The sequence below is a fragment of the Streptosporangium sp. NPDC048886 genome (genome assembly GCF_055586905.1).
Genome location: NZ_JBVJHH010000012.1, coordinates 98,258 through 261,123 on the forward strand (window position 1 = coordinate 98,258; position 162,866 = coordinate 261,123).

A 162,866-nucleotide genomic window follows, 5' to 3' on the forward strand; every position below is an offset into this window, starting at 1 on the left:
AGAAGGATCATGGGATTACCTCGCTTCTTGGTGATGGGAACCAGGGATGACTAGTGGCAGAGCAGGAGGCTGAGGTTGCTCGGCTTGGCCGACTCGCAGCCGAGGACGGTCAGGGTGCTGCCACCGCCGCCGCCGTGGCCGCCGCCGGGAGCTTCCATGGCCTGGAGGTCGAGAAGGATCATGGGATTACCTCGCTTCTTGGTGATGGGAACCAGGGATGACTAGTGGCAGAGCAGGAGGCTGAGGTTGCTCGGCTTGGCCGACTCACAGCCGAGGACGGTGAGCGTGCTGCCGCCGCCGCCGTGGCCGCCCCCGGTAGGGGCTTCCAGGCTCTGGAGGTCGAGAAGTACCATGTGGTTACACCTCCTTCGGTGACTCGTCGTCGGAGCGGAGCCGCTCGGCGGATCCACGCACAGGCAGTGCCCCTGTCAAGGCGCCTGTGCCGCCGGGCGGCCCGGTAAAGGGGAGGGACACCGGCTGCCCGTGCAGCGCGGCGCCCATCGCGAACAGGACTCCGGCCGTGCCGGTCGCGAAGTCCATCGAGAGCCTGAGCAGTTGGTTGCCGGGGAAGGCCAGCCCGCCGCCATAGGGCAGCGCGTGCCAGCTCAGCCCGCGGATCTGCTCGGCCAGGTCGGTGTCGGAGCCGTGCGGTGCCGGCCCCAGGCCCGTGGCGAGGGCCGCGACCATGCCGCTCCGGCCGGTGAACAGCCCCGGCTGGACGAAGTAGCGGCCCCGGGTGACGAGCCGGCAGCCGTCGAGCGCGGCGCGGAAGTCGTCGTCGTCACGGTGGGCCAGATAGCGGGCGAGGACCAGACCGATGCCCACGGAGCCCTCGTCCAGGTAGGGGAGGGTGCGCCAGCCCTGGTTGACCTGGAGCGTGCCGTCCTCGCCGGAGGTGCAGCGCCGCAGGTCCTGGCGGAGCGCCACGGCCGCCCGGTCGAGCAGCGACGTGTCGCCGGTCCGCTCGTAGGCGTGCAGGAACAGCAGGGCGGGGCCGGAGGAGCCGTACATCAGCCCCGCGCGGGGGTTGCTCCCGCCGCTGGTCTCCGGCACGTCGCCGGGCCCGCCGAGCCGGTCGGCGCAGACGTCGACGGTCCGCAGCGCCAGGTCGGTGAAGGCCGGCTCCCCGGCGGCCGCGCCCAGGTGGAGCAGGTTCAGCCCGGCCCCGGCGAGCCCGCCGAACAGGCCGAGCTCCAGCGACTCCCACTTCTCCCGCAGGCACAGCTCGACCGTGTCGAGCGCGTCCTGGCGGTGTCCGAGCAGGTCCAGGACGTGGGCCACGCCGTGCAGGCCGTCGTAGAAGCCGATGCCCGTCCCCCGGCCGGGGGCCAGGGCCCTGCCGCGCAGCCAGTCCTCGTGCTCGGGGAAGCGGCCCGACCCGGTCGCCGCCAGCGCGTAGAGCACGCCCGCCGCGCCGTAGGCGAGGCTGATGCCTCCGCCGGGCTGGAACTGGGCCACGTCGCCGGGGAAGAGCCGGTCCTCGCGCTCGGGGGTGGCGCTGGCCAGGATGGCCCGGCACATCGCGGCCCTGACCTGGGGCCAGCCGTCCCGGCCCGGTGCGGGGGTCGGCCGCGCCGTCACCGGAGCGGTCCCCATGACGGTCCGGACGGCCTCCTCGATCACCGCGGGCGCCACCGGGAAGGTCTCCGTGATGAGCCCGGCGAGCTGGACCACCTTGGCCCGGTCGAGCGGCAGCATGATCGTGAGCTGGGGGGCGAACAGCCCGAGACAGAGGCAGGCCAGGGCGTAGACGTCGACCTCGACGCCCTGCCGGTCGGCCGGCGCGCCGAAGGCGGGGTGGGCGAGGGCGGCCCGGCCGCGGTCCGCGGCGAGGGTCGCGACCTCGTAGTCGATCAGGACCAGCCGCCCCTGCTCGGTGATGAGGATGTTGTTGGGGTGCAGGTCGCCGAAGACCACCCCCCGCCCGTGCAGGGACTCGACCGCCCGCCGGACCTTGGGGAGCACCTCCAGCACCCAGGAGGTGTATCCGGCGACGGCCTCCTGGTCGCAGTCGGCCCTGGTCAGCGGGTATCTCTGCACGAGGAGCCGTTGCAGCGGGTTGCCGTCGACGAACTCCTGGACCAGGAAGTGGTGCTCGCCGAGCGTGAAGTAGTCGAGCAGCGCCGGCACCGCCTCCAGCCCCGACAGGCGCTCCAGCATGTCCCGCTCGTGCGCCAGCCGCGCCACGGCGTCGCGGTCGGCGGCGTCGAGCCCGGCGTACGGGCGGGCCTCCTTCAGCACCACCCTCTCGCCGCTGCGCAGGTCCCGGCCGAGATACACGCCCCCGCCGTTGGAGAACTGCATGACGCTCTCGATCGTGTACGGCAGGCCGTTGGTCGTGACAGCGTTGCGGGCCGCCAGGTGGGGCTCCAGGAACTCCGGCAGCGTCACCCAGGACGGCAGGCTGAAGGCGGGCTCCCGCACGTCGGGGACCAGCCGTCCCTCGCCGTCCTCGACGGCCAGCACCAGCTCGCCGTTGCCGCCCAGGCAGCGCCGGGGCGTGAAGCCGCCGTAGCGCACGTAGAGGGGGCCCTCGGCGTAGCGGAGATCGCTGAGGATGTAGGGGCCTCTCACTCCGTGGAGCAGCCCGTTGAGCTCCTTCAGCGTGAGTTCGAGCTGGCCCTCGTCCAGGGGGTAGATCGTCACGAGCTTGCCGCTGGCGCCGCGGTCGGCCGCCTTGGAGTTCAGCATGGTCATGACCGGCCGGTTGCGCAGGAACTTGAACGCGATGTCGCGCGGCACGCAGTAGTCCCAGACGGCCTCCAGGGCGCGCTCGGCGTCCTCCAGGCACGCCGACACGTGGATCTTCCAGCCCTGGGCCGGCCTCCGCGTGGCCAGGGGCGCGTAGTGCATCCAGGTGTCGGTCGCCTGGTGCTCCCAGCCCTCGGGGACCTGCCGGGCCACGAGCGGGAAGTCGGGGTGGTCGCCCCGGCGGCCGTCAAGGGTGTCGTAAAAGAGCCGGTCCGCGAGGCAATAAAGCTCATACTGGTCATTCACGGCAATCTCCCTGCTGTCTTCCAGAAGAGAGAATTACGGATAACCCGAGAAATCACCAGTTACAAACTCAACTACTCATACGTGCGAACTTCACAGCCTTAATCATGAAGATGTGTGCCACCTGGGCTTTCACATTAAAAGTGAAACTTATTCGGAAAAACCCCGGGGAACTTCGGCGACCAGATTGAACCAGCCGCCCTCGCCGGCGCTCACGCGCACCGTGCCCCCCAGCCGGGCCAGGCGGTCGCGCAGATTCCCCAGGCCGTCGCCGGCCGGCGGCCGGGGGCTCCGCCCGGGGACGCCGTCGTTGGCGACGGTCAGGCGGAGCAGGCCGTCGTGCTCGGCCAGCTCGATCACGCATGTCCTGACCATGCTGTGCCGGAGCATGTTGGTGACGCCCTCGCGGACCACGGTCCCCAGCGCGGCGCTCACCTCCCGGGGCAGCGCGGTGGCGTCCACCCGGACCGAGCAGTCGGCGCCGAAGCTCGCGAGAAGGGCCTGGGCCCGCATGCTCTCACCCTGGAGGGACAGGTGGCGGTGGGCCTTGGAGACGTTGCGTACGGCGTGCGCGGCGTGCCGTACGGCCTGGAGCGCCTCGCCCAGCTCCCCGCGCAGGCGCGCGTCGCCGGCCGCCCGCCGGTAGGCCAGCTCGCTTTTGATCGAGGCCAGCCAGAGCCAGTGGCCCACCAGGTCGTGCATGTCCCGGGCGAACTCCTCGTGCGCCCGCGTGACGGCCCTCTCCTGCTCGGCGCGGAGCCGTTTGATCCGCAGCGCCAGGACGACCGTGACGCCCAGTGATATCAGGACGGTTCCGGCTATGACGGCTGCGGCGACGTATAGCTGGGGTGGCATCGACCGGCTCTCACTGGAAGGGCGGTATACCTGGACATAAACTCAAGAAATTGTTTAACTGTCAATAAAGAAGAACAATGCTCTGGTGGCAGAGGGTGATCGGAAGAATGGCGACGGCCCTAATCCATAACACGCTGTTATAACCCTGCATAACCGGGCGGGAGTCCCGGCGTGGCCGGGGCCCGTCGGTCGAGCTCGGTGGGAGATTCGTCGGTCGAGCTCAGTCGAGCTCAGTGAAGGGCGAGCGGCAAGGGGACCAGCAGGTAGGTGCCGCCGAACAGGGCCGCCGCGGCCACCAGCAGGAACAGCAGCACCCAGAACCCGCCGGGCAGGAAGGTCAGCCGGGCGAGCTGGTCGGCGTCGGAGTCGGGGGCGCGGCCGCGCCGCCGCTTGCGCTGCAGCTCCACGATCGGCCGGACGCCGCCGAACAGCAGGAACCAGACGGCCAGGTAGGCGAGGACGGCGTCGATGTCGGGCGGCGCGTACCAGGTGAAGGCGGCTATCGCCCCGCCGGTGGCCAGCAGGCTCACCACGCCGAACAGGTTGCGGATCAGCAGCAGCATGCAGCAGAGCAGCGCGATCACGATCGTGATCAGGATCGCGACGTAGCCCGAGGCGGTCAGCCACGCCCCGCCAAGCCCCAGCAGGGACGGGGCGACGTATCCGGCGGCGGCGGTCAGGATCATCCCCGGACCGGTGGGCCTGCCCCGGGTCAGCGTGACGCCCGAGGTGTCGAATGTTGAGGTTTCCAAACGGTTTGAGTGCGGATGCGCTGGTGGGCGGCGCTGTTGACATCCAAACAGTGGGTTGGTAACTTGTGGAGAGCGGGGCGGAGAGGGGCGGTGAAATGACCTTCAACGCTCCGATCAGAGACTAGCAAGATCGCCTCTGAGCAGCCAGGTTGACGCCCAAACAATGGGTTGGTAACTTGGAGGTAGGACGACGGAGGGCCGGAAGCGGCCCCGAGGCGCACAGGCGGACGTCCGGTAAAAACGGACTGAAGCACCTAGATTGACAGCCTCACAAGAGGTTGGTAACTTAGAAATAGCGCACCACCGCTGAACGGCCCTAAAGGCCAGGATGCAGAGTGGAGACGCGCTAGTAAATTGAGAATCTATGGGCACCGTCGCCAGAAGAACGGTCCGGGGCAGGTAGCTGTTGCTGAAAGGCGCAGATCCTAGCCTCGTGAGGTGGAGATATAAAGACGGCTGTCATTCGCCGCGCCCCAGTCAACAAGGTTCCGTGAAACGACCGAAAACCATGGGCCCGATCTTCGGGCAACACTGGCTCTGGGTTGGAACCTGTCGTCATTTCGACGCACCCCAAGCGCACGGGCGGAGCCCACAAAGATCCTTAGGTACCGTGCGTTTGGAAGTCTGCCGAAACCCCCCGACAGGACTGTAGAAAGATCTACATGCGGTACACCGTTGGTTTACCCAGCAGACCCGTGCGACTACGAAAGAGCAAGGAGTACCATCCTGTAGGTGCGCGCGTACACTGCCGAGGATGTGACCCAAATGGTTAACCAGCGCATTGATTCACTAGAGCTTCGCCGACTCGTCGAAGCAGGTAGAACGTACAGAGAGATTGCAAAACACTTCAATGTCTCTGTGAGTGGCGTTCAGCAAGCTGTTGAACGCATTGGATTGCAGAAGAAAACTCTTTCGCACAAGAAGTTCATACCATGGACTCTGGCGAAGGAGCACGGACATTCCGGCCCCGCTACTTCCTTGCGAAACTTGTCCAAAGTCGCACAAGGGCAGCAAGTCCCCATCGCCAAGCTGAACACGGCCCTTCGCTGGGCCTATCGGCTGCACGACGGGGAAATGGACATCGACTACACCCCCGAGGACGGCTTCTTCGAGAAGCCAGCCTCCGACCCCTGGCACATTCGCATGATCCTTGAGGACGTGCAACGTGCTGTCGATGGAGACGACGAATAGAAGGTGCGGCCCCTAAGCCAAGGGGTCGCCTTTTCTATCCCCCCATATAGTAGATTGGTAACACCATGGAGCTGGGACCGCTGGACCTCATCGCCGATCTTGACGCACCCGAGGTCCTCTACAGCAACCACGGCCTCATGATCGTCTGCTCTGGCGGACGGGATGGCAAGCTCTACGAGATCCTGCCCAACGCGGAAGCCACAGTCGCTGACCTGCAAGACGGGATGGCCCAGCTTCCGCAGGACGCAAAGCTTCGTGACGCCTTCAACGACGAAGGCGAAATCTGCATCAACTTCTGGTCAGCAGCCTGATTTTTCGCGCACCTTCAAACAAGAGCTTGGAAACGATCTATTGACCCGACGAACATCAGTATCGAGACTCACCTCCATCGCCCGATGCGGAACAGCCTTCGAGCTGGAGCGCATCGAGCGCCTCCCCGCACTGCCGGCCGGATGGACCATCCAGGGCATCGCCATCCACGAGGCAGCCGACGCCTGGGAGAAGTCCGGCCGCACCATGGGCATCCTGGATGCCCAGGAGGTCTTCAAGCGCGCCTGGCGAGCCGAGATCGCCAAGGCCGACCAGCGATACCCCGACCGGGACCGCTGGCTCGTAGGCGGTCGTAAGAAGGTCCAAAACGACCTGATCGACCGCTACGAAGGCGGCCAGCAGCAGATCGCCGACTACATCGACTACAACCGCAGCGACAACACCCTCAGGCCCTACGAGATGCCTGACGGCTCGGTGGCCGCCGAGATCGGCTTCGAGGTCGAGTTCCGTGACATCACCATCCGGGGCTACATCGACCTCCTCATGGAGGACACCCGCACGGGCGCACTGCTGGTGCGCGACATCAAGTCAGGCGCGAAGGTGCCGCCCGTGCCCTTCCAGCTCATCGTCTACCGCAGGGCCGTGGCCGACATCTTGGGCCTGGAGGTGAGCTGGGGCGATTTCTTCATGACCCGCGACGGCAAGCCGACCAAGCCCGTGGACCTCACCACCCTGGACGAGTCACTGATCGAGGAGTGGTTCGTCCGCCAGGTGCAAATCGAGGAGCAGAACTTATTTCTTCCTAACCCAGGTGACGCATGTCGCACCTGCGGCGTGATCCAGCACTGCCCCCTCATGAAGTGACAAGGAGCCCATGAGCAGCGCCATCGAGATCTTCAACTTCGACCAGGCCCCAGTGCGGGTCGTCATGCGTGACAGCGATCCCTGGTGGGTCACCAAGGACGTGTGCGGCGTCCTTGAGCACACGGACCCGTCCGTCGCTCTCCGCATGCTTGACGAGGACGACAAGTACACCCTCCAGCGTTCTCGCAGCTCAGATACTCCGTACTTTGAGCACCCCTCCATCGACTCCCGCGTTCAGTCGCTCTCCGTAGTTAATGAGGCGGGTCTCTACACTCTGCTCCTCCGCAGCAACGTGCCGGGGGCCAAGCGGTTCAAGAAGTGGGTCACCAGTGAGGTGCTGCCGACCATCCGCAAGACGGGCGGTTACGGAGCGCCCCAGCGCGAGGTGTCCCGCAAGGAACTGGCCTACATGGTCATCGAGGCCGAGGAGCGGGCGGAGATCGAAGCCTCTCGCGCCAACTTCGCCGAGAGCCAGGTTGTCGAGCTGACCCCCAAGGCCGACCGCTATGACCACTTCCTGAACACCTCGGAGAGCAAGAGCATCCGGGAGGTGGCCAGGATGCTCAAGCCGTACGGGATCAAGGAGCGTCAGTTCATCGACGAGATCCTGCGCGAGGACTGGGGCTGGATCGAGAAGCACACCACGGCGGCCAAGGTGTACCCAATCGAGCGAGGCTTCATGGTCAACCGGATCGTCTACAAGCCCACAGGCGAGACCCTCACCCAGGGGCGCTTCCACAAGAAGGGCATCGACCGCGCCTTCACGAAGCTGGGCCTGGGACTGCCGGAGGAGGTGGCCTAGATCCTTCTTCTTTCTCACGCTAAGAGAAAAGCCAAATCCGCGGGTGCCCCCATCCCTGTGGTGTGGCAGACGCTCGCCGACATCACGGCTCATGTAAGGCGATCACAGGTCGCCATGGTCGCCGCAGCGCCAGGAGTGGGTAAGTCGGCACTCACGCTCAACCTGGCCATCCGTTCGGGGTGCGAGGGCATCTACATGTCCGCCGACTCGGATGAGGTCACCCAGGCCATCCGAGCAGCGGCCATCCTGACCGGCGATCGAGTCTTCGACATCGAGGCCGCCTACAAGGCCGGCAAGGGCGAGAAGTACGACAAGGCCCTGCGCGAGTACACCAAGATGTGGTTCGACTTCGACGCAGCCCCCTCGTTGACCCACATCGAGGAGGAGGTGATGGCCTACGCCTACGCCTACGGCAAATGGCCTGAGCTGATCGTGCTTGACAACCTCGCGAACGTGTTCGACGAGGGGGGCGGTGAGGGGTTCACCGGCCTGGAAGCGACCATGTCGTTCCTGACCGACCTGGCCAGGAAGACCGAAGCGGCTGTGGTCGTCCTGCACCACGTAGTAGGTGACGCCGAGTCCGGGGACCAGCCTCTCAAGCTGAAGGACATCCGAGGGAAGATCTCCAAGCTTCAGACCCTCATCCTCGGGCTCGCATACACCGATACGTATACGACGGTTGGGCGTGCGTTGGGTGTCTACGTCTTGAAGAACCGCTCGGGCAGGGCCTCGGCATCTGGGGACCTGATGGTCGAGCTGGAGGCAGACCTGGACCGAATGCTGATCAACGACATGAAGACGCCCGCGTCAGGGCCTGGAGTCCCTGACATCGTCTGGGAGGACTTCAAGCAGGAGTTCGATGATGAGCGCCTCAGGGAGCGTGAGGCTCATGAAGCGCTGTGAGAGGTGTCGGAAGAACCGCTCTGAGCGGTTCTACACCGGCCCCCGAGGGAGGATCTGCACCACCTGCCAGAAGCAGTCCCGCAGTGAGGCCCACCACCGCCGCAGGGTCGGCAAGACCTACGGCCTGGAGGCCGGCGAGTACGACACCTTGTTCGCCGCCCAGAACGGGGCGTGTGCCATCTGCAAGGGCACTCGACGTCAACGGCTGAGCGTGGACCACGATCACCGTGACGGGGTCGTGCGGGGCCTGCTGTGCCGGATGTGCAACGGCCGACTGCTCACCGCAGCCAGAGACAAGCCCGACGTTCTGCGCGCCGCCGCCGACTACCTGGAGCGCCCTCCCGCGATCGAGGTCATCGGCCGTCGCTACGCCTCCGAGGAGGCCAACGACAACCGACGCCAGAGGAAGAGGAAGCGATAAGGCCCTTTTTTGAGCGCTGAAACAAGAGGTTGGTAGCGATGGACCTTCCCATCACCCCGCTACTGGAGTTCTTCGGTGCGACCGTCCCTCCCGTGGAGGAGGGCGGTCGGTGGCGCTCCATGAAATGCCCCTTCCATGACGACACCCAGGCGTCGGCCAGCGTCCGCTACGAGGCGTTCAACTGCCAGGCGTGCCCGGCCAAAGGCAACGCCCACACCCTGCTAAGGAGGGTAGAACTCGATGAAGGCTGTAGTCCCCAGTCAGTCCTCCAGGACGTTTACGGAGACGGCCTCACTCAAGTACCACGAGCAGCTCGACGACGAGGCTTTGGCCTATCTGATGGGCCCGGAACGGCACCTCACCGAGGAAACGATCGCGCTGCACCGGTTCGGCGTCGTCCGTTCACCTGAGCCCGGACACGAGCACGTAAGGGGCTACCTGTCCATCCCCTACCTGACGCCTGCCGGGGAGTGCATCTCCATACGCTTCCGGCGGATGGGGGACGCTACCGGCCCCAAGTACATGTCGGTCGCTGGCGACATCCCCCGCCTGTACGGCACGGAGGCACTTCAGCGCGGTACACGCAACATCTGCGTGACCGAGGGTGAGTTCGATAGGGCCATTGCCAACCAGTGCGACCTGCCCGCCGTGGGGGCTCCTGGGGCCAACGCCTGGGAGCCCGTCTGGCGACGGCTGCTGGTGCAGTTCGACTCCGTGTTCGTGCTGCATGACGACGATGAGGCCGGTCGAGAATTCGTCGTGAAGGTCTCCGGGGGATTGGACAATGTCCGCCCCATACCCATGAGCCGGGGGGATGTTACTTCCTTCTATGGAGAGCATGGGCGCCAGGGTCTGAGAGCGAAGCTCGGGGCCTAAATTCGGACAAGTTGGGCCCCCTTTTTTTTTTCGAGCCAAACAGGAGATTGGTAACACGATGACCAGCGAAGAACTCGCCAACGAAGTGATGGCGGCCGTCGTCGCCGTCCAGGCCCGAATCCTCGGTGTCGGCCAGGAGCAGTACGACGAAGGTTCCCAGCAGAAGTTCGAGCTGATGAGCCTCCAGGAGATCCTCCAGTACGCCATGGAGGAGGTCGAAGACGGCATCGCCTACAACGTGATGCTGCGCTACAAGCTCACCCTGCTGTCCAAGGCTCTCAACCAGGCGTTCGCCGGATACGAAACCAGCTCCGCCGCTCGGCACGCCAAGCCGGTCACCCCGATGTCCACCAACCCACCGGCCGCGCCCGCCTTCGACAACTTCAACGCCTTCGGCGGCACCGTCTGATGCGGATATCCGGAGAGTGGGAGCTTGATCCCGGGGAGCTTTCGGGACTCTTCCAGGCCAAGGGCTGGTGCTACCACACCGAAGACGGCCTGATCATCCCCAGCGCCAAAACCATCGAGACCGTGCTCGCGCACCTGGTGGAAGAGGCGCTCGACGCCCGCAAGGACGAGGCCCAGGGCGGTCGCTTCATGATCTGGAAAGACCCCGAGCTGCCCAACAGCTACGACCTGTGGCTGAACGTGGGCTTCATCTGGGACGACGACGCCCTGAGCGACGAGGAGAAAGCGATTCTCGGCCAGGACGAAGAGGAGAACGAATGACAGATCTGCTGCTCAAGTCCCGCCAGGCCGCCCTCAAGAGACACAAGACCCGCCAGCAGAACGGCCTGTGGTGCGAGCCCGGCTGTATCTTCCACCGCCAGAAGACCGCCGAGGATCACTGGGCCACCCACATCGGCGGCTGGACCTTCATGTACGTGGACACCGTAGACAAGTTCGCCAAGGAAGGTCTGTTCGATTGACCACGCAGCGGATCGTGATCCTGTCCGATACCCAGCTCCCCTTCGAGGACAAGCGCGCCCTGCGCAACGTTCTTTCTTTCATCGGTGACTACCAGCCCGACGCCGTCTACCAGATCGGCGACCTCATGGACTACCCGACACCGTCCAGGTGGTCCAAGGGCACTCGCAACGAGTTCGAGCAGCAGGTCATCAAGCACAGCGACTACGGCAAGAAGAACCTCCTGGAGCCGTTGCGCAAGATCTACTCCGGGCCCGTGGGAATCCTGGAAGGCAACCACGATGAGCGCCCAAGGGTCTACCTGGCGCAGAACGCGCCCGCCCTGGCGGAGTTCGCCGACACCTTCCACTTCGCCAAGCTGCTCGACTTCGACGGCTTCGGAGTCGACCTGATCAAGCCGTTCACGAAGGTGGGCCAGGACACCGTCCTCATCCACGGCCACGAGATCAAGGGCCTGTCCCAGATCGCCGGGACCACGGCCTACAACCACGCTGCCAAAGCGGGGGCGAATGTCATCATGGGCCACACCCACCGACTCGGCATCCGCCGCCACACCGCCCAGTACATCGGAGGCAAGCCCGTCCGCAGGTGGGGCTTCGAGGTCGGCAACATCATGGACGTGAAAAAGGCCGGCTACCTCGGAGCCGGTGGAGTCGCCAACTGGCAGCAAGGCTTCGGCATCCTCTACGTCGGCAAGTACGACGTCAGCCCCTACGCCATCGACATCTGGGGCGATGGCTCCTTCGTCGTCGAAGGCGAGCGCTACGGCGCGCTCAAGCGCGGCTCAGGCGGAAAGTTCGCCCCCACCTCCTGACGTATGCCCGGAAACAAGAGATTGGCAACTTGTTGATCAGTGATGAGCACGCCGAACTGCTGATGCAGGTAGCAGCCCACGTCGGCCGGAAGTTCGCCTGGCAGTACCCGACCATGGCGGCCGACGACATCGCCTCCGAGGTCGTGGCCGAAGCGCTGCGCGAGTGGAAGCACAACGCCGCCCAGTTGGCCAAGGCCGCCGACTACGACCGCAGCGAGTACGAGGTGCTGTTCTTTCTTCTTTCTCGCAGGGCCAGCGTGTACTGCGGCAAGCAGCACTACGCCTACATGCTGGAGAACCCGCAGGCAGTGGTCTACACGCCGCGAGAGGTCCGGGCGCTGCTCAAGGAGTTCTACTACCACCCAGACTCCTACACCACCCCCAGCAAAGACGCCGAGCACGCCACAGCGGTGGACGCCAAGAGCCTGTGGGTCAACCTAGCCGACCTCAAGTCAGCCCTGGAGCGCGTCAGCGACAAAGTCCACGACACCATCCTGTGCGCCTTCGGGCCGGAGGACCTACAGCTCCCCGAGCCTGACAAGCGGCGCGTCAGCGACGCAGTGGCCACCCTCACCCGCGAGCTGAACCGCCACCTCAACCCACAAATCACCAGCCACGAAGGTCCCGGCCGGCGCAAGGCCATGACCAACGCGAACGCACTCAACACCACCAGAACTCAGGGGAACTGACTTGACCTTCACCTTCGGCCCCACCGGCGAGACCGTCTACCAGCGCACCTACAGCCGCACCCGAGCGGACGGCAGCAAGGAGACCTGGCCCGAGACGGTTCACCGAGTCGTCCACGGCAACCTCGACCTCGTCCAGTGGCCCAAGGACGGCGCACCCTACTTCCGCGAGAGCATCGAGCTTTCCAAGCTGATGGAATCCTTCGCTGTCCTCCCGGCAGGCCGGCACCTGTGGGCCAGTGGAGTCCGCGGGCGTCAGTACCTGTTCAACTGCCACACCTCAGGCTGGACCGACCGCTTCTCCGAGCACTTCGAGTTCACCTTCCTCCGCCTCATGGAAGGCGGGGGAGTCGGCAGCAACTACGCCTCGAACTATCTCGACGTCTACGGCCCCGTACGCCACAACCTCGAAGTCCACATCGTGTGCGACCCCGGCCACCCCGACTACGAGGTAATGAAGGCCGAGGGCCTGCTGAGCGACGAGTTCTCCCACGAGTGGGACTGGCCGATGGTCATCGAGGACTCCCGCGAGGGTTGGGCCAACGCCCTGTCGGATCTGCTGGACGCTTTCATGCGGCCCGACACCCAGCACATGGACCGCGTCTTCGACGTCTCCAACGTCCGCTGCGCGGGCTCGCGGTTGAAGACCTTCGGAGGCACCGCCAGCGGCCCGGCGCCCCTGGCGCGGATGCTCCACGAGATCGTCCAGATCCTGGGCGACCGAAACTTCGACCCCACCTACAACGGACCCACCGACGCCTGGCACGTCAACCCGCTGGACGCCATGGAGATTGACCACGCCATCGCCCAGTGCGTCGTGGCCGGTGGCAACCGCCGCTCGGCCCGCATGGCGATGCTCCCCTGGGATGACCCGAACATCTTCGACTTCATCGACAGCAAGGCCATGGGTGGCCACTGGACCACCAACATCTCGGTGGTCATCGACAACGACTTCGTCAATGCCATCCACGGCTACGGACATCCCGAGGACCTCAACCACGCCCAGGCCGTCCTGGAGCGCATCTCCATGGGGATGTTGCTCAACGGTGAGCCCGGCATCTGGAACCGCGACCTGTCGCAGGACGGCGAGACCGGCGAGGTCTACGCGACCAACCCCTGCGGGGAGATAGCCCTGGAGCCCTTCGAGAACTGCAACCTCGGCCACCTCAACTTGGCGGCGTTCGTAGAGACCGGGATCTTCGACATCGAGAAGGCAGAGAAAGCGGCCCGCTTGATGACCCGCTTCCTCATCAGGGCCACCTTCGGGGATGTGAACGACCCCAACCAGGCGGCGATCCTGGCCAAGAACCGCAGGATCGGTGTGGGCCTGTTCGGGGTGCAGGAGGCCCTAGCCCTCCTGGGCATCCGCTACAGCACCGCCCCCCAGAATGCCTATGCGCGGGCGATCTTCAGAAAGCTCAAGAAGGTTGTGCGGGACGAGGCCCGCGACTACGCCTTCCAGCTCCGCATCCCCGAGCCGGTTAAGGTAACCACCATCGCCCCCACCGGCAGCATCGCCAAGCTGCCCGGCACCACCGAAGGCATCCACCCGATCTTCTCCAGGTACTACATCCGCCGCATCCGCTTCTCGACCCTCGACGTCGACCAGCAGGCACAGGTGGAGGCGTACCGCGCCCAGGGCTACAACGTCGTGGACGACCCACAGGCCGCCAACACCGCCGTCGTCGAGATCCCCTCCAAGGAGTCCGTGGTCGAGCGAGTGGAAGCCGCCGGCTGGCCCGGAGACATCGTGGAGTCCGCCGACGAACTCACCCTTGAGCAGCTCCTCAACTTCCAGGCGATGGTCCAGAAGGAGTACGCCGACAACGCGGTGTCCTTCACCGCCAACCTCGACCCCAAGCTCTACACCGTCGAGTCTCTCGCCGAGACCCTCAAGAAGTACTCCACGGCCCTCAAGGGCTCGACCATCTTCCCCGAGCAGGGATACGAGCTGGCGCCCTACGAGCGCATCACCCAGCAGGACTACGAGGACTGGGTGGCCTCCACCGGCCTGACCAACGTCGAAGACGGCACCGACGAGGACTGTGCAAACGGAGCCTGCCCCATCAGGTGAATCCGCCCCTAGTCCACCCCATACATAAGTGAGAGCAGGAGCACAGCATGAGCTTTGACCAAGACCCCTGGGCCGCCGAAGCACCGGCCGCCGACCCGTGGGCCTCTGAGGCCCCCACCACTGAACCGCCCGCCGATGAGGCGCAGGCGACCACGAACACCACCCCGAGCAAGGAGAGCACCATCACCAGCAACGGCACTTCTGAGGGCAAGGTCGTCACCACCATCAAGTACGGCGCGGGCTTCGACGCCCCCTGGACCGTCATCCACAGTGACTCCGTGGCTGAGGCCATGAACACCCTCAACGAGGCCAAGGCCCTGCTGGAGCTGACCGCCAAGGTGGCCAAGTTCGCCAAGACCCTCGACTCGGGCACCGCCCAGGCCGCAACGCGCAGTGGCGGTGGCAACGCCGCCGCAGCCCAGCGGCCGGCAAGCCCCCCGCCCGGCCAGGAGAGCAAGTCCTGCGCCCACGGCGAGATGAAGTACATCACCGGCAACGGTGCCAAGGGCCCCTGGGCCGGCCACTTCTGCCCGCTTGAAAAGGGCAACCCCGACCAGTGCAAGCCTCTGTTCGTCCGCAACAAGTAGCCACGACTGCGGTTTTTCATGCCCTGAAACAGGAGGTTGGTAGTGCGGACTCACGAGATGCGGCTCGCGGGCCGCACTGTCACCGGCCACGTGGTGGAGACCGAGGAAGACCTCCCAGCCTTCGCCGACTGGGCCAAACAGCGAACCGAGTTCGGATTCGACAACGAGACAACGAGCCTGGAGATCTACGAGCCGGGCTTCAGGCTCCGGGCCTCCCAGTTCTCAGCCGGGGACCAGACCTGGCTTCTCCCCGTAGAGAGACACCCCCGCTTCGCCTGGTACGCAGCCACCACGCTGCGCCACGCCAAGCGGCTCTACATCCACAACGCACCCTTCGACCTCCAGGTGGCAGACCGCTGCCTGGAGGTCCCCCTCGGGGAACTGTTCCCCAAGACGATAGACACCGGCATCATCTCCCGCCTGGTGGACTCCCGCGCCCGCAAAGAGGGCGGGTCGGGACATCGGCTGGAGGAGCTGACCGAGGTCTACATCGACCCGGTGGCCGCCAAGGACATCAAGGGCTCAGTCGGCCGACAGTGCAAGGCACTCAAGCTCAAGAAGGCCGACTACTTCAAACAGGTCTCGCTGGACGACGAGATATTCCAGATGTACGCCCTCATGGACCCGGTCCTGGCCTGGGTCCTGGCCAAGACCCTCGGGCCGAAGATCCCCACCAGTGCTCGACACCTCATCAGCTACGAACACGAGATCGCCCGAATCTGTACGGACATCAGCAAGAACGGATTCCTTCTCGACCGCGAGTACACCAGTGAGCTGGCCACCCGCCTCCGCCAGGAGGAGACGTGGTGGCAGATGGAGATCGAGCGCGAGATCGAGCAGCTCGGCTTCCTCGACCCCGACGAGTTCAACCCCAACAGCACCGACAACGTGTTTGAAGCCCTGCTGTATATGGGCCACACCGAGTTCAAGCAGACCCCCACCGGCAAACCCCAGGTGGATGACGACCTACTGGAGCACCTGGCCGAAGGCGGCATGTACTTCGCCCGCTGCATCAAGGAACTGCGCAAGGCAGGCAAGTGGGCCGGTACCTGGCCCGAAGCCTTCCTCGCCAACGCCGATGAGCACGGCCGATGCCACGCCAACATCAACACCCTTCAGGCCCGCACAGGCCGCATGTCCATCACCGGCATCCCGGCCCAGACCCTCCCGTCAGGCGACTGGATGGTCCGCAGGTGCTTCCTGGCCGATGAAGGCCACGTCATGGCGAGCATCGACTACCAGGCGCAGGAGTTGCGCATGGCGGCTGCTCTCTCTGGTGACGAGCGCATGTACCGAGCCTTCGAGTTGGGCGAAGACCTCCACCAGATCACCGCTGACGCAGCGGGCGTGGGCCGCAAGATCGGCAAGATGGCCAACTTCCTCGTCTGCTATGGCGGAGGCTGGAAGGCCCTGGTGGAACAGGCCAAGGTCTCCGAGGACGTGGCCAAGCGCACCATCGCAGGCTTCAACGCCGCCTACCCCGGCGTCGCCAAGCTCGCCAAGGAAATGACCCGCATCGCGGGCCAGCAGGGCTACATCGAGACCATCACCGGCCGTCGCCTGTACGTAGACCCGAACCGGGCCTACAGCGCCATCAACTACGCCATTCAGTCCGCCTCCCGCGACGTGACAGCCCGAGGGCTCATCAAGAGCGACAAGGCCGGGCTTACTTCTTTCTTGCGCCTCCCCATTCATGACGAAGTCGTCGCCAGCCTGCCGCTGAAGCAGGCCCCCTCCCTCGCCAAAGAGATCGGCGAGTGCCTCCGGACTCAGATCCGAGGCGTGGATTTCGTCACCGAGCCCGAAATCGCCGGCCGTTCCTGGGGCTCCCTCTACGGAGCCGACCACTAATAAGGAGAACCTTGAACGTAGAACTGATCGCCTGCACCCGCTTTGACGCCGATACCTTCCAGGAAGCCACCGGCTTTCAGACCGAAGCCTGGACCACCTGGTCAGACGGCCTGGCCGAGGCCGCAGGCCGCCAGTGCTACGAAGCCTGGGAGCGCAAGAACCCCAAGACCGCAACCAACCGGGGCTACCTCGCCAACATCATCGAGCACCAGCACTTCTCGGTGCTGGAGCACGCCTCCGCTACCTTCCTCATCCAGGGCGTCAGCCGGTCCCTGCTCGCCGAGCTGACCCGGCACAGGCACCTGTCCTTCTCCGTACAGTCACAGCGCTACGTGGACGAGGCCGGCCGACAGGCAGTCATTCCTCCCGCCCTGCGCGGAACCTCACACGAGGACACCCTGCGCAGCTTCCACGGCCAGGCCGAGGAGATGTACGTCGCGGTGCGCAGCGCCCTCGCCGAGCAGGGAGTGCCCCGTAAGAAGGCCCGCGAAGCGGCCAGGGCCTTCCTCCTCAACGCCCACCCCGTGGACATGGTCGTCACCGGCAACCTGCGCGCCTGGCGCGAGGTCCTGACCAAGCGGTTCCACGTCGCCGCCGACGCCGAGATCCAGGAGCTGGCGGAAGAGGTCCTCGCCCACCTCCAGTGCATCGCCCCCAACGCCTTCCAGGACTTCGGGGGCCTCATCAGAAACGAGGAGATCAGGAGGACCGCATGAGCGACAAGCTCACCTTCTTCCAGCGCGGGGGCTCCTTCTGGCTCATCCCCAACGGGACGCACATCCCCCTCAAGCGTGCCGAGATCGAGTCGCGCTACGGCAGTCCCACCTACGCACACTTCACCGTCGAAGTCCCCGATGAGGGCTACGAGATCATCAAGGAGTCGGACCCCATGCCCAGCCCCCAAGTGTCTTCCTCGGCTGCCGAACTGGCCCGACAGCTCGTCGCACATATCGGACGACTGGAGCTGGAGAACTCCGAGCTAAAGGCGAAGGCGAACTTCCACCAGCGTGCGGACTTCCGTGCCAAGGCCAAGCGCCACCTGGAGAGCTACCGCCGCAAGCTTCAGCGCGCTCAGGAGGTCGGCGACCTCACCGCGGCCTCCCAGATGGACCAGCGCGTCCGCGCACTCGCATCGCTCCTCGAAGTCTGAAAGGGATCTGCATGGAGAAGCTCGCCAAGTTCGTGGGGAACACCGTCGCCCTACTCTTCTTCCTCCTCATCATCGTGACCTTCGTCGCCGCCATCGCTGGCCTCATCAAGGCGGTGCTCGCCTGATGCCGATGTACGACCCGCACGAGGCCAAGATCTCGTGGCTCAAGCTCAAGGTGGAGCGGCTCGAAGCGCGCCTGTCCGCGCTGGAGGACCGGTTGCAAAACACCCTCGAAGTCAACGAACTCTGGGACGGCTCGTGAGCGACGCCCTCAAGTCCGCCCTGGCCCTCATCGCAATCATCGCGGTGGGGGCCTTCCTGGCTCTGATGAAAGAGATGGCGTGAACACGCCAAGTCCGGACTTCTGCTACTCCTGCGGGCGGGACGAACCGGTCCCGCCCTCCGGGGCCTACCTCGTCTGCCCTGAGTGCCGGCACTGCTACCTCACCGAGGTAGATCTGCTGCTGGGCTACAGCATCGAGATGCTCGCGACCAACATGGCCGAGGCCGCGCGCTACAGCACCTGGACCCCGACCACGCTGCCGAAGAGCGTCGAGGACATCCACTACTGCCCGCTCTGTCTACACGACTTCTAGGAACCTCATGCCCGACTACGAGGAGGCCGTCTCCTTCGATGGACAACACCGAGTCGCCTTCCAAGCTCGACCTGACGAGGCTCACGACCGGCCTGGTTGGGATGAGTACTTCCTTGGAATCGCTTCAGCCGTATCTCGACGCGGCGACTGTAGCCGTCGGAGAGTTGGCGCGGTCCTTGTCCGTCCCGATCGACGTATTGCTTCCACCGGATACAACGGAGTCCCCCCAGGAGAGGCGGGCTGCCTCGAATCGCCGTGCCTCCGCGTATCAAAGGCACTTCGAGGAGAAGCAGAGGATCTGGGGCAGGGCATGGGAGGAAGCCTTCCGTGCCCTGGATACAGCGACTGCCGATCAGTTCACGCCGAGGCCAATGCCCTGCTCTACGCCTCCAAGGACGACTGCACAGGAGCCACCCTCTACATCACCGACGAACCCTGTCAGGGGTGTCTGAAGCTCATCAGGGGTGCCGGCGTGAGCCGGATCGTCACCCCGACTAGAGAGTCCTGAGAACTGCCCCCGCCTTCGTGGCGGGGGCCTTTTTGCGTTGTGAATGGTGCCCCGGTAGGGCTCGGCCCGTGGGGAAGACCGGCCAGGGAAGGCTGGCCCTACCGGGAGTCTTCCGCCGAGCCCCTAACCGGTCAGGACTCGCGCTAGGTCAGCGGCGGCGTAGGTGATGATCCGGTCGGATCCCGCGCGTTTGAGGAAGGTGAACAGCTCCAACATGAGCCGCCAGTCCCCGTCGCCAGCCAAGCGGGTGTACTCGCCCGACACGGAGAACGGCGCGAGCGGCACACCACATGCCTGCTTCAGGGCGATCAGGACGTCGGCGCAGAACAGTGCCGGCTCCAGCAGGAGCCGGTCCGCGCCTTCGGCGACGAACGTCAGAGCTGCCTCGATGGCCATCTGCGGGTAGCAGGGGGCGATCTGGAACACGCGGCGGCCGGAGGCAGGGGAGGCGTCCATCGTGCGTTGGTAAGCGGCATACAGCCGCGAGTCGAAGATCAGATGTGGCATGACCCCGGTGAGTTGCTGGCCGGTGTCATCCAGCGCTTGGCGAACGTGTCTCACCGACCCAGGAGCCATAGCGGCCGGGCCCACGATGTCAGCACCGGCGGCGGCCTGAGCAACGGCTTGTTCTGCCAGGGCGTCGAGCGTCGCGGGCAGGTCCGGTCGGCCGGTGTCGTTGGCGATGTGACACTCACCGGTATCGGTGTAGGCGCACAGGCACGTCTCCGTCGAGACGATCATCGCCGAGTCAGCGGCTTTCACCTCACGGATCGCTCGGATCATGAGGTTGTCGGAAGCCGCTCCACGGGAGCCGTACGGGTCTCGGGCATCACCGGAGGCGAACAGCTTGACCGAGCAGACACCGACGCGGGCGAGATCAGCGACCGTGGGGCCGACCTCTTTGATCCGCAAGGTAGGCAGCGGGCGAGGGATGAGGTCGTCGTCATCACCACGGACCAGCAGGACCATGGCGAGGTCGTTGGGGGTAAGGATTTCCACGGTCATCAGGGCATCAAGGTCCTTTCATGCCGGGATTTCGGGTCCTGGTCGAGGTAATGACCCGGCCCGTGCAAGCCGGCCTCAGAGAGTCGTTCGGCGACCAAGGGGTGCAGGTCGGCGATAGCGAGGTGAGCGGGGCTGAGCCGCCAGGCGTCGACCTCATCGGCCTGTACGGTGATCGCCTCCAGGTCTTGTGATCGGAGGGCGCGGGTGCTGAAGACGAAGGCGATGCGGTCGCGACGGACGGGCTGGCTGGCGGGGATCCACGCGACGGTGACGAGGCGTTCAGCGGGAAGGATCAGGCCGGTTTCTTCGCGGGCTTCGCGAGTCGCGGCGGCGGCAGGGCTCTCACCGTGGTGGGCGCGGCCTCCGGGGAGCTGCCACCGGGTGTGATCGCTGGCCGTGCGGAGGGTGAGCCACCGGCCCACCTCGTCGAGCACGAGGAGGTGGGCGGTGACAGCGCAGCAGTACGGCCCGGCTGCGAGGTCGGACCGTAAGTCCGAGTCCGTCATTTACGGGTGGCGGTGATCAAATTGCGAGCACCTTGATGAAGCAGGTCGGCGGCGACGCGGGCGCCAAGAGTAGCCGGATCGGCATGGTCGCCCCACGCATGCGAGCGGACGAACGCGCTGCCGTCGCGGTTGAACACCATGCCGAACAGGCTCATCTGTCCGTCGGCGGTGGTGGAGGCATGCCCGGCAATGGGGCTGTTGCAGTGGCCGAACAGCATGTGCAGCATCGTCCGCTCGGCGAGGATATGCCGGGCTGTCGCGGGGTGGTTGAGCTCGTCCAAGAGCCGCATGACAGGGGTGTCGGAGCTGCGGGCCTGGATGCCGACGACACCGGCGCCCACGGGCGGCACCATGGACACGACGCCTTCGGCGGCAGTGTGAAACTCCAGGGGCAAGGTCTCGTGGTGGCGGTCGAGGATGTCGAGGCGGAGCAGGCTGGTTCGGGCGAGAATGAGCGCAGCGTACTTGCTGCCTTCCTCGTCGAGTTTGGCCAGGCGGGTATCGACGTTGCCACGGATGCGTTCGGTGCGCAGGTCAGGTCGGTGGATGCTGAGCTGAGCGCGGCGTCGTACCGAGCTGGTGCCGATCAGCGACCCGGCCGGGAGGTCGGCCAAGGCCACGCCGTCGCGGGTGACTACGACGTCGTGAACGTCGTCACGCGGCAGATAGGCGCCAAAAGCGGTTCCTTCGGCCAGGGGGACATCTCCGGGGACATCCTTCATGCAGTGGACAGCGATGTCGATCCGGCCACTCGTCAAGGCGCGGTCGATTTCCTTGCTGAAGGCGCCCTTACCGCCGATTTCAGCAAGGTCGCCGGGCCAAAGGTCGGCGCTGACCTGCGTCGGCACGACCTCGATCGGGACGCCAGGTGCGAGCTCGCCGATCAGTTCGGCGACATGGTTAGTCTGGATCTTGGCCATGGTGGAGGTGCGGGTGCCGATCCGCAGTGGGGTCTCGGCGAAGCGGGTCAAGAGGATGTCGGTCAGTGGATTCACAGTTCTCTTCCTAGTGAGAATTCAACTACGGAGAGTAGTCTTCCTTGGGGGAAGGATTGCACCTTTGCGGAGGCAGAGGACACCATCCTCGCGGCTGGCGATTACGCCCTTCGGACTGGGGCGTCTCGTAAGTTACGGCTTAACTAGATGGGACGCCGGTTGCAGGTCATACAGGTTGACCATCAACTGCGTGGCCAAGGCTCGGTGGAGCAGGTGGTGCTCATCCAGGCCAAGGGGAACCTGATGGCGGACCTCCACCACCCGGCCGTCGTCGTCCAGGCCGTAGATGTTGGCCAACACCCCGATGGGGGAGTAGTCGCCGACCGTGTAGACGGCCGGACTTCCCCTACGCAGATGCGGGCAGTCTCGGAGCGCTTCGCTGACGTGCGCCTTGCAGGTAGGCGGCCCGACCGTAGGCCACGTCGCGGGCAGGCTTCTGGGCAGCGCAGATGGCATGACCCACCAGATCCGCCCAGTGTCGGGATCAACGGCCGACCCACCACACACCCGGCACAGCCGCTTCAGCATGCACCGACGCTGACGCAGCGTATGAACCATGGGCCACTGGACCGTACCCTTTCGTGTGGTGCCACAGCGCACCCACAGAACCCCGAACATCCACTCCTGCGGAAGCGCGTCCACGTAGGTCAGCCGAGGCAATCCCGCTACCCACTCGAAGGCGACGGGCAGATCCAAACTCTCTTCGGCGTATGGCGTGATGTAGGGCTTCTCGCGACGACCTACTCGCACCCCCACAGCACCGGTCACGCCGCCCGCCCGCCTGTCCGGAGAGCCGCCAAGATCATGTCCACCACCGCGTACGGCTGGTCGGCCTGCACCATCTGAGTCGCGACGTCATCCACCGTGGGCAAGGAGATGAGGTAATTACCCGCTCGCAGCCCTACGCTCACCCTGGCGACCACCCATCCGCCGTCGCTGTAGGCGACCAGCTCCGGAGGATGACATCGGAGTTCGCGCTGCGGATAGGGGCCACCGGAGCACAGGATCTTGAGGCTGATGTGGTGGAAGACCCCCGTACGGACCCGCTCCTGCTTCAGTAGCCGCTGCACGACGGCCAACGCCTTGTCGTGCTCATTGACCTTCTCGACGGGTACCTCAACGTCCTGGTGTCCCTGACGGGACTCTGTTGCAGTCTGTCCGGTTGCCATGCCTCAGACGGTAGGAGCTGGGGTTTCTGGGGCTCAACAAGCTTGCACGAGTTTGCACATCTCACAGGAAGCCCTGCTTGGCGGCCTGAATGATGCTTCTGGCCGCCGCACCCACCACCGACATGTGAGCCATATCGGCGAATCCCTTGACATAGAGGGCGACCTCGCTTGGCTGAGTCACATTCACCGTGGCGGTGAGCAGCTCGACCTGCACGAGGTTGTCATCGAAGAGGTTGAACGCCTCAAGCGCCCACAGCCTGCGCGGTGCCGTGACCGGGATGATCCCAATCGAGGTAGAGGGCAGCTTCGACACCTCCAACAGGTGATCGAGCTGGTCGCGCATGACGGAAGGATCACCGAGCTGGTGACGCAGCACCTGCTCCTCGATGAGGAATTTGAAGCGGTACCCCGGTCTCTGGAGGATGCTGTTGCGCGACACCCGGGAGGCGACCGCAGCCTCCAGATCGTCAGGGGCGTTGTGGAACGTCCCGAACATCTTCAGCAGGGCCCGCGCGTATCCACTGGTTTGGAGGAACCCAGGAACGAGTTGCGAGCAGTACACCCGATGTAAGTGGGTGCTCTCGTAGAGAGGCACCTTCGAGTCCTGGAGCTGTCTCAGGCCGGTCCTATGCAGCCGCTTCCACTCCACGTACATGGACTCCGCTGTCCTTGACAGCGAGATCAGGTCATCCACCTGATCCGGCACACCGCAAACCTGGCACCAGACCCGAAGATCCTCATCTGAGGGCAGAGTCTTGGCGTGAAGCAGCCGAGAAGACTTGGACTCATGCCAGCTCGCCGCCTCGGCGAGTGAGCGTCCGTTGAGGCCGGCGTCTCGCATGATCTCGCGAAGACGCTCGGCAATGGCTAAGCGGACTTGTCGGGCAGACGAATACGGCGAGCTGGACATCGTGCTTATTGAGCTTATTCGGGCTGGTACTTCGAGTGATCGACACCCCGTTGCCACACGGCCTCGAAGGCCGTCGTACACAGCTTGATCAGGGCCGGATCGGTCGTCAGCTCCTCGCCGACGTACTCACCGTTCCCGCCGAAGAACGACCACCGCACAAGGTGGTCATCGAACACCCAGAAGTCGTTGCCCGGCAACGTGAGGTCCGACGCCTGGGTTCTGGGCAACCACCGGATCTGCTCACCGGCCGCTACGTTGAGTGGCGATGACAGCTCGTACTCGTAACGAACGAACTCCGACAGCGGCTCGGACACGATCCGCGCCCGACGTACCGCCACCCCACGGGCCACCGTCTCCGCGACCTCATCGCGCCACTCGTGCCAGTGGGTATCCACGTCGATGACCCCGGTCTTCTGCCACTCGATGTAGCAAGGGTCGTCAGGGGTGTAGGTGTCCCGCATCTCCAGATGGATCGCCTCGCGCTGGGCGCTGGCCAGCATCTCAGAGAAGGTACGTGGACTCATTCTGAGCAAGCCTCCAAGAGGTACGGGATCATCCGCTTGGGAATACGAATGATCTTCTCGTTGTCCGGCAGCGTGCTCCGCTCTCGAAGCTGCGCCAACTCGCCGGGATCGGTGACCTCCCAGCCTTGCAGCACGATGGAGCCATCCGAGTCGTCTTTCCACACCATCGGGCAGTTGTTGCCGCCGCTGGTGTCGTCGATTCCAATGAACCGTAGCGCCATGGTCGCCTCCACTGCTGCGAACTTGCACGGACTTGTACGCCATCCGAGGGTGCCTGCCCCCGATGAGGGAGTCAAGGACTTTCCGGTCCCCTCCCAGGAGCTGCCCCCGCTACTGTGGGGGCTTTTCTGCGTTTGCGCCCTTGTAGGAGGTTGGTACTATTGTCATCAGAGGCCCACTTCTTTCTTCTTCCTAGGGCCCGGAGCCTCGGAGGGAGCGGATATGGCTACCAAACTCATCACCATTTGTGATCACCACTGCGCCAAGGATGGGGACTGCAACGTTGAGGCGACCCACCACAACACTTGGACTAACCTCCGGGGCGAGCTGCGGGAGGTCGACCTGTGTGACGAGCATCAGAAGTCGTTCATGGAGGCGTGGGAGATCATCGAAGAGGGCTCCGTTGCCGCCACGCCCGAGCCCGCGGTCTCAAAGGCCGGCCGGAGTCGGCGATCCCGTTCCAAGGGTGGAGAGCCTTCTGTCGCTGCTCTCGTGAGGGCTTGGGCTAAGAGTGTGAACGAGCCCGTGAGCGATCAGGGGCGGGTGTCCTTCACCGTGGAGCGGAAGTGGCAGCAGGCAGGGCGTCCCAACGTCCTGACCAGGTAAAAGGATCTACCCTACGTTCGATGAACTTTCAAGCATAAAACCGAACATACAGTGGTATACCTCACGTTATGGCTATACCGCACTCGGAGGCCGGCCGGGGATCTTCCCGGCGCGGCCCCAGGAACCCCCTGCGACCTACGACGAACGTAGAAGTGATCATCAACCACCCCTCAGGCATCCATGTGGTCCGCCAGGGATACGAGGACGGCTTCCTCTACGAGTACACAGTCCCGACTGGGGTCGATTTAAATAAGTCAACGTCCTACTACATGCTTCCGCCCTTCAAGGGGCGGGTGTTGCGCTCCTGGAGCGATAAGAACCACAACTTCTTTGCCATCTGGGTCACCCTCGCGGAGATCCACGAGACCATGAAAGCTGCTGGAGTGCCTCCAGAGAGCCCGCATGGCTTCCCGTGCACAGATGCCGAGCTGATCCACGAAGGCGACCGCTTCAAAGTCGAGCGGGCGCGGTACAAGGACAGCGGCTGGATGTACCTAGTCCATCTAGAACTCGGCCGGCCGTGGCCGAGCTTCTTCTTTAACCCCGTCATGGCGCCAACCCGCGAGGCCCCGGTCGTTATGGCCTATGTGAAGGACGGCATCCTGACGTCCGGGTTCTGGGTTTCCGATGAGGCGGACTACGAGCCGTACACAAGGCAGAGCGAGTCACCTCTTTGATCCCGTAGGCGGCCTCTTTAACTCCCTCCATAATCACCCGAGTTTCGGGGTCGCCTACATAACTCCATGAAACCCAGGAGAATCACCCGCCAACGGGCCCAGAAGGGCCTTCTGAGCGGGTTTTTTGCTGTCTGGGGGCTCCCCTCCTCTCTTGTTGCGGTAAGGGCCTCAAACGACCTTACAGCGCGATCCCAGACTTGTACTTGGTCGGAGGAGGCAGGACCCTCGGGCTCACGCACAGGCGTAAGTATGTATCCCCCCACACCCTCTGTGAGCAGGGGATTCCATGATCGTTGAGATCATGTGGTGCCCGTGTTGAAAGAAGAAACAAAACCGCAGGTCAGGACTTCTTTCTTCTCGCTCATCATGGCCACACATCACGCGCTCAACAGCGCGCACACTTCATTGCGCTTGCCCACGTCAGCGCCCCTTTGCTCTGTCTCATCTCACTGTGCTGTGTCCTAGCGCTCATGCCCGCCTGTGCCCTACCTGTGTCGCAGTGCCATGCCCTGCACTAGCCGTGTGTGTAGTTCTCTGTCCTGCCTGTCCCTGCATGTCCACAGTGCGGCCCCCTTCCGTGGGAAAGGGAACCGCGCCCGCGAGGTGACAACTAATCCCGCAGATCAGAGCCCTATTCGCCCTTTCTGTTTGCCAATTACCAACCTCCTATGCCAAGCTAAGGCCATGCCAAGCACGACCGGCCAACACGGCGGAAGCGCAAGGCAGACCGCCCCCCGCAAGGGAGGCGGGGGAGAGGGTGACGAAAGTTACCAACCTCCTGTAGAGTGTGGACCACGCCGAACAGGGCGGACCACGACGAACCTGCCAGAGCGCGGGGGAGTGGCCCAACAGCCTAGATCGGCAAAGTCAGCTCCCAAACAGGAGATTGGCACAAAGCCAAGAGGTTGGTAAGATCGGACCCAGCAAGACCAAGACCGCCTAGCACGAACGGGCGGCAGGCCGGAGAACCTTCCGGCCGGTGACCCTTCAAGCCTCCCGAGTGTGACGGGAAGCGACGGAAGTGGGCGACACAGCCCATGCCCGGCAAGCGTTACTTGAGAACTCAATAGCGGGCCACGCTAACAGGACAAGCCGCAAAGGCCGCCGCGCTCGGGACGTCAAATCGGTACGGGCGCAAGGCGGAAGTGGGCGGACATTCCAAGTGGCACTACGGGCTGCCCGTCGGACGTTATGAACGGGCCAACTAACTGGGGTGATCGGCGATTGACGCCGAAACCGGATCACTTGTGATGCCGGAAAAGAATCCGCTGATTGCTAGCTGATCACCCGCACCGCTTCGGCGGTGGCCACGGGGTCGCGAAAGTCGCGGCCCTCTGGTCACAACTGGAGAACCCAATGCGCAAGCTGGCAGCGAGCATCGCCCTTACCGGCATCGCCCTGGCAGGCATGGCAAGCACCACGGGCACCGCACATGCGGCCCCGACCAAGCCCGCTAAGCCGACTGTCGCCTACGCGGCCCACGGCAAGGTGAAGCATGACGCCTACTGGGTGCTCAGCTACAACCACCCCGGCGTGATCCTGTGCGTCACCCACGGGGACAAGTCCGAGGCTGTCGCCAAGGTCGCCAAGTACGCCAAGGCGCACCGGAAGCTGGGCTACTACTGGGGCGGTCGGGCTGCCAAGAAGTACGACCAGCTCTGCAACAAGTAGAGCTGGACACCGCCGCCAGGCGGTGGTCTTGGGACCACACGGGTGTGTGGTCCTCAGATCACAACTGGAGGGTTAATGCTCGACTTCGACTACAGCGCTTACCCGAACGGCTCGGGCCTGAACATGCTCTCCGGCCTAGGCGAGATCAAGGGCCAGGCGCTGTCCATGGACACCTACTACGCAGCGTTCATTGTGTTCGGCGACCAGCGTCTGTTCGTCGGCACGGCGGAGGATGAGTGGGCCGCGTTCAGCCTGATCGAGACGTGGTATCACTCCCAGGAAAACTACTACCTGGCGTTCAATTAAGTAGCCCGGGGGTCATTTTTATGCCCTCAAATAAGAGGTTGGAAGAAAGCGGGTTGGTAGTTATGTGCAAGGAAGTTGTGAAGCCCTGCGGGTGCTGCGTGAATGTCAACGACTACGGCGATTTCCAATCAATCGCAGGGTTCACCAAGTGGTGCAACCAGGCCCGCGAAATGGTCTCTCAGATTGCGGCGGTACGTGGAAAGCGTCGGCATGCGGCGGACATCGCAGACGAACTGACCGCACACATTCTCTTCGCCTAGCAGGTGGTCCCTAGCCCTCTGACCAGGGAGTAAGCGCTTCAAACGCGCCTAGGGACACCCATTGCGGATTCAACCCCCACCGTAGAAAGGCATTGCCATGCCCATCGAAATTAACCCCGATGCGGCTATCCGAGAGGGCTATGTGCGGAACATCCTTGCGGTTTGGGATTCCGCCACAACCGATCAGATGGCACGCGGAATGAACTGGTATCGCACTGCTAACCAGCTCGCGAAAATGATTTCTGAGGGCAATGCAAGGGCAGGTGCGGGCGTTATTGCCGCCCTTTCGGCTAACAAGTCGTGGGGCGAGAACGTCAAACTCGCGACTCGGGCATTTGCTGAAGGTGAGCCCACTGGACATGTGGGTGATGCCATTAGAAAGGCCGCTCGGATTATGTCGGGCGAGTCTCCGGAAACGGTTCTCCCGATGGATTCCAAGACGGGGCACTTCTACCGATGCATTGCTGATCCGACCGATGCGGATGCGATCTGCATTGACCGCCACGCCCACGACATTGCCGTAGGCGAGAGGTACGGGAAAGCCGATCGGGGCCTTGGCTCTAAGAACCGCTATGCGCTTCTGGCGCACGTTTACCGAGAGGCCGCACAGCGTCTCGGAATGCTCCCCCAGGTCGTGCAGGCCGTGACCTGGGTTGTCTGGATCGAAAGTAAGGGGGTCTGAAATGTCGTGCGAGATCTTCATGTGCGAAGACGATGCCGCGTTTGAGGCGACGATCAGGGCCAGTGAATGGGCTGGGACCTACCAGATCTGCGGGTCGCATGCGACGGGTGAAAGGCCCGTGGCCGGAACGATCCTGAGCATGGAAAGGATCTGATGTGAATTACAAGGTCTGCGACTGGGCGCTCTGCAAGCACAAGGTTCGCTGGCATCTAAGCGCCAGAAAGCCCACTGGGGGCACTCGGGAAATCGAGTTCTGCGGACGGCACGCGGTAGACGCAATGTCCCATCCCGAATGCTCGTGGACTCGATTCGAGCGCATTAGGGAGACCGAGGAATGAGCGTAATGAGCCACTTGGACCTGCTGATCAGAGAGAAGTATGAGGAACTTGGAATGAGCGCTGAAGAGGCACTGGGCCTGGTACTCGACCGCATCAAGGACGTCGTATACAGCGACACCTGGGGCGGGGTATTCAACTGCGCCACATGCGGTGAGCAGGTTTACGGGATCGACGACGGCGACTGGCTCGAATGCATTGTGAACAACGCATTCAAGCACAAGTGCAAGTCGGTCGAGGTACTTGACCACATGAGCCGGAGCTGAACGGAGGGTTGGGTCTGGCGGCCTTCGGGCCGCTTTGCCGAGCAATCCGCTCACAGATCTGCGACATAAGGAGACGGCATGCTTCTTTCTTCTCTCACCGGTTCATCGACCATCCGCGTTCACTTCTGGAACTTGAGCGCATACGTCGGCGGACGCCTGATCGGCGGCTGGGTTGACCTCGACGACTTCTTCGACATCGACGACTTCAAGGCAAAGGTATACGAGGTCACTAGGGGAGCCGAGGAAATCATCCTCGGGGACTACGAGAACGACTACGGGATTTCGATCAGCGAATACCCGGATCTCGACCGGATCTGGGAGACGCACGAAGCCCTTTGTGGGATCGCCGAATCCGACCGGGATGCATTCGGGGACTACTTGGCACACATCGGCGGTATCGAGAATCTCGACGAGGCGATCAACAACTGGCAGGACGCATTCTGCGGACAGTTCGACTCGATTGAGGATTTCGCCTGGCAGTACGCCGAGGAAATCTACCCGGAGTTGGCCAACTGCCCTCCCGGTTTCCGGATTCAGGTGGACACCATCGCCTGGGAGTCCGAGTACTGGATCTCCTCCACAGGCAACGTTTTCCGCAGCGTCTGAGGTCATTTGGGATTGGAGAACATGTGTGCCTGATGTGCGGAGAAGACCTCTGCGATAGGTGCCTCAACCCGATTGAGGACTGGATTCAAGCCGAAGGCGGCACGGTCTGCGGATGCTGCCAGCTTTTCGACCTGCTCGACATCAACGCGAAGAAGGAGAACTGATATGAGCCCCAACGTGAGGCACGTAATCCGAATGACGGTTGTCGAGACCGTCGAGTACCGGTTCGATCTGGACATCGAAGACCTGGACATTCCCCAGGAGATTCTGGGCGACCCCGACGCCGTAGCTGAATGGCTGGAGGACAACGAGGATGCGTGGATGGATTCGTGCGGTGACAGCAACTACTACGGCTGCCACGCCAGGGAGATCAACGAATCGGATGTCCTGGCTATGAGGCGCGTCAACCGGGCCGCCTAATCGATTGAGAGGACTGGACTAGCACACCGTTTCCACGGTGTGCGGTCTCCAGACCGTCAATCACTAACAAGGGGATACGCATGTCGCACATGACCTACACCGTGACCATATCGGGCCGAGAGCGTGAGGACGGCGAGAAGCCTTACACCTGGGTTGTGAATGCGGATAGCCAGCAGGATGCCATATCAAAGGCCCTGGAGATTCACGCACATTCCCAGGATGAGGCATTCGAGAACCTGGAGGTTGAAGAGATCTTCCAGGGCCTTCCGAATGTGAACTGCGGCTACTTCTGGAATGACATGAGGCCCCCTGAGAACGTCCAGGAGCTGCTGGACCGCGCTCGCTAGAGGTTGGGTCTGGCGGCCTTCGGGCCGCCTTACCGAGCTTCTAGCTCGCTTTGGTACCCCCCTTCATGAAAGGCGATTCCCTATGCAGATCACGCCCCAGGACGCCAAGGACTTTCCCTTCATCATCGGCTACTGCCACTACGTCGGGGCCTTCGACTGTTGGACGGCCGAGCAGGTCCATTTGGCCCGTGAGGTTGGCGCTCCCCGGACGGCTATCCAGGTGTGGATCGAACCGGCTCACAGCGTGCCGACCTGTCGCACGGTCGACAGCCTCTCGCCCGAATTCAAGGCCCGACTGACCAAGCACATGCAGAGCCTCGGGTTGCTCGGCCAGGAGCTGGCAGCCGCTGCGTAGCGGCTGGGCCTGGGGCACCCGCGAGGGGTGCCCCTTACCGAACCTCTACCGATCCGGGCTTACTTCTTACTTCATACAGGAGATTGGTAATGAGCAAGGTCATGAACGAGATGCCAACCCCCTCCCCGGAGATGTTCATCGGGCCGCTGGGCAAGATGGTCGAGGAGCTGGACAAGTACACCGAGGGTTCCAAGGTGTCGGTCCTGGTCTCGCTGCTCTCGGGATTCAGCGCAGCCGTAGGCAACCTGCCCGGCGTCGGTACAGGTAAGGGCAGCATGCCTCTGACCTTCTGGCCGGTGTTGGTGGGCCCGACCGGAGTGGGCCGTAAGGGCACGGCTACGGGCATAGCCATGAAGGTTATCGAGGCCGGCCTGGGTGCCTTCTTCCAGAACAACGTGTCGTACAACCTCCCGGCCACGGGTCTCGGTCTCGCGGCCGAGCTGTCGGCGCGTGCAATCCGTGGGGTGTCCGCTCCGATGCTGTTCGTCGCGGAGGAGATGGATGAGTTCATCGCGAACGCCAAGCGAGACACCAAGATTGGTGGCTACCTCCGTAAGGCGTGGGACGGCTCGACCATCGGGCACCGCACCAGCCAGGTAGACATCCACATCCACAAGCCGCACGTGGCGATCGTCGGGCACGTGCAGCCGAAGAACTGGGGTGCGATCTCGGGAAGCAAGGACGCGACCGGGGGCACGTACAACAGGTTCTTCCCGGTCTGGTCCTACCAGTCGAAGAAGTTGCCGGTGTTTGCCTCCGCGAACCCGGACAAGCTGATCGAGCGGCTGGGAAACCGGCTCCGGACCATGGTCAACTTCGCCCAAGAGGTCACGGACATCGTCGTGCCTGTCGGGGTTGCCAAGGTCTTTGAGGCCAAGCACCGCGAGATCTGCGACGCCCTCACGGCCGGGAACGAAGAGTTGGGCCAGTACACCGAGCGGGCTATGGCCTACATGATCCGGCTTGCGGGCCTGTACTGCCTCGCGGACAAGAGGACCGAGATCAAGGTCACGGACTTCGACGCGGCTCTCGCCTTGGTTCAGTACATGGTCGAGACGGTCACGTACACGCTCCCGGAGGCCGAGTCTGACGGCAGCGACATCCCGGCCCGGATCATCGCCTACATCCGCGAGGCCGGGGATTCGGGTGTGACCTCCACCGAGGTTGCCCGCAAGTTCCAGCGGGTGAGGGCCGCGGAGATCCGAGCGATTGCTGACGGCTGCGGGCAGGTCAAGACCACCAAGATGCGGTCGGAGGGCGGGCGCCCCGCGACGCTCTACGTCTGGGTTGACGAGGTCATCGAGGAGGACCAGGAGCAGGAGCAGGACTCCAAGGTCCTGGTCATGGCTTAGGTCTCCGAACACCCCTGATCGTGCACGGTCTTCGGGTCGTGTGCGGTCAAGGCCGTTCGGCCACCTACCCGCACACCGTTGGCGTGTCCACGCCAAGAGAGGAGTCCCATGCTCGACGCAGGGAGCCGGATCATCTCGGCTCTTGAGGCGATGTGGAAGGACGTCCAGAGCAGGCACGACAAGGTACCGGACGCTGTCCTGATCACCGGTACGGCCAGTCAGGGCAAGCGGACGCGTTGGGGCCATCACTGGCCCGAGCGTTGGCAGCTCGCAGATGGCGCGGCCCCCGAGCTGTTCATCGCGGGGGAGCTGCTGGCTCAGGGTGGGGCGCGGGTTCTCCAGACCGTGCTGCACGAGGCAGCTCACTCACTGGCGTACGCCCGTGGGATCAAGGACACCAGCCGCTCGGGCAACCGCTACCACAACGCGAGGTTCGCGGCCTTGGCCGAGGAGCTGGGCTTGGAACGTCCGAAGGAGCCGTCACAGGCGCTCGGATACTCGGCCTGCACCATTACCGAGGCGACGGTCCAGACGTACGCCGAGACCATTCGGGCCCTAGAAGAGGCAAACGTCGGGCACCTCCCGATGCTGCACCAAGAGATCGCTGCGAAGCCCAGTCGGGCTGGTCAGCGTCAAGCGGTGGCGTGTGCCTGCGTGCCCGCACGGAAGATCCAGGTCACCCCCAAGCAGATCTCCACGGGGCCGCTGGTGTGCGGCCTGTGCGGCGAGATGTTTTCCCCGGTTGAGAAGTAACAGGAGGCATTGATGTCAGGCTGCGGCACGTCCCTTCAGGGGCGCTCAATCTTCGAGGTGTACGAGAACGGCGCGGGAGTCCACCAGTACGACTGGTGGGTCAATAACTACATCTCGGCTCAGCAGGGTGTGGCCGAGGGGCGGTTCACGCCCGAGGAGGCTAGCTGGTCCGGGGTGGCGTTCTACATCAAGGAGGCCAGCTCGACCGAACTGACCCCCGTATGGATGAAGACGCGAGAGCGAAATGGGCTTCACGAGGTGAGCTGGACCTACTGGTCTCACTGGGATGACGGCGAGGCCGCCTACGAGGTCGACGATGCGCCGCTGACCTTCAGCTATGACCCGTATGAGGGTCTGACTCGGTTCACGCTCACGATCGTTCCCCGCGAATCCGCGGACGACCCGATCCCGGAGAGCTGGAACGGGACGCTCTTCTTTGAAGAGGGTTGCCCGCTCAGGGCGTTCGACGTCCGCCGCAACGTGTGGGAGTGGGTGGACGCGCACACGCTGGACGTCGGCGTTAGTGGAGACCTTCTGGTGACGACGTATGGCGAGGACCACGGCGTTCCCAACCCCATTGCCACCCGAGAGATCGCGGTCCGGCAGGCCCGCTAACCCCCACTGAAGGGACCACCCCTATGAGAAAGACCTTGAAGTTCGGCGACCTGCTCGACAACGGCGCGCGGGTTCTGCACTACACGCCCGGACAGGGCGGCTTGGCCGGGTACGTGTACGCCATTTGGGATGGCGAGTTCGTCTCCTGGCGCACTCCTCGGGACAAGGACGGCAACCTCGGCAACGTCGAGCTGGGCCGGTACTTCGGCCTGGACTTCGACAAGGGCTGGTCGGTCCACTGCGACCGCGCTGGGATCAGCGTCTGATGCAGGCCAGTGAGCACCCCCGAGGCAAGAAGGAAGGTCCCATGCACCGCCTCCTGGAGCAGCCGACTGAGATTGAAATCACGCGCCAGTTGCTGGTCCTGCGTAATGAGGCTTGCGACCTGGTCGAGTTCGTCATCGAGAACACCGGGTCGGGGATGACGGCCACGGCTGCACTCACGGCCACGCCTGAGGACCTGGAGAGGCTGATCAAGTTCCTGATCGTTGCCCATAACCAACACGTGGACAACGGCAGCGTAGACGCCCTGAAGTTCACCTCCACCTTGTTCGAGTGACCCCAGAGGAGGGCGCCATGATTCACTTCACGAACGACATCTCGACCGGCGTAGAGCTGCACGGCTCCCTGGCCGTCTACGACTGCGATGACGGCACCACGGAGTTCGTCACCAAGAACTCGTCGGCGAACGGAGGGATGTCGGTCAGGGCCCAGGTCAGTCTCAACCCTGAGGAGCTTACCCAGCTCATTGACCACCTCATCTACGCCTACAACCGGCACGTGGACAACGGCCTGGTAGACACCACGAAGTACCCCGACCCGGCTATGAGCTGATCTCCGAAGCGGTGTGATGTCGGGGGTGGCAGCTACGCTCATGATCTATGGGCAAAGCGAAGCCGTTACTCATCCTCAGCCAAGTGGCTCTCGTGGTATGCGTCGCCGGGTGCTCGACCTCAGAGTCTGACCCGCAGGCGAACCCCTTCTACAAGGAGGGCCGGGAAGCAGCGTACGAGGTCACGATGGTGACGCCCGAGCTTCGGGAATTCACCTCCTGTGAAGAGGGGCTAAGCCATCTCAAGAGCCCCAAGGGTCGGGTGCGTAAGAGCCTCGGCCGGCCTGAGTCCCCAGCGGACGATAGGGCTTACGTAGCCGGGTGCGATGCCATGGTCAAGGAGATCCTCGCGAAGCGCGGAGCCTCGCAAGCTCCCCTGAACGGCTAGCCCTCTGAAACACAAGAAGGCCCCCAGCACCACGCCGAGGGCCTTCTACGCTGCCGCGTCCTAGACGCCGCAACAAGGTTGGCGCCTTGGGGACAGCGTAGCTGACACAGACCCGCTGCGGGCCTGAAACGACGAAAGGCCCCCGGTCCGAAGACCGGGGGCTTGTTTCTTCTTTGTCAGGCGCTCTGTGCGAAGGCGGGTGCGCCCCATCCCACGAACGGGAGGGGTGCGGGCAGGATTTCAATAGCTGCCCAGTTCCAGACGTGAGGGTTTGTTGCCGACGCGTTGAACGCCATGCTCACATCGGTATCGGGCGTGGGGGTAGGGGCGTTCTTGTAGAGCGTCATTCCGCCTACAAGGTTAGCGAGAAGGAAAGACACCGCAGTAGCGTCCGCGCTGGTGCTATATGTTCTGCCCGAGGGGGCAACATATTCGCCTGCTGCGCCGAAGGCCAGGCTTCCGGGAGTGGTTGACTTGTAGGCGGTTACGGAGAGGTTCTGCGAGCTGGTGTTGTTCCCCTTACCTACCGCCCCTACCGGTGCAGCCAGGTTGGCCCCTGTGACGGCGTAGACCTTCACGGCTGCTGTGTCGGCTGATCCGGGGGTTGAGGTCACGGTGAGGGCTCTGCTCGCGGTGAGCGGAGCGGTGTGGTAGGCGATGTAGGTGTTGGCTGCCGACTCGTGGCGCTTCGTCCAAGCGAGGGCTGCTCCTGAATTCGTTATCGAAACAGAGTCCACATCTTCATTGATGGAAATCGCTATTAGAAGTGAGTTGGCAGGTGGTGTAAACGACGTCGTGGTTACTGAAGCGCCGTTGGTGACCGTGGCGATGTTGGAGGACGTCGCAATCGCGATAGGCATGCGACCCTCCTTAGGATGCCAGAATGGTAACGGTCAGGTTTGCGCCCGCGACCGTTGAGCCAATCTGGTCGACGTCCACCGTCAGATAGCCGCCGTCAGGTATGGCGGTGACGGTCATACCCGTTGACTTTGCCGTGTTGGTCGAAACCGCGATGGTGGGTCGGGCGGACTGCGTGCCGAAAATCGTGGTCCCGCTGAGGTGGACGTCTACGATGAGGGCCGCGCCCGTGGGTGCGGTGCCGACAGAAGCGCGGACCGAGGTGATCGTCAGCGACCTCCCCGTGTCGTTGTACCAGCGGTAGGTGCCGACGCCCGTGGTTACGTTTCCGGTCACCGAATAGACGGCGGTGGCGATACCGGTGTGCGTGTGCCCGGTGGCTGCGTAAGCCGAATCGTGGTTGTGGCCGACCGTGGCGTAGGCCGCGTTGCCTTCTGCTGCCGTCAGGTACTGCGGGTGGGGGTCTGGGGCCGATTCGTGCGCGCTCACATTCGCATCACTGCCTGCGGGCCCTTGGGGGCCTTCGAGCCCAGTCGGGCCAGTCTCGCCGGGAACACCCTGCGGACCCTGCGGGCCGATAGGACCTTCGGGTCCGGCCACGCCCTGCGGACCCTGGGAACCGGTGTCACCCTTTGGTCCCTGCGCCCCCGTATCGCCCTTCGGGCCCTGGATTCCCTGCGGACCTTCCGGGCCCTGGGGTCCGACTGCGCCATCATCGCCCTTCAGGCCGGGCTCGCCCTGGATTCCCTGAATGCCCTGGGGGCCAGCGTCTCCCTTCGGACCGGTAGCACCAGCCGCACCGGCAGGGCCTTCAGGACCGGTGGGTCCAGCGGCACCGGTGGCTCCGGCCGGGCCTTCGGGTCCAGTAGCCCCTGCGGGACCCTGGTCGCCCTTGAGGCCCTGAGCCCCCGCAGGCCCCTCGGGGCCGGGGTCGCCGGCCGGGCCCTGGAGGGATGCGAGCCACGCGGCTTCGGTCCCGACGAAGCCTCCCTGAACGGCGATCTCGTAGGCGCTGTAGCCTCTCTCGCCAGCCGGGCCGGGGACACCCCCACCGGACAGGTATCCCACCTCAACGGTTTCGACCGTGTCCTGTGAGTTCACCTCCACGGTTTCGATCGAGTCGGGGAACTCGAAGCCCAGCACGCCTTCCTCGGTGATCTCGACGATGTCACTCACCGGTCGTCACCTCCGCAGAGACCGTCACGGCACCCTGGATCAGGCGGACCACGGTCTCGTCGGGGAAGATGACCTCCAGGTCGTATACGCCCTGAAGCGACGTCCAGGCCGAAGAGACGGTAGCCGGGATGAAGATCTGGATCGTGCCGTTCGCACCGCCCAGGACCAGGCCGCTGTTGACGGTGTCGAGCCGGTACAGCAGCGGGCCACCTGCGGACGTACGGATCTCCATGCGGGCCTTAGCTCCGGTGAGGTCCACCGGCTGGCCGTCGCGGAGCCAGCGAAGGGCTCGCTTCACGGTCGTACCCTGGTCGATCTTTAGGCGGTAGATGCCTGCCACATTCGTCCCTTTCAATGAAGAAACCCCCGCCCGGTCGGGCGAGGGTCGGGGGTTCTTTCTTCTTGCTGCGGGGCTACTCGGATGCGCTCTTGTCGTTGTGCAGGAAGGTGATGGCAGCGGTCAGCACCGCCTGGCCGAGGGACAGGCCAAGCAGCCTCCAGTCGATCTCGGCTCCGATGTTGAGCGAGGTCAGGACCCCACCCACGGCCATGAGGACCGAGGCCAGCAGAGCCTGGAAACTGGTCCGCTTGGCGCGGTAGATGGCGTTGGCAACGTTGGTGATCTTCACGTCTCCTGCGCTTTCTGTCTCTTCGAGAAGGTGGTCGTCGAATCGGTTGGTGGTCGGCCCTGCGGGCACGAAGTAGTGCTCGAAGGGGTCGCTGGCGGCGACCAGCACGTCAGCCGTTTCGGGAACGGGCTGGGGCTTCTGCTGGTCCATCAGGGCTTGCAGGCTGGCCTGAAGCTCGGTTGCGTCCACGCTGGGTGGTCCTCCTTACAGGCCCAGGGCCTTGCGGGTATCGGCCTCGATCTGGCCGCTCACCTTGAGGCGGTGTCGGGCCTGGAAGTCCATGACGGCGACGGTCTGGAGCGGGCCCCACTTCGAGCCGGGCTTGAGGTAGCTGTAGCCCAGGGCGATCAGTCGGTCTCGGGCGCGCTTGACGTCAGCGCCGGAGTCGCCGACCTTGAGAGGCGGGTCCGCGGGCTGCTCTGTGCCGGTCTTAGGCGGCACGGAAGGGGAGCTGGTGCCGGGTTCACCGGCCGTCAGCATCTTCCATGTGGCAGACCCGACGACGCCGTCAGCCTCCAGGCGGAGGCTGCGCTGGAAGACCTTCACCGCCTGCTCGGTGGAGGGTCCGAAGTCTGCGTCCACCGTCAGCCTCGCGCCGAAGGCGTTGAGCATCCGCTGGACAGCCTTGACCTCTGCTCCTCGGTCGCCCCTGCGGATCAGGTGGCCGGGGTAGGACTTGCCGTCCCAGGGCTTGTCGGGCACGTCGCTGGCTCCCGCATAGCGGGGGCGGACGTAGCCGTAGATGCGGGGGTTCCCCAGGGAGATGGTCTTGCGGTAGCAGCCGTCGCCTTCTCCCTGGACGCCGTTTCCGGCCGACCCGGAGGTGTTGCCTCCGATGGTCGTGATTGAGGAGCTGGAGACCTTCTCCACCAGCTCGACGTGGTAGATGCCGGCCGATCCGCCCTTGGAGTACAGGACGAGGTCTCCCGCCTTGGGGGTGGAGTACCAGCGCCTGTTGGACTTGGCCCAGTTGTACTGGGCGATGGTGGATGCGGTGTGCGGGTAGTCAGTGTTCGGACGGAGTCCTGCGGCCTTACACCACAGGGATGTGGCGGCGGCGCACCACGGGTAGCCGTAGCCCCCACCGGGGTAGCCGGGAATCCGTCCGAACTCGCGGGTGACGGGCACGAGGTTGGAGCCGGGCGGCTTCTCACGCATGCCCAGGTCTGCCCGAGCCTCTGCGATCACCTTGGCGGCGGTTGTCATCGAGCAGACCTCCAAACAGAAAGGCCCCGCCGATGGCAGGGCCCGACACTTCTTTCTTCTTGATCAGGGGTTGAGGAACTGGACGGTGGCGAAGATGGCGCTGACGACCGCGACCAGGGTTGTCACGAAGGTCAAGATCAGTCGGGTACGGTCCTTGAGCTGCTCGTTGGTGACAGCGTTCTTGTCCACCTCGGCCAGCAGGCTCTCCATCTCCTCCACCTGCTTGGCTAGATCGGCAAGCTTGCCGTCACCCTGGTCCAGACGTTGCAGGATGAGCGAGGTCTGGCCGGAGGTCCTCTCGAACCCCACTTCGACCATGCGCTGAAGCCTCTCCAGGGCAATCCCGAGAGAGGGGTCGGTGTCGCTCACGTGATCACCCCAACATCCAGGAGCCGGTCAGGTCGACGGTGAGCAGGTTGTTCGATGCCGTTGCGTCAGTGAGGATGGTCATCCCGCCCACTGTGCTGATCAGCGCGGACAGGGCGTACGAGGCGGTTGTGCCGTTACGGCCGGTCAAGTTGAGAGCCACAGTCGCGGAGGGGAAGAAGCCAGCGGGGAGGGTAAGGACGGTTGTCGTTCCCCGGATGGCAGCCGCAAGCGCAGTTCCGTTCGTCCTGCGAAGCGAACCCCGGATGTGGACGATGTCCCCCTGACGGCGTACCTGGATCGGGGAGGCCACCACGTTGCCCAGACCGGTGGCGAAGGAAGTGACGTCCACCCAGGTCCCCAACGGGATCTGGTCGAGCTTGGCCTGCGCGGTAGCCAGGCCGGCCTCGGCGGTGTCGAGATCGCTCTGGAGCGAGGCGGTCTGACCCTCAAGGGTCGTGGCCCTGCCCTGGAGGGCGGTGATGGCCGGGCCGTAGGCGCCATCGTTGTTGAACACCTGCGCTGCCGGGACCCACGCACCATTCAAGCCCACCACGAGGAAGCTGTTCGCGACGTCCACCCCGAACTCCCCGTTGTAGGGGGCGGGGTCCAGGAACGGCACGCTTCCCCGGATCGGGCGTACCTGCTTACCGACGAACCAGCGACGGTCGATGGGTTCGGTCGTCAGGCCGGTGTCCTTGACGATGTCGAGCTGGACGAGCGGGATCTCATCCGCTACCTCCATGTCGAGGACCTGACCCACCATGTCGATCGCGTTCTTGATCTGGACGAAGTGGAAGGTCTCCCCGGCACGGTCCAGGCGCAGCGTCACCAGGTCGCGCCTGGTGTTGGAGCCATCCCAGCCTGAGCCGGTGATGTCGATATCGAAGGTCTTGGCCAGCTTCAGCTCGAAGTAGTGCCCGCCGATGGTGGCCACCCCAGGCAGGATCACGATCTGGGTCTCGTTGACCCTCGTGGCGAACAATCCGCGGTTGCCATCAGAGGGGTTGGCGTTGGTCTCGGGGTAGCCCACAACACCGGAGAGCTGCCACGTGCTGGCCATGGTCTCCCAATCACGCACGGAGACAACCTGACCAGGCCCGGTGGCGAAGGGCCAACCGTGCTCGGTGCTGGGGGGAGGCGGCATGGTCAAGGGGGGCTCCTTAGCGAAGGGGGTAGTGCCAGGTGACGTCGAGACTGTTGGAGAAGGGAGACTCCTGGCCGCCCATGACGGCCTTGGCCCGATACCGCAGGATCTTGTAGGGCAGGGGATTGGTTGACTGTTCGCTGTATACGTAGGTCTTCCAGGTGCCATCCCTTTTGACCGTGGTACGCGCCGGCACTTGGGTGGCGTTTCCCCATTCGGTGACGCGGGTGACCTCGAATATCAGCTCAGATCCGGGCAGGCCCGTGCCGAAAAGTTCCATCCAGGTGGATGCCCTTTGGTTGTGGTTCAGCGGCCCGGCGATGAATGGCGCTGCCAATGGGGGTATCGGGTCGGGCGGCCCGGCAATCATGGTGAAGTGGTTGAGCGTCCCGTAGGTCGGCTGGTGCTTGCGGACCTTCCTGACCGCGATAGCCCACTGGGACCCTGCCGGGAAATCGACCGGATTGGTTTTGAGGGTTGCGAACCAGAATCCCTCTTCGTCCGGCCGGAACAGGCCCTCTCCCACGGGCTTCCATAGGCCGGTCGTGTCCTTGGGTGCGTAGTCCAATTTCACCCACTCGCTGCCATCGGTGGCCAGCGGCCGAGCGTCATCCACGGCCTGGATGATGACGGTGTCTCCGGGGAAGAACTGGGAGGTCTCCTGGCTGATCGGCAACGGGCCGCCCCCGCTGGAGTCGGCCTGCACCACGAACCACAGGAACGGCGTCGCTCCCAACCAGCCGTCGCTCAACCTCGTCTCGGCCTCGATGAGGTGCTTGGCACCATCGGCCGGGATGGTGATAGTCCGGGGTTGGTAGTCGCCATCGCTCAGCGTGATCTCGGGGCCGGACACCTTGCCGTCCATCAGCAACCGGCCGGTGAAAGTCCCGGAGGTCTCCCCGTCGTGGGAGACCTTCACAGTCACGTACTTTTCGTGAGTCGTGGGGTTCGTAATCGTCTCAACGACTTCAGCCTTGAGCACCCCAGGGCAGGCGGAGGTCAATGTGATGGATGAGCTTGCCGCCGCAGTCGTACCAAGCCTGCCGGTGTCCACGATCTGGACTGTGTGCGAGCGGCCATCGTTGGGGATCTCGATGGAGAACCTGGCGTTCGAGTCGCCGTTCTTCGGCCAAATGACAGGAGCGGATTGGCGGTAGCCGTCGATCTGCACTTCGACGTAGTGCGTGGTATCGACCTTCGCGGAGACCGAGTAAGCGGTAGCGCCGAGCGGGGCATTTCCGACAGACGACGTGTAGCAGCCACGGCTCTCAGCGGTTATGGGCCCGATGGTCACGTATACACCATCTTCCTAATCGAGCAGGTGATGTCGGGCAGGTCCTCTAGCGGCTCAGAGCCCTCTCGGGTCTCCACGCCGTGGACTCGGTCCCACAGGGCCCGGACTGCTGCGTACAGGTAGGGGGTTTCGGTGGAGCCGAAGGTGCCGATGGTCGGCTGGACCAGCGGGCCGGCCTCGACGGTGGAGCTGAGACGGGCTTCACGGACGACTTCGTCCCGCACCTCGCCGTCGACAATGACCCGGATCAAGTCGCCCAGGCCGTAGTCCCGACCGAACATGACGTTGTTGGTCTCCAACGGGTCGATCGTGATGGAGGCCACTGGACCCGATTCGAGGTTGAAGGCTTCCACCTCGTCCTGGAGGAGCCGGTACTGGGATGACCAGGGGGGCGGGTCCTCTGCCCAGCCGTCAGGCTTGCCTGGGACCTGTGTCCACATCCAGGGAATGTCCCTCTTGTCCTTGTAGCGTTCGGCAGTGACCCCCCACTCGGTTTCGGCGGCGGAGAAGCCCGCGTTGGCCCATGCCAGTGTGTGCTGGAGATCGGCCGGCGTCTCGTAGGGGTCGCCCCACCAGTCGGGGTCGTACATGTGATTCGTGTAGTAGCCGAACCACCGCTCTGGGCCGGACCTCTCCTTCGTGGTGAAGGTGAAGCCGTCCCCGATCCCGTTGTCTCCGAAGGTGGTCTGCTTCACCGTCTCGGTCCACGTCCGGTTTTTGGTACCGATCACCAGACGGGTCGCTTCGGGGGCCTTGGTCATGTAGGAGTAGCCCCGGAGGTTGCCGAACTCGGCTCCGAACCTCACCTCATTGGTGCGGTTGGCGATGGGTTCCAGCTTGAGCAGAATCCCAGGGCCGGTGGCGTTGGGGTCGCCGTTGGAGGCGACCTCGGCGGGGTTCGGGTGCCAGATGAAGCGGATGCGGAAGCCGTAGACGGCACTCAGCATCGCTACGAGCTGGTCGGGCTGGTCGAACATGATCTGGGCACTTCTGGAGGTGTCGTCACCGAGAAGGTCCGCCGTGGACTCCGGGCCGGGGATGAACACACGATCCAGGCGGCGCATCGGCTGGCCCTGGGTGTTCTCCAGGAACAGGTTGCGAAGCACCTCGGCCACGTTGGGCCAGATCGGGTTCATCTTCCAGTACCTGAACGCGGAGGCCAGGTGGATATCGGCCTTGGGGTTGGTCCAGGCCAGGCGCTCAGCCATCAAGCAGTTGTCGTCGACCCCGGTGACCTCCACCGTACCTTCCCCGGCATCCTGTGAGCCCCAGATCTTCTTGAGCTGCCGGATGGGTCCGGAGAAGAGAGGCTCGGCCACACCTTCCTGGAAAACGATGATCCCTCGGCCGGGGGTCAGCATCCTCGATTGAAGGTGGCCGGCCGGGATGGTCATGGTCCATGAGCCGACCGCGTTGTGGCGGACAATCGCCTCGAACTTGGTGTGGGCGTCGACTTCGCCGACGATGACGAGCGGGGCCAGGTCGTCGCCACCCTCCGCCTTGGTGCGGGGGAACAGTGACTCCCGGACGAAGATTCGGAAGTTGCGCATGATCAGATTCCCATGAAGGAGGGTAGGTAGGTCGCCACGACGTTTGGTTGGTTGGCCGCCTCCCAGGCGGCCTCCTGCTCGGGGGTCATGCCGGTGGGCTTGTCGATGACGAGGGATATGTGGTTGAGGCCCGGCTGGAGCGCCCACATTGAGGAGGAGATGTCCAGCGCCCACCACATCGAACGGCCCCCAAGCGGGTCGTATTCGATGCCGATCTCACGCGCCGGGTAGATGCGGATGTACTGGGAGCCCTTGGTGGTCTCGATGACCATGACCTCGCCGGTGGCGATGGTGAGCGACGCGGACAGTCGAAGCTCGGCTACGGTGTTGCCGTCGTCGTCCTTGCGGACCAGTGACAGTCGGGAGGACAGGGGCCCGCGGATCTCCCAGCGAGGCTGAGCCTCCACATCCCCAGGGTTTTCTAGGTCGATGTCGTTGACCCAGATCGGGGTGGAAGACAGCCCCAGGCCCTTGCCTGGGGTCGTCCCGTCCACGCTGAGGAACGGCTGTGCGCCCTCGGGCGGGTCAACGAACGGACGGACCAGGTCATACACCTGGAAGGTGGCGATGGAGCGGCTCGTGTGCTGGAAGTACGGGTGCGGCGTACGCATCACCAGGCCGTACTTGGCCCAGTGGACGCCGTCCTCGGCGCCCTCTCCGCCCTCCATGCCGCTGACGTAATAGCCGGTGATGACGCGGGGAGTCTCAGCCACCAGAGACTTGCCGACCTGGGCGTACTCAGTGGTCTGAAGGGTGATGAGCCCCCGCTTCGGGTTGAGACTGGCGATGAAACGGCGCTTGAGCGCCATCATCTCGGCCCTGGTCGTGCCGGTGATCGTGAGGGGTAGGAAGATCTCGCGGATGGGGGCGCGGGCGAACCGGTAGAAGCCGCCATCGATGGCCGGGTACTCGTCGGCCTTCGTGTCGAAGGATGGCGCGTCCAACCCCTTGGCTCCGGGCTGGAGCAGGATGGTTGCTCCAGTGGAGCCCTCATCGGTCAGGGTGTAGAGGCTTCCGTCCACTCCCCGCAACTGCACGACGGTGGGCTGAAACAGCACGGGCAGACCTCCAGGGCAGGAAGAAAGAAGGGCCCCGGCCGGGAGTGGCCAGGGCCCATCAAGGGGGGTGAGGTATCAGTCGCGGTAGAGGGTGTCGGCGTAGTCGAGCTGCCTGCGGAGAGACTCCTCGGTGGGGACGTTCGGGGCGGCGTTGACCGTGATGTTGTAGACCTTGGTCACCCCGGACCCCTCGGAGGCAGGCTGCTTGCCGTCCTTGCTGACCGTGCCCACGTAGGTGGCTACCCCCGCCGCCAGCGTGGCCAGAGCGTCGCTGCTGGTGGTGTCCAGCGCCTTCATCGCCACTGGCTCAGCCATCAGCATCATCCCCATGGGGGCGGACTCGGGGGCGAAGGAGGGCTCCTGTCCCCCACCGCCTCCGCCCTCCACCTGAGGTGCGGTGATGGTCGGTCCCTGGAAGGTCCTGTTGAGACTTTCGAGGGAGGCGATGATGTCGGCCACGGCTGAAGCGACGGCTTCCCTGGCCTGGTTCATCGCCGACTGGACCGCCGAGACGAACCCCGACAACTGGCCGTGCGAGGCAGCCTGAGTGGCCATCTCCCGGAACTTCGCCACGGCCTGGGTGACGGACGTGGTGATGTGGTCGAGCACCTTCTTCATGTTCGCCTGGACCGTGGCCGGCGTCTGGTCAGCCGTGGCAGCGGCGTTCATGTCGGTCGGCAGCTTCTTGAAGGCCGTGGTCGACGTGGTGACGCCCGTCGTGATCGCGGTGTTCACCTTGGTCATCTGGCCGGTGATACCGGCCACGATGCTGGCGTCCGAGGTGACTACCGCCGCCAGGGCCGGGGGGAGCGCCTGGAAGGCAGTCGTCGCCGTGGAAACCCCAGTGGTCACCGCAGTGTTGATCTTCGTCATGACCCCGGTGATGCCGGTGGAGACACTCTCCGACAGCACCGCCTGGTTCATCCCATCGGGCAACTTCTTGAACTCGTTCGCGCCCTCGGTGGCCTTCTGCCCGATGATGGTGTTCATCTGGCTCAGCTTGGCCGCCAGCTCCTCCGGGGTCTTGCTGGAGTTGATGATCTCCTGCATGACCTGAGGGAGCTTGGAGAAGCTCTCCTTCGCGGACGACACGCCAGTAGTGATCTGCTGGTTCGTCTCGCCCATCTTGATGCCCATCATCTGGGCGATCTGGGCTGCCTGAACCTGGTCAGTCATCCCCTGGAGCATGGCCTGAACCTGGGCGATCCCCTGGGGGCCGGCCGTCTGGAGCACGGTGAGGATCTTCTGCATGTTCGCGCCCATGGACGCGGCCAGCGGATCACCTGATGCCTGGGTCGCCGCAATCAGCGATTGCATCGAGGCGACCCACTTGGCGTCGAGCTGCGTGCCGGTGAACTCGATCGTGTTCAGCAGGCCAAGGAACTGCGTTCGGAAGGTCTCGTTGAGCTGGGCTGAGCCGGTCTGCCCCGTCTCCACCAGGCCGTCGATGCTCTCCTGCCAGGAGGTGCGCAGCTCGCGCATCTTGTTCACGGCTTCGGCGACCGCCGTGCCGAAAGAGACTTGGAGCTGTCGCTGGAGGTTGTCTGCGGCTTCCTTGGTGGAGTCGGCCTGGTCGACCAGCCCCTTCAGGTGCTCGGTGGTGACGGTGGAGGTTTGCTGGAGAGTGCCGTTGATCCCGTCAACGAAGTCCGCCAGTTGCTGACCGGCGTTGCCGATGGAGGCGGCCATCGTCGCGGCGGCCTCGGCCGCTGCTGCGCCGAAGTTGATCAAACCGGTGGTCAGGTTGGTGAGTCCCTCGACAACTTCCGGGTTGGACAGCGTCTCGCCCAGTGAGGCGACCGCGACAGCCAGGGTGGCCAAAATGTCGGGGGCCATCTTGGCGAAGGCTGCGGCGACTTGCTCGATGGCGGGTGCCATCTCCACCAGTGCTTGTGCGAACGCCTCGGCCGCTCGGCCGTACACGTCCTTGTTGGCGGAGAAAGCGTCGAACAGGCGGGTGAAGGCGGTTGCTATCCCATCGAGGACAGAGGGCGCAAAAGTGGCGAAAGCGCCTGCGAGGTTGGCTACGGACGGCAGCAGCTTCCCCATGGCTTCGCCGAGCGCATTGAACGCCGTGGCGAAGGTCGGCCCCCACTCCGACAGCTTCGTGAAGAAGTCACCGAAGGCTTGTCCGAGGGTGGCGAATCCGGACTTGATCCCTTCCCAGAAGCCGGAGTTGTGCAGGTTCGCCAGGGCCGTCGTCATGCCGACCAAGGTGTTTGCGGCGAAGGAGCCTAGGGCCTCAGCCAGTGGTCCGATCGCATCTGAAGCGGCGTGGATCGCTCGGACCCATGCCTCGTAGGCGGGCTGCCCTTCCTGCAAGGCTCCGGCCGCCTTGCTGGCGAGCTTGCCGATCTCGTCGAGCATCGGCTGGATCGAGGTTCGGAAGGCGTCGGTGAAGTCGCCTATGAGTGAGTCCCACTCCTCACGCAGTTCCTTGGAGGACTGCATGAAGCTGTAGACCACCCCGGCGAGGATGAGCGGGATGGCGAGCAGGCCACCCACGCCGACCAGCACGCCACCGATCGCGAGGGCTGCCGCACCAGCGGCTGTGACGATCGAGCCAAGCAGCGTCACGATTGCCGTCATGATGGCGGCGCCCGCCCCGAGCTGGAGGATGCCGGCCGCGATGCCCGCAACCGCACCGCCGACCTTGCCCAGTGCGTCGTTGGCAGCGCCGCCGCCGCTGATCAGTCCAGAGAAAGCACCGCCTGCGGTTGAGGCCAGCGTGGCGAGCCCCGACACCACCTTGCCAACGGCCCCGGAGAGCCCGTCGAAGATGCCTCCGGCCTTGCTGCCGATCGAAGAGATCTGGTTGGAGACCGAAGACAGGGAGGTCTTATCGACATCGATATTGATCGTCTTGGTCTCGGGCCGGGTGAGTTCCTTGATCCGCGCTTCGGCCGCGCCAGCATCGATGTCAATGTTGATCGTCTTGGATTCGGCTTTGGTGATGCTGGCAATGCGAGCGCTGGCCGCGCTGGTATCAAGGTCGAGCTGGACGCTGATGTTGCGATCCCGCAGGAACGTCTGCAACGCCGCTTCGGCCTTGGCCGTCTGAAGCTCAACTTCGACATCAAGCTTGCGGTCGGTCAGAGACTTCTTCAGGTCCGCTTCAAACGTGGCAAGGTCGGCTTCGACCTCGACGCTGATCTTCTCGTTGGACCATCGGGCAAGCTCTGCCTTCAGCTCCTTGCCGAAGTCGCTGGTGTCCGGAACGACCTTGACCCCGACGCGCCCAACTTCCTTGCGCGCAGGACTCCCCGCCATGTGTTTCCTCCATCTGGCTCAGGGGCGAGGAGGAGGAAGAGGGATCTTCGAGCCAGGCCCGAGCACGGGCGCAGGGGCGTCCTCGCCCCGCAATCGGGCAAGCAGTGGGTTGGGTTTGGTGGCCTTTTCCTCGACCACCACGCCGGGACGGGGGTAGGGCGGGATCGGCTTGACCTTCTTGGGCTTGTCGCTGTGCGCTGCCTGGTAGAGGTAGGTCAAGGCGTTGAAGGCGTCGTAGAGATCTGCCATCACGTAGGCGTGCCGGTCCCAGCCGGCGTACTCCGCGCCGCGTAGCGCGGTCACATAGGCGGAGTCGATTGGGAGGTGCCTGATCAGAGCTAGGACCAGCTTGGGGGAGAGCAGTCCGCGGCGAAGGTCCCGCAGGTCCAGGTGGTAGAACCGCAGGAAATCGGCGAACAGCTCATCCCCGTAGTGGTCGATGAGGTCGATCAGGCTGAGGCTTCCCCCGCCTTACCCGCCTTCATCCAGGCGTCGAAGATCTTGGCGTGTACCTGCGGAGGCAGGTCCGCCAGGGACTTCTTCATGGAGTCCTTCTTGTCGGCGGCGGCGATGAGCATGGTGTCCATCGCATCGATCCGCTCGAAGGCGTCCTTGTCGTCGTCGGTGATGACCTTCAGGAGGGTCCGGACGACCTGTAGCTCCTCTTTGCCCAGCAGCAGGATCGGTCGCAGGATGACGGTCTTGCCATCCTTGGCGAGGAACTCCTGGCCCTTCTCGGCCAGCTCGCGCTCGGCCTCTTCGACCAGGTCCTCATACTTCAGCACGGCCACGGGGGGCTCCTTCACATACGTGGGAATGGTGGGAATGGCGAAGCCCCGCCGCACGGCCATTCCCAACGCATGCGGCGAGGCTCGGTGCCTGGGCGGGTTTCGAGGCCGCGCCCAAGCTGAGGGGGGTTAGAGGGATCAGGGGGCCTGGTCGATGGTGAAGGGCTTCTCGGCGGACTCGCCGAAGTTGTTCTCGACCTTCACCTGCACGGCCACGTCGCCGGTCTCGACCGGGTCCGGAACCGTGACGGTGACCTGAGTGCCAAGCGGCGAGGTGATCACGTTGGTGCCTTCGTAGACGCCGAACCACACGGTGAGCGGAGCCGTCAGGTTGGTGCCGGTGAGCTGGATCGTCGCGCCGGGCGCAGCCGTGGCGGGGGCCACGGCGCTCAGGGTCGGCGGGGTGATCACGACCGCCTTGCCCCACATGACCGGGCTGATCTCGCCCAGGCCGTTGGAGCCACCGAGGATGGTCGCCTTGACCGGCATCTCGCTCAGCGCGGCCGGGTCGTAGGTGACGCCATCGGAGCCGATCAGCGACACTCGCTCGTAGTACTCGACTACGTGGCGGTCACCGTCCACGGCGACGACGAGCATGGCCTTGGTGGTGGAGGCCGGCACGGACGGGATCACGAACGACCCATCGGCCGCCACGGTGCCGCCGCCGTAGTAGAGCTTGTAGGTCTCCGTGGTGAAGTCGGCCAGAGCCAGGGTCACCGTGTAGACCTTCGGCGGGTTGGTCGTCCGCAGGGCCGGGTTCTGCCAGGTCCCCAGCACCTCCGCGTCGTCACCCTCACTCTCGTGGGCGATGCCGTTTTCCAGGCTCGTGTTGCCGATCGAGGCCCAGGAGACGCCGACGCTCTCGCGCAGGGTTCGCAGGTTGCGGATGTCCAGCGGCAGGGTCGGCTTCGGGGTGCCCTCGGGGGCGACGAACACGTAGCCGGTGTTCGGGACGAGGACCGGGTCCTTGGTCAGGTAGGTGGGAGCCATTGAGTTACCAATCTCCTGTATGCGTGCAGGGGAGGAAGAAGAAAGAAGTGATTCAGCGCAGCGCTCGTACGGAGATCTGGTAGGTCCCCTGGAACATGAAGGTGTCGCCGTGCTTGCTGCTCAGGCCGTCGTAGATGCGCGAAGGAGCGTTGACCTCGCGGAAGCGGAACAGGTAGCCCATCTCGGGGCCGTCGATGTAGCGGTAGCCCTCCCGAGCGGCCTTCTCCATGGCAGCTCCGGAGTGGCGAGACAGGCGAGAAGCTTCACCGCGCGACGAGGCGAACGACTCGATCTCGAAGTAGCACGTGCTGTAGAGATGCGGTTGCCTGGAAGCACCACCTGGGGTGGCACGCACGACCAGGAAGTTCTGCTTGTCCCAGTCCTCGGGGGCCTGGCTGTAGATACGGGAACCATCCTGCGTGACCAGCTCAGGCATGTAGTGGTGCAGGGCAGCGATGATCGCCTTCTCTGGGTCAGGGATCATCACATCTCCCCGATAGTTCTTTCAATCACGTGGCTGCCGGGGACGTCGTCATCGGACCAGGTGTTGTGATGGCCGAAGTTGTAGCCGATCGCTCCCTCATCGCCGATGCCGAAGAAGGCGTCCTTATCTCCCAGCGCTTCGGCGCGGACGCTGCGCGCCATCGCCCCGGTGCGCTTCCTGATGTTCTTCTTCAGCAACCTCGCGCCTCGGTGGGCGGTCGCGATGACTTCGGCGTGCACACCCTCCAAGCCGGCCACGATCTCTGCGACATTGGGGTCCACTGAGTAGCTCAAGGAGCGTCCCCCTTCAGCTCGCACAGCGCGGTGATGTAGTCCGTGCGGCGGGTCTTCCAGCGCTTGGGGTCCTGGACGACCGTCCAGATCCGGCCCTGGGCCTCGATCTGGGTCCACTGGCCCAGCTCAGAGAGCTTGGGCGACCACTTGATGACGATCGTGACGCGGGCGGTGTCGGCCCAGCCCTGGGAGGCTAGACGCATGTTGGCCGCCCAGCCGGCCCCGGCGAAACCGGTCGGCAGGAGGAACGCGCTGGCCGTGACGAAGGCGCTGGAGCGGACGGCGCTCTTGCCGCCGCCGTACCCGTCAGATACCCACTCGGTCTTGAAGATCTTGATTGGTTCCGGGGCCCTGTCGAGGATCACGGAGGGCTCCCCTCGGCCGGAGGGGGAGGAACGAGGTGGCTGATGACCTGGATTGAGCCCAGGCCGCTGCGCCACTTAAACGGCCGAAGCGCCGTCTTGACGTCGCTCGACAGTGCGACCACCGCCCCGCCGTAGGCGTAGTTGGTGGACAGGTCACCGACCCGGTCAGCAGCAATTCCGGGGTCAGTGTTTAGATATCGGATCACCTCCAGGCAGGCGACCGCCCTCACGGCGGCCGGAGGGGTGGCAGTGTCGTAGGTGCGCCCCAGGAACGACTCCACCAACGCGGTTACGTCAGTGATGTAGGCGTTGACCTGGTCCAGCCGCTCGTCCTCATACACCTGCCCGGTGCGCGCCTCGATGTCGGCGACCGACATCAGCATGGGTGTCTCCAATCGAGCAGGGGTCAGGCCCCCGACCTCAAGCCGGGGGCCCAACCAGTGGGGGATCAGGGGGTGGCCGGCGTGCCCACGACGATCTCCTGCGGAGCGATCACCTTGGCGTCGTAGTGGACGCGGGCCTTGACGGCGTCGGTGAACTTCGCCTCCGGCTTGTAGGTGTCCATGTCGATGTTCGGGATGACCGCAGCGACCGAACCCCGCGTGCCGAGGATCATGTCCACGGAGGTGGCGGCGGTGTGGGTCGGGCCGAAGAGGGCCTGCTTGCCCTTGCGGGCGACGCGAGCGCCAACGGTGTTGGAGACGACCACCGGGACACCCAGGACGGAGCCGACGAAGCCGTTCACCATGATGGGAGCGCCACCCCAGTGGCTCGCGTCGATGAATTCCTTCATCTTCAGGATCTCGGAACGAACCGAGGTGCCGATGACCAGGAACCGCTCACCCTCGCTGTTGGCGTCATCCAGCAGCGCCAGCATGTCGACGATCTGGTTGTAGCGGGCGGTGGCGCCGGTGCCCAGCGGGACCGACTCGACCAGGCCGTGAAGCGCGGCGGTGCCGCCGTCGCTGTTGGCGTCCTTGCCCAGACCCGAAGACGCGGCGGTCTCGATCGATCCCTGGACGATGGCGGTGGCCACCAGTGCGTCGAGCGCCAGGGCGGTCCGGCGAGCCCGCTGGCGGACCAGCTCGGACATGAGGTCCACGCCCTGCTTGGTCTGGAGCTGGTGCAGGCTGTCCACCTCGAAGTGGAAGGACGAACCCTTGGCCACCTGCATCTTGATGTACTCCAGCTCGGCCTTGTCAGCCGCGCCAATGGAGCCGTACGCAGGCACAACGCCCTTGTCCACGACGGTGTCGCGGAAGTGCGGGATTCTGATTACGTCGCCCTCGCGCTTGAACTCGCCCTCGTACGTGGAGGTACCGAAGAGGTTGCCGAGGACAAGCTGGTCCTCAGTGTCCGTGAGGAGCTGAGCGCTCCAGACCTCGGGGACGAAGACGCCGGCCGTGCCGTTGGTGAGACGCGCGCCACCGTCCTTGTAAAGGCCGTTGGTGAAGGTGGTAGCCAAGGAATGTCCTTTCTGGGCATACGAAAGGCACTCGGCGTATGCCGAGTGCCAGGTATGCGGGGGTTAGTTTTCGCCGCGCATCAGCGCGTCCAGGAGGCCCGCTTCGCGTGCCTTGGAGATCTCGCGAGGAGACATGCCTCGCAGGTCCGAGCGGGAGAGCTGGCCTGCTGAGCTAGAGCCCTGCGGGCCGATGCCGAGCCCCTGGGCGAACTTGGGCCCCTTCGGAGGGGCGAATTGACCGGCGACCTGTGCGACGAAGTCGTTGATCGCCTGTGCGTTGACGTCGCCCTCGGCGACGAACTTGGAGACATCGAGCGCTCCCATGACGGGCGTGAGATCCACACCGGCCTTGGCGGCAGCCGTCTCCAACTTGTCCTGCGCACGCTGCTTTGCGACGGACTCCAGGGCCTCACGGCGGCCCAGCTCCTTGGCCTCAGCGACCGCACGCTCAGCGTCGGTCATGTTGGCCTCGTTCAGCTTCTCCAGCTCCTTGGAAGCCTTCTCCCAAGCGGTCTCGTGCTTGCGGGCGAAGTGCATCCACTTCTCGGCTTCGGCCTTCCAGTCCTTCTCACCCTCGTTACCAACCTGCTGATTGGGGGCAGGCGGAGCCGGGGGAGTGGTCTGGTCGGGGGTCGGCTGGTTCTGGTTGTCGTCCATCGTGGTCCTTCTCCATGTCGGATTGGGTAATACAAAAAGCCCTGGCCATGTCGGCTAGGGCTGGCGTGCGTACTGCGAGGGGGTTAAGCGGCCTTCTGCCGCTCGACCGAAGCGACCTTGTCCTGAGGTGTCTTCGGCTTGGCTTCACCGCGAGCGGACTGCTGCGGCTTCTGTGCTCCTGGCTGGCCGGGCTTGCCTGTCGGCTTGCCGGTCAGGGGGTCCACGAGTTCAGGGCCGTACTTGTCGTCCAGCTCCTTCTGTCGCTTCATCTCCTCTTCGCGCATCGTGTCGAAGCGGAGAATCTGGGTCGGCGTGTAGCCGTACTCCTCCTGAAGCTGACGGGTCGGAACGTCGAGTTCCTTCATCTTCAGCAGAGCGTCGGCGAGCTGCGCCTTGCTGCGGTATTCGGGGTCTTCCCAGATGACCTCTGCGCTGTACGCCTTGGCCCTGGACATGTCGCCCTTGACCTGGAACGCAAGCCGCATGGCCTCTTCCCAGGACTCGCCGAAGTGCAGCATCCTCTCCTTGGCCTTGGCCACGAGGCCGGCCTCTGCGGCGGTGATGCTCTCGCCGGACGGCGCTTGTCCGCCGTTGAGCAGGAAGTAGTGGAAAGGCACCCTGGACTGGCTGGCCATGTGCTGGACCAGCATGTCGATCAAGACCACGTAGTTCTTGAGGTCGGCAGCCTCGAACTGACCCCACTTGGCGTCCGGGTTGTCGAGGGTCAGGATGCGATCCACGTACGCCTTGATCATGGCCTGACGAGCCTGCTCCAGCTCACTGTCAGTGGCGTTATCCGGAGGCTGCTCGATACCTGCCAAAATTCTCTGCGGGAAGGCCGCGAACTCCGAGGCCACCAGAGCGTCAGCGGCCACCTTGTTGATCGCGTCCTGGACCGGGATGATGCTGGCCAGCTCACTGAAGGGGGTCAGCTTCAGACGGGTCCGGTTATACAGCGGCACGACCGGGACCTTGTCTAGAGGGTTGTCCTCCCGCTCCGGCTCTGTCCACGTCCGTCCTTCGCCAGCGCCTCGCACCTCGGAGGTGTAGACGCCGTCCGGCAGCCACAGAGTGGAGTGTTCAACTCCCCAGTCGTCGATGTACTGCTTCATCGCGGCGGCGCGCTTGCGCCGACTACCCGGCTCGTACTGGACGACGACATCCTCGGCGCTCTCAGGCGAGATCAGAGGCATGTCATCCTCATCGCCCCACACCACCAGGTAACTGGCCCCGCCCATCAGGGCGTCGATGTGGGCAGCGTTGCTCTCGGCGTCCAGCGAGTTGTACTGCCAGATCTCCGTGGCATCCTTATCCGCGGCCTCCTCCGGGCCCATCCGGAAACCTTGGACCCGTAGACGCTCGGAGATGCTGTCCACGATCAGCGGGCAGAAGTTGTCTCGCCAGCCCACGAACATGTCGCCGAAGATCTCGCTGAACTTCTGCTGGGCATAGTTCAGCGTCTTGTTCTCGGAGTCGTAGTAGGTGGAGTACTTCCGCACCTCGGAGCGCTGCTTGGACAGCTTGCCTTCGAGATAGGAGATCCACTCCAGCGGCGTCTGGGGGCGGCCCCCGGTGTGGCCGAGGGCCATGAGCTACCAACCTCTTGTTTCATTGCATGGGAGAGGCCCTCGGCGTCAGGCCGAAAACCCTCAGGTGGTGGGTGTGTTAGTAGGTGCGAAGGCGTGCGCGCCGGCGCACCCTCATGCGACCGTCAGCGATGGCCTCGGCTCGCGCCTCGTAGGCCAGGACCGCCGCAATCGCGGCGTCGATCTTCTTCTTGGACTTCTTCGATTCCTTGCGGATCAGCAGGCCCTGGGGGACCTCGTAGGTGACCGCGTTGGCGATGTGCCGGGCCAGGTCCGGGTTGCCATCGTGGCGGATGTCCTCAGCCAGATGGGCTGCGGTGTGCATCCGCTCGACCGCCTCACACATCTGCTTGGCTCGGGCCGGGGAGAACTCGAAGACGATGTCCCGGTTGTCCCGGTCGGCCTCCTTGAAGTCCAGGGCCCAGGTGCCGACGACGTTCTGCCAGTAGCTCGGGTCGGCGTAGACCCACTCGACCCGGTAGGTCGAGAACGCCTCGCGCATCTTCTTGTCCACCAGCAGCGTGTCCACCTGCCAGTCGCGGCCGGGGATGTGCGGGTCCTCATCCAGGTGGATCAGGAACAGCTTCCCGTCACGCAATCGAGCGCCCACGATGGCTGTGGCGTCGCTGTAGAGCGAACCGTCGAAGCCAATGGCGATCTGATCACCAGCCTTGATCGGGTCATCGCTGTCGACCAGACCGTCCCAGACGGGCTTGGCCATCCAAGCATCCGCGCTCTCCTGGATCTTGTTCAGGTAGAAGCGGTATGCCTGGGCCTGGCTGGTTCGCGGGTCCTGGATCGCTTCGATCAGGCCGGGGATGTCCACCCAGTGCGAGTCGCCATACGCCTGCTTCAGGCCCAGTTCGACAGCCGGAATGTCCTTGAGGTCGATCTCGTCGGAGTCGGCCTCGATGCAGTCGTACAGCAGCCTGCCGTTCGGCTTCTTCAGGAACGCCTCGTAGGTGCGCTGCGCGACTGAGTCCTCGTTCGGGTTGAAGGCGTTGGTGGACTCCACGTAGCGTGAGCCCGAGCCGGCGGTTTTGCGGACGTTACGGTCGAGCACCTCGAAGACGGCCACGCCGCCGTTGCTGGGCACCCAGTGATGCGTCTCGTCGCCCACTACGAAGGTCGGCCTTGCACCCTCCAGGCCACGGCTGGAGCTGGTGACCGGCTCAATACGGCCGGGCCGGCCGGAGCGGAACTGGATGCGCTCCTTGCCGATCTCGATGTCGTACTCGACTTCGGCTGGCGAGTTCGCCAGCATGCCCCGGATCATGTCGCGGGTGTTGGCCGTCTGGTCGATCGAAGTTGCCGCGATCTGGATCAGCGGCAGGCCGACCCGCTTGCCGACCGGGAAGCCGCTCTCGTCGAAGTGAGAGAACCTCGCGGGCCCGATGAACTCGATGATGGCCAGGGCCGCCAGGACCGGGGTCTTGCCCCAGCCCTTTGAGCGACGAAGGCAGGCGGTGTCATACAGCCACTTGCCCTTGTCATCGATCGCGTACAGCCAGAGGATGAAGCGCTTCTGCTCGGGCGTGAACTGCCATGGGTCGCCTGCGTTCTCGCCGTCAGGCTGGACCAGGTAGCGCTCGCCCCAGCGGAGGATCTGGTAGCCCAGCGAACGCTGCGGGTGGGGGACCCCCTCGGGGAGGTTTCCGGTCTGAATGGCCGGTCACCTCCCTTCGGTCACGCACCCCCTAGCTGTCGGTACAGCTCGAAGTCCGCGACGTTCTCGGGGAGCTTGTTGGGGGCGTCCTCGCCCTTACTGGGCTTTTCCTTGTTCATGCGGAGGCGCATTCGGTCGGTGACCGTCGCGCCCAGCAGCGACTCGTTCTGTCGGATCTCGGCCAGGGCGTTGTGGCCCGGTCGGCGGTAGTACGACTCGACCAGAGGAGCGAGCATCTGGAGCCTCTGCCAGTCCGTTGCCTTGAAGGACTCGGCCTGCTCGGACTCAGCCCAGGTGTCCCACCAGCGGCAGGTGGCCACTGAGTAGCTGTCGCGCTTGAACAGCTTGCGGAGGCGGTCAGGGACGTCCTCGTCACCTTCCAGGTGGGAGAGGTCCACGGCGTTACGCCGGATGGCGTTCTCCTTGGGGGCCGGCCCTCGGCCTGCCATCAGGACTCCTCGGAGGCCCTGTACCGGGCGCGGGCGGAGCGGTGCTCGAAGCCGGGGGGCAGGACAAGCGTGTGGACCTCGTCCACGATCACGAGGGTCGGCTTGGCACCCTCGACCTTCCGCTTGGCGCCAGCCTTGACGGCCTGCTCGCTGGCCGGCTTGCCTCGCTCAGCCGTCATGTGTACCAACCTCCTGTTAGAAGAAAGAAGTATGTGGTGCGCGGAACCCGCCCTCACACGCACCATGCCTGTGCCCACCGGCTAGAAGCTCGGTATCGCTCGGGCTACCCATCTGGTGATCAAGCTTCAGGAGACTCGTAGTCGTTGAAGCAGAAGAAGTTGCTGTCGCACTCGTCGCAGTCGGCGTCAGGGTCGCCCCATCGGGGGCAACCAAGAGCCTCAGAGTCTGAGGACTCCAGGTCCTCAGCGAACTCCTCGAAGTCGCCCTCAGGCCCGCGCTCAAGGAGCGCGTCGAAGGAGTCGTCTTCCTGGCCCCGGAGGAAGCAGGGGACGTCGCAGTACCCGCAGAAGCCGCCAGGGCCGCAGTTTGCATTGGTCATCGGTTACGCGCCCGACCTCGGGCAGCCTCCTCGCGGCTCTTGGATTGGTGGCAGGCATCGCAGATGCAGGCCAGGTTGCTCAGATCCCAGGAGCCTCCGAAGGCGACCGGGTCGATGTGGTCCACGATCCGACCGGGGCCGCCACAGACGTAGCAGCGCTCTCGGTCTCGACGTCGGGCTCGACGCATCAGCGTCGCGGCGTTCTTGGGCCGCGTCTGGTTCCGTGGGCTTGTCTGGGCCCAGGGCACGTAGTGCGTTGGGCACTTGCCCTGGTTGGTGGCTGCCTGTCGGCAGCCCTTCTCCAGGCACTTGGAAGGTGCTTTGGGCAATCTCACCTCCGGAGTCGGAGACGTAAGGAGGTGTTGGAGTGAGAAGTAAGAACCCTGTTGGATCGGCCTACAGGCCGATCCTTGGTAGGACTAGGTAGCTAACGATCTAACGAAACACCTTCGGTGTTTCTTAGAAACTAGTTAACTAACTAGGTACCCCCCTTACCCCCCACGAGGGGGTTGGGGTGCCCCAAGGGTGGACTTTTCCGGGAGGGTCCGTACTGGTCGGGGGTGGGGCTAGAGCGCGCTGAATGGGTGCGCCGCTCCTCTGCCCTTCCCACCAAGTAATGGTGCGGACTTTTCCGAAAAGGTCCGGAACAAGTTGAGGGGAGACCGGCTGTTGCCTGCCTCCCCCTGCTCACCTACCTATAGAGCGGACTTTCCGGGATTAGTCCCAGTGGGCTAGGTCCCGTGTTCCCCGTGTCGCCTTTATGGCATCCTCCCGCAGGGCCGCCTCGCGCTCCCTGCGCTCTGCCATAGCGGTCCCGGCCCAGCGGTCGACCTCCTCCCGGAAGCCTGGGGCTACAGCATCGGAGAGGGCGTCGGTGATGCGCCGTTGGAGGTCTTCGGGGAAGAACAGGTCAAGGTCTGGTGCCTTCAGGGTGCCTCCCACGTACACCCGGACTCCGGTCTTACGTAGGAGATCGCAGCGAGTCTCCCAGTCGGGATTACGCTCCCAGAACTGGCGGAACGTCTGGCCGGTTCCGGTCTCCTCCCAGCGGGAGGGCACCACTGGCACGGCCTCAAGCTCGGCCAGGGCGACCTCGTGTTCCCCGATGGCCTTGATCACCGTTTGGGCACCGGCGCTTCCTGGCTTCAGGTGGATGAGGTTGCCGGTGAGGTTGTCCAGGGCGTCTCGGAGTTGTCGGATGTCAGCCGACCTGTCGGAGCCTGGGACGTAGGTCTTAGCCGTGATCTCCAGGTCTCCTGCGGTGTCGAGGAAGGCTTCCTCCAGGAAGTCTCGGATGGTGTCCAGTCGCCACGACCCGTAGTAGGGGCATGGGGCGAGTTGCCGGGACTTGCACAGCATGTAGAAATGTTGCCGGACCGAGCCATCTTTCCGCTTGCGTGCGGCGGAGTTGGAGTGGAGCACTAGGCCACAGGCGCAGTAGAAGAGACCGGCCCACGGCGTGGCCTTCGGGGTGATGTTCCGGTTGGCGTCGCCCCGCTGGTGGATCACCTCTTGGAGCTTGTCGAACTCCGCAGGGGTGAGGATGGGTTCGGCCCATCGCACGGGTAGCCCGTCCTTCCTGACGATCTCACCTCTGTGGATCGCGTAGCCCATGAGCGTGGGCCTGGTCAGGGCCACCCTCAGGACGGTGTTGGACCACTTCTTGTTCTTGAGTTCGGTCTTGACACCCTCACGCCCCTCGGCGGCGTTGACGTACCGCTGGTAGTCGGTGGCGGTCAGGACGCCTCGCTCATTCCAGTCCACGACGACCATGCGCAGGGAGTGCCCCTTGTTCACCAGGCGGTCGTACGCCTCCCGGACGAGGGGGGCGTTGACGGGGTCGAGGTCGAGTCGCCAGCGCTTGACATCTCGGTGGATGATGCGGACCGCGCGGTAGCCGAAGGGCCAGGTGCCTCCGGACCACAGCATCTCCTCGCGGTACCACTCAAGTTGGTCGAGTTTGTTGGCCTTGACAGCGTTGCGGTAATTGGCGGCCTGTGTGGCTTTCACCATCGCGATGAGCCGCCCGTTGGGCGTGGTGATGTCGAAGCTGGGGTCGTCGAGGACAAAGACGGTTTTGCCGTGGTCCAGTATCCAGCCGACGAAGGCGGCCCAATGCAGGTCATCGCGGGTGATTCGGTCCTGCTTGGTGACCATCATGGCGTCCCACTCGTGGATCAGTGGCTCCCGCAGCCACTGGCCAAGGCTTTTGCGCTTGTCGAGGTTGACCGCTCCGGAGACCGTGGCGTCCTCAACCCAGCCAGCCACCGTGTGGTTGCCCTTTCGGATCGCCTTTGCAAGGCGAACTTCCTGACGGTCGAGCGATGAGGACTGCTCAGTGTCCCTGCTGATCCGCTTCACTGCCAGTACGCGCAAGTCGTTCTCCCTGGTGTTGGGGGTTAAGACCAGGATACGAGAACGGTTTGGATGACTCAACTTCCGATGTATCGGAGTGCAGCCGGACGCCCTGCAGCTTGCGCCGGGTGAGCAGCGCCGTCAGCGCGTGCCCGCCCTCGTGCGCGATCGTGATCAGGCCCCGGGAGAGCTGCCACGAGGTGGACCACGTCACCACGGCCAGCGCGGTCAGCGCGGCCGACAGCACGATCCACAGGGGAGGCCCCGGCTGGGGCGTGGTCAGAGTCACCCAGACCTCGGACAACGATCACTTCTCCTTAACGGCGTCGGGACAAGAGCGTCCCATGACATCCGGTGTGCCGGCGATAAAGTCGGGACGTGCAGAACATGATTCCGGAACTCGCCGACGCCGACGTCCCCGCCTGGTGGCGGAGACTGGGGCTGCCCGGTCTGGCGGACGTGCATGTCCACTTCCTGCCCGAGCGTATGGAGCGCCGGGTCTGGCACCACTTCGACCACGGCGGCCCGCTGATGGGGGCGGGGTGGCCGATCCACTACCGGCTGCCCGCCGAGGAGCGGGTCGCCCGGCTGCGGGAGCTCGGGGTGCGGGTCTTCCCCGCCCTGGCCTACGCGCACCGGCCCGGCATGGCGGCCGACCTCAACGCCTGGACCCTCGACTTCGCACGGCGTACCCCCGGGTGTCTCCCCTCGGCCACCTTCTACCCCGAACCTGGAGTCCTCGGCTACGTGCGGGACGCGCTCGACCGGGGGGCGCGCGTCTTCAAGGTCCATCTGCAGGTGGGGGACTTCGACCCCAGGCTCAAGGAGATCGACGAGGTGTGGGGGCTGCTGGCCGACCGGGGCGTCCCGGTGGTGGTCCACGCCAGCTCGATCCCGGTCCCGGGCCGCTGCACCGGCCCGGTGCCGATCGCCGGGGTGCTGGCCCGCCACCCCCGCCTGGCGGCGGTCGTCGCCCACCTCGGCATGCCGGAGTACGACGAGTTCTTCCAGCTGGCCGAGGCGTACCCGGACGTGCGGCTCGACACCACGATGACCTTCACCGACTTCGCCGAGCGCGGCATGCCCTTCCCCGGCCGCCTCGGGCCGCGCCTGCGCGAGCTGGGCCTGGCCGGCAAGGTCCTGCTCGGCAGCGACTTCCCGACCGTCCCCCACCCCTACGCCCACCAGCTCCACGCGCTGGAGCGCCTGGACCTCGGCGACGACTGGCTGCGGGCGGTGTGCTGGGACAACGCCGCCCACCTGCTCGGTCTCACCCCCGATTACACTCGGTCAACGGGAAATCGATGATCGGGAGACCCGAGTGAACGACCAGAACGCAGCGCTCATCAGGACCTTCTACGGTGCCTTCGGACGCCGCGACACCGACGCGATGGAGCGCTGCTACCACCCCGACGTCACCTTCGGAGACCCCGTCTTCCAGGACCTGGAAGGGCGCGACAGGGTCATGGGCATGTGGCGGATGCTGCTCGGGCGCAACCGCGACATCGGCGTGAGCGTCGGCGACGTCAGCGCGCGCGACCACGACGGCGCGGCACACTGGACGGCCCGTTACACCTTCGGCACGACGGGCAGGGAGGTCGTCAACGAGATCGACGCCCTGTTCCGGTTCGAGGACGGCCTGATCGTCCGGCACCATGACGACTTCGACTTCAAGCACTGGTCCAAAATGGCCCTGGGCAGGCCGGTCGGTCTCTTCCTCGGCTGGACCCCGATGTTCCGGGCGACGATCCGGGGTAGGGCGTTGCGGTCGCTGGAGGAGTTCATGGCGGCCGGATGAGGAGACGGATGTGACTGATCGGCGGGTTCGGGGGATGCGGAGTCTGACGCGTGGGCGTCCCGGAGCCGTGCGGGACTCTCCCGAGCGGTCGATGGACCCGCGTCCGGCCGGTGACGAGCCGCCCGCGCCCCGCTCGCGCGTCATCGACAACGCCGTCTACGTGAACGGCCGGCGGACCGCCACGCCCGCATCACTGCCCGAGGCCTTCGAGTGCTTGAAGAACACCCCCGACAGCATGGCCTGGATCGGCTTCTACCGGCCGGCGGACGCGGTGATCTTCAACGTGGCCGAGGAGTTCGACCTGCACGAGCTGGCCGTCGAGGACGCCATCGTCGCCCACCAGCGGCCCAAGGCCGACCGCTACGGCGACACGCTGTTCGTGGTGCTCCGTCCGGCCAGATACGTCGACGAGGCCGAGGAGGTCGACTTCGGCGAGCTGCACCTGTTCATCGGCCAGAACTTCGTGATCACCGTACGGCACAGCGAGGCCCCCGACCTGTCGCAGGTCCGCCGCCGGATGGAGAGCGATCCCGAACTGCTCCGTCAGGGCCCGCAGGCGGTGCTCTACGCCGTCATGGACGCGGTCGTGGACGGCTACGCGCCCGTGGTCGCCGGCCTGCAGAACGACATCGACGAGATCGAGGTCCAGGTCTTCGGCAACGAGCCCGGCGTCTCCCGCCGCATCTACGAGCTCTCGCGCGAGGTGATCGAGTTCCAGCGGGCCACCCGGCCGCTGCTCGGCATGATCGAGGGGTTCGTCGCGGGGGCGGACAAATACGGGGTGGACCAGGAGCTGCAGAGATACCTGCGCGACGTCGCCGATCACGCGATCACCGTGGCGGAGCGGGTCAGCGGCTTCCGCCAGATGCTCCACGACATCCTCGTGGTCAACTCGACCATGGTCGCCCAGGCCCAGAACGAGCACATGACCAACCTCACCGAGGCCAGCAACGCCCAGAACGAGGAGGTCAAGAAGATCTCCGCCTGGGCCGCCATCCTGTTCGCCCCCACCCTCGTCGGCACCATCTACGGCATGAACTTCGAGGTGATGCCCGAGATCCACTGGGCGCTGGGCTACCCGTTCGCCGTGCTGCTGATGGCCGGTGTCTGCATGACCCTGTATCTGGTCTTCAAACGCCGCGACTGGCTGTGAAGCCCGCACGCCGTGCGCCGGGACGCCGGGAGCTCTCGGCGGGCCGGGAGGTTCCGGATGGGTGACCACCCCACGCGCGGGGACGTGCAGGAGCGCCGGAGCAGGGCTCGGCGCTCCTGCACGGAAGGTCAGCCGAGCTTGGCCAGGATGAGGTCGAGCTTCCCGTCCATGGAGTCCATCCGGCCCTCCATGGAGGTCATCCGGTCGGTCAGGGCGTCGACCTTGGCGTCCAGGGTGTCGACCCTGGTCTCCAGACCGCCCACTTTGACGGCGAGCGCCGAGAGGTCCTCTCTGGTGGCCATCCTGTTCATGACCTCTTCGAACATCGGAGAGGCGTACGCCATGACCTCCTCCCGGACGATCGCGGGGAGATCGTCCAGCGTCTCCTTGATGCCGGCCAGGTCCCAACCTGCCCTGAACGCCCAGGATTCGAGGTCTGTCACGCGCTGACCGGTGCTCTTCATCGCCACGTCGGGCATGGTATCTCCTGCTTGGGAATCGACGGAGGATCGTCGGTGCGCGAACCGGTCCGGGGGTCCGTGACACTGTGTGGCCAATTCAACACGATTCCGCGGGGGCGGGGTGGGTTTCGCGGCTCCCGGCCCGCCGTGGGCCGCGACGGCGTTCTCCGGAGTTCAGGCCCGGCCGCCCTGGTCGGCGCTCTGTTCCAGCCACGCGACGATGTGCCGCACATAGCTGTCGGTGTGCGCCAGTGGTCTGCCGTCGAGCGCCGCGACGAGATGAGTGACACCGAACGTCCGGTCCCAGACCCGGGCACGCCGGTAAGTGGCGCTGTCGACGGCTTCACAGAGGTTGTCCCAGCCGTGCAGCCAGCCGACGGTGGCGGCGTCGACCGCCGGGTCGAACAGATGGGCCCGGTCCCAGTCCAGGACGCCGATCAGCTTGCCGTCGGCACTCCAGTGGATGTTGTCTCCGCCGAGATCGCCGTGGATGAGACAGTCCGGGACCGGTTCCAGGGCCAGCGCGTCCTCGAGGCGCCGTCGGCCTTCGTCGCGCCACTTGCCGGGCAGGCGCGGAATGACCTCTTCGGCCAGGATGTCGGCCCAGTGATGACCGTCGGTGTACGTCCGCGGCGTGCCCAGCACGGCTCGCAACTCTGGAGTGACGGCAAGCTCTCGCAGCGCCCGGAGAAGCTCGCCGATCCGAACCGGATCACCCTCGCCGTCGGGCATCCCGGCGCCGTCGAGCCACGAGACGGCGACGGCCGCGCGATCCCCGAACACCGTCACCGGCGTCAGCGGCTCCGGCACCGCGAACGGCAGCCCGGACGCCGCGATCACCCGCAGCAGCTCGGTCCGGCGCGGCAGGGCCTCCGCCCCCGACGGGCGCCGGCTGACCCGCACCGCCGCGACCCCCGGGAGCAGGACGACGTCGTGCATCCCGCCCTTACGCAACCGTGCCCCGGCAAGGGAGACACCCGGCATGAGCGCGTCGGCTATCTCCAGCAACTCGGCGGGTACCTGGCCACTCACTTCTCAACCTCTTCCTCCGGTGACTCACCGGCTGATGGCAGACCTCTGACGGCGCCGAGGCCGCTCCGTCCGCGGCGGCACCGGGGCCGGCCCCGTCCGGCTCGAACGCGGCGGCGTTGCATCCTAGAGGCCGACGCCCCGGGCCGGTGTGGCCGTGCTCCCGGCCGGCGGCAGGGCCGCGCCCGGCCGACGTCGTGAACGCGTCCGGGCCTGCGGGGCCGCAAAGACATCGGACAACGCCTGTGGCCACGGACATCGTTGGCGACATGCGACAGGAAGAGATCTGGGACGTCGATGCCGCCCAGCGTTATGACACGCCGGGCACCGGCATGTTCGCGCCCGGAGTCCTGGAGCCGGCCGTGAACCGCCTCCCGCCGGACCACTGATTCGCGCGAAGAAGAAATTTCGCATCCATCTCGAAACGCGTTGTAAGTGATACGGAAGATGGCGGCCCGGCTCTTTTGGGCGCCGAAAATGCCCCGGCCGTCAGGCGGCCGGGGCATTTCTCTTCTCGTGCGCCGGGAACGCCTCGCCGGGTGGGCCCGGCGAGGCGGCGGCGTTTAGAGCGTCTGGAAGTAGAAGCGGTAGGCGGTGCCGTCGTGCAGCATCGCCGCCCGGCCGACGTCGCTGTTGGCCGGATAGCCTTCCAGTTTCAGATGGGGGACGGAGTTGTGGCCGTACTGGTATTCGTTCGCGGCGGCGTTCCACGAGCCCTGGGAGATCATGTCGTTGTGCCCGTACTGGAAGGCGTAGAGGCGGTAGGCGCTGCCGTCGTGCAGCATCGTCCAGCGCGACCAGTCGGTGTCGGCCGGGAAACCGGTGACCTTGAGGGTGGGGATGTAGTTGCCGTACGACCACTGATAGGTCGACGTTCCCGGCACCCAGACGAACTGGTAGAGGGTGGTGGGGTCGCCGAGCCGGCGCAGGTAGGCGTGGTAGGCCTCGCCGCTGTGCAGCAGCGAGATGCTGCCGCTGTCGGCGTCGGCGGGCATGTTCGTCAGGGTGAGCACCGGGATCGAGTTGTGGCCGTAGGCGTATGACGTCCCGTTCCAGGCGAACTGGTAGAGGGTGTCGCGGTTACTGCCCTTGAAGACATAGAGGCGGTAGGCGCTGCCGTCGTGCGACATCGACCAGCGCCGGAAGTTGGCGTCGGCCGGCGCGCCGGTGATCGGGATGTTGGGGACCGAGTTGTAGCCGTATCGGTAGGTGTCGGTTCCGGGCACCCAGGCGCCCTGATTGACGGAGACCATCGATCGACCCTCCATGCGTGAAAAGAATGATTTTCGTGACGCATGCTGCGCTATGAGACGGTAAAGCAGTGCGGTGGATTCCGCCAGTGAATTCCCGTCGCGAGCTATGAGGGCTGGATATAGTCTCCACCTCGATAGGTATTCGAATGCGATAAAAGGGATTGTTTGGACATTTTGCTATAGTGGCGCCGGATGGGCGGGGGAATTAGCCGGCGATATTCGCAATATCCGGCCATGCTGAATATGAGAAGATCCGTGCCGCCCGGCGGTCCGGCGCCGGTCTCCCGCGGCGGGCTCAGCCCAGCAGCTTGCGGGCGGCGTCCTCGATGTCGCTCTCCGACAGCAGCACGTGCCGGGCGGCGTCGCCCAGGGGGATGAAGCTGTCGGCCGAGGTAACCCGGGCGATCTTGCCGGTGAAGCCGGCGTCGAGCAGCTCGGCGACGATGCTCTCCGAGACGCCGCCGGTGCGGCGGGTCTCGTCGGCGATCAGCACCTTGCCGGTCAGCTCCGCCGCGCGCAGCAGGTCGTCGATCGGGAGCGGCGACAGCCAGCGCAGGTCCAGCACCCGGCAGCTGTAGTCCTCCGCGGTGAGCCTGACCGCGGCGCGCAGGCTCATCCGCAGGCCGTTGCCGAAGGTCACGATGGTCAGGTCGCGGCCGTCGCCGTAGCTGCGGGCGCGGCCGATCGGGATGTGCGTCTCGGCCCAGCGGGCCGGCGGCACGTATGGTGACAGCCAGCCGCCGTCGCCGTCGTCGAACAGGTCACGGGTGTTGTAGAGGGCGATCGGCTCCAGGAAGACGCAGACGCTGCCGTCGGTGCGGGCGGCGGCCAGGCAGGTGCGCAGCATGGAGGCCGCGTCGTCGGGCCGCGCGGGGGAGGCCACGACCAGGCCGGGGATGTCGCGCAGCGCGGCCACGGAGTTGTCGTTGTGGAAGTGGCCGCCGAAGCCCTTCTGGTAGGCGTAGGAGGCGACGCGGACCACCATCGGGTTGCGGAAGGCCCCGCGGGAGAAGAAGGGCAGCGTCGCGGCCTCGCCCCGGATCTGGTCCAGCGCGTTGTGCAGGTAGGCGAGATATTGGATCTCGGGCACCGGCAGCAGCCCGGAGACGCCCGATCCGAGGGCCAGGCCGAGCACGGCCTGCTCGTCGAGGAGGGTGTCGAACACCCGGCCCGCGCCGAAGCGCTTCTGCAGGCCGCGGGTGACGCCGTAGACGCCGCCCTTGCGGGCCACGTCCTCGCCGAAGACCAACACGTCGGGGTGGGCGGCCAGGGTGTCGGCCAGCGTCCGGTTGATCGCCTGGGAGAGGGTCAGCGGGCCCTCCTGCTCGGGCAGCCTGCCGCCGAAGGCCCGCTCCCTGGCGGTCGCCGACACCGCGCTGGCCGGGGCGACGGCCTCGGGGGTGCGGGGGGCCAGCGGTGCGGTGATGTCGGCGGCCGAGGTCAGCCGGGGCCGCCGGGAGCTCTCCATGGCCATCTTGAGCAGGTGCTCCCGCGTCGTCTCGTAACGCAGCAGCAGCTCGTCGGGGGTGGCCAGGCCCGCCTCCACGATGAGCCGGGCGGTGGTGACGAGCGGGTCGCGCTCCAGGTCGGCGTTGATCTCCCGCTTGGTCCGGTAGGACAGCTCCACGTCGGAGCCGGCGTGGCCCATCAGCCGGACGGTGCTGATGTGCAGCAGGGCGGGGGAGCGGTGCCTGCGGACGTGCTCGGCGGCGGACGCCGCCACGTCGTGGACGTCGGCCAGGTCGCAGCCGTCGGCCTCGAAGTATTCCAGCAGCCGGTGGCGGGCGGCCTCCACCCAGCCGTTCGGGGTCCGCACGCTGATGCCCAGGCCGTTGTCCTCGCAGACGAACAGCAGCGGCATGGCCAGCCCCTGGTAGGAGGCGTAGGCGGCGGTGTTGAGGCCGGACAGGGCGCTGGCGTGGTTGGCGGAGGCGTCGCCGAAGCCGCACACCGCTATCGCGTCGCCGGGCCACGCGCCCGTGAGGCCGAGCTGGCGGGCGCGCTCGATGGCGAAGGCCACGCCCACCGCGCGCGGCAGGTGGCTGGCGATCGTGGAGGTCTGCGGGATCACCGCCAGGTCGGGGTGGCCGAAGACTTTGTGGCGGCCGCCCGCGATCGGCTCCTCCGCCGAGGCGGTCAGGCCGAGCAGCACATCGCGCAGCCCCTCCTCCGGCAGGCGCCCGGCCATCGCGGACCGGGCCAGGTAGAAGGCCCCGGAGCGGTAGTGCAGCAGCGCGGGGTCGGTGGCGCGCACCGCGGCGGCGACGGCGACGTTGCCCTCGTGCCCGGCCGAGCCGATGGTGTAGAAACCCTCGCCGTGCTCGCGCAGCCAGCGCGCGGTGACGTCCAGGAGCCTGCTGCCCAGCTGGAACTCGAACAGCTCCCGGCAGCGGGCCCCGGTCAGGGCGGTCCCCTCCCGCACGGGCATGCCGGGATCACGCGGAGGCCCCGGGGTCAGGGCGGCCACAGCCTCGGTGAAGTGGGTCTCAACAGTGTCACGCGCCACAGCTCGATTATGTCCCCATCGATGGTCGCCGTCCCGGAGCTTGGCGTCTTTGGGCCCTCGGAGGGCTGTGGACCGGTCCTATTCGACAGTTATTAATAACAACTTGTCAGATCTATCAACCAATTGCCTTCCTTGTACGTCTACTTGAGAGAAGCAACGTGGCACCCTCATGCCGCGTTCAGCCAACGGGGAGGATGGACAACCCGAATGTTGCAACGCACCCGAGCCATCATCGTCGCGGTGGCCATGGGAGCCGGAGCAGTCGCTCTCGCTCCTTCCGCGACGGCTGTGGCGGGGACCTCAGCGGACCCCGTCGTCTCCAATGTGGAGATCGATCCGAGCCCGGTCGTGGTGACCGGATCGCCGGTCACGGCGAAGTTCAGCTTCACCACGACCGCCGCGGGCAAGGCCGAGTTCCAGATCAAGGCGCCGGGCGTCGGCGCGTGGACCTCGCTCGACGTCAAGCCCAGCCCGCACGGCACCGAGACCAAGTGGACCGCCTCCAGGACGTTCGACGCCAAGAGCACCGCCGGGCAGTGGAGCTTCCTCGCGATCGCCCACAGCGGCGACGGCAAGGAGGACTCGACGCGCGGCAAGTTCACCGTCGACGTCAGGAAGGTCCTCGACACCAAGATCGTCAACTTCGACGCCTCTCCCGACGACGTCGCCAAGGGCGGCGCCATCGAGGTCTCCGGCAAGCTGCTGCGTGACAGCGGCGGCTGGAGCGGCTACGGCGGCCAGCCCCTGACGATCACCTTCCGGGAGCAGGGCACCGACGCCTTCCGGCACGTCGCCAAGATCGAGACCGGCCGCAGCGGCTGGTTCAAGGCCAGGGTCAAGGCCGAGGCCACCGGCTGGTGGCGTGCGGAGTTCGCCGGCAACGGCGGCGCCGGCTCGTCGGTCAGCGACACCGACCGCGTCGACGTCAGGAACGCCCCCAAGGTCGTCGACAGCCGGATCGTCGACTTCGGCGCCCGGCCCGACCCGGTGGACGAGGGTGACCGGCTGAGCGTCCGTGGACGCCTGCAGCTCGACACCCGGCACGGCTGGGACGGCTACTCCGGCAAGAAGGTCGCCATCCTGTTCCGCGCCAACGGTTCCACCCGCTGGGACCACGTGGCCAGTGACTGGACCGACCGCTACGGCCGCTTCGGCGCCGACGTGACCGCCAAGCGTTCCGGTCACTGGCGTGCCGAGTTCGCCGGCAACGACGGAGTCAAGGGCAGCAGCAGCTACGCCGACCACGTGACGGTCCGCGGGCACCAGCCGGAGCCGGAGCGCGAGGCCAGCCGCGTCATCAAGTTCAACGCCTCGCCGGAGCCCATCCGCTACGGCCGCTACCTGAAGTTCACCGGCAAGCTCCAGGTCGACGACACCTCGGGCTGGGAGGGCTACCGCGCCAAGGTCGCGCTGTACTTCAAGGCCAAGGGCTCGCACACGTGGAGCTACGTCAAGACCACGCGGTCCAACGGCAGCGGCAACCTCTACACCAAGACCAGGGCCTACAAGTCCGGTTACTGGAAGTTCGTCTTCAAGGGCGACGGCGACTTCTACGGTGACTCCAGCCAGAGCGACTACGTCAAGGTCGTCAGGCGCTGAGGTGAGATCGGGGTCCGCTCCCCGTGAGCGGACCTGACAGACGGCGGCCCGGGTGCTCGAGCACCCGGGCCGCTCGCATGCTCCGGAGGGATCCGCGCGCTCCGGGAGACAAGGGACAGGCGCTCCGAAGGGACAACACTCCCGGGGGGCAAGCGCTCCGATTGCGGGGCGTCGCTTTGCCGGTAGCAGACACGGCCGATGCGAGCATCGTCTGAGAGCCGGAGCCGATCATGCCAACGGGGGAGAGATGCTTCGAGAACTGACCCTGGCCGCGGCCGTCGCGGCCGGACTGACGGTCGCCGCGCCGGCCGCGTGGGCGGCCGGTCCGCAGGTCGCCGGCGCCGTGGCGCCGGCCGTCGCCTGCCCGCCCACGTCCTCGTGCGCGACCGCCCGCTGCGGCGCCGGCCGGATCTGCGTGCCCTCCCCCAGGGAGTGCGTCACCACGTCGTGTCCCCAGTACGACTGCGTGTCGGTGATCCCGCTCCCGATGGAACGCGTCCCGGCCCCTCGGCCGATGGTGACGGACCCCCCGGCGGCCGCCCCCGCGTCCCTGCCCATGTGACCCTCCGCGTGAAGTGCCCTTTCACGGGGAGTGGGCTATGGTCGAGACGATGAGGGAACCGCGGTGGGTCACACCCAGGCCCACTGCCGCAGCGGCCGTGGTGGGCCTCGTTCTCGCGGTCGTCCTGTCCGCCGTCGCCCCTTCCCCGTGGTCCGGCGGATGGCGTCACGCCGGGGCCGACACCGGTCTCTGGGTCCCGCCGCCCGCCGGCGCGCACCAGTCGACCGCGCCGAGGCTCACGCCGAGCGGGACGGAGCACCTGCCGACGCCGGGACAGCTCCGTCACCTCCTGGCCGTGGTCGCCGCCGTGGCGTCCCCTCTCCTGGTGCTGCTCGCCTGGCTGAACGCGGGCCCGGCGGCTAATCCCCGGCGTACGATCCAGCGGATCGTCACCCTGCGCAGCCCGCCACTCTCCTAGACCCTCCTCTTCTCCGGTCTCCACTGGGCTTCTCCGGTCTCCACCGGGCCGCGGGCCCGGCAGGGGTCCCGGCCCATCTCCATCGGGCCGCGGGCCAGGCAGGGGTCCCGGGCCATGTGGTGCGGGCGGCTCGCCGTCCGGGACCGCCCCGCCGGGGGCGGCCACATGCCGGGGTCCACGGCGGCGGGCGGGCCGGACCCGTCCTCGCCGCCGGCATACCGGGCGGGCCGCCGGGATCGGCATGCCGGCCGAACGACCGGACTCCGGGCGGCCGGTCTCTGCCGACACGCGGGGCGTCCGCCGCGCCGCGGGGGCCGCGACGCGCCTGCCGTACCCGGCGCGATGCCGTCCGTGCGTTGCGCCGTCCGTGCTGCCTGCGCCGTCCGTGCCTGTCCAAGCCTGCCGTGCCGTCCGCGCATGCCACGCCGTCCTCCGGGCGGCGGCGCGGGGCACGGTCCCGGAGTCGGGCCGTGCCCCGCGGCCCGACCGGGCTGTCGCGTCCGGTGAGCCGGGACAGGTCGGCGCTCGGTGAGCCGGCCGGGCCGTCACGCCCGGTGAGCAGGCCGGGCCGGCACGTCCGTAGCCGGACCGGACGCCGTCCTCGGCGCGCTCCGATACTCGCGCGCCTCTTCACCTTCACCGCTTCACGTGTCTTCTTCGCTTCACGCGTCTTCCGAAAGGACCCGAACATCATGTCTGTCGACATCCACCTCAGCGCCGTCCAGCTCAACATCATCCGTGAGGAGCTCGAAGAGCAGCTGTTCCGCTGGACCAAGCAGCTCGCCGAGCTGGAGGCCGCGGTGAACGACGACGCGGTGGAGGTCTCGGCGAAGCCGGAGCTCCTGGCCGACATCGTCTCCGCCGAGCGGAGCACCGCCGTCGTGCGACACGCCCTGCGGGACATCGCCGAGCTGACCTACGGCCGGTGCGACGGCTGCGGCCTGGGGATCCCCTTCGAACGGCTGAAGGCCCGGCCCCTGGCCCGTTTCTGCATGGAGTGCCAGCGCCGCCACGAGAGCGGCTGAGACGGTGACGCCTGTGGCCGCCGGGCGGGCGGCCACGGGCGTCACCCGGGGGAGCAGGCCGTTGGAGATCCCTTGATGTTAATAGACGCTAACTTTGCACGGCGGCGAGCGCGGCGCGGGCCATGCCCCGCAGCAGCTGGGCCATCGCCTCGGACGTGAGCTCGCCCGCGCTGTGCGGGGTGGAGTTGAGCAGGCCGAAGACGGCGTGGGTCGCGGCCCGCAGGCGCGGCGGGGGGCAGGCCGGGTAGAGCTCGCTCAGCACGGTGACCCACTCCTCCACGTAGAGGCGCTGCAGGCGACGGATCTGGCGGCGGGCGGGCTCGGGGACGTTGTCCAGTTCGCGGTCGTGCACGGTGATCAGCGCGGGATGGCTGAGCGCGAACTCGATCTGGCCGGCCAGCAGCGAGTCGAGGGCGTGCTCGGCGTCGGGAGCTCCGGTCACGCGGCCCGCCGCCGAGGTGTGCAGGCGCTCGCTGATGTCCAGCAGCATCTCCGCCAGCAGGGCCTCCTTGCCGCTGAAGTGCCGGTAGAGGGCGGGACCCGAGGTGCCGACCGCGCCGCCGATGTCCTCGATGGAGGTGCCGTGGAAGCCGCGGGCCGCGAACAGCTCGGCGGCGGCCTCCAGGATCTCCGCGCGCCGGGACCCACGGTTGCGGGAGGAGGTCTGGGCAGTCGTCACATCTCGCATGGTAGACGGTGACGTTAATGATGACTAACATCGATGGTGAAGTTAGTGACCGCTAACCCACGGCGACGGAGCCGGACAGGAGGCTCGCATGAGTGGCTGGCCGGTGCTGCGAAGCACCTGCGACCCGGGCGGCGAGGAATTCAAGGGCAACGCGGAAGTCAATGAGCGCTTGGCCGCCGACCTGCGAGAACGGCTCGCGGCCGCGGGGCTGGGAGGTCCGGAGAAGTCACGGGCCAGGCACGTCTCGCGGGGCAAGCTGCTGCCCCGCGACCGGGTGGACACCCTGCTCGACCCGGGCTCGCGTTTCCTGGAGCTCTCCCAGCTCGCCGCCAACGGACTGTACGGCGACGAGGCCCCCGCGGCCGGGATCATCACCGGCGTGGGCCGCGTCTCCGGACGCGAGTGCGTGGTCGTCGCCAACGACGCCACGGTCAAGGGCGGCACCTACTACCCGATCACGGTCAAGAAGCACCTGCGGGCCCAGGAGGTCGCCCTCCACAACAACCTGCCGTGCGTCTACCTCGTCGACTCCGGCGGGGCGTTCCTGCCCAAGCAGGACGAGGTCTTCCCCGACCGCGAGCACTTCGGCCGCATCTTCTACAACCAGGCCACCATGTCGGCGCGCGGCATCCCGCAGATCGCCGCGGTGCTCGGCTCCTGCACCGCGGGCGGCGCCTACGTCCCGGCCATGAGCGACGAGGCGGTGATCGTCCGCAACCAGGGCACGATCTTCCTGGGCGGCCCGCCGCTGGTGAAGGCGGCGACCGGGGAGGAGGTCACAGCCGAGGAGCTGGGCGGCGGCGACCTGCACGCCCGGGTCAGCGGCGTCACCGACCACCTCGCCGAGGACGACCCCCACGCGCTGCGGATCGTCCGCGACATCGTGGCCACCCTCGCCCCGCGCTCCCCGGCGCCCTGGCAGCGCGTCCCCGCCGAGGAGCCGGCCCACGATCCCCGCGACCTCTACGGGATCGTCCCCGCCGACACCCGCACGCCGTACGACGTGCGTGAGATCATCGCCCGCGTCGTGGACGGCAGCCGGTTCCTGGAGTTCAAGGCCGAGTACGGCGCCACGCTCGTCACCGGCTTCGCCCACATCCACGGCCACCCGGTCGGGATCGTGGCCAACAACGGCATCCTGTTCGGCGAGTCCGCGCTCAAGGGCGCGCACTTCATCGAGCTGTGCGACCGCCGCGCCGTCCCCCTGGTGTTCCTGCAGAACATCAGCGGGTTCATGGTCGGCAAGGCCTACGAGGCCGCAGGCATCGCCAAACACGGCGCCAAGATGGTCACCGCCGTCGCCTGCGCCCGGGTGCCCAAGTTCACCGTGGTCGTCGGCGGCTCGTTCGGCGCGGGCAACTACGCGATGGCCGGGCGCGCCTACTCACCCCGGTTCCTGTGGATGTGGCCCAACGCGCGCATCTCCGTGATGGGCGGCGAGCAGGCCGCGAACGTGCTCTCCACGGTCGGCAACGCCGACCCCGACGCCATCCGCAGGCAGTACGAGGACCAGGGCAACCCCTACTACTCCACCGCCCGCCTCTGGGACGACGGCGTCATCGACCCCCTCGACACCCGCACCGTCCTCGGGCTGGCCCTGTCGGCCTCGGCCAACGCCCCTCTCGACCCCGTCGGCTACGGCGTCTTCCGGATGTGACCGCCCATGACTCACTCACCCGCTCCCCAACCGCCTCGCGGGGGCCGCTCATGATGTTCGACACCGTCCTCATCGCCAACCGGGGCGAGATCGCCCTGCGGATCATCCGCACGCTCCGGGAGATGGGCATCCGCTCCGTCGCCGTCCACAGCGACGCCGACGCCGGCGCGCGGCACGTCCGTGAGGCCGACGTCGCGCTCCGGCTCGGCGGCGGCTACCTCGACGCGGACCGGATCCTGGAGGCCGCCGCGGCGTCCGGGGCCCAGGCCGTGCACCCCGGATACGGGTTCCTGGCCGAGAACACGGCCTTCGCCCGGCGGTGCGCCGAGGCCGGGCTGGTGTTCATCGGCCCGCCGCCGTCGGCCATCGAGGCCATGGGCGACAAGATCCGCGCCAAGGCCACCGTCTCGGCGGCCGGGGTCCCGGTGGTCCCCGGCGGCGCCGAACCCGGCGACGACCTGATCGGCGCCGCCGGACGGATCGGCTTCCCCGCGCTGATCAAGCCCTCGGCGGGCGGCGGCGGCAAGGGCATGGTGCTGGTGCGCGCGGCCGCCGAGCTGCCGGAGGCGCTGGAGTCCGCCCGCCGTACGGCGGCCGCCGCGTTCGGCGACGCGACCCTGCTGATCGAGCGGTATGTGGACAACCCCCGTCACATCGAGATCCAGGTGCTGGCCGACGCGCACGGCAACGTCGTCCATCTGGGCGAGCGCGAGTGCAGCCTCCAGCGCCGCCACCAGAAGATCATCGAAGAGGCGCCCTCCCCGCTGCTCGACGCCGCGGCCCGGGCGGCCATGGGCGCGGCGGCGGTCGAGGCCGCCAGATCCGTCGGCTACGTCGGCGCCGGGACGGTGGAGTTCATCGTCGAGGGCGCGAGCGGTGCCTACTACTTCATGGAGATGAACACCCGCCTCCAGGTCGAGCACCCGGTCACCGAGCTGGTCACCGGCCTGGACCTGGTCGAGCTCCAGATCAGGGTCGCGGCCGGAGAGCCGCTCCCGTTCGCCCAGGACGACGTGCGGCTGCGCGGCCACGCGGTCGAGGCCCGCGTCTACGCCGAAGACCCCTCCCGCGGCTTCCTGCCGACCGGCGGCCGGATCCTGGCGCTGCGCGAGCCCGGCGACGTCCGGGTGGATTCCAGCCTGATGACCGGCGGCGTGGTCGGCAGCGACTACGACCCGATGCTGTCGAAGGTCATCGCCTGGGGGCCGGACCGGGCGAGCGCGCTGCGCCGGCTGGACGGGGCGCTCGCCGCGACGACCGTGCTGGGCGTGCCGACCAACATCGCCTTCCTGCGCGCGCTGATCACCCACCCGCGGGTGGCCGCCGGAGAGCTCGACACCGGCCTGGTCGAGCGGCACCTCGACGCGCTGGTCCCCCACGAGGCCGTCCCCGCCGACGTCCTGGCCGCGGCGGCCCTGGTCCTGCACCGCGAGCGCGTGCCCGCGGCGCCGGCCGACCCGTGGGAGGTGCCCGACGGCTGGCGGCTGGGCGAGGCGGCGTGGACCACCTGGCGGCTGGAGAGCCGTGACGGCGTGGCCGAGGTGCTGGTGCGAGGGCTGCCCGGGTCCGCGGCCGGAGCCGAGGTCCGCCTGCCCGCGGACCGGCCGGCCGTACGGGCGAGCCTGTCGGGAGACGGCGACGAGCTGCTGGTCACCCTCGGCGGGACCCGGCGGCGCTACGCCGTCGCCCGGGACGGCGACACCGTCTGGCTGGGCCGCGACGGGAACGCCTGGGCGCTCACCCGGCACCACCTCGGCGACCCCGGTGACCGGGCGGGCGCGGGCGGCACCGGGGACGGAGTGGTCCGCAGCCCGATGCCCGGCACGGTCCTCGTGGTCAAGGTGACGGCCGGGGAGCGGGTCGCCGAGGGGCAGCCGCTGCTCATCGTCGAGGCCATGAAGATGGAGCACACCGTGACCGCGCCGGTCGACGGAGTGATCGCCGAACTGCCGGTCCGCGCCGGGCAGGCGGTCGACATGGACGCGGTGCTGGCGGTCGTCCGGCGGGACGGGGAGGCGTGATGCGGGAGCCGTACGGCGCCGCGACGGCGGGACGGACGGGCGTGACGCGGGAGCCGTACGGGTTCCCGGCGGGGCCGGAGGAGTCATGATGCGGGAGCCGTACATGGTCCGGGCGGCGGGGCTGCCGGAGCGGGTCACGGTCTACGAGGTCGGGCCCAGAGACGGGCTGCAGAACGAGCCGGTGGTCGTCCCCGTCGAGGTTAAGGCCGAGTTCGTCGCCCGGCTGGCCGCCGCCGGGCACCGTGTCATCGAGACGACCAGCTTCGTGCACCCCAAGTGGGTGCCCCAGCTCGCCGACGCCTCGGAGCTGCTGGCGGGCATGGAGCGGGTGCCCGGGGTGCGCTACCCGGTGCTCGTGCCGAACGAGCGCGGCCTCGACCGGGCGCTGGAGCACGGCGTCCAGGAGATCGCGGTCTTCGCCAGCGCCACCGAGACGTTCGCCCGCAAGAACCTCAACCGGACGCTGGAGTCGCAGTTCGAGATGTTCGAGCCCGTGGTCGCCCGGGCGCTGGAGCACGGGCTGAAGGTCAGGGCGTACGTCTCGATGTGCTTCGGCGACCCGTGGGAGGGGCCCACGCCGATCGGCCAGGTGGTCGCCGTCGGCCGCAGGCTGCTCGACCTCGGCTGCGCCGAGCTGTCGCTGGGCGACACCGTCGGCGTCGGCACCCCGGGGCACGTGGCCGCGCTGATCGGGGCCTTCGGCGGGCCCTCCCGCCTGGCGGTGCACTTCCACGACACCTACGGCCAGGCGCTGGCCAACACCCTCGCCGCCCTCCGCGAGGGCGTGACCGTGGTGGACGCCTCCACCGGAGGCATCGGCGGCTGCCCGTACGCCGAGAGCGCCACCGGCAACCTCGCCACCGAGGACCTGGTGTGGATGCTGCACGGCCTCGGTGTCGAGACCGGACTGGACCTCGAATCGCTGGTGGAGACCAGCACCTGGCTGGCCGCCGAGCTCGGCCGGCCCAGCCCTTCACGGATCGTCCAGGCCATGGGCACGGACCCGGCCCGCCCGACGATCGACCGACACGTCAAGGAGTGACGATGCCCAAGCTCAACGAGGACTACGAAGACCTCCGCAAGACCGTCGAGGCGTTCGCCCACGACGTGGTGGCCCCGGTGATCGGGGACCTCTACGAGCGTGCGGAGTTCCCCTACGACATCGTGCGGCAGATGGGCGCGATGGGCCTGTTCGGGCTGCCGATCCCCGAGGAGTACGGCGGCATGGGCGGAGACTACTTCGCGCTCTGCCTGGCCCTGGAGGAGCTGGCCAGGGTCGACTCCAGCGTCTCCATCACGGTGGAGGCCGCGGTGTCGCTGGGTGCGATGCCGATCTACCGGTTCGGCACGGCGGAGCAGCGCGCCCAGTGGCTGCCCCGGCTGACGTCGGGCGAGACGCTGGGCGCGTTCGGCCTGACCGAGCCGGGCGGCGGCTCCGACGTGCCCGGCGGCATGCGGACCACGGCCGTGCTGGACGGCGACGAGTGGGTGATCAACGGTTCCAAGGCGTTCATCACCAACTCCGGCACCGACATCACCGGTTTCGTCGGAGTGGCCGCCATCACCGGCGAGCGCGCCGACGGCAGGCCGGAGATCTCCACGATCCTGGTGCCGTCCGGGACGCCGGGCTTCACCGTCTCGAAGAAATACTCCAAAGTCGGCTGGAACTGCTCCGACACCCGCGAACTGGCCTTCACCGACTGCCGGGTCCCGGCGGAGAACCTGCTCGGCGAGCGGGGCCGGGGCTACGCGCAGTTCCTGCAGACCCTCGACGAGGGCCGCGTCGCGATCGCCTCCCTCTCGGTCGGCCTGGCCCAGGGATGCGTGGACGAGTGCCTGCGCTACGTGCGCGAGCGCCATGCGTTCGGCCACCCGATCGGCCACTACCAGGCCATCCAGTTCAAGATCGCCGACATGGAGGTCCGCACCCACACCGCCCGCCTGGCCTACTACCACGCGGCGGAGAAGATGCTGGCCGGGGAGCCGTTCAAGAAGGAGGCGGCCATCGCCAAGCTCGTCGCCGGCGACGCGGCCATGGACAACGCCCGTGACGCCACCCAGATCTTCGGCGGCTACGGGTTCATGAACGAATACCCCGTCGGCCGTTTCTACCGCGATGCCAAGATCCTGGAGATCGGCGAGGGCACCAGCGAGGTCCAGCGCATGCTGATCGCCCGCGAGCTGGGCCTGTCCGACCTCTGAGCCGCTGACGCACCGGGCGCCGGCGCTCCGTCCCGGCGGGCGTCCGGTGCCCGATCGAAGGTGATGAGGGGCCGGAGCGGAGGTCAGAGACTGTGCTGTGACATCGCCCCGGTCTCGGCCGCCGCCCTTGCCGGAGCGCCGGCGGCCCGGCCGTTCCGTGCATGCGTCGGGACGACAGGATTTGAACCTGCGACCCCTTGACCCCCAGTCAAGTGCGCTACCAAGCTGCGCTACGTCCCGGTCGTCCCGCGCTCTCGGGCGGGACGGCACAACCTTAGCGCAGATGGGGCGAGCACGCGCACCGTGGTGTCATGGGCGCATTCCGGGCAGGCGGTGCACGGGAAACGCCGTCCGAGGCCGCCGGGACCGGGCGGGGCCGTCTGTCACGCGCGCGGCCGGACGGCCCATGCGCCGCCGGACGGTCCGGAAGCCGTTGCGCCGCGCAACGCCCGCCCTGACGGGACGGGGCTCGAAGGAGGCGCCGTCGCCCGCCTCCCGTCCTGAACGCTTCCCGCTCGGGACGGGGAGATCAGGACTGACGGGCCAGGTGCCGGCCGGCCCAGTCGGCCAGGGCCCGGGCGCAGTCGGACACCGACTCGCGCCAGCTCCTCGCCGCGCCGTCACCCGCGTCGTCACTGACGTGCTTGACGACGCGGATCGGGACGCCGGCCCGGGACGCGGCCGCGGCCAGGGCGTAGCCCTCCATGTCGACCAGGTCCGCCCGGGCCGCGAGACGCTCGCGCGCGGCCTCCTCCGCGATGAAGGCGTCGCCGGTCGCCAGGACCGGGCCGCCGTCCGCGTTCAGTGTCAGCGCCGCCCCGTAGGTCTCGCCGGTGAGGGTGCGCAGCAGGTCGGTGTCCAGGTCGTGCTGGATGACGGTGCCGATGACGTGGGTGCCCGTCCACCCCGGGCGCAGTGCCCCCGCGGTGCCCAGGTTGACGATGTGGGAGGGGTGGGGCCCGCGGGCGAGGACAGTGGCCAGTGCGACCGCGGCGTTGACCTTGCCCATGCCGGTGAGCAGCACCGGTAGGTCCAGGTCAAGGAACTGTGCCTCTTCCCTGACCGCGAGCACGAGCAGTGGGCGGTCAGCGGTGATTGTCCCGACGAGTTCCATGGCCATACGGTAGGTCCTCGGTCCGGTGGCTCCGATACCGGGTGGACCGCCGTTCCCGCGGTGCCCTCCGCCTCCTGACCCCGTGCCGGAATGCCGGCCCGCCCGGTTGCCGTCGCCGCGAGTTCCTCGGAGGCTGACGGTCCGCGCGTCGGCGTGCGGCCCGTGATCCGGGGTCCGCGTTGGCCGGGGGCGGCACGCCGGTCAGGTCGAGGGTTCCTGGCGGGCCGCCGGTGAACCGGATCGCCTCCCCGTGGCCGTCCCCGCGCGCCGGACGGACGCTCACCCGGCCTCCGGGGCCGTCCGCGTGCGATCCGGTGTGCCGGCGACGGCGCAGACCGGGCGGGTGCGGGCGGCGTAGGAATGCGCGGCCACGAGGAGGCCGATGCCCAGGCCGGCGAAGGCCAGGCCGCCGAATTCGATCATCCAGGGGCTGACACCGCCGCCGGGCGAGAGCCCGTTCCCCCCGGCGAGGAGCACGGCGCCGATGACGGTGAGCGCCGTCCCGTACAGGGCCAGCGTGACGCCGGTCAGCCAGGCCGGGATCAACGGCAGCAGGCGCGGCACCCGCCGCCCGGACAGCGGCAGGGTCCACCGGGGGAACACCTGCCCCCACGGGTACATCAGACCCAGCATCAGGAACCAGGCGAGCATCGCCGCCAGCACGGTGAAGTCGATGCCCACCGACGCCAGCGCCCTCACCAGCCCCGACCCGCCGGCGCTCGACTCCCGCCACTGCTGGGCGGTGATGCCGAGGGCGTCACCGCCCAGCGTCCAGACGGTCTTGGTGATCGCCCACGGCAGGAGCCCGCACATGCCGGCGTATACGGCCACGCGGACCCTCACCGGCGCCGTGGAGGCGGCCGGGTGGGCCAGCGGGCCGTCGATGTCGCCGGAATGCGCCCGGCCGCACCGCGGGCACCGGCCGCGCAGCCGCCGCCGGAAGGACAGGCCGGTGGCCAGCAGCAGCCCGGCGCCGGCGGTGTCCAGCAGCAGGTGGGTCAGGCCGACGCCGCCCGACTCCACTCCGGACCCCGAGATCAGGGACACGAACTCGATCGGCGCGCCGAAGGTGCCCAGGACGAACACCGGGATCACGACGCCCAGCGCCACCCCCACCGCCACCCGGCCGGGACCACCGCGGACACGGGTGCCGGCCAGGCAGGCCCCGGCGGCCAGGACCGCCAGACCCGCCAGGGCGAGCTGAACGGCGGAAGGCAACGGACGGTCCGCGAACGGCAGGGCCGTTCCGGTCATCACCCAGGCGACCTGGACGGCGGCGTACAACACCCCCCACGCCGCCGCGGCGTAGGGCGCCCACAACGGCCACCGGCGCCGGCGCGCCGTCCACCCGGGGTCCCCGGACAGCGGCCAGGGGCCACCCGGCGCCTGAGAGTCCGCAGGGGCAGTCATCATGACCTCCAGATGTTCCACGACCATTGACCCCAAGATCGCCCAGCGCCCATGGCGGTCACCTCCCCCACACGGGCCAGCCGCTTCCCTCGCCCGAGGGAGAAGCCGCGGCCACGCCGGCAGGGTCGCCACAGGTCAGGGGGCTGCCGCGGCCACGCGTCCGTGCCGGGCTGGGAGCGGTATCCTCCGCGTCGCGTTCGTGGAGGGGAGCCTCCGTCCGGGCCGGGATGTGAAACTTTCAACGGTGTCGGGCGGTGTTCTCACAGCTCAGCGGCGTGGGTGGTGAGCGGGTGACGGCCGGGGCTGTGGACGGGGTGAGCGCGCCGTTATGGTGGGAGCGCTCCCATGTCCTCCTCGAAGGAGCCGATCCATGCCAAGAAGGTCCATCCTGGCCGCGCTCTGCGCGGCCCTGGTCGTCGCGACCGGCGCCGCGGTGTCCGTGGCCTCCGGAGCGTCCGCAGCCGACTCCCCGTTCTACGTCGACCCGGAGACCGGCGCGGCCAGATGGGTCGCCGCCAACTCGGGCGACTCCCGCACGCCGGTCATCCGTGACCGGATCGCCGCCGTCCCGCAGGCGCGCTGGTTCACCACGACCAACACCTCGGCCGTGCGCGCTCAGGTGTCGGCGTTCGTCGGCGCCGCCGCGGGCGCGGGCAAGATCCCCATCCTGGTCGTCTACAACATCCCCAACCGCGACTGCAGCGGGGCGAGCACCGGCGGCGCCCCCAACCACACGGCCTACCGGCAGTGGATCGACGAGCTCGCGGCGGGCCTTCAGGGGCGTCCCGCGACGATCGTCCTGGAGCCCGACGTGCTCCCGATCATGACCGGCTGCATGAGCCCCTCCCAGCAGCAGGAGACCAACGCCTCCATGGCGTACGCCGGCAAGAAGCTCAAGGCGGGCTCGCCGGCGGCGAGGGTGTACTTCGACATCGGGCACTCCGGATGGCTGTCGGCGGCCGAGGCCGGAGCCCGGCTGCGGGCCGCGGACGTCGCCAACAGCGCCGACGGCATCTCCCTCAACGTCTCCAACTACCGCTGGAGCTCCACCGAGGTGGCCTACGCCAAGAACGTCATCTCCGCCAGCGGCGTCTCCCGGCTCCGCGCGGTGATCGACACCAGCCGCAACGGCAACGGCCCGCAGGGCAGCGAGTGGTGCGACCCGGGCGGGCGGGCGATCGGCACGCCGAGCACGACCGCCACCGGCGACTCGATGATCGACGCGTTCCTCTGGATCAAGCTGCCCGGCGAGGCGGACGGGTGCATCGCCGGCGCCGGGCAGTTCGTGCCGCAGCGGGCCTACGAGCTGGCCATGGCGGCCCCGCCGCCCACCTCCACCCCGACGCCCACCCCGACCCCCACGCCGACCGGCGGCAGGGCGTGCACGGCCACCTACAAGGTGGTCAACTCCTGGCAGGGCGGCTTCCAGGCGGAGGTGACGGTCAAGAGCACCGGCGAGGCGGCCATCGCGGGCTGGACGGCCGGCTGGTCCTTCCCGAACGGCCAGAGCGTCACCCAGCTCTGGAACGGCCAGCACACCCAGAGCGGCGCCGTCGTCTCGGTGCGGAACGCCTCCCACAACGGCGCTCTCTCCCCGGGCGCCTCGACGTCCTTCGGCTTCACCGGTGGCTGGTCCGGGACCAACGGTGTGCCGACCTCGGTGAACTGCGCCGCCGCCTGACCCGGTGGCGCGGTCGGGGCCCGGTACGGCTCGCGCGGAACGTGCTCCCCGCGTGAGCCGTACCGGCTGTCCCCGTCTCCGGGAGATCCGGATCCGGGAGATCCGGGGCCCGGCGGCCTGACCGGGGCCCGTGGGGGCCGGGCCGCCCGCGGCCGCGGAGACCGGGGGATCGAGGTTCGGCGGAGGCCGGGGGCGAGGTTCGCAAGCCGTCAGGACGGCTCCCGGGGAGCGAGGGCGGGACGGAACCGCCGGCCCGGGATCGGGGTGGCCCGGCGCCCACCTGCGGGTATGACCTCGGTGTCCCGGCCTCGGGGGGAGGGGCGGGCCGAGACCTCCGCCGGCGGGCGGGGCTTCGACGGGGAGTGGCGGCATTGGGTACGAGCCCGGACGGGGTGGGGCCGGAGGGCGCGAGCGCGTGGGGACGGCTGTCGCGGTGGCTGCTGGCGGAGCCCTCCCCGAGGGCGCACGCGACCGCGCGCGAGGAGCACCCGTGGTGGCGCGTCATGTGCCTCACCGGGGTGGACTACTTCTCGACCCTGGGCTACCAGCCGGGGATCGCCTTCCTGGCCGCGGGCGTGCTGTCGCCGGTCGCCACGCTGGTCCTGGTCGCGGTGACGCTGCTGGGCGCGCTGCCGGTCTACCGCCGCGTCGCGGCCGAGAGCCCGCACGGGCAGGGCTCCATCGCCATGCTCCAGCACCATCTGCCCCGGTGGCGGGGCAAGCTCCTGGTGCTGGTCCTGCTGGGCTTCATGGCGACCGACTTCATCATCACCATCACGCTGTCGGCGGCGGACGCCACCGCCCACGTCATCGAGAACCCCTTCACCCCGCATCTCCTGCAGGGGCACCGGATCGGTCTCACGCTGCTGTCGGTCGCGCTGCTCGGCGGGGTCTTCCTCGGCGGCTTCAGCGAGGCCATCGGCATCGCGGTGGGCCTGGTCGGCGTCTACCTGCTGCTCAACCTGGTCATCGTGGTGACGTCCGCGCAGCGCGTCCTCGCCCGGCCCGAGACCGTCGCCGGCTGGGAGAACCTGCTGACTGCGCACTACTCCAGCCCGCTGGCCATGATCGGGGTGGCGTTGCTGGTCTTCCCGAAGCTGGCGCTGGGGCTGTCGGGCTTCGAGACCGGCGTCGCGGTGATGCCCCTGGTGCGGGGCTCGGAGGGCGACGATCCCGAGCGTCCCGCGGGCCGGATCCGGGGGACCAGACGGCTGCTCACCGCCGCCGCGCTGATCATGAGTTTCTTCCTCGTCTCCAGCAGCGTCATCACGGCGCTCCTCATCCCGCCGGAGGAGTTCCAGCCGGGCGGCAGGGCCAACGGCCGCGCCCTGGCCTATCTCGCCCACGAGCACCTCGGGGCGGTCTTCGGCACCTGCTACGACGTCAGCACGATCACGATCCTGTGGTTCGCCGGCGCCTCGGCCATGGCGGGCCTGCTGTCGATCGTGCCGCGCTACCTGCCCCGGTACGGCATGGCGCCGCAGTGGACGGCCGCGGCCCGTCCCCTGGTGCTGGTCCTCACCGCCGTCGCGGCCGTCATCACGATCATTTTCAGGGCCGACGTCGACGCCCAGGGCGGGGCGTACGCCACGGGCGTGCTCGTGGTGATCCTCTCCGCGGCCCTGGCCGTCACCCTGTCGGCCCGTTCCCGGGGCGAGCGCGGCGGAGCGGTCGCCTTCGGCGCGATCACGCTGGTGCTGGCCTACACCACCGTCGCCAACGTCCTCGAGCGCCCCGAAGGCATCAAGATCGCGTCGTTCTTCATCGCGGTGATCATCGTCACGTCCTTCGTCTCACGGGCCAGCCGGTCGCTGGAGCTGCGGGTGGAGGAGGTCACGCTCGATCCCGGCGCCCGGCCGTACGTCGAGAAGGCGGCCGCGTCGGGCCGGCTGCTGCTGATCGCCGACAACCCGGACGACAGGGACCACCTGGGCTACCGGGAGAAGGAACGGCGGGCGCGCGAGCTGCACCACCTGCCCTGGGACGTCCCGGTGCTCTTCCTGGAGGTGACGGTGACCGACGCCTCGGAGTTCACCGCCAGGCTCGTGGTCGGGGGCGAGGAGCGGGAGGGCCACCGCGTCCTGGCCACCCGGAGCCCGGCGGTCCCCAACGCGATCGCCGCCGTCCTGCTCCACCTGCGGGACCGCACCGGCCTCATCCCGCAGATCTTCTTCCACTGGACCGAGGGCAACCCGGTGGTCGCCCTGCTCGGCTATCTCGTCCTCGGCGAGGGGGACGTCCCCGCGCTGACCCGGGAGATCCTCAGGAGGGCCGAACCGCGTCCGGACCGCCGGCCGCGGGTCCACGTCGGTTGAGGGCCGCCGGGCGCCCCGGCGGCTCGTCGGCCGCCCTCATCACCGCCGCGGCCTTCGACATGATCCGCGCCATGGCCCGGAGCTCCTCGGGGGTGAGCTGGTCGATCAGGAAGGCGCGGACGACGGCCACGTGGCCCGGCGCCGTCCGCTCCAGGCAGCGCACGCCCTCCTCGGTGAGCACGGCGAGGACCCCGCGTTCGTCGGAGGGGCAGGTCGTCCGCTCGACGAGCCCGATCTTCTCCAGCTGGCCGATCTGATAGGTGAGCCCGCTTTTGGACACGACCGCCTTACGCGCGAGCTCGGTCATCCGCATGCGCCGCTCGGGGGCGGCCGAGAGTTTGGCGAGGATCTCGTACTGGGCGTGGGTGAGCCCGGAGTCGGCCTTCAGCTGCTCCTCGACGCGCCGCTCCAGCAGATGCGTCGCGGTGACGTACGCAATCCAGGCCTCCAGCTCGACCTCGCTGAGCCATCTCGTGTCCTTCACCGCCTCATTCTACGGGTTGTTCAAATTTGAACTGACGGCTAGGGTGTGGTTCAAATTCAAACAAACAGAAGGAGTCGTCATGCTTGACCGGCTGCGGTCCATTGCCCTGTTGGTGGGACGGATCGGCATCGGAGTGGTCTTCTTCGTCCACGGTTGGCAGAAGTTCACGACGATGGGGCTGGGCGGGGTGACGGCCTTCTTCGACTCGCTGGGGATCCCGCTGGCGGGCGTGGCGGCGCCGGCGGTGGCCGTGCTCGAGGTCGTCGGCGGGATCGCGCTCATCCTGGGCGCGGGGCTGCCGGTCTTCGGCTCCCTGCTCGTGCTGAACATGATCGGCGCGATCGTGTTCGTCCACGGCGCGAACGGGTTCGCGGTGGACAAGGGCGGCTACGAGTTCGTCCTCGCCCTGGCCGCCGCCACCCTGGCCATCGCCTTCAGCGGCGGCGGCGCCCTCGCCGTCGACAGCCTGTGGCAGCGGCGCTCGGCCCCCGTCCCCGCGTCCGCGGCCTAGGCGGGACCCGGCGCGGACCGGCGGCCGGGCCGGCCACGGTGACCCGGACGGCGACGCTGTCCGGGCTCGCCGCGTTGTTGGAGCGGGTCCGCCGGGAGGTGGGCGTCACCTGGGTCAGCTGGGGAGCTGGGCGTCCAGGCGGTAGCCGTCCACGGTGACGTAGACCTGGTCGCCCGGCCGGGCGTTCAGGCGCATCAGCACCGGTTGGAGGGAGTCGAAGACCGGGTGGTCGCGCCAGACCAGCACCACCGCGTTGTCGCCGGGGCCGGTCACCGACAGCAGCGTGCCGGGACGCATGCCGAGCTGGGTGGCGTATCCCTCGGGGACCGCCACCGGACCGCCCCGCAGGTGCTCGCTGGTCACCTCGATCCGCTGCCAGCGGCTGGGATCGGTGGCCGGGGTGGTCGGCGGGTGCAGCGGGGCGCGCTGGCTGGTGATCAGGTGGGGCCGGGTGTTGCCGCCGGACAGGGCCGACAGGGTGGCCAGGGCGGCGCGGGGGTCGATGGAGCCGGCGCTCACCTGCGGGATGGGCTGGCCGCCGCGGTGGTGGTGGCCGTTGGCCCCCGGCGTGCGGCGGGGGAGCTGCTTGCCGCCCTCGGAGGCGGCCTCCTGGGAGGAGGTCTCCTCCTCCCGGGAGGCGGTGGTGGCCAGCGCGTCCAGCCAGGCCTGCGCGGAGTGGGTGCGGATGCCGAGCTGGTGTTCCATGAGCGCGACCACGTCGGCGCCGGCGGGTTTGCCCGCCAGCAGCTGCCGGGTGCGGTCGCGCAGGCCCCCCAGGTCGCCGACGACGAGCCAGCCGTCCTGGAGCCGCCGGTCGGGCATGAGGGTGACCAGCACCCGCCAGAGCGGAGCGCGGAGCGCGGGGACCTCGACGGGGTGCGCCGGATCGGCGCCGATGAGCTGTTCCTGTGTGGCGGCGGCGCCCAGCCACTCGGTGAGCCCGAACATGTGGCCGGTGAGCGGGGCGGACTCCGAGGAGCGCAGCCAGAGCAGGACGCGCTCCTCGGCGGCGCGCTGGGCCATGGACAGCGCGTCGCGGTCGGCGTTCAGCTTGTGCGCCAGCGCGCGCAGGCTGATCGGGTCGACGGCGAACAGGCGCTCCACGGCGACCGCGCGCTCCAGCGGGCCCCAGTCGCGGAACATGTTGTCCACCAGGCGGACCAGCGGGTAGTCGCTGAGGTTGACCTGGGGCTCGGGGGCGGGCTCGGGACCCGTCGCCTGCTGCGGCACCGACGGCGCCTGCTGCGGCATGGACGGCGGCTGCGGCGCGGAGGACGGCGGCACGGCCGACGGCTGCGGCATCGAGGGCGGCTGCGGCATCGAGGAGGGTGCCTGCGGCACGGAGGGCGGCTGGGGCGCCTGCTGCGCGGACGGGGCCTGCTGCTCCGACTGCTGTGCCGGGGCCGCCGCGGCGGCCGCCGCGGGCTGCTCGGTGACCACCGGGATCCGGCTGAGCACCTCGCGGAACATGGCGGTCACCACGACCTCCGGAGAGGCGGGCACCGAGGGGCCGCTCAGGTCTCCGGTGGTCAGGCGGCGCAGCCGGGACCAGCCGCCCAGCCCGGCGATGGCCGAGCGGGCGGGCTCGGACCAGCCGGGCAGGGTGGGGTCGACCGTGTGCACGTGCAGCGCGGGCAGCACGTCGCTCAGCGGCAGGTGGTCCCAGCGGGACACCGAGAGCCGGGCCAGCCGGTCGCAGATCCAGTCGAGTCCGGCGGCGCCGAGGGCCTTGGGCAGGGTGACCGAGGACCACCAGCCCGCAGGCAGGCGGGGATCGGCCAGGGCTTCGGCGATCTGCTGTGGCCGGCTCCAGCGCAGGGCCGGGACCAGATCACTCAGGCAGATCGATGACTCGGCATCCATCGGCGGACCGCAACCTCCCCAAAGTGACGCATGTGGCTAATGGTGCAGCCTACGCCGCAAGCTATCAATTGGTGTTAAGAGGGTAAAGCTGGTTCGTACCCAAATCAGACGCGAGGATACGCGGCCGGCCGCCTACGGCTGTAACGGCCTCGGCTCCGGCGCGGCGTCCGGCGTCCAGTGCGGTCTCGTCGTCCGCCCCTCTCAGCATGGCGGTCAACAGGCCCGCGGCGAACGCGTCCCCCGCTCCGGTCGAGTCAACCACCTCCGTGGCGATTCCGGGAACCCGAGCGGTCAACTTTCCGTTCTTCGCCATCAGCGCGCCCTGGGAACCGAGCTTCACGGCCGCCGCGCCGTACCGGAGGCTCAGCCGCTCGGCGGCCCGCTCGGCGGAGCTCTCACCGGTGAGCAGCAGCGCCTCGTCCAGGTTGGGGATGATCAGTTGGGCGGCCAGGGTCTCCTGGATGAACCGCTCGGGGCCGAAGGAGCGCAGCGGGCCGGTCGAGGCCGGGTCGACACTGATCGTGACGCCGCGCTGGGCGGCCTGGGACAGTGCCAGCCGGGACAGCTGCAGCCCCGGCTCGGCGAACAGCGTGTATCCGGACAGGTGCAGGTGGCGCACCCCGTCGAGCAGGCTCTCGTCCCAGTCGTCGATGCCGATGTGCCCGCCCGCGCCCCGGTTGGTGAGCATGGAACGCTCCCCGCTCGCGTCGACCATGGCGATCACCACCGCGGTCGGGCGGTCGGAGTCCACCCGCAGGTGGGGCCGGACCCCGACGCGCCGCAGCTCGGCGGCGTGCCATTCGCCGGTGTCGAAGCCGACCCGGGTCAGGAACCGGGCGTCGGCGCCCAGATGGGCGGCCCAGGAGGCCGTGTTGGCCCCCGAGCCGCCCGGGCGCAGCACGATGTCGGCGTCGGTGTCGGTGCCGAGGGCCAGCCCGGCCAGGGCCGGCCCCCCGTGGAGTGCGACGACGTCGGTGACCACGTCGCCGATGACCAGCAGGCCTGTTCGGGTCACGGCGTCCTCAGTTTCCCCGGCTCCACGACGCCGCGATCTGCCCGGCGACGCGGGCGTTGCCCCGCACGGCGGCCAGATTCGCCTCGAGCGAGGCGCCGTCGGTGCCCCGGACCAGGTATTCCAGGAGGAACGGGGTGATGGCCTGGCCGGTGACACCCTCCCGGTCGGCCGCGGCCAGGGCCTCGGCGAGGACCCGGTCGTGCAGGGCGGGGTCGAGCTGCTCGGCCCGCGGCACCGGGTTGGCCACGATCAGCGCGGTCTCCGGGCCGCCGAGGGCGTCCTGGGCCCGCATGATGCCGGCGGCCTCGGCCGCGGTCTCGATCCGCCAGTCGACCGGCTCGCCGGAGGTGTGCAGGTAGAAGCCGGGGAACTCGTCGGTGCGGAACCCGGCGACGCTGACGCCCCGGGTCTCCAGCCGCTGCAGGGTGGCGGGGACGTCCAGGATCGACTTCACGCCCGCGCAGACGACGGTGATGCGGGTACGGCTCAGCATGTCGAGGTCGGCGGACTCGTCCTGGCTGTCGGTCCACCCGCGGTGCACGCCGCCGAGACCGCCGGTGGCGAAGATCCGGACACCCGCCCGGGCGGCCAGGAAGGAGGTCGCGGAGACCGTGGTCGCCCCGCTGGCCCGCAGCGCGACGGCCGCGGGGAGGTCGCGGAAGCCCAGCTTGCGCAGGCCCGGCTCGGTGGCGATCCGCTTCAGCTCGTCCGGCCCCAGGCCGATGTGGGCGACGCCGTCCAGCACCGCGATCGTGGCCGGTACGGCCCCCGCCTCGCGGACGATCTCCTCCAGCTCCACCGCGACCTCCAGGTTGCGGGGCTGGGGCAGGCCGTGCGAGATGATCGTGGACTCGAGTGCCACGACCGGGGCGCCCTGCGCCAGTGCTTCGGCCACCTCCGGGGAGGGGCGGAGCACGCTGTCGATGGGCTGCTGGGTGGTACGCATGAGCTGGTTCTGTCTCCTCGTCCGGGCCGGATGGCCGCCCTGTTGGAACGATGTAAATGGGGTTCCCTGTTCCAAAGGTGCACGTTACGGGGGTTGTCGGGAGACGTCCACTTGAGATCAGCCGATGATGAGCACGCCGAGCAGTGAGATCACGCCGATGACCGCCGTGGCCATCCCGCCCAGCAGCAGCGATCGCCCGCCGCGTGCCAGTTCCCTGAGGTTGACGCCTGTCCCCAGCCCGAAGAGTGCCGCCGCGAGTAACACTCCTGTCACCTCCGGTAGCGTCCGGGTGACTCCGGCGGGCACCACGCCCGTGCTCCGCGCGATCACCATTGCCAGGAACCCCGCCACGAACAGGGGGATCACCGGCGGACGCCGCCCCGCCCGCGCCGGACTCCCCGGCGCGGCCTCCGCGCCCGTACCCGCCCGGTCCCGCGCGCCGTCCCCGGCGCCGCCGCCCGCCTCCCGCGCCGGGCCCGCGGCGCCGGCCTCCGCCATCCCGCTCTCCCGCTCCCCAGCGGGGCGGGCCGCCGCGCCGCGGCGCAGGGCCAGGGAGGTCAGCCCCACGATCGGGGCCAGCAGCACGACCCGGGCCAGCTTGACCACCACCGCGCTGGCCAGCACCCCCGCCCCGGCCGCCGCGCCGATGGCCGCCACCTGGGCGACCTCGTGGACCGACGCGCCGGCCCAGATGCCGAACTGGTACGTCGTCAGGCCGAGCAGCCGCGCGAGCAGCGGCAGCACGACGATCGTGGCGCTGCCGTACAGGACCACCACGCTGACCGCGCTCGCCACGTCGTCGTCGTCGCTGTCGGCGACCTCGTGCATGGCGGCCACGGCCGCGGCCCCGCACACGGAGACCCCGGTCGCGATGAGCAGCGACCTGCGCGGGCTCACCCCGATCCGCCCTCCGATCCACCGGGTGGCGAGGAACGTGCCGCCGGTGGCGGCGGCGATCACCATGAGCGCCCGCCAGCCGAGGGCCAGCACCTCCGGCAGGGCGATCTGCAGCCCGAGCAGCACGATCGCCACGCGGAGCAGCCGGCGGCCGGCGAACCGCACTCCGGGGCGGAACGACGGGCGCAACCCCCCGAGGTTGGTGAGCACGACCCCGCAGGCCACCGCGATGACCGCGGCGCTCACTCCGGGGAGGACCCGGCTCAGTGACACCGAGGCGGCCACCGCGACGGCCGCCACGCCCAGGCCGGGCAGGAGGGCGCCGATCCCCGCCGCCCGCCCTGCCGGCCGGGGGCCGGGGGGCGGTGGGCCGCCGGGGGAGGGGTCGGGGCCCGGGTCCCGGTGGGCGGGGGCGCTCCCCACCGAGACATTCCTGTTCGTGATATGTCCGGAAGAATCAGCAAACGGGGAGAAGGCCATGATCCGAGTGTTGACGCAGGTGGGCGCGGCCAGTAGCCGTCATCTCCCTGGAAGGTCATAGCCTAGGGCTATGAGCGAGTTGCCCGATCTCGGATCCCTGCGGCTGCTCGTCGACGTCGACCGCCTGGGCAGTCTCGGCCAGGCGGCCCGGGCGGCGGGGATCGCCCAGCCGTCGGCGAGCAAGCGGATCGCGCTGCTGGAGCGCCGTCTCGGGCTGCCCCTGCTGGAGCGGACCCCGCGCGGCTCCACCCTCACCCCGCAGGGTGTGATGGTCGCGGCCTGGGCGGCGCAGGTGCTGGCGGCGGCCGAGGAGCTGATGCGCGGCGCGGAGGCCGTACGGCACGGCCGGGCGGCCCATCTGCACATCGCGGCCAGCATGACCGTGGCCGAATACCTGCTGCCGCGCTGGCTGGGAGAGCTGCAGAACCGCGAGCCCCAGGTCCAGGTGGGGCTGGACGTGCAGAACTCCGCCGAGGTGGCCAGGCTCGTCAGCGGGGGGATCGAGCTCGGCTTCGTCGAGGGCCCCTCGGTCCCGCCGGGGCTCGCCTCCCGGGTGGTGGCCACCGACCGGCTCGTCGTGGTGGTCGCCCCCGGCCATCCCTGGGCGCGCCGCCGGACCGCGCTGCTGGCCGCCGAGCTCGCCGCCACCCCGCTGGTCGTCCGCGAACGCGGCTCCGGCACCCGCGAGACCCTGGACCTCGCGCTGACCGGCCACGCCGCCGCCGTGCCCCGGCTGGAGCTCGGCTCCAACGCCGCCGTCAAGGGCGCCGCCCGCGAGGGCGCCGCCCCCGCCGTGCTCAGCGGCTACGCCGTCGAGGCCGAGCTGGCCACCGGCCGGCTGGCGGAGGTGGCCACCCGTGGCATCGACCTCCAACGCCGCCTGCGCGCGGTCTGGCGGCGGGGCCGCACCCCCACCGGGCCCGCCGCGACCCTCCTGAAGATCACGCTGTCCGCGGCCCGGGCCGCGGAGTCCGCGGCCCGGCCGGCGCCGTAGACCGATCCGCCGATCCCGCTATATGGTGCGGAACATGGTGTCGATCGACGTAACGGGCGTGCTCCGTCCCGAGCCGCACTGGCAGACCGGTCTCTGACCGGCGGGTGCCCGCCCCGCCCCGTCGTCCCCTCACCGCAACCCCGGGATGTCCCGTGTTCCGTTCTCGCTATGACGTCGTGATCGCCGGAGGCGGCCACAACGGCCTGGTCGCCGCCGCCTACCTCGCCCGGGCCGGCCGCAGGGTCCTCGTCCTGGAACGCCTCGACCACGTCGGCGGCCTCGCCGTGTCGGCGCAGGCGTTCCCGGGGGTCGACGCCCGGCTCTCGCGCTACTCCTACCTGGTCAGCCTGCTGCCCGCCAAGGTCGTGTCCGATCTCGGGATCGGCGTCGAGCTGCGCCGCCGCCGCTACGCCTCCTACACGCCCGCCGGGGACACCGGCCTGCTGGTGGACGGCGGCGACGCCGGCCGCACCGCCGCCTCCTTCGCCCGGGTCACCGGCGGCACGGCCGAGCTGGAGGCGTGGCGGCGCTTCTACGCGATGACCGCCGAGGTGGCCGGGCGGGTCGCGCCGACCCTGCTGGAACCCCTCATGGACCGTGCGGCGATGCGGGACCTCGTCGGCCCGCAGGCATGGCGGGATCTGTTCGAGCGGCCGATCGGCGAGGTCGTGGACGAGCGGTTCGCCGACGACACCGTGCGCGGCGTGGTGCTCACCGACGCCCTGATCGGCACCTTCACCGACCCCCACGACCCGGGCCTGCTGGCCAACCGCTGCCTGCTCTACCACGTGATCGGGGACGGGACCGGCGACTGGAACGTCCCGGTCGGCGGCATGGGCGCGGTCTCCGGCGCCCTGGCCGGCGCCGCGCGCGCGGCCGGGGCCGAGATCCTGACCGGGGCCGAGGTCGTCGCCGTCGACCCGGCGGGCGAGGTCACCTTCCGCGACGCGGGCGGCGAGCACACGGTCCGGGGCGGGCGGATCCTGGCCAACGTGCCGCCCGCGGTGCTCGCCCGCCTGCTGGGCACGGCCGACGGGCCCGCGCCCGAGGGCGCCCAGCTCAAGGTCAACATGGTGCTGTCCAGGCTGCCCCGGCTCAAGGACGCCGACGTGGACCCCGCGGCGGCCTTCAGCGGCACCTTCCACATCAACGAGGGCCGCGACCAGCTCGCCCGCGCCTACGCGCAGGCGGCGGCCGGGCGGATCCCGGAGCTGCCCCCGGCCGAGGTCTACTGCCACTCGCTCACCGACCCGTCCATCCTCGGCCCCGGTCTGCGGGCCGCCGGAGCCCAGACGATGACCCTGTTCGGCCTCCACATGCCCGCCCGGCTGTTCCGCGCGGACCCGGCCGGGGCGCGCGAGGCCGCGCTGCGGGCCACGATCGCCTCGATCGACCGGGTGCTCGCCGAGCCGATCGAGGACTGCCTGCTGCGCGCCCCCGACGGAACGCCCTGCCTGGAGGCCAAGACCCCGGTCGACCTGGAGAACGAGGCGGGCCTGCCCGGCGGCCACATCTTCCACCGCGACCTGTCCTGGCCCTACGGCGAGCCGGGCCGGTGGGGCGTGGAGACCGGTTACGAGCGTGTCCTGCTCTGCGGCGCGGGCGCCCGGCGCGGCGGCGGCGTCAGCGGCATCCCCGGCCACAACGCCGCCATGGCCCTGCTGGCCTGAGTCCCGCCGGTCTGAGTCCCGCCGTCTGAGCCCTGTCGCGGTGGGGCCGCGCCGCCATGGTCCGGTCGCGCCGGGTCCGGCCCGGCCGGAGCCCGGCCGGACGGCCCTACCGGCCTGAGATCAGCCGGGTCGCCACGGTCATCGCCGTCGCGGCCCGCTCCTCCTCGGTCAGCTCGGGGCCGTCCATGAGCGGGACGCTGCCCAGGATGAGCGCGATCACCGCGAGCCGGGCCTCGAACTGCTCGACGGCCCCGTCCTCGGGCGAGCTCAGCACCGACACCATCGTCAGTATGCGTTCCTGCATCTGCGCCCCGGCCGGCAGCTCGGCCATGGCGGCCTGGTTGACCTGGGCGAAACGGATGAGCGGCCGCCACTGGTCGTTCAGCAGCGCCGCGATCCTGCCCAGGATCTCCTCGCGGGCCTCCCGGGTGTGCGGCTGGGCGGCGGCCCACTCGACGAGCTCGCCGATCGAGGCGTTCAGGTCCTCGATGACGCTGGAGAGGATCTCCTCCTTGGCCTTGAAGTGGTAGTAGAGCGCCGGTCTGGTGATCTCCAGCCGCTCCGCCACCTCCCGCAGTGAGGTCTTCTCGTATCCCCGCTCGGCGAACAGCTCCAGCGCGACCTGCTGGATCCGTTCCCTGGTGTCGCTACGCCGGGCACTCATCGCCGTTCCGCCACTCCTGTGTCGCGCAGTGCTTGACGACCGCCCGCGCCTTACTTACTTTCGTGTAAGTAAGCAAAGCGGCCGGTCTGTGAGGAGCAAGACTATGGCTCAGAGCTTTCCCGTAACGCGCAGCTGCCCGTTCGCGCCCCCACCGGAGTACGAAGGGCTCCGCGAGGAAGCGCCGCTGGTCCGGGCGGATCTCCCCGGCGGCCGGGTCTGGCTGGTCACCCGGCACGCCGAGGCGCAGCAGGTGCTGTCCGACCCCAGGATCAGCACCGACCCCGCCACCCCCGGCCATCCGATGGCCGCGCTGTCGCCCGCGCCCGTCTCCGAGGAGGAACGGCGGGCGCGGGCGAGGTTCCAGCAGGGCCAGTTCATCGACATGGACCCGCCCCTGCACGACGTCTACCGGCGGATGCTCATTCCCGAGTTCAGCGTCCGGCGGATCAGGGAGATGCGTCCGGTCATCCAGGAGATCGTCGACCGGCTCCTCGACGACATGCTCAAGCAGGGCACCTCCGCCGATCTCGTCGAGACGTTCGGGCTGGCCGTGCCGTCGATGGTGATCTGCCGGCTGCTCGGCGTGCCGTACGCCGACCGCGACTTCTTCCAGTCCAGGACCCGCAGGATGGTCGGCGCCGCCCCGGAGGCCCCGCAGGACTCCATGGACGCGGCCATGGAGATCTGGGACTACCTCGACGGCCTGATCGCCGCGGCCGAACGCGAGCCCGGCGACAACCTCGTCGGGCGGCTGGTGACCGCCCGGCGGGAGAGCGGCGAGCTCTCCCACGACGCCCTGGTCGGCATGACGTTCCTGCTGCTGGTGGCCGGGCACGAGACCACCGCGAACATGATCCCGCTGGGCGTCCTGTCGCTGCTGCGCCACCCCGGGCAGCTCGCCGGGCTGCGCGCCGACCCCGGCGGCTGGCCGCTCGCGGTGGAGGAGCTGCTGCGCTTCCACTCGATCGTGGACTGGATCGCCTTCGACCGGGTCGCGACCGAGGACCTGGAGATCGGCGGCCAGGCCGTACGGGCGGGGGAGGGCATCTTCGTGCTCGGTGCCTCGGCCAACCGCGACCCGCGGGCCTTCGAGCGCCCCGACGAGCTCGACCTGCGGCGTGGCGCCCGCAACCACGTGGCGTTCGGGTACGGCGTGCACCAGTGCCTGGGCCAGAACCTGGCCCGCGCCGAGCTGGAGATCGCCTATCGGACGCTCTTCGAGCGGATCCCCGGCCTGCGCGTCGTGGGGGACGTCGAGGAGCTGCCGTTCAAGTACGGCGGCCCGATCTTCGGCCTGCACGCGCTCCCGGTGGCCTGGTGAGCGTGCGGCACGGCGGCGCCCCCACCGGACGGACTCCGCCGAGGGCGTTCATGGGGCTCTCATGATGAGCCTCTAGCGTGGGGGCATGGGCGACGGTGAGGCGGCGCGCGTGCTGGTCGTGGACGACGAGCCCGCGCTCAGGGAAGCGCTGCAGAGCAGCCTGGAGTACGAGGGATACCGGGCCGGCCTGGCCTGCGACGGGCAGGCCGCGCTGGAGATCCTGGAGCGCGAGCCGTACGACCTGGTCCTGCTCGACGTGATGATGCCCCGTCTCGACGGGCTGACCGCCTGCCGCCGGCTCCGGGCCGCCGGCAACCACGTGCCGGTGCTCATGCTCACCGCCCGTGACGCCGTGGGCGACCGGGTGTCGGGGCTGGACGCGGGGGCCGACGACTACCTGGTCAAGCCGTTCGAGCTGGACGAGCTGCTGGCCCGGGTCAGGGCGCTGCTGCGGCGCGGCGCCCTGTCCGCGCCCGCCGCCGGCGACGGCGTGCTGGCCCACGGCGACCTGCGGATGGACACCGCCAGCCGTGAGGTCACCCGCGCGGGTGAGCGGCTGGAGCTGACCCGGACCGAATATCTCCTGCTGGAGCTGTTCATGGTCCACCCCCGCCAGGTGCTCACCCGCGAGCAGATCCTCAGCGAGGTGTGGGGCTTCGACTTCGAGCCGTCCTCCAACTCCCTCGACGTCTACGTCATGTACCTGCGCCGCAAGACCGAGACCGCCGGGCGTCCCCGGCTGATCCACACCGTCCGGGGCGTCGGCTACGTGCTGCGGACCTCCCCGTGAGCGGACGCCGCCGCTCCCTGCGCTCCCGGCTCACCGCCCTGATCACCGTGGCCGTGGCCCTGGCCATCGCGGCCTGCGCCGGGACGTGCTGGCTCATCGTCCGCGACCAGCTCTACGCCCAGGTGGAGCGGACGCTCCAGGGCCCCCCGAGGGGAGGCCCGCCCGGACAGGACCCGAAGGACCGGGACGCGTCCAGGATTCTCGAGATGTGCGCCGCGGGGCGGACCTCCCCCGTCGGCGGCGACGGGCTGCGGCCCTTCGTGCCCCTGGTACAGCTCGTCTATTCGGACGGCCGGCGGTGCGTGCTGGGCCAGACGGCGGTCGCGGTGACCGGGGCGGACCGGGAGGTGGCCGCCGGCGGGCCGGAGCGGGGCAGGCTGCGCGACGGCGTCACCGACACCGGTGAGCCGGTGCTGGTGCGGACCGAGAACGTCGCGCCCGGCGTCGCGATGATGGAGTCACGGTCGCTGGCCCAGACCGAGTCGACGCTGACCTGGCTGGCGGGCATCCTGTCGGGGGTCGCCGCGCTCGGCGTCCTGGGCGCGGCCCTGGCCGGCCTGCTCATCTCCCGCACGGCGCTGCGCCCGGTCGGCCGCCTGACCGAGGCCGTCGAGCACGTCGCCAGGACCGAGGACCTGGGCACCAGGATCCCGGTCGAGGGCACCGACGAGATCGCCCGGCTCGGCACCTCGTTCAACGCGATGACCAGCGCGCTGGCCGGGTCCCGGGAGCGTCAGCGGCGGCTGATCGCCGACGCCGGGCACGAGCTGCGCACCCCGCTCACCAGCCTGCGCACCAACGTCGACCTGCTGCTGCGCAGCGAGAACACCGGCCGCCCACTCGCCCCGGAGCCCAAGCGCAGGCTGCTGACCAACCTCAAGGCCCAGTTCGAGGAGATGTCCACCCTGGTCGGGGACCTGCTGCAGCTCTCCCGGCCGGAGGACGAGCACGAGCCGCACGTCGAGGTCGCCCTCCACGACGTGGTCGAGTCGGCCGTGCGCCGGGCCCGGCTCCGCGCCCCCGACACCCCGATGGAGGTCGGCCTCGAGCCCTGGTACGTCCACGGGGACCAGGCCGCGCTGGAGCGGGCGGTGGTGAACCTGCTGGACAACGCGGTGAAGTTCGCCACCGGCCCGGTGACCGTAGAGCTGCGCGACGGCGAGCTGACCGTGCGGGACCACGGCCCCGGCATCCCGCATGACGAGCTGCCCTACGTGTTCGACCGGTTCTGGCGGTCCTCCTCGGCCCGGAGCATGCCCGGCTCCGGGCTGGGGCTGGCCATCGTGGCGCAGGCCGTACGGGAGGCCGGCGGAGAGGTCGCCCTGGAGAACGCCGCCGGCGGCGGGACCCTCGCCCGGATGCGCCTGCCCGGCTCCGCCGGCCGGAGCTGACCGCCCCTCCCCGGAAATCCCCGTACACCAGTCGTTTCCAAGAGCCTCCGATCATCCTGGGGTCCCTTCGGTTTTCTCACGGGGCCTTAATGGTCGCCTCAGGTCCAGTCAAGATCACTTCAGGAGCCTGAGCCCATGAGAGATCCGAGTCGCTACTCATGGGGGGAAGCGTGAAGCAGTTGACGGCACCGCCACGCACCCGGCTGGTCGAGATCGTGGTCCCCGTGCACAACGAGCAGCGGGTGCTCGCCGAGAGCGTCCGCCGCCTGCACGCCTACCTCACGGGCACCTTCCCGTACGGCTTCCGCATCACGATCGCCGACAACGCCAGCACCGACGCCACCTGGACGATAGCCACCGGCCTCGGCCGCGAGCTGCCCCACGTGCGCGCCGTCCACCTGGACGCCAAGGGACGGGGACGGGCGCTGCGCCGGGTCTGGTACGGCAGCGACGCCGACGTGGTCAGCTACATGGACGTGGACCTGTCCACCGACCTGGACGCCTTCCTGCCGCTGGTGGCCCCGCTGCTGTCGGGCCACAGCGACCTGGCCATCGGGACCCGGCTGTCCAAAGGCGCCAACGTGGTCCGCGGGCCGAAGCGGGAGTTCATCTCGAGGAGCTACAACCTGCTGCTGCGCTCGGCGATGGGCGCCGGCTTCTCCGACGCCCAGTGCGGCTTCAAGGCCGCCCGCACCGAGATCGCCCAGGCGCTGCTGCCCGCCGTCGAGGACGAGGAGTGGTTCTTCGACACCGAGCTGCTGCTCCTGGCCGAACGGCACGGCCTGCGCATCCACGAGGTGCCCGTCGACTGGGTGGACGACCCCGACAGCCGGGTGGACATCGCCAGGACGGCCATGGACGACCTGCGGGGGATGGCCAGGGTGGCGCGGAAGACCCTGTCGGGCGCGGCCCGCATCCCGGTGCCGCCACGGGTCCAGAAGGCCCGGCTCCCCACCGGCATGGCCCGGCAGCTGCCCAGCTTCGCCGTCATCGGGGTGATCAGCACGCTGGCGCACCTGGCCCTGTTCGTCACCCTGCGGCTGGTGGTGCCCGCCGTGGTCGCCAACGCCGTGGCCCTGTCCGTCACCGCCGTGGCCAACACCGCCGCCAACCGCCGCTTCACCTTCGGCGTCACCGGCCGCGCCGGAGCCCTCCGCCAGCAGCTCGAAGGCGGCCTGGCCTTCCTGATCGGCCTCCTGCTGAGCACCGGCGGCCTGACCCTGCTCGGCCACCTCATCCCCGGAGCCTCGACCACCACCGAGATCGCCGCGGTCGTCGCCGCCAACGCCCTCGCCACCCTGGTCCGCTTCCTCCTGCTCCGCGCGTGGGTCTTCAACCCCCGGCGCACGAAGGAGGCCGCCCGATGACCTCCCGCACCCCCGGCGACCCGCGCTGGGCCCGGCCCGGCCTGTGGGGCGTGCTCGCGCTGGCCGCCGTCCTGTACCTGTGGGCCCTCGGCCGCAACGGCCACGCCAACGGCTACTACTCAGCCGCGATCCTGTCGGGCACCCAGAGCTGGAAGGCGTTCTTCTTCGGCGCCCTGGACGCCGGATCGTTCATCACCGTCGACAAGCCCCCGCTCGCGCTGTGGGTGATGGGGCTGCCGGCGCGGATCTTCGGGTTCGGGACGTGGAGCATGCTCCTGCCCCAGGCCCTCGCGGGCGTCGCCGCCGTCGGCGTGCTCCACTCGGCCGTACGGCGGGCGCTGCCCGGCCCGCCGGGCCACGCCGCGGGCCTGCTCGCGGCCCTGGTGATGGCGCTGACCCCGATCACGGTCGCCATCAACCGGGACAACAACCCCGACACCGTCCTCGTCCTGCTCCTGGTCCTGGCCGGCTGGTTCTGCCAGGAGGCGGTCCGCACCGGCCGCACGCGCACGCTCGTCGTGTCGGCCGCCCTCGTCGGCCTGGCCTTCAACACCAAGATGCTCCAGGCATACCTGGTGCTGCCGGCCTTCGCCCCGGTCTACCTGGCCATGGCCCCCGGCACGGTGCTCCGGCGGCTCGGCCGCCTGCTCGCGGCGGGCGTCGCCCTGGTGGTCTCCAGCGCCTGGTGGATGGTGATCGTGGACCTGTGGCCCGCCTCCGACCGCCCCTACATCGGCGGCAGCACCGACAACTCCGTCTGGGACCTGGTCATCGGCTACAACGGCCTCGGCCGCGTCTTCGGCGGTGGCGGCGGGCGCGGCGGGGGAGGGGGCGGGTTCGGCGGCGAGCCGGGGGCCGGGCGCCTGTTCAACGACATCATGGCCGGGCAGATCTCCTGGCTCCTGCCCTTCGCCGCGGCCGCCCTGGCCGCCGGGCTGATCCTGGCCGGCCGCCACCGCCTGCGCGGCACCCGCGTGGCCCTGCTGCTGTGGGGCGGCTGGCTCGCGGTCCACTACGTGGTCTTCAGCTTCTCCAGCGGCACCTTCCATCCCTACTACTCCACCGCCATGGCGCCGGCCGTCGCCGCCCTGACCGGGCTCGGCGGGGTGCTGCTGTGGCGCGCCCACCAGGAGTCCCGGGCCTGGGCGTGGGTGCTGCCGGCGGGCGTCGCGGTCACCGGGGCCTGGGCCTTCACGGTGCTCCGCCGTACGCCGGACTTCGTGCCCTGGCTGGCCTGGGCGGTGGCCGCGGTGGCGGCGGCCGCGGCGGCCGGGCTGCTCCTGGCCCGGCTCGGCCGGCGGCTCCGGCGGCGGATCGCCGCGGTCGCCCTGCTCGCCGGGCTGGCCGCGGGCCTGGCCGGGCCCGCCGCCTACGCCCTGACCCCGCTCGGCTCGTCCGTCAACGGCACCAACCCCACCGCGGGGCCCGCGGGGGCCGCCGGCATGCGGGGACCGGTCGGGTTCCCAGGCGGGTTCCCGGGTGGATTCCCCGGAGGAGGCCAGACGGGCGGCCGGGGCGCGCTCCCCGGGGGGCTGCCCGCCGATCTTCCGGAAGGTCCGCCCGGCGGCCCCGAGACGGGCCTGACCGGCGGGTACCGGTGGGACGGGCAGCAGGGCCCGCCGGCCGGGATGCGGGGCGGCCCCGGCGGGACCGTGGACCGGAAGCTGACCGAGTATCTGACGGCCGACCGGGGCGGCGCGACCTGGCTGGTGGCGGTGGGCAGCGCGCAGAGCGCTTCGTCGGTCATCCTGTCCACCGGCCTGCCCGTCATCGCCATGGGCGGCTTCACCGGCAGCGACCCGGCCATGACCGTGGACCGGCTCAAGGAGCTCGTCTCCTCCGGGCGGCTCAGATATCTGCTGCCGGGCGGCGGCCCCGGCGGCCCCGGCGGTGGCGGCGGCCCCGGCGGCCCCGGCGGTGGCGGCGGCTCCGAGGTGACCGCGTGGGCGCAGGCCAACTGCACCGCCGTCGCCCCCTCCGAGTACGGCGGCGCGGAGGGGGGCCAGACCCTCTACCGCTGCGGCTGAGGCGCGCCCCGGCCGTCCGGGGTCCCGCCGCGGCTCCGGCGCCGCAGGCGGGGGACGGCCGGATGGCCGGTCAGCGGTGGCCGGGGCCCGCGGTGCCGCACCGGCGCGCCCCGACGCCTGTAGTCTTGCGCCGTGCACAGCGGAGGGGCGCGCGGCAGCCGCGCAGACCAGGCGGACCAGCGTCGCGCGGAGCTGCTCGAAGCCGCCCGGCGGGTCGTGCTCGAACGGGGGCTGGCCAGCACCCGCGTCGCCGACATCGCCAAGGCGACCAACGTGAGCGGTGGGCTGATCCACTACCACTTCGCCACCAAGGACGATCTCATCACCGAGATGCTCCGCAGCACCAGCGAGTCGGAGGTCCAGCGGCTGAGGGAGATCGCCGCCGCCCCGGGGACCGCCGTCGAGCGGCTGGACCGGGTCCTGCGCTTCTACATCCCGGCCTCCCGGTCCGACCAGAGCTGGATCCTCTGGCTCGACGCCTGGGCCGTCGGGGTCCGCGAGGCGCACGTCCGGGCCATCCTGCTGGAGCTGGAGGGCGCCTGGATCGAGATCCTCGCCGAGGTGATCGCGGGCGGTGTGACGGGGGGCGAGTTCGTCTGCGACGACCCTCAGGGGGCGGCCGAGCGGATCGACGGCATGCTCGACGGCCTGGTCGTCCGCTACACCCTGCACGCGGGGAACATGTCCCGTTCCCGGCTCCTGCACCACGCCCGGGTCGCCGCCGCCCGCGAGGTCGGTCTCGACCCCGCGATCTTCCCCGCCGAGCCGCTCGCCGACCAGCCGGCCTCCTCGGAGCCCTGACCCCGTCGGCGGTCAGCGGGCGGGCCGCTCCCCGGCCTCCCGCGACGCCTCACCGGCCCCGCCTGTCCGGCCCCGCTCGGTCCGGCCCCGCTCGGTCCGGGCCGGCGCGGCCTCGGCCGGGCAGCATGGTGCGGCGGTGCTCAGGCCGGCATCGCGGCGAGCAGGAAGGCCAGACGCGCGGCGGCGTCCTCGATGTTGTCGGTGCTGCCCAGCCGGTAGCCCCACGAGGTGATGAAGCCCCCGTCCGGCGAGCATGTCACGGTCTCGACGAGCGTGCTGCTGAACCGGTTGCGGACGCTCACGTAAGCGGGGTCCCCCAACGACATCCTCTGCACGCAGAGGTCGGCGTGCCGCCGCGTGGCAGTGGCGAACCTCTCCAGACAAGACAGCGTGTCCAGCATCGTGCTTCACCTCCGTCTTGACAGAGAATTGCACGATCTTGGGAGGTTAATCAAGCAATTGCGGGGATTAATCCGAGGATTGTCGTGCGAAGTCCTCCAGGACCCGGACGATCACCGCCCGGGCCTCCTCCCGGAAGGCCGCGACCTCACAGAACTCGTCGAAGGCCCGCTCGTAGAAGGCGATGTCGTCGGGGTCGCGCAGGATCAGGTCCCGGGTTCTGGTGGGCACCGCGACCTGGTCGCCGTCGTAGATCCAGAAGCCGTTGAGCAGCGCCGAGGGGAGGGGGGCCTCGAAGGGGACCACGCCGAACTCCACGTTCGGCAGCGCGGTCACCGCCAGCAGCCGGTCCAGCTGGCCGCGGAGCACGTCCAGCGGGGCCAGACGGTAGCGGAGCACGGCCTCGGGCAGGATGAAGCGGAACTTCTTGTTCTGGTCGTAGAGGATCTCCTGGCGCTGCATCCGCACCCGGATGGCGGCGTCGATCTCGTCGGGCGCGTTGTAGAGGCGTTTGATCCGGGTGAAGATGCTCCGGGCGTACTCGGTGGTCTGCAGCAGGCCGATGACCACCCCCGGCTCGAACACCCGGAACAGCGTGGTCCGCATCTCCAGGTCGCGGATGTCCTCCTGGAGCGCGGCCAGCCCGCTGCGGTGCCGCTGCCGCCAGGAGTCCTGCCGCTCCAGCAGCCCGGAGGCCTGGTCGATCAGCTCCTCGACGACCTCGGGGGCGGCCTGCACGGCCCGCCCCCACTGGGTGATGTCGTCCTCGGTGGCGGTCTGGCGGGCGTTCTCGATCCGGGAGACCTTCGAGGGCTGCCACCTCAGCCGCTCGGCCAGCTCCTTGCCGGACAGGTGGGCCGCCTCGCGCAGCTGCCTGAGCTGCATGCCCAGGTCGCTCCTGACCTGCTGGAACCCGCTCACCCGTTCTCCTTCGCCGGCCGCGCGGGCAGGGCGCGGCGGTGCCTGTCGGCCCGCTCGCTCACGCGACCTCCCGTTATGGTGCGCATGAGGCTAGACCCGGGTGGGCGGCTCATGCCATAGGAGTCTCCCCAATCGTGATCAATATTTACAGAACCACCCGGCGGGCGATGTCCACGAGAAGCTCTCTGGGAACCTCCACGGCGCTCTCGCCGTCCAGGACGTGGCGGAGGTCGGACAGGGCCTCGGCATCGGTCAGGTGGAGGCCCTGGACGACGATGGTGCCGCGGTCGGTCTCGTAGAGGGACGGACAGGCGCCCGCCTCCGAAGTGGAGCCAAGGAACCGCAAACGCATGACTGAATCCTTCCCCGAGCCAACCACATGGTGCAATTGCGGGCAATCCTAGAGTTTGGAAGGTTGCAGGGTGGTTTCAATCACCAAATTACGCATATTTCGCCCATCCGGTAAGGGGCGGGGGATCTGCCCGGCCGTGAGGCCCGTACGGCCCGCCCTCGGGCGCGCCCTCGCGTGAAGCTCCGGGTGCGCTCTCACATGAAGCTCCGGGCGCGGGCGAACAGGCTGAGCGTGGTGGCGTGCAGCAGGTCTCCGATGTCCTTGGGGGCCTTCCCGGCGCACGCGCGGGCGTGGGTGCCCTCAAGGACGATGCCGAGCTTGAAGCAGGCCAGCACCGCGTACCAGCCGACGGCCGAGGTGTCCCGGTCGGACAGGGCCGTGTAGCAGGCGGTGATCTCCCCGGCGGTGGGCAGCCCGGCGACGTGGCCGGTGAGCATGCCGCCGCCGTCCGGGGCCGGCCAGGTGGCCAGCAGCCACCCCAGGTCCAGCAGCGGGTCACCGACCGTGCACATCTCCCAGTCCACGATCGCGGCGATCCTGGGCCCGTCGTAGGCGAACATCAGGTTGGCCAGGTGGTAGTCCCCGTGCATGATCCCGGGGGAGAAGCTCCGCGGCCTGTTCCGCTCCAGCCAGGCGGCGGTCTCCTCCAGGCCGGGGATCTCGGGCCCCGGATAGCCGTCGAGCGCGGCGTAGGTCTCCAGCTCGCCCATCCATCGGGGCACCTGCCGTTCCAGGAACCCCTCGGGCCGCCCGAAGCCGTCGAGGCCGCGATGGTCCACCCGGCCCAGCTCGGCCAGGGCCGAGGTCGCCTCGAACCCCATCCGGTGCCGGATCGCCGGATCGCCGGCGTGCGGCTCGGGCAGGCCGACGGTGGCGTTGAACCCCCGGACCGGCTCCATCAGGTAGAAGACGGCCTCCCCCATGACGGTCTCGTCCGTGCAGGCCGCGATGAGGCGGGGCGCGGCCACCGGGGTGTCCCGCAGCGCGGCCAGCACCCGGGCCTCCCGCCTGAGCGCCTCGTTGCTCGTGGCCCGGGGGTGCAGCGGCGGCCTGCGCAGCACGTAGGACGCCCCGCCCCGCTCGAACCGGACCATGATGTTCTGCGTCCCGCCGGTCACCGGCCCGACATGCTCGAACGCCCCGCCCGGCAGCCCCTGGCCGTCCATCCACGTCCCCAGCGCGCCGAAGTCGATCGCGTTGAGGTCGATGTGCGCGGAGACCATGTGCCCACCCTAACCGAACGATGTTCTGTTCGTGACGAATCTATGATCCCCCCGTGCGGGGGTCAATAGCCTCGCCCCGTCCTCCCGGCGCCCTGCCCGCCGCGCACCCGCCCTTCCCGTCCGTGTACGGCGAGCCCGGCATGGGACGGCCGGCGCCGGAGGTGCGTCGTCCACGGGCGTGTCACTGACGGGGACACGGCTCACCCGCCGGGGTGTGAGGCGGAGCGGTCGTGGCGGAGACCCGCGGTCCGGCCCTGTCGCGTCAACCGGTGTGCCGGGGCGGGAGGAGGGAGTGGGGGATGTCGGTGTGCGCTGCGCGGAGCTCCTCGCCGAGGGCCTTGGCCTGGGCGTCGAGGCGGGGGCTGGCGGCCACGCCCCTGCCGAGGAGGCCGTGGACGACGAAGTTGAGGGCGTGGAGGTTGGGGAGGTCGAAGCGTTCGATCTCCAGGCCGGCGGTGGCCGGCAGCAGCTCCCGGAGACGTCCGGCCGTCAGATGGTCCGACAGCCACCGGAACTGCTCGGCCGTGCGGACCCAGACACCCAGGTTGGCGTTGCCGCCCTTGTCCCCCGAGCGGGCGCCCATGATCGTGCCCAGCGCGGTCCGCACGGCCGGCCCGCCGCCGGCCGCCTGCCCCGCTCCGCCCTGTCCCGGCTCCGCCCGTTGCGGCACCCGGTCTCCGGTCTCCGGGTCCCCGAGCGCCCGGCGGCCGGCCTCCCCGCCGCCGGCCTCCCGGCCGCCGGACCGCGCGCCGTCGCTCTCCGGGGTGTCGAGCTCCCGGCCGTCGAGCCAGACACGCGCCCGGACCGTCTCCGCCGGGACGAGGGTCGGCCAGTAGACGCCGTAGGGGGAGGCGTCGCCCGGAGGGGTGAGGCCGTAGAAACCGGGGTAGCTGGCCAGGCCCGTCTCCACCACGGCGGAGGAGAAGGCGCGCCCGGCCTTCTTCCGGTCGGCGTCCATCACGGTGACGCGGAGCAGGGCGGTGCCGGCGGCCGGGGCGGCGCCCGCGCCCGCCGCGCCGTCGCCCGCGCCGGGGACCGGGCCCGCGGGCGGGGTGGTGCCGGTGAGCGGGGTCAGCTCGACGTGGACCTGGTCGAAAGACTCCCTGGGGACGCGGGACCAGATGGCCTCCTGCGCGAGCCGGGCCTTGGCCTCGATGTCCAGGCCGGTCAGGACCATGGTCATGGTGTTGCGGTAGCCGCCCACGTAGTTGACGGCGACCTTGAGAGTGTCCGGCGGGGCCTCGCCCCGCACCCCCGAGATCCGGACCCGGTCCGGGCCCTGCTGGCACAGCTCGATCGTGTCGAAGCGCGCCACCACGTCGGGCCCCGGGTAGCGCGGCGAGGCGATCTCGTACAGCAGCTGCGCGGTGACCGTGCCCACCGAGACCAGCCCGCCGGTCCCCGGATGCTTGGTGACCACGCTGGACCCGTCGGAGTCCAGCTCCACGAGCGGGAACCCGCAGTGCGCCAGGTCCGGCACCTCGCCGAAGAAGGCGTAGTTCCCGCCGGTCGCCTGGCAGCCGCACTCGATGACGTGCCCGGCCACCACCGATCCGGCCAGCGCGTCGTAGTCGCCGGGCCGCCAGCCGTACCGCCAGATCCCCGGCCCGGTGACCAGCGCGGCGTCCGTGACCCGGCCGGTCACCACCACATCCGCCCCGGCCGACAGGGCGGCGGCGATCGGCCTGCCCCCCAGGTAGGCGTTGGCGGTCAGCGGGGCGGCGGGCAGCCTCTCCCCGGTGTCGAGGTTCGGCGCGCCGCCCAGATCGTGCCCGGACAGGTCGTCGCCGGTGACGTGCGCCACCTTCACCGGCAGCCCGAGCCGGCCGGCCAGCTCGGCCACCGCCCCGGCGCATCCGGCCGGATCGAGCCCGCCCGCGTTGGAAACAATCTTGATGCCCCGCTCCAGGCACGTCCCCAGGACCTGCTCAAGCTGCCGGAGAAAGGTCGGCGCGTAGCCGGGGCGGCCCTTCAGCCGGTTGCCGGCCAGGATCAGCATGGTCAGCTCGGCGAGCCAGTCGCCGGTGAGCACGTCGATCGGGCCGCCCTCGACCATCTCCCGGGCGGCCGACAGCCGGTCGCCGTAGAAGCCGGAGCAGTTGGCGATGCGCAGCATCGAGCCTCCTAGGGCTGGGGGATCCGGGACGCGCGGCCGGGACGGCGGATCCCGGCGCGCGGCGCCGGGATCCCTGGGGCCGCCGGGGCGGCTAGGACCGGGGGATCCAGGAGGCCGGCCGCTTCTCCATGAAGGAGGCGATGCCCTCCTGGCCCTCGGCGGAGGTGAAGCGCTGGGCCGACAGCTCGGCCATCTGCCGCAGGCCCTCCTCCACCGGCAGCGTGGGCACGGTCCGCACGAGCTGTTTGGTGAGCGCCAGGGACTCGGGGCCGCCGCGCAGCAGCATGCCGGTGTAGTGGGCGACCGCGCTGTCCAGCTCTTCCTCCGGGACGGCGCGGGTGAGCAGGCCGATCTCCTGGGCGCGGGCGGCGTCGAAGACCTCTCCGGTGAGGAGGTATTCGGCCGCGGCCCGGGGTTCGAGCCGCCGCAGCACGGTCACCGAGATCATCGCGGGGACCACGCCGAGCCGCACCTCGGTGAAGGCGAACGACGCCGTGTCCGGCGCGATCGCGAAGTCGCAGGCCGCCACCAGGCCCAGCCCTCCGGCGCGCGCGGTGCCGTTCAACCGGCAGACGACCGGTTTGGGGCTCTCCCAGATCAGGTTCATGATCTCCGGGAACGAGGCGGTCACCGGCGCCTCGTGCGCGTTGCCCGGCTCGATCCGCTGCTCCTTGAGGTCCGCGCCGGCGCAGAACACCGGTCCGGTGCCGGTGAGCACGATGACCCGCACGCGCTCCTCGGCGAGCGCCCAGTTGAGCCGGTCCTCCAGATCGCCCAGCAGCCGCACGGACAGCGCGTTCCGGTTGCGCGGGGAGTCCAGGGTGATCGTCGCGACCCCTCCGGACAGCTCCTTGTGCACCAGGCGCTCCATCGGCCAGCCCCCGTCGGTGTTCATGCCTGCTCCTCGATCACGGCCAGTACGGCCTCCGCCTCGACCTGCCGGCCCGGCGCGACGTTCAGCACGGACACCGTGCCCGCCACCGGGGCGGTGATCTGATGTTCCATCTTCATGGCCTCCAGCACCACGACCACCTGGCCCGCCACGACGGGCTCGCCGGACTTCACCTCGACGCGGAGCACGGTACCGGGCATCGGCGCCAGCAGGGAGCCCGGGGCCACGTGCTCGACCGGCTCGGGGAGCCGGGCCAGCGGCGTCAGCCGTACCGCGCCGAGGGGGGAGTCGACGTGGGTCACGCCGTCGTAGCGGGCGACGGCGAAGCGGTGCCGGACGCCGGAGGTCTCCAGGACGACCAGGCCGGGCGTGGCGCCGGCCAGGACCGTGTCGGGGAAACCCTCCGCCCGCAGGCCGTCCCGGGTGATCCGGTAGGCGACCTCCGCCTCCTCGAAGGCCGCGCGCTGCGGCTGCGACACCACGTTGCGCCACCCGCTGGGCAGCGCGGCCTGCACGGTCGCCGCCCGCCGGTCCGCCGCGGCCTGGGCGAGGGCGGCGGCGAGCGCGGACAGGCCCACGGCGCGCTCCCCGGCGGCCGGGACGGACCCGTGCTCGGCGAGGAAGCCGGTGTGGGTGTCGCCGGCCAGGAAGGCCGGGCTGCGCAGGACCGCGACCAGCAGGTCCCGGTTGGTGACGGGGCCGTGGATCGTCGCCCTCGACAGGGCGGTGGCGAGTCTCCGCACGGCGTCGGCGCGGCTGGCCCCGTAGGAGACGACCTTGGCGAGCATCGGGTCGTAGTGGACGCCGATCTCGGAGCCGTCCTCCACACCGGAGTCCAGCCGGAGGCCGCCGGAGGCGTCGCGTGGCACGGGGGAGAAGCGGGAGGTCACGCCGGGGACGTCGAAGCGGTGCAGGGTCCCGGTCTGCGGGAGCCAGTCGCGCGCGGGGTCCTCGGCGTACAGCCGTGCCTCGACGGCGTGACCGGAGGGCGCCGGCGCGGCGTCGGGGAGCCGGGCGCCCTCGGCGATCCGGAGCTGGAGCTCGACCAGGTCGACGCCGTAGACGCACTCGGTGACCGGGTGCTCGACCTGGAGCCGGGTGTTCATCTCCAGGAACGCGACCGTGTCGTCCTTGACGAGGAACTCGACGGTCCCCGCCCCGACGTATCCGATGGCCTGCGCGGCCTTGACCGCCGCGCCGCACAGCCGTGCCCGCATCGCGGGGGAGACCGCCGGGGAGGGGGCCTCCTCGATCACCTTCTGGTGCCGCCGCTGGATGGAGCACTCCCGCTCGCCCAGTGTCCACACCGTCCCGTGCCGGTCGGCCAGGATCTGGACCTCGATGTGCCGGGCGTTCTCCAGCAGGGGCTCGACGAAGACCGTCCCGTCCCCGAACGCCGACTCGGCCTCCCGGCGGGCCGACTCGACCGCGCCGGGCAGGTCGTCGGTCAGCGCCACGATCCGCATCCCGCGCCCGCCGCCGCCGGCCGACGCCTTCACCAGCAGGGGGATCCGCCATCCGGACGCCGATCCGCTCATCCGGGTGAACACGGTGTCGAGATCGTGTTCGAGATCGTCCATCGAGTAGCCGGGCCTGGCGGTGAAGCCCGGGAGCACCGGGACCCCGGCCTCGGCCATCAGGGCCTTCGCCCTGATCTTGGAGCCCATCGCGGCGATGGCCTCGGGGGAGGGGCCGACCCACGTCAGACCCGCGTCGAGCACGGCCTGCGCGAACGCCGCGTTCTCCGACAGGAAGCCGTAACCGGGATGGACCGCGTCGGCCCCGGCCGTGAGGGCCGCGCCGACGACCCTGTCCGCGGACAGGTAGGTGTCGGCGGGCTTGACGCCGGCGAGCCGCACGGCGTGGTCGGCCTCCGCCGCGTGGGGCGCCCCGGCGTCGGCGTCGGAGAAGACCGCGACGGTCTCGATGCCGAGGTCGCGGCAGGTGCGGAAGACGCGCCGGGCGATCTCACCCCGGTTGGCGACGAGAAGACGGCTGATCATGGGCGTGGTCACATCCGGAAGACGCCGAAGCCGGCGGGCTCCGGGACGGGGGCGTTGTTGACGGCCGACAGGCACAGGCCCAGGACGGTCCGGGTGTCGCGGGGATCGATGACCCCGTCGTCGTAGAGCCGCCCGGACAGGAAGAACGGCAGCGACTCGGCCTCGATCTGCGCCTCGACCAGCTGGCGCATCGCCGCGTCGCCCTCCTCGTCGTAGACCTGCCCCCTGGCCTGGGCGGCGCTCCGGGCGACGATGGACAGCACCCCGGCCAGCTGGGCGGGGCCCATGACGGCGGACTTGGCGCTCGGCCAGGCGAACAGGAAACGGGGGTCGTAGGCGCGGCCGCACATGCCGTAGTTGCCCGCGCCGTAGGAGGCGCCCATGACGATCGTGATGTGCGGGACGGTCGAGTTGGAGACCGCGTTGATCATCATGGCGCCGTGCTTGATGATGCCGCCCTGCTCGTAGTCCTTGCCGACCATGTAGCCGGTCGTGTTCTGCAGGAAGACCAGCGGGGTCCGCGCCTGGTTGGCGAGCTGGATGAACTGGGCGGCCTTCTGCGCCTCCTCGCTGAACAGCACGCCCCTGGCGTTGGCCAGGATCCCGACCGGGTAGCCGTGCAGCCGGGCCCAGCCCGTCACCAGGCTCCCGCCGTACAGGGGCTTGAACTCGGCGAAGTCACTGCCGTCGACGATCCGCGCGATCACCTCACGCGGGTCGAAGGGGATCTTCAGGTCCTCCGGCACGATCCCCAGCAGCTCCTCCTCGTCGTGCAGCGGGTCGCGCACCGCCCCTGCCGGGGTCCCGAGCCTGCGCCAGTTCAGTCCCCTGACGATCCGCCGCCCGATCCGCAGCGCGTCGTGCTCGTCGGCGGCGAGGTAGTCGGCCAGGCCGCTGACGCGGGCGTGCATCTCGGCGCCGCCCAGCGACTCGTCGTCGGACTCCTCCCCGGTGGCCATCTTGACCAGCGGCGGCCCGCCGAGGAAGACCTTCGCGCGCTCCTTCACCATGACCACGTGGTCGCTCATCCCGGGGACGTAGGCCCCGCCGGCGGTGGAGTTGCCGAACACCAGGGCGATCGTCGGGATCCCGGCGGCCGACAGCCGGGTCAGGTCCCGGAACACCCGGCCGCCCGGAATGAAGATCTCCTTCTGCGTCGGCAGGTCGGCGCCGCCGGACTCCACGAGGTTGACCAGCGGCAGCCGGTTCTGGAAGGCGATGTCGGCGGCCCGGAGCGTCTTGCGCAGGGTCCACGGATTGGACGAGCCGCCCCGCACGGTCGGGTCGTTGGCGCTGATCACGCACTCGACGCCCTCGATCACGCCGATCCCGGTGACCACGCTGGCCCCGACGGGGAAGTCGCTGCCCCAGCCGGCCAGCGGCGACAGCTCCAGGAAGGCCGAGGCCGGGTCGATCAGCAGCTCGATCCGCTCCCGGGCGAGCAGCTTGCCCCGCCTGCGGTGCCGCTCGAGGTATTTCTCCCCGCCGCCCGCCACGGCCTTGGCGTGCTCGGCGTCGAGTTCGGCGAGCTTGGCCAGCATCGCCTCGCGCCGCGCCAGGTAGTCGTCCGCGGAGGTGTCCAGTCGGCTCATGTGCCCTCTCCCTGGGGTGACGCGGACGCGGCCGGCGACGTTTCCGCAGGCGCGGCCCCGGCTGGGGCGGGCGTGGCGGAGCCGGACGCGGTTGGGACGGACGCGGTCGGGACGGGCGCGGTTGACGCCGGTGTCAGGCCGATGGCCCGCGCCCAGAGCGTGGAGAGCATGGCGACGGCGGTCTGCTCGTCGGCCTGTTCGCCGAGATCGAGCCAGACATGGGCGAAGCGCTCCACCATCCCGCCCAGCATCACGGCGGTCAGCCGGGGGTCCAGCCCCGGGTCGGCCAGACCCTGCTCCTGCAGGCGGCGCAGCCCCTCGGCGCCCCGCCGCACGAAGACCTCGCGCAGTTCGAGCAGGAGCCCGCGGAAGCTCTCGTCGGTGGCCGCGGCCTGTTCCAGCATCCGCATCAGCCGGGAGTTGGAGGCCCAGGCGCGCAGGTAGAGCAGGTTGGCCGCCTCGATGCGGGCGTAGGGGTCGCCGGGCACGGCGGGGCCGACCACGCTGGCGGCGAACATCTCGCCCACCACCGTGCCCGCCACCTCGCGGAACAGCTCCTCCCGCGAGCCGAAGTAGGTGTAGAAGGTGCCGTGCGAGACCCCGGCGCGGGCACAGACGTCATCGACGCGCACGGCCTCGAACCCCTGCTCCTCGAACGCCTCCCGCCCGGCCTGGATGAGGGCCGCCCGCGTCCGCCTGCCCCGGCTGGTCAGCACCTCGGACTTGACGATCACGTCAGCTAAGGTAACCCACACCCCGCGTTCCCGCCAGACGTTCCCGCCAGGCCGTCGCCGGAGCCCCGGCACGCGGGCCGGGCCGGCGGGGCCGGAGGAGAAGACCGGCGGAGGCCCGAAAGCCGACGGAGAAGACCGGCGGGGCCGGAGGAGAAGACCGGAGAACGAGAACGGACCCGGGCGGCGTCACGCCGTCCGGGTCCGTCCCGCTCACTCGCTGCCTGTCACTCGTCGCCGCCGGTCTGTCCGCCCGCCCGGCTCAGCCGCAGTGGCTCCAGCCGCTCTTCCACGACAGCGAGCCGTGCGAGCCGCCCCAGATGACGCACTTCTTGACGGCGGCGAGCCGTACCGGGCCCGCGTAGGCGGTGAAGGAGCCCGGGTTGCTCCCCGACGAGCCGCCCTGCACCTGGAGCGTCGCGTTCATCTTGATCTTCGCGGGGGCCACGTACTTGGCCATGGTGACGACGCAGTTCTTGCCCGCGCCGGCGTTGTAGAGCAGATAGATGGTCGCGGCGCCACCCAGGGCCCGGGAGCCGACCACCTTGTAGCCCGCGCCGCAGACCCCGGTCGGGGTGTAGGGGTTCGGCTTGGGCGGCGAGATCGTCTGCTTGGGCGGCGAGGGCTTCGGCGTGGGCTTGGCCGTGGACGGTTCGGCCGTGGGTCTGGCCGACGGGGGCGGGCTCGCCTGGCCCGCGTCCGTCGGCTCGATCACCGACGGCGGCTCCGACGCGGTTTTCTTCGGCTCCGGCTTCCCGTCCCCGGAGTCCCCGCCCGCCCTCTTGGTCGGCTGCCCGGCCGGCCGGTGGGTCGGCTGGGCGACCGGTTCGCCCGTGACCTGGACGGGGGGCGAGGGCACGGGGGTACGGCTCTTCTTGGGTCTGGGGGACTCCCACACCGCGGGCGGCTCGTCCGGGGTGAGCGCCGGATCCGACTCCTCCGCCTCCTGGGAGGGGGAGGCCGACGTCACGGGCCGCGCCGCCGCGGCCTTCTCGTCGCCCTGCAGCGCCACCACGGTCCCGGTCGCCACGCTCAGCGCGGCCACTCCCGCGATCATGAGCCCGACCGGCCACCGCCCCTTCCGGCCGCCGCGCGGCGCGGCGCCGGGGCGGGCGGCCTGCGGCGGGACGGTGGCCGCGGACGCGTGCGGCGGGCCAGGGGGCGGGCCGGTGGGCGCCGGCGCACCGGGGGGCATGTGCGGCGGGCCGGAGTGCTGCGGCGGGCCGATGGGCGCGGGCGACGGGGCGGCGGGCGCGGGGGCCTGCCGCCGGGGGGAGGTCGGGGAGGCGAGCGTCGCGCCCATCAGGTGGCTGACGAGCTCCTCGGCGGTGGGACGCAGCGACGGGTCCTTGGACAGGCACGCGGCCACGAGGTCGCGCAGCTGTCCCTCCAGCCCGCCGAGCTCGGGCTCGGAGGTCAGGATCCGGTTCATCACCACGGCGATGGAGTCGGCGCCGAAGGCCGGCCTCCCCGTCGCGGCGAAGACCATCGTGACGCCCCAGGCGAAGACGTCCGCGGCGGGCGTGATCTCGCCCTCGCTGAGCTGCTCGGGCGCGAGATAGGACGGCGTCCCCATCGCCGTCCCGGTCGCGGTCACTCCGGGGGAGTCCAGGGCCCTGGCGATGCCGAAGTCGATCACCACCGGGCCTTCGGGGCCCATCAGCACGTTGGCGGGCTTGAAGTCGCGGTGCAGGATCCCCGCGCGGTGGATCGCCGACAGCGCGGTCGCCGTGCTGATCGCGAGCCGCTCCAGCGAGGCGCCGCGCCGCGGGCCCTCCTTGTCGACGAGCTGGCGCAGGGACGGCCCCGGCACGTACTCGCTCACGATGTAGGGCTGGCTGCCCGCGAGGTCGGCGTGGAGCACCGGGGCGGTGCAGAACCGCGCCACCCGCTGGGCGACCGAGACCTCCCTCAGGAACCGTGTCCGGGCCTCGGGATCGGCCGCCAGCCCGTGGTGGAGAAGTTTGACCGCGACCTGTTCCCCCGTCGGCCCCTTCCCCAGGTAGACGACCCCCTGGCCGCCCTCCCCGAGCCGACCGGTCAGCTCGAAGGGGCCCAGCCGTTGAGGATCCTCCGCCGAGAGCGGCTGCACCACAATGACCCCCCGACAAAGCATGCAAAATTGTGTTAGGTGGTGTAGAACGCTACCAGTGTGGGCAGGGATACGGGCGATCTGTTGAGATTCGTCCCCTCGTTGGGGCTGCTGGCCAGGGGATAACGGTTCAGATGGCCTTGCCGGGATTGAGAATGCCGAGCGGGTCGAAGAGCTGCTTGATCCCGTGGTGGAGCTCCTCGGTGACCGGCCCGGTCTCCAGGGAGAGCCAGCGCCGCTTCAGCAGCCCGACGCCGTGCTCGCCGGTGAGGGTGCCCCCGATCTCCAGGGTCTCCCGGAAGATCTCGTCGGCGGCCGCCCACACGTTGGGCGGCGGTTCCGCCAGCCCGTGGTCGAAGACGAAGACGGGGTGCAGGTTGCCGTCGCCCGCGTGGGCCACCGTGGCGATCAGCACGTCGTGTTCCAGCGCGATGGCCTCGATCTTTTCGATCATCTGGGGCAGCGCCGAGCGCGGCACGCAGACGTCCTCCACCAGGCACTTGCCGAGCCGTTCCTTGGCCTGGTAGGCCATCCGCCGTACCCCGATCAGCTCCTCGGCCTCCTGCGGCGACGACGACACCGCGACGAAGGGGGAGCCGTTGGCGGTGCACAGCTCGGCCATGCGCTCGGCGACCGCCGGGCCGTCGGCCGCGTCCGACTGCGCGATCAGCATCGCCCGGGTCGACTCCTCCAGCCCGATGTTCTTCCAGTCGTCGATGGCCTTGAGCGTGGTCCGGTCGAGCATCTCCAGCAGCGACGGCTGGCAGCCGGCCGCGATGATCGCCGCGACCGCGGCGGCGGCGTCCCTGAGGGAGGTGAACTCGGCCGCGATCGTCGCGGGGTAGACCGCCGGGGCCCGGCGCAGCCGTACGGTGGCCGCGGTGATCACGCCGAGCGTCCCCTCGGAGCCGACGAACAGCCCGGTCAGGTCGTAGCCCGTCACGCCCTTCACTGTGCGCCTGCCGGTGTTGAGGACCCGCCCGTCGGCCAGCACGACCTCCAGGCCCAGCGCCGAGTCGCGGGTCACGCCGTACTTGACGCACCGCAGGCCGCCGGCGTTGGTGGCCAGGTTGCCGCCGATCGTGGAGATCTCGTAGGAGGAGGGGTCGGGGGCGTACATCAGCCCGTGCGCGCGGGCAGCCCGGTCCAGGTCCGCGGTGATGACGCCCGGCTCCACCACGGCGATCTCGTCGGCGGGGGAGAGCTCCCTGATCGCCGTCATCTTGTGCAGCGCCAGCACGACGCCGCCCTCGACCGCCGTCGCCCCGCCCGCCAGCCCGGTCCCGGCCCCCCGGGGCACCACCGGCACCCGGTGCTCGCCGGCCCACCTGAGGGTGGCGACGACGTCGTCGCGGCTCTCGGCCAGCACGACGGCCAGCGGCCTGCCCGGTTCGAGGAAGGTCCGGTCCCGCGCGTAGGAATCGGTCACATCGGGATCCGTCAGCACCTTCTCCGGTGCCAGCGCAGCGACAAGTTCGGCAATAGCGGTCACAAGGGGACTTTACGGCCTAGGGTCCGCGTGGCCGCCACAGGACGCCCGCCGCGCGGCCGGGAGCAGCGGCCCCGTCCCGGCCGAGGGTGCGATGTCCCCGACCCGGGGCGCGGGGTCCCCGACGCGCCGAGGCGTGGGCACCGAACACCCATTTGGGCGATAAAAGGGAAATTTCTTGGAAAGGGCATCTCTGTAGGTGCCTGTTGCTTTCTGCGTGGGGTGTCTGTTTCGCGGAAGCCGGGCAAGGGGGAGATGGGTGGACGGACAGGAGGAGCCCCGCCGCACCCTGCTGCCGCCGACGGGAGGGAGCCGGCTGTGACCACTGTGCAACAGCGGCCCACGCTTGCGCCTAGGACCAAGGGATCGTTGCTCGTGTCGTGGCTCTCCACGACCGACCACAAGATCATCGGATATCTCTACCTGATCACTTCGTTCGTCTTCTTCCTGATCGCCGGGGTCATGGCCCTGGTCATCCGGGCCGAACTCGCCCATCCCGGGCTCCAGATGGTCAACGAGCAGCAGTACAACCAGCTGTTCACCATGCACGGCACCGTGATGCTGCTGTTCTTCGCCACACCGCTGTTCGCCGGGTTCGCCAACGTGGTCATGCCGTTGCAGATCGGGGCGCCCGACGTGGCCTTCCCCAGGATGAACATGGTCAGCTACTGGCTCTTCCTGTTCGGCGGGCTCATCGCGATGAGCGGTTTCGCCACCAGCGGGGGCGCCGCCGACTTCGGCTGGACGGGATACACCCCGCTGTCGGTCGCCACGTTCTCCCCGCAGACCGGCGGCGACCTGTGGATCGTCGGCCTGGTGATGTCCGGCCTCGGCACGATCCTCGGCTCGGTCAACTTCATCACCACGATCATCTGCATGCGCGCGCCCGGCATGACCATGTTCCGGATGCCGATGTTCACCTGGAACGTGCTGCTGACCGGTGTGCTCGTGCTGATCGCCTTCCCGGTGCTGGCGGCCGCGCTGCTCGTCCTGGAGGCCGACCGCAAGCTCGGCGCGCACGTCTACGACTCGGCCACCGGCGGCCCGCTGCTCTGGCAGCACCTGTTCTGGTTCTTCGGCCACCCCGAGGTCTACATCATCGCGCTGCCGTTCTTCGGCATCGTCACCGAGGTGATCCCGGTCTTCAGCCGCAAGCCGCTGTTCGGCTACATCGGCCTGGTCGGCGCGACCATCGCCATCGCCGGACTGTCGATCACTGTGTGGGCCCACCACATGTTCGGGACGGGCCGGGTGCTGCTGCCGTTCTTCTCGTTCATGACCTTCCTCATCGCGATCCCGACCGGGGTGAAGTTCTTCAACTGGATCGGCACGATGTGGCGGGGACACCTGTCCTTCGAGTCGCCGATGCTGTTCGCCGTCGGCTTCCTGGTCACCTTCCTGTTCGGCGGCCTGACCGGTGTCATCCTCGCCTCGCCGCCGCTGGACTTCCACGTGACCGACAGCTATTTCGTCGTGGCCCACTTCCACTACGTCGTCTTCGGCACCGTGGTGTTCGCGATGTTCGCCGGCTTCTACTTCTGGTGGCCGAAGATGACCGGCAAGATGCTCAACGACACTCTGGGCAAGTGGCACTTCTGGCTGCTGTTCATCGGCTTCCACACCACCTTCCTGGTCCAGCACTGGCTGGGCGCCGAGGGCATGCCCCGCCGCTACGCCGACTACAGCGCGGCCGACGGCTTCACCGGCCTGAACCTGGTCTCCTCGGTCGGCGCCCTCATCCTCGGCGCCTCCACGCTGCCGTTCCTCTACAACGTGTGGAAGACCCACAAGAGCGCGCCGAAGGTCACCGTGGACGACCCGTGGGGCTTCGGCAACTCCCTGGAGTGGGCGACCTCCTGCCCGCCGCCGCGGCACAACTTCACCTCGCTGCCGCGCATCCGCTCCGAGCGCCCGGCATTCGACCTGCACTATCCCCGGGTCCAGGCCCAGCCCCGCCAGCTCGACCCGACCGCCCCGAGCGAAGAGATCTGAGGGGCCCTTCCAGGCGTCCCGGGGCCTCCGCCGTCCGGTCCGTCCGCCGTCCGGTCCGCGGGCCGTACGGCGGGCCCGCGCGGAGACCGGGCACGCTCCGGCGCCCGGCGCCGCCGTTGGACCGGTCCCGCGCCCGGGGCGGTGTCCACGCCCGCCCCGCGCCCCGGCCTGACTCGCTGACCTGCCGTTCAGTGAGGCATGGCCGAATTGAAGTGGAAATCGTCATCGCTTTCTGACAAACGACGATTTATTGCATTTTGACAACATCATTTGGCGTTTTTACTGCTGCTTTACCTTCTCGTCTAACCTCCCGCTCGGTGCGTGCATAAGGCGCGCCGGGGACGTCCGCGCCCGGCGAACCCGGGCAGGGAGGGTATGCGTTGTCCAGCAGAGGCAGAGGCGCTCGCAGGCGCCTTCTCGCGATAGTGCCCGTGGCCGGCCTGGCCGCCGCGGGACTGGCGGTGGGGGGAACGTCGGCGGAGGCCGACACCTCGGTCGCGCGGTACCAGCCGACCGCGGCCGACTACTACATCAACTACGCGCCGCCCAGGGATGAGCCGGAGGCGGACGAGCCGGCCGCGCCCGACTCCAGGGCGCGCAAGGTCAGCCCCTCGGAGAAGATCCAGCAGAAGTTCTCCAGCGGCAACCCCGCCGCCGCCCGGGTGCTGGCCGCCCGCGAGGCCGAGGCGATCCGGACCGGGCTCAACCCCGCGGACTTCCTGTTCAAGAAGGCGAAGACCGCGAAGACGGCCAAGCTCCTCACCTTGCTGGTGGAGTTCAACGACAAGGCCAACGACGACTTCTCCGGCTTCAGCCGTCCGGCGAACGTCGACAGCGAGGACCCCGCCGAGTGCGTCACCGAGCCGCCGGGCACCCTGCTCAACGGCCCGCTGCACAACAAGATCCCTGACCCGGCGTCGCTGTCGCACAAGGACAACAACAGCTTCTGGGTGCCGGACTTCAGCCCCGAGCACTTCAACAAGATGCTTTACAGCAAGGACGGCATCACCCAGCGCGTCCGCCCCGACCTGACCGACCCCCGGGACGGCCGCAAGGGCATCGACATCTCCAAGTACACGATGAAGAACATGTACGAGGAGATGTCCAAGGGCGCCTACACCGTCACCGGTCAGGCCAGCCCGTGGATCAAGGTCCCGCACTCCGAGGCGTACTACGGCGCGCGCGCCTGCGGCCAGGAGGTCCAGGACATGAGCGGCCACCCGAGCAACCCGCTCGGCCCCGGCCAGCTCGCCATCGACGCGGTGAACACCCTGGCCGCCGCCGACCCGAACTTCCCGTGGGCCGACTACGACGTCGAGGACGTCGCCGACTCCGACGGTGACGGCAACTTCGCCGAGCCCGACGGGGTGGTCGACCACCTGGTCCTGGTCCACGCCGGCAAGGACAAGTCCTCCGACGGCGGCGCCGAGGGCACCTACGCGATCTGGGCGCACTCCAGCGCGGTGGCGGGCGGCTACCAGGTCCCCGGCAAGAACGTGAAGATCTCCAACTACATCGTGCAGCCGGAGGACTCCGGCGTCGGCGTCTTCGCCCACGAGTACGGTCACGACCTCGGCCTGCCGGACCTCTACGACACCAGCGGCCAGGCCTCCTCGGCCGTCGACTTCTGGGACCTGATGTCCAGCGGCTCGCACAGCGGCCCGATCTTCCAGTCGATGCCGACCCACATGGGTCTGTGGGACAAGTGGATCCTCGGCTGGGCCAGCCCCAAGGTCTTCAACCCCGGTGACCGCGCCCGCGCGGTGACGGTGGGCCAGACCTCGCGCACGCCCAAGCTCACCGAGGACGGTGTCCGGGTCAACCTGGCCAGCGCGCCCCTGAAGATGGTCGAGCCGCACAGCGGCACCAAGATGCTCTGGTCCAACCTGGACCAGGAGTGGGCCGACTCCAAGATCACCCGCGAGGTCCAGGTGCCCGCCGGGACCGACGTGAAGTTCTGGCTCTGGAACAACTACGAGATCGAGCAGGACTGGGACTTCGGCTTCGTCGAGGTCTCCGTCGACGGCGGCGCGACCTACGCCCAGCAGAAGGTCTACACCGAGGGCGGCGCCCTGGTCTCGACCGACGACGGCTACGGCGACCCGAACAAGAACCTCGTCAAGTTCGGCAACAAGAAGTACGGCCTCACCGGCAACACCGACGGCTGGCGGCACGACTACGTCGACCTGACCCCGTTCGCCGGCAAGACCGTCAAGCTCCGCCTGGCCTACGACACCGACGCGGCCTTCACCCCCCGCGGCTGGCACGCCGACGACTTCGCCCTCACCAACGGCGCCGAGACCGTCTGGAGCGACGACGTCGAGGGCGGTCTGAACGGCTGGACGCCCAGCGGCGGCACCTTCACCAACACCCACGGCCAGGGCTGGGTCGTCAACAACGGCGAGCGCGAGGTCTCGCGCTTCTACCTCGCCGAGTGGCGTAACTTCGACGGCTTCGACAAGGGCCTGCAGTACGCCTACGACACCAACTACTCCCGCGACGGCGCGTGGAAGGTCGAGAAGTTCAAGTACAACGCCCCGGGCCTGCTGGTCTGGTACCGCGACTCGACCTTCACCAACAACTCCCTGATCAACAACCTCCAGCTGGCGCCGAGCATCGGCTCCAAGGGCAGCCTGATCGTCGTCGACTCGCACTACGAGCCGCTCCGCCGTACCGGTGTGGCGGCGGAGAAGGACGGCGAGCTCAGGGACAACCTGCAGGGGCGCGTCCAGACCGGCAACGCGGCCTTCTCCTTCGGCAAGACCTACCCCTTCACCGAGTGCGTGGAGGCCGCGGACGAGCCGTTCAGCGAGTACTGCACCAAGGTCGGCTCGCAGGGCGGGGTCTCGGAGTTCACCGACGCCAAGACCTGGTACCCGGGCATGGAGGTCCGTGACGGGGCACTCGGCTACCGCGACTTCGACGCCTCGGTGGTCGTCCCGTCCAAGGGCGACCAGCCCTACAGCACGCGGGTCGTCAACGTCGACGGCACCCCGGCCACCGAGCTGTACGGCACCGACCTCGGCAACGGCCACGTCCTGGGCACCGGTAACCCCGGCGACGAGGGCAAGGCCCTGGGCGTGAAGCTCAAGCTGCTCACCCCGCTGCCGGGTAACCTCGGCGCGATCGTCCACGTGACGCCGCCCAAGAAGTAACCCCGGCCCGCCGGCCGTGGGGCCCCGCCGTCACCGACGGCGGGGCCCTACGATTTGCAGGGGAACATCCGACCGAAGAGGGGCAGCGTGGGAGAGCTTCGCAGCAAGGCCGAGCACACCGAGGCCGTCCGGACCGGGCGCCGGATCTGCGTGGTGGTCAACACGCGTTCGCGCCGGGGCCGCCGTCTCTATCCGGAGGTGGTCCGCACGCTCCGGGCCGAGGGCTTCGAGCCGCTCCGCCTCTACTCCCTGGACGACCCCAGGCGCCTGCGCGCCACGCTGGAGGCGGCCCTGGACGCCGGGCCCGACCTGCTCGTCGTGGGCGGCGGCGACGGCACGCTCAGCGCCGCCGTCAAGCACGTGGCCCACCGTGACGTCGCCCTCGGCGTGCTGCCCCTGGGCACCACCAACAACTTCGCCCGCAGCCTCGGTCTCCCGCTCGACCTGCCCGGCGCGATCCGGGTGTTCCACACCGGCAAGGTCGCCGACATCGACCTGGGGATCGCCGGTGACCGGGAGTTCGCCAACCTGGCCAGCTTCGGCGTCTCGGTCGAGGTGGCGGGCACGGTCAAGCCCTGGCTCAAACGCATCCTCGGCCGTGCGGCCTACCCGCTCACCGCGCTGACGATCCTCCCCCACCACCAGCCCTTCCGCGCCTTCATCACGGTGGACGGCCACCGCCACGAGCTGCTCACCCACCAGCTCAACATCGCCAACGGCCGCTTCCACGGCGGCTGGCAGGTGGCCAAGGACATCAGCATCGACAACGGCCGCCTGGTCGCCTACCAGCTCGGCTCGGGCAAGCGCCTGCGGCTGCTGGTGGAGACCCTCATCCGGGCCACCACGGGCCGCTGGAGCAGCCTGGCGGGCGGGCCCTTCGTGGTCGGCCGGGAGATGCTCCTGGAGACCGACCCCCCGATGGCCGCCGACGTCGACGGCGAGGTCCGCCTGATGACCCCCATCACGATCCGGACCGTCCCCAACGGCCTGCGCGTGATGGTCCCCGACGGCTTCGTCGACTCCTGACCGGGCGGCCCCGGCCCGGCCCTGACCGGGCTCCCGGGCCGGGCCGCTGATTGGGGCCGTGTCTGGGGGGTAGGCGGTCATCAGAGGGTTGGAGGATGACATGGCATCTCTGGTCGACCGAATCCGGAGTTATCTGAGCAGCCCGCAGGGGCGGAGAAACGTCGAGAAGGCCAAGACGATGGCCCGCGACCCGCGCAACCAGCGCAGGCTCCGCGAGCTGATGAATCGTTTCCGCACCGGCGGACCCAGGCGCTAGGAGCCTCCCGGCGCCGGGAGAACGGCACGCGGGGCGGGCCCCGGGGTGGTCGCCACCCCGGGGCCCGCCGCTACCGCCCGGACATGCGCTTGAACCTGCTCCGGAGCCGTTCGAGCAGCAGCGGCTCCCGCTCGGCCACGGTCCCCTCCCGCGCCCGCCGCAGAGCGCCCAGGGCCTCCACCGCGTCCGGCCGCTTGGCGGGCGAGTGGTCGCGCATGCGCCGCAGCAGCTCCATGACCTCGGCCGGGACGCCGCTCACGGCGGTCTCGGCGTCCGGGCTCGCCGGGGGCAGCTCGCCGGCCAGCAGCCGGAAGGCGATCACCCCGGCCGCGTACACGTCGGAGGCGGCCGTCATCCGTTCGGGCCTGCCCTGGCACTCGGGGGCCACGTAGTGGGTGTCGAGGACGTTGGGGAGTTCGTTGGCGACGGTGTGCGCCCGGGGGCCCGGCTTGGCGTAGTCGAACCCGGTCAGCATCGCCCGGCCGTCCTCGGTCACCAGGACGCAGGCCGGGTTGAGCGCCCGGTGGATGACGTTGTTGGCGTGGACGTGGGCCAGGCCCAGCAGCATGTCGTCGACCACGTCGAGCATGGCGCCGGTGGACAGCTCCGGCCGGGAGGCGGTCAGGTGCAGGTGCAGCGCCTGGCCGTGCACGTCGTCGAGGACCAGCACGAACCGGCTCTCGTCGTCGATGGCGAAGAAGTCGCGGGAGCGCACCACGCACGGGTGCGGCGGGATCCGGGTGAGGGACTGGTAGGCGTTGGCGATCAGCCGCCGCTCGGCCGCGCGCGGCTCCTCCTGGGCCAGCGGGTCGGCCCGGTAGACCCGCAGCAGGACCGTCTCGCTCCCCGGGACCGTGGCGTTGAACGCGCGGTACTCGGTGACCCGGGTGTCCCCGCCGAGCTGCTCCTCCACCTCCCAGTTGCCGAAGCGCGGCGGCGCGGTGGACCGCCGCACGGTGCCGTTGAGGGCCTCGATGATGGGGGTGCGGTACGGCGTCACGTCCGGGGTGTAGCCGCGCCTGACGCGGGAGACGTCGCTCAGCGTGCCGATCAGGCCGGGCAGGTCGGTGACGTGCCGCGAGTCACGGCCGGCCGGGTCGACCAGCTCGGTGTCGGGCCCGGTCAGCACGACGACGCTGTCGACGTAGACCCGGTCCAGCTCGCGGCGCTCCTGGGTGAGCAGCCCCTTGAGCGCGCGCCCGTTGCCGCGGAGCTTGGTCACCGGGGAGCCGAACGCGTCCCGCCGGGCGGGGAACCAGCGCGTCCCGGCGATCTCGATCCGGCCGCGCGTGCCCTTGACGTCGATGACGCAGAGCGAGTGGCCGGTCAGGACGATCGCGTCGACCTCGAAGGTGTCGTCGCCGCGCGGCACCTCGATGTTGTGCAGCAGCAGCCAGTCGTCGGGCGCGTTGTCCCGCAGGTGGGCGATGACCCGCCGCTCGGCGTCGTTCACCGGCTGTCCGCCGCCGACGATCTGTGCCATCTCTAGCGCGCCGTCCTTCCCACCTCACCGTGCATCGAAGTAGGGCAAGGGTCTCATGCTCCCGCGTATCTTTACTTTTCCGCCACTCTGACGTGCCCGAGTATCTATGATCATGGGCGCTCGGCTGCGGAGAAATGGGTGGAATATCCGATATGGCGGTCAAATGCTGAACCGCTCGGCGGGGAGTACGCTCGGCTGACGTGGAACCCATGGAGATCACCGCAGGGACGCTCCACCTCCGGCCGTGGCGCCCGGCCGACGTCGAGGTGGTGACCGGGGCGCTGCGCGATCCGGAGATCCGCCGGTGGGCGACCGCCGCCCCGGCCGAGCCCGACGGGCGGGCGTGGATCGCCGACCGGATCGCGGGCTGGGCCGACGGCTCGTCGGGCTCGTTCGCGATCGCCGACGCGACGACCGGGGAGGTGCTGGGCCACACCAGGGTCAAGATCATCGGTGACGGGGTCGGCGAGGTCGGCTACTGGGTCCTGCCGGCGTCCCGCGGCAGGGGCGTGGCCGGCCACGCGGTGGGCGCGGTCGCGCGGTGGGCCTTCGCCTTCCTGGAGCTGTCGCGGCTGGAGCTGCGGCACGCGGCCGACAACACCCCTTCCTGCAGGGTCGCGCAGAAGAACGGGTTCGCGCTGGCCAGGCTGCTCGCCGAGCCGTCCTGGCACGGAGGAGAGAAGACCGTCGAGGTCCACCTCCACACGCTCTCACCCACATGATCTAGTCTGTCCGCCGTCATATTCGTCGGCGGAACGGACGGAGCAAGCGTGGATTTCCTGGCGACCGGGATCATCGTGATCACTGTTCTGGTGGTGCTGGCCGGGTTCACGCTGATCGCCCGGAGGCTGCTCGACCTGCGGTTCGGGGTCGTCCGCACGCTGCTGGCCGGGGTGTTCGTGTTCGTGATCGGCGGGCCGGTCACTCAGGCGTTCGTCGGCCTGGTGGACCCGGACGACGGGGGCGTCACGCCGCTGTGGTTCCTCATCCTCGCCGTGGTCTGCACGTTGCTCGGCGGGATGGTCTTCCTGGTGATCGCCGAGGCCCTGGTGCCGCCGGGATCGCTGCCCGGGCCGCTGGAGCTGATCAGGGGGCTGCGCGGTCGGGTGGCCCGCTCGCGCCGCTACCTCCAGATCACCCGGATCCTCGTACGGCACGGCCTCGGCCCCTACCTGCGCGGCCGCGACCCCGACCTCGGCGCCCCCTCCAGCCGGGCCCGGCTGGCCACGTCGCTGCGTGAGGCCCTCGACGAGGGCGGGGTCACCTTCGTCAAGCTCGGCCAGATCCTCTCCACCCGGGGCGACCTGCTGCCGGTGGAGTTCGTCGAGGAGCTGCGGCTGCTGCAGGACAAGGTGGCCTCCGCGCCCTGGCCGGAGATCGAGCCGGTGCTGGCGGCCGAGCTCGGCCGGTCGGTGGCCGAGACGTTCGCCGAATTCGAACGGGAGCCGCTCGCCGCGGCCTCGATCGCCCAGGTCTACCGCGCCCGGCTGAAGACGGGCGAGGAGGTGGTGGTCAAGGTCCAGCGCCCGGGGATCGCCGCCGTGGTCGAGCAGGACCTCGACATCGTCGCGCGCCTGGCCCGGACGCTGGAGCGGCGGACCCGGTGGGGCCGGGCGTTCGGGGTCGCCGACCTGTCCAGGGGATTCGCCGAGGCGCTGCGTGAGGAGCTCGACTTCCGCATCGAGACCGCCAACATGGCCGCCGTGGCCGCCGCCACGGCCGGGGAGCCGGTCCGCGTGCCGGTGCCGTACCCGGAGCTGTCCGGGCGGCGGGTGCTCGTCATGGAGCGGCTGGAGGGCACCGCGTTCGGCTCCGCCGTACCCGACGGGCTGGACCGGCAGGAGCTGGCCAGGACCCTGCTCGACACGCTGCTCCGCCAGATCATGCTGCACGGTGTGTTCCACGCCGACCCGCACCCGGGCAACATCATGCTGCTGGCCGACGGACGGCTGGCCCTGCTCGACTTCGGCTCGGTGGGACGGCTCGACGGCTCGCTGCGCGGCGCCCTGCAGCGCCTGCTGGGCGCGATGGACCGCGGGGACCCGCTCGGGGTGAGCGACGCGCTGCTGGAGGTCGTGCCGCGGCCCGACGAGATCGACGAGCGCGAGCTGGAGCGCGAGCTCGGCCGGTTCATGGCCCGGCACCTGGTCACCGGCGTCACCCCGGACATGCAGATGTTCGGCAGGCTGTTCCGGATCGTCTCCGCGCACGGCCTGTCCGTCCCGCCCGAGGTGGCCGCGGTGTTCCGGGCGCTGGCGACGATCGAGGGCACGCTCGCCCGGCTGGCTCCCGGCTTCGACATCGTGGCCGAGGCGCGGGCCTTCTCGGTCCGCCATCTCGGCGAGCAGAGCGGCCCCGAGCGGGTACGGCAGGCGGTCGAGCAGGAGGCGCTCAGCCTGCTGCCCATGCTGCGCCGCCTGCCCCGCCGGATCGAGCGGATCGCCGGGGCCGCCGAGCACGGCCGCTTCAGCCTGAACGTGCGCCTGTTCGCCGACGAGCGCGACCGGCGGCACGTCACCGGCCTGCTCCACCAGGTGCTGCTCACCGTGCTGGCGGCCACCACGGGCATCATGGCCGTGCTGCTGCTCGGCACCGACAACGGCCCCGTGGTCACCGCCGACGTGGGCCTGTACCAGCTCATCGGCTACAACCTGCTGGTGATCAGCGCGATCCTCGCCCTGCGGGTGCTGGTGATCATCTTCCGGCGGGACGGCTGATTCCGCGCCGCGGCGGCCGGGCGCTCACGCGCCCCGCCCGGCCGGCGCCGGCGCGGAGCGGGCGAGGAGCAGGACCCCGCCGCCCGCCGCGGCCGCCACCGCGGCGCAGACCACCAGGGCGCCGTCGGTCCCCGCCGACAGGCCGGCGGTGCCGACGACCGCGGCCATGAGGGCAACGCCCAGCGACGAGCCGACGTAGCGGGCGGTGTTGTTCGCCCCCGACCCCATTCCGGCCCGGTGCGGCGGCACGCTCTCGATCGCCAGGTGGGTGAGGGAGGCGTTGATCAGGCCGCTGCCGATCCCGGCGACGGCCAGGCCGAGCACGATCCGGGCCCAGGGGGCGTGACCGGCCACGTCCAGGAAGGGGAGCGTGCCCGCGGCCGACAGCAGCAGTCCGAGGGCGAGGCGGCCCCGCCCGGCCAGCGGCAGGCGGCGCGCCTGCAGCGCGGTCAGGAACGACGTCCCCGCCCAGACGGCGAACAGGGCGGCGCTGCCCAGCGGGGACAGGCCCCGGGCGAGCTGCAGCACGGTCGGCAGGAAGCTCATCAGCCCGATCACCACCATCCCGACCACGAGCGCTGCGCCGGTGGCGACGGCGAAGAGGGGGCGCCGGAACAGCCCCAGGTCGAGCAGCGGGACGGGGCGGCGCCGCTCGACCACGGCGAAGGAGCCCAGCAGCAGCGCCGCGGCGGCGGACGCGACGGCCACGACCGGCTGGGACCAGCCGCCGCGGCCCTCGGTGACGGCGGTGACCAGCGCGGCCAGGCCGGAGGCCAGCAGCAGGACGCCGGGCAGGTCCAGCGGCCGGCGCTCGGCCGCGCGTGACTCGGGCAGCAGCCTGGCCCCCAGCAGCGCCAGCGGCACCGCGGCCGCGGCGACCACCCAGTAGACCGCCCGCCAGCCCGCCGCGGCGGCCAGCCCGCCGGAGATCAGCGGTCCGACGGCGATGCCCAGGCCGAGCATGGCCCCGTAGCGGCCCGTGGCGTGCAGCCGCCCGTGGCCCGCGGGGAAGGCGTGGCCGAGGGCGCCCAGGCTGGCGGTGAGCAGCCCCGCGCTGGCGGCCCCCTGCGCCAGCCGGGCCGTCACGAACATCGCCGTGTTCACCGACAGGGCCGCCATGACGCTCGCGGCGGCCAGCGCCCACATCCCGGCCAGGTAGATCCGCCGCCGCCCGTAGTTGTCGGCCAGGTCTCCGGCGATCAGCAGCAGCGCCGCCAGGCCCAGGGCGATCGCGTTCAGCAGCCAGGCCGGCCCTGCCGGTCCCGAGCCGAGGGCCCGGGCCGCCTGGGGCAGCGTGACCATGGGGGCGGTGTAGTTGATCAGCACCAGCAGCGGCGCGGCACAGGTGAGCGCGAGGGTGAGGTCCGGGGGACGGCGGATCGCGGTGAGCGTCATGGGGAGCCTTTCATGGTTCATTCACTGAACTCACAGCGACCGTAACACACGTGAGTTCAGTGAATGAACTAGCATGGGGAGCATGGCGCTCGGCAAGAACTACGAAGGTCAGGACTGCTCGCTGGCCCGCGCTCTGGAGCTGATCGGGGAACGGTGGACGCTGCTGGTGGTCCGCGACGCGCTGTACGGCGTGCGCCGCTACGGCGACTTCCTCGCCCACCTCGACATGCCGCGCGCCGTGCTCTCCCAGCGGCTGCAGGCCCTGGTGGAGGCGGGCGTGCTGGAGCGGCGCCGCTACCAGGACGCGCCGCCGCGCGACGAATACGTCCTCACCGCGATGGGGCGCGAGCTGTGGGGCCCCGTCTACCTGCTCGCCCAGTGGGGGGAGCGGAACCTGTCCTCGGCGGGCCCCCGCCGGATCTTCTTCCACACCTCCTGCGGCACGCGGATCGACCGCGACGGGCTCTGCCCGGTGTGCGGGGGACGCGCCCCGCTGGAGGAGATCGAGGTGCGGCCCGGCCCCGGCGCCGAGCTCGCCCGCGAGGACCCGGTCAGCGTGGCCCTGCGCCGCCCCCACCGGATGCTGCGGCCGCTGCCCGGCTGACCCGCCGGTCCGCCACGGTTCCGCACAGCGCGACCGGGTGACCGCGCGCCCGGTCCGGCCGTGATCACCGCCGCCGGGCGGAGGTTTGCCGTGACAGGAGAGGGTAGCGCCTTCCCCTATAGAGGTCTGCAGGGAGGAGGAACGTCATGACCGGCAGTCCGAAGGAAACGCTGTCCACGGCCGAACTGATCCGGCAGCTGTCGGAGGAGGTCTCACGCCTCGTCAGGGACGAGCTCCGCCTCGCCAAGCTGGAGCTCGCCGAGAAGGGCAGGCACGCGGGGATCGGCGCGGGACTGTTCGGCGGGGCCGGCGTCGTGGCCCTGTACGGAGGCGGCGCCCTGGTGGCCGCGGTGATCCTGCTGCTCGCCATGGCGATGCCCGCGTGGGTCGCCGCGGCGGTCGTCGGCGTGGTCCTGCTGGCCGTGGCCGCCGTCCTCGGACTCCTGGGCAAGCGTCAGGTGACCGAGGCCGGGCCGCCCGCCCCCGAACGGACCATCGAGAGCCTCAAGCACGACTTCGACGCGGTGAAGGAGAGGGCACACCGATGACTGAGACCGATCCGGGCAGGCCCGGTCGCGATGCCGGGGAGGCGGGGACCACCGGCTCGCGCAGGAAAGGAGTCGGCGAGCCCGTGACGCCCGACGAGAGCGGATCGCTGAACATCCCGCCGAACGCGCCGGAGATGTCGGAGGTCCCGCCGCCCGGCCGCGACGGGAGGCCCACCGAGGATCTCGGCGTCCCGCCGTCCGAACGGGACGGGACGCCCCGGCCGGTGGACAGGACCGGGCCCGGCCCGGCCAGGCCCGACAGGACCGATGCGGGCAGGGCCGGCGCCGGTACGGCGGTGGCCGGCGGGACCCGCGACGACAGGGCCGGCGCCGACAGGACGGGTGCCGGTAAGCCGAGCAAGGAATCCGTGCGGCGGGACATCGAGAGGGACCGCCGCGAACTAGGCGACACCGTGGAGGCTTTGGTGCACAAGACTGATGTGAAGGGCCGCGTCCAGGAGACCGCCACCCATGTGGGTGAGGATCTGCGCCGGATGGGGGCCGCCACCGCCGGCACCGCCACCGAGATGGTGGGCCGGGTCAAGGAGGCCGCACCCGAGATGGTCGGGCGGGTCAAGGAAGCAGCTCCGGAGATGGTGGGCCGGGTCAAGGAGATGACCCCGGTCGAGCTCAAGGACGCGGCGGGGAAGGTGACGACCGAGGCGGGCAAGCGCCCCGTCATGACCGTCGCCGCGGTGGCCGCGCTCGCCCTGGTCGCCTTCCGGGTGCTGCGGCGCGGCCGCCGGAGGAAGAGGTAGGCGGACCTCTTGTGAGCGGTCCTGCCCACCCCCAGGAGGGTTCCGCACGGGCCGGGCGACGACAGGTGTCGCCCGGCCCGGCTACGGGGCGGCCCGCGGCCGGGCGCTCTGGCCGCACACGGGCGGGCGGCCCCGGCCGCCGGGGCGGTCCGCCGGGCCGGGTCCGGGCGCCGCGGGCGGGACGGCCGGGTCCGCGGCCGGTGCTGTGACGATTTGCCCGACAGGGGAGCGGGTGGACGAGCCAAGCCCAGGGTCGCCGGGGTAATCTGACCGTTTCCCGGGCGAGCGGCGGACCCCCTCCTTTCCGCCCGCCCGGGATCTCCCTCCCGGCCGGGCACACCCGCCGGGCCGAGCGAGCCGATCGCCCGCGGCGCCGTACCGGCCGAGCGGGGTCGGGAGGCGTCCGGACCGAGCGGTGGTGAACCGTTCTGACGGCCCGGACGTCGTAACCGGTGCCGGGACCGCGTGACCCCTGATCCCGGAGCGGAGACGTCGCCGTGGGGTGACGTTCCCCGCAGGACACCCAGGAGGTCTCATGCGCCGTTCCTGCCGTGTTTTCGGCGTCGCCGTGGGCCTGGCCCTCATCGCGGCGGCCCTGTCCCCGGTCGCGCCCGTCGAGGCCGCCTGCCTCGGCGCCGCCAAGAAGTGCGGGCGGGACGCCCTGATCGCCATCGACGTGCGGGCCAAGGGCACGCCCCGCGCCCATCCGGGCGGGCAGGTCACCTACGTCCTCGACTACTCCATGACAAGAACGCCGTCCTTCGCCCCCTACTGGGGCTCCTACTGGGTCGGCGGCAGGTTCCCCCGGGGCGCCCGGGGCCCGGCCAGGGCCGTCCTGTTCGACGAGACAGGCCGGCGGCTGGCCGCCTTCCCCTGCCGCAGGCACTCCGACGGCGTCTGGTGCGACACCGGCGGCCGGATCCCGGACCGGGGCAGGATCGTTCTCACGGCCCGCCTGGCCCGCGGCGGAACGGCCGCGGCCGTGGCCAGAGTCGGCTTCGACAGCTTCGACGGGCTGAACGAGCAGGAGTTCGCCCGGCACCTCAACCGGCAGAAGTCCCGCGAGAAGTTCTGCAACTACCGCTTCACCAGGACTGTCACCACGACGGTGGACTCCTGAGGCAGGCCGGCGGCGCCCCCCGCGCCCCGGCGGGCGCGCGGGGTCGGCCCCCGCGTTTCGGCGGGGCCGCGGGGTCAGCCTCCCGCGGCCATGTCGAAGAAGCGCAGCTCCAGCCGTACGGCACGGCGGAAGAAGTCGAGCACGCGGAGCCGCCCGTCCTCGGCGAGCCCGGGGCCGAGGCGGTCGAGCTCGCCGCGGAGGAAGCCCACCCAGGCCCGGAACTCCGGCCCCTCGTGCAGGTCGATCCACTCACGGTGGACGAACCCCTCCGGCAGCGGCTCCTCGGCGAGGCTCGCCCAGCCCAGATAGCTCCACTCCGCCACGCACAGCACCGCCAGGATGAGCGGATAGTCCAGGCTGGTCCTGGCCTCGTCCATCAGGGCGCGGAAGTCGGCCGTCACCGGCTCCAGCGGCGGGGAGAGCAGATCCTCCGGGGCGGCGCCGAGGGCCGCGAGCGCGCGGTGGAAGTAGGTCTTCTCCTCGGCCGTGGCGGTCTCGCCCAGGAAGCGGCCGAACGGCACCCGTGACTCGAAGCTGTCCGCGCTGGCCACGGCCGCGCCGAGCAGCGCGGTGAAGGAGTCGACGAACTGGAAGTCCTGGACCAGGTAGCGGCGCATGTCGTCGTCGGAGACGTCGCCCCGGGTGATCGAGGCGGCGAACGGGTGGGTCACCACCGCGGTCCACTCCGGCTCGCTGTGCGAGCGCAGCCACTCGCTGAACGCGGGGTCGGCGGCGCCCGCGCGCCACTCGTCGTAGGGGACCGGGTCCACCGGGCTTCTCCTCGTGGTCTGGGGATGTCGATCGCTGTGAATGCTAGTCCGGCCGGTCCGGCCGGTCCGGCGCCGGGCGGCGGCCTTCCCGCCGCGCCGCCCGTCCTGACGTCCGGGTGGCGCCGCCCGCCCGTCTCGCCCGTCTCGGCCGCCCGCCCGTCCGGGGCGGTGCCGCGCCGGAGGGCCGCCCGGTGTCGCCTACGATCACTGGATGTGACCGCCTACCAGGCAATCGCGGCCGACCTGCGCGACCGGATCGTCTCCGGGGAGCTCCAGCCCGGGGACAGGCTGCCCGTCGAGCCCGACCTGTGCGTCCGGTACGGCGTCAGCCGCAGCACGGTCCGTGAGGCGCTGCGCCTGCTGGCCAGCCAGAACCTGATCAGGACCGTCCGGGGGGTGGCCGGGGGCAGCTACGTCGCCCTCCCCGACCCCGACCACATCAGCGCCTATCTGGAGACCAGCTTCGACCTGATGCGGGTGGGCGTCGACGAGCTGATGGAGATCCGCGAGCTGCTGGAGGTGCCGGCCGCGGGCCTGGCCGCGCTGCGCCGTACCGGGCCGGACCTGGAACGGCTGCGCGGCTGCATCGCCGGGGCGAGCGGCCGGGGGCCCGGCGAGGTCTTCGAGCCCAACCGCGACTTCCACATCGTCCTGCTCCGCGCGGCCGGCAACCCCCTGCTGGAGGTCGTCGCCCGGCCCGTCTTCGAGGTCCTGGAGGGCCGCTTCGTCCGTGACCGCGCCCCGCGGGCCGCTCTCGACGGCATCGATCGTGAGCACCGCGGCATCCTGCGCCACATCGAGGCGGGCGACGCCGAGGGGGCGCGGCGGGCCACCCAGGAACATCTGGACAACCTCCGGACCGCCTACTACCCCAGCGTGGAGCCTCAGGAGCAGGTCCCGTCCCGCCGGCGGCGCCCGCCCCTACCGCCGGGGCCCGCCGGGCCGCCGGTGTGACGTCCGCGTGGAAACCACCAAGCAAGCCATTGACCATCAAAACGTCAGACTATTAGCGTCAGGGTTCCGTCGTTCCGGGAGAGATCCGTGACCGTGCACGAACCCGGCCTCGGCCGGTACTACGAGGACTTCGTCGTCGGCGACGTCTACCAGCACCCGCTCGGCCGCACGATCAGCGAGGCCGACAACACCTGGTTCACCCTGCTGACGATGAACACCAACCAGAACCACTTCAACGCCCACTTCGCCGGACGCGCCCCGGTCGGCAAGGTCATCGTCAACTCCGGACTGACCGTGGCGATCGTCCTGGGCATCTCGGTGATCGACGTCAGCCAGACCGCGCTGATGAACCTCGGCTGGGACGAGATCAAGCTGACCCACCCGGTGTTCCTGGGCGACACCCTCTACGCCGAGTCGATCGTGGTGGACAAGCGGGAGTCCGGGTCGCGGCCCTACGCCGGGATCGTCACCTGCCGCACGCGCGGGCTCAACCAGGACGGAGACGAGGTCATGTCCTGGCGCCGCGCGGTGATGGTCTACCGCCGCGACGCCCCGCACGACAAGAACTACTTCCCGCAGGCCAAGAACGGGCCCCTGACGGCATGAGGCCCGCGTCCGCATGAGGCCCGCGTCCGGGCCGCAGGGGAGCCTCGGGTCCGCACCCGCGGCCCCGTGATCACGGCCGCCGGCCTCCCCGTGTTCGAAAGGACCCCGCCATGGATTTCGAGCTGAACGACGAGCAGCGGCTGTTCCGCCAGACGCTCAGGGAGTTCGTGGACAAGGAGATCGTGCCGGTCGCCTCGGAGTGGGAGCGGACGGGCCGCTACCCCACCGAGATCGTCGAACGGTTCCGGCAGATGGGCCTTTTCGGGATGACGGTCCCCGAGGAGTACGGCGGGCTGGCGCTGGACCGGGTGTCGTTCGCGCTGGTCTTCGAGGAGATCGCGCGCGGGTGGATGGGGGTGGCCGGGGTGCTCGGCTCGCACTCGCTGGCCTGCTGGATGATCGCCCGGCACGGCACCGAGGAGCAGCGCGCCGCCTACCTCCCGGACCTGGCCACCGGCGCCCGCCGTACCGGCATCGCGCTGACCGAACCCGCCGCGGGCACCGACCTGCAGGGCATCCAGACCCGGGCGGTCCGCGACGGCGACCACTACGTGATCAACGGCACCAAGACGTGGATCACCAACGCGCGCCACGCCGACCCGATGCCCGTCCTGGTCAAGACCTCCGTCACCGAGCCCGCGCACCGCGGCATGTCCATGATCCTGGTCGAGGCCGGCACCCCCGGCTACACCGTCAGCCGGGACCTGCCCAAGCTCGGCTACAAGGGCACCGAGACCTGCGAGATCGTGCTGGAGGACGTCCGGGTCCCGGTGTCGCGGCTGCTCGGCGGGGTCGAGGGGCGGGGCATGCAGCAGGCGCTGTCGGCCCTCGAGCTCGGCCGGGTCAACATCGCCGCCCGCGCGGTCGGCATCTCCCAGTGCGCCTACGACGCCGCGCTGAACTACTCGCGTGAGCGCCACGCCTTCGGCCGGCCCATCGCCGACTTCCAGGCCGTCCAGCTCAAGCTCGCCGACATGGCCACCGACATCCAGGCGGCCAGGCTGCTCACCTACTGGGCGGCCACCCGCTCGGAGAGCGGCGCGGTGAACTCCGAGGCCGCGATGGCCAAATACTTCGCCTCGGAGGTCGCGCTCCGGGCGACCATGGAGGCCATGCGGATCCACGGAGGCTACGGCTACTCCCAGGAGTTCGTCATCGAACGCCTCTACCGCGACGCGCCCCTGATGGCCATCGGCGAGGGCACCAACGACGTCCAGCGGATGGTCATCGCCAGGTCCCTCATCTCCGGCGACGCCAAGGTGGGCTGGTGAGTCCGGTGCCGCCACGGGGGGCCGACGCGCGGTGACGCTAGGGTCGGGTGGTGATCCGATCCGCGCTGTACGTCCCGGGTGACCAGCCCGGCAAGCTCGCCAAGGCCCTCGGCCGGGGCTCCGACTCCCTGATCGTCGACCTGGAGGACGCCGTCCTGCCCGCGCACAAGGCCGCGGCCCGCACCGCCGTGGCCGGCTGGCTGCGCGGGCTGGGCCCCGGCGGCCCCGAGATCTACGTCCGGGTGAACCCGGGAGAGGCCGGTCACGAGGACCTGCGGGCGGTGGCCCTGCCGGGGGTACGCGGCGTCTGCGTGGCGAAGACCGAGTCGGCCGCCGAGCTGGCGGCCGTGGACGCCGTGCTGAGCGCGGCCGAGGCCGCCGGGAGCCTGCCCGCGGGCTCGATCGAGGTCTGCCCGCTGCTGGAGAGCGCCGGGGCGATCCTGGCGGCGCCGGAGATCGCTCGGGCGCCCCGCGTCTCCCGGCTGCAGATCGGCGAGGCCGACCTCCGCGCCGACCTCGGCGTCGAGACGGGCCCCGACGAGCGTGAGCTGCTCTGGGCCCGCTCCCAGGTCGTGCTGGCCTCGGCGGCGGCCCGGCTCGCCCCGCCCCTCGCCCCGATCAGCACCGACTTCCGCGACCTCGACGCCCTGCGCGCCTCCACCGTCGCCCTGAAACGCCTGGGCTTCCGCGGCCGCACCTGCATCCACCCCGCCCAGGTCGCCGTGGTCAACGAGGTCTTCACCCCCACCGAGGAGGAGCTGGTCCGGGCCCGCGACCTGATCGCCCGCTTCGAAGCCGCGGAGACCGGAGTCGTGACCGACGCCCAGGGCCGGATGGTCGACGAGGCGATCGTCCGCGCCGCCCGCCGGCTCCTATCCTGATGTGATGCCAGCCGGAGAATGCCTGTTCTGCGCCATCGGGACGGGGGAGCAGCCGGGCCACGTCGTGCTCTCCGACGACGTGGCCGTGGCCTTCCTGGACACGCGACCGGTCTTCAAGGGCCACGTCCTCGTGGCGCCCAGGACCCACGTCGAGACCCTCACCGACCTGCCGGCCCCGCTGACCGGGCCGTTCTTCGGGCGGGTCCAGTCCGTCGCCGCCGCCGTCGAGCAGGGACTGGAGGCGGGCGGCACGTTCGTCGCGATGAACAACCGGATCAGCCAGAGCGTCCCCCACCTCCACGTCCACGTCGTCCCCCGCAACCGCAAGGACGGCCTGCGAGGCTTCTTCTGGCCCCGCACCAAATACGACGGCCCCGCCGAGGCCGATTCCTACGCCCTCCGCATCCGCAGGGCCCTCGGACCGGGGTGAGCCCAGGGGCACCCGGCGTCACCGTGTCACGGCCGTGTCGCGACGGTCGCCGCGCTCCGGGGCGGACGGAGCGCCGTCACGCGGTCCGTTCCAGTACGGCGGCGCGCAGGCCCCGCCGCAGGAGGGCGGGGACGCACAGGACGGTGCCCAGGGCGCCGATCCACACGGCGACCGACAGCCCGCCGAGCGCGGTGGCCCCGGCGGCGAGCAGGCTGCCGAGGGCGATCGCACCCCAGATCAGGAAGCGGTGGACCGCGCCCACCCGGCCGAGCAGCTCGGCGGGCGTCTCGGTCTGCCGGAGGGTCAGCGACGTCGGGCTGAAGGCGCCCTCGCCCACGCAGTGCACGATGCTGCCGGCGACCAGCCCGGCCGCTCCGGCCGTACCGCCGACGGAGCCGAGGACCGGCATCGAGACGATCCCCAGGACCGACACCACGGCGGCGCCGAGGAGGGTGCGCGGGGTGCCGAACCGGCGGATCAGCCGGGCCGACAGCAGGTTGCCGATCGGGTAGCCGGCGGCGGCGGCCCCGATCACGACGCCGATCCACTGCGGGGTCAGGCCGAGCACGTTGCGGCAGTACAGCACCAGGCTGGTCTCGACCATGCTGAGGAACAGGACATAGGTGGTGCCGCACATCAGGAGCGGCTGCAGCGTCGGGTGGCCGAGCGCGAAACGGAGCCCGGTGGCGATGTCACGGCGGAGCCAGCCGCGCTCCCGTACGGTGCTCGCGCGCGGCGGCTCCCGGTGCCGGATCAGCGCGAGTGAGGTGACCGAGACGGCGAAGCTGAGCACGTTGGCCGCGAGCGCGCCGACCAGGCCCAGCGCGTGGATCAACGGCCCGGCGGCCATCGGGCCCAGGGCCTTGGAGGCCGACTCCGACAGGGCCAGACGGGTGTTGCCCAGGTGCAGATCACGCGGATCGGGATAGAGGCCGGGCAGGTAGGAGGTGTAGGCGACCTGGAAGAACACCACCGCGCAGCCGCTCACCAGCACCAGGCAGAACAGCAGGGGGAAGGTCAGCGTGTCGGTGGCGGCCAGCGCCCAGATCCCGCCGAAGGCGGCTACCTGCACGCCGTCGCAGACCAGCATGGTGACGCGGCGCGGCAGCCGGTCCACGATCGCCCCGGCGGGCAGGCCGAGCGGCAGGAAGGGCAGGAACAGCGCGAAGGGCAGCAGCGCGGCCTGGGCGGGGGTGGCCTCCAGCACGGTGACCGCGAGCAGCGGCAGCGCCAGCGTCATGAACTGGTCACCGAAGAGGGACAGCGACTGGCCCGTCCAGAGCAGGCCGAAGTCGCGGCGCACGGTGGGCGCGCGGGTGACGGGGGGAGGGGTGGTGGTGCCGGTGGACACGGGACAGCCTTCCGGGTCAGAAGATCGAGACGGGCCCCAGAGACGGGCGGGCCTCCAAAGGATGCCGACCTGCTCCGGGGCACGGCTGGCGGGAAGCGGACCCGGATGTCCGCTCCGTAACGACGTCCGATCTCCGCCACCGCGCGGCGGACCGGCCCGGGGAGCCGCGCACTTTAATGATCTACAACGTAAAGGCGCTGGGTGGGTCAACAGTCATCCCGCCGGTCAACAGTCATCCCGCCGGTCAACAGTCATCCCGTCGGTCAACGATCATCCCTGGGACGGTGGATCCCGGCCATGACGGGGATCCGGCACGGCGGGCGCGGGCCGTGCCCGATCCCCGGGTGGGGCCGTATCGGCCCCTGCGCGCGCTCCTTGGCGCCGGACGGGCCGTGAGGACGGTCAGGGCCGTGAAGATGCTGAGTCCGAGGACCCCGCGCGCTCCTCGACGCCGGACAGACCGCCGGAGGAGGCGCTCACGGACCTGGACAGATAGGGTCCGGGGCGTGGAACCCGTCGTCGCCGTGCTGTTGATCGCCACTCTGGTCGGTGTCCCGGCCCTGGTGCTGTGGCGGGTCCTGCGCGGCCGGCGGGAGCTGGGCAGCAGCCCGGCCGAGCGGGCCACGTTCGAGACCCTGCACACCGCCTCGCTGGCCGCGCCGCCGCTGCGGGCGGGGCTGACCGAGGCGGGCACCCAGAAGGCGTCCCGGCATCTGCGCGAGCTGCTCGGCTCCCCGGCGCTGGCGATCACCGACGGCGAGCGGCTGCTGGTCTACGACGGCGAGGGCGACCACCACGCCAGGGAGGCGTTCACGCACGCCGCCAAGACCCTCGCCGGCGGCCGGACCCAGGTGCTCGGCCCGGAGGTCGTCTCGTGCGAGATCCCCGAGTGCCCGATCAGGTTCGCGGTCGTGGTGCCGCTCACCACCGACGGCCGGGTGGTCGGCTCGCTGGCCGCCTACGGCGGGCACGCCTCGGCGGGCCTGGTCCGGGCCACCCACGAGGTGGCGAGCTGGGTGGACTCCCAGCTGGAGCTGGCCGAGCTCGACCGGTCCAGGACGCGGCTGATGGAGGCCGAGGTCCGGGCGCTGCGTGCGCAGATCTCCCCGCATTTCATCTACAACTCGCTGACGACCATAGCGAGCTTCGTCCGCTCCGACCCCGACCGCTCCCGCGAGCTCCTGCTGGACTTCGCCGACTTCACCCGCTACTCCTTCCGGCGGCACGGCGAGTTCACCACGCTGGCCGAGGAGCTGCGCTCCATCGACCGCTACCTCACCCTGGAACGGGCCCGCTTCGGCGACCAGCTCCAGGTCACGCTGCGGATCGCTCCGGAGGTGCTACCGGTCGCGGTGCCGTTCCTGTGCCTGCAGCCGCTGGTGGAGAACGCCGTCCGGCACGGCCTGGAGAACAAGTCCGGCGCCGGCCGGATCTCGATCATCGCCGAGGACGCGGGCGCCGAGTGCCGGATCAGCGTGGAGGACGACGGCGTCGGCATGGAGCCGGACCGCCTGCGCCGCATCCTGGCCGGTGACGCCGACGAGCGCTCCGGTGCCGGGGGAGTGGGCCTGGCCAACGTGGACGAGCGGCTGCGCCAGGTCTACGGCGACGAGTACGGCCTGGTGGCCGAGACGGGCAAGGGCGCCGGCACCAGGGTCAGCGTCCGCCTGCCGAAGTATCACCCCGGCGTGTCCGCCCACTGACGCGCCGCACGGGACCGGCCCTCGCTCCGAGCCCGTCGCCGGTCTCACCCCGTCACCGGCCCTGTTGCCGTTCCCGTCTCGACGCTGATCCCGTCGCCACTGTTGACACGTGATGTCTGATTCATCACCCTCTAGGGATTCCCACGTGAGCGATCTGGAGGAGTGACCGTGACCGGCCTGCGTGTCCTGGCGGTGGACGACGAGCTCCCCGCCCTGGAGGACCTGGCCTACCTGCTGCGCGACGACCCCCGCATCGGGGAGGTCTCCCTCGCCAGGGACGGGGCCGCCGCGCTGCGGGTCCTGGACCGGGCGATCGCCGACGGGAAGCCGATCGACGCCGTCTTCCTCGACATCCGCATGCGCGGCCTGGACGGGGTGGTGCTCGGCAGGCTGCTGTCGCAGTTCGCCAACCCGCCCCGGGTGGTGTTCGTGACGGCCTACGAGGAACACGCGGTGGACGCCTTCGAGATCAAGGCGGAGGACTACCTGCTCAAACCGGTCCGGCCGGAGCGGCTGGCCGAGGCCATCCGGCGGGTGTGCGTCTCGGCCGAGCTGCCCGACAGCGACAGTGCCGGCCGTACCGACCCCGGCACCATCCCGGTGGAGCTGGGCGGCGTCACCCGGTTCGTGGCCGGCACCGAGGTCCGCTACGTCGAGGCGCAGGGCGACTACGCGCGCCTGCACACCGCCGGGGGCAGCCATCTGGTCCGCATCTCGCTGGCCACGCTGGAGGAGCGCTGGTCCTCGGCCGGGTTCGTCCGGGTGCACCGCAGCCATCTGGTCGCGGTCAAGCACATCGACGAGCTGCACATCGACTCGGGCCGCTGCGTGGTCCGCATCGGCGAGACCGAGATCCCGGTCAGCCGCCGCCACACCCGCGAGCTGCGCGACCTGCTGGTCCGCCGGGCGCGCAAGGGGCGGTCCGAATGAGCCGGGAGAGCAGGGAGCCGGAGCCCCGCGAGGAGGCGGAGCCCCGGCGGCGGATGGCCGACCGGCTCGCCCGCGCGGTCGAGCGGCCGCGCAAGGACGCCGACCGGCCGGACCGGCCGCGCAGGGAGGTGGAGCGCCTCGCCCGCGCGTTGGAGCGGCCCCGCAGGGAGGCCGACCGGCCGCGCCGCGAGGTCGTGACCAGCCCCCGCACCACGGCCGCCCGCCATCCCCGCTATCCGGTGACCCGCGAGATCGACGAGCAGACCCGGCTGGGCGAGGTCTACATGCGTTCGCTGATCCGCACCCAGTTCCGGCTGGCCCTGTTCGTCTGCACGGTGCTGGGCTGCGTGGTCGGCGGCCTGCCGATGCTGTTCCTGCTGGTGCCGGAGTTGCGCGAGGCCCGGCTGCTGGGGATCCCCCTGCCGTGGGCGGTGCTGGCCGGCCTGATCTATCCGGCGTTCGTGATCGGCGCCTGGCTCTACGTACGGCAGGCCGAACGGAACGAGCGCCACTTCGCGGAACTGGTGGAACGGGCCCGATGAACACCGCCTACGGTGTGACCGCGGTCGTGCTGGTGGTGCTGGCGGCGGTGCTGATCGGGGCGTTCGGCATCCGGCTGTCGCGCACCACCTCGGACTTCTACGTCGCCTCCCGCACGGTCTCCCCGCTGTGGAACGCCTCCGCCATCGGCGGGGAGTATCTGTCGGCGGCGAGTTTCCTGGGCATCGCCGGGCTGATCCTGGCCTACGGCGCCGACATGCTCTGGCTGCCGGTCGGCTGGACCGGCGGCTATCTGGTGCTGCTCGTCCTGGTCTCCGCGCCGCTGCGCCGCTCGGGCGCCTACACGCTGCCCGACTTCGCCGAGGCGCGGCTGGAGTCGATGGCCGTGCGCCGCCTGGCCGGGGTGCTGGTCGTGTTGATCGGCTGGCTGTATCTGATGCCGCAGTTCCAGAGCGCCGGCCTGGTGCTGGGGGCCATCACCGGTGCCCCGGAGTGGGCCGGGGGGCTGCTGGTGGCGGCCGTGGTCGCGGTGAACGTGATGTCGGGCGGCATGCGGTCGATCACGTTCGTGCAGGCCTTCCAGTACTGGCTCAAGCTCACCGCGCTGGCGGTGCCGCTGGTGTTCCTGCTGCTGGCCTGGCGTTCGGGCGGCGCGCCCGGGCTGAGCGCGCAGGACGCGGCGACCTGGGCGCTGCCGCTGTCCAGTGGTAAGGAGTACGGCCTCTACTCGACCTACTCGCTGATCCTGGCGACATTCTTGGGCACCATGGGGCTGCCGCACGTGCTGGTCCGCTTCTACACCAACCCCGAGGGCCGGGCCGCGCGCCGTACGACGTTGGTGGTGCTGTCGCTGCTCGGCGCCTTCTACCTGCTGCCTGCCGTCTACGGCGCGCTGGGGCGCATCTACGTCCCGGAGCTGCGGGGCAGCGACATGGTGGTGCTGACGCTGCCCGGGCGGCTGGTCGGGGGAGTGGCGGGCGACCTGCTGACCGCGCTGGTGACGGCGGGGGCGTTCGCGGCGTTCCTGTCCACCTCCTCCGGGTTGACGGTCTCGGTCGCGGGCGTCATCGGGCAGGACATCTTCAAGGGCGGCGGGGTGCGCTCGTTCCGGGTGGCGGCCCTGCTGGCTGTGGCTGTGCCGCTCGCCCTGGCCGCCTCGGCCCGGTCGCTGCCGGTCGCCGACGTGGTGGGGCTGGCGTTCGCGGTGGCCGCCTCCTCCTTCTGCCCGCTGCTGGTGCTGGGCATCTGGTGGTGGCGGCTGACCTCGACCGGGGCGGTGGCCGGGCTGCTCGCCGGCGGGGGACTGGCCTGCGGCGCGGTTCTGACGACCATCGTCGGGGGGCCGTACACCGGCCTGGCCGGGGCCCTGCTCGCCCAGCCCGCCGCCTGGTCGGTGCCGGTCGCCTTCGCCGTCATGGTCGTGGTCTCGCTGCTGACCCCCTCTCGCATCCCGGCCGGTGTGGCCCGCACCATGGTCCGCCTGCACACCCCTGAGACCCTCGACCTCGACAGGGGTGACTGGCGGCCCAGATCCTCTTGACGTGATCCCATTACATATGTCGGAATGTCCTGTAACCAAGGGCGTCTCCGTTACTGACGTGAAGGGGTGTGCGGTGGGCAACAGCAACTCCAACGGCCAGTCGCTTCTCCGGCCGGACGGCTTCCAGCTGGAAGACGGCTTCTCGTTCACCCTCGCCGAGCTGCTGCTCCTGGACCAGTTCTTCACCGTGCGGTCCGCGCCGGGCGCGTTCTGACAGTGGTGACACGCGCCCAGCGCGAACGCTGCGCCGGTCTGGCCGAAGCGCTGTCGGTCATCGAGTCGGTGCTCGCCGCCGCCGGCCTCTCGGCGGACTTCCTCTCCACGGGCTCGCCGGAGTTCCCCGTGCACCGCTGCACCGTCCGCGACTCGGCCGGGCGCGTGCTCACCGCCTCCCTCGGCAAGGGAGCCGGTGCGCAGAGCACGGTCAGCGCGCTGTTCGAGGCGTGGCAGCACCTCCAGCACGAGGAGGGCCAGGCCGGGCTCGCCGGCGACCGCCGACGGGCCCGGGTGGTGCCCATCGCCACCGTGGTGGCCCAGCCGGAGCTGTGCGGGGAGGAGATGATCCACCGGCTCGCCCGCGACTATCCGGACGTCGACCTCGCCTGCCTGCGGGCCGAACCCCTCAACCCGGAGCTGCCCGCGCTGTGGTATCCGGCCTTCGCCCGGTCGCCGTCCTGCCGCAGCCACCCGATCCCCGGCGACGACCTGCGCTACGAGCCCTACCTCCGCTACGCCTACGACAGCGGCACCGCCAGCGGGGTCACCGAGCCGGAGGCGGTCCTGCACGGTCTGCTGGAGGTCATCGAGCGCGACGCGCTCTCCCACGCCCTCCTCGACTGGTATCTCGACGGGCGGTCGCCGCTGTCCGGGCTCGGCCCCGATCTCCTCCCGCCCGATCTGCGCCGCCTCCACGACGAGGCGGCGGCCCGGCTCGGCGCGCCCCCGCTCATCATCGACATCACCTCCGACCTGGGCGTCCCCGCCTACTGTGCGCTCCCTTCGCGCGTCGGCCCCCATCCCGGGGTGGTCGGCTCCGGAGCCTCCCTCGACCCCGAGTACGCCGTGGAGCGCGCGCTCGGCGAGGTGATCCAGTCCTCGTTCAACATGTCGCTCGGGGTGGACCTCACCCTCGATCGCAGGCTGGAGAGCCTGCGGCGGTGGCCGCTGCTGGAGCGCTGCGCCAGGCTCGACCCGGCCCCGCTGCTCGACCGCCTCGTGTTCGACGCGCGGCTGCCCGGGCCGGAAGGCGGCTGCGGGCGTGGGGCCGGAGACGTCGACGGGCAGATCGCCGCGATCCTGAAGACGCTGGAGCGTGCCGGGTTCGCCGCCTACACCTTCCGCTGGAACCCCGCGCACGACAGGTGCCCGGTCCTGACGGTGATCGTGCCCGGCCTGGAGACGTTCGCCATGGTCCACAGCGCCGTCCCGGTGTTCCCGACGGGCCGGGCCGTACGGCGGCTCGCCGGTCACCGGTGATGCGGGCGGTCCTGCGCCGTCGCCGGTTCCGGATCATCTACTCCGGCATGGTCACCAGCCTGCTGGGCGACGCCTCGTTGCTGCTGGTCCCGGCGATCCTGGCCAAGAAGCTCACCGGCTCGGACGGCGCGGCGGGGCTGACCCTGTTCTTCTTCACACTGCCCCTGTGCCTGTCCCCCCTCCTGGGCCAGGTGATCGACCGGGTCGACCGCAGGAGGTTCCTCGTCGCCACGTGCCTGCTGTCGGCGGTCAGCCTGGCCCCGCTGACCGCGGTGACCGGCAGGGACACCTTCTGGCTGGTCTATCCGGTGTCGGCGGCCATGGGCTGCTCGTACGCGGCGGTGTCCGGGGCGCTCAGCGGGCTGCTGAAGAGCGTCCTGCCCGACGACCTCCTCGCCGAGGCCAACGGCGCGCTGCAGACCGCCCGGCAGGGGCTGCGCCTGCTCGGGCCGCTGCTGGGGGTGGCCGTCTACACCGGCTACGGCATCGGCGCGGTCGTCCTGCTCGACGCGGTCACCTTCCTCGTCGCCGCGGCGGCCTTCGCGGCGCTGCCGGCGCCGCCCCCCGTCCCGGCCGCGCCGCGTGGCCACCGGCGCGAGGAGTTCTGGGCCGGGGCCCGGCACCTGGTCGCGGACCCGGCCCTGCGCCGCGCGGCCGGGGCGTTCTGCCTGATGTTCACGCTGGCCGGGATGACCGAGTCGCTGATCTTCGCGGTCATCGACCGGGGCCTCGGCAGGTCCCCGGAGTTCACCGCTCTCACCTCCACCGCGATGGGCGTGGGGGCGGTCGTCGGCGGGCTGTGCGGGGCCGCGGTGATCGCGCGCCGGGGCGAGCCGGCCGCGATCGGCACGGGCATCGCCCTGTACGGCGTGGCGGTCATGCTGTGGACGGTCCCCGTCGAGGCGGTCGTGCTGGCCGCGATGACGGTGGCGGGCGCCGGCCTGACCCTGGCCGGTGTGGCCAGGACGACCCTCGTGCAGCGCCGCAGCCCCGGTCACCTCGTCGGCCGGGTCTCCACCGCCTTCGAGGCCGCGGCCGGGGCCGCCCAACTCCTGTCCCTGGTCGCAGGCGCGGTGCTGGTCTCAGTCGTCGACCACCGCGTCCTGCTGGCCGTAGTCGGGTTGACCGTCTGCTGCGCCGCGGCGCACGCCCTCCGCGGCCGGCGTCCACACGCGCCGGCCGCCACCCCGATGTCGGACACCTCGATGTCGGGCATCTCCCGGGAGGATCCGGCCGCGGTGTCATCCTCGCGACGTACTCCTCAAGGACACGGCCCTGGCCACCGGGGCGGATGCGGCAGGAGGGGGCAGGCGTGACAATGTGCCTGTGGAGACAGAAGAACGACGCCGGCCGCTGCGCGCCGTCATCGCCGACGACCAGGCGCTGGTCCGCACCGGGTTCCGGATGATCCTCGCCGCCGACGGCATCGAGGTGGCGGCCGAGGCGGCCAACGGCGCCGAGGCGGTCGCCGCCGTCCGGCGCACCAGGCCCGACGTCGTGCTCATGGACATCCGGATGCCGCAGATGGACGGCATCGAGGCCACCCGGCGGATCCTGGCCGGCGGGGCCGACGAGACCCGCGTCCTCATCCTGACCACCTACGATCTCGACCACTACGTCTACACGGCCCTGGCCGCCGGCGCCAGCGGCTTCCTGCTCAAGGACGTCACCCCCGAGCACCTGGTGGCCGCGGTGCGCCTGGTGCGCTCCGGCGACGCCCTGCTCGCGCCGACGATCACCCGCCGCCTGGTCGAGCGTTTCGCCCCTCGCGACGACACCGGGGCCGCCCTCCACCGGGATCTGTCCGAGCTGACACCACGGGAGCTGGAGGTGCTGCGCCTGCTCGCCACCGGCCTGAGCAACGCCGAACTCGCCGACCGGTTGACCCTCAGCCCGACGACGGTCAAGACCCACGTCGCCCGGATCCTGTCCAAACTCGGCCTCCGCGACCGGGTCCAGGCCGTCGTGGTCGCCTACGAGACCGGGCTGATCTCCCCTGGTGGTTCAGGGTGATCCGCACGGGGTCTTCTTTCGGTCGCCTGCGGCGCGCAGACTGAGCCTTATGTGGGACTTCGATGTTCTCGTCCTGGGGTCCGGGCCGGGTGGGCAGAAGGCGGCGATCGCCGCGGCGAAGCTCGAACGGCGGGTCGCGGTGGTCGAGCGCCGTAACATGATCGGCGGCGTCTGCATCAACACCGGCACGATCCCGTCCAAGACGCTGCGCGAAGCCGTGATCCACCTGACCGGTCTCAACCAGCGCGGCATGTACGGCCAGAGTTACCGGGTCAAGGATGAGATCACCGCGGCCGATCTGGGGATCCGCACCCAGCACGTGATCGGCCGGGAGATCGATGTGATCCGGAGCCAGCTGGCCCGTAACCATGTGGCGATCCTGCACGGCATGGGGCATTTCGTGGATCCGCACACCGTCGGCGTGGTCGACGACAAGGGGCACGAGGTCGCGATCACCGCGGAGAAGATCATCATCGCGACCGGCACCCGCCCGGCCCGGCCCGACACCGTGGAGTTCGACGAGCACACGATCATCGACTCCGACGGCATCCTGCACCTGCGGGACGTGCCGGACTCGATGGTGGTCGTCGGCGCCGGGGTGATCGGTATCGAGTACGCCTCCATGTTCGCCGCCCTGGGCACCAAGGTCACCGTCGTCGAACGCCGTGAGCGGATGCTCGACTTCTGCGACCTGGAGATCGTCGAGGCGCTCAAGTATCACCTGCGGGATCTGGCGGTGACCTTCCGCTTCGACGAGACCGTCGCCGCCGTGGAGAAACGCGCCCGCGGCGCGCTGACCGTCCTGGAGAGCGGCAAGAAGATCCCCGCCGAGACCGTGATGTACTCGGCCGGCCGGCACGGCATGACCGACCGGCTCACCCTGGAGCGGGCGGGCCTGGCCGCCGACGGGCGCGGCCGCATCGGTGTCGATGAGCACTACCGCACCGCGGTGGAGCACATCTATGCCGTCGGCGACGTCATCGGCTTCCCCTCCCTGGCCGCCACCTCCATGGAGCAGGGCCGCATCGCCGCCCACCACGCCTGCGGCGACCCCCTGCCCGGCATCCACCACCTGCAGCCGATCGGCATCTACACCATCCCCGAGATCAGTTTCATCGGCCGCACCGAGGACGAGCTCACCCACTCCCACGTCCCCTTCGAGGTCGGCATCTCCCGCTACCGCGAGCTCGCCCGCGGGCAGATCATCGGCGACACCTACGGCATGCTGAAGCTGCTGGTCTCCCCGGAGACCCGGGCGCTTTTGGGCGTGCACGTCTTCGGCACCGGCGCCACCGAGCTGCTGCACATCGGCCAGGCCGTGATGGGCTGCGGCGGCACCATCGACTATCTCGTCGACGCCGTCTTCAACTACCCCACCCTGGCCGAGTCCTACAAGGTCGCCGCCCTGGACGCGATGAACAAACTCAGGCGGGTGGCCCGCTTCGAGCTGTGAGCCGGGAACAGGGGCGTGCCCACCGACGACCGTCACGACAGGCCGAACTCGACGCCGTTCGGACGCAACTCGACGGGCCGAACAGGCAATGGCGGCTGAAGAACATCACCGGCGAACCGTTCTTCAGGAACGCGCCGGACCTGGAGCGGGAGACAGTCGCGCCAGGGACGGAGAAAGCACGCACGCCGCGCAGATCCAGCAGCGCAGGGCGGGCGTCGGTCGGCGCAGATCTCGTACGGCGGCGCCGGCACCTGCCGGAGGAGGGTGGCTTCCCCTTGTCGACCAGGCGGGTCTACCTTCGTGAGGCGTTCCACGCGGTGATCGTCCACCCGGCGGGCAAGGGGGCGCGGACCTTCGAAACCGAGACAAGACGCTCATCAAGATCAAGATCCTGATGTCCAAGTACAAGGTCGACCGCGGCCTGACCGTGCCCCGAGCCGGTGCGGTGCTCAAGGCCGCCGGGAACACCGACCGACCGCCCTCTGTGTCCTGGTGCTCTGCCTCGGCCTGCGGCGTGAGGATCTCCTCGGGCTCCGCAACCATGGCCGCTGCAGGCGTGATCAGAATTGGTTCGAGGGGTCAGCCCCGTGCGGACGGAAGCCGGCCGTCACGTCGTTTACTGGGAAACGCGCCGGTTGCCCGGTCAGGACCCGCACGGCCTCTTCGGCGGCGACGTGCCGGACCGTTGTGATGGCCTCCTCGGAGTAGTAGGCGGAGCGGGGCGTGACGATCACGTTGGGCAGCTTGAGGAGGGGGTTGCGCGGGCGCCGGTCGCGTTGTTTCGCGGGTTCCTCCTCGAGGTCGTCCAGCGCTGCGCCGGCGATCCATCCTTCGGTGAGTGCCTGGTGGATCGCCGCATCCTCCACGATGGGTCCCCGCGCGGTGTTGATGAGGATGGCGGCCGAGTCGTTCAACGCGACCCTCAAACGCGAGACCCTGCAGGGGGCGCGCCACTGGCCCGATGCCCGAGCAGCCCGCCTGGCCGTGTTCGGCTGGATCACCCGATACAACACGGTCAGGCGGCATTCCCGCCTCGGCCAGATCAGCCCGGTCGATTACGAGAAAGCTGCAGGTAGCCTGAAGCCCGCCGCCTGAATTCGGTGTCCACGTTCAGGGGGGAGCCCCCCAACAGCCTTCCCCCCTCTTGAGGGGACGCCCATGAGCCCGTCGCTGTATCCCACACCGCTGTACGGACACGTCGAAGGCTCTCCGGGACCAGGCTCCTGGAGCGGCGGAGCGTGGGACCCTCCTCCCAGGCGAGAGATGGTCTCAGGGAAGGATGGGATCGGAGGCGCCGGGGGCGACGCTGAAGGCATGAGAATCAGGAATCTGATGATCGCCGCGATCATGGCGCCGGCCGCCTTACCCGCATTACCCGCTTTATCCGCCTTACCCGGCGTTCCCGCGGCCGCTGCGGAGCAGCTCCATGAGTGCGCCAAGGCGACGACCCGATGTGACGGCGCGATCTCGGTGCCCCTCGACTGGAGCGATCCGTCATCGGAGCGCATCACCGTGGCATTCGCCTGGCTGCCCCGGAAGGGCGCGGCCGGCACCGTTCTCGCCGCCCCGGGTGGGCCCGCCCCCGCGCTACCCGACATGCCGATCATCGAGGAGACACTCGGCCCGGTGCTCGATAGGCAGAACCTGCTGGTGGTCGAGCCCCGCGGACTGGGCAAGTCCACCCCGCTGCGCTGCCCCGGCCTCAACCTGAACCTCCCGGAGACCATCGGCGAGTGCGCCGCGCGTCTGGGTCCCCGCGTGCAGTTCTTCACCACCGACCAGGCTGTGGCCGACATGAACGCGGTCCGCCAGGCCCTGGGCGTCTCCAAGGTGACGTTCTACGGCAATTCCTACGGCACGCTGTCCGCCCAGGCGTACGCGACCCGCTATCCCGAAAGCACCGCCGCGGTGTTCCTCGACAGCACCGTGACCACGACCCCGGAGGGCTACGCGAGCTGGCCGGTCCGGACCCGGCTTGACTCCCTCGACCTCGTCTGCGCGCCCTCCCGTGCGTGCCGGGCACTGCCCGGCACGCCCCGCGGCACCTGGACACGGCTCGTGGCGCGTCTGCGCGCTCACCCTGACCCGCGGGTGCCGCTCACCGCGCTCGCCGCCGTAGGGGCCAGTCTCTTCCAGCCGGTGTTCGGCCGTGAAACCAACGCCGCCGCCGCGGCCTACCTGCACGGCGATCGGGCCGCGCTGCACCGGCTCGCCCGGGCCGTGGGCACGGGCCCGACCCCTGCGCTGGAGGGAGCACACTGGGCGGGATATCTGGCCTACCGGTGCGGCGACGGCGCGTTGCCGTTCGGCAGGGACGCGTCACCGGCCGAACGCAGCCGCCAGCTTGAGCGCCACTACCTCAAGGAACGCCCGCTGAGGCCGTTCACCGTCGCCGAGCTGGGAGGAAAGACACCCCTGGAGTTCTGCGTGAACTGGCGGACTCCGCGTCACAGCCCGCCGGTGCCAGCGGACACCGGATACCCGCCGGTGCCGGTCCTGGCGGTGGGCGGGGACTTCGACACCCACCGCCCGGCGGAGGTCGCGCGGACAGTCCGGCGTTTCCCGGACAGCACGTTCATCCGGGTCCGCTTCGGCGGGCACAGCCTCGCCTGGGGAGACCAGCGGGTCAACCGGTGCGTCCGCGCAGTGATGCGGTCCTTCCTGAGCGATCCGTCCCGTCCGGTCCCTCCCTCCCGGTGCAGCGCGGAGAACTATCGCGCGGTCGGGGCCTTTCCGCGGTCGGCCGGAGAGGTGCCGCCGGTACGCGCCTCGGGTCTGTCCTTCAAGGAACGGCGACTCGTCGCAGCGGCCTTCGCCACCGTCGAGGACGCCTGCGCCCGCCGTAACCCCTACTCGTTGGTCCACTCACTGCTGAAGACGGAGCCTGGTCTGCGTGGAGGCCGGCTCGACTTCGACGACAAGGCGGGCACGATCGCGCTTGACGAGGTCCGCTCCGTCGACGATCTCACGGTCAGCGGCCGCATCCGTCTCGAGGGGAGCGGGAAGGCCACCGCGCGACTGCTCGTCAACGGAACCGGCGGCAGGCCGCACGAGGTCCGCCTGTCGTGGCCGGCGTTCCGGGCGCAGGCGCGTCCCCCCGTCTCCGGCGCCTTCGACGGGCACGCGTTCACTTTTTGAGGCGGCGGCCATGCCCTTGAAACGGCAGCCACGCCGCCGCCCGGTGTCAGGAGTCCCCGGGGGTGATGAGCCCGGCCTCATAGGCGGCGATGACGGCCTGGGCCCGATCGCGGACGCCGATCTTTCCGAACAGGCTCGTCACGTGGTTCTTCACGGTGGAGGCGGCCAGTTGCAAGGTCGCGGAGATCTCGGTGTTGGACTGGCCGCGGGCGATGAGCGTCAGCACCTCTCGCTCGCGGTCGGTCAGCCCGGCCAGTCCCTCGGGCGTGGCCGTACGGCGCGGCCGGGCCGCCCGGACGAACGTGCCGATCAGGCGGGTCAGCAGCCGCGGCGCGACCGCCGCCTCGCCCCGGTGCACCACCCGGACGCCCTCCACCAGCTCCTCGGGGGAGATGTCCTTGGGCAGGAAGCCCGACGCGCCGGCCCGCAGCGCGTCGATGACGTACTCGTCCAGGTCGAAGGTGCTCAGCGCGAGCACCCGCACGCCGGGTAGTTCGGCGGTGATCGCACCGGTGGCGGTGATGCCGTCGGCGCCTGGCATGTGCAGATCCATCAGCACCACATCCGGCAGCAGCTCCCGGGTACGGCGCAGCGCCTCCCCGCCGTCTCCCGCCTCACCCGTCACGCTCATGTCGTCCTGGGCGTCCAGGATCATACGGAATCCCGCGCGGACCAGCGCATGGTCGTCCACGATCAGAATCTTGATCACGTCTTCTCCTCCGGTACGGCGGGCAGGGGGACGCGGGCGCTGATCTCGAAGCCTCCTCCGGGGCGCGGCCCGGCACGCAGCCGTCCTCCGCAGGCCGCCACCCGCTCGGCCATGCCGTCCAGGCCGAAACCGCCCGGCGCCGCACCGGTGCCAGGGCCGCCCTCCTCCGCGCCGGGGCCGTCGTCGAGCACTTCGACCTCCACCTCCCCGTGCCGATAGGCGATCCGGACGCTCGCCCGCGCGTTCCCGGCGTGCTTGCGGATGTTGGTCAGCGCCTCCTGGACGATCCGGTAGAGCGCATGGTCCACCGCGGGGTCCAGCTCGACGGGATCACCGGTCACCTCCAGCTCAACCGGCAGGCCGGTGCCCTCGGCCCTGGCGATCAGCGCGGGCAGCGCGGCCACCCCGTACCCGGCGGATCCCGTCGCGGGGACGTCGTCGGCGCGCAGCACATGCAGTAGCTGCCGCATCTCCGCCATGGCCTCGCGCCCGGTCCGCTCCACGGTCAGCAGCGTGGCCTGAGCCTGCCCCGGATCGCGGGCCATGGTCGTGCGGGCCGCGCCGACCAGCACGTTCATCGTGCTGATGTGATGGGCCACCACATCGTGCAGCTCGCGTGCGATCCGGCGGCGCTCGGCCCGCACGGCGGCTCCGGCGAGCTCGGCCTGCGCCCGGTCGGCGAGCTCCCGGCGGAACCGCAGCAGCTGACCGAGCCCGACGACGACCAGCGCCCCGAGCGCCCCTGTCGTCGACGGTCTCTCGTCCCGGACGGAGAAGAGGAACTGGGCGGTGACGGTGACGGCGGCGTCGACTGCAACCGCCGCGATCCAGGCGCGCCGCGGCACGCCGTACCGGCCGACGGAGTACAGCGCGCACACCGCCGCCCCGCCGACCCAGGTGACCTGGCCGGTCACGACAGTCACCAGATGGCAGGCCACGGTGAGCGCCAGGACGGTGAACGGCCGGTCACGGCGCCAGAGCAGCGTCGCCGAAGCGGCGGTGTCGAGCATCATCACCAGAAGCGGCGGCACCCGCACACCGACGGAGAAGGCGAACACCGCCTGGAACACCCAGACGAGCAGCGCCGTCAGCGAGTCGGTGACGCGTGGGCGGCAGAGTGGCCGCCACGCCGTCCGCGGACCCCTCATGATCAAAGAATAGGGGGACGCCGGCGGAGGGCAAGGGGTGTCAGACGATCGTATCGCCGCGGGGCGGGTCCCTGACCGGGGTCGGTCAGCCGTCGAGGTAGCGCAGGATCGCCAGCACCCTGCGGCTGTAGCCGGGGTCGCGGGGCAGGTCGAGCTTTTCCAGGATGGCGTTGACGTGCTTTTCCACGGTGCTCAGCGACACGTGCAGGCGTTCGGCGATGGCCGCGTTGACGAAGCCCTGCGCGAGATGCTCCAGCACCTCCCTCTCGCGCCCGCTCAGCCTGCTCAGCGGATCGGCGTGCGTGGTGCGGGCCAGCAGTTGGCGGACCACCTCGGGGTCGAAGACCGCGCCGCCGGCGTGCACGCGCTCCAGCGAGCCGAGGAAGTCGGCCACCTCCGAGACCCGGTCCTTGAGCAGGTAGCCCAGGCCCTCGGTGGCCCCGGACAGGAGCGTGGCCGCGTAGGTCTTCTCCACATACTGCGACAGGACGAGCACGCCGACGCCCGGCCAGCGCTCGCGGATCTCCAGCGCGGCCCGCAGCCCCTCGTCGGTGTGGGTCGGGGGCATGCGCACGTCGACGACGGCCACGTCGGGCCGGTGCCGTTCGACGGCGTCGAGCAGGGCCCGCGAGTCGCCGACCGCGGCGACGACGTCGTGACCGGCGTCGTCGAGCAGCCGGATCAGGCCCTCGCGGAGCAGCACCGAGTCGTCGGCCAGGATCAGTCGCACGGCGCCGCCTTGGGCAGCGTCGCGGAGACCTTGGTGGGGCCCCCTGCGGGACTGTGGACGGTGAAGTCGCCGTCGAGCGCCCGGACGCGTCTGGCCAGCCCGGACAGCCCTCCTCCTGACGGGTCGGCGCCGCCGCCGCCGTCGTCTGAGATCGCCACGCTCACCGTCCGCTCGTCCTCGGTCAGGACGACCAGGATGTCATGTGCCCCCGCGTGCTTGACCGCGTTGGTGATCGCCTCACGGGCCACGAAGTAGAGGGCCGTCTCGACCTCGGAGACGGGCCGGTCGGCCAGCCCGTAGTGCACGGTCACCGGCACGCTCGAACGCTCGGCGGCCCCGGCGAGCGCGGCGCGCAGGCCCAGCTCGTCGAGCGCGGTCGGGTAGATCCGCCAGGCCACGCTGCGCAGCTCGTCGAGGAGCTGGCGCGACTCGGTGTAGGCCTGGCTCACCAGCTCGGCGGTCCTGGCCCGGTCGGGGCTGTGTCGGGCGCGGCCCAGCAGCATGGCCAGCGCCACCCCCCGCTGCTGCACGCCGTCGTGCAGGTCGCGCTCGATCCTGCGCCGCTCGTCGTCGACGGCCCGGACGATGCCCGAACGGGTCGCGGTCAGTTCGGCGATGCGCCGGCGCATCAGCTCCTGCCTGCCCGGTCCGAGGAAGTGGGCGGCCAGGCGCCGTTCGGCGGTGCCGAGCGCGAGGATCCACAGCGTCACCAGCGCCAGCAGGACCACCCCACCGGTCAGCCCGAGCGCCCAGCCGCTGGTGACCAGCCTGACGCCCGGAAACTCCAGCGGCACCGATTCGGACTCGCCCGAGACCAGGCCCCACAGCCCGCCGATCAGGAAGAGGCCGCTGACGAACAGGCCCGACAGGCAGACGTATCCGCCGAGCACGCCGAGCACGGCACGGACGGCGAGAAATCCGAGGACGCCGCGGCCGCCGGCCCGCGCCGGTCCGTGGTCAGGCCGGTCGGGCGGTGCCGGCGCATGGCCGGGCCGGTCCATGTGCGCCGTCTCGTGGCCGGGCCGATCGGCCCGCGCCGGTCCGTGGCCGGGCGGGTCCATGTGCGCCGTCTCGTGGTCGAACCAGGCCGCCAGCCGGGCCCGTTCCATCCGCATCAGCCGGTCCGCGACCCGGCCCGCGGCGGGCCGTACGGCCGGAGCCACGGCCGCCGGCCAGGCCAGGCAGAGGAAGGCCAGCTCGGCCAGGCCGAGGGCCATGCCCGCGAGGACCCCCACCAGCATGCGGGCGACTCGGTTGTCCGACACGACTGCGAAGTCTAGGCGTCGCGCCGGCGCAGCACCGCGTAGCCCGCCGCCACCGCGGCCGCCGCCCACGCGAGCAGCCAGGCCAGCCCCTCACCGGCCGGGTAGGGGATCGGGCCGCCGGTCATGTTCTCGGCGCTGCCCATGAAGGCCAGCCCCGCGAACATCGGCATGCGCAGCGACACCTCCAGCGCCGCCTGGCCACCGGCCATCAGGAGCATGAACGGCAGGCCCATCAGCAGCATGAACACCACGGTCAGGGTGCCCGCCGCGCTGCGCATCGCGGTGCCCACGCCGAGCGCCATCACCGACACCAGGGCGGAGAAGACACCCAGGCGCAGCAGGTCGAGCGCGGTCTCGGCGGGTGGCAGCGCCGCGTAGCCGCCGAACGGCCCCGCGGACAGCACCGCGTAGGTGACCACCGTCGCCACGCCGCCGGACACCACCCCTGTCACGAACATCGCCGGCGCCATCACCAGCGCCTTCGCGGCGAGCAGCCGGCCGCGGACCGGCGTGGCCTGCAGCGTGGTGCGGATGCCGCCGGAGGCGTACTCCGAGGTGATCACCAACATCGCCAGCGTGACCAGTGCGAACTGGGTGAACGCCGTCGCCGAGATCACCGGCTCGCTCGCCGGGAAGCGCGCCCCGCCGCCGTCGCGGAGCCTGTCGGTCGCCATGGCGCCGCCCAGCGTCACCGCGCTCAGAACCATGAGCACGGCCGCGCAGGCCAGGCACCACCAGGTCGAGCGGACCGACCACAGCTTCGTCCACTCGGCCCCGATCACGTGGCCCAACTCCTTGACCCCCATCGTTCACACCCTCGCTCTCGGCGCGCCGTACTCCACGCTGCCCGCGGTCAGTTCCTCGTACGCCTGCTCCAGCGAGGCCTCGCGCGCGCTCAGCTCGTGCAGCCGGATGCCCGCCTCGTGCGCCAGGTCGCCGACCTGCTCAAGGCCGGTGCCGGTGGCGACCAGCTCGTTCTCGCCGAGCCGTTCCACGGTGATCCCGGCGGCGCTCAGCCGTACGGAGAGATCTCCCGCGTGCGGGCTGCGGACGACCACGGCGGTCAGCGAGCTGCGCGCGATCACCTCGGCCAGCGGAGCGTCCATGATGAGCCGGCCCCTGCCGATCACCACCAGGTGGTCGGCGGTCAGCTGCATCTCGCTCATCAGGTGGCTGGAGACGAAGACCGTGCGGCCCTCGTCGGCCAGCGAGCGCATCAGGTGGCGGACCCAGCGCACGCCGTCGGGATCGAGGCCGTTGACCGGTTCGTCGAACATCAGCACCTCGGGGTCGCCCAGCAGCGCGGCAGCGATGCCGAGCCGCTGGCTCATGCCCAGCGACAGCGCGCCGGCCCGCCTGCCCGCCGCGCCCGCCATCCCGACCGTTTCGAGGACCTCCTCCACCCGGCTCCTGGCGATGCCGTTGCTGCGTGCCAGCGCCAGCAGGTGCGCGCGCCCGCTGCGCCCCGGATGCACCGCGCGCGCGTCGAGCAGCGCGCCGACCGTCCGCAGCGGGTCCCTGATCTCGTGGTACGGCATGCCTCCGACCAGTGCCACGCCCGCTGTCGGGCGGTCGAGGCCGAGGATCATGCGCATCGTCGTCGATTTGCCCGCCCCGTTCGGCCCCAGGAAGCCGGTGACCGTGCCCGGTCTCAACTCCAGTGACAGGTCGTCGACGGCCGTCCGGTCGCCGTAACGCTTGCTCAATCCCCTGAGACTGATCATGTCGGCCAACGCTAGGCAGCGGCGGGCCCGCCCACCATGGGGGCGGGCCGCCGAGCCGTATGGCGGATAACCGTAACGAGCCCGGCCTGTTCCCTGTCCGCGCAGGTCACCGGCCGTTCCGCGGCCGCCTGGCAAGAAGCGGTCAGCCGCGGACAGCATGCTGACACCGGAATATCTGGTCTGTGAATGCCGGCGGGCGCAGAGTTGGTTGTGCGAGAACAGAAACAACCGCAACCCGAGGAGAGGAGTTGAAAAATGAACATCTCAGTCACCTGCCCGGCCGATTTCAATGTCGGAGCGGTGTCGGACCGGGTCCCGTTATGAGATGCCGCCGCATTTATGGGTGCCCGAGGTTGGAAATTCATCGGCTACGCGGACGCGAGGCGACGCCGGCTGTTTATGTGAGGAGGTTGGAGAGTCCATGGAGCCCATGGCTTCGGTGATCACGAAACTGATCGAGCACGCACGGATACGTCCCGCCGCGCCCGCGTTGATATGGTGCGGGAAAGAGACGAGTTACGCTGAGTTGTGCGACATGATGTGGGGAGCATATTCCGAGGTAAGAGAGTTGAGCTCTGGTCCACTGGGCATTCTCGCCCGTAAGTCGCCGAGGGCGATAGCTCTGCTCCTCGGTGCCATGCTGGACCGCCGGAGCTTTCTCGTTCCGTCGCCCGGTCTGCCGGAGAGCACGCTGCGCGGGCTGTTCACACAGGCCCGTTGCACGCATGTGGTGTCGCCGGACGACAACTGGGACGCGGCCCGGGAGAGCATGGTCGCACAGGTGATGCGGGTGGAGCCGGGATCTCCGGACTCCGCCGCGGCGCCGGTGGGACCGGACGACCCGGACCAGGTCTCGTTCATGCTCACCACCTCGGGCTCCACCGGACTGCCCAAAATCGTCCCGCTGACGGTGGGGGCGGTCGACCGGTTCGCCGACTGGGCGCACGACCGGTTCGACCTCGGCCCCGGCCGTTCCGTGCTCAACTACGCCCCCCTCAACTTCGACCTGTGCCTGCTCGACATCTGGGCGACGCTCAAGCAGGGCGGCTGCGTGGTGCTGGTCGATCCGGACCAGGCCACGAACGCGCGCTCGCTGCTCGACCTGCTGGCCGACCACCCGGTGGACGTCATCCAGGCGGTGCCCATGCTGTACGGGCTGCTGACGGACGCCGCCAGGCAGACCGGCGAGCAGGTGTACGCCACCCGGCACGTCATCTTCACCGGCGACGCGATACAGCCGGGATGCCTGGCGGAGCTGCCCAAGCTGTTCCCGGAGGCGAATTTCTACAACCTCTACGGCTGCACGGAGACCAACGACAGTTTCATCCACCGGGTGGACGTCGAGTCGGAGCGGCTTTCCCCGCTCCCCCTGGGGGAGCCGCTGCCCGGGGTGGAGGCCCTGCTCGTGGCCGACGACGGAGTCCTGGCCGGCCCGGGGGTGGGGGAGCTGTATGTGACCACACCGTTCCAGACCACCGGATACCTCAACGCCTCACTCGAGGACAAGTTCGTCGAGCATCCCGAGCGGCCGGACGGCCGGCGCTATTTCCGCTCCGGAGACCTGGTGCGCAGGCACCCGGACGGCCGGCTCACGCTCGAGGGGCGCAACGACTTCCAGGTGAAGATCCGGGGTCAGCGGGTCAACACGCAGGAGGTCGAACAGGCACTCCTCGCCCACGGTCAGGTCCTGGAGGCGGCGGTGGTCGCCATCCCCGATCCCCGGGCGGGCCACCGGCTGCACGCCGCTCTCCGGCGGCGTCCCGACAGCGGGCTGAACAGCCTGGAGATCCGCCGGCACTGCGCCGACCGGCTCCCCGGAGCGGGCATCCCCTCGACGGTGCAGATCGTCGACGGTCCGCTCCCCAGGACCTCCACAGGAAAGATCGATCGTAACCACATCAAATCTAGTCAGACAGAGGCGGCATGACATGGACAATGCGACGACCATCAAGAAATTCATTCTGAGTGAATTTCTACCCGACGTGGGGGCCGGCGAGCTCGACTCCGACTACGACCTGCTGAACGGCGGGATAGTCGACAGTCTCGGCCTGCTCCGGGTCATCGAATGGCTGGAGATCCAGTTTCAACTGGATTCCGACACGATCGAACTGACCCCGGACAACTTCCGGACGATCAACAGGATATCGGCCCTCGTCGACACGGCGGGCCGGGCCTGAATCCGGGCCGGCCCGGCAGTCGATCCGAATGAACGGCGGCCCGCGGCCCGGATGAGCGGCGGCCCGCAGACCAGGTGAACGGAAGGCGCGCCGTCAATGCGGACATCGGCGCGCGGATCAGATGAACGGACATTGAACACACAGACTAAGGAGCAGAAATCATGATCGTTCGAGACCTTTCCGAGTCGAAGACCGTCGACTGGGGGAACGGCCTGAGCCGGCGTTTCCTGCTGGAGTCGGACGGAATGGGATACACCCTCACCGACACCATCGTCTACGCCGGGACGAAGTCCCATCTTGAGTATCGCAACCACCTGGAAGCGTGCTACTGCATCGAGGGCAGTGGAGAGGTGATCGACCTCCAGGGGAACTCCCACCCGATCACACCGGGGACGATCTATGCCCTTGACCTGCATGACGCCCATTACCTCATCGCCTCTCCCCACGAGGACCTGCGGCTGGTCTGCGTCTTCTCTCCCGCGCTCAGGGGCGACGAGCGGCACAGCCTGGACGCCGCGGAGTTCTCCCACTACTAGGACCCGCCCGCAGTGGGACTCCCGGCGGTCACCGCGGGGGTCCCACTCCTACCCGCAAGAAAGGAGGCAGCGATGGTCAAGTGGACCGAAGACCAGCGCGACCTGCGCGACGGGCTCGCCCAATGGTTCACGGCGCTCAACGACGGCCATCTGGAGCGGGACAAGAACGCCGTCTTCGACGGAGACAAATGGAAGATCATCCGCGAGTCGGGGATCCTGTCGCTCCCGTTCGAGGAGCAGTGGGGTGGCCTCGGCCAGGATCTGCTCACCACCATGTACGTCCTGGAGGGGCTCGGCCACGGCTCCCGTGACGGCGGCCTCAGCTTCTCGGTGACCACCCACATGGTGAGCACCGGAGTGCCCCTCCAGCGGTTCGGATCGGCCGACCTCAAGGCCCGCTACCTTCCGGGCGTCTGCGACGGGACCACGATCGGCGCGCACGCCATCAGCGAGCCGGACAGCGGTTCCGACGCGCTGAAGATGCGGACCACCGCCAGGCGCGAGGGGGACCGGTGGATCCTGTCGGGCAGCAAGACCTTCGTCAGCAACGCCCCCGTCGCGGACCTGTTCGTGGTCTACGCCCGCACCCATCCCGACGGCGGGCCGCTGGGCATCACGGCCTTCCTCGTCGAACGGGACACGCCGGGCCTCACCGTGGGCAAGCCCATCGACAAGATGGGGCTGAAGACCTCTCCGATCGCCGAGCTCTTCTTCGACGAGTGCGCGGTCCCGGCGGCCAACGTGATCGGCCGCCCGGGGGCCGGATTCCTGGTGCTCGACCACGTGATGAAGTGGGAGATCCTCTGCTCCTTCATCGTGAACGTCGGGGAGATGCAGCACCGCCTGGAGCGGTGTGTGGACTACGCCAAGCAGCGGACCCAGTTCGGGAAGCCCATCGGCTCGTTCCAGTCGATCTCCAACAAGATCGTCGACATGAAGATCGGTGTGGAGAACGCGCGCCGATGGCTCTACGAAACCGCCTCCCGCCTGATGAACAACGAGAACGTCACCGTCGACGTCGCCATCAGCAAGCTGCTCGCGAGCGAGGCCAACCTCTCCTCCGCACTGGCCGCGGTGCAGATCTTCGGCGGCAACGGATATATGGCGGAATTCGGCCTGGAAAGGGATCTGAGAAACGCCGTCGGCGGGACCATCTACTCCGGGACGACCGACATCCAGCGCAATCGAGTGGCCGCGATGATGGGCCTCTGAGAATCAGCCAACCAATTCTACAGGACAAGGACGAAGACGAAATGACTCTCCAGCTGGACGAACTCTGCCGGCCGACCGAATTCCTCGACCACGAGTCCTCCACCGTGCGCGAATTCGTCTCACGGGCTCTGGGCGACGCCGAGCTCGGCCCCAACGAGAAGGCCATCAAGCTGTACTACGCGGTCCGCGACGGGATCCGCTACGAGGTCTACGGGAGCGACCTGTCGCGGGCCGGCCTCAGGGCCAGCGCGATCATCGACAGGGGGAGCGGGTTCTGCGTCCACAAGTCGCTGGTCTACGCGACCGCGCTGCGGGCCGTCGGGATCCCCAGCCGCATCGTGATGGGCGACGTGCGCAACCACCTGGCGTCGGACCGGCTGAGGGAGCTCGTCGGCGGTGACCTCTTCCGCTTCCACAGCCTGACCCAGGTCAATCTGGACGGGCGCTGGGTCAAGGCCACGCCGGTGTTCAACAAGACGCTGTGCCGCCTGTACCGCATCGCCCCGCTCGAATTCGACGGCACCGCCGACAGCGTTTACCACCCCTTCGACGAGGACGGCCGCCGGCACATGGAATTCGTGCACTGGCACGGCGAGTTCGACGACTTCCCCTACGAGCTCGTCGTCAACGGGATCCGCGAGGCCCACCCCCGGCTCTTCCAGAGCTCGCACACCACCAAGGAGGGCTCCCTGGTCGAGGAGGCCACGGCGCGGTAGGGCACGGCAGACCGGTTTTTTCCTTTCGTAATTTTGTTTCAGATGACTGGAGCTTTTGATGATTAATCGAGTCAGGTACCAGCTCACCGAGGCCGATATTCCGCAGACCTGGTACAACCTGGCCGCCGATCTGCCCGACATGGCGCCGCCGATCAATCCGCGGACCGGTCAGCCGATCACCCGGGAGGACATGAAGCGGACGATGCCCGATGCGCTCATCGAGCAGGAGTTGAGCAAGGAGCGGGAGTTCGAGATCCCCGAGCCCGTCCGGCAGGTTTACGCGCAGTGGCGGCCCACCCCCATGTTCCGCGCCCGCCGGCTTGAGCAGGCTCTGGGGACCCCCGCGCGCATCTACTACAAGTACGAGGGCGACGCGCCCACCGGCAGCTTCAAGCCCAACAGCGCCATCGCCCAGGCCTACTACAACAAGGAGGCCGGCAAGACGCTGCTGGTCGCCGACACCGGCGCCGGTCAGTGGGGGAGCGCGGTGGCCTTCGCCGCCAAGCTCTTCGACATGTCCGCGAAGGTCTACCAGGTGAAGGTGAGCTACCAGCAGAACCCGCACCGGCGTGCCCTCATGGAGACCTTCGGGGCCACCTGCGTGCCCAGCCCGAGCACCGAGACCGAGGCCGGCCGGGCGATCCTCGCCGAGAACCCGGACCATCCCGGGAGCCTGGGCGTCGCCAAGTCCGAGGCGCTGCAGACGGTCTTCGACAACCCCGAGGCGGCCTACACGCGCGGCAGCGCCAGCAACCACGTCTGCGCGCACCAGACGGTGATCGGGCAGGAGGCGATACGCCAGATGGAGATGGCCGAGGACTACCCCGACATCGTGATCGGCTGCTCGGGCGGCGGGAGCAACCTCGCGGGTCTGTCGTTCCCCTTCCTCGGCGCGAAGCTGCGCGGTGGCCGGGACCTGCGGATCGTCGCCGTCGAGCCGGTCGCCTGCCCGACGCTGACCCGGGGCCGCATCGCCTACGACTACGCGGACTCCGGCGGCCTGACGCCGCTGTACCGCATGCACACGCTGGGCCACACGTTCGTCCCGCCGCCCGTGCACGCCGGAGGGCTGCGCGCCCACGGCATCGCGCCGCTGGTCAGCAGGGCGGTGGAGGAGGGGCACATCGAGGCGGTCGCGGTGACCCAGACCAGCTGCTTCGAGGCCGGCGTGCAGTTCCTGCACGCCGAGGGCATCCTGCCGGCGCCGGAGTCCACGCACGCGGTCCGCGTCGCGATCGACGAGGCGATCCGGTGCCGGGAGGAGGGCGAGTCCCGGGCGATCCTGTTCGGCCTGACCGGCCACGGCTACTTCAACCTCTCCGCCTACGAGCGGTACTTCGCGGGCACGCTGCCGGACGACGCCCTCTCCGACGACGTCCTCGACCACGGCCTGGCGAGCATCCCCGAGCTGGCCCTCGTCTAGGGACGCGCTCCATGGATCTCCGCCCCAGCGCGGATCGGCCGGACGGCCGCCACACCCGGGCGCGGGCGCTCATGACGCGGTCATGGGCGGACGGCGCGGCGGGGCGGCCGTCCGTCCGGCCGCCCGCGGCAGGCGGCGGGGGCCACGGGACACACCCTGAGCGGCAGAGCCTCCGACATCACCAAGAGAGAGAATTGAGATGAAACGTTCGAGTGTCTTGCAGTTCCTCCTCCTCGGGCTCATCTGGGGAGGGAGCTATACCTTTATCAAGATCTCGCTCGACGGGCTGACACCGGCCCTGCTGGTGTTCGTCCGGATCGTCCTGGGGGCCGCGGTCCTGCTCGCCTTCGTGGGCCTGCGCCGGGTGCGGATCCCGGCCTTCGGCGCCATCTGGGGACACATCGCCGTCGCCGCGATCCTCGGCATGGTCGCCCCCTTCCTCCTGCTGGCCTGGGGTGAGCGCTACACCAGCGCCGCCATGGCCGGTGTGATCATCGCCGCGCTCCCGCTGCTCACGCTCGTGGCCGTGTGGATCCTGCTGCCGTCGGAGAAGACGACCCGGCGCAAGCTCGCCGGCTTCCTGCTGGGATTCGCCGGAGTGGTCCTGATCATCGCCCCGTGGAACAGCGACGCCGGATCCCTGACCGGGCAGCTCGCGGTGCTGGGGGCCGCGGCCTGCTACGCCGCCCAGACCGTCTACGTCCGGCGCTTCCTGCTGCAGCACGGCCTGGCCCCGCTCGCGCTCGCCGCCTCGCAGCTCGTCGCCGCGACCCTGCTGCAGGGGGCGGTGCTGCCCTTCACGCCCTGGCAGACCCCCACGCTCAGCTGGCCGGTGGTCACGAGCATCGTGATCCTGGGCGCCATCGGCACCGGCCTGGCCTACGTGCTCTACTTCCGGCTCATCAGCGATCTCGGAGCCACCTCCGCCTCCGCGGTGAACTACCTGGTCCCCGTGGTCGGCATGCTCACCAGCACCCTGCTCCTGGGCGACACGGTGACCTGGAACATGGTGGTGGGCGTCGTGGCCGTCCTGATCGGCCTGGCCGCCGCCGAGAACCGCCTGGCCTCGTTCCGCCCGCGTCCCCCGGCGGAGGCGGACCCCGGGCCGCCCCCTCCGGCGCCGGCGAGCACGGAGCGCGCGCCCTCCCTTCCTCCCGTCCGGGTGGGGGGCGGCGATGACTGACCTGGCCGGCCCGCACCGGGCCAAGGAGCGCACCGACAGCTCGGGGTGGCGGGCACGCTTCGGCATCCTCGTCATCGACAAGGACCCCGTCCCCGAATCGGAGTTCTGGGCGATGGCGCCGGCCGGGGTGACCGTCCACGCCGCCCGCTTCGCCAGCCCCCGCCAGGCCGGGACCGACGCCTACGACAGGCCCGGCACGGCGGTGGCGGAGTCCCCGGACATCGCCCGCGGCCTCGACCAGCTCGGTCACATCGGCCTCGACGCGATATGCCTCTGCTTCGTCACCGGCAGCTTCCTGGGCGGACCCGGCTTCGACGAGCGGTTCGCGCAGGAGGCCTCCCGCAAGGCGCACGGCACGCCCGTCATCACGGCGGCGCAGGCGCTGGTGACCGCCATGCGGGAGCTGGACGTCAAACGCCCCCTGCTGGTCATCCCTCCCTGGTTCAAGGCGGCCATCGCCCAGGAGGCGGAGCGCTACTTCGCCGCGGCCGGCTTCCACGTCGCCGGGACGCTCCCCTTCGACCTGGGGATCGGATGGCGGGAGCTGCAGCCGTGGGAGATCTGGGACAGCCAGGGCCAGCGGCACGTCCGGCCCGAGGACCTCTACCACCAGGTCCGCCGGTCGATCTCGGCCGACACGGACGGGATCGCCGTCGTGGGCAACGGCCTGCGCTCCATCGAGGCCATCGAACTGCTCGAGCGGGACCTGGGCCTGCCGGTCGTCACCTCCAACCAGGCCGCGCTCTGGCACAGTCTGAGAACGGCGGGCATGACCGCCTCCCTGCCGAACTGGGGCCGGCTGCTCGCCTAGCCCGGACCGCCCCTAGTACTACAACAACATATTGTGATGCCTTAGTCTGACCGTATGTCGAGCGTGGTGACCGCCGAGGACCTTCAGGCATGGATGGCTGGCCTGGA

The 162,866-nt window shown here is 69.3% G+C and carries 168 protein-coding genes, 1 tRNA gene and 1 pseudogene; 93 read left to right on the forward strand and 77 right to left on the reverse strand.

The annotated features are described in order from the left end of the window. Positions 1 to 50: 50 nt before the first annotated feature. The 5 genes from ACZ6R6_RS16830 to ACZ6R6_RS16850 all read right to left on the reverse strand — a co-directional run bounded on the left by ACZ6R6_RS16830 (position 51) and on the right by ACZ6R6_RS16850 (position 4,601). Positions 51 to 182 (reverse strand): SapB/AmfS family lanthipeptide, encoded by a 132-nt coding sequence (locus ACZ6R6_RS16830; protein ID WP_470094217.1) that lies wholly within the window; start codon positions 180 to 182, stop codon positions 51 to 53. Between the two features lie 39 nt (positions 183 to 221). Then, the gene (locus tag ACZ6R6_RS16835; protein WP_306868154.1) at positions 222 to 353 is read right to left on the reverse strand and encodes a SapB/AmfS family lanthipeptide; all 132 of its coding nucleotides are present in this window, start codon (positions 351 to 353) and stop codon (positions 222 to 224) included. Between the two features lie 4 nt (positions 354 to 357). Further along, a complete protein-coding gene (lanKC, locus tag ACZ6R6_RS16840) occupies positions 358 to 2,997 on the reverse strand; it encodes a class III lanthionine synthetase LanKC (protein ID WP_470094219.1) in 2,640 nt (879 codons plus the stop codon). 147 nt (positions 2,998 to 3,144) lie between these two features. Then, positions 3,145 to 3,849, reverse strand: coding sequence for a sensor histidine kinase (locus ACZ6R6_RS16845; protein ID WP_470094221.1), 705 nt, complete (start codon positions 3,847 to 3,849; stop codon positions 3,145 to 3,147). 230 nt (positions 3,850 to 4,079) lie between these two features. Continuing rightward, complete coding sequence (locus ACZ6R6_RS16850; protein WP_470094223.1) at positions 4,080 to 4,601, reverse strand: M50 family metallopeptidase; 522 nt, start codon at positions 4,599 to 4,601, stop codon at positions 4,080 to 4,082. Between the two features lie 732 nt (positions 4,602 to 5,333). Between ACZ6R6_RS16850 and ACZ6R6_RS16855 the strand changes: the two genes are divergently transcribed. From ACZ6R6_RS16855 to ACZ6R6_RS16950, 20 genes are all read left to right on the forward strand, one after another. After that, positions 5,334 to 5,792 carry a hypothetical protein gene (locus tag ACZ6R6_RS16855; protein WP_470094225.1) on the forward strand — a complete coding sequence of 153 codons (459 nt, stop codon included), beginning with the start codon at positions 5,334 to 5,336 and terminating at the stop codon, positions 5,790 to 5,792. Between the two features lie 65 nt (positions 5,793 to 5,857). Then, entirely contained in the window at positions 5,858 to 6,103 is a 246-nt protein-coding gene (locus tag ACZ6R6_RS16860; RefSeq protein WP_470094227.1) for a hypothetical protein, read from the forward strand. Between the two features lie 40 nt (positions 6,104 to 6,143). Beyond that, positions 6,144 to 6,926: a RecB family exonuclease gene (locus ACZ6R6_RS16865; protein WP_470094229.1), complete on the forward strand. Its 783-nt coding sequence runs from the start codon at positions 6,144 to 6,146 to the stop codon at positions 6,924 to 6,926. Positions 6,927 to 6,936: 10 nt separating this feature from the next. Further along, positions 6,937 to 7,728 (forward strand): BRO family protein, encoded by a 792-nt coding sequence (locus tag ACZ6R6_RS16870; protein ID WP_470094231.1) that lies wholly within the window; start codon positions 6,937 to 6,939, stop codon positions 7,726 to 7,728. Positions 7,729 to 7,788: 60 nt separating this feature from the next. Further along, a complete protein-coding gene (locus tag ACZ6R6_RS16875; RefSeq protein ID WP_470094233.1) occupies positions 7,789 to 8,631 on the forward strand; it encodes an AAA family ATPase in 843 nt (280 codons plus the stop codon). Further along, positions 8,618 to 9,052 carry an endonuclease VII domain-containing protein gene (locus ACZ6R6_RS16880; protein ID WP_470094235.1) on the forward strand — a complete coding sequence of 145 codons (435 nt, stop codon included), beginning with the start codon at positions 8,618 to 8,620 and terminating at the stop codon, positions 9,050 to 9,052. The genes ACZ6R6_RS16875 and ACZ6R6_RS16880 overlap by 14 nt, the downstream gene beginning before the upstream one ends. A gap of 240 nt (positions 9,053 to 9,292) precedes the next feature. Next, positions 9,293 to 9,928, forward strand: a complete 636-nt coding sequence (locus ACZ6R6_RS16885; protein ID WP_470094237.1) for a toprim domain-containing protein — start codon at positions 9,293 to 9,295, stop codon at positions 9,926 to 9,928. Positions 9,929 to 9,986: 58 nt separating this feature from the next. Then, the gene (locus tag ACZ6R6_RS16890) at positions 9,987 to 10,337 is read left to right on the forward strand and encodes a hypothetical protein (RefSeq protein ID WP_470094239.1); all 351 of its coding nucleotides are present in this window, start codon (positions 9,987 to 9,989) and stop codon (positions 10,335 to 10,337) included. Further along, positions 10,337 to 10,657 carry a hypothetical protein gene (locus tag ACZ6R6_RS16895; RefSeq protein WP_470094241.1) on the forward strand — a complete coding sequence of 107 codons (321 nt, stop codon included), beginning with the start codon at positions 10,337 to 10,339 and terminating at the stop codon, positions 10,655 to 10,657. The genes ACZ6R6_RS16890 and ACZ6R6_RS16895 overlap by 1 nt, the downstream gene beginning before the upstream one ends. Then, on the forward strand, positions 10,654 to 10,857 hold the full coding sequence (locus ACZ6R6_RS16900; protein WP_470094243.1) for a hypothetical protein: 204 nt from the start codon (positions 10,654 to 10,656) through the stop codon (positions 10,855 to 10,857). The genes ACZ6R6_RS16895 and ACZ6R6_RS16900 overlap by 4 nt, the downstream gene beginning before the upstream one ends. Continuing rightward, complete coding sequence (locus ACZ6R6_RS16905; protein ID WP_470094245.1) at positions 10,854 to 11,669, forward strand: metallophosphoesterase; 816 nt, start codon at positions 10,854 to 10,856, stop codon at positions 11,667 to 11,669. Before ACZ6R6_RS16900 ends, ACZ6R6_RS16905 begins: the two co-directional genes overlap by 4 nt. Positions 11,670 to 11,698: 29 nt before the next feature. After that, complete coding sequence (locus tag ACZ6R6_RS16910) at positions 11,699 to 12,358, forward strand: hypothetical protein (protein ID WP_470094247.1); 660 nt, start codon at positions 11,699 to 11,701, stop codon at positions 12,356 to 12,358. 1 nt (position 12,359) lies between these two features. Further along, positions 12,360 to 14,429 (forward strand): ribonucleoside-triphosphate reductase, adenosylcobalamin-dependent, encoded by a 2,070-nt coding sequence (gene nrdJ, locus ACZ6R6_RS16915; RefSeq protein WP_470094249.1) that lies wholly within the window; start codon positions 12,360 to 12,362, stop codon positions 14,427 to 14,429. A gap of 47 nt (positions 14,430 to 14,476) precedes the next feature. Beyond that, complete coding sequence (locus tag ACZ6R6_RS16920; RefSeq protein WP_470094251.1) at positions 14,477 to 15,016, forward strand: hypothetical protein; 540 nt, start codon at positions 14,477 to 14,479, stop codon at positions 15,014 to 15,016. A 42-nt stretch (positions 15,017 to 15,058) separates the two neighbouring features. Next, complete coding sequence (locus tag ACZ6R6_RS16925) at positions 15,059 to 16,867, forward strand: DNA polymerase (RefSeq protein ID WP_470094252.1); 1,809 nt, start codon at positions 15,059 to 15,061, stop codon at positions 16,865 to 16,867. Between the two features lie 11 nt (positions 16,868 to 16,878). Next, positions 16,879 to 17,583 (forward strand): FAD-dependent thymidylate synthase, encoded by a 705-nt coding sequence (gene thyX, locus ACZ6R6_RS16930; protein ID WP_470094254.1) that lies wholly within the window; start codon positions 16,879 to 16,881, stop codon positions 17,581 to 17,583. After that, the gene (locus tag ACZ6R6_RS16935; RefSeq protein WP_470094256.1) at positions 17,580 to 18,017 is read left to right on the forward strand and encodes a hypothetical protein; all 438 of its coding nucleotides are present in this window, start codon (positions 17,580 to 17,582) and stop codon (positions 18,015 to 18,017) included. Before thyX ends, ACZ6R6_RS16935 begins: the two co-directional genes overlap by 4 nt. Positions 18,018 to 18,141: 124 nt before the next feature. Further along, on the forward strand, positions 18,142 to 18,279 hold the full coding sequence (locus ACZ6R6_RS16940; protein WP_470094258.1) for a hypothetical protein: 138 nt from the start codon (positions 18,142 to 18,144) through the stop codon (positions 18,277 to 18,279). A 79-nt stretch (positions 18,280 to 18,358) separates the two neighbouring features. After that, positions 18,359 to 18,613 carry a hypothetical protein gene (locus ACZ6R6_RS16945; RefSeq protein ID WP_470094260.1) on the forward strand — a complete coding sequence of 85 codons (255 nt, stop codon included), beginning with the start codon at positions 18,359 to 18,361 and terminating at the stop codon, positions 18,611 to 18,613. Between the two features lie 7 nt (positions 18,614 to 18,620). Continuing rightward, positions 18,621 to 19,121, forward strand: coding sequence for a deoxycytidylate deaminase (locus tag ACZ6R6_RS16950; protein WP_470094262.1), 501 nt, complete (start codon positions 18,621 to 18,623; stop codon positions 19,119 to 19,121). Between the two features lie 123 nt (positions 19,122 to 19,244). Here ACZ6R6_RS16950 and ACZ6R6_RS16955 read toward each other — a convergent pair whose 3' ends face one another. The 8 genes from ACZ6R6_RS16955 to ACZ6R6_RS16990 all read right to left on the reverse strand — a co-directional run bounded on the left by ACZ6R6_RS16955 (position 19,245) and on the right by ACZ6R6_RS16990 (position 24,463). Then, the gene (locus ACZ6R6_RS16955) at positions 19,245 to 20,126 is read right to left on the reverse strand and encodes a hypothetical protein (protein WP_470094264.1); all 882 of its coding nucleotides are present in this window, start codon (positions 20,124 to 20,126) and stop codon (positions 19,245 to 19,247) included. After that, entirely contained in the window at positions 20,126 to 20,632 is a 507-nt protein-coding gene (locus ACZ6R6_RS16960) for an NUDIX domain-containing protein (protein ID WP_470094266.1), read from the reverse strand. Before ACZ6R6_RS16960 ends, ACZ6R6_RS16955 begins: the two co-directional genes overlap by 1 nt. Beyond that, positions 20,629 to 21,627, reverse strand: coding sequence for a hydroxymethylbilane synthase (gene hemC / locus ACZ6R6_RS16965; RefSeq protein ID WP_470094268.1), 999 nt, complete (start codon positions 21,625 to 21,627; stop codon positions 20,629 to 20,631). The genes ACZ6R6_RS16960 and hemC overlap by 4 nt, the downstream gene beginning before the upstream one ends. A 132-nt stretch (positions 21,628 to 21,759) precedes the next feature. Beyond that, positions 21,760 to 22,155 carry a hypothetical protein gene (locus ACZ6R6_RS16970; protein WP_470094270.1) on the reverse strand — a complete coding sequence of 132 codons (396 nt, stop codon included), beginning with the start codon at positions 22,153 to 22,155 and terminating at the stop codon, positions 21,760 to 21,762. A gap of 236 nt (positions 22,156 to 22,391) precedes the next feature. After that, positions 22,392 to 22,796 carry a hypothetical protein gene (locus ACZ6R6_RS16975; RefSeq protein ID WP_470094272.1) on the reverse strand — a complete coding sequence of 135 codons (405 nt, stop codon included), beginning with the start codon at positions 22,794 to 22,796 and terminating at the stop codon, positions 22,392 to 22,394. Positions 22,797 to 22,857: 61 nt separating this feature from the next. Continuing rightward, positions 22,858 to 23,706, reverse strand: coding sequence for a helix-turn-helix domain-containing protein (locus ACZ6R6_RS16980; RefSeq protein WP_470094274.1), 849 nt, complete (start codon positions 23,704 to 23,706; stop codon positions 22,858 to 22,860). A gap of 14 nt (positions 23,707 to 23,720) precedes the next feature. After that, a complete protein-coding gene (locus ACZ6R6_RS16985; protein ID WP_470094276.1) occupies positions 23,721 to 24,206 on the reverse strand; it encodes a DUF6879 family protein in 486 nt (161 codons plus the stop codon). A gap of 20 nt (positions 24,207 to 24,226) precedes the next feature. Continuing rightward, positions 24,227 to 24,463 carry a hypothetical protein gene (locus tag ACZ6R6_RS16990; protein WP_470094278.1) on the reverse strand — a complete coding sequence of 79 codons (237 nt, stop codon included), beginning with the start codon at positions 24,461 to 24,463 and terminating at the stop codon, positions 24,227 to 24,229. 208 nt (positions 24,464 to 24,671) lie between these two features. On the opposite strand from ACZ6R6_RS16990, the gene ACZ6R6_RS16995 reads away from it, so the two are divergent. From ACZ6R6_RS16995 to ACZ6R6_RS17075, 17 genes are all read left to right on the forward strand, one after another. Next, a complete protein-coding gene (locus tag ACZ6R6_RS16995) occupies positions 24,672 to 25,055 on the forward strand; it encodes a hypothetical protein (RefSeq protein WP_470094280.1) in 384 nt (127 codons plus the stop codon). Positions 25,056 to 25,207: 152 nt separating this feature from the next. Further along, complete coding sequence (locus ACZ6R6_RS17000) at positions 25,208 to 25,732, forward strand: hypothetical protein (protein ID WP_470094282.1); 525 nt, start codon at positions 25,208 to 25,210, stop codon at positions 25,730 to 25,732. Between the two features lie 1,407 nt (positions 25,733 to 27,139). Beyond that, positions 27,140 to 27,403: a hypothetical protein gene (locus tag ACZ6R6_RS17005; protein WP_470094284.1), complete on the forward strand. Its 264-nt coding sequence runs from the start codon at positions 27,140 to 27,142 to the stop codon at positions 27,401 to 27,403. A gap of 75 nt (positions 27,404 to 27,478) precedes the next feature. Further along, positions 27,479 to 27,709: a hypothetical protein gene (locus ACZ6R6_RS17010; RefSeq protein ID WP_470094286.1), complete on the forward strand. Its 231-nt coding sequence runs from the start codon at positions 27,479 to 27,481 to the stop codon at positions 27,707 to 27,709. 98 nt (positions 27,710 to 27,807) lie between these two features. Further along, complete coding sequence (locus ACZ6R6_RS17015; protein WP_470094288.1) at positions 27,808 to 27,969, forward strand: hypothetical protein; 162 nt, start codon at positions 27,808 to 27,810, stop codon at positions 27,967 to 27,969. Between the two features lie 97 nt (positions 27,970 to 28,066). Continuing rightward, on the forward strand, positions 28,067 to 28,651 hold the full coding sequence (locus ACZ6R6_RS17020) for a DUF7178 family protein (RefSeq protein ID WP_470094290.1): 585 nt from the start codon (positions 28,067 to 28,069) through the stop codon (positions 28,649 to 28,651). Between the two features lie 352 nt (positions 28,652 to 29,003). Continuing rightward, on the forward strand, positions 29,004 to 29,252 hold the full coding sequence (locus ACZ6R6_RS17025) for a hypothetical protein (protein WP_470094292.1): 249 nt from the start codon (positions 29,004 to 29,006) through the stop codon (positions 29,250 to 29,252). Between the two features lie 78 nt (positions 29,253 to 29,330). Beyond that, a complete protein-coding gene (locus ACZ6R6_RS17030) occupies positions 29,331 to 29,858 on the forward strand; it encodes an antirestriction protein ArdA (protein ID WP_470094293.1) in 528 nt (175 codons plus the stop codon). A 165-nt stretch (positions 29,859 to 30,023) separates the two neighbouring features. Continuing rightward, positions 30,024 to 30,278, forward strand: coding sequence for a hypothetical protein (locus ACZ6R6_RS17035; protein ID WP_470094295.1), 255 nt, complete (start codon positions 30,024 to 30,026; stop codon positions 30,276 to 30,278). 89 nt (positions 30,279 to 30,367) lie between these two features. Then, entirely contained in the window at positions 30,368 to 30,625 is a 258-nt protein-coding gene (locus tag ACZ6R6_RS17040; RefSeq protein WP_470094297.1) for a hypothetical protein, read from the forward strand. 82 nt (positions 30,626 to 30,707) lie between these two features. After that, positions 30,708 to 30,980, forward strand: a complete 273-nt coding sequence (locus ACZ6R6_RS17045; RefSeq protein WP_470094299.1) for a hypothetical protein — start codon at positions 30,708 to 30,710, stop codon at positions 30,978 to 30,980. A gap of 89 nt (positions 30,981 to 31,069) precedes the next feature. After that, positions 31,070 to 32,332, forward strand: a complete 1,263-nt coding sequence (locus ACZ6R6_RS17050) for a DUF3987 domain-containing protein (protein WP_470094301.1) — start codon at positions 31,070 to 31,072, stop codon at positions 32,330 to 32,332. A gap of 108 nt (positions 32,333 to 32,440) precedes the next feature. Next, complete coding sequence (locus tag ACZ6R6_RS17055) at positions 32,441 to 33,085, forward strand: hypothetical protein (RefSeq protein ID WP_470094303.1); 645 nt, start codon at positions 32,441 to 32,443, stop codon at positions 33,083 to 33,085. A 57-nt stretch (positions 33,086 to 33,142) separates the two neighbouring features. Then, positions 33,143 to 33,700, forward strand: coding sequence for a hypothetical protein (locus tag ACZ6R6_RS17060; protein WP_470094305.1), 558 nt, complete (start codon positions 33,143 to 33,145; stop codon positions 33,698 to 33,700). A gap of 23 nt (positions 33,701 to 33,723) precedes the next feature. Next, positions 33,724 to 33,966 carry a hypothetical protein gene (locus tag ACZ6R6_RS17065; RefSeq protein WP_470094307.1) on the forward strand — a complete coding sequence of 81 codons (243 nt, stop codon included), beginning with the start codon at positions 33,724 to 33,726 and terminating at the stop codon, positions 33,964 to 33,966. A gap of 41 nt (positions 33,967 to 34,007) precedes the next feature. Then, entirely contained in the window at positions 34,008 to 34,259 is a 252-nt protein-coding gene (locus ACZ6R6_RS17070; RefSeq protein ID WP_470094309.1) for a hypothetical protein, read from the forward strand. 17 nt (positions 34,260 to 34,276) lie between these two features. Further along, complete coding sequence (locus ACZ6R6_RS17075; protein WP_470094310.1) at positions 34,277 to 34,534, forward strand: hypothetical protein; 258 nt, start codon at positions 34,277 to 34,279, stop codon at positions 34,532 to 34,534. 562 nt (positions 34,535 to 35,096) lie between these two features. Here the strand turns inward: ACZ6R6_RS17075 and ACZ6R6_RS17080 are convergent. The 28 genes from ACZ6R6_RS17080 to ACZ6R6_RS17215 all read right to left on the reverse strand — a co-directional run bounded on the left by ACZ6R6_RS17080 (position 35,097) and on the right by ACZ6R6_RS17215 (position 59,435). Beyond that, complete coding sequence (locus ACZ6R6_RS17080; protein WP_470094312.1) at positions 35,097 to 35,780, reverse strand: hypothetical protein; 684 nt, start codon at positions 35,778 to 35,780, stop codon at positions 35,097 to 35,099. Between the two features lie 10 nt (positions 35,781 to 35,790). Beyond that, a complete protein-coding gene (locus ACZ6R6_RS17085; RefSeq protein ID WP_470094314.1) occupies positions 35,791 to 36,954 on the reverse strand; it encodes a collagen-like domain-containing protein in 1,164 nt (387 codons plus the stop codon). Further along, positions 36,947 to 37,252 (reverse strand): hypothetical protein, encoded by a 306-nt coding sequence (locus tag ACZ6R6_RS17090; RefSeq protein WP_470094316.1) that lies wholly within the window; start codon positions 37,250 to 37,252, stop codon positions 36,947 to 36,949. Before ACZ6R6_RS17090 ends, ACZ6R6_RS17085 begins: the two co-directional genes overlap by 8 nt. 115 nt (positions 37,253 to 37,367) lie before the next feature. Continuing rightward, positions 37,368 to 37,772 carry a hypothetical protein gene (locus ACZ6R6_RS17095; RefSeq protein WP_470094317.1) on the reverse strand — a complete coding sequence of 135 codons (405 nt, stop codon included), beginning with the start codon at positions 37,770 to 37,772 and terminating at the stop codon, positions 37,368 to 37,370. Between the two features lie 15 nt (positions 37,773 to 37,787). Then, positions 37,788 to 38,789 (reverse strand): peptidoglycan-binding protein, encoded by a 1,002-nt coding sequence (locus tag ACZ6R6_RS17100; protein ID WP_470094319.1) that lies wholly within the window; start codon positions 38,787 to 38,789, stop codon positions 37,788 to 37,790. A 63-nt stretch (positions 38,790 to 38,852) separates the two neighbouring features. After that, the gene (locus tag ACZ6R6_RS17105; RefSeq protein WP_470094321.1) at positions 38,853 to 39,107 is read right to left on the reverse strand and encodes a hypothetical protein; all 255 of its coding nucleotides are present in this window, start codon (positions 39,105 to 39,107) and stop codon (positions 38,853 to 38,855) included. Between the two features lie 55 nt (positions 39,108 to 39,162). Beyond that, on the reverse strand, positions 39,163 to 40,308 hold the full coding sequence (locus ACZ6R6_RS17110; RefSeq protein WP_470094323.1) for a hypothetical protein: 1,146 nt from the start codon (positions 40,306 to 40,308) through the stop codon (positions 39,163 to 39,165). Positions 40,309 to 40,318: 10 nt separating this feature from the next. After that, a complete protein-coding gene (locus tag ACZ6R6_RS17115) occupies positions 40,319 to 41,596 on the reverse strand; it encodes a hypothetical protein (protein ID WP_470094325.1) in 1,278 nt (425 codons plus the stop codon). Then, positions 41,593 to 43,146, reverse strand: a complete 1,554-nt coding sequence (locus ACZ6R6_RS17120) for a Gp37-like protein (protein WP_470094327.1) — start codon at positions 43,144 to 43,146, stop codon at positions 41,593 to 41,595. Before ACZ6R6_RS17120 ends, ACZ6R6_RS17115 begins: the two co-directional genes overlap by 4 nt. A 2-nt stretch (positions 43,147 to 43,148) precedes the next feature. Next, complete coding sequence (locus tag ACZ6R6_RS17125) at positions 43,149 to 44,204, reverse strand: hypothetical protein (RefSeq protein WP_470094329.1); 1,056 nt, start codon at positions 44,202 to 44,204, stop codon at positions 43,149 to 43,151. A gap of 75 nt (positions 44,205 to 44,279) precedes the next feature. After that, positions 44,280 to 47,474 (reverse strand): hypothetical protein, encoded by a 3,195-nt coding sequence (locus tag ACZ6R6_RS17130; RefSeq protein ID WP_470094331.1) that lies wholly within the window; start codon positions 47,472 to 47,474, stop codon positions 44,280 to 44,282. Positions 47,475 to 47,492: 18 nt separating this feature from the next. Continuing rightward, positions 47,493 to 47,777 carry a hypothetical protein gene (locus ACZ6R6_RS17135; protein ID WP_470094333.1) on the reverse strand — a complete coding sequence of 95 codons (285 nt, stop codon included), beginning with the start codon at positions 47,775 to 47,777 and terminating at the stop codon, positions 47,493 to 47,495. A 146-nt stretch (positions 47,778 to 47,923) separates the two neighbouring features. Next, positions 47,924 to 48,265, reverse strand: coding sequence for a hypothetical protein (locus ACZ6R6_RS17140; RefSeq protein ID WP_470094334.1), 342 nt, complete (start codon positions 48,263 to 48,265; stop codon positions 47,924 to 47,926). Positions 48,266 to 48,400: 135 nt separating this feature from the next. Next, positions 48,401 to 49,252: a phage tail tube protein gene (locus ACZ6R6_RS17145; protein ID WP_470094336.1), complete on the reverse strand. Its 852-nt coding sequence runs from the start codon at positions 49,250 to 49,252 to the stop codon at positions 48,401 to 48,403. Between the two features lie 52 nt (positions 49,253 to 49,304). Continuing rightward, a complete protein-coding gene (locus ACZ6R6_RS17150) occupies positions 49,305 to 49,736 on the reverse strand; it encodes a hypothetical protein (RefSeq protein ID WP_470094337.1) in 432 nt (143 codons plus the stop codon). After that, complete coding sequence (locus tag ACZ6R6_RS17155) at positions 49,736 to 50,017, reverse strand: DUF5403 family protein (RefSeq protein WP_470094339.1); 282 nt, start codon at positions 50,015 to 50,017, stop codon at positions 49,736 to 49,738. Before ACZ6R6_RS17155 ends, ACZ6R6_RS17150 begins: the two co-directional genes overlap by 1 nt. An 8-nt stretch (positions 50,018 to 50,025) precedes the next feature. Beyond that, complete coding sequence (locus tag ACZ6R6_RS17160) at positions 50,026 to 50,394, reverse strand: hypothetical protein (protein WP_470094341.1); 369 nt, start codon at positions 50,392 to 50,394, stop codon at positions 50,026 to 50,028. Further along, positions 50,391 to 50,777, reverse strand: coding sequence for a hypothetical protein (locus ACZ6R6_RS17165; protein WP_470094343.1), 387 nt, complete (start codon positions 50,775 to 50,777; stop codon positions 50,391 to 50,393). Before ACZ6R6_RS17165 ends, ACZ6R6_RS17160 begins: the two co-directional genes overlap by 4 nt. 65 nt (positions 50,778 to 50,842) lie before the next feature. Further along, positions 50,843 to 51,859, reverse strand: coding sequence for a phage major capsid family protein (locus ACZ6R6_RS17170; RefSeq protein ID WP_470094345.1), 1,017 nt, complete (start codon positions 51,857 to 51,859; stop codon positions 50,843 to 50,845). Between the two features lie 63 nt (positions 51,860 to 51,922). Beyond that, on the reverse strand, positions 51,923 to 52,516 hold the full coding sequence (locus ACZ6R6_RS17175) for a hypothetical protein (RefSeq protein WP_470094347.1): 594 nt from the start codon (positions 52,514 to 52,516) through the stop codon (positions 51,923 to 51,925). Positions 52,517 to 52,599: 83 nt separating this feature from the next. Beyond that, on the reverse strand, positions 52,600 to 54,105 hold the full coding sequence (locus tag ACZ6R6_RS17180) for a phage portal protein (protein ID WP_470094349.1): 1,506 nt from the start codon (positions 54,103 to 54,105) through the stop codon (positions 52,600 to 52,602). A 76-nt stretch (positions 54,106 to 54,181) separates the two neighbouring features. Continuing rightward, a complete protein-coding gene (locus tag ACZ6R6_RS17185; RefSeq protein ID WP_470094351.1) occupies positions 54,182 to 55,366 on the reverse strand; it encodes a terminase TerL endonuclease subunit in 1,185 nt (394 codons plus the stop codon). Positions 55,367 to 55,788: 422 nt separating this feature from the next. Continuing rightward, positions 55,789 to 56,217: a phage terminase small subunit gene (locus tag ACZ6R6_RS17190; RefSeq protein WP_470094353.1), complete on the reverse strand. Its 429-nt coding sequence runs from the start codon at positions 56,215 to 56,217 to the stop codon at positions 55,789 to 55,791. After that, positions 56,217 to 56,396: a hypothetical protein gene (locus ACZ6R6_RS17195; protein WP_470094355.1), complete on the reverse strand. Its 180-nt coding sequence runs from the start codon at positions 56,394 to 56,396 to the stop codon at positions 56,217 to 56,219. The genes ACZ6R6_RS17190 and ACZ6R6_RS17195 overlap by 1 nt, the downstream gene beginning before the upstream one ends. A 119-nt stretch (positions 56,397 to 56,515) precedes the next feature. Beyond that, complete coding sequence (locus ACZ6R6_RS17200; protein WP_470094357.1) at positions 56,516 to 56,776, reverse strand: hypothetical protein; 261 nt, start codon at positions 56,774 to 56,776, stop codon at positions 56,516 to 56,518. Then, positions 56,773 to 56,964 carry an HNH endonuclease gene (locus ACZ6R6_RS17205; protein WP_470094359.1) on the reverse strand — a complete coding sequence of 64 codons (192 nt, stop codon included), beginning with the start codon at positions 56,962 to 56,964 and terminating at the stop codon, positions 56,773 to 56,775. Before ACZ6R6_RS17205 ends, ACZ6R6_RS17200 begins: the two co-directional genes overlap by 4 nt. Before the next feature lie 529 nt (positions 56,965 to 57,493). After that, complete coding sequence (locus tag ACZ6R6_RS17210) at positions 57,494 to 59,152, reverse strand: recombinase family protein (RefSeq protein WP_470094360.1); 1,659 nt, start codon at positions 59,150 to 59,152, stop codon at positions 57,494 to 57,496. After that, positions 59,112 to 59,435, reverse strand: a complete 324-nt coding sequence (locus tag ACZ6R6_RS17215) for a M50 family metallopeptidase (RefSeq protein ID WP_470094361.1) — start codon at positions 59,433 to 59,435, stop codon at positions 59,112 to 59,114. Before ACZ6R6_RS17215 ends, ACZ6R6_RS17210 begins: the two co-directional genes overlap by 41 nt. 83 nt (positions 59,436 to 59,518) lie before the next feature. On the opposite strand from ACZ6R6_RS17215, the gene ACZ6R6_RS17220 reads away from it, so the two are divergent. The 3 genes from ACZ6R6_RS17220 (at position 59,519) to ACZ6R6_RS17230 (ending at position 62,082) form a co-directional block, all read left to right on the forward strand. Further along, on the forward strand, positions 59,519 to 60,439 hold the full coding sequence (locus tag ACZ6R6_RS17220; RefSeq protein ID WP_470094526.1) for an amidohydrolase family protein: 921 nt from the start codon (positions 59,519 to 59,521) through the stop codon (positions 60,437 to 60,439). A 13-nt stretch (positions 60,440 to 60,452) separates the two neighbouring features. Further along, a complete protein-coding gene (locus ACZ6R6_RS17225) occupies positions 60,453 to 60,929 on the forward strand; it encodes a nuclear transport factor 2 family protein (protein WP_470094362.1) in 477 nt (158 codons plus the stop codon). A 67-nt stretch (positions 60,930 to 60,996) separates the two neighbouring features. Then, complete coding sequence (locus ACZ6R6_RS17230; protein ID WP_470094364.1) at positions 60,997 to 62,082, forward strand: magnesium and cobalt transport protein CorA; 1,086 nt, start codon at positions 60,997 to 60,999, stop codon at positions 62,080 to 62,082. Between the two features lie 128 nt (positions 62,083 to 62,210). Here ACZ6R6_RS17230 and ACZ6R6_RS17235 read toward each other — a convergent pair whose 3' ends face one another. The 4 genes from ACZ6R6_RS17235 to ACZ6R6_RS17250 all read right to left on the reverse strand — a co-directional run bounded on the left by ACZ6R6_RS17235 (position 62,211) and on the right by ACZ6R6_RS17250 (position 67,331). Continuing rightward, complete coding sequence (locus ACZ6R6_RS17235; protein WP_470094366.1) at positions 62,211 to 62,561, reverse strand: hypothetical protein; 351 nt, start codon at positions 62,559 to 62,561, stop codon at positions 62,211 to 62,213. Between the two features lie 156 nt (positions 62,562 to 62,717). Next, positions 62,718 to 63,575, reverse strand: coding sequence for a phosphotransferase (locus ACZ6R6_RS17240; protein ID WP_470094368.1), 858 nt, complete (start codon positions 63,573 to 63,575; stop codon positions 62,718 to 62,720). A gap of 560 nt (positions 63,576 to 64,135) precedes the next feature. Then, on the reverse strand, positions 64,136 to 64,825 hold the full coding sequence (locus ACZ6R6_RS17245; RefSeq protein WP_470094370.1) for a hypothetical protein: 690 nt from the start codon (positions 64,823 to 64,825) through the stop codon (positions 64,136 to 64,138). 295 nt (positions 64,826 to 65,120) lie between these two features. Beyond that, a complete protein-coding gene (locus ACZ6R6_RS17250; protein ID WP_470094372.1) occupies positions 65,121 to 67,331 on the reverse strand; it encodes a thiamine pyrophosphate-dependent enzyme in 2,211 nt (736 codons plus the stop codon). A 207-nt stretch (positions 67,332 to 67,538) separates the two neighbouring features. Between ACZ6R6_RS17250 and ACZ6R6_RS17255 the strand changes: the two genes are divergently transcribed. From ACZ6R6_RS17255 to ACZ6R6_RS17270, 4 genes are all read left to right on the forward strand, one after another. Next, positions 67,539 to 68,930, forward strand: a complete 1,392-nt coding sequence (locus tag ACZ6R6_RS17255; protein ID WP_470094374.1) for a hypothetical protein — start codon at positions 67,539 to 67,541, stop codon at positions 68,928 to 68,930. A gap of 247 nt (positions 68,931 to 69,177) precedes the next feature. Continuing rightward, complete coding sequence (locus ACZ6R6_RS17260) at positions 69,178 to 69,492, forward strand: hypothetical protein (RefSeq protein ID WP_470094376.1); 315 nt, start codon at positions 69,178 to 69,180, stop codon at positions 69,490 to 69,492. Between the two features lie 49 nt (positions 69,493 to 69,541). Beyond that, positions 69,542 to 69,910, forward strand: coding sequence for a hypothetical protein (locus ACZ6R6_RS17265; protein WP_470094378.1), 369 nt, complete (start codon positions 69,542 to 69,544; stop codon positions 69,908 to 69,910). Between the two features lie 692 nt (positions 69,911 to 70,602). Next, a complete protein-coding gene (locus ACZ6R6_RS17270; protein WP_470094380.1) occupies positions 70,603 to 70,935 on the forward strand; it encodes a TraR/DksA family transcriptional regulator in 333 nt (110 codons plus the stop codon). Between the two features lie 88 nt (positions 70,936 to 71,023). Here ACZ6R6_RS17270 and ACZ6R6_RS17275 read toward each other — a convergent pair whose 3' ends face one another. After that, a complete protein-coding gene (locus ACZ6R6_RS17275) occupies positions 71,024 to 71,623 on the reverse strand; it encodes an SACE_7040 family transcriptional regulator (protein ID WP_470094382.1) in 600 nt (199 codons plus the stop codon). Between the two features lie 88 nt (positions 71,624 to 71,711). Here ACZ6R6_RS17275 and ACZ6R6_RS17280 point away from each other — a divergent pair, with 88 nt between their 5' ends. The 4 genes from ACZ6R6_RS17280 (at position 71,712) to ACZ6R6_RS17295 (ending at position 77,503) form a co-directional block, all read left to right on the forward strand. Next, complete coding sequence (locus tag ACZ6R6_RS17280; RefSeq protein WP_470094384.1) at positions 71,712 to 73,280, forward strand: carboxyl transferase domain-containing protein; 1,569 nt, start codon at positions 71,712 to 71,714, stop codon at positions 73,278 to 73,280. A gap of 53 nt (positions 73,281 to 73,333) precedes the next feature. After that, on the forward strand, positions 73,334 to 75,301 hold the full coding sequence (locus tag ACZ6R6_RS17285) for an acetyl/propionyl/methylcrotonyl-CoA carboxylase subunit alpha (RefSeq protein ID WP_470094528.1): 1,968 nt from the start codon (positions 73,334 to 73,336) through the stop codon (positions 75,299 to 75,301). A gap of 85 nt (positions 75,302 to 75,386) precedes the next feature. Further along, a complete protein-coding gene (locus ACZ6R6_RS17290; RefSeq protein WP_470094386.1) occupies positions 75,387 to 76,343 on the forward strand; it encodes a hydroxymethylglutaryl-CoA lyase in 957 nt (318 codons plus the stop codon). Between the two features lie 2 nt (positions 76,344 to 76,345). After that, positions 76,346 to 77,503, forward strand: a complete 1,158-nt coding sequence (locus ACZ6R6_RS17295) for an acyl-CoA dehydrogenase family protein (protein WP_470094388.1) — start codon at positions 76,346 to 76,348, stop codon at positions 77,501 to 77,503. A 166-nt stretch (positions 77,504 to 77,669) separates the two neighbouring features. Here the strand turns inward: ACZ6R6_RS17295 and ACZ6R6_RS17300 are convergent. The 3 genes from ACZ6R6_RS17300 to ACZ6R6_RS17310 form a co-directional block, all read right to left on the reverse strand. Further along, positions 77,670 to 77,743: transfer RNA gene (locus ACZ6R6_RS17300), tRNA-Pro, on the reverse strand. A gap of 289 nt (positions 77,744 to 78,032) precedes the next feature. Then, positions 78,033 to 78,617: a nucleosidase gene (locus ACZ6R6_RS17305; RefSeq protein WP_470094390.1), complete on the reverse strand. Its 585-nt coding sequence runs from the start codon at positions 78,615 to 78,617 to the stop codon at positions 78,033 to 78,035. Positions 78,618 to 78,896: 279 nt separating this feature from the next. Then, positions 78,897 to 80,054, reverse strand: coding sequence for a hypothetical protein (locus tag ACZ6R6_RS17310; RefSeq protein WP_470094392.1), 1,158 nt, complete (start codon positions 80,052 to 80,054; stop codon positions 78,897 to 78,899). 343 nt (positions 80,055 to 80,397) lie between these two features. Here ACZ6R6_RS17310 and ACZ6R6_RS17315 point away from each other — a divergent pair, with 343 nt between their 5' ends. Both ACZ6R6_RS17315 and ACZ6R6_RS17320 read left to right on the forward strand, forming a co-directional pair. Further along, on the forward strand, positions 80,398 to 81,708 hold the full coding sequence (locus tag ACZ6R6_RS17315; RefSeq protein WP_470094394.1) for a glycoside hydrolase family 6 protein: 1,311 nt from the start codon (positions 80,398 to 80,400) through the stop codon (positions 81,706 to 81,708). 362 nt (positions 81,709 to 82,070) lie between these two features. Next, the gene (locus ACZ6R6_RS17320) at positions 82,071 to 84,023 is read left to right on the forward strand and encodes an APC family permease (protein WP_470094396.1); all 1,953 of its coding nucleotides are present in this window, start codon (positions 82,071 to 82,073) and stop codon (positions 84,021 to 84,023) included. Here the strand turns inward: ACZ6R6_RS17320 and ACZ6R6_RS17325 are convergent. Further along, positions 83,971 to 84,507 carry a MarR family winged helix-turn-helix transcriptional regulator gene (locus ACZ6R6_RS17325; protein ID WP_470094398.1) on the reverse strand — a complete coding sequence of 179 codons (537 nt, stop codon included), beginning with the start codon at positions 84,505 to 84,507 and terminating at the stop codon, positions 83,971 to 83,973. The two genes, ACZ6R6_RS17320 and ACZ6R6_RS17325, sit on opposite strands and share 53 nt — an antisense overlap. Positions 84,508 to 84,586: 79 nt before the next feature. Here ACZ6R6_RS17325 and ACZ6R6_RS17330 point away from each other — a divergent pair, with 79 nt between their 5' ends. Further along, a complete protein-coding gene (locus ACZ6R6_RS17330; RefSeq protein ID WP_470094400.1) occupies positions 84,587 to 85,018 on the forward strand; it encodes a DoxX family protein in 432 nt (143 codons plus the stop codon). A 114-nt stretch (positions 85,019 to 85,132) separates the two neighbouring features. Here ACZ6R6_RS17330 and ACZ6R6_RS17335 read toward each other — a convergent pair whose 3' ends face one another. The 4 genes from ACZ6R6_RS17335 to ACZ6R6_RS17350 form a co-directional block, all read right to left on the reverse strand. Continuing rightward, the gene (locus ACZ6R6_RS17335; RefSeq protein WP_470094402.1) at positions 85,133 to 86,881 is read right to left on the reverse strand and encodes a hypothetical protein; all 1,749 of its coding nucleotides are present in this window, start codon (positions 86,879 to 86,881) and stop codon (positions 85,133 to 85,135) included. A 64-nt stretch (positions 86,882 to 86,945) separates the two neighbouring features. Continuing rightward, positions 86,946 to 87,896: a carbohydrate kinase family protein gene (locus tag ACZ6R6_RS17340; RefSeq protein WP_306868199.1), complete on the reverse strand. Its 951-nt coding sequence runs from the start codon at positions 87,894 to 87,896 to the stop codon at positions 86,946 to 86,948. A gap of 7 nt (positions 87,897 to 87,903) precedes the next feature. After that, positions 87,904 to 88,842 carry a pseudouridine-5'-phosphate glycosidase gene (locus tag ACZ6R6_RS17345; RefSeq protein WP_470094404.1) on the reverse strand — a complete coding sequence of 313 codons (939 nt, stop codon included), beginning with the start codon at positions 88,840 to 88,842 and terminating at the stop codon, positions 87,904 to 87,906. Between the two features lie 117 nt (positions 88,843 to 88,959). Next, a complete protein-coding gene (locus tag ACZ6R6_RS17350; protein ID WP_470094406.1) occupies positions 88,960 to 90,162 on the reverse strand; it encodes a YeiH family protein in 1,203 nt (400 codons plus the stop codon). A 127-nt stretch (positions 90,163 to 90,289) separates the two neighbouring features. Between ACZ6R6_RS17350 and ACZ6R6_RS17355 the strand changes: the two genes are divergently transcribed. Then, entirely contained in the window at positions 90,290 to 91,213 is a 924-nt protein-coding gene (locus ACZ6R6_RS17355; RefSeq protein WP_470094408.1) for a LysR family transcriptional regulator, read from the forward strand. A 152-nt stretch (positions 91,214 to 91,365) separates the two neighbouring features. Then, positions 91,366 to 92,883, forward strand: coding sequence for a phytoene desaturase family protein (locus ACZ6R6_RS17360; RefSeq protein WP_470094410.1), 1,518 nt, complete (start codon positions 91,366 to 91,368; stop codon positions 92,881 to 92,883). A 106-nt stretch (positions 92,884 to 92,989) separates the two neighbouring features. On the opposite strand, the gene ACZ6R6_RS17365 is transcribed toward ACZ6R6_RS17360, so the two are convergent. Continuing rightward, positions 92,990 to 93,547 (reverse strand): TetR/AcrR family transcriptional regulator, encoded by a 558-nt coding sequence (locus ACZ6R6_RS17365; protein ID WP_470094412.1) that lies wholly within the window; start codon positions 93,545 to 93,547, stop codon positions 92,990 to 92,992. A gap of 103 nt (positions 93,548 to 93,650) precedes the next feature. Between ACZ6R6_RS17365 and ACZ6R6_RS17370 the strand changes: the two genes are divergently transcribed. From ACZ6R6_RS17370 to ACZ6R6_RS17395, 6 genes are all read left to right on the forward strand, one after another. Then, positions 93,651 to 94,868 (forward strand): cytochrome P450, encoded by a 1,218-nt coding sequence (locus tag ACZ6R6_RS17370; RefSeq protein WP_470094414.1) that lies wholly within the window; start codon positions 93,651 to 93,653, stop codon positions 94,866 to 94,868. Positions 94,869 to 94,953: 85 nt separating this feature from the next. After that, complete coding sequence (locus ACZ6R6_RS17375; RefSeq protein WP_470094416.1) at positions 94,954 to 95,658, forward strand: response regulator transcription factor; 705 nt, start codon at positions 94,954 to 94,956, stop codon at positions 95,656 to 95,658. Further along, entirely contained in the window at positions 95,655 to 97,049 is a 1,395-nt protein-coding gene (locus ACZ6R6_RS17380; protein ID WP_470094418.1) for a sensor histidine kinase, read from the forward strand. Before ACZ6R6_RS17375 ends, ACZ6R6_RS17380 begins: the two co-directional genes overlap by 4 nt. A gap of 158 nt (positions 97,050 to 97,207) precedes the next feature. Beyond that, positions 97,208 to 98,416 carry a glycosyltransferase gene (locus ACZ6R6_RS17385; protein WP_470094420.1) on the forward strand — a complete coding sequence of 403 codons (1,209 nt, stop codon included), beginning with the start codon at positions 97,208 to 97,210 and terminating at the stop codon, positions 98,414 to 98,416. Continuing rightward, positions 98,413 to 100,443 (forward strand): ArnT family glycosyltransferase, encoded by a 2,031-nt coding sequence (locus tag ACZ6R6_RS17390; RefSeq protein WP_470094422.1) that lies wholly within the window; start codon positions 98,413 to 98,415, stop codon positions 100,441 to 100,443. The genes ACZ6R6_RS17385 and ACZ6R6_RS17390 overlap by 4 nt, the downstream gene beginning before the upstream one ends. A 132-nt stretch (positions 100,444 to 100,575) precedes the next feature. Next, positions 100,576 to 101,244 (forward strand): TetR/AcrR family transcriptional regulator, encoded by a 669-nt coding sequence (locus tag ACZ6R6_RS17395; protein WP_470094424.1) that lies wholly within the window; start codon positions 100,576 to 100,578, stop codon positions 101,242 to 101,244. A gap of 140 nt (positions 101,245 to 101,384) precedes the next feature. On the opposite strand, the gene ACZ6R6_RS17400 is transcribed toward ACZ6R6_RS17395, so the two are convergent. The 11 genes from ACZ6R6_RS17400 to ACZ6R6_RS17450 form a co-directional block, all read right to left on the reverse strand. After that, positions 101,385 to 101,645: a hypothetical protein gene (locus ACZ6R6_RS17400; protein ID WP_470094426.1), complete on the reverse strand. Its 261-nt coding sequence runs from the start codon at positions 101,643 to 101,645 to the stop codon at positions 101,385 to 101,387. Between the two features lie 67 nt (positions 101,646 to 101,712). Beyond that, positions 101,713 to 102,564: a helix-turn-helix domain-containing protein gene (locus tag ACZ6R6_RS17405; RefSeq protein WP_470094428.1), complete on the reverse strand. Its 852-nt coding sequence runs from the start codon at positions 102,562 to 102,564 to the stop codon at positions 101,713 to 101,715. 145 nt (positions 102,565 to 102,709) lie between these two features. Then, entirely contained in the window at positions 102,710 to 102,916 is a 207-nt protein-coding gene (locus tag ACZ6R6_RS17410; protein WP_306868227.1) for a hypothetical protein, read from the reverse strand. A gap of 194 nt (positions 102,917 to 103,110) precedes the next feature. After that, positions 103,111 to 104,139 carry a phosphotransferase family protein gene (locus ACZ6R6_RS17415; protein WP_470094430.1) on the reverse strand — a complete coding sequence of 343 codons (1,029 nt, stop codon included), beginning with the start codon at positions 104,137 to 104,139 and terminating at the stop codon, positions 103,111 to 103,113. 262 nt (positions 104,140 to 104,401) lie between these two features. Further along, positions 104,402 to 106,255: an acyclic terpene utilization AtuA family protein gene (locus tag ACZ6R6_RS17420; RefSeq protein ID WP_470094432.1), complete on the reverse strand. Its 1,854-nt coding sequence runs from the start codon at positions 106,253 to 106,255 to the stop codon at positions 104,402 to 104,404. A gap of 91 nt (positions 106,256 to 106,346) precedes the next feature. Continuing rightward, on the reverse strand, positions 106,347 to 107,150 hold the full coding sequence (locus ACZ6R6_RS17425) for an enoyl-CoA hydratase-related protein (RefSeq protein ID WP_470094434.1): 804 nt from the start codon (positions 107,148 to 107,150) through the stop codon (positions 106,347 to 106,349). Next, positions 107,147 to 109,150 (reverse strand): acetyl/propionyl/methylcrotonyl-CoA carboxylase subunit alpha, encoded by a 2,004-nt coding sequence (locus tag ACZ6R6_RS17430; protein WP_470094436.1) that lies wholly within the window; start codon positions 109,148 to 109,150, stop codon positions 107,147 to 107,149. Before ACZ6R6_RS17430 ends, ACZ6R6_RS17425 begins: the two co-directional genes overlap by 4 nt. A gap of 8 nt (positions 109,151 to 109,158) precedes the next feature. Then, the gene (locus tag ACZ6R6_RS17435; protein WP_470094438.1) at positions 109,159 to 110,742 is read right to left on the reverse strand and encodes an acyl-CoA carboxylase subunit beta; all 1,584 of its coding nucleotides are present in this window, start codon (positions 110,740 to 110,742) and stop codon (positions 109,159 to 109,161) included. Next, positions 110,739 to 111,476 (reverse strand): TetR/AcrR family transcriptional regulator, encoded by a 738-nt coding sequence (locus tag ACZ6R6_RS17440; RefSeq protein WP_470094440.1) that lies wholly within the window; start codon positions 111,474 to 111,476, stop codon positions 110,739 to 110,741. Before ACZ6R6_RS17440 ends, ACZ6R6_RS17435 begins: the two co-directional genes overlap by 4 nt. Positions 111,477 to 111,735: 259 nt before the next feature. Beyond that, positions 111,736 to 113,568, reverse strand: a complete 1,833-nt coding sequence (locus tag ACZ6R6_RS17445) for a serine/threonine protein kinase (RefSeq protein ID WP_470094442.1) — start codon at positions 113,566 to 113,568, stop codon at positions 111,736 to 111,738. 127 nt (positions 113,569 to 113,695) lie between these two features. Continuing rightward, the gene (locus tag ACZ6R6_RS17450) at positions 113,696 to 115,057 is read right to left on the reverse strand and encodes an FAD-binding oxidoreductase (RefSeq protein WP_470094444.1); all 1,362 of its coding nucleotides are present in this window, start codon (positions 115,055 to 115,057) and stop codon (positions 113,696 to 113,698) included. Positions 115,058 to 115,372: 315 nt separating this feature from the next. Here ACZ6R6_RS17450 and ctaD point away from each other — a divergent pair, with 315 nt between their 5' ends. The 4 genes from ctaD (at position 115,373) to ACZ6R6_RS17470 (ending at position 121,483) form a co-directional block, all read left to right on the forward strand. Continuing rightward, a complete protein-coding gene (gene ctaD, locus ACZ6R6_RS17455; RefSeq protein ID WP_470094446.1) occupies positions 115,373 to 117,046 on the forward strand; it encodes an aa3-type cytochrome oxidase subunit I in 1,674 nt (557 codons plus the stop codon). A 431-nt stretch (positions 117,047 to 117,477) separates the two neighbouring features. Further along, positions 117,478 to 120,201: an immune inhibitor A domain-containing protein gene (locus ACZ6R6_RS17460; protein ID WP_470094448.1), complete on the forward strand. Its 2,724-nt coding sequence runs from the start codon at positions 117,478 to 117,480 to the stop codon at positions 120,199 to 120,201. Positions 120,202 to 120,288: 87 nt separating this feature from the next. Next, positions 120,289 to 121,227, forward strand: a complete 939-nt coding sequence (locus tag ACZ6R6_RS17465; RefSeq protein ID WP_470094450.1) for a diacylglycerol/lipid kinase family protein — start codon at positions 120,289 to 120,291, stop codon at positions 121,225 to 121,227. Positions 121,228 to 121,327: 100 nt separating this feature from the next. Continuing rightward, complete coding sequence (locus ACZ6R6_RS17470; protein WP_470094452.1) at positions 121,328 to 121,483, forward strand: hypothetical protein; 156 nt, start codon at positions 121,328 to 121,330, stop codon at positions 121,481 to 121,483. A 70-nt stretch (positions 121,484 to 121,553) separates the two neighbouring features. Here ACZ6R6_RS17470 and mads6 read toward each other — a convergent pair whose 3' ends face one another. Next, on the reverse strand, positions 121,554 to 122,966 hold the full coding sequence (gene mads6 / locus ACZ6R6_RS17475) for a methylation-associated defense system protein kinase MAD6 (protein WP_470094454.1): 1,413 nt from the start codon (positions 122,964 to 122,966) through the stop codon (positions 121,554 to 121,556). A gap of 209 nt (positions 122,967 to 123,175) precedes the next feature. Between mads6 and ACZ6R6_RS17480 the strand changes: the two genes are divergently transcribed. Together ACZ6R6_RS17480 and ACZ6R6_RS17485 are read left to right on the forward strand one after the other, a co-directional pair. Next, positions 123,176 to 123,688 carry a GNAT family N-acetyltransferase gene (locus ACZ6R6_RS17480; RefSeq protein WP_470094530.1) on the forward strand — a complete coding sequence of 171 codons (513 nt, stop codon included), beginning with the start codon at positions 123,176 to 123,178 and terminating at the stop codon, positions 123,686 to 123,688. A 48-nt stretch (positions 123,689 to 123,736) separates the two neighbouring features. After that, the gene (locus ACZ6R6_RS17485; RefSeq protein ID WP_470094456.1) at positions 123,737 to 125,683 is read left to right on the forward strand and encodes an ABC1 kinase family protein; all 1,947 of its coding nucleotides are present in this window, start codon (positions 123,737 to 123,739) and stop codon (positions 125,681 to 125,683) included. Positions 125,684 to 125,707: 24 nt separating this feature from the next. On the opposite strand, the gene ACZ6R6_RS17490 is transcribed toward ACZ6R6_RS17485, so the two are convergent. Then, positions 125,708 to 127,099 carry an MFS transporter gene (locus ACZ6R6_RS17490; RefSeq protein WP_470094458.1) on the reverse strand — a complete coding sequence of 464 codons (1,392 nt, stop codon included), beginning with the start codon at positions 127,097 to 127,099 and terminating at the stop codon, positions 125,708 to 125,710. 61 nt (positions 127,100 to 127,160) lie between these two features. On the opposite strand from ACZ6R6_RS17490, the gene ACZ6R6_RS17495 reads away from it, so the two are divergent. From ACZ6R6_RS17495 to ACZ6R6_RS17510, 4 genes are all read left to right on the forward strand, one after another. Further along, positions 127,161 to 127,682 (forward strand): winged helix-turn-helix transcriptional regulator, encoded by a 522-nt coding sequence (locus ACZ6R6_RS17495; RefSeq protein ID WP_470094460.1) that lies wholly within the window; start codon positions 127,161 to 127,163, stop codon positions 127,680 to 127,682. Positions 127,683 to 127,828: 146 nt separating this feature from the next. Beyond that, the gene (locus ACZ6R6_RS17500; protein ID WP_470094462.1) at positions 127,829 to 128,230 is read left to right on the forward strand and encodes a phage holin family protein; all 402 of its coding nucleotides are present in this window, start codon (positions 127,829 to 127,831) and stop codon (positions 128,228 to 128,230) included. Further along, a complete protein-coding gene (locus tag ACZ6R6_RS17505; RefSeq protein WP_470094464.1) occupies positions 128,227 to 128,988 on the forward strand; it encodes a DUF3618 domain-containing protein in 762 nt (253 codons plus the stop codon). The genes ACZ6R6_RS17500 and ACZ6R6_RS17505 overlap by 4 nt, the downstream gene beginning before the upstream one ends. Positions 128,989 to 129,523: 535 nt before the next feature. Beyond that, positions 129,524 to 130,108: a hypothetical protein gene (locus ACZ6R6_RS17510; RefSeq protein ID WP_470094466.1), complete on the forward strand. Its 585-nt coding sequence runs from the start codon at positions 129,524 to 129,526 to the stop codon at positions 130,106 to 130,108. A 74-nt stretch (positions 130,109 to 130,182) separates the two neighbouring features. On the opposite strand, the gene ACZ6R6_RS17515 is transcribed toward ACZ6R6_RS17510, so the two are convergent. Beyond that, positions 130,183 to 130,878: a TenA family protein gene (locus ACZ6R6_RS17515; RefSeq protein WP_470094468.1), complete on the reverse strand. Its 696-nt coding sequence runs from the start codon at positions 130,876 to 130,878 to the stop codon at positions 130,183 to 130,185. Between the two features lie 213 nt (positions 130,879 to 131,091). Between ACZ6R6_RS17515 and ACZ6R6_RS17520 the strand changes: the two genes are divergently transcribed. The 5 genes from ACZ6R6_RS17520 to ACZ6R6_RS17540 all read left to right on the forward strand — a co-directional run bounded on the left by ACZ6R6_RS17520 (position 131,092) and on the right by ACZ6R6_RS17540 (position 135,020). After that, complete coding sequence (locus tag ACZ6R6_RS17520; protein ID WP_470094470.1) at positions 131,092 to 131,832, forward strand: FadR/GntR family transcriptional regulator; 741 nt, start codon at positions 131,092 to 131,094, stop codon at positions 131,830 to 131,832. Between the two features lie 87 nt (positions 131,833 to 131,919). Beyond that, positions 131,920 to 132,438, forward strand: coding sequence for a MaoC family dehydratase (locus ACZ6R6_RS17525; RefSeq protein WP_306868266.1), 519 nt, complete (start codon positions 131,920 to 131,922; stop codon positions 132,436 to 132,438). A gap of 110 nt (positions 132,439 to 132,548) precedes the next feature. Further along, entirely contained in the window at positions 132,549 to 133,709 is a 1,161-nt protein-coding gene (locus ACZ6R6_RS17530; protein ID WP_470094472.1) for an acyl-CoA dehydrogenase family protein, read from the forward strand. A 50-nt stretch (positions 133,710 to 133,759) separates the two neighbouring features. Continuing rightward, complete coding sequence (locus tag ACZ6R6_RS17535; protein WP_470094473.1) at positions 133,760 to 134,590, forward strand: HpcH/HpaI aldolase/citrate lyase family protein; 831 nt, start codon at positions 133,760 to 133,762, stop codon at positions 134,588 to 134,590. A gap of 4 nt (positions 134,591 to 134,594) precedes the next feature. Beyond that, a complete protein-coding gene (locus ACZ6R6_RS17540) occupies positions 134,595 to 135,020 on the forward strand; it encodes an HIT family protein (RefSeq protein WP_470094475.1) in 426 nt (141 codons plus the stop codon). Positions 135,021 to 135,096: 76 nt separating this feature from the next. Here the strand turns inward: ACZ6R6_RS17540 and ACZ6R6_RS17545 are convergent, their stop codons facing one another. Continuing rightward, a complete protein-coding gene (locus tag ACZ6R6_RS17545) occupies positions 135,097 to 136,371 on the reverse strand; it encodes an MFS transporter (RefSeq protein ID WP_470094477.1) in 1,275 nt (424 codons plus the stop codon). Between the two features lie 506 nt (positions 136,372 to 136,877). Between ACZ6R6_RS17545 and ACZ6R6_RS17550 the strand changes: the two genes are divergently transcribed. The 9 genes from ACZ6R6_RS17550 (at position 136,878) to sthA (ending at position 145,987) form a co-directional block, all read left to right on the forward strand. Next, positions 136,878 to 138,074, forward strand: a complete 1,197-nt coding sequence (locus ACZ6R6_RS17550; RefSeq protein ID WP_306868276.1) for a sensor histidine kinase — start codon at positions 136,878 to 136,880, stop codon at positions 138,072 to 138,074. Positions 138,075 to 138,242: 168 nt separating this feature from the next. Further along, positions 138,243 to 139,004 (forward strand): LytR/AlgR family response regulator transcription factor, encoded by a 762-nt coding sequence (locus tag ACZ6R6_RS17555; protein WP_470094479.1) that lies wholly within the window; start codon positions 138,243 to 138,245, stop codon positions 139,002 to 139,004. Then, positions 139,001 to 139,546: a hypothetical protein gene (locus ACZ6R6_RS17560; protein WP_470094481.1), complete on the forward strand. Its 546-nt coding sequence runs from the start codon at positions 139,001 to 139,003 to the stop codon at positions 139,544 to 139,546. The genes ACZ6R6_RS17555 and ACZ6R6_RS17560 overlap by 4 nt, the downstream gene beginning before the upstream one ends. Further along, positions 139,543 to 141,045: a sodium/solute symporter gene (locus tag ACZ6R6_RS17565; protein WP_470094483.1), complete on the forward strand. Its 1,503-nt coding sequence runs from the start codon at positions 139,543 to 139,545 to the stop codon at positions 141,043 to 141,045. The genes ACZ6R6_RS17560 and ACZ6R6_RS17565 overlap by 4 nt, the downstream gene beginning before the upstream one ends. Before the next feature lie 73 nt (positions 141,046 to 141,118). Further along, complete coding sequence (locus ACZ6R6_RS17570) at positions 141,119 to 141,259, forward strand: hypothetical protein (protein WP_470094485.1); 141 nt, start codon at positions 141,119 to 141,121, stop codon at positions 141,257 to 141,259. 5 nt (positions 141,260 to 141,264) lie between these two features. Continuing rightward, entirely contained in the window at positions 141,265 to 142,521 is a 1,257-nt protein-coding gene (locus ACZ6R6_RS17575; RefSeq protein WP_470094487.1) for a YcaO-like family protein, read from the forward strand. Further along, entirely contained in the window at positions 142,521 to 143,837 is a 1,317-nt protein-coding gene (locus ACZ6R6_RS17580) for an MFS transporter (RefSeq protein ID WP_470094489.1), read from the forward strand. The genes ACZ6R6_RS17575 and ACZ6R6_RS17580 overlap by 1 nt, the downstream gene beginning before the upstream one ends. A gap of 10 nt (positions 143,838 to 143,847) precedes the next feature. Further along, on the forward strand, positions 143,848 to 144,534 hold the full coding sequence (locus ACZ6R6_RS17585) for a response regulator (RefSeq protein WP_451931397.1): 687 nt from the start codon (positions 143,848 to 143,850) through the stop codon (positions 144,532 to 144,534). A gap of 49 nt (positions 144,535 to 144,583) precedes the next feature. Further along, positions 144,584 to 145,987 (forward strand): Si-specific NAD(P)(+) transhydrogenase, encoded by a 1,404-nt coding sequence (gene sthA, locus ACZ6R6_RS17590; protein WP_470094491.1) that lies wholly within the window; start codon positions 144,584 to 144,586, stop codon positions 145,985 to 145,987. A 560-nt stretch (positions 145,988 to 146,547) separates the two neighbouring features. On the opposite strand, the gene ACZ6R6_RS17595 is transcribed toward sthA, so the two are convergent. Further along, a complete protein-coding gene (locus tag ACZ6R6_RS17595; protein ID WP_470094532.1) occupies positions 146,548 to 146,853 on the reverse strand; it encodes an NAD(P)-dependent oxidoreductase in 306 nt (101 codons plus the stop codon). A 31-nt stretch (positions 146,854 to 146,884) separates the two neighbouring features. Here ACZ6R6_RS17595 and ACZ6R6_RS17600 point away from each other — a divergent pair. Both ACZ6R6_RS17600 and ACZ6R6_RS17605 read left to right on the forward strand, forming a co-directional pair. Then, positions 146,885 to 147,082 (forward strand): annotated as a pseudogene (locus ACZ6R6_RS17600) (integrase core domain-containing protein); the annotation flags it as partial. Between the two features lie 219 nt (positions 147,083 to 147,301). Next, entirely contained in the window at positions 147,302 to 149,125 is a 1,824-nt protein-coding gene (locus ACZ6R6_RS17605) for an alpha/beta fold hydrolase (RefSeq protein WP_470094493.1), read from the forward strand. Between the two features lie 46 nt (positions 149,126 to 149,171). Here ACZ6R6_RS17605 and ACZ6R6_RS17610 read toward each other — a convergent pair whose 3' ends face one another. The 6 genes from ACZ6R6_RS17610 to ACZ6R6_RS17635 form a co-directional block, all read right to left on the reverse strand. Continuing rightward, positions 149,172 to 149,834, reverse strand: coding sequence for a response regulator transcription factor (locus tag ACZ6R6_RS17610; protein WP_470094495.1), 663 nt, complete (start codon positions 149,832 to 149,834; stop codon positions 149,172 to 149,174). Then, positions 149,831 to 150,982 carry a sensor histidine kinase gene (locus tag ACZ6R6_RS17615; RefSeq protein ID WP_470094497.1) on the reverse strand — a complete coding sequence of 384 codons (1,152 nt, stop codon included), beginning with the start codon at positions 150,980 to 150,982 and terminating at the stop codon, positions 149,831 to 149,833. The genes ACZ6R6_RS17610 and ACZ6R6_RS17615 overlap by 4 nt, the downstream gene beginning before the upstream one ends. A gap of 85 nt (positions 150,983 to 151,067) precedes the next feature. Beyond that, positions 151,068 to 151,712 (reverse strand): response regulator, encoded by a 645-nt coding sequence (locus ACZ6R6_RS17620; protein ID WP_470094499.1) that lies wholly within the window; start codon positions 151,710 to 151,712, stop codon positions 151,068 to 151,070. Beyond that, positions 151,703 to 152,977, reverse strand: a complete 1,275-nt coding sequence (locus ACZ6R6_RS17625) for a sensor histidine kinase (protein WP_470094501.1) — start codon at positions 152,975 to 152,977, stop codon at positions 151,703 to 151,705. The genes ACZ6R6_RS17620 and ACZ6R6_RS17625 overlap by 10 nt, the downstream gene beginning before the upstream one ends. An 11-nt stretch (positions 152,978 to 152,988) precedes the next feature. Continuing rightward, positions 152,989 to 153,783 (reverse strand): ABC transporter permease, encoded by a 795-nt coding sequence (locus tag ACZ6R6_RS17630; protein WP_470094503.1) that lies wholly within the window; start codon positions 153,781 to 153,783, stop codon positions 152,989 to 152,991. A gap of 3 nt (positions 153,784 to 153,786) precedes the next feature. Beyond that, on the reverse strand, positions 153,787 to 154,701 hold the full coding sequence (locus ACZ6R6_RS17635) for an ATP-binding cassette domain-containing protein (protein WP_470094505.1): 915 nt from the start codon (positions 154,699 to 154,701) through the stop codon (positions 153,787 to 153,789). Between the two features lie 430 nt (positions 154,702 to 155,131). Here ACZ6R6_RS17635 and ACZ6R6_RS17640 point away from each other — a divergent pair, with 430 nt between their 5' ends. The 8 genes from ACZ6R6_RS17640 to ACZ6R6_RS17675 all read left to right on the forward strand — a co-directional run bounded on the left by ACZ6R6_RS17640 (position 155,132) and on the right by ACZ6R6_RS17675 (position 162,759). After that, a complete protein-coding gene (locus ACZ6R6_RS17640) occupies positions 155,132 to 156,628 on the forward strand; it encodes an AMP-binding protein (protein ID WP_470094507.1) in 1,497 nt (498 codons plus the stop codon). A 1-nt stretch (position 156,629) separates the two neighbouring features. Further along, on the forward strand, positions 156,630 to 156,878 hold the full coding sequence (locus tag ACZ6R6_RS17645) for an acyl carrier protein (RefSeq protein WP_306868305.1): 249 nt from the start codon (positions 156,630 to 156,632) through the stop codon (positions 156,876 to 156,878). A gap of 161 nt (positions 156,879 to 157,039) precedes the next feature. Continuing rightward, complete coding sequence (locus ACZ6R6_RS17650) at positions 157,040 to 157,414, forward strand: ectoine synthase (protein ID WP_470094509.1); 375 nt, start codon at positions 157,040 to 157,042, stop codon at positions 157,412 to 157,414. Positions 157,415 to 157,486: 72 nt separating this feature from the next. Next, the gene (locus tag ACZ6R6_RS17655) at positions 157,487 to 158,626 is read left to right on the forward strand and encodes an acyl-CoA dehydrogenase family protein (protein WP_470094511.1); all 1,140 of its coding nucleotides are present in this window, start codon (positions 157,487 to 157,489) and stop codon (positions 158,624 to 158,626) included. Positions 158,627 to 158,667: 41 nt separating this feature from the next. Continuing rightward, positions 158,668 to 159,342: a transglutaminase-like domain-containing protein gene (locus ACZ6R6_RS17660; protein ID WP_470094513.1), complete on the forward strand. Its 675-nt coding sequence runs from the start codon at positions 158,668 to 158,670 to the stop codon at positions 159,340 to 159,342. A gap of 58 nt (positions 159,343 to 159,400) precedes the next feature. Continuing rightward, complete coding sequence (locus ACZ6R6_RS17665; protein WP_470094515.1) at positions 159,401 to 160,765, forward strand: TrpB-like pyridoxal phosphate-dependent enzyme; 1,365 nt, start codon at positions 159,401 to 159,403, stop codon at positions 160,763 to 160,765. Between the two features lie 199 nt (positions 160,766 to 160,964). Next, positions 160,965 to 161,948 carry a DMT family transporter gene (locus tag ACZ6R6_RS17670; protein WP_470094517.1) on the forward strand — a complete coding sequence of 328 codons (984 nt, stop codon included), beginning with the start codon at positions 160,965 to 160,967 and terminating at the stop codon, positions 161,946 to 161,948. After that, a complete protein-coding gene (locus ACZ6R6_RS17675; RefSeq protein ID WP_470094519.1) occupies positions 161,941 to 162,759 on the forward strand; it encodes a maleate cis-trans isomerase family protein in 819 nt (272 codons plus the stop codon). Before ACZ6R6_RS17670 ends, ACZ6R6_RS17675 begins: the two co-directional genes overlap by 8 nt. Positions 162,760 to 162,866 lie beyond the last annotated feature (107 nt).

Coding starts and splice junctions, on each gene's coding strand:
- ACZ6R6_RS17165 (WP_470094343.1), bottom strand. CDS start 50,777: ATGCTGATGTCGGTCGCCGACATCGAGGCGCGCACCGGGCAGGTGTAT.
- ACZ6R6_RS16860 (WP_470094227.1), top strand. CDS start 5,858: ATGGAGCTGGGACCGCTGGACCTCATCGCCGATCTTGACGCACCCGAG.
- ACZ6R6_RS17615 (WP_470094497.1), bottom strand. CDS start 150,982: ATGAGGGGTCCGCGGACGGCGTGGCGGCCACTCTGCCGCCCACGCGTC.
- mads6 (WP_470094454.1), bottom strand. CDS start 122,966: ATGGCACAGATCGTCGGCGGCGGACAGCCGGTGAACGACGCCGAGCGG.
- ACZ6R6_RS16845 (WP_470094221.1), bottom strand. CDS start 3,849: ATGCCACCCCAGCTATACGTCGCCGCAGCCGTCATAGCCGGAACCGTC.
- ACZ6R6_RS17020 (WP_470094290.1), top strand. CDS start 28,067: ATGCCCATCGAAATTAACCCCGATGCGGCTATCCGAGAGGGCTATGTG.
- ACZ6R6_RS17305 (WP_470094390.1), bottom strand. CDS start 78,617: ATGGAACTCGTCGGGACAATCACCGCTGACCGCCCACTGCTCGTGCTC.
- ACZ6R6_RS17075 (WP_470094310.1), top strand. CDS start 34,277: ATGATTCACTTCACGAACGACATCTCGACCGGCGTAGAGCTGCACGGC.
- ACZ6R6_RS16880 (WP_470094235.1), top strand. CDS start 8,618: ATGAAGCGCTGTGAGAGGTGTCGGAAGAACCGCTCTGAGCGGTTCTAC.
- ACZ6R6_RS17255 (WP_470094374.1), top strand. CDS start 67,539: ATGTTGCAACGCACCCGAGCCATCATCGTCGCGGTGGCCATGGGAGCC.
- ACZ6R6_RS16980 (WP_470094274.1), bottom strand. CDS start 23,706: ATGTCCAGCTCGCCGTATTCGTCTGCCCGACAAGTCCGCTTAGCCATT.
- ACZ6R6_RS17490 (WP_470094458.1), bottom strand. CDS start 127,099: ATGAACCATGAAAGGCTCCCCATGACGCTCACCGCGATCCGCCGTCCC.
- ACZ6R6_RS17270 (WP_470094380.1), top strand. CDS start 70,603: ATGTCTGTCGACATCCACCTCAGCGCCGTCCAGCTCAACATCATCCGT.
- ACZ6R6_RS17330 (WP_470094400.1), top strand. CDS start 84,587: ATGCTTGACCGGCTGCGGTCCATTGCCCTGTTGGTGGGACGGATCGGC.
- ACZ6R6_RS16960 (WP_470094266.1), bottom strand. CDS start 20,632: ATGACGGACTCGGACTTACGGTCCGACCTCGCAGCCGGGCCGTACTGC.
- ACZ6R6_RS17335 (WP_470094402.1), bottom strand. CDS start 86,881: ATGGATGCCGAGTCATCGATCTGCCTGAGTGATCTGGTCCCGGCCCTG.
- ACZ6R6_RS17640 (WP_470094507.1), top strand. CDS start 155,132: ATGGCTTCGGTGATCACGAAACTGATCGAGCACGCACGGATACGTCCC.
- ACZ6R6_RS17150 (WP_470094337.1), bottom strand. CDS start 49,736: ATGATCCCTGACCCAGAGAAGGCGATCATCGCTGCCCTGCACCACTAC.
- ACZ6R6_RS17365 (WP_470094412.1), bottom strand. CDS start 93,547: ATGAGTGCCCGGCGTAGCGACACCAGGGAACGGATCCAGCAGGTCGCG.
- ACZ6R6_RS17055 (WP_470094303.1), top strand. CDS start 32,441: ATGCTCGACGCAGGGAGCCGGATCATCTCGGCTCTTGAGGCGATGTGG.
- ACZ6R6_RS17040 (WP_470094297.1), top strand. CDS start 30,368: ATGACCTACACCGTGACCATATCGGGCCGAGAGCGTGAGGACGGCGAG.
- ACZ6R6_RS17315 (WP_470094394.1), top strand. CDS start 80,398: ATGCCAAGAAGGTCCATCCTGGCCGCGCTCTGCGCGGCCCTGGTCGTC.
- ACZ6R6_RS17385 (WP_470094420.1), top strand. CDS start 97,208: ATGGGGGGAAGCGTGAAGCAGTTGACGGCACCGCCACGCACCCGGCTG.
- ACZ6R6_RS17175 (WP_470094347.1), bottom strand. CDS start 52,516: ATGGACGACAACCAGAACCAGCCGACCCCCGACCAGACCACTCCCCCG.
- ACZ6R6_RS17675 (WP_470094519.1), top strand. CDS start 161,941: ATGACTGACCTGGCCGGCCCGCACCGGGCCAAGGAGCGCACCGACAGC.
- ACZ6R6_RS17065 (WP_470094307.1), top strand. CDS start 33,724: ATGAGAAAGACCTTGAAGTTCGGCGACCTGCTCGACAACGGCGCGCGG.
- ACZ6R6_RS17200 (WP_470094357.1), bottom strand. CDS start 56,776: ATGACCAATGCAAACTGCGGCCCTGGCGGCTTCTGCGGGTACTGCGAC.
- ACZ6R6_RS17410 (WP_306868227.1), bottom strand. CDS start 102,916: ATGCGTTTGCGGTTCCTTGGCTCCACTTCGGAGGCGGGCGCCTGTCCG.
- ACZ6R6_RS17480 (WP_470094530.1), top strand. CDS start 123,176: ATGGAGATCACCGCAGGGACGCTCCACCTCCGGCCGTGGCGCCCGGCC.
- ACZ6R6_RS17190 (WP_470094353.1), bottom strand. CDS start 56,217: ATGGCAGGCCGAGGGCCGGCCCCCAAGGAGAACGCCATCCGGCGTAAC.
- ACZ6R6_RS17180 (WP_470094349.1), bottom strand. CDS start 54,105: ATGGCCCTCGGCCACACCGGGGGCCGCCCCCAGACGCCGCTGGAGTGG.
- ACZ6R6_RS17430 (WP_470094436.1), bottom strand. CDS start 109,150: ATGATCAGCCGTCTTCTCGTCGCCAACCGGGGTGAGATCGCCCGGCGC.
- ACZ6R6_RS17295 (WP_470094388.1), top strand. CDS start 76,346: ATGCCCAAGCTCAACGAGGACTACGAAGACCTCCGCAAGACCGTCGAG.
- ACZ6R6_RS17285 (WP_470094528.1), top strand. CDS start 73,334: ATGTTCGACACCGTCCTCATCGCCAACCGGGGCGAGATCGCCCTGCGG.
- ACZ6R6_RS17670 (WP_470094517.1), top strand. CDS start 160,965: ATGAAACGTTCGAGTGTCTTGCAGTTCCTCCTCCTCGGGCTCATCTGG.
- ACZ6R6_RS17565 (WP_470094483.1), top strand. CDS start 139,543: ATGAACACCGCCTACGGTGTGACCGCGGTCGTGCTGGTGGTGCTGGCG.
- ACZ6R6_RS17665 (WP_470094515.1), top strand. CDS start 159,401: ATGATTAATCGAGTCAGGTACCAGCTCACCGAGGCCGATATTCCGCAG.
- ACZ6R6_RS17195 (WP_470094355.1), bottom strand. CDS start 56,396: ATGACGGCTGAGCGAGGCAAGCCGGCCAGCGAGCAGGCCGTCAAGGCT.
- ACZ6R6_RS17265 (WP_470094378.1), top strand. CDS start 69,542: ATGAGGGAACCGCGGTGGGTCACACCCAGGCCCACTGCCGCAGCGGCC.
- ACZ6R6_RS17205 (WP_470094359.1), bottom strand. CDS start 56,964: ATGCGTCGAGCCCGACGTCGAGACCGAGAGCGCTGCTACGTCTGTGGC.
- ACZ6R6_RS16975 (WP_470094272.1), bottom strand. CDS start 22,796: ATGGCAACCGGACAGACTGCAACAGAGTCCCGTCAGGGACACCAGGAC.
- ACZ6R6_RS17605 (WP_470094493.1), top strand. CDS start 147,302: ATGAGAATCAGGAATCTGATGATCGCCGCGATCATGGCGCCGGCCGCC.
- ACZ6R6_RS17275 (WP_470094382.1), bottom strand. CDS start 71,623: ATGCGAGATGTGACGACTGCCCAGACCTCCTCCCGCAACCGTGGGTCC.
- ACZ6R6_RS17010 (WP_470094286.1), top strand. CDS start 27,479: ATGCTCGACTTCGACTACAGCGCTTACCCGAACGGCTCGGGCCTGAAC.
- ACZ6R6_RS17185 (WP_470094351.1), bottom strand. CDS start 55,366: ATGCTGGCGAACTCGCCAGCCGAAGTCGAGTACGACATCGAGATCGGC.
- ACZ6R6_RS17540 (WP_470094475.1), top strand. CDS start 134,595: ATGCCAGCCGGAGAATGCCTGTTCTGCGCCATCGGGACGGGGGAGCAG.
- ACZ6R6_RS17050 (WP_470094301.1), top strand. CDS start 31,070: ATGAGCAAGGTCATGAACGAGATGCCAACCCCCTCCCCGGAGATGTTC.
- ACZ6R6_RS17645 (WP_306868305.1), top strand. CDS start 156,630: ATGGACAATGCGACGACCATCAAGAAATTCATTCTGAGTGAATTTCTA.
- ACZ6R6_RS17580 (WP_470094489.1), top strand. CDS start 142,521: ATGCGGGCGGTCCTGCGCCGTCGCCGGTTCCGGATCATCTACTCCGGC.
- ACZ6R6_RS17415 (WP_470094430.1), bottom strand. CDS start 104,139: ATGGTCTCCGCGCACATCGACCTCAACGCGATCGACTTCGGCGCGCTG.
- ACZ6R6_RS17655 (WP_470094511.1), top strand. CDS start 157,487: ATGGTCAAGTGGACCGAAGACCAGCGCGACCTGCGCGACGGGCTCGCC.
- ACZ6R6_RS17495 (WP_470094460.1), top strand. CDS start 127,161: ATGGCGCTCGGCAAGAACTACGAAGGTCAGGACTGCTCGCTGGCCCGC.
- ACZ6R6_RS16870 (WP_470094231.1), top strand. CDS start 6,937: ATGAGCAGCGCCATCGAGATCTTCAACTTCGACCAGGCCCCAGTGCGG.
- ACZ6R6_RS16970 (WP_470094270.1), bottom strand. CDS start 22,155: ATGCTGAAGCGGCTGTGCCGGGTGTGTGGTGGGTCGGCCGTTGATCCC.
- ACZ6R6_RS17290 (WP_470094386.1), top strand. CDS start 75,387: ATGATGCGGGAGCCGTACATGGTCCGGGCGGCGGGGCTGCCGGAGCGG.
- ACZ6R6_RS16830 (WP_470094217.1), bottom strand. CDS start 182: ATGATCCTTCTCGACCTCCAGGCCATGGAAGCTCCCGGCGGCGGCCAC.
- ACZ6R6_RS17080 (WP_470094312.1), bottom strand. CDS start 35,780: ATGCCTATCGCGATTGCGACGTCCTCCAACATCGCCACGGTCACCAAC.
- ACZ6R6_RS17375 (WP_470094416.1), top strand. CDS start 94,954: ATGGGCGACGGTGAGGCGGCGCGCGTGCTGGTCGTGGACGACGAGCCC.
- ACZ6R6_RS16920 (WP_470094251.1), top strand. CDS start 14,477: ATGAGCTTTGACCAAGACCCCTGGGCCGCCGAAGCACCGGCCGCCGAC.
- ACZ6R6_RS17470 (WP_470094452.1), top strand. CDS start 121,328: ATGGCATCTCTGGTCGACCGAATCCGGAGTTATCTGAGCAGCCCGCAG.
- ACZ6R6_RS17355 (WP_470094408.1), top strand. CDS start 90,290: ATGAGCGAGTTGCCCGATCTCGGATCCCTGCGGCTGCTCGTCGACGTC.
- ACZ6R6_RS17560 (WP_470094481.1), top strand. CDS start 139,001: ATGAGCCGGGAGAGCAGGGAGCCGGAGCCCCGCGAGGAGGCGGAGCCC.
- ACZ6R6_RS17630 (WP_470094503.1), bottom strand. CDS start 153,783: ATGGGGGTCAAGGAGTTGGGCCACGTGATCGGGGCCGAGTGGACGAAG.
- ACZ6R6_RS17510 (WP_470094466.1), top strand. CDS start 129,524: ATGCGCCGTTCCTGCCGTGTTTTCGGCGTCGCCGTGGGCCTGGCCCTC.
- ACZ6R6_RS17390 (WP_470094422.1), top strand. CDS start 98,413: ATGACCTCCCGCACCCCCGGCGACCCGCGCTGGGCCCGGCCCGGCCTG.
- ACZ6R6_RS16885 (WP_470094237.1), top strand. CDS start 9,293: ATGAAGGCTGTAGTCCCCAGTCAGTCCTCCAGGACGTTTACGGAGACG.
- ACZ6R6_RS17130 (WP_470094331.1), bottom strand. CDS start 47,474: ATGGCGGGGAGTCCTGCGCGCAAGGAAGTTGGGCGCGTCGGGGTCAAG.
- ACZ6R6_RS17635 (WP_470094505.1), bottom strand. CDS start 154,701: ATGATCAGTCTCAGGGGATTGAGCAAGCGTTACGGCGACCGGACGGCC.
- ACZ6R6_RS17045 (WP_470094299.1), top strand. CDS start 30,708: ATGCAGATCACGCCCCAGGACGCCAAGGACTTTCCCTTCATCATCGGC.
- ACZ6R6_RS17105 (WP_470094321.1), bottom strand. CDS start 39,107: ATGGTCGAAGTGGGGTTCGAGAGGACCTCCGGCCAGACCTCGCTCATC.
- ACZ6R6_RS17235 (WP_470094366.1), bottom strand. CDS start 62,561: ATGCCCGACGTGGCGATGAAGAGCACCGGTCAGCGCGTGACAGACCTC.
- ACZ6R6_RS17245 (WP_470094370.1), bottom strand. CDS start 64,825: ATGGTCTCCGTCAATCAGGGCGCCTGGGTGCCCGGAACCGACACCTAC.
- ACZ6R6_RS17035 (WP_470094295.1), top strand. CDS start 30,024: ATGAGCCCCAACGTGAGGCACGTAATCCGAATGACGGTTGTCGAGACC.
- ACZ6R6_RS17120 (WP_470094327.1), bottom strand. CDS start 43,146: ATGCGCAACTTCCGAATCTTCGTCCGGGAGTCACTGTTCCCCCGCACC.
- ACZ6R6_RS17650 (WP_470094509.1), top strand. CDS start 157,040: ATGATCGTTCGAGACCTTTCCGAGTCGAAGACCGTCGACTGGGGGAAC.
- ACZ6R6_RS16890 (WP_470094239.1), top strand. CDS start 9,987: ATGACCAGCGAAGAACTCGCCAACGAAGTGATGGCGGCCGTCGTCGCC.
- ACZ6R6_RS17530 (WP_470094472.1), top strand. CDS start 132,549: ATGGATTTCGAGCTGAACGACGAGCAGCGGCTGTTCCGCCAGACGCTC.
- ACZ6R6_RS17280 (WP_470094384.1), top strand. CDS start 71,712: ATGAGTGGCTGGCCGGTGCTGCGAAGCACCTGCGACCCGGGCGGCGAG.
- ACZ6R6_RS17145 (WP_470094336.1), bottom strand. CDS start 49,252: ATGGCTCCCACCTACCTGACCAAGGACCCGGTCCTCGTCCCGAACACC.
- ACZ6R6_RS17100 (WP_470094319.1), bottom strand. CDS start 38,789: ATGACAACCGCCGCCAAGGTGATCGCAGAGGCTCGGGCAGACCTGGGC.
- ACZ6R6_RS17500 (WP_470094462.1), top strand. CDS start 127,829: ATGACCGGCAGTCCGAAGGAAACGCTGTCCACGGCCGAACTGATCCGG.
- ACZ6R6_RS17420 (WP_470094432.1), bottom strand. CDS start 106,255: ATGCTGCGCATCGCCAACTGCTCCGGCTTCTACGGCGACCGGCTGTCG.
- ACZ6R6_RS16940 (WP_470094258.1), top strand. CDS start 18,142: ATGCCGATGTACGACCCGCACGAGGCCAAGATCTCGTGGCTCAAGCTC.
- ACZ6R6_RS17310 (WP_470094392.1), bottom strand. CDS start 80,054: ATGGTCGTGGAACATCTGGAGGTCATGATGACTGCCCCTGCGGACTCT.
- ACZ6R6_RS17370 (WP_470094414.1), top strand. CDS start 93,651: ATGGCTCAGAGCTTTCCCGTAACGCGCAGCTGCCCGTTCGCGCCCCCA.
- ACZ6R6_RS17070 (WP_470094309.1), top strand. CDS start 34,008: ATGCACCGCCTCCTGGAGCAGCCGACTGAGATTGAAATCACGCGCCAG.
- ACZ6R6_RS17220 (WP_470094526.1), top strand. CDS start 59,519: ATGATTCCGGAACTCGCCGACGCCGACGTCCCCGCCTGGTGGCGGAGA.
- ACZ6R6_RS16835 (WP_306868154.1), bottom strand. CDS start 353: ATGGTACTTCTCGACCTCCAGAGCCTGGAAGCCCCTACCGGGGGCGGC.
- ACZ6R6_RS16950 (WP_470094262.1), top strand. CDS start 18,621: ATGCCCGACTACGAGGAGGCCGTCTCCTTCGATGGACAACACCGAGTC.
- ACZ6R6_RS17005 (WP_470094284.1), top strand. CDS start 27,140: ATGGCAAGCACCACGGGCACCGCACATGCGGCCCCGACCAAGCCCGCT.
- ACZ6R6_RS17435 (WP_470094438.1), bottom strand. CDS start 110,742: ATGAGCCGACTGGACACCTCCGCGGACGACTACCTGGCGCGGCGCGAG.
- ACZ6R6_RS16995 (WP_470094280.1), top strand. CDS start 24,672: ATGGCTACCAAACTCATCACCATTTGTGATCACCACTGCGCCAAGGAT.
- ACZ6R6_RS17400 (WP_470094426.1), bottom strand. CDS start 101,645: ATGCTGGACACGCTGTCTTGTCTGGAGAGGTTCGCCACTGCCACGCGG.
- ACZ6R6_RS17425 (WP_470094434.1), bottom strand. CDS start 107,150: ATGAACACCGACGGGGGCTGGCCGATGGAGCGCCTGGTGCACAAGGAG.
- ACZ6R6_RS17345 (WP_470094404.1), bottom strand. CDS start 88,842: ATGCGTACCACCCAGCAGCCCATCGACAGCGTGCTCCGCCCCTCCCCG.
- ACZ6R6_RS17030 (WP_470094293.1), top strand. CDS start 29,331: ATGCTTCTTTCTTCTCTCACCGGTTCATCGACCATCCGCGTTCACTTC.
- ACZ6R6_RS16955 (WP_470094264.1), bottom strand. CDS start 20,126: ATGACCGTGGAAATCCTTACCCCCAACGACCTCGCCATGGTCCTGCTG.
- sthA (WP_470094491.1), top strand. CDS start 144,584: ATGTGGGACTTCGATGTTCTCGTCCTGGGGTCCGGGCCGGGTGGGCAG.
- ACZ6R6_RS16935 (WP_470094256.1), top strand. CDS start 17,580: ATGAGCGACAAGCTCACCTTCTTCCAGCGCGGGGGCTCCTTCTGGCTC.
- ACZ6R6_RS17505 (WP_470094464.1), top strand. CDS start 128,227: ATGACTGAGACCGATCCGGGCAGGCCCGGTCGCGATGCCGGGGAGGCG.
- ACZ6R6_RS16985 (WP_470094276.1), bottom strand. CDS start 24,206: ATGCTGGCCAGCGCCCAGCGCGAGGCGATCCATCTGGAGATGCGGGAC.
- ACZ6R6_RS17260 (WP_470094376.1), top strand. CDS start 69,178: ATGCTTCGAGAACTGACCCTGGCCGCGGCCGTCGCGGCCGGACTGACG.
- ACZ6R6_RS17660 (WP_470094513.1), top strand. CDS start 158,668: ATGACTCTCCAGCTGGACGAACTCTGCCGGCCGACCGAATTCCTCGAC.
- ACZ6R6_RS16900 (WP_470094243.1), top strand. CDS start 10,654: ATGACAGATCTGCTGCTCAAGTCCCGCCAGGCCGCCCTCAAGAGACAC.
- ACZ6R6_RS16895 (WP_470094241.1), top strand. CDS start 10,337: ATGCGGATATCCGGAGAGTGGGAGCTTGATCCCGGGGAGCTTTCGGGA.